209 protein-coding genes, 1 tRNA gene and 1 pseudogene (2 of these 211 running past the window's edge) are annotated in these 230,686 nt (G+C 74.3%); 68 read left to right on the plus strand and 143 right to left on the minus strand.

Annotation, left to right across the window (positions count from 1 at the left end):
• Positions 1-362: the start of an MFS transporter gene (locus M3673_RS01335; RefSeq protein WP_251531006.1), read on the minus strand. 919 nt of this gene lie to the left of the window's left edge; the window shows 362 of its 1,281 coding nt (coding positions 1-362); the start codon lies at positions 360-362; its stop codon lies beyond the left edge, outside the window.
• A gap of 64 nt (positions 363-426) precedes the next feature.
• Here M3673_RS01335 and M3673_RS01340 point away from each other — a divergent pair, with 64 nt between their 5' ends.
• Positions 427-1,488, plus strand: coding sequence for a LysR substrate-binding domain-containing protein (locus M3673_RS01340; RefSeq protein ID WP_251531007.1), 1,062 nt, complete (start codon positions 427-429; stop codon positions 1,486-1,488).
• Here the strand turns inward: M3673_RS01340 and M3673_RS01345 are convergent.
• Both M3673_RS01345 and M3673_RS01350 read right to left on the minus strand, forming a co-directional pair.
• Positions 1,476-3,653 carry a glutamine synthetase III gene (locus tag M3673_RS01345; RefSeq protein ID WP_251531008.1) on the minus strand — a complete coding sequence of 726 codons (2,178 nt, stop codon included), beginning with the start codon at positions 3,651-3,653 and terminating at the stop codon, positions 1,476-1,478. The two genes, M3673_RS01340 and M3673_RS01345, sit on opposite strands and share 13 nt — an antisense overlap.
• Before the next feature lie 405 nt (positions 3,654-4,058).
• A complete protein-coding gene (locus M3673_RS01350; RefSeq protein WP_228943154.1) occupies positions 4,059-4,526 on the minus strand; it encodes a hypothetical protein in 468 nt (155 codons plus the stop codon).
• A gap of 199 nt (positions 4,527-4,725) precedes the next feature.
• Between M3673_RS01350 and M3673_RS01355 the strand changes: the two genes are divergently transcribed.
• Positions 4,726-5,517, plus strand: a complete 792-nt coding sequence (locus M3673_RS01355) for a response regulator transcription factor (RefSeq protein ID WP_251531009.1) — start codon at positions 4,726-4,728, stop codon at positions 5,515-5,517.
• 76 nt (positions 5,518-5,593) lie between these two features.
• Here the strand turns inward: M3673_RS01355 and M3673_RS01360 are convergent, their stop codons facing one another.
• The 15 genes from M3673_RS01360 to M3673_RS01430 all read right to left on the minus strand — a co-directional run bounded on the left by M3673_RS01360 (position 5,594) and on the right by M3673_RS01430 (position 18,762).
• Entirely contained in the window at positions 5,594-5,986 is a 393-nt protein-coding gene (locus tag M3673_RS01360) for a hypothetical protein (protein WP_251531010.1), read from the minus strand.
• A complete protein-coding gene (locus M3673_RS01365) occupies positions 5,983-6,666 on the minus strand; it encodes a signal peptidase I (protein WP_227489146.1) in 684 nt (227 codons plus the stop codon). The genes M3673_RS01360 and M3673_RS01365 overlap by 4 nt, the downstream gene beginning before the upstream one ends.
• 197 nt (positions 6,667-6,863) lie before the next feature.
• A complete protein-coding gene (locus tag M3673_RS01370; RefSeq protein WP_193664485.1) occupies positions 6,864-7,502 on the minus strand; it encodes a TasA family protein in 639 nt (212 codons plus the stop codon).
• A gap of 282 nt (positions 7,503-7,784) precedes the next feature.
• Complete coding sequence (locus M3673_RS01375; RefSeq protein ID WP_251531012.1) at positions 7,785-9,302, minus strand: PepSY domain-containing protein; 1,518 nt, start codon at positions 9,300-9,302, stop codon at positions 7,785-7,787.
• Positions 9,303-9,493: 191 nt separating this feature from the next.
• Complete coding sequence (locus tag M3673_RS01380; RefSeq protein WP_251531015.1) at positions 9,494-10,243, minus strand: hypothetical protein; 750 nt, start codon at positions 10,241-10,243, stop codon at positions 9,494-9,496.
• A gap of 587 nt (positions 10,244-10,830) precedes the next feature.
• Positions 10,831-11,202 (minus strand): hypothetical protein, encoded by a 372-nt coding sequence (locus M3673_RS01385; protein WP_056904448.1) that lies wholly within the window; start codon positions 11,200-11,202, stop codon positions 10,831-10,833.
• Between the two features lie 146 nt (positions 11,203-11,348).
• A complete protein-coding gene (locus tag M3673_RS01390; RefSeq protein WP_251531017.1) occupies positions 11,349-11,960 on the minus strand; it encodes a GNAT family N-acetyltransferase in 612 nt (203 codons plus the stop codon).
• The gene (locus tag M3673_RS01395) at positions 11,957-12,364 is read right to left on the minus strand and encodes a secondary thiamine-phosphate synthase enzyme YjbQ (protein WP_251531022.1); all 408 of its coding nucleotides are present in this window, start codon (positions 12,362-12,364) and stop codon (positions 11,957-11,959) included. Before M3673_RS01395 ends, M3673_RS01390 begins: the two co-directional genes overlap by 4 nt.
• Positions 12,365-12,433: 69 nt before the next feature.
• A complete protein-coding gene (locus M3673_RS01400) occupies positions 12,434-14,359 on the minus strand; it encodes a M3 family metallopeptidase (protein WP_251531023.1) in 1,926 nt (641 codons plus the stop codon).
• A 103-nt stretch (positions 14,360-14,462) separates the two neighbouring features.
• Positions 14,463-15,179, minus strand: coding sequence for a DUF3105 domain-containing protein (locus M3673_RS01405; RefSeq protein ID WP_251531024.1), 717 nt, complete (start codon positions 15,177-15,179; stop codon positions 14,463-14,465).
• On the minus strand, positions 15,179-15,478 hold the full coding sequence (locus M3673_RS01410; RefSeq protein WP_056904452.1) for a thiamine-binding protein: 300 nt from the start codon (positions 15,476-15,478) through the stop codon (positions 15,179-15,181). The genes M3673_RS01405 and M3673_RS01410 overlap by 1 nt, the downstream gene beginning before the upstream one ends.
• 81 nt (positions 15,479-15,559) lie before the next feature.
• Positions 15,560-15,994 carry a hypothetical protein gene (locus tag M3673_RS01415; protein ID WP_251531025.1) on the minus strand — a complete coding sequence of 145 codons (435 nt, stop codon included), beginning with the start codon at positions 15,992-15,994 and terminating at the stop codon, positions 15,560-15,562.
• A 169-nt stretch (positions 15,995-16,163) separates the two neighbouring features.
• A complete protein-coding gene (locus M3673_RS01420; protein WP_251531027.1) occupies positions 16,164-16,679 on the minus strand; it encodes a SigE family RNA polymerase sigma factor in 516 nt (171 codons plus the stop codon).
• Positions 16,666-18,000 carry a hypothetical protein gene (locus tag M3673_RS01425; protein ID WP_251531028.1) on the minus strand — a complete coding sequence of 445 codons (1,335 nt, stop codon included), beginning with the start codon at positions 17,998-18,000 and terminating at the stop codon, positions 16,666-16,668. The genes M3673_RS01420 and M3673_RS01425 overlap by 14 nt, the downstream gene beginning before the upstream one ends.
• A 24-nt stretch (positions 18,001-18,024) precedes the next feature.
• Positions 18,025-18,762, minus strand: a complete 738-nt coding sequence (locus M3673_RS01430) for a phosphatase PAP2 family protein (RefSeq protein WP_251531039.1) — start codon at positions 18,760-18,762, stop codon at positions 18,025-18,027.
• A gap of 102 nt (positions 18,763-18,864) precedes the next feature.
• On the opposite strand from M3673_RS01430, the gene M3673_RS01435 reads away from it, so the two are divergent.
• Complete coding sequence (locus M3673_RS01435; RefSeq protein ID WP_251531041.1) at positions 18,865-20,115, plus strand: alpha/beta fold hydrolase; 1,251 nt, start codon at positions 18,865-18,867, stop codon at positions 20,113-20,115.
• 114 nt (positions 20,116-20,229) lie between these two features.
• Here M3673_RS01435 and M3673_RS01440 read toward each other — a convergent pair whose 3' ends face one another.
• Positions 20,230-23,091 (minus strand): aconitate hydratase, encoded by a 2,862-nt coding sequence (locus tag M3673_RS01440; RefSeq protein WP_251531043.1) that lies wholly within the window; start codon positions 23,089-23,091, stop codon positions 20,230-20,232.
• Positions 23,092-23,329: 238 nt separating this feature from the next.
• Between M3673_RS01440 and M3673_RS01445 the strand changes: the two genes are divergently transcribed.
• The 3 genes from M3673_RS01445 (at position 23,330) to M3673_RS01455 (ending at position 26,026) form a co-directional block, all read left to right on the plus strand.
• Positions 23,330-24,136: an ABC-2 family transporter protein gene (locus M3673_RS01445; RefSeq protein ID WP_251531045.1), complete on the plus strand. Its 807-nt coding sequence runs from the start codon at positions 23,330-23,332 to the stop codon at positions 24,134-24,136.
• 130 nt (positions 24,137-24,266) lie between these two features.
• Positions 24,267-25,040: an ABC-2 family transporter protein gene (locus tag M3673_RS01450; protein WP_251531047.1), complete on the plus strand. Its 774-nt coding sequence runs from the start codon at positions 24,267-24,269 to the stop codon at positions 25,038-25,040.
• The gene (locus M3673_RS01455; RefSeq protein WP_251531049.1) at positions 25,037-26,026 is read left to right on the plus strand and encodes an ATP-binding cassette domain-containing protein; all 990 of its coding nucleotides are present in this window, start codon (positions 25,037-25,039) and stop codon (positions 26,024-26,026) included. The genes M3673_RS01450 and M3673_RS01455 overlap by 4 nt, the downstream gene beginning before the upstream one ends.
• A 107-nt stretch (positions 26,027-26,133) precedes the next feature.
• Here M3673_RS01455 and heR read toward each other — a convergent pair whose 3' ends face one another.
• The 3 genes from heR to M3673_RS01470 form a co-directional block, all read right to left on the minus strand.
• Positions 26,134-26,931 (minus strand): heliorhodopsin HeR, encoded by a 798-nt coding sequence (heR, locus tag M3673_RS01460; RefSeq protein WP_251531051.1) that lies wholly within the window; start codon positions 26,929-26,931, stop codon positions 26,134-26,136.
• Positions 26,932-27,304: 373 nt separating this feature from the next.
• The gene (locus tag M3673_RS01465) at positions 27,305-27,712 is read right to left on the minus strand and encodes an Lsr2 family protein (protein ID WP_251531052.1); all 408 of its coding nucleotides are present in this window, start codon (positions 27,710-27,712) and stop codon (positions 27,305-27,307) included.
• A gap of 163 nt (positions 27,713-27,875) precedes the next feature.
• Positions 27,876-29,018: a TDT family transporter gene (locus tag M3673_RS01470; protein WP_251531053.1), complete on the minus strand. Its 1,143-nt coding sequence runs from the start codon at positions 29,016-29,018 to the stop codon at positions 27,876-27,878.
• Positions 29,019-29,111: 93 nt separating this feature from the next.
• On the opposite strand from M3673_RS01470, the gene M3673_RS01475 reads away from it, so the two are divergent.
• The 7 genes from M3673_RS01475 (at position 29,112) to M3673_RS01505 (ending at position 34,860) form a co-directional block, all read left to right on the plus strand.
• Positions 29,112-30,038: a LysR family transcriptional regulator gene (locus M3673_RS01475; RefSeq protein ID WP_056862601.1), complete on the plus strand. Its 927-nt coding sequence runs from the start codon at positions 29,112-29,114 to the stop codon at positions 30,036-30,038.
• 412 nt (positions 30,039-30,450) lie between these two features.
• Positions 30,451-30,948: a uracil-DNA glycosylase gene (locus M3673_RS01480; protein ID WP_228943499.1), complete on the plus strand. Its 498-nt coding sequence runs from the start codon at positions 30,451-30,453 to the stop codon at positions 30,946-30,948.
• Between the two features lie 82 nt (positions 30,949-31,030).
• Entirely contained in the window at positions 31,031-31,684 is a 654-nt protein-coding gene (locus tag M3673_RS01485) for an alpha/beta fold hydrolase (protein ID WP_228943497.1), read from the plus strand.
• A 130-nt stretch (positions 31,685-31,814) separates the two neighbouring features.
• Positions 31,815-32,306, plus strand: a complete 492-nt coding sequence (locus tag M3673_RS01490) for a sigma-70 family RNA polymerase sigma factor (protein ID WP_035906936.1) — start codon at positions 31,815-31,817, stop codon at positions 32,304-32,306.
• Entirely contained in the window at positions 32,303-32,956 is a 654-nt protein-coding gene (locus M3673_RS01495; protein ID WP_251531054.1) for an anti-sigma factor, read from the plus strand. The genes M3673_RS01490 and M3673_RS01495 overlap by 4 nt, the downstream gene beginning before the upstream one ends.
• Before the next feature lie 56 nt (positions 32,957-33,012).
• Positions 33,013-33,714: a hypothetical protein gene (locus tag M3673_RS01500; protein WP_251531055.1), complete on the plus strand. Its 702-nt coding sequence runs from the start codon at positions 33,013-33,015 to the stop codon at positions 33,712-33,714.
• A gap of 165 nt (positions 33,715-33,879) precedes the next feature.
• A complete protein-coding gene (locus M3673_RS01505) occupies positions 33,880-34,860 on the plus strand; it encodes a YeeE/YedE thiosulfate transporter family protein (RefSeq protein WP_056862597.1) in 981 nt (326 codons plus the stop codon).
• Positions 34,861-35,218: 358 nt separating this feature from the next.
• On the opposite strand, the gene M3673_RS01510 is transcribed toward M3673_RS01505, so the two are convergent.
• Both M3673_RS01510 and M3673_RS01515 read right to left on the minus strand, forming a co-directional pair.
• Positions 35,219-36,445: a class I SAM-dependent RNA methyltransferase gene (locus tag M3673_RS01510; protein ID WP_251531056.1), complete on the minus strand. Its 1,227-nt coding sequence runs from the start codon at positions 36,443-36,445 to the stop codon at positions 35,219-35,221.
• The gene (locus tag M3673_RS01515) at positions 36,442-38,484 is read right to left on the minus strand and encodes an APC family permease (protein ID WP_056862595.1); all 2,043 of its coding nucleotides are present in this window, start codon (positions 38,482-38,484) and stop codon (positions 36,442-36,444) included. The genes M3673_RS01510 and M3673_RS01515 overlap by 4 nt, the downstream gene beginning before the upstream one ends.
• Positions 38,485-38,554: 70 nt before the next feature.
• Here M3673_RS01515 and M3673_RS01520 point away from each other — a divergent pair, with 70 nt between their 5' ends.
• Both M3673_RS01520 and M3673_RS01525 read left to right on the plus strand, forming a co-directional pair.
• Positions 38,555-39,202, plus strand: coding sequence for a TrkA family potassium uptake protein (locus M3673_RS01520; protein WP_227489238.1), 648 nt, complete (start codon positions 38,555-38,557; stop codon positions 39,200-39,202).
• A gap of 1 nt (position 39,203) precedes the next feature.
• Positions 39,204-39,875 carry a TrkA family potassium uptake protein gene (locus M3673_RS01525; protein ID WP_056862593.1) on the plus strand — a complete coding sequence of 224 codons (672 nt, stop codon included), beginning with the start codon at positions 39,204-39,206 and terminating at the stop codon, positions 39,873-39,875.
• Positions 39,876-39,926: 51 nt separating this feature from the next.
• Here the strand turns inward: M3673_RS01525 and M3673_RS01530 are convergent, their stop codons facing one another.
• The 4 genes from M3673_RS01530 to dut form a co-directional block, all read right to left on the minus strand.
• Complete coding sequence (locus M3673_RS01530) at positions 39,927-40,697, minus strand: DUF3159 domain-containing protein (protein WP_200918933.1); 771 nt, start codon at positions 40,695-40,697, stop codon at positions 39,927-39,929.
• Positions 40,694-41,056 carry an OB-fold nucleic acid binding domain-containing protein gene (locus tag M3673_RS01535; RefSeq protein ID WP_056862592.1) on the minus strand — a complete coding sequence of 121 codons (363 nt, stop codon included), beginning with the start codon at positions 41,054-41,056 and terminating at the stop codon, positions 40,694-40,696. The genes M3673_RS01530 and M3673_RS01535 overlap by 4 nt, the downstream gene beginning before the upstream one ends.
• Before the next feature lie 7 nt (positions 41,057-41,063).
• The gene (locus M3673_RS01540; protein ID WP_251531058.1) at positions 41,064-41,735 is read right to left on the minus strand and encodes a DUF3710 domain-containing protein; all 672 of its coding nucleotides are present in this window, start codon (positions 41,733-41,735) and stop codon (positions 41,064-41,066) included.
• 102 nt (positions 41,736-41,837) lie between these two features.
• Positions 41,838-42,290: a dUTP diphosphatase gene (gene dut, locus M3673_RS01545; RefSeq protein ID WP_056862590.1), complete on the minus strand. Its 453-nt coding sequence runs from the start codon at positions 42,288-42,290 to the stop codon at positions 41,838-41,840.
• Between the two features lie 124 nt (positions 42,291-42,414).
• On the opposite strand from dut, the gene M3673_RS01550 reads away from it, so the two are divergent.
• Together M3673_RS01550 and M3673_RS01555 are read left to right on the plus strand one after the other, a co-directional pair.
• Positions 42,415-42,924 (plus strand): DUF3093 domain-containing protein, encoded by a 510-nt coding sequence (locus M3673_RS01550; RefSeq protein ID WP_251531059.1) that lies wholly within the window; start codon positions 42,415-42,417, stop codon positions 42,922-42,924.
• A 20-nt stretch (positions 42,925-42,944) separates the two neighbouring features.
• Positions 42,945-43,268, plus strand: coding sequence for a DUF4235 domain-containing protein (locus M3673_RS01555; protein ID WP_056862588.1), 324 nt, complete (start codon positions 42,945-42,947; stop codon positions 43,266-43,268).
• 114 nt (positions 43,269-43,382) lie between these two features.
• Here M3673_RS01555 and M3673_RS01560 read toward each other — a convergent pair whose 3' ends face one another.
• From M3673_RS01560 to M3673_RS01570, 3 genes are all read right to left on the minus strand, one after another.
• On the minus strand, positions 43,383-43,673 hold the full coding sequence (locus M3673_RS01560) for a DUF4193 domain-containing protein (RefSeq protein ID WP_056862587.1): 291 nt from the start codon (positions 43,671-43,673) through the stop codon (positions 43,383-43,385).
• Positions 43,674-43,869: 196 nt separating this feature from the next.
• Complete coding sequence (locus M3673_RS01565; protein WP_251531060.1) at positions 43,870-44,763, minus strand: inositol monophosphatase family protein; 894 nt, start codon at positions 44,761-44,763, stop codon at positions 43,870-43,872.
• Positions 44,760-45,935 carry a ferrochelatase gene (locus tag M3673_RS01570; protein ID WP_228942371.1) on the minus strand — a complete coding sequence of 392 codons (1,176 nt, stop codon included), beginning with the start codon at positions 45,933-45,935 and terminating at the stop codon, positions 44,760-44,762. The genes M3673_RS01565 and M3673_RS01570 overlap by 4 nt, the downstream gene beginning before the upstream one ends.
• A gap of 132 nt (positions 45,936-46,067) precedes the next feature.
• On the opposite strand from M3673_RS01570, the gene M3673_RS01575 reads away from it, so the two are divergent.
• Complete coding sequence (locus M3673_RS01575; RefSeq protein ID WP_251531061.1) at positions 46,068-47,411, plus strand: MFS transporter; 1,344 nt, start codon at positions 46,068-46,070, stop codon at positions 47,409-47,411.
• A 297-nt stretch (positions 47,412-47,708) separates the two neighbouring features.
• Here the strand turns inward: M3673_RS01575 and M3673_RS01580 are convergent, their stop codons facing one another.
• Positions 47,709-48,356, minus strand: coding sequence for a trimeric intracellular cation channel family protein (locus M3673_RS01580; RefSeq protein WP_251531063.1), 648 nt, complete (start codon positions 48,354-48,356; stop codon positions 47,709-47,711).
• Positions 48,357-48,587: 231 nt separating this feature from the next.
• Here M3673_RS01580 and sepH point away from each other — a divergent pair, with 231 nt between their 5' ends.
• Positions 48,588-49,694, plus strand: coding sequence for a septation protein SepH (gene sepH / locus M3673_RS01585; RefSeq protein ID WP_251531065.1), 1,107 nt, complete (start codon positions 48,588-48,590; stop codon positions 49,692-49,694).
• 119 nt (positions 49,695-49,813) lie between these two features.
• Positions 49,814-51,814: an SDR family oxidoreductase gene (locus M3673_RS01590; RefSeq protein ID WP_251531067.1), complete on the plus strand. Its 2,001-nt coding sequence runs from the start codon at positions 49,814-49,816 to the stop codon at positions 51,812-51,814.
• A 46-nt stretch (positions 51,815-51,860) separates the two neighbouring features.
• Here the strand turns inward: M3673_RS01590 and M3673_RS01595 are convergent, their stop codons facing one another.
• Entirely contained in the window at positions 51,861-52,778 is a 918-nt protein-coding gene (locus M3673_RS01595) for a sulfurtransferase (RefSeq protein ID WP_251531069.1), read from the minus strand.
• Positions 52,779-52,831: 53 nt separating this feature from the next.
• Between M3673_RS01595 and M3673_RS01600 the strand changes: the two genes are divergently transcribed.
• The gene (locus tag M3673_RS01600; protein ID WP_056904469.1) at positions 52,832-53,518 is read left to right on the plus strand and encodes a thymidine kinase; all 687 of its coding nucleotides are present in this window, start codon (positions 52,832-52,834) and stop codon (positions 53,516-53,518) included.
• 61 nt (positions 53,519-53,579) lie between these two features.
• Here the strand turns inward: M3673_RS01600 and M3673_RS01605 are convergent, their stop codons facing one another.
• The 5 genes from M3673_RS01605 to M3673_RS01625 all read right to left on the minus strand — a co-directional run bounded on the left by M3673_RS01605 (position 53,580) and on the right by M3673_RS01625 (position 59,225).
• Positions 53,580-54,752: an alkaline phosphatase family protein gene (locus M3673_RS01605; RefSeq protein ID WP_251531072.1), complete on the minus strand. Its 1,173-nt coding sequence runs from the start codon at positions 54,750-54,752 to the stop codon at positions 53,580-53,582.
• Positions 54,753-54,760: 8 nt separating this feature from the next.
• Positions 54,761-55,348 carry a DUF5998 family protein gene (locus M3673_RS01610; protein ID WP_056862957.1) on the minus strand — a complete coding sequence of 196 codons (588 nt, stop codon included), beginning with the start codon at positions 55,346-55,348 and terminating at the stop codon, positions 54,761-54,763.
• 133 nt (positions 55,349-55,481) lie between these two features.
• Positions 55,482-56,096, minus strand: a complete 615-nt coding sequence (locus tag M3673_RS01615) for a sulfotransferase family 2 domain-containing protein (RefSeq protein ID WP_056862578.1) — start codon at positions 56,094-56,096, stop codon at positions 55,482-55,484.
• 60 nt (positions 56,097-56,156) lie between these two features.
• Positions 56,157-58,859 (minus strand): GNAT family N-acetyltransferase, encoded by a 2,703-nt coding sequence (locus tag M3673_RS01620; RefSeq protein ID WP_228942377.1) that lies wholly within the window; start codon positions 58,857-58,859, stop codon positions 56,157-56,159.
• A gap of 81 nt (positions 58,860-58,940) precedes the next feature.
• Entirely contained in the window at positions 58,941-59,225 is a 285-nt protein-coding gene (locus tag M3673_RS01625) for a GIY-YIG nuclease family protein (RefSeq protein ID WP_193664545.1), read from the minus strand.
• 355 nt (positions 59,226-59,580) lie between these two features.
• On the opposite strand from M3673_RS01625, the gene M3673_RS01630 reads away from it, so the two are divergent.
• The 3 genes from M3673_RS01630 to M3673_RS01640 all read left to right on the plus strand — a co-directional run bounded on the left by M3673_RS01630 (position 59,581) and on the right by M3673_RS01640 (position 64,805).
• Positions 59,581-62,142 carry a DNA topoisomerase (ATP-hydrolyzing) subunit A gene (locus M3673_RS01630; RefSeq protein WP_251531073.1) on the plus strand — a complete coding sequence of 854 codons (2,562 nt, stop codon included), beginning with the start codon at positions 59,581-59,583 and terminating at the stop codon, positions 62,140-62,142.
• A gap of 4 nt (positions 62,143-62,146) precedes the next feature.
• Positions 62,147-62,923, plus strand: coding sequence for an LppX_LprAFG lipoprotein (locus tag M3673_RS01635; RefSeq protein WP_251531075.1), 777 nt, complete (start codon positions 62,147-62,149; stop codon positions 62,921-62,923).
• Between the two features lie 115 nt (positions 62,924-63,038).
• Complete coding sequence (locus M3673_RS01640) at positions 63,039-64,805, plus strand: MFS transporter (RefSeq protein ID WP_193664551.1); 1,767 nt, start codon at positions 63,039-63,041, stop codon at positions 64,803-64,805.
• Positions 64,806-64,890: 85 nt separating this feature from the next.
• Here the strand turns inward: M3673_RS01640 and M3673_RS01645 are convergent, their stop codons facing one another.
• Positions 64,891-65,814, minus strand: a complete 924-nt coding sequence (locus M3673_RS01645; protein WP_251531077.1) for a class I SAM-dependent methyltransferase — start codon at positions 65,812-65,814, stop codon at positions 64,891-64,893.
• Between the two features lie 126 nt (positions 65,815-65,940).
• Here M3673_RS01645 and M3673_RS01650 point away from each other — a divergent pair, with 126 nt between their 5' ends.
• Positions 65,941-66,435 (plus strand): carbonic anhydrase, encoded by a 495-nt coding sequence (locus tag M3673_RS01650; RefSeq protein ID WP_228942381.1) that lies wholly within the window; start codon positions 65,941-65,943, stop codon positions 66,433-66,435.
• Between the two features lie 182 nt (positions 66,436-66,617).
• Positions 66,618-66,830, plus strand: coding sequence for a hypothetical protein (locus tag M3673_RS01655; RefSeq protein WP_251531079.1), 213 nt, complete (start codon positions 66,618-66,620; stop codon positions 66,828-66,830).
• A 121-nt stretch (positions 66,831-66,951) separates the two neighbouring features.
• Here the strand turns inward: M3673_RS01655 and M3673_RS01660 are convergent, their stop codons facing one another.
• The 3 genes from M3673_RS01660 to M3673_RS01670 all read right to left on the minus strand — a co-directional run bounded on the left by M3673_RS01660 (position 66,952) and on the right by M3673_RS01670 (position 70,060).
• The gene (locus M3673_RS01660; RefSeq protein WP_251531081.1) at positions 66,952-67,419 is read right to left on the minus strand and encodes a hypothetical protein; all 468 of its coding nucleotides are present in this window, start codon (positions 67,417-67,419) and stop codon (positions 66,952-66,954) included.
• 104 nt (positions 67,420-67,523) lie between these two features.
• Positions 67,524-67,952, minus strand: coding sequence for a hypothetical protein (locus M3673_RS01665; RefSeq protein WP_193664559.1), 429 nt, complete (start codon positions 67,950-67,952; stop codon positions 67,524-67,526).
• On the minus strand, positions 67,949-70,060 hold the full coding sequence (locus M3673_RS01670) for a type IIA DNA topoisomerase subunit B (protein WP_193664739.1): 2,112 nt from the start codon (positions 70,058-70,060) through the stop codon (positions 67,949-67,951). The genes M3673_RS01665 and M3673_RS01670 overlap by 4 nt, the downstream gene beginning before the upstream one ends.
• A 423-nt stretch (positions 70,061-70,483) precedes the next feature.
• On the opposite strand from M3673_RS01670, the gene M3673_RS01675 reads away from it, so the two are divergent.
• Positions 70,484-70,702, plus strand: coding sequence for a hypothetical protein (locus M3673_RS01675; RefSeq protein ID WP_056862569.1), 219 nt, complete (start codon positions 70,484-70,486; stop codon positions 70,700-70,702).
• Positions 70,703-70,786: 84 nt separating this feature from the next.
• On the opposite strand, the gene egtD is transcribed toward M3673_RS01675, so the two are convergent.
• The 8 genes from egtD to M3673_RS01715 form a co-directional block, all read right to left on the minus strand.
• Positions 70,787-71,770, minus strand: coding sequence for an L-histidine N(alpha)-methyltransferase (egtD, locus tag M3673_RS01680; protein WP_251531083.1), 984 nt, complete (start codon positions 71,768-71,770; stop codon positions 70,787-70,789).
• Position 71,771: 1 nt separating this feature from the next.
• A complete protein-coding gene (gene egtC / locus M3673_RS01685) occupies positions 71,772-72,425 on the minus strand; it encodes an ergothioneine biosynthesis protein EgtC (RefSeq protein WP_251531085.1) in 654 nt (217 codons plus the stop codon).
• 31 nt (positions 72,426-72,456) lie between these two features.
• Positions 72,457-73,776, minus strand: coding sequence for an ergothioneine biosynthesis protein EgtB (gene egtB, locus M3673_RS01690; RefSeq protein ID WP_251531087.1), 1,320 nt, complete (start codon positions 73,774-73,776; stop codon positions 72,457-72,459).
• Complete coding sequence (gene egtA, locus M3673_RS01695) at positions 73,769-75,055, minus strand: ergothioneine biosynthesis glutamate--cysteine ligase EgtA (protein ID WP_251531089.1); 1,287 nt, start codon at positions 75,053-75,055, stop codon at positions 73,769-73,771. The genes egtB and egtA overlap by 8 nt, the downstream gene beginning before the upstream one ends.
• Before the next feature lie 225 nt (positions 75,056-75,280).
• Positions 75,281-76,528 carry an MFS transporter gene (locus M3673_RS01700; protein WP_251531091.1) on the minus strand — a complete coding sequence of 416 codons (1,248 nt, stop codon included), beginning with the start codon at positions 76,526-76,528 and terminating at the stop codon, positions 75,281-75,283.
• 189 nt (positions 76,529-76,717) lie between these two features.
• Complete coding sequence (locus M3673_RS01705; RefSeq protein WP_200918959.1) at positions 76,718-78,043, minus strand: RNA polymerase sigma factor; 1,326 nt, start codon at positions 78,041-78,043, stop codon at positions 76,718-76,720.
• A gap of 384 nt (positions 78,044-78,427) precedes the next feature.
• Positions 78,428-79,000: an HhH-GPD-type base excision DNA repair protein gene (locus M3673_RS01710; protein WP_193664566.1), complete on the minus strand. Its 573-nt coding sequence runs from the start codon at positions 78,998-79,000 to the stop codon at positions 78,428-78,430.
• Between the two features lie 57 nt (positions 79,001-79,057).
• Positions 79,058-79,459, minus strand: coding sequence for a universal stress protein (locus M3673_RS01715; RefSeq protein ID WP_056862564.1), 402 nt, complete (start codon positions 79,457-79,459; stop codon positions 79,058-79,060).
• Positions 79,460-79,596: 137 nt separating this feature from the next.
• On the opposite strand from M3673_RS01715, the gene M3673_RS01720 reads away from it, so the two are divergent.
• Complete coding sequence (locus M3673_RS01720; RefSeq protein WP_251531092.1) at positions 79,597-80,106, plus strand: hypothetical protein; 510 nt, start codon at positions 79,597-79,599, stop codon at positions 80,104-80,106.
• A 34-nt stretch (positions 80,107-80,140) separates the two neighbouring features.
• On the opposite strand, the gene M3673_RS01725 is transcribed toward M3673_RS01720, so the two are convergent.
• Both M3673_RS01725 and M3673_RS01730 read right to left on the minus strand, forming a co-directional pair.
• A complete protein-coding gene (locus M3673_RS01725) occupies positions 80,141-81,607 on the minus strand; it encodes a glutamate--cysteine ligase (protein ID WP_251531094.1) in 1,467 nt (488 codons plus the stop codon).
• A 191-nt stretch (positions 81,608-81,798) separates the two neighbouring features.
• Positions 81,799-82,950, minus strand: coding sequence for a DUF4192 domain-containing protein (locus M3673_RS01730; protein WP_251531095.1), 1,152 nt, complete (start codon positions 82,948-82,950; stop codon positions 81,799-81,801).
• 245 nt (positions 82,951-83,195) lie between these two features.
• Between M3673_RS01730 and M3673_RS01735 the strand changes: the two genes are divergently transcribed.
• Positions 83,196-84,752, plus strand: coding sequence for a DNA polymerase IV (locus M3673_RS01735; protein ID WP_308196073.1), 1,557 nt, complete (start codon positions 83,196-83,198; stop codon positions 84,750-84,752).
• Here M3673_RS01735 and M3673_RS01740 read toward each other — a convergent pair.
• The 3 genes from M3673_RS01740 to M3673_RS01750 all read right to left on the minus strand — a co-directional run bounded on the left by M3673_RS01740 (position 84,715) and on the right by M3673_RS01750 (position 87,516).
• A complete protein-coding gene (locus M3673_RS01740; protein ID WP_251531097.1) occupies positions 84,715-85,605 on the minus strand; it encodes a biotin-dependent carboxyltransferase family protein in 891 nt (296 codons plus the stop codon). The genes M3673_RS01735 and M3673_RS01740 overlap by 38 nt on opposite strands.
• A gap of 307 nt (positions 85,606-85,912) precedes the next feature.
• Entirely contained in the window at positions 85,913-86,542 is a 630-nt protein-coding gene (locus M3673_RS01745; RefSeq protein ID WP_251531099.1) for an allophanate hydrolase subunit 1, read from the minus strand.
• Between the two features lie 92 nt (positions 86,543-86,634).
• Entirely contained in the window at positions 86,635-87,516 is an 882-nt protein-coding gene (locus tag M3673_RS01750; protein ID WP_374108184.1) for a LamB/YcsF family protein, read from the minus strand.
• Positions 87,517-87,583: 67 nt separating this feature from the next.
• Here M3673_RS01750 and M3673_RS01755 point away from each other — a divergent pair, with 67 nt between their 5' ends.
• Positions 87,584-89,812: a S9 family peptidase gene (locus M3673_RS01755; RefSeq protein WP_251531101.1), complete on the plus strand. Its 2,229-nt coding sequence runs from the start codon at positions 87,584-87,586 to the stop codon at positions 89,810-89,812.
• A 249-nt stretch (positions 89,813-90,061) separates the two neighbouring features.
• Positions 90,062-91,054, plus strand: coding sequence for an RNA polymerase sigma factor RpoD/SigA (locus M3673_RS01760; protein WP_056862558.1), 993 nt, complete (start codon positions 90,062-90,064; stop codon positions 91,052-91,054).
• A gap of 85 nt (positions 91,055-91,139) precedes the next feature.
• Here the strand turns inward: M3673_RS01760 and M3673_RS01765 are convergent, their stop codons facing one another.
• The 5 genes from M3673_RS01765 to M3673_RS01785 form a co-directional block, all read right to left on the minus strand.
• Positions 91,140-91,460 carry a hypothetical protein gene (locus M3673_RS01765; protein WP_193664578.1) on the minus strand — a complete coding sequence of 107 codons (321 nt, stop codon included), beginning with the start codon at positions 91,458-91,460 and terminating at the stop codon, positions 91,140-91,142.
• Between the two features lie 67 nt (positions 91,461-91,527).
• Positions 91,528-92,115: a dephospho-CoA kinase gene (coaE, locus tag M3673_RS01770; RefSeq protein WP_251531103.1), complete on the minus strand. Its 588-nt coding sequence runs from the start codon at positions 92,113-92,115 to the stop codon at positions 91,528-91,530.
• Between the two features lies 1 nt (position 92,116).
• Entirely contained in the window at positions 92,117-92,746 is a 630-nt protein-coding gene (locus M3673_RS01775; protein WP_056862555.1) for a sulfotransferase family 2 domain-containing protein, read from the minus strand.
• 119 nt (positions 92,747-92,865) lie between these two features.
• Complete coding sequence (gene rpsA, locus M3673_RS01780; protein ID WP_056862554.1) at positions 92,866-94,341, minus strand: 30S ribosomal protein S1; 1,476 nt, start codon at positions 94,339-94,341, stop codon at positions 92,866-92,868.
• Positions 94,342-94,582: 241 nt separating this feature from the next.
• On the minus strand, positions 94,583-95,596 hold the full coding sequence (locus tag M3673_RS01785; protein ID WP_285838964.1) for a phosphotransferase: 1,014 nt from the start codon (positions 95,594-95,596) through the stop codon (positions 94,583-94,585).
• 55 nt (positions 95,597-95,651) lie between these two features.
• On the opposite strand from M3673_RS01785, the gene M3673_RS01790 reads away from it, so the two are divergent.
• On the plus strand, positions 95,652-96,554 hold the full coding sequence (locus M3673_RS01790) for a hypothetical protein (RefSeq protein WP_251531105.1): 903 nt from the start codon (positions 95,652-95,654) through the stop codon (positions 96,552-96,554).
• The gene (locus tag M3673_RS01795) at positions 96,551-97,408 is read left to right on the plus strand and encodes a class I SAM-dependent methyltransferase (protein ID WP_308196075.1); all 858 of its coding nucleotides are present in this window, start codon (positions 96,551-96,553) and stop codon (positions 97,406-97,408) included. Before M3673_RS01790 ends, M3673_RS01795 begins: the two co-directional genes overlap by 4 nt.
• Positions 97,409-97,528: 120 nt before the next feature.
• Here M3673_RS01795 and M3673_RS01800 read toward each other — a convergent pair whose 3' ends face one another.
• Positions 97,529-98,461: a DUF3068 domain-containing protein gene (locus tag M3673_RS01800; RefSeq protein WP_251531107.1), complete on the minus strand. Its 933-nt coding sequence runs from the start codon at positions 98,459-98,461 to the stop codon at positions 97,529-97,531.
• A 132-nt stretch (positions 98,462-98,593) separates the two neighbouring features.
• On the opposite strand from M3673_RS01800, the gene M3673_RS19500 reads away from it, so the two are divergent.
• Positions 98,594-100,471, plus strand: a complete 1,878-nt coding sequence (locus M3673_RS19500; RefSeq protein ID WP_251531109.1) for a hypothetical protein — start codon at positions 98,594-98,596, stop codon at positions 100,469-100,471.
• On the plus strand, positions 100,468-101,844 hold the full coding sequence (locus tag M3673_RS01810; RefSeq protein ID WP_251531111.1) for an acyltransferase: 1,377 nt from the start codon (positions 100,468-100,470) through the stop codon (positions 101,842-101,844). The genes M3673_RS19500 and M3673_RS01810 overlap by 4 nt, the downstream gene beginning before the upstream one ends.
• A 2,060-nt stretch (positions 101,845-103,904) precedes the next feature.
• Here the strand turns inward: M3673_RS01810 and M3673_RS19505 are convergent.
• Together M3673_RS19505 and M3673_RS01820 are read right to left on the minus strand one after the other, a co-directional pair.
• Positions 103,905-105,992: pseudogene (locus M3673_RS19505) on the minus strand (alpha-(1->3)-arabinofuranosyltransferase family protein); the annotation flags it as partial.
• On the minus strand, positions 105,989-106,813 hold the full coding sequence (locus M3673_RS01820) for a class I SAM-dependent methyltransferase (RefSeq protein ID WP_251531113.1): 825 nt from the start codon (positions 106,811-106,813) through the stop codon (positions 105,989-105,991). The gene M3673_RS01820 and the pseudogene M3673_RS19505, both read right to left, overlap by 4 nt.
• Positions 106,814-106,859: 46 nt before the next feature.
• Here M3673_RS01820 and M3673_RS01825 point away from each other — a divergent pair, with 46 nt between their 5' ends.
• Positions 106,860-108,197, plus strand: a complete 1,338-nt coding sequence (locus M3673_RS01825) for a glycosyltransferase family 4 protein (RefSeq protein WP_251531115.1) — start codon at positions 106,860-106,862, stop codon at positions 108,195-108,197.
• 42 nt (positions 108,198-108,239) lie between these two features.
• Here the strand turns inward: M3673_RS01825 and M3673_RS01830 are convergent, their stop codons facing one another.
• On the minus strand, positions 108,240-108,401 hold the full coding sequence (locus tag M3673_RS01830; protein WP_156697706.1) for a hypothetical protein: 162 nt from the start codon (positions 108,399-108,401) through the stop codon (positions 108,240-108,242).
• Positions 108,402-108,462: 61 nt separating this feature from the next.
• On the minus strand, positions 108,463-110,229 hold the full coding sequence (locus tag M3673_RS01835; RefSeq protein WP_251531117.1) for a hypothetical protein: 1,767 nt from the start codon (positions 110,227-110,229) through the stop codon (positions 108,463-108,465).
• A 131-nt stretch (positions 110,230-110,360) separates the two neighbouring features.
• On the opposite strand from M3673_RS01835, the gene M3673_RS01840 reads away from it, so the two are divergent.
• Positions 110,361-111,614, plus strand: coding sequence for an oligosaccharide flippase family protein (locus M3673_RS01840; RefSeq protein WP_235557643.1), 1,254 nt, complete (start codon positions 110,361-110,363; stop codon positions 111,612-111,614).
• A gap of 58 nt (positions 111,615-111,672) precedes the next feature.
• On the opposite strand, the gene polA is transcribed toward M3673_RS01840, so the two are convergent.
• A complete protein-coding gene (polA, locus tag M3673_RS01845) occupies positions 111,673-114,378 on the minus strand; it encodes a DNA polymerase I (protein ID WP_251531119.1) in 2,706 nt (901 codons plus the stop codon).
• Between the two features lie 88 nt (positions 114,379-114,466).
• Here polA and M3673_RS01850 point away from each other — a divergent pair, with 88 nt between their 5' ends.
• Positions 114,467-114,910: a hotdog fold thioesterase gene (locus M3673_RS01850; RefSeq protein ID WP_193664599.1), complete on the plus strand. Its 444-nt coding sequence runs from the start codon at positions 114,467-114,469 to the stop codon at positions 114,908-114,910.
• Between the two features lie 54 nt (positions 114,911-114,964).
• Here the strand turns inward: M3673_RS01850 and M3673_RS01855 are convergent, their stop codons facing one another.
• Positions 114,965-115,543, minus strand: coding sequence for a GNAT family N-acetyltransferase (locus tag M3673_RS01855; RefSeq protein WP_193664601.1), 579 nt, complete (start codon positions 115,541-115,543; stop codon positions 114,965-114,967).
• A gap of 128 nt (positions 115,544-115,671) precedes the next feature.
• Between M3673_RS01855 and M3673_RS01860 the strand changes: the two genes are divergently transcribed.
• Together M3673_RS01860 and M3673_RS01865 are read left to right on the plus strand one after the other, a co-directional pair.
• Positions 115,672-116,478, plus strand: a complete 807-nt coding sequence (locus tag M3673_RS01860; RefSeq protein WP_193664603.1) for a DUF554 domain-containing protein — start codon at positions 115,672-115,674, stop codon at positions 116,476-116,478.
• Between the two features lie 165 nt (positions 116,479-116,643).
• Complete coding sequence (locus M3673_RS01865) at positions 116,644-117,939, plus strand: ABC transporter substrate-binding protein (RefSeq protein ID WP_251531122.1); 1,296 nt, start codon at positions 116,644-116,646, stop codon at positions 117,937-117,939.
• Between the two features lie 130 nt (positions 117,940-118,069).
• On the opposite strand, the gene M3673_RS01870 is transcribed toward M3673_RS01865, so the two are convergent.
• On the minus strand, positions 118,070-118,921 hold the full coding sequence (locus M3673_RS01870) for a bacteriorhodopsin-like (RefSeq protein ID WP_251531123.1): 852 nt from the start codon (positions 118,919-118,921) through the stop codon (positions 118,070-118,072).
• A gap of 215 nt (positions 118,922-119,136) precedes the next feature.
• Here M3673_RS01870 and M3673_RS01875 point away from each other — a divergent pair, with 215 nt between their 5' ends.
• On the plus strand, positions 119,137-120,156 hold the full coding sequence (locus M3673_RS01875; RefSeq protein WP_251531125.1) for a beta-carotene 15,15'-dioxygenase, Brp/Blh family: 1,020 nt from the start codon (positions 119,137-119,139) through the stop codon (positions 120,154-120,156).
• Here M3673_RS01875 and M3673_RS01880 read toward each other — a convergent pair.
• The 7 genes from M3673_RS01880 to M3673_RS01910 form a co-directional block, all read right to left on the minus strand.
• Positions 120,137-120,841 (minus strand): DUF1963 domain-containing protein, encoded by a 705-nt coding sequence (locus tag M3673_RS01880; RefSeq protein ID WP_285839067.1) that lies wholly within the window; start codon positions 120,839-120,841, stop codon positions 120,137-120,139. The two genes, M3673_RS01875 and M3673_RS01880, sit on opposite strands and share 20 nt — an antisense overlap.
• Positions 120,838-121,623 carry an ABC transporter ATP-binding protein gene (locus M3673_RS01885; RefSeq protein WP_056862538.1) on the minus strand — a complete coding sequence of 262 codons (786 nt, stop codon included), beginning with the start codon at positions 121,621-121,623 and terminating at the stop codon, positions 120,838-120,840. The genes M3673_RS01880 and M3673_RS01885 overlap by 4 nt, the downstream gene beginning before the upstream one ends.
• Complete coding sequence (locus M3673_RS01890; RefSeq protein ID WP_056904499.1) at positions 121,620-122,522, minus strand: ABC transporter ATP-binding protein; 903 nt, start codon at positions 122,520-122,522, stop codon at positions 121,620-121,622. Before M3673_RS01890 ends, M3673_RS01885 begins: the two co-directional genes overlap by 4 nt.
• Complete coding sequence (locus tag M3673_RS01895) at positions 122,512-123,507, minus strand: branched-chain amino acid ABC transporter permease (RefSeq protein WP_056862536.1); 996 nt, start codon at positions 123,505-123,507, stop codon at positions 122,512-122,514. The genes M3673_RS01890 and M3673_RS01895 overlap by 11 nt, the downstream gene beginning before the upstream one ends.
• A 10-nt stretch (positions 123,508-123,517) precedes the next feature.
• Entirely contained in the window at positions 123,518-124,924 is a 1,407-nt protein-coding gene (locus M3673_RS01900; RefSeq protein WP_193664614.1) for a SpaA isopeptide-forming pilin-related protein, read from the minus strand.
• A gap of 204 nt (positions 124,925-125,128) precedes the next feature.
• Positions 125,129-125,752, minus strand: coding sequence for an ANTAR domain-containing response regulator (locus M3673_RS01905; RefSeq protein WP_251531129.1), 624 nt, complete (start codon positions 125,750-125,752; stop codon positions 125,129-125,131).
• A 127-nt stretch (positions 125,753-125,879) separates the two neighbouring features.
• Positions 125,880-126,071 (minus strand): hypothetical protein, encoded by a 192-nt coding sequence (locus M3673_RS01910; RefSeq protein ID WP_251531132.1) that lies wholly within the window; start codon positions 126,069-126,071, stop codon positions 125,880-125,882.
• Positions 126,072-126,150: 79 nt separating this feature from the next.
• Between M3673_RS01910 and M3673_RS01915 the strand changes: the two genes are divergently transcribed.
• Together M3673_RS01915 and M3673_RS01920 are read left to right on the plus strand one after the other, a co-directional pair.
• Positions 126,151-126,234 (plus strand) — tRNA-Leu (locus M3673_RS01915).
• Positions 126,235-126,459: 225 nt separating this feature from the next.
• Positions 126,460-127,074, plus strand: a complete 615-nt coding sequence (locus M3673_RS01920; RefSeq protein WP_251531134.1) for a transcriptional regulator — start codon at positions 126,460-126,462, stop codon at positions 127,072-127,074.
• A gap of 10 nt (positions 127,075-127,084) precedes the next feature.
• Here the strand turns inward: M3673_RS01920 and pyk are convergent, their stop codons facing one another.
• From pyk to M3673_RS01985, 13 genes are all read right to left on the minus strand, one after another.
• The gene (gene pyk, locus M3673_RS01925; RefSeq protein WP_251531136.1) at positions 127,085-128,551 is read right to left on the minus strand and encodes a pyruvate kinase; all 1,467 of its coding nucleotides are present in this window, start codon (positions 128,549-128,551) and stop codon (positions 127,085-127,087) included.
• Between the two features lie 111 nt (positions 128,552-128,662).
• On the minus strand, positions 128,663-130,126 hold the full coding sequence (locus tag M3673_RS01930; protein ID WP_056904503.1) for a glutamate synthase subunit beta: 1,464 nt from the start codon (positions 130,124-130,126) through the stop codon (positions 128,663-128,665).
• Positions 130,119-134,663 carry a glutamate synthase large subunit gene (gltB, locus tag M3673_RS01935; protein WP_251531138.1) on the minus strand — a complete coding sequence of 1,515 codons (4,545 nt, stop codon included), beginning with the start codon at positions 134,661-134,663 and terminating at the stop codon, positions 130,119-130,121. Before gltB ends, M3673_RS01930 begins: the two co-directional genes overlap by 8 nt.
• A gap of 277 nt (positions 134,664-134,940) precedes the next feature.
• Complete coding sequence (gene lgt, locus M3673_RS01940; RefSeq protein WP_251531140.1) at positions 134,941-135,921, minus strand: prolipoprotein diacylglyceryl transferase; 981 nt, start codon at positions 135,919-135,921, stop codon at positions 134,941-134,943.
• The gene (gene trpA / locus M3673_RS01945) at positions 135,911-136,846 is read right to left on the minus strand and encodes a tryptophan synthase subunit alpha (protein WP_193664628.1); all 936 of its coding nucleotides are present in this window, start codon (positions 136,844-136,846) and stop codon (positions 135,911-135,913) included. Before trpA ends, lgt begins: the two co-directional genes overlap by 11 nt.
• Positions 136,843-138,165: a tryptophan synthase subunit beta gene (gene trpB, locus M3673_RS01950; protein ID WP_251531142.1), complete on the minus strand. Its 1,323-nt coding sequence runs from the start codon at positions 138,163-138,165 to the stop codon at positions 136,843-136,845. Before trpB ends, trpA begins: the two co-directional genes overlap by 4 nt.
• Complete coding sequence (gene trpC / locus M3673_RS01955) at positions 138,162-138,944, minus strand: indole-3-glycerol phosphate synthase TrpC (RefSeq protein WP_056862528.1); 783 nt, start codon at positions 138,942-138,944, stop codon at positions 138,162-138,164. The genes trpB and trpC overlap by 4 nt, the downstream gene beginning before the upstream one ends.
• Before the next feature lie 170 nt (positions 138,945-139,114).
• Positions 139,115-139,438: a DUF2752 domain-containing protein gene (locus tag M3673_RS01960; protein ID WP_251531144.1), complete on the minus strand. Its 324-nt coding sequence runs from the start codon at positions 139,436-139,438 to the stop codon at positions 139,115-139,117.
• Positions 139,439-139,554: 116 nt separating this feature from the next.
• Positions 139,555-139,755 carry an HGxxPAAW family protein gene (locus M3673_RS01965; RefSeq protein WP_056862526.1) on the minus strand — a complete coding sequence of 67 codons (201 nt, stop codon included), beginning with the start codon at positions 139,753-139,755 and terminating at the stop codon, positions 139,555-139,557.
• Positions 139,756-139,937: 182 nt separating this feature from the next.
• A complete protein-coding gene (locus tag M3673_RS01970; RefSeq protein ID WP_251531147.1) occupies positions 139,938-140,615 on the minus strand; it encodes a Trp biosynthesis-associated membrane protein in 678 nt (225 codons plus the stop codon).
• The gene (hisI, locus tag M3673_RS01975) at positions 140,608-140,970 is read right to left on the minus strand and encodes a phosphoribosyl-AMP cyclohydrolase (protein ID WP_056862944.1); all 363 of its coding nucleotides are present in this window, start codon (positions 140,968-140,970) and stop codon (positions 140,608-140,610) included. The genes M3673_RS01970 and hisI overlap by 8 nt, the downstream gene beginning before the upstream one ends.
• Positions 140,971-141,035: 65 nt before the next feature.
• Entirely contained in the window at positions 141,036-142,928 is a 1,893-nt protein-coding gene (locus M3673_RS01980; protein ID WP_308196076.1) for an ABC transporter ATP-binding protein, read from the minus strand.
• The gene (locus M3673_RS01985) at positions 142,925-144,808 is read right to left on the minus strand and encodes an ABC transporter ATP-binding protein (protein WP_308196077.1); all 1,884 of its coding nucleotides are present in this window, start codon (positions 144,806-144,808) and stop codon (positions 142,925-142,927) included. Before M3673_RS01985 ends, M3673_RS01980 begins: the two co-directional genes overlap by 4 nt.
• 184 nt (positions 144,809-144,992) lie before the next feature.
• On the opposite strand from M3673_RS01985, the gene M3673_RS01990 reads away from it, so the two are divergent.
• Positions 144,993-145,628, plus strand: a complete 636-nt coding sequence (locus M3673_RS01990) for a TIGR03085 family metal-binding protein (protein WP_193664634.1) — start codon at positions 144,993-144,995, stop codon at positions 145,626-145,628.
• 267 nt (positions 145,629-145,895) lie between these two features.
• On the opposite strand, the gene hisF is transcribed toward M3673_RS01990, so the two are convergent.
• The 6 genes from hisF to hisD all read right to left on the minus strand — a co-directional run bounded on the left by hisF (position 145,896) and on the right by hisD (position 151,222).
• Positions 145,896-146,657 carry an imidazole glycerol phosphate synthase subunit HisF gene (gene hisF, locus M3673_RS01995; RefSeq protein ID WP_056862523.1) on the minus strand — a complete coding sequence of 254 codons (762 nt, stop codon included), beginning with the start codon at positions 146,655-146,657 and terminating at the stop codon, positions 145,896-145,898.
• Positions 146,654-147,394 carry a bifunctional 1-(5-phosphoribosyl)-5-((5-phosphoribosylamino)methylideneamino)imidazole-4-carboxamide isomerase/phosphoribosylanthranilate isomerase PriA gene (gene priA / locus M3673_RS02000; protein ID WP_056862522.1) on the minus strand — a complete coding sequence of 247 codons (741 nt, stop codon included), beginning with the start codon at positions 147,392-147,394 and terminating at the stop codon, positions 146,654-146,656. Before priA ends, hisF begins: the two co-directional genes overlap by 4 nt.
• Before the next feature lie 89 nt (positions 147,395-147,483).
• A complete protein-coding gene (gene hisH, locus M3673_RS02005) occupies positions 147,484-148,113 on the minus strand; it encodes an imidazole glycerol phosphate synthase subunit HisH (protein ID WP_193664636.1) in 630 nt (209 codons plus the stop codon).
• A gap of 56 nt (positions 148,114-148,169) precedes the next feature.
• Positions 148,170-148,778, minus strand: a complete 609-nt coding sequence (hisB, locus tag M3673_RS02010; RefSeq protein ID WP_193664638.1) for an imidazoleglycerol-phosphate dehydratase HisB — start codon at positions 148,776-148,778, stop codon at positions 148,170-148,172.
• Positions 148,775-149,890: a histidinol-phosphate transaminase gene (locus tag M3673_RS02015; protein WP_228942887.1), complete on the minus strand. Its 1,116-nt coding sequence runs from the start codon at positions 149,888-149,890 to the stop codon at positions 148,775-148,777. The genes hisB and M3673_RS02015 overlap by 4 nt, the downstream gene beginning before the upstream one ends.
• A gap of 6 nt (positions 149,891-149,896) precedes the next feature.
• The gene (gene hisD, locus M3673_RS02020) at positions 149,897-151,222 is read right to left on the minus strand and encodes a histidinol dehydrogenase (RefSeq protein WP_056904511.1); all 1,326 of its coding nucleotides are present in this window, start codon (positions 151,220-151,222) and stop codon (positions 149,897-149,899) included.
• 116 nt (positions 151,223-151,338) lie between these two features.
• Between hisD and M3673_RS02025 the strand changes: the two genes are divergently transcribed.
• Together M3673_RS02025 and ybaK are read left to right on the plus strand one after the other, a co-directional pair.
• Positions 151,339-152,004 (plus strand): LON peptidase substrate-binding domain-containing protein, encoded by a 666-nt coding sequence (locus M3673_RS02025; RefSeq protein WP_193664642.1) that lies wholly within the window; start codon positions 151,339-151,341, stop codon positions 152,002-152,004.
• A gap of 23 nt (positions 152,005-152,027) precedes the next feature.
• Positions 152,028-152,516: a Cys-tRNA(Pro) deacylase gene (gene ybaK / locus M3673_RS02030; RefSeq protein WP_251531148.1), complete on the plus strand. Its 489-nt coding sequence runs from the start codon at positions 152,028-152,030 to the stop codon at positions 152,514-152,516.
• 96 nt (positions 152,517-152,612) lie between these two features.
• On the opposite strand, the gene M3673_RS02035 is transcribed toward ybaK, so the two are convergent.
• The 25 genes from M3673_RS02035 to mraZ form a co-directional block, all read right to left on the minus strand.
• Positions 152,613-154,310 carry a hypothetical protein gene (locus tag M3673_RS02035; RefSeq protein ID WP_251531151.1) on the minus strand — a complete coding sequence of 566 codons (1,698 nt, stop codon included), beginning with the start codon at positions 154,308-154,310 and terminating at the stop codon, positions 152,613-152,615.
• Between the two features lie 216 nt (positions 154,311-154,526).
• Complete coding sequence (locus M3673_RS02040; protein WP_251531153.1) at positions 154,527-155,141, minus strand: hypothetical protein; 615 nt, start codon at positions 155,139-155,141, stop codon at positions 154,527-154,529.
• Positions 155,126-158,677 carry a DNA polymerase III subunit alpha gene (dnaE, locus tag M3673_RS02045; RefSeq protein ID WP_251531155.1) on the minus strand — a complete coding sequence of 1,184 codons (3,552 nt, stop codon included), beginning with the start codon at positions 158,675-158,677 and terminating at the stop codon, positions 155,126-155,128. The genes M3673_RS02040 and dnaE overlap by 16 nt, the downstream gene beginning before the upstream one ends.
• A gap of 191 nt (positions 158,678-158,868) precedes the next feature.
• Complete coding sequence (locus M3673_RS02050) at positions 158,869-159,597, minus strand: GNAT family N-acetyltransferase (RefSeq protein WP_193664650.1); 729 nt, start codon at positions 159,595-159,597, stop codon at positions 158,869-158,871.
• Entirely contained in the window at positions 159,584-160,522 is a 939-nt protein-coding gene (locus M3673_RS02055) for an RluA family pseudouridine synthase (protein ID WP_056862513.1), read from the minus strand. Before M3673_RS02055 ends, M3673_RS02050 begins: the two co-directional genes overlap by 14 nt.
• On the minus strand, positions 160,519-161,157 hold the full coding sequence (gene lspA / locus M3673_RS02060; protein ID WP_251531157.1) for a signal peptidase II: 639 nt from the start codon (positions 161,155-161,157) through the stop codon (positions 160,519-160,521). Before lspA ends, M3673_RS02055 begins: the two co-directional genes overlap by 4 nt.
• On the minus strand, positions 161,130-161,570 hold the full coding sequence (locus M3673_RS02065; RefSeq protein WP_056862512.1) for a TraR/DksA family transcriptional regulator: 441 nt from the start codon (positions 161,568-161,570) through the stop codon (positions 161,130-161,132). Before M3673_RS02065 ends, lspA begins: the two co-directional genes overlap by 28 nt.
• A 213-nt stretch (positions 161,571-161,783) precedes the next feature.
• On the minus strand, positions 161,784-162,587 hold the full coding sequence (locus tag M3673_RS02070) for a DivIVA domain-containing protein (RefSeq protein WP_193664656.1): 804 nt from the start codon (positions 162,585-162,587) through the stop codon (positions 161,784-161,786).
• A 160-nt stretch (positions 162,588-162,747) separates the two neighbouring features.
• Positions 162,748-163,044, minus strand: a complete 297-nt coding sequence (locus M3673_RS02075) for a YggT family protein (protein ID WP_056862511.1) — start codon at positions 163,042-163,044, stop codon at positions 162,748-162,750.
• Positions 163,045-163,096: 52 nt separating this feature from the next.
• A complete protein-coding gene (locus M3673_RS02080) occupies positions 163,097-163,606 on the minus strand; it encodes a cell division protein SepF (RefSeq protein ID WP_056904516.1) in 510 nt (169 codons plus the stop codon).
• Positions 163,607-163,680: 74 nt separating this feature from the next.
• Positions 163,681-164,442, minus strand: coding sequence for a YggS family pyridoxal phosphate-dependent enzyme (locus tag M3673_RS02085; protein ID WP_308196078.1), 762 nt, complete (start codon positions 164,440-164,442; stop codon positions 163,681-163,683).
• Positions 164,439-165,170 carry a peptidoglycan editing factor PgeF gene (pgeF, locus tag M3673_RS02090; protein WP_251531159.1) on the minus strand — a complete coding sequence of 244 codons (732 nt, stop codon included), beginning with the start codon at positions 165,168-165,170 and terminating at the stop codon, positions 164,439-164,441. Before pgeF ends, M3673_RS02085 begins: the two co-directional genes overlap by 4 nt.
• An 11-nt stretch (positions 165,171-165,181) precedes the next feature.
• Positions 165,182-166,498, minus strand: a complete 1,317-nt coding sequence (ftsZ, locus tag M3673_RS02095) for a cell division protein FtsZ (protein WP_251531164.1) — start codon at positions 166,496-166,498, stop codon at positions 165,182-165,184.
• A 290-nt stretch (positions 166,499-166,788) separates the two neighbouring features.
• Positions 166,789-167,538: a cell division protein FtsQ/DivIB gene (locus M3673_RS02100; RefSeq protein ID WP_193664664.1), complete on the minus strand. Its 750-nt coding sequence runs from the start codon at positions 167,536-167,538 to the stop codon at positions 166,789-166,791.
• Positions 167,535-168,977, minus strand: coding sequence for a UDP-N-acetylmuramate--L-alanine ligase (murC, locus tag M3673_RS02105; RefSeq protein ID WP_251531166.1), 1,443 nt, complete (start codon positions 168,975-168,977; stop codon positions 167,535-167,537). Before murC ends, M3673_RS02100 begins: the two co-directional genes overlap by 4 nt.
• Complete coding sequence (gene murG, locus M3673_RS02110; protein WP_193664668.1) at positions 168,974-170,074, minus strand: undecaprenyldiphospho-muramoylpentapeptide beta-N-acetylglucosaminyltransferase; 1,101 nt, start codon at positions 170,072-170,074, stop codon at positions 168,974-168,976. Before murG ends, murC begins: the two co-directional genes overlap by 4 nt.
• Before the next feature lie 10 nt (positions 170,075-170,084).
• The gene (gene ftsW / locus M3673_RS02115; protein ID WP_228942895.1) at positions 170,085-171,443 is read right to left on the minus strand and encodes a putative lipid II flippase FtsW; all 1,359 of its coding nucleotides are present in this window, start codon (positions 171,441-171,443) and stop codon (positions 170,085-170,087) included.
• Between the two features lie 42 nt (positions 171,444-171,485).
• Positions 171,486-172,991, minus strand: a complete 1,506-nt coding sequence (gene murD / locus M3673_RS02120; protein WP_251531167.1) for a UDP-N-acetylmuramoyl-L-alanine--D-glutamate ligase — start codon at positions 172,989-172,991, stop codon at positions 171,486-171,488.
• Positions 172,988-174,076, minus strand: coding sequence for a phospho-N-acetylmuramoyl-pentapeptide-transferase (gene mraY, locus M3673_RS02125; RefSeq protein WP_193664673.1), 1,089 nt, complete (start codon positions 174,074-174,076; stop codon positions 172,988-172,990). Before mraY ends, murD begins: the two co-directional genes overlap by 4 nt.
• Positions 174,077-174,237: 161 nt before the next feature.
• On the minus strand, positions 174,238-175,737 hold the full coding sequence (locus tag M3673_RS02130) for a UDP-N-acetylmuramoyl-L-alanyl-D-glutamate--2,6-diaminopimelate ligase (RefSeq protein WP_285839073.1): 1,500 nt from the start codon (positions 175,735-175,737) through the stop codon (positions 174,238-174,240).
• Positions 175,738-175,847: 110 nt separating this feature from the next.
• Positions 175,848-177,665: a penicillin-binding protein 2 gene (locus tag M3673_RS02135; protein WP_251531170.1), complete on the minus strand. Its 1,818-nt coding sequence runs from the start codon at positions 177,663-177,665 to the stop codon at positions 175,848-175,850.
• Between the two features lie 80 nt (positions 177,666-177,745).
• Complete coding sequence (locus M3673_RS02140) at positions 177,746-178,468, minus strand: hypothetical protein (RefSeq protein ID WP_251531172.1); 723 nt, start codon at positions 178,466-178,468, stop codon at positions 177,746-177,748.
• A complete protein-coding gene (gene rsmH / locus M3673_RS02145) occupies positions 178,465-179,526 on the minus strand; it encodes a 16S rRNA (cytosine(1402)-N(4))-methyltransferase RsmH (protein ID WP_251531174.1) in 1,062 nt (353 codons plus the stop codon). The genes M3673_RS02140 and rsmH overlap by 4 nt, the downstream gene beginning before the upstream one ends.
• A gap of 10 nt (positions 179,527-179,536) precedes the next feature.
• On the minus strand, positions 179,537-179,674 hold the full coding sequence (locus M3673_RS02150; protein WP_156697701.1) for a hypothetical protein: 138 nt from the start codon (positions 179,672-179,674) through the stop codon (positions 179,537-179,539).
• 250 nt (positions 179,675-179,924) lie between these two features.
• Positions 179,925-180,350, minus strand: coding sequence for a division/cell wall cluster transcriptional repressor MraZ (mraZ, locus tag M3673_RS02155; protein ID WP_193664679.1), 426 nt, complete (start codon positions 180,348-180,350; stop codon positions 179,925-179,927).
• Positions 180,351-180,891: 541 nt separating this feature from the next.
• Between mraZ and M3673_RS02160 the strand changes: the two genes are divergently transcribed.
• From M3673_RS02160 to M3673_RS02170, 3 genes are all read left to right on the plus strand, one after another.
• Positions 180,892-181,869, plus strand: a complete 978-nt coding sequence (locus tag M3673_RS02160) for a MoxR family ATPase (RefSeq protein WP_056862497.1) — start codon at positions 180,892-180,894, stop codon at positions 181,867-181,869.
• Between the two features lie 98 nt (positions 181,870-181,967).
• Positions 181,968-183,299: a DUF58 domain-containing protein gene (locus M3673_RS02165; protein WP_251531176.1), complete on the plus strand. Its 1,332-nt coding sequence runs from the start codon at positions 181,968-181,970 to the stop codon at positions 183,297-183,299.
• Positions 183,296-185,812, plus strand: a complete 2,517-nt coding sequence (locus M3673_RS02170) for a DUF3488 and transglutaminase-like domain-containing protein (protein WP_251531178.1) — start codon at positions 183,296-183,298, stop codon at positions 185,810-185,812. Before M3673_RS02165 ends, M3673_RS02170 begins: the two co-directional genes overlap by 4 nt.
• 536 nt (positions 185,813-186,348) lie before the next feature.
• Here the strand turns inward: M3673_RS02170 and M3673_RS02175 are convergent.
• From M3673_RS02175 to M3673_RS02200, 6 genes are all read right to left on the minus strand, one after another.
• Positions 186,349-186,861 (minus strand): DUF3040 domain-containing protein, encoded by a 513-nt coding sequence (locus tag M3673_RS02175; protein WP_251531180.1) that lies wholly within the window; start codon positions 186,859-186,861, stop codon positions 186,349-186,351.
• Between the two features lie 125 nt (positions 186,862-186,986).
• A complete protein-coding gene (gene dinB, locus M3673_RS02180) occupies positions 186,987-188,162 on the minus strand; it encodes a DNA polymerase IV (protein WP_251531188.1) in 1,176 nt (391 codons plus the stop codon).
• 162 nt (positions 188,163-188,324) lie between these two features.
• Positions 188,325-189,110 (minus strand): methyltransferase, encoded by a 786-nt coding sequence (locus M3673_RS02185; RefSeq protein ID WP_251531189.1) that lies wholly within the window; start codon positions 189,108-189,110, stop codon positions 188,325-188,327.
• 312 nt (positions 189,111-189,422) lie between these two features.
• The gene (locus M3673_RS02190; protein ID WP_251531191.1) at positions 189,423-190,667 is read right to left on the minus strand and encodes an endonuclease; all 1,245 of its coding nucleotides are present in this window, start codon (positions 190,665-190,667) and stop codon (positions 189,423-189,425) included.
• Positions 190,668-190,895: 228 nt separating this feature from the next.
• On the minus strand, positions 190,896-191,351 hold the full coding sequence (locus M3673_RS02195) for an SAV_6107 family HEPN domain-containing protein (RefSeq protein WP_056862494.1): 456 nt from the start codon (positions 191,349-191,351) through the stop codon (positions 190,896-190,898).
• A 544-nt stretch (positions 191,352-191,895) separates the two neighbouring features.
• On the minus strand, positions 191,896-192,390 hold the full coding sequence (locus tag M3673_RS02200) for a hypothetical protein (RefSeq protein ID WP_251531194.1): 495 nt from the start codon (positions 192,388-192,390) through the stop codon (positions 191,896-191,898).
• Between the two features lie 202 nt (positions 192,391-192,592).
• Between M3673_RS02200 and M3673_RS02205 the strand changes: the two genes are divergently transcribed.
• Genes M3673_RS02205 through M3673_RS02215 form a run of 3 tightly spaced genes read left to right on the plus strand, consistent with a single transcriptional unit; the run spans position 192,593 to position 195,003 of the window.
• Positions 192,593-193,075, plus strand: coding sequence for a YbaK/EbsC family protein (locus M3673_RS02205; protein WP_251531196.1), 483 nt, complete (start codon positions 192,593-192,595; stop codon positions 193,073-193,075).
• The gene (locus M3673_RS02210; protein WP_251531198.1) at positions 193,072-193,668 is read left to right on the plus strand and encodes an MOSC domain-containing protein; all 597 of its coding nucleotides are present in this window, start codon (positions 193,072-193,074) and stop codon (positions 193,666-193,668) included. The genes M3673_RS02205 and M3673_RS02210 overlap by 4 nt, the downstream gene beginning before the upstream one ends.
• 9 nt (positions 193,669-193,677) lie before the next feature.
• On the plus strand, positions 193,678-195,003 hold the full coding sequence (locus M3673_RS02215; protein WP_251531200.1) for an NAD(P)/FAD-dependent oxidoreductase: 1,326 nt from the start codon (positions 193,678-193,680) through the stop codon (positions 195,001-195,003).
• Here M3673_RS02215 and metF read toward each other — a convergent pair.
• The gene (gene metF / locus M3673_RS02220; RefSeq protein WP_056862490.1) at positions 194,993-195,883 is read right to left on the minus strand and encodes a methylenetetrahydrofolate reductase [NAD(P)H]; all 891 of its coding nucleotides are present in this window, start codon (positions 195,881-195,883) and stop codon (positions 194,993-194,995) included. The genes M3673_RS02215 and metF overlap by 11 nt on opposite strands.
• Positions 195,884-196,077: 194 nt before the next feature.
• Between metF and M3673_RS02225 the strand changes: the two genes are divergently transcribed.
• Positions 196,078-197,247, plus strand: a complete 1,170-nt coding sequence (locus tag M3673_RS02225) for a polyprenyl synthetase family protein (protein ID WP_251531202.1) — start codon at positions 196,078-196,080, stop codon at positions 197,245-197,247.
• 140 nt (positions 197,248-197,387) lie between these two features.
• Here M3673_RS02225 and M3673_RS02230 read toward each other — a convergent pair whose 3' ends face one another.
• Together M3673_RS02230 and M3673_RS02235 are read right to left on the minus strand one after the other, a co-directional pair.
• Positions 197,388-197,867: a ribonuclease domain-containing protein gene (locus M3673_RS02230; protein WP_251531204.1), complete on the minus strand. Its 480-nt coding sequence runs from the start codon at positions 197,865-197,867 to the stop codon at positions 197,388-197,390.
• 18 nt (positions 197,868-197,885) lie between these two features.
• Complete coding sequence (locus tag M3673_RS02235) at positions 197,886-198,281, minus strand: Rv2175c family DNA-binding protein (protein WP_162242256.1); 396 nt, start codon at positions 198,279-198,281, stop codon at positions 197,886-197,888.
• 265 nt (positions 198,282-198,546) lie between these two features.
• On the opposite strand from M3673_RS02235, the gene M3673_RS02240 reads away from it, so the two are divergent.
• From M3673_RS02240 to M3673_RS02250, 3 genes are read left to right on the plus strand one after another with little or no spacing between them, the layout of a single operon-like run.
• The gene (locus M3673_RS02240; RefSeq protein WP_251531206.1) at positions 198,547-200,703 is read left to right on the plus strand and encodes a PASTA domain-containing protein; all 2,157 of its coding nucleotides are present in this window, start codon (positions 198,547-198,549) and stop codon (positions 200,701-200,703) included.
• Positions 200,704-200,740: 37 nt separating this feature from the next.
• Positions 200,741-201,664, plus strand: coding sequence for a deoxyribonuclease IV (locus M3673_RS02245; RefSeq protein ID WP_251531208.1), 924 nt, complete (start codon positions 200,741-200,743; stop codon positions 201,662-201,664).
• Positions 201,661-202,593, plus strand: coding sequence for a DMT family transporter (locus M3673_RS02250; protein ID WP_251531210.1), 933 nt, complete (start codon positions 201,661-201,663; stop codon positions 202,591-202,593). The genes M3673_RS02245 and M3673_RS02250 overlap by 4 nt, the downstream gene beginning before the upstream one ends.
• 52 nt (positions 202,594-202,645) lie before the next feature.
• Here M3673_RS02250 and M3673_RS02255 read toward each other — a convergent pair whose 3' ends face one another.
• The gene (locus M3673_RS02255) at positions 202,646-202,789 is read right to left on the minus strand and encodes a hypothetical protein (RefSeq protein WP_251531212.1); all 144 of its coding nucleotides are present in this window, start codon (positions 202,787-202,789) and stop codon (positions 202,646-202,648) included.
• Between M3673_RS02255 and aroF the strand changes: the two genes are divergently transcribed.
• Together aroF and M3673_RS02265 are read left to right on the plus strand one after the other, a co-directional pair.
• Complete coding sequence (gene aroF, locus M3673_RS02260; RefSeq protein ID WP_251531215.1) at positions 202,788-203,825, plus strand: 3-deoxy-7-phosphoheptulonate synthase; 1,038 nt, start codon at positions 202,788-202,790, stop codon at positions 203,823-203,825. The genes M3673_RS02255 and aroF overlap by 2 nt on opposite strands.
• The gene (locus tag M3673_RS02265; RefSeq protein ID WP_251531217.1) at positions 203,822-204,661 is read left to right on the plus strand and encodes a hypothetical protein; all 840 of its coding nucleotides are present in this window, start codon (positions 203,822-203,824) and stop codon (positions 204,659-204,661) included. The genes aroF and M3673_RS02265 overlap by 4 nt, the downstream gene beginning before the upstream one ends.
• Positions 204,662-204,740: 79 nt before the next feature.
• Here M3673_RS02265 and M3673_RS02270 read toward each other — a convergent pair whose 3' ends face one another.
• The 4 genes from M3673_RS02270 to M3673_RS02285 form a co-directional block, all read right to left on the minus strand.
• The gene (locus M3673_RS02270) at positions 204,741-205,733 is read right to left on the minus strand and encodes a threonine aldolase family protein (RefSeq protein WP_251531219.1); all 993 of its coding nucleotides are present in this window, start codon (positions 205,731-205,733) and stop codon (positions 204,741-204,743) included.
• A 93-nt stretch (positions 205,734-205,826) separates the two neighbouring features.
• Positions 205,827-207,164 (minus strand): class II 3-deoxy-7-phosphoheptulonate synthase, encoded by a 1,338-nt coding sequence (locus M3673_RS02275; RefSeq protein WP_251531221.1) that lies wholly within the window; start codon positions 207,162-207,164, stop codon positions 205,827-205,829.
• Positions 207,165-207,267: 103 nt separating this feature from the next.
• The gene (locus tag M3673_RS02280; RefSeq protein ID WP_193664812.1) at positions 207,268-208,722 is read right to left on the minus strand and encodes an APC family permease; all 1,455 of its coding nucleotides are present in this window, start codon (positions 208,720-208,722) and stop codon (positions 207,268-207,270) included.
• Positions 208,723-208,828: 106 nt separating this feature from the next.
• Positions 208,829-209,857 (minus strand): 6-phosphofructokinase, encoded by a 1,029-nt coding sequence (locus M3673_RS02285; protein ID WP_056904535.1) that lies wholly within the window; start codon positions 209,855-209,857, stop codon positions 208,829-208,831.
• A 223-nt stretch (positions 209,858-210,080) separates the two neighbouring features.
• On the opposite strand from M3673_RS02285, the gene M3673_RS02290 reads away from it, so the two are divergent.
• Positions 210,081-210,902 (plus strand): DUF1028 domain-containing protein, encoded by an 822-nt coding sequence (locus tag M3673_RS02290; protein WP_251531223.1) that lies wholly within the window; start codon positions 210,081-210,083, stop codon positions 210,900-210,902.
• Between the two features lie 48 nt (positions 210,903-210,950).
• Positions 210,951-211,778, plus strand: a complete 828-nt coding sequence (locus M3673_RS02295) for an FGGY family carbohydrate kinase (RefSeq protein ID WP_251531225.1) — start codon at positions 210,951-210,953, stop codon at positions 211,776-211,778.
• On the opposite strand, the gene M3673_RS02300 is transcribed toward M3673_RS02295, so the two are convergent.
• From M3673_RS02300 to M3673_RS02320, 5 genes are all read right to left on the minus strand, one after another.
• The gene (locus M3673_RS02300) at positions 211,756-212,655 is read right to left on the minus strand and encodes a hypothetical protein (RefSeq protein WP_251531226.1); all 900 of its coding nucleotides are present in this window, start codon (positions 212,653-212,655) and stop codon (positions 211,756-211,758) included. The two genes, M3673_RS02295 and M3673_RS02300, sit on opposite strands and share 23 nt — an antisense overlap.
• A 102-nt stretch (positions 212,656-212,757) precedes the next feature.
• Positions 212,758-213,417, minus strand: coding sequence for a response regulator transcription factor (locus M3673_RS02305; protein WP_251531228.1), 660 nt, complete (start codon positions 213,415-213,417; stop codon positions 212,758-212,760).
• 69 nt (positions 213,418-213,486) lie between these two features.
• Positions 213,487-213,993 (minus strand): flavin reductase family protein, encoded by a 507-nt coding sequence (locus M3673_RS02310; protein ID WP_251531230.1) that lies wholly within the window; start codon positions 213,991-213,993, stop codon positions 213,487-213,489.
• Positions 213,990-215,174 (minus strand): MacS family sensor histidine kinase, encoded by a 1,185-nt coding sequence (gene macS / locus M3673_RS02315; RefSeq protein ID WP_251531232.1) that lies wholly within the window; start codon positions 215,172-215,174, stop codon positions 213,990-213,992. Before macS ends, M3673_RS02310 begins: the two co-directional genes overlap by 4 nt.
• Before the next feature lie 19 nt (positions 215,175-215,193).
• Complete coding sequence (locus M3673_RS02320; RefSeq protein WP_251531234.1) at positions 215,194-215,967, minus strand: lysophospholipid acyltransferase family protein; 774 nt, start codon at positions 215,965-215,967, stop codon at positions 215,194-215,196.
• A 101-nt stretch (positions 215,968-216,068) separates the two neighbouring features.
• Here M3673_RS02320 and M3673_RS02325 point away from each other — a divergent pair, with 101 nt between their 5' ends.
• Positions 216,069-216,875: a carboxylesterase gene (locus M3673_RS02325; RefSeq protein WP_227489286.1), complete on the plus strand. Its 807-nt coding sequence runs from the start codon at positions 216,069-216,071 to the stop codon at positions 216,873-216,875.
• Between the two features lie 18 nt (positions 216,876-216,893).
• On the plus strand, positions 216,894-217,403 hold the full coding sequence (locus M3673_RS02330; protein WP_251531237.1) for a hypothetical protein: 510 nt from the start codon (positions 216,894-216,896) through the stop codon (positions 217,401-217,403).
• A gap of 33 nt (positions 217,404-217,436) precedes the next feature.
• On the opposite strand, the gene M3673_RS02335 is transcribed toward M3673_RS02330, so the two are convergent.
• From M3673_RS02335 to M3673_RS19515, 5 genes are read right to left on the minus strand one after another with little or no spacing between them, the layout of a single operon-like run.
• Entirely contained in the window at positions 217,437-218,423 is a 987-nt protein-coding gene (locus M3673_RS02335) for an ROK family protein (protein ID WP_251531238.1), read from the minus strand.
• A 1-nt stretch (position 218,424) separates the two neighbouring features.
• Complete coding sequence (locus M3673_RS02340; protein WP_056862474.1) at positions 218,425-219,366, minus strand: ROK family glucokinase; 942 nt, start codon at positions 219,364-219,366, stop codon at positions 218,425-218,427.
• The gene (locus M3673_RS19510; RefSeq protein WP_251531240.1) at positions 219,363-220,052 is read right to left on the minus strand and encodes a hypothetical protein; all 690 of its coding nucleotides are present in this window, start codon (positions 220,050-220,052) and stop codon (positions 219,363-219,365) included. The genes M3673_RS02340 and M3673_RS19510 overlap by 4 nt, the downstream gene beginning before the upstream one ends.
• Positions 220,049-221,257 carry an ArsA family ATPase gene (locus tag M3673_RS02350; protein WP_251531242.1) on the minus strand — a complete coding sequence of 403 codons (1,209 nt, stop codon included), beginning with the start codon at positions 221,255-221,257 and terminating at the stop codon, positions 220,049-220,051. The genes M3673_RS19510 and M3673_RS02350 overlap by 4 nt, the downstream gene beginning before the upstream one ends.
• 13 nt (positions 221,258-221,270) lie before the next feature.
• Positions 221,271-221,711 carry an SRPBCC family protein gene (locus tag M3673_RS19515; protein ID WP_056862471.1) on the minus strand — a complete coding sequence of 147 codons (441 nt, stop codon included), beginning with the start codon at positions 221,709-221,711 and terminating at the stop codon, positions 221,271-221,273.
• Positions 221,712-222,009: 298 nt separating this feature from the next.
• Between M3673_RS19515 and M3673_RS02360 the strand changes: the two genes are divergently transcribed.
• From M3673_RS02360 to M3673_RS02385, 6 genes are all read left to right on the plus strand, one after another.
• Complete coding sequence (locus tag M3673_RS02360) at positions 222,010-223,803, plus strand: AMP-dependent synthetase/ligase (protein WP_251531244.1); 1,794 nt, start codon at positions 222,010-222,012, stop codon at positions 223,801-223,803.
• A gap of 718 nt (positions 223,804-224,521) precedes the next feature.
• Positions 224,522-225,259 (plus strand): Flp pilus assembly protein CpaB, encoded by a 738-nt coding sequence (gene cpaB / locus M3673_RS02365; RefSeq protein WP_056862469.1) that lies wholly within the window; start codon positions 224,522-224,524, stop codon positions 225,257-225,259.
• A gap of 4 nt (positions 225,260-225,263) precedes the next feature.
• The gene (locus M3673_RS02370; RefSeq protein WP_251531246.1) at positions 225,264-226,457 is read left to right on the plus strand and encodes an AAA family ATPase; all 1,194 of its coding nucleotides are present in this window, start codon (positions 225,264-225,266) and stop codon (positions 226,455-226,457) included.
• Between the two features lie 4 nt (positions 226,458-226,461).
• The gene (locus tag M3673_RS02375) at positions 226,462-228,048 is read left to right on the plus strand and encodes a CpaF family protein (protein ID WP_251531248.1); all 1,587 of its coding nucleotides are present in this window, start codon (positions 226,462-226,464) and stop codon (positions 228,046-228,048) included.
• Positions 228,048-230,051 carry a type II secretion system F family protein gene (locus M3673_RS02380; protein WP_251531250.1) on the plus strand — a complete coding sequence of 668 codons (2,004 nt, stop codon included), beginning with the start codon at positions 228,048-228,050 and terminating at the stop codon, positions 230,049-230,051. Before M3673_RS02375 ends, M3673_RS02380 begins: the two co-directional genes overlap by 1 nt.
• A 1-nt stretch (position 230,052) precedes the next feature.
• Positions 230,053-230,686, plus strand: partial view of a type II secretion system F family protein gene (locus tag M3673_RS02385; protein ID WP_251531252.1) — the 5' portion only. It continues 287 nt past the right edge of the window; 634 of the gene's 921 nt are visible here — the first part of the coding sequence; its start codon is at positions 230,053-230,055; the stop codon falls past the right edge of the window.

Raw genomic sequence — 230,686 nt, forward strand, 5'->3', positions numbered from 1 at the left:
ACCGCGCTCAGCAGCGTCAGCACCGCGGCGACGAGCAGGCCGAGCCGCATCGTGGCGACGCGTCCGCGCTGGGCGCCGATGCGGGTGGCGGGGATGACCAGCAGCGCCAGCAGGCCGGTGGTCACCGAGATGGTGAGGCTGGCCCGGGTGGCGTCGACGCCGAAGTCGGCGCCGATCTCCGGCAGCAGCGGTTGGGTGGCGTAGAGCATGCCGAAGGCGGCCAGCCCCGCCGCGCCCATCGCGAGGTTGAGGCGGCGAAAGTCGCGCGAGCCCGGGAGGTGCCCCGCGGGACCCGCCGGCGCAGGCGCGACGGGCACGCCGGCGCGGGTGGCCGTGGGGTCCAGGTCGCTCGGGCGTCTCACGTGCTCCAGTCTCTCCCGCCGCCGCTGATGACTCCAATGCACCGGTCGACCTAGACTCATGCACGTGCAGCATGACTCCGCCGGCTTCCTGCGACCACCCGAGGAGTTGCTCGCCGTGGCGCGCACGGGTCACGTCACCGATGCCGCCGCCGAGCTGGGCGTGCCGCAGCCGACCCTGAGCCGCTCCCTGGCGCGACTGTCGGCCGAGGTCGGCGCCCCCCTCCTGCTGCGCCGGGGACGCGGGATCGCACTCAGCCGTCACGGGCGACTGCTGGCCGACGCCGCCGAGCGGGCCGTGGCGGAGGTCGAGGAGGCCCTGCGCGCCATCCGGGCCGAGGTCGACCCCGAGGCCGGCCGGGTGCGGCTCGGCTTCCAGCACGCCCTCGGCGCCGACCTGGTGCCGCGGGCGCTGCGGGTCTTCCACGACCGTCACCCGCGGGTGACCCTGCAGCTGGCCGAGGGCGGCGCCGAGCACCTCGTCGCCGACGTGGCCGGCGGCCGTCTCGACCTCGCGCTCGTGGCCGTGCTCGAGCCCTCGACCGGGGCGGGACTGGCCTCGCTGGTGCTCGGCACGCAGCCGCTGCGCGTGCTGCTCCCCCGCGGTCACCACCTGGCGGGTCCGGGCGACCACGGGGCCTCGGGGCGTGGCGCGCGGGGGGCCGAGGACGGCCGCGCGGGGCCGGTGACGCTCGCCGACCTCGCCGAGGAGCCCTTCGTGGCGATGGCGTCCGGCTACGGGCTGCGCACCATCACCGACGCGATGATGCGCGAGGCGGGCGCACCGCGGCGCCCGGCGTACGAGTGCGAGGACCTCGCGACCGCCGGCGGGCTGGTCGCGGCGGGCCTGGGCTTCACCGTCGTGCCGGCCGGTGTCGACTACCCCGGCACGGTCGAGGTCGCCCTCGACGCCGGGGCGCGGCGCGCGGAGCGCGTCGTGCAGCTGGTGTGGTCGAGCGCCGGGCCACCGGCCCCCGTGACCGCGCTGCGCGACGTCCTCGAGGAGACCCTCCCGGGCCTCCTCGGGGCGTCACCGCCCCGCGACGACCGCGCGGGTCGCGCCGCAGGCCACGACGCGGGGCCCCGCGCGGGTCACAGCGCAGAACACGGTGCGGGTCACAGGACGTAGAGCATCTCCTGGTAGGTCGGCAGCGACCACAGGTCGTCGGCCACGAGGCCCTCGAGGGTGTCGGCGGCGGCCCGCACGGCCGCCATCGCGGGCAGCACCCCGTCGCGCACCGCGGTCGCCGCCGCCAGGGCGTCGGCGGGGTGCTCGTGGGCGAGCGCGGCGCCGAGGTCGGCCAGACCGGTGCGCAGCGCGGCCAGCGGCTCGGAGACCGACAGCAGCGTGGAGGTGTCGGCCTCGACGCCGGCCGCCTTGAGCGCCGCGACGTTGCCGGCCAGCTCGGTCTGGTAGCGCAGCGCCGCGGGCAGGACGATCGTCGTGCCCATCTCCAGGGTGAGGTTGGCCTCGACGCCGACGCTGAGCACGTACTGCTCCAGGCCGATCTCGTAGCGGCTGTGCATCTCGCGCTCGTTGAAGACGCCGTAGGCCGAGAACAGCGCGAGCGCCTCGGGGGCGATCAGCTCGGGCAGGGCGTCGACGGTGGTGCGCAGGTTCTTCAGCCCCCGCTGCTCGGCCTCGACCGGCCACTCCTCGGAGTAGCCGTTGCCGTTGAAGATCACCGCACCGTGGTCGCTGATGACCTGGGTCAGCAGCGCCTGCACGGCCTCGTTGAAGTCGGTGCCGGCCGCGACGGCGTCCTCGAGGAAGCTCGCGCAGTGGTCGAGGGCCTCGGCCATGATCGTGTTGAGCACCACCATCGGGCCCGCCACCGTCTGGTTGGACCCCGGTGCGCGGAACTCGAAGCGGTTGCCGGTGAAGGCGAAGGGGCTGGTGCGGTTGCGGTCGCCCGGGTCCTTGGTGAGGTTGGGCAGCGTGTCGACGCCGATCGTCAGCGTGCCGCGCTCCTTGGAGCGGGTGGCACCGCCCTTGGCGATCTGGTCGAAGACGTCGGCGAGCTGGTCGCCGAGGAAGACCGAGATGATCGCCGGCGGGGCCTCGTTGGCGCCGAGGCGGTGGTCGTTGGAGGCCGAGGCGACCGAGGCCCGCAGCAGCCCGCCGTACTGGTGGACGCCGCGGATGACCGCGGCGCAGAAGACGAGGAACTGCGCGTTGTCGTGCGGGGTCTCCCCCGGCACGAGGAGGCTGCCGAGCTCGGCGTTGCCCAGCGAGAAGTTGACGTGCTTGCCCGAGCCGTTGACGCCGTCGAAGGGCTTCTCGTGGAAGAGGCACTCCATGCCGTGCTTGCGCGCGACCGACTTGAAGGTGGTCATGAGCAGCTGCTGGTGGTCGGAGGCCTCGTTGGCCCGCTCGAACATCGGCGCCACCTCGAACTGGCCCGGCGCGACCTCGTTGTGGCGGGTCTTGGCCGGGATGCCGAGCTTGAAGAGCTCGCGCTCGGTGTCCATCATGAAGCCGAGCACGCGCTCGGGGATCGCGCCGAAGTAGTGGTCGTCGAACTCCTGGCCCTTGGGCGGCCTGGCGCCGAAGAGGGTGCGCCCGGCGTTGAGCAGGTCGGGGCGGGCCATGAAGAAGTGGCTGTCGACCAGGAAGTACTCCTGCTCGGGGCCGCAGTAGGCCACGACGTTGTCGGGGTCGTCGTGGCCGAAGAGCGTGAGCACCCGCTTGGCGTGGACCGACATCGCCTGCTGCGAGCGCAGCACGGGGGTCTTGTGGTCGAGCGCCTCGCCGGTCATCGAGATGAAGACGGTGGGGATGCACAGCGTGTTGCCGTTCGGGTTCTCCAGCACGTAGGCCGGGCTCATGACGTCCCACCCGGTGTAGCCGCGCGCCTCGAAGGTGTTGCGCAGCCCGCCGTTGGGGAAGCTCGAGGCGTCGGGCTCACCCTGCACCAGGGTCTTGCCGGAGAAGGACGCGAAGGCCGTGCCGTCGCCGACCGGGTCGAGGAAGCTGTCGTGCTTCTCCGCGGTCAGGCCGGTGAGGGGGTAGAAGACGTGGGCGTAGTGCGTGGCGCCCTTCTCCATCGCCCAGTCCTTCATGGCCGAGGCCACCGCGTCGGCGACGTCGGGGTCGAGCGGGGTCGACCGCTCGATGGTGGAGACGACCGACTTGTAGACGCTCTTGGGCAGCCGCTTCTGCATCACGGTGAGACTGAAGACGTTCTGCCCGAAGATGGCGCCGGGCTCCTCGCCGGGGTCGAAGCTGATCGGCGGAGCGACGGTGGCCTCGACGGCCCTCATGGCCTGCAGGCGGACGGGATTGGCGCTCATCGGTGTCTCCTCGGACGGCGGGGCGGTAGCCGGACCGTAGGGGTCGCGCGTGTCGGGGGTGTTTCGCCCGGGTCACGTGGGCCGCCGGGGCCACGCGATGCGCGTCACGTGCTCGGTGGCTGGGCCGGGAGGAGGGGCCGGGTGGAGGGGCCGGGAGGACGGCGGACCGAGCGGGGCGAGGACGCGTCTCGGAGCGGGGCTCGACGAGGACGTGTGTGCCAGGCCGCGGCTTCTGGGGGGCATCAGTCGCGACCTGGCTCCCCCAGTGTGACGCGCCGGCATCGGTAAAACACGCGATCACGCGAACGTGTCGACTTTTCCGTGCCGGCGGACTAGACCGGGGCCGACCCGCTCACCCGAGGGGTCCTCGACCGCGTCCTGAGCCAGGTCCCGTGTCCGGCGGGCTCAGAGCGTGCCGCTGGCCCTGCTGCTGCCCGGGCAGGTGAGGTCGCGGACGTAGGGCTCACCGGTCCAGCCCTTGAGGGTCGAGGTGATGGTGAGGCGGTAGGTCTGCGCACCGGCGATGAGCCCGGTCTCGTAGCGCAGGGCGGCCGAGCGGGACGTGGAGTCGACCGCGTCGCGGGTGACCCCGGCGCGGGAGAGCCGGTAGGCGTAGGTGGCCCCGCTCGGCCCGGCGTCGGTGAAGGAGTCGACGTCGACGTCGATCGCCTCGTAGCCGATCGTCAGGATGCTGAAGCGGGTGCACGTCCAGGTGCCGGTGACGCCCGTCGGCATGGCCATGCCCGCTGTGCCGACGCTCAGCGAGGCCTGCTGCTGGCCGGAGAAGCGGGCCGAGGCCAGCTGCGGCAGGCACACCAGGAACGCCGTGAGCGCGACCAGCACCAGCACACGGCGACGCAGGCTGTGGCTCATGGCGTCCTCTCGGCGGGGCGGCGCGGTCGGGTGGCGCGGTCGGTTGGCGCGGTCAGTTGGCGCGGTCGGTTGGCTCGGGGTCGGGTCGTCGGTCGGGTCCTCGCCCACGGGTGGGCGACAGGACGAGTCTGTCCGGAGGGTCTCAACCGATCCGCCGACTTGCCTCAAGGAATCCTCAAGGTCTGAGAGGATCGTCCCGATGTCAGTCACGGGGAGCATGACCAACGGCAGCGGCACCACCACCGAGGAGCGGCGCGCCCTCGTGGTGGAGGACGACGAGGACATCCGCGCGCTCATCGAGCTCTCCCTGCAGTCGCAGGGCTTCGCGGTCACCACCGTCGACAACGGCCTGGCCGGGGTGGAGACCATCCGCACCCTCGACCCCGACCTGGTGACCCTCGACCTCGGGCTGCCCGGCATCGACGGGATCGAGACCTGTCGTCGCATGCGCGAGCTCACCGACGCCTACGTCATCATGATCACCGCCCGCGACGAGGAGATCGACAAGCTCCTCGGCCTCGAGACCGGCGCCGACGACTTCCTGGCCAAGCCCTTCTCGGTGCGCGAGCTCAAAGCCCGGGTCAACGTGCTCTTCCGACGCCCCCGCCGCCTCCCGGTGGGCGAGGGCCGGGCACCGGCGACCGGTGACCCCGCCGCGACGTCGCCGGCACCCGCGGCCCCCGCGGCGCCCCCGTCGCACGAGGTGCTCGACCACGGCCCGCTCCGCGTCGACGTCGACGGGAGGCGCGCCTTCCGCGACGACAGGGAGCTGACGCTGACGCGCACGGAGTTCGACCTGCTCACCGAGCTGATGCGCAGCCCGGCGCGGGTGTGGAGCCGCGAGTCGCTGCTGCGCTCGGTGTGGGGCACCGAGTGGGCCACCGACACGCACCTGGTGGAGGTGCACATGGGCAACCTGCGCCGCAAGCTCGGCGCCGGCCGGCTCATCCACACCGTGCGAGGCGTGGGCTACCGCATGGAGGCCCTCTGAGGCGCCTCCCCCCAGGCGCCTCAGAGGGCTGTCTCCCCCGGCCCGCGGGCGGCCGGTGGTCGGTGGGTCGTGCGGGTCAGCTGCGTGCGAGGTAGCCGTCGAGCGCGCGCTCGGTGCACCCGGTGACGGCGCGCAACCGGGCCAGGCGGCAGCGGGCGGCCTCGCGGTCGCCCCGGCGTACGTCGCGCGCGAGGCCCTGCGCGACCTCCGCCAGGCAGCAGGCGCCGACGGCTGCGGCCGAGGTGCCGAGGCTGAGCACCGCGTCGAGCACGTCGACGTCGGCGGGCTCGGTGGCCGCCGCCGCGGGCGGGGCGAGCACGCTGGTCACCCGGGTCACGCGCCCGGGGAGCATGCGGCGGTAGGTCCGGGCGAAGGTCAGGGCCGAGGCGGGGCAGAGGTCGAGCGCGAGCTCCCCCAGGACCGACTCGTCGAGCACGGCCACGCCGCCGCAGAGGTCCTCGGCGCTCACCGCTCAGACCCGGCGGGCTCCCGGAGGACCTCGTCGGTGCCGTCGGCGGTCTCGGGCGTCCCGGCGCCGGGCTCGCCGTCCTCGTCGCGGGCCCAGATGCGCACCAGGCCGAGCACGACCAGCAGGCCCAGCGCGCCCCACAGCACGCCGTGCTGCACGACGGGCGCGCGCAGCCACTGGATGGCCTTGCCGACGTGAGGCACGACCGCGGTCATCTGCCACACGGTGTCGCCCTCGAGCGTGGCGGTCCAGGGGTCGACGCCCTCGTTGGCGTCGCCCTGGGTCTGCACCGCGACGCTGCCGTCGTCGCCCCGGACCACCTTGGTGATCCGGTGGGTCTCGACGCGGTGGTCCTCGATCGGGATGTGGTAGCTGATCACGTCGCCGACCTCGACGTCGGCGGCCGGGCGCGGCACCGTCACCACGACGTCACCCGGGCTGATCCCCGGCTCCATGCTCCCGGTGAGCATCGTGGCCGTGCGGTAGCCGAAGACGTGCGGGCCCACGGCCAGCAGCAGGAAGGCGGCCAGGCAGGCCACCAGCACCAGGCTGGTCACGACGTTGCCCAGCACGTGAAGCGCCCCGCCGGCCGTGGGCCGGACGACGACCCTGCTCGACCCGTCGCCGCGGTGCTTGGCGGAGGACTCGGTCGCCGCGGTGGTGGCGGTCGAGCTGCTCATCGTGTCCTCCTGGTCGCTGATCCGGTCTGGTCTGGTCTGGTCTGGGTCGGGCTGGCGGGGCGGGCTGGGCGGTGGAGACCCGTGCGGCCACGAGGGCACCCCTGGCCGCACGGGAGAGGAGGGTCAGGTCGCCCTGCGACCCGGGGCCGAGCCTCCCGCGCGGCCGGCAGCGGCGTCCGCGGCCGCGCGGGAGGGGGTCACTGGAAGTCGCCGGCGCGCTGCGTGGCGAGGAAGGAGTAGTTGATGGTGCTGGTGAGGTTCTGGAAGGTGTTGTCGGCGGCCTCGGGCAGCGTGAGGGTGACACGGAGGAAGGAGGTCTTCGCCGCGGCGTTGAGGGCCGTGGTGACCACCGGCAGCATCGTGTTGGCCTGGAGGACGCGACCGCTGGCCAGGACGGGGGTCTCCGTGCCGCCGCAGGTCAGGGCGTTGGTGGAGCCGACCTGGGTCCAGGCCTGCGAGCACTGGTCGATCCGCATCTGCAGACCCTTGGTGGCGTCGCCGGTGAGGACGTTGGCGGTGGAGCTGGTCGTGGTCAGCGCGACCGAGCCGAAGGTCTCGTCGGCCGAGCCGCGGGTCAGCGTCAGCGCCCGCTGCACGGTGTCGGTCGGCACCAGTTTGGGGATGGCGACGTCGAAGCCGCGCGCCGGGTTGCTGGCGGTCAGCACGACGGTGCCGGTGGTGGTGGCCTCGGTGGCGCTGGTGGTGGAGGTGAAGGAACCGAACGTGCCGAGACCGGCGACCGACGCCGCACCGGCGACGAGGGCGACCGAGGCGGCCAGGCGGGTGGCGCCCTTGGAGACCTTGCGGGTGGTGGCCTTGCGGTGTGCAGTGCGCATCGGGAGTCCTTCGAGTCGGGTGGACCAGCCCTGCGCCGGTCGCTGTTGCTTGATGACCAGAACTCTGGCGCTCCAGCCTCAAGCCACGACGCGGCAGATCCACGACGTTGCCTCAAGGAACGCGCAAGCCGGGGCGACCCTCTTGAGGTTCGCCCCGGCTCGGGGTGCGCTGCCGCCGTACGGCGCTCGGTGTGGCCGCCGATCGCACGCGGCGGCCGGGCGGTGACGTCGTGCGAGAGGTGGAGGCGACCCCACGACCCGCACGAGGCCCCGCCGGGCGGGTCACACGGTGTCGAACCACCCCGCCAGCGCCGGCACCCGTCGCAGCACGAGTTGGTCGAGGGCCAGCACCACCAGCAGCGACAGACCGAAGAGCGGCAGGACGATCCCGAGGGCGACCAGGCCGACGAGCAGCACGGGGCTGCCGCGCAGCGGCATGCGTCCACGCGGGGCGCCGATGCGTGCCGCACCCCGCGGGCGACGGCGCCACCACATGAGCGGACCGGTGACGCAGGCCGCGATGATGCCCACGCACATCAGCGCCGCACCCCAGAACGACCACAGCCCGAGGCTGCGTCCCTCGTGCAGCCCGATGCCCTGCGAGACCACCTTCGCCAGGGTGGGGTAGTCGTCGAAGCCGTAGGTGGAGACCACCGCGCCGCCGAAGCGGTCGACGTGCACGGTGCGCTCGTCGGAGGGTGCGTCGAAGGCGTAGCCGATGACGGAGTAGACCCCCGCCTCGTCGGTGCTGGTGTCGGGCACCGCGACGGTGAAGGGGTGGCGCAGGCCCTCGGCCTCGGCCACCTCGACGGCGGTGTCGATGTTGGCCACGCTGCCCTCGGGGTCGCCGGTCGAGCGGGGCACCTCGGAGGCGCCCATGCCCCACGGCACGTCCTGCACGTGGCTGTGCGGCAGCGACTCGTCGAGGCTGGAGGTGGGGTCGGACAGGGCGCCCGGGTCGGTGCTCCACAGCGAGCTGCCACGGTCGGTGGCGAGCTTCTGCACCGTCTCGCCCCACACCCCGGTCCAGGGCAGGCCCGAGACGAGCAGGAAGAGCAGCCCGACCCCGACGCCGGCGCCGAGCCACCCGTGCCGCGAGCGCAGCCGGGCGCCGGGGCGGTCCTTGGCCCGGGCGCGGCGACGGGCCTTGGCGCCGCGGACGAAGAGGTAGTAGCCGGTCAGCGCCATCACGATCGCCCAGCAGGCGCCGAGCTCCATGAGGTGGTCGCCGAAGCGCCCGGCCATCAGGTCGGCGTGGATCCTCACCGCCGTGCCCGACAGCGTCGTGTCGGGGTCGAGGGAGCCGAGCACGTCGGGGCCGTAGGGGTCGACGTAGACGTCGCGCGGACTGCCGTCGGCCTCGACCACGGAGAAGGCCGTGGCGTCGTCGGCCTCGAGCGGCTCGCGCATCGAGACCACGGTGACGTCGGGGTAGACCCGCTCGAGCGCGGTCTGCTGGGCGGCGTAGGACTGGCGGACCTCGGTGGCCGCGGGGGTGTCGATGTGCATGAGGTCGCCGTGCATGAGCGGCTCGATCTGGAAGCGGAAGAGGTAGATCAGCCCCGTCACCGACAGCACGAGCAGCACGGGCACCACGAGGAAGCTGGCGAAGAAGTGCCAGCGCCACATCGCGCGGAAGAGGCCCGACCCGCCCTTCTTGCGGGCGCGTTCGTCGCGCGGAGGTCGCGGTCGGCGAGCCGGGGTGGCGGTGGGGGCCGCCTGGTCGGTGGGCGGGTCGGTGGGCGGGCGGGTCGGGGTGGCGCGCGTGGGTGCGCCGGGACGGGCGATGGAGTCGGTCACGGTCTCTCCTCGAGACGGCGCCGCAGGGCGACCGCGCGGGCCGAGCCCCGGCGGGCCCGTGGTGGCGGGCCCGGGCCGGGGCGTGGCGCGGCAGCGGTGGGTGCGGACGCAGGGACGCGCGACGGCGGGGCCGTCGCGTCGGACGATGCTGACGAGGGCCGACCGCCTCGTGCGGTCGGACCGGGGTGCGGTCAGGCGAGGAGGGCCGGCGGTCCCCGGCGTACGACGCTGCGCGCCAGGTGCGCCACGAACGGCGCGGGGTGGTGGGAGGTCGGCACGAGGCGGCCGCGCGCGGGGGCCGGCAGCGACCGCCCGCGGGCCCAGGCCGCGAGCAGGCGCCACGGCGCGGCGAGCACCGCACCGGCGAGGGCCACGAGGGCCCACAGCGCGTGCTCCCCGACGGCGAGCCACAGGCCCACGAGGGCGGCCGCCAGCAGGTGGGCGGCCATCATCGGGGCGTGGGCGGCCAGGTCCTCGACCAGGTGGCCGAGGGTCAGCGAGGGTCCGGAGGCGAGGTCGCCGGCGGGGCCGGTGTAGGCGTCGAGCAGCGAGCCGACCCGTCGCCCGTCGACCTGCGGCAGCGACGCGGAGGCGGCGTGCGCCGCTCCCCCGGCCGGCGTGGCCGTGGTCGGGGCGTCGCCGACGTGACCCGCGGTGGCGCTGAGCACCACGTGGACGGCGGCCTGACCGCCGACCAGCAGGATGACCAGGCGCAGCGTCGAGGCCGGCCGGGCGAGGAGCGCCGCACTCAGCACGAGGGTCACGGCCGTGAGCAGGGTCATCACCACCGGGCCGGGCAGCAGGCCGTCGGCGGTGACGTGGCCGGCGGCTCCCAGGAAGAGGGTCACCGTGGCCAGCAGGGCCGCGCGGAGCCAGAGCACGACCGGGTCGACCCGCGGCTCGGCGGCCGGGGTCGACGGGAGGGCGGTGCTGTGGGACATGACCAGGCGATTGTCGCACGGCCCGGTCGACTTTCGGCCGCGCGGACCCGGCCCAGCCCCGGCGCGCTCGTGGTGGGTCGGCCGAGTCGCCGCTGCGGACGTCGTGCGCCGCACCCGGACGTCATGCGCTGCGTGGATGCGCGTCCACCCTCCGCATGAGCCGCGCGACCCGCGTCGACCCCAGCACGCTTGACCGCCTCGGCCCGCACCCGGCACTGCAGGCCCGGGACGTGCGGGCCTGGGGTCGTCCGCGCCACGGTGTGGCCGACGCTGGAGGAGTGCCGCGGGTTGGTCGAGCGTTCGCGTCCGACCCCGAGACGTGCGGCCCCGGGGTGTTCGCACCGCGGAGTGGCCCACGTTGGGGCAGTGCCGGGGGTTGATCGAACGTTCGTTCAACCCCTGGACGTGCGGACGTTGGGTCGTCTGCACCGCGGTGTGGGCGATGCGGGAGCGAGGCCCGCCCCGGACGTCATGCGCCGCGTGGACGCGCATCCACCCTCCGCATGACGCCCCGCGACCGGCACCGCAGGCGAGGCCCGTTGCCGGGCCTCCAGTCCGCGGCCGGCCGACCGCGGAGCGTGGGAACGTCAGAGCCGCGGACGGAAGCGGCGTCCCCGCACGGCCTCCTCCACCAGGCCCACGGCGCGCCGCGCCCCGGCCAGGCGGGCGTCCTCCCGCAGCCAGGTGTCGACGACGGCGTCGACGACCTCCGGCTCGACCAGCCCGCGCAACTCGGCACGGGCCTCGCTCAAACCCCGGCGGCACGCCAGCTGACCCGCCTCGACGTGGAGCACCGCGAAGCGTGCCAGCACCACGAGGTGGCGACGCAGCACGGGGTAGGAGCGGTGGTCGGGCGGGCACAGGTCGAGCAGCCAGGCCTCGGCACTGGCCTCCCACTCGGGCGCCCCCGGGGCGCGCACCTCGGCGGGCCAGCCGGGCGGGGCGACGGGGAGGCTCACGACGCCACACTACATGATGATCGAACACACGTTCGATCCGTCGTGTCACCAGACACCGTGTGGGGCTGAGACGACGCCAGGCGCCTGCACCCCTGCCGTGGCCTGACTCAGCCCCGGCCCGCACCGCGCCAGGTGCCCCTTCCCGCCTACTGGTCCCCCGACCGGCCGCCCGGCTCGGACTCCAGCTCGGCCAGGAGCGGGTCGCGCAGCCCCACGCAGTCGAGCTCCCAGAAGGCGTCGCGGTAGACCAGCGGCCCGGTCAGCGTGCCGTCGTGGGTCGAGAGCAGGGCGACCTGGAAGGCGGCGGGCGGGATGCGGGGCGAGGGTCGCTCGAAGCCGTGGTCGCCGGCCGGGGCGAAGCCCCGCGCGGAGTAGTAGGCCGGCGATCCCTCCAGGAACACCGCCGGCCACCCGTCGGCCTCGGCGGCGTCGAGCGCGGCCGCGAGCAGCGCGCCGCCCACGCCGGCACTCTGGTGGTCGGGCGCGACCGACAGCGGGCTGAGCACCAGCACCTGGCGCAGCCGCTCACGCGTGTCGACCCAGCACTGGGTGAGCATCACGTGGCCGACGACGGCGCCGCCGACCTCGGCGACCAGGCCCAGCGCCACCGCCCGCGAGGCCTCCAGCCGCTCCACCAGGCGGGCGACGACCTCGCCCTCCTCGCCGAAGGCGGCGGTCACGACCCGGGTGATCGACTCCCGGTCCTGGGGGTGCACCGGGCGCACGACCAGGTCGCGCCCGCCCGGGCCAGCGCTCACGCCGCCCCCAGGAAGCTTAGCCGCACCTGGCGCTCGGGGTTGTCGACGTTGAGGTCGACCAGGCAGATGCTCTGCCACGTGCCGAGGGCCAGCCGACCCTCCAGCACGGGCACCGTGGCGTACGGCGGCACCATCGCAGGCATCACGTGGGACCGGCCGTGGCCCGGCGAGCCGTGACGGTGGCGCCACCGGTCATCGGCCGGCAGCAGGTCGGAGAGCGCGGCGAGCAGGTCGTCGTCGCTGCCGGCGCCGGTCTCGAGGATCGCGATGCCCGCGGTGGCGTGGGGCACGAAGACGTGCACGAGCCCACTGCCGCGGCCGGCGCAGAAGTCGGCCACCTCGGCGGTGAGGTCGAGCACGCGCTCGCGGTCACCGGTGTGGAAGGTCCGGGTCTCTGAGTCCATGGCGCCGATCGTGCCAGCCGGGTGCTGCCCCGACCCACACCCCGCCGGTCGACTCCCCGCGGCGGGTCCTCAGCCCTCGAGCCAGGCGCGGAAGGCACGGGCGTCGTAGGGGCGGCCGAGGAAGTCGGCGACCAGGTCGGCGGCGTCCTTGCTGCCGCCCGCGGCCAGGACGGTGTCGCGGTAGCGGGTGGCGACGTCGGGGGCGAAGAGGTCGTCGACGTCGAAGGCCGAGAAGAGGTCCTTGGCGATCACCAGGCTCCACATGTAGGTGTAGTAGGCCGAGGTGTAGCCGCCGAGGTGGCCGAAGCCGGTGTGGAAGTGGGTGCCGGGCAGCGCGGCGAAGGCGGCGTACTGCTGCGACAGCTCGTGCAGGCGCGCGCCGAGGTCGGCGGGCCGATCGCGGTGGAACTGGTAGGAGACGGCGGCGTAGAACATCTGGGTGCGCGCGTAGTAGCCCTTCCCGAACTCCTCCGCGGCGCGCATCCGCTCCACCAGCGCAGCGGGGATCGGGGTGCCGGCGTCGTCGGTGGCGAAGGTGGCGAGCACGTCGGCGTCCCAGGCCCACTCCTCGAGCATCTGGCTCGGCGCCTCGACGAAGTCCCACTCGGTGGCCACGCCCGAGAAGCGCACCCACGGGTGGCGACCGGCGAGCACGTGGTGCATGAGGTGGCCGAACTCGTGGAAGAGCGTCACGACCTCGGAGTGCTCCATGCGTCCCCGCCCGACGTTGCACACCAGCACGCCCTCGGGCAGCTGGCGACCGGCGACGCCGCTGACCAGGTCGAACTGCGCGGCGTGGTTGTACTTGCCCGGGCGCGGGTGAAGGTCGAGGTAGATGCGCCCGAGCAGCTGTCCGTCGAGGGACACGTCGTGCACGCTGACCTCCTCGTGCCAGGTCGGGGCGTCGGGCACCGCGGTGTAGGTGAGGCCGAAGAGCCGCCCGGTGACCTCGAGCAGGCCCCGTCGTACGCGGGTGAAGTCGAAGTACTCCCGCACGGCCTGGGCGTCGACGTCGTACTGCTCGCGGCGCACGAGCTCGCCGTAGTGGCGGCTGTCGGCCACGTCGACCTGCTCGAGCTCGGGGTGGTCGCGGCGCGCGCGCTCCAGGAGGACGGCGACGTCGCGGTCGGAGGCGGCGAGGGCGTCGGCGGCGATCCGGTCGACGAACTCCCCGATCGCCTCGCCCGTGCCGATCATCTTGACCTCGGCGTCGAGGTCGGGCCAGCCGGGGAACCCGAGCGTGGTGGCCTGCTCGTGGCGCACGTCGAAGAGCTCGCGCAGCACCGCGTCGTTGTCGGGGGCGAGGGTGAAGAAGGTGCGCGCGACGGCGTGGCGGGCCTCCCGGTCGGTGGAGAAGGCCAGGAAGGGGTGGGTGTCGGGGTAGTCGGTGGTGATCGCGACCCGGCCCTCGGCGTCGGCCGGGTGGGCCGCGACGTAGTCGGCGGGCAGACCGGTCAGCGCCGCCGCGGGCACCCGGGTCACAGCAGCACCGTCGCGGATGTTGCGGGAGAAGGTCTGGGCCAGGTCGCTGGCCCGCTCGGAGAGCTCGGTGAGGCGGGCTCGGGTGGTCTCGTCGCGGTCGACGCCGGAGCGGCGGAAGTCGCGCAGCGCGTCGGCCAGCACGCGCCGTGCGCCGTCGTCGAGGCCCTCGGTGGGCACGGCGGCGAGACGCTCGAAGACGGAGGCGTCGAGCAGCAGGGCGGTGCGGAAGCGGTGCAGCTCCTGCTCGCTGGCCTCGGCCGCCTCGCGCAGCGGGGCGTGGGGGTGCACCTGCGCGAGCAGCGAGCAGACGGCGAAGGCGTTGGAGAGCTCGACGAAGAGGTCGTTCCACCGCTGGAGCGCGGCCGGGTCGCCGGGCTCGAGGGCCCGCAGCCCGTCGGCCAGCGCGCGGGCCGCCTCCAGCCCGCCGGTGCTGCGCGTCTCGAGCAGCGCGCGCCACCCGTCGCGGTCGTCGACGGCGGGCAGGGCGAGCGGGGCGAGGGCGTCCTGGGTCACGCCGGCGAGGGTAGCGCCGCGGGCCGACACCCGGCGCGCGCCGACACCCGGGGCGCGGGCGCGGTGCCGGCCGGTCGACGGGACGTCGACGGACAGGCCGGCCTCAGACCGGGGTGCCGGCCCCGGCGGCGTCGGCCGGGTCGATGCCGCCCTCGCAGGAAGCGCCGAACTCCGGGGCGGTCTCGCCATGGCCGAACTCCTGCAGGAACATCGCCAGGCGCGGGTCGTCGGCGCCCTCGAGCTCCAGCTGCACGCCCCACACGGTGACGACCACCGGGGCGGCCTGGCCCTCCCAGGGCGAGAGGATCCCGTTGGCGGGCAGCACGTCGGCGAGGGCGGCGACGTCGTCGGCGGGCAGGCCGGGCTCGTAGGTGAGCACCACCGTGCCGTGCTCGAGATCGTGCACGAGGTTCTCCGCCGGGACCTGGGTGTCGTAGGCGCCGCAGTCGAGCCACTCCTGGGCGTGCGGGCCGCCGACGGGCGGCGACTGCGGGTAGTCCACCGACCCCTCGACGTGGTCGCGGCGCAGGTCGGCGTACTGCTCGATGGCCGCGAGCGTCGCCTGCTGCTCGACCGGCTCCTCCGAGCGGGTCACGAGGATCGGCACGACCACGGCTGCGGCGACCACCGCGACGGCGCCGACCAGGGCCAGCGCGAGCCGGGTCGTGCGTCGCGGCGCGGGCGGAGGGGGGCCCTCCGGGCCGACCGGGTACGGCGACCAGCCCGGCGGCACCTGCGGGGGCGGGCCGGCCGGCGGCGGGCCCGGCGGTCCGGGGGGCGGACCGGCCGGGGGCGGGCCCGGCGGAGGGATGCTGCTCATCAGCCCTCGAGGATCCGCTCGACGCGCTCGACCTTCGCGCTGAGCTGACCCTCCCACCCGGGGCGGATGTCGGCCTTGAGCACGAGCCCGACGCGCGGGGAGACAGCGGCCACGACGTCGACGGCGCGCTTGACCACGGCCATCACCTCGTCCCACTCCCCCTCGATGTTGGTGAACATCGCGTTGGTCTCGCACGGCAGGCCCGACTCGCGCACGACCCGCACGGCGGCCGCGACGGCCTCCGAGACGCCGCCGGTGTCGTCACCGCTGGTGGGAGTGATGCTGAAGGCCACGATCATGGGCCCACCGTAGCCGCGCCGCCGTCCTCGACTGTGAGCACCGCCCGGGAGCGGCCCTGCCGACGGGCTCGGCGGGTGGGGTCAGCAGGCGACCATGACGACCTGCCTGCCCACTCCCTGCTCGTCGACGGCGACCCACCACACGCGCACGGGGCCCTCGAGGCCGATCCCGGTGGGCGGGAGGCAGGTCGGCCGACCACCCTGGTGGAAGTCACCGCGCCGGTCGGTCCAGGCGACGTCGCGCGGCACGGAGACGGTCCACCCGTCCTCGAGCTCGCAGCTGATAGTGCCCTGCGCCGACAGGCAGCTGACGTCCTCCTCCACGACCCGGGCGTCGCGGCCCACGGCGAAGCCGAGCCCCGCCGCGACCACCACCAGCGCGCCCGTCGCGAGCAGCCAGCGTCGCGCCGAGCCCTGCGCGCGCGTCCCAGCGACGGACCCAGCGGTCGCGGACGGCGCCGCGGGCTGCGGGACGGACTGCGGCGACTGCGGGACGCCGGGGCCGGGTCTGCTCACGACGGCAGTGTGCCAGGCCGGAGCCCCGACGGACCGGCTGTTCCTCCGGTCGCACGTCGCGGGCCGGGCGGGAGGAGGGACCGGTCGGCGGGTCTCCTCCCGCCTCCTGGTCCCCGGCCGCCGTCACGCCCAGCGGCCGCAGTCGCGCACGCCGGCTCCGGGAGCGACGTCAGCGGCGGACGTCCTCCAGCAAGTCGTCGGTGTCCGGGAGCAGCACCCGCAGCCGCGCCAGGGCGTCTCGAGCCTGCGACTTGACCGTGCCGACGGCGATGCCCAGGGCCTCGGCGGTCTCGCGCTCGGTCAGGTCGTCGTAGTACCGCAGCACCACGACGGCCCGCTGCCGCGGCGCGAGCCCGGCCAGGGCCCGCCGCAGCAGCGCCCGGTCGTCGAGCCGGTCGTCGAGCCCCGCGTCGGGCGCGACCACGTCGGGCACGTCGTCGGTGGACGTCTCACGCCACCGCCGCGCCCGCCAGCGCGACACGCTCTCGCGGGCCAGCACCTGGCGCACGTAGGGCTCGGGTCGGGCTGCCACCTTCGCCCAGTGGGGCACCGTCTTGGCCAGCGCCACCTGCACCAGGTCCTCGGCGTCCTGGTGCTGGCCGGTCAGCAAGTAGGCCGTGCGCAGCAGCGCCGGCCGCCGGGCCGCCACGAAGGCCTCGAACCCGTCGCGGTCAGCGGACGGCACGACGCCTCCAGGCCCGGACGGCGAGCAGGGCCGCGACGAGCACCGCTGCCACGCCGCCCCACACGACGCGGGGGTCGACGGGCGTCGGGGGCTCCGCGCCCCGCCGGGTGGGGCTGCCGAGCAGGTCGGTGGCGACCTGGACCCCACCGCCGACCACGTCCTCGTCCACGGCGAGGACCCGGCTGGGCGCGCCCCCGTCGAGGGGCGCCAGGTCCACCACCGCCGCGTCGCGGCGTGGCGACGGCAGCCGCAGCACGGCCACGGCCTCGTCGACCCACCCGAGCACCTGCAGGGTGCCTGCCGTCGACGGGAGGAGCTCGACCGGGGAGCCCGTCGTCGCAATCGCGACGGTGCCTGGGCAGCTGCTCCCGCCCGCGGCCCGCCCGGCGGAGACGAAGGCGAATCTGGACGCACCGGGGTCCACGACGGGCGGCTCGCACGTGTCCTCCCCCGCTCGTGCGACGGCCGTCGTACGTCGCACCCCGCCCTCTCCGTCGAGCGCCCACAGCCGTGCCCGGGACCGGTCGCCGAGCAGCAACCCCCGGGGTGCCGCGCCGACGACGCGCGCGGGGTCCAGGCCGGGCACGGTCCGCGGTCGCTCGTCGGACAGGCGCCACACCTGCAGCGTCCCGGGCTCGACGACGTCCTGATCGGCGTCAGGGTCGTCGTCGCCGCCTCGGTACTGCCCCGAGCCCAGGGCGAGGGTCGTCGCGTCGACCCAGGTCAGCAGCTCCGGGTCGAGCCCGTGGGCGGTGGGGATGTCGTGACGTCGCACGTCACCGCTGACGGTGTCGTAGACCGCCACCCCCGTCACCGGTCCGCTCGCGGTGCGCGGTGACTCCGTGGTGCTGCCGGTCGTCCAGTAGGCGACGTGGGCGCCGTCGGGTGAGAGCGCCGGCGAGCCGACCTCGGCCGTCAGTCCCGGCAGGTCTAGGAACCGGTAGGAGCCGTCGAGGGCCGACACCCCCACCACGCCGGGAGCGCCACCCAGCCACCCGCCTCGCTCGGCCCCGACGAGCACGGCGACCGGGCCGGCGGGCTCCGCCCCCGTGCCCGGCAGCCAGGCCCCGGGCGCCCACACGTGGTCGGGGAGCGCGGGCTCGCCGAGCCCCGAGGCCGGTTCCACCGACGGGTGCGACCGGAGCCAGGAGGTCCCGAGCAGCACGACGAGCACCAGCGCGGCGGCCAGGGACACCGCGATGGTGCCGCGCCGGCGGTCGCGCTGCCACCGCCGGCCGCGGTCCCAGGCGTCGCCCGGGTCCGGAACCGGCTGCGCCTCCTCGGCCAGGTCGGCCAACCGGTCGTGCAGGGTCCTGCTCATGGGGTCCTCCTCGGGCTCATCCCCTCATACGTGTCGACCCGCCCCGAGGGAGGGGTCCGTCGCTCCTGCGACCGCCGTGCGCCCCACCGGAGCCGGCAGCACAGCGCGGCCGACGACGAGCAGCCACGCGCCGGCGTAGCCGACGCTGGTGACGACGTCGGTGACGTGGTGGGCGCCCTGGTAGAGCCGTGCGGCCAGCACGAGCACCGGCACGAGGAGGATCGCCAGCGCCCACGGGCGCGCGGCGGCGGAGTAGGCGAGGGCGAGCAGGGCCAGGGCGCCGTACGCCGTGACCGCGGTGCCGACGTGGCCCGACGGGAAGCTGTGGTCGGGCACGAGCCCCGGGTCGAGGATCCGCACCGGGGGCCGGTCGCGCGAGATCAGGTGGGTGCCGACGGCGTAGATCCCGCCGGTGCCGGCCACGACGAGCGCCACGAAGACCAGCGGGCGCCAGGTGCGACGCCAGGCGGCGAAGGCCAGCGCCGAGAGCGCCGCGACGGCCATGCCGACCGGGGTGTCGGCCAGCAGGGTGCCGACGTCGGCCACCTCCCCCAGCCCCGGGGTGCGCTCGTCGGCGATGCCGCGCGAGACGTCGTCGTCCCACCCGCCCACCGAGGAGGCGAGCGTGTGGGTGAGCAGCCAGCCGACGCCGAGCACCACGGCGACCAGCACCACCCAGGTCAGGACGAGGCGGCCGGCGGTGGCCAGCAGGGCCCGGGCGCGCGACGCGGGCTCGGCCGGGGTGGTCGTGGTGGAGGGCATCGGGCCAGTCTGGTGCACCCGGCGCCCGGTCGCCCCGCTCCGCCGCGCCGACGGAGGCGCTCGCCCGGCACGCCGAGGTGGCGGCGGGAGCAGACTGGGCCCGTGACCCCCCATCGCACGACCTTCCCCGACGGCACGACCACCCTCGAGCACGAGCTGGAGGTGCCGCTCGACCACGCCGACCCCTCGCGGGGCACCCTCACGGTCTTCGCCCGCGAGGTCGTCGCGCCGGGCGGCGAGCAGCGGCCCCACCTGGTCTTCCTCCAGGGCGGTCCGGGCTCGGAGGCGACCCGGCCCACCTTCGGCCCCACCGCGCCCGGCTGGGTGGCGCACGCCCTGCGCCACTTCCGCGTCGTGCTGCTCGACCAGCGCGGCACGGGCCGCTCCACGCCGATCGGCGAGCCCGCCGACCTCGGCGCCACCCCGCAGGAGCAGGCCGACCGGCTCGCGCTCTTCCGCGCCGACGCGATCGTCGCCGACGCCGAGCTGCTGCGTGCCCACCTCGGCGTGGAGCGCTGGTCGGTCCTCGGGCAGTCCTTCGGCGGCTTCTGCCTGCTGCACTACCTCAGCGTGGCGCCGGGGTCGCTGGCCGCGGGCTACTTCACCGGCGGGCTGCCGCCGGTCGCCCGCCCGGTCGACGACGTCTACGCCGCGACCTACCCGACCGTCCTGGAGCGCAACCGGCTCTTCCACGAGCGCTACCCCGCCGACCGCGACCGTGTGCGACGCGTGCACGACCTGGCTGCCGAGGGCCGCATCGTCCTGCCCGGCGGCGACCGGCTGACCCCCGCCCGCCTCCGCAACGCCGGCAGCGTGCTCGGCATGTCCTACGGCGCGGAGACGATGCACCACCTGCTGGAGCTCGACCCGCTCTCCCGCGCCTTCCGCCACGACCTGGCCCACCTCGTGCCGTGGGGCGGTCGCAACCCGCTCTACACGCTGCTCCAGGAGTCCTGCTACGCCGACGGCACCACGACGGGCTGGGCCGCGGCGCGCACCCTGCCCGAGGAGTTTCGGGCGGACCCGACGCTCTTCGTCGGCGAGCACGTCTTCCCCGAGACGATCGCCGACGACTCCGAGCTGGCGCCGCTGGCCGGGGCCGCCGACCTGCTGGCCCACCGCGCCTGGCCGCGGCTCTACGACGCCGACGCGCTGGGCGAGGTCGACGTGCCCTGCGCGGCCGCGGTCTACGCCCGTGACCCCTACGTCGACGCGACGCTGTCGCTGGAGACCGCCGCCCTGGTGCCGACGCTGAGCACCTGGGTCACCGACGAGCACGAGCACGACGGCCTGCGCACCTCCCCCGAGGTCGTCCTCGACCACCTCTTCGCCCTAGTGCCGCCTCCGCGGTGAGACGCCCGGCCCCACCCGCACGCGCCCGGACGCACCGGTGCCCCGGGCCGCTGCTGCGGTCCGGGGCACCGGTGGTGGAGCGGGTCGGCCCGTCCTGGGACGGGCCCGGCTCGGTCAGGCCTTGAGCAGGTTGCGCAGGACGAACTGCATGATGCCGCCGTTGCGGTAGTAGTTCGCCTCACCGGGGGTGTCGATGCGCACAACGGCGTCGAACTCGACGTCGTCGTGGCCGCCACCGGTGGCGACGACCTTGACGGTCCTCGGGGTGGAGCCGTCGTTGAGGGCGGTGACGCCGGTGACCGAGAAGGTCTCCTCACCGGTCAGGCCGAGCGACTCCGCGCTCTGGCCCTCGGGGTACTGCAGCGGCAGCACGCCCATGCCGATGAGGTTGGAGCGGTGGATGCGCTCGTAGGACTCGGCGATGACGACCTTGACGCCCAGCAGCGCGGTGCCCTTGGCCGCCCAGTCGCGCGAGGAGCCGGAGCCGTACTCCTTGCCCGACAGCACGACCAGCGGGGTGCCCTCGGCGATGTACTTCTCCGAGGCCTCGAAGACGGTGGTGACGTCGCCGGAGCCGTCGGCGGAGAAGTCGCGCGTGAAGCCGCCCTCGGTGCCGGGGGCGATCTGGTTGCGCAGGCGGATGTTGGCGAAGGTGCCGCGGATCATGACCTCGTGGTTGCCGCGTCGCGAGCCGTAGGAGTTGAACTCGCGCTGCTCGACGCCGTGCTCGGCGAGGTACCTGCCGGCCGGCGAGTCCTTCTTGATCGCACCCGCCGGGCTGATGTGGTCGGTGGTGACCGAGTCGCCGAGCTTGAGGAGCACGCGGGCGCCCTCGATGTCGGTGACCGGGGCCGGCTCGTCGGGCATGCCGTCGAAGTACGGAGGCTTGCGGACGTAGGTGGACTCGGGGTCCCAGGCGAAGGTCTTGCCCTCGGGCGTGGGCAGCGACTGCCACTGCTCGTCGCCGGCGAAGACGTCGGCGTAGTCCTTGGTGAACATCTCCGAGGTGATGGCGTCGGCGATGACGTCCTCGACCTCGGCGGCGCTGGGCCAGATGTCCTTGAGGAACACGTCGTGGCCGTCGGTGTCCTGACCCAGCGGGTCGGTGAACAGGTCGACGTCCATCGAGCCGGCCAGGGCGTAGGCCACGACCAGCGGCGGGGAGGCCAGGTAGTTCATCTTGATGTCGGGGTTGATGCGACCCTCGAAGTTGCGGTTGCCCGAGAGCACGGAGACGACGGCGAGGTCGTTGTCGTTGACGGCCTGGCTGACCTCGGGGATGAGCGGGCCCGAGTTGCCGATGCAGGTCGTGCAGCCGTAGCCGACGAGGTTGAAGCCGAGCTTGTCGAGGTACGGCGTGAGGCCGGACTTCTCGTAGTAGTCCGAGACGACCTTCGAGCCGGGCGCGAGGGTGGTCTTGACCCAGGGCTTGCGCTGCAGGCCCTTCTCGACGGCCTTCTTGGCCAGCAGGGCCGCGCCGATCATCACCGAGGGGTTGGAGGTGTTGGTGCACGAGGTGATCGCGGCGATGGTGACGGCGCCGTGGTCGAGCTCGAACTGCGTGCCGTCAGCCAGCGTGACCAGGGCGGGGTTGCTCGGGCGACCGCCGTCGGCCGGGGCGGCCGAGACGTAGTCGCGCGGCGGGGCCGAGCCGTTGCCCTCGTGGGAGGGGGCGTCGGAGGCCGGGAAGGTCTCCTCGACGGTCTCGTCGTAGCCGGTGGCGCCCGCGGCGTCGTCGGGGTCGTTGTCGCCCTCGTCGACGTACTCGCTCAGCGCACCGCGGAAGGCGGCCTTGGCCGAGGTGACCTCGACGCGGTCCTGGGGGCGCTTGGGCCCGGCCAGCGACGGCACGACGGTGGAGACGTCGAGCTCGAGGCGCTCGGAGTAGCGCGGCTCGGCCGACGGGTCGTGCCACAGGCCCTGGGCCTTGGCGTAGGCCTCGACCAGCGCGAGCTGCTCCTCGGAGCGGCCGGTGAGCTTGAGGTACTTCGTGGTCTCCTCGTCGATCGGGAAGACCGCGATGGTCGAGCCGAACTCGGGGCTCATGTTGCCGATCGTGGCGCGGTTGGCCAGGGGCAGCGCGGAGACGCCGGGGCCGTAGAACTCGACGAACTTGCCGACCACGCCGTGCTTGCGCAGCATCTCGGTGATGGTGAGCACGAGGTCGGTGGCGGTGGTGCCCTCGGGCAGGTCGCCGTTGAGCTTGAAGCCGACCACGCGCGGGATGAGCATGGAGACGGGCTGGCCGAGCATGGCCGCCTCGGCCTCGATGCCGCCCACGCCCCAGCCGACGACGCCGATGCCGTTGACCATGGTGGTGTGGGAGTCGGTGCCGACGCAGGTGTCGGGGTAGGCCTGCAGGCTGGTCGTCCCGTCGCCGGCGTCGACCTCACGGGTGAAGATCGTGCGGGCGAGGTGCTCGATGTTGACCTGGTGCACGATGCCGGTGCCCGGGGGGACGACCTTGAAGTCGTCGAAGGCGCCCTGGCCCCAGCGCAGGAACTGGTAGCGCTCGCGGTTGCGCTCGTACTCGATCTCGACGTTGCGCTCGAAGGCCTCGGGGGTGCCGAAGACGTCGGCGATCACGGAGTGGTCGATGACCATCTCGGCCGGGGCCAGGGGGTTGATCTTGCTGGCGTCGCCGCCGAGCTCGGCCATCGCCTCGCGCATCGTGGCCAGGTCGACGACGCAGGGCACGCCGGTGAAGTCCTGCATGATCACGCGCGCCGGCGTGAACTGGATCTCCTTGCTGGGGTCGGCGTCGGCGTCCCAGCCCGCGATCGCGCGGATGTCGTCGGCGGTGATGTCGGCGCCGTCCTCGGTGCGCAGGAGGTTCTCCAGCAGCACCTTGAGGCTGAAGGGCAGGCTCGCGACGTCGAGGCCCTCTCCCTCGACCGCGTCGAGGCGGAAGATCTCGTAGGACTTCCCGTCCACGTCCAGGGTGCTCTTGGCACCGAAGCTGTCCTGACTGGGCATGCGCCTTCATCTCCTCTGGTGCGACGCGTGCGCGTCGCCGTCTCTGGTTCGCCGCTGCCATCTTGCCGTCGGGACGCACCCCCTCAAAAGGAAGGCTGCCCTAACACCGAGCGACCGGTTACCGTCAGTTTGTCTTGATGTCAAGATACATCATGTCAAGCGATTGCGGTACGCCGCGCCGCGTCGGGCGCGCGGCTCCGTTGCGGCGCGTCGCCGCGGCGGGTAGGTTCTCGCGCTTGTGCGTGGCTCGGGGCGGACCTACTGGCGACTGCTCGTCGCCGGCTTCCGGCGCGGCTCGACCTACCGCCTGGCCGCGCTCGGCGGGCTGGTCGCCAACGCCACCTTCGGGCTGCTCAAGGTGGCCGTGCTGCTCGCCACCGTCGAGGCCGCCGGCGGCGAGCTGGCCGGCTACGACGCGGCGCAGATGAGCGCCTACATCTGGCTCTCCCAGGGTCTGCTCGGCTCGGTCAACCTCTTCGGGCGCACCGACGTGGCCGAGCGGATCAAGACCGGCGACATCGCCGTCGACTTCCTGCGCCCCCTCGACGTGCAGGCCGCCACGATCACCACCGCCGTGGGCCAGGCGCTCTTCGCGCTGCTCCCCCGCGGCGTGCCCTCGGTGGTGCTCGGCGCCCTCGTGGTGGGCATGGCCACCCCCGACCACCCGGCGTCCTACGCCCTCGGCGCGCTCAGCGTGCTGCTCGGCATCGTGCTCTCGTGGGCCACGGTCTACGTCGTGGCCACCGCCGGCTTCTGGCTGGTCGACGCCCGCGGGCTCCAGGTGCTCTACATGGTGGTCTCGGGCTTCCTGGCCGGCCTCTTCGTGCCGATCTGGCTCTTCCCCTCCTGGCTGGTCGCGCTCGCCCAGGCCACCCCCTTCCCGTCGATGCTGATGTACCCCGTCGACGTGCTGTCGGGGCGCGTGGAGGGCCACGGCGCGCTCGCGATGGTCGCCGCCCAGGTCGGGTGGCTGGCTCTCGTGCTGCTCGCGGGCCACCTGCTCACCCGCGCCGGGCGGGTCCGCCTGGAGGTGCAGGGTGGCTGAGCCGACCCGGGCCCGGCCCGCGACCGGGACCGCACCCGGGACCGGGACCGCACCCGAGTCCGCGCCCGCCGCCGGGACCCGCCGCGGACCGCTCGCGCGCGGGCGGCGCGCTGCTGCGCCGTACCTCGCGGTGCTGGGGTCGCGGGCGCGCTCGCAGCGCTCCTACCGCGTCGGCTTCGGCGTCGACCTCGCCAGCTCGCTGCTGGTCGGCATGGTGGAGCTGGCCGAGGTGTGGGTGCTCTTCCACAACGTCGAGCGGCTCGGGGGCATCGACTTCGCGCAGGTGCTGCTGGTCTTCGGCCTCGCCGACCTCTGCTTCTCGCTCGCCGACCTCGCCTTCGGCCACTGCGACACGCTGCCGACCTACGTGCGCGCCGGCACCCTCGACGTCTTCTACCTGCGCCCCCAGCCGCTGCTGCTCCAGCTCGTCACCAGCGACCTGAGCCTGCGGCGCCTGGCCCGCGCGGCCGTCGGGCTGGCCGCCCTCGTGGCGGGGCTCGTGGTCAACGACGTGGCGTGGTCGCCGGCCACCGTCGCGCTGCTGCTCGTGGCCGTCGCCAGCGGGATCGCGACCTTCGCCGCGCTCTTCGTCACCGCCGCCGGGCTGCAGTTCTTCCTCCTCGACGGCGCCGAGCTGACCAACGCCTTCGTCTACGGCGGGCGCTACGCCGCCTCGCAGCCGGCCAGCGTGTGGTCGCGGCCGCTGGTGGTCGTCTTCGGCTTCTTCTTCCCCATGGCCTTCACCGCCTACCTGCCCGCCCTCGCCCTGCTCGACCTGCCCGGGTCGGACTGGCTGCCGGGCTGGCTGGGCTGGTGCGCACCGCTGGCCGCGGTGTGGGCCTGGGCCCTGGCCACACTGAGCTGGCGCACCGGCGTGCGCCACTACCGAGGAGGCGGCGGATGAGCGGTCCCACGACACCGGGCGGCCCGGACGAGACCGGGCCCGTGATCGAGACCCACGGGCTGACCCGGGAGTTCACGGTGCGCGACGGGCTGCGCCGCCGCCGCGTGAGGGCCGTCGACGACCTCACCGTCACCGTCGGGGCCGGGGAGGCGGTGGGCTACATCGGCGCCAACGGCGCGGGCAAGTCGACCACCATCAAGATGCTCACCGGCATCCTCGTGCCGACCTCCGGCACGGTGCGCACCTGCGGGCTGCGTCCGGTCGAGGACCGGCGCCGCCTGGCGCGTCGCGTCGGCGTGGTCTTCGGGCAGCGCTCGCAGCTGTGGTGGGACCTCCCGGTGCGCGAGTCGTTCCGGATCCTGGCCGCGATCCACTCCCTCGACGCCGCCGCCGAGCGCGCCCGCACCGAGGAGCTCGTGGAGCGCCTGGAGATGGGCGACGTCCTCGGCACCCCGGTGCGCCAGCTCTCGCTGGGCCAGCGGATGCGCGCCGAGGTGGCCGCGGCGCTGCTGCACTCCCCCGCGCTGGTCGTGCTCGACGAGCCCACCATCGGCCTCGACGTGCTCTCCAAGCAGCGGCTGCGCGAGTTCCTGGTCGCCGAGCGCCGCGCCCATGGCACGACCCTGCTGCTGACCACCCACGACATGGGCGACGTCGAGCGGCTCTGCGACCGCGTGCTGCTGGTCGACCGCGGCGCGCTGGTCTTCGACGGCGACCTCGCCGGGCTCTCGCGCACCGTCGGCGCCGAGCGGGTCATGGTCGTCGACCTCGCGGGGGCGACCCCCGACCTCACCGGCCTGCCCGACGTACGCCACCTGGGCAGCGAGGGCGGTGGCCTGCGTCAGCGGCTCTCCTTCGACCCCGACACCACCACCGCCGCGCGCGTGCTCGCCGACGTCTCCGAGCACGCCGAGGTGCTCGACCTGTCGATCGAGGAGCCCGACGTCGAGGACGTCGTGCGCCGGGTCTACGCCGCCCGCCGCTGAGGCGGCTCGGCCGGTCAGGGAGAGGCCGAGGACGAGTCGGTCGGCCTCGACCCGACCGTGCAGGTCCCCACAGCCGGGCCCGCGGGCCGCCGGTGCTCCCGGTGGCCTCAGCCGGCCAGGGACCCCGCGAAGATCTGCCAGGCCAGCGCGGACTTCGCGCCGAGACTCAGCGCCAGGTAGACCTTCTCCCCGAACGCATAGCTGCGCCACGGCCCGACCTCGCGGTACTGCAGGTACTGGTTGAGCGCGAACGACGTGAAGAACACGAAGAGCGAGACGAAGATGCCGTACACGAACCCGGGGACGGTCTCGGACCCGACGATGTTGACGGTGATCGCGACCCACGGCGCGGCGCCCGCGATGCAGCCGAACCAGAACGGCAGCATGGTCGTGGACGACCGTCCGGGCGGGTTCATCGTCTCCTGGAGCCAGCCGAACAGGATCATCGCCACGTTGGCGCCGATGATGGCGATCGCGGCGTTGACCTGCGTGATGCCGGCGTAGAAGGCGATGAGCAGGATCATGATCGTGGCACTCACCGAGTACTCGACCCAGCGGAAGACGTTGATCCCCCGCCTCAGGTCGCGCTCGTAACGGGTGCGGAGCACCGTCGCGGTCAGACCGTGGTCCAGCGCGGCCAGGGCGAGGAACGCGGCGACGGCGAGGCTGATCGGCACGTCGAAGGCGACGCTCGGAGCAGGGACACGGCTACCTGGGGGGCCTTCCGGGTAGGCCGTCGACACGTCGATCGCGAAGTCCGAGGCGAGCACCAGCACCGCGATCGCCTGGGCGGCGTGGAGCACCGTCAGGCCGACGTTCCACCGCCTCAGGTTGGTCAGCCTGGCCTCGTCGAGCTCCGCGGCCGGGGCCTGCGAGGTGCGGGAGGAACGCTTGCGGCTCGTCACGCGTCCAGTATGGCGGCCGTGGGAGCGGCGTGCGGCTCCCACGGCCATCTCTGGGCCCTGAGGCCGGTCCGTGGCGTCGACCACGGGAGCCCGAGCAGCCTCAGCGCGTGTCAGCGCGTGTCAGCGCGGGTCAGCGCCCGCTTGCTCCAGCAGGGCGACGCACTCCACGTGGTGCGTCATAGGGAACAGGTCGATGGGCCCGAGCGTGAGTGCGATCGTGTGCGACTGGGTGCACCCCACCGGCGAAACTGACCTCTGACCTGCAGCGATGCCGCCCGAGAGGTCTGAGGTCGTCAGCACGCCACAAAGGGAGCTTGCGAATCAAGGCGAGCCCATTCCGAGCCCTCGTGTCTGCGGGCACCGACGGTCGCAATCAACTGCATCTTGAGGTGTCGCCGCGAGCGCGTGCTTCGAGGTACTGATCCATCTCCGCCACGGGGATCCGGCCACGGTCGGAGACGACGATGTCGTGCGTGGACGCCCAGCGACGTACGTCCGCCGGGGTCGGCGGTGCGGGCGCGAGCGGCGGTGCCGATTCGAGGGCTCGTGCGGCATTGGCGCCGACCATCTCCTCGGCCAGTCCTGCGCTCGCAGCTGCGAGGAAGCGGTAGGTCCGCCCCTGGGCGAGCTTGCGGGTCTCGCAGAACATGATCGGAACGTTGGGGAACCGGATCTGGCACTCGGCGATGCCGTCGGCCACGACACTCGGCCGGACGTCCTCCGGCATCCTGATCCTCACCCTGCCCGCCAGCTCTGTCACCGCAGGCGTCGTCGTGCTCACCTCGGCATCGGGTACCGCACCCTCCGCCACCGACTCGACCGCCAGGCGCAGGCCTGACTCACATCGCTGCCTGACATGTCGATGCCGTGTCGAATCCAGTCGCTCGTGACCGAGCCCGACCATGCTTACGTGCCGGATCAGCACAGTCCGGGGCCAAAGGGTGTTAGGCCGGGGCACGCAGCAGGTGGCCGGAGAACACTCCGCGCCCGGTACGAACCGCCACGGTCCCCCAGGCGAGCAGGAGGCCGGCGTAGAAGAGCACTGCAGCGACGACCAGGAAGTGCGCACCCGTGATGGCGGCCAGTCCTGACGTCCCGGTGACGACGGTGCCGACTGGGAAGGTGAAGGACCACCAGGTCAGCGAGAAGGGCATGCCTGCTCGCACGGTGCGGATTGTGATGGTGATCGCGAGCGCGAGCCACAGCATGGCGAATCCCCACATGGGTGCCCCGTAGACGAGCCCCATGGCCTCGAAGGCGCGCCCGTACGGTGCGGGGTAGACGTCGGTCGCGGTTGCTCCAAGCGTGTGCGCGGCGGTGATCGACTGGCCGAGCGGGCCGAGCACGATCCACAGCGTGGGCACCGCGGCCGCGGCCCCGACCTTGTGGTGAACCATCCGACTCCAGATCATCGTGATCACGACCAGGCTGGCGACGAGGGTGAGACCGAACATCATCGTGCAGGCCAGCTGCATGCTGAGCTGCCACTGACCGGCGGGCAGGTGGGGCAGCAGCAGTGGGCCGGTGGCCGCGCTGACCATGGGCGGCACGATCGGCATCAGCCAGCCTCCGAAGGCGGCGTCCGGCTTCACCTCGTGGGTGGTGAAGGCCTTGTACGGCACGGCCACCGCGGTCCAGAGACCGAGCAGGGTGCCGGCGGTCCAGAGCACGAAGTCGATCCCCACGGCTGTGCCCTGGCCGACCAGCGGCTGACCGACCAGCAGCGCACCTGCACCGACGGTCATCAGCGCCATGGCCGGGGCGCCGTAGAAGTGCGACATCACCGGGTTGTCGAGGTGTCCCCGCGCGGCGCGGGGGTGCTGCGTCCAGTGGATGAGCGTGGCCGTGCTGATGACGACGAGCAGGATCACGTCGAGAACCCACACAGTCCGTGCGAAAGGCAGAAGGCCGGGGACCTTGACGGGCAGGGTCGCGGCGGCGTTCGCGACGATCCCGGTGCCCATCACTGAGGCGAACCAGTTCGGGCCGATGAATCCGAACGCGGGCTGTCCCTCGAGATCGGTCAGGAAGGAACGACGATCCGCGGGGCGCACGCTGGTGCTGGCGCGGGCTTGGAGAATGCTCATGACGTCAGTCTGCGAGCGCGCAGCGTGGGTCAGTAGTCCCCGCCGAGTTGTGCATCCACAACCAGCGCTTGTGACTGACGGTAGGTTTGACCTGTGTCCTCTCCCCATCTTCCCGACCTCGATGGACTGCGGCTTCTCGTGGGAATCGCCCGCTATGGCAGCATCGGTGGTACGGCCCGCGCCAACGGCATGAGCCAGCAGGCCGCGTCTGAACGCGTGCGGGCGATGGAGGCCCAGACCGGGCTGACGCTTGTGCGACGCGGCGCACGTGGATCACAGCTCACCGAGGCCGGCGTGGTCGTAGCCGAGTGGGCGGCGAGGTTGCTCGATCTGGCCGAAGAGGTCGACATCGCGATCGAGGGGTTGCGCGGCGACCGTAGTCGCGAGCTCGTGGTGTGGGCGAGCATGACGATCGCAGAGAGTCTGATCCCCCGCTGGCTGGTGCAGCTGCGACAGCGACAGCAGAGCGAGGGCTACCGGGCGACGTCAGTGAGTCTCCATGCCTCCAACAGCCGCGACGTGGTCGAAGCGGTTCGCGCAGGAACGGCCCACGTGGGCTTCGTCGAGGGAGTCGAGGCGCCGGCGGCGGTGCGGTCTGTCATCGTCGCCCAAGACGAGCTCGTCCTGGTCGCGGCGGCCGGCACGCCGTTGAGTCGACGACCCACCCCTCTGTTGCCCGAGGAGGTGGCAGCACTTGCGCTGACCAGTCGTGAGGAGGGCTCGGGCACCCGCGAGGTCCTCGAGATCGCCCTGGCCAAGCATGGCTTGGTGGTGGACGACCCGGAGGTGGAGCTCACTACCGCGACCGCTGTACGTGAGGCGGTCCTTGCCGGTAGCGCGCCGGCGTTCCTCAGCCGTCGCGTCGTCGCGCACGACGTGGCCTCCGGGAGCCTGAGTGTCGTGGCGGTCTCGGACCTCGATCTGAGACGGTACTTCCGCGCCGTCTGGGTCGGAACCAAGAATCCGCCTGCGGGCGCGGTGCGTGATCTCGTGGCGATCGCGCGGACGACCGAACGCTGACCAGAGCCCCTGCACGACGAATTGGTAGACCACCAGCAAGGGTTCCGAGCACCACGAGCAAGCCGAGCGAGGCCTGCTGCTCGCCGGCTTCGTGGTGTACCCCCACAACACGGCCTTGTGTCCCAGCATCGCGGACGTGTAGGCGCGAGCAGGCGGCTCGGCCGCGCTCGGCATAGGATTTCGCTCATGACGTGGTCGCCTCATGCCCGCGACGAGCAAGCGCTCCCACTCCCGGTGGTCGCCGGCCTCGTGCGCCCATGCATCGCTACAGGTGTCGCGCCCGTGGGCTGGAACTGACTGCGTGCGACCAGACCCCGCAAGCAAGCGAGCCCGCGTCCATGACACCCCGGTCCGCCGTCTGAACGAGCTGGTCGAGCGGTGGCGGCTGGGAGGTTCGACCGGTTCCAGGTTCGTGCCTTGGTTCGACCCCGACGGCGCGGGCACCAGCGCTCGGGTCCTGCTGCTGATGGAGGCGCCCGGCCCCAGGACGGTCGCGGCGGGCGACCTGGGCTTCAGTTCGCTCGACAACGACGATGCCACCACCCGACAGGTCCGTCGGGCGCTGAGCCCTTCCGGGCTCGACCCGGCGCACTGCCTGCGCTGGAACGTCGTCCCCTGGGCGTTGACCAGCTCTGGAGGTCGACGCCGCAGCCCCCGGGTCGATGACCTGGAAGATGCCCGGCCCGCCTTGAGTGCGCTGCTCGCCGAACTGACCGACCTCCGGGTGGTGGTCCCCTTCGGCAGCGCGGCGCTTGAGGGCTGGATGCGGTACCTCACGCTCACCGACCATCCGGTCGTCATCCCCACCCTGGCCGTTCCCCATCCCTCACCTGTCAACGGACACCGGCGCCAGGAGGCCCTCCAGCGAACCACCACCGCACTGGAACGAGCAGCAGATCTCTGCCGGTGAACGGCCCACTCCCTGGTGCGAGGACAACTGCCGTCAGCCTCTGGTAAGTATTTCGACCGGCAAGCGACCTAGTGTGGCGGACATGCTCAGAAGCCTCACGCGAAGCGCAGTGGCACCGGTCGTCGTGCTGGCCCTCACCAGCTGCGGAGGGGCGCCCCAAACGGCCGGCAGTGCCTCAGCCGGCGGCTCCTCAGGGCAGACGATCGTCGTTGCCGACGCCCCGGCGCTGAGGTGGGGCGAGGGAGACTACGGAGTCGTCCTCGCACATGGCGCTGCTTTCGACGCGGCCAGTTGGGAGGAGCAGGCCGTCGCGATCGCCGATCAGGGGGCGAGCGTGATCGCTGTCGAGGACATCGACCCCGATGCGATTCGCGACGCCGTGGAACAGCTACAGGGCGAGGGAGTCGCCGACGTTGCGCTCGTCGGGGCCAGCGCTGGGGCCGACGCCATCCTCGATCTCGCGAGCCAGGACCCAGAGCTGGCCGATCAACTGATCCTGCTGTCGCCGAACGCAACGGTCGAGGGGCTCGGGGAGGAACCGAAGCTCTTCGTGGCCAGCAAGGACGAGCCGGTGGCCCACGTCTCGACGGAGTCGGCCGAGTCTTCGCCCGGTGAGGAAAACGCGGTGATGATCCTTCCGGGCTCGGCCCACGCGCAGAACATCTTCGCCACCGACCAGGCCGGACCGGTCCTCGACGCGATGCTCCAACGCCTCAAGCGCTTCGCTGCCCCGTGAGCCCCCACGGAGCCGTCGTGCACGGCGCGACACGGTGAACCGATCCCGAGAGCGCGTCGTACCCAGGCTCGTGAGATCGCTACGCCCGGGCTCGCGGGCACCCGGTAGGACGGCCGAAGCCGACGAACGGGTGCTGACCGAGCTCTACCTACGACACGGAACGGCGCTGATGACCTTCGTGCTGCGCCTGGTCGATGACCGCGGCCGGGCCGAGGACGTCGTGCAGGAGACGATGCTGCGCGGCTGGCGCAACCTGGACAGGATCGATCCGAGTCGCGGTGAGCCGCGGGCCTACCTGTTCGCGGTGGCCCGCAACCTGGTCATCGACCTGTGGCGCGCCGACGAGCGCCGCCCACGACTGATCGGCGACGACGACACCGTGGCAGCCCAGTCGGTCGGTGACCGCGCCGACGCGCTCGTCGACGCCTACGTCGTCGAGCAGGCACTGGACCGGCTCTCACCCGAGCACCGGGCCGTGGTCGACGAGCTCTACTACCGCGGCGCCACCGTCACCGAGGCCGCCAGCACCCTCGGGCTCCGCCCCGGCACCGTGAAGTCACGCTCGTACTACGCGATCCGCATCCTGCGGACCGCATTCGAAGAGATGGGAGTCGAGCGATGAACCAGCACGAGGAGGACCGCGCCCACAACCGGCTGCGCGACCTGCTGGGCCCCTACGTCCTGGGCGGTCTCGACGCCGACGACCGGGCCCGGCTCGAGGCCCATCTCCCGGCCTGCGCCTCGTGCCGCGACGAGCTCGCGACGTACGCCGGGCTGCCGGCGCTGCTGCGGGCCGGGGCGCCGTCATCAGCACACCGCGAAACCTCCGATGCTGCCTTGGGTGACGCGATCGGAGCCCTGCGGACCCGTCGTCGACGTCGCCGGCTGCTCCTCACCGCTGCCGCCGCGGTCGTGCTGGTCGCGGGAGCGGGTGTCGGCACGGCGGTGGTCCTCGAACCCGACGCACCCGTCGCTACGACTCTCGCCCTGAGCGCACCGGCGGGAGTGAGCGCCACCGGTGCGGCCTCCTTGAGCGCCAAGCCGTGGGGCACGTCGGTCGAGCTCGACCTGCGGGGGCTCCCACAAGACGAGCAGTTCGTCGCCTGGCTGGTCTCACCCGAGGGAGAGCGCCAGCAGGTCGCCACCTGGGGATCGACCGGCAATGGCGAAGCGCACGTGACCGGGGCCTCGGCTTTCGCCACGCGCGATGTCGCCCAGGTTCGAATCACCGACTCCGACGGTGGTCTCGTGATCTCCGCCACCACTCGGTGAACCGATCCGCCGAAGACGGCGTACCCCTGCCCGACACCCGACGAAAGGGACCCACCATGAACAAGACCACCACCGCCCTGACCGCCCTCACCACCCTCACCGTGACCGCAGCACTCGCAGGCAGCTACGCCGCCACCACCGGCAGCGCCTCCGCCACCTCCGGGCCAGGGCACCGCGACCGCCATGACGCGGCCAAGTCCGTGGACGTCGAGATCCTCGCCCCCGCACGCGGCGACAACGCCGGCATCGCCGGAGCCGGGTGGTTCGTCGACCTCGACATCGAGTTCGACGACACCTCGCTCGCAGGCACCGGCTTCACCGCCAGCCAGTTGACCGGGCCGGCCGCGCACAACAACACCGCTCCCTTCCCCGGGAGCTTCTCGACCGGTGCCGACGACCGGATGCCCGGCCTGGTCGTGCTCACCAGCACCACCAACAGCACCCTCCCCGGCTTCTCCGGGCCCGGAACCAACCTGGCCAACCTGTTCAACCTCACCGGCGTCACCGACCGCTCCGAGAACGACGTCGAGATCTGGGACACCTGGATCGTCGGCGCCCCGATCGCCGGCAAGGACGTCACCACCACGTTGACCGTTGCCGTCATCGACGACCTGAACCACGACGGCATCTACAACGACGCACCCGCCGTCGTCACCGACCAGAACGCCGACGGACGCATCGACCGCCGCGACCTCGAAGCCATCGGCGTCGCCTCCAAGGTTGAGACCGTGGACTTCCGCATCAACGGCGCATCCTGAAGGAGATCCGAGCGCTCTCCCGTCATCGCGCACCGATCATCACCTCGGACATGACTCGTCGGTCGAGCGGACCACCCTGGGGCAGGCAGAATCGACGAATGCCGACACCCCACCTGGAGCCACGATGACCGCCCCGCCAGTCACTGGCGCCATCCCCACCTGGGCATGATCACCTCCGTCATCACCGGAGCGGTGGCCGGCGTGGTCATGGGCTACGCGCTGCAGCGGGGGCAGCTGTGCTTCCACTCCGCGATCCGCGGCTCTTTGGACGGCCGGTTGCTCCTGGTCCGAGGCTGGGCCCTCGGCGTGGCGCTGGCCTCGGTGGGCCTCGCGCTGCTACTCCTCCTTCCGGGCGCCAGCGGCCTCAACCAAGGCTTGGCTTTCCGCCCGGTGGCGAACGTGACCGGCGGATTGATCATCGGCATCGGAATGGTCGTGGCCAAGTCATGCGTCTCGGGGCTGTTCTACAAGCTGGGCTCAGGCATGCTCGGTGCCCTGGCCGGGCTGACCGGCTGGGCAGCGGGTGAGCTGATCGCCCGCCAGCTCACGCTGCCCGGGCCGACCGTGCTTGCGGGTGGCGAGGCCGCCACCATCCCCGGCCTGCTCGGGGTGCCGCGCCTCGGCGTGGCCGTCCTGCTCCTCCTCGGCGTCGCGATCGCTCTCCGGCTTCGGCCGGGTCGTGAGTCCCCGGCCCACGACTGGCAGTGGGGGTGGCGACGGATCGGAGTGGGCCTCGGGGTCGCGATCACCGGCGGATGGGCCTTGGCGGGCCTGGGCGGCGCCAGCTTCGGCCCCAGCTCTGTCGGTGCCGTCGCGAGCATCGCCGGCGGCTCCCCCACCAACTACTGGTTGATCACGTTCCTCCTGGGCATCGTCGCGGGTGGCACCCTTGCGGCTCGTATCGCGGGCGGGTTCTGGGTCCGTGGCGAGGAGCCGGTCCGCTACGTCCAGCTCGCGGGCGGTGGGCTCCTGCTCGGGTCCGGAGGCTGGATCGCTGGGGGCTGCAACCTCGGCCACGGACTCTCCGGAGTCGCCCAGCTGAACGTCTCCTCGCTCGTGGTGGTGGCAGCCATGGTCGCCGGGGTCTGGGTCGCGGGGCTCGGCGCGAGCCGAGTCGCAAAGCGGTCGTCGACCGCTGGTCGATAGCACCTGGGTCTGCTGCACCATCCGGTGACAGGATGACGGCCCCATGGGTTGGTGACACGATTCAGTGCAGCAGACCCGTTCGAGTCGCTGCCCAATCACGGCCAGACCGAGGCCATCGAGTCGAGCGAAGGTGGCCAGGTCAGGGCGGCCGAAGCCGGCCGGCGGGGTAGCGTCGGGCACGTCGAGGTCTTCCAGATGGTGAGCGTCAGAACTTCCATCTTCGGAAGACCTCGACGCCTACCTGGGGACCGACGCGCCAGCCCGGCCTACACCCTCATCTGGAAAGAGCCTTCACAGTGAGCCCAAAGCGAGCCTCAGGGCCGGTTCCGAGGGATCGACCTCGAGGACCCAAATCGCATCACCGCAGGTCAGAGCCGGTTTTCGTCAACAGCGCGACGCACTCGACGTGGTGCGTCATGGGGAAGAGGTCGAAGGCGCGCAGCGAGGTGAGGCCGTAGCCGTGCTCGGCGAAGATGGCGACGTCGCGGGCGAGGGCGGCGGGGTCGCAGGCGACGTAGGCCACCGCGCGCGGCGAGCGGGAGACGACCTGCTCCACCACGACCCGCTTGGCGCCGGTGCGCGGCGGGTCGAGCACGACGAGGTCGACGCTGTCAGGGCCCTCCTGAGCGCGCAGGGCCAGCACCTTCTCCACCGGCCCGCACACGATCTCCAGGCCGGTGCCGCGCTCGAGCAGCGGGGCCAGGTTGCTGCGGGCGTGGCCCGAGGCGGTGCGGTCGGCCTCGACCGAGGCGACGCGGCCGTCGGCGCCGACGGCCTCGCCGAGGAAGCGGGCGAAGAGGCCCACGCCGGAGTAGAGGTCGAGCACCGACTCCCCCGACCGCGGGGCGAGCGCGTCGAGCACGGCGCCGACGAGGGCGGCCGGCGCCCCGGGGTGCACCTGCCAGAAGCCGTCGGCGGCGACGGTGAAGTCGTGCGGCCCGACCGGTCCCGCGGCAGTCGTGGCGCTGACGGTCTCGCTCAGGGTGCCGGGGCCCGGCTCGCGGGCCTCGGGGTGCGCGATGAGGCAGTCGTCGATCGCGACGACCTCGCTGGAGCGGTGCTTGCGCATGCCCACGCGGCGCCCGCCGTCGTCGCCCTGGCCCAGGTCGACGTACTGCATGCGCGTGCGCCAACGCAGGCCGTGGTCGTCGCCGGGCACGGCCTCGACCTCGACGGTCAGGTCGAGGCCGGCGAGGCGGCGCAGCTGCTCGGCGACCACGGCCGCCTTGAGCCCGCGCTGGGCGCCCAGCTCGACGTGCTGGAAGTCGCAGCCGCCGCAGCCGCCGGGGCCGGAGTAGACGCAGGGCGCGGTGACGCGGTCGGGGGAGGCGGTGAGCACCTCGACGGCGTCGCCGCGCCAGAAGCGGTCGCCGTCGGTGCCCTCGGTGATCGCGAGCACGACCTGCTCGCCGGGCAGCGCGTGGCGCACGAAGACGACCCGCAGGTCCTCGCCGTCGGGCACACGGGCCACGCAGTGACCGCCGTGGGCGACGGGGCCGACCTCGACCTCGAAGCGCTCGCCGACGCGGGAGCGTCCCCGCGCGGCTCGGGGGCGGGCGGCGCGGGCGCGGGGGTGTCGGGTCATCGTCTCAGCTCGTCGGGGTGGCGCTCGTCGACCTGGCCTCGGCGCAGGTCTCCGGGTCGCACGCGGAAGTCGTCGGACAGCTGGCGCTCGCGCGCGATCTGCGAGGAGCGCAGCTGGTAGGGCACGGAGGTCACCATGACCCCCGGGGTGAAGAGCAGGCGGCCCTTGAGCACGAGCGCGGTCTGGTTGTGCAGCAGCTGCTCCCACCAGCGTCCCACGACGTACTCGGGGATGTAGACGGCGACCACCCCGCGCGGGTTGGAGCGGCGGATCTCGGTGGCGTACTCCACGATCGGGCGCACCAGCTCGCGGTAGGGCGAGTGGAGCACCTTGAGCGGCACGTCCATCTTGCGCTCGTCCCACTCGGCGAGCAGCTTGTCGGTGGCCACGGGGTCGACGGAGACGTAGATGCCCTCCAGCACGTTGGGCCGGGTCGCCTTGGCGAAGGCCAGCGCGCGCAGCGTGGGCTTGTGCAGCTTGGAGACCAGCACGATCGCGTGGACGCGGGTCGGCATGACCCGGTCCTCCTCGTCGGCGGCCAGCTCCGCGGAGACCTTGTCGTAGTGGCCGCGGATGCCGCGCATGAGGGCGTAGAAGAAGATCATCGCCAGGATCGTGATCCAGGCACCGGCGAGGAACTTGGTGACCAGCACGATCACGAGCACCACGGCGGTGAAGCTGAGCCCGATGGCGTTGATCAGGCGCGAGCGCACCATGCGGCGCCGCTCGGCGGGGTCGCGCTCGGTCTGCAGCAGCCGCGTCCAGTGGCGGATCATGCCGAGCTGGCTGAGGTTGAAGGACACGAAGACGCCCACGATGTAGAGCTGGATCAGCCGGGTCGTCTCGGCGTCGAAGGCCAGGATCAGCACGATGGCCATCACCGCCAGGAAGACAATGCCGTTGCTGTAGGCCAGCCGGTCGCCGCGCGAGCCGAGCGCGCGGGGGGCGAAGCCGTCGTTGGCCAGGATCGAGCCCAGCACCGGGAAGCCGTTGAAGGCGGTGTTGGCGGCCAGCACCAGGATGATGCCGGTGACCGTGACCACGAGGTAGAAGCCCGGCGGGAAGTCGCGGAAGACCGCCTCGGCGATCTGGGCGATGACGGTGTGCTGGTCGTAGTCGGCCGGCAGCGCCTGCCCGTCGCGGGTGAGCCGGTCGAGGTCGTGGGGGTCGACGTACTTCAGCCCCATCTGGCGGGCCAGCACGATGACGCTGACCATCATCGAGATCGCGATCATGCCGAGCAGCAGCAGCGTCGTGGCGGCGTTCTTGCTCTTGGGCCGCTTGAAGGCCGGCACGCCGTTGGAGATCGCCTCGACGCCGGTCAGCGCGGCACAGCCCGAGGAGAAGGCCCGGGCGAGCAGGAAGAGCAGCGCGAAGGTGGTGAGCGGGCCCTCGAGGCCCGGCTCGGGGGTGATGGTGAGGTCGGCGCTCTCGACGCGGGGCAGGTTGCCCGTGAAGAGCTGGAAGAGCCCGATGCCGCACATGCCGAGGATCGCGACCATGAACAGGTACGTCGGCGCCGCGAAGAAGCTGCCCGACTCCCGGATGCCGCGCAGGTTCATCGCCATCAGCAGCAGCACCAGCAGGGAGCCGAAGGTCGCCTCGTGCCCGCTGAGCGCCGGGATGGCCGACGCGGCGTACTGGGCGCCGGAGGAGATCGAGACGGCCACGGTGAGGATGTAGTCGACCAGCAGGGCGCTGGCCACCGTCGTCCCGGCCTTCGGGCCCAGGTTGACGGTGGCGACCTCGTAGTCGCCGCCACCGCTGGGGTAGGCGTGGACGGTCTGGCGGTAGGAGGCGATGACCGCCGCCATCACGATCGCGACGGCGATCGCGATCTTCCACGACCACATGTAGGCCGAGGCGCCGGCCAGCGACAGCATGATGAAGACCTCGTCGGGGGCGTAGGCCACCGAGGAGAGCGCGTCGCTGGCGAAGACCGGCAGCGCGATGCGCTTGGGGAGCAGCGTCTCCCCCAGCTGGGAGCTGCGCAGCTTGCGTCCCAGCAGGATCCGTTTCGAGACGTCGCCAACTCCCACGCGACGGAACGCTACGGCACGCACGGCCCGGAGCCCTAGGCGATACGGTGACGGCGTGCACGTTGTGATCATGGGCTGCGGCCGCGTCGGCTCGACGCTCGCGCGCAGTCTCGAGGACCGGAACCACACCGTGTCCATCATCGACAGCGAGCCGGACGCCTTCCGGCGCCTCGGCCCGGGGTTCAACGGCGACAAGGTCACCGGCTACGGCTTCGACCAGGAGGTCCTGGAGAAGGCCGGCATCCGCCGCGCCGACGCCTTCGCCGCGGTCTCCAGCGGCGACAACTCCAACATCATCGCCGCGCGGGTCGCCCGCGAGACCTTCGGCCTCCAGCAGGTCGTCGCCCGCATCTACGACCCCGGCCGCGCCGAGGTCTACCAGCGCCTGGGCATCACCACCGTCGCGACCGTGAAGTGGACCGCCGACCAGGTGCTGCGCCGGATCCTGCCCGCCGGCGCGGAGCCCGACTTCCGCGACCCCAGCGGCACCATCCGCGTCGACCACGTCACGGTGCCCGAGTCGTGGATCGGCCACCGCACCGTGGCCATGCAGGAGCAGAGCCGCAGCCGCATCGCGTGGATCGACCGGCTCGGCGAGGGCATGCTGCCCTCGCGCGAGACGATCCTGCAGGAGGGCGACATGCTCCACCTGGTGATCCGCGAGGACAACGCGGCCCACGCCTACGCCGTGCTCGACCGAGGACCTGAGGAGCACTGACGTGCGAGTCGCCATCGCAGGAGCCGGCGCCGTGGGCCGCTCCATCGCCCGCGAGCTGATCGGCAACGGCCACCAGGTCCTGCTGATCGACAAGAACGCCGGCTCCATCAAGCCCGAGCGGGTGCCCGACGCCGAGTGGCTGCTGGCCGACTGCTGCGAGATGTCCTCGCTGGAGGAGGCCGGGCTGGAGCGCTGCGACGTGCTCATCTGCGCCACCGGCGACGACAAGGCCAACCTGGTCGCCTCGCTGCTGGCCAAGACCGAGTTCGGGGTGCCGCGCACCGTCGGGCGGGTCAACCACCCCAACAACGAGTGGCTCTTCAGCGAGGCGTGGGGCGTCGACGTCAGCGTCTCGACCCCGCGCATCATGTCGGCCCTGGTCGAGGAGGCGGTGAGCGTCGGCGACCTCGTGCGGCTCTTCACCTTCCGCCAGGGCAACGCCAACCTGGTCGAGATGACGCTGCCCAGCGACTCGCCCTACGTCGGCAAGCCCTCGGGCCTCATCCCGCTGCCCGACAACTGCGCGCTCGTCACCATCCTGCGCGACGGCCAGGTCTACGTGCCGACCCCGGAGCAGCCGGTGGAGTCGGGCGACGAGCTGCTGCTGGTCGTGCCGGCCGAGAAGGAGGACGAGCTCGAGCGGCTGCTCGCGCCCTCCTCTCACGGCGGCTGAGCCGACCGGCGTACGCCGGGGCCGCGCGGCGCCCGGGGTGCCGGGCGGGGCTCAGGCCACGGCGGGCGAGACGGGCGTGCGGTTGCGGCCCAGCACCCACATCATCGCGCCGAGGGCGAGCAGCTGCAGCGGCCAGCCCAGCGCGATCTTGAGCACGCCGAGCGCGGCGACGACCGTGTCGACGTCCATGGCACCGGACTGGCCGGCCAGCCACAGCGGCAGCTGGAGGGCGACCCGCACGACGCACGGCACGGCCAGCAGCCACGTCAGCGTGGTGCACAGCCGCACGACCTGCTTGTCGGCGTGCCAGGCCGTGGGGTCGCCGGTGACGCTGCCGACCATGAAGCCCACCAGGGGCCAGCGGATCAGGCAGGTCAGCCCCATCGCGACGGCGTAGACGCCGTTGTAGATCAGGCCCGGCAGGAAGTAGGCCAGCGCCTGCTCGTCGGCGCTGCCGCCGTTGCGCGCCGAGAGCGCGACGAAGAACCAGCCGATGCCGATGCCGACCAGCGCGTTGACGGCGAACTGCACCGTGGAGCGCTGCACGAGCCGCACCACCAGGGCCAGGGCGGCGGCCGCGCCGCCGACCGCGATGGCGAGGTTCAGCTCGCGCGTGGTCAGCCACAGGACGGTGAAGAGGAGGGTCGGCACGGCGGCCTCGACCATGCCGCGACGCCCACCGAGGGCCTTGGCCAGCTGCGCGCGCACCACGGCCTCGACGCTCTCGACCCCGGGGTCGTGCTCGGGCTGGTCGACGGGCGGGCCGGGCTGGTCGGCGGACCGGGACAGGGGGTCGCCGGCGGGACGGAGCGGGTCGCTCACGGGATCAGCTCGTAGCGCGGGTTGTACATGACGCGCACACCGTCGTGGCAGCCGATGCGACCCTGCACCTGCATCGACACCCCCGGGGAGATCCCGACGATGCGGCGGCGGCCGAGCCACACGATGGTGATGACCCCGGAGCCGTCGAACAGCTCGGCCTCCAGGGCCGGCACCCCGCCGCGCGGGCGCAGCGTCACCGTGCGCAGCGTGCCGCGCAGCACGACGCGCTCACGGTCGGGTGCGGCGGCGATCGTGTCGTGGCCGGGCTCGCAGTAGGTCTTGCGCAGGTCGCGGGCGTGCTGGTCGGAGCTGTTGGCCCACTTGCTGATGCTGCGGCGCAGCCGGCTCTTCTCGCCCACGGGTGGTCTACTCCCCCGTGGGCTGGGTGAGCTGCTGGCCGGTCTCCTGGGCCGTGCGCTGGGCGGGCTGCACCTTGCGCGCGTTGTCGGGCAGCGAGACCGGCAGCGCCTCCCCGACGGGCATGGCGCCCTCGCCGCGGCGCACCGCGACCCGGGTGATGACGTGCTCCCAGTCGGCCGCCGTCTCCGGCTCGCGCGCGGGACCGCCGATGAGGGTGGCGCGCAGCAGCCACCGCGAGCCGTTGACGCCGATGATGCGCGAGTGCTGCGTGCCCGTGCGGCCGTCGGGCAGCTGGGTGGCCAACTGGCACTGCAGCTCCACGCCGAAGGGACCCTCGACCTCGGTGGCGGTGCCGCCGCGGCGGGTCATGTCGGCGGCGATCTGGGGCCTGACCTCGCTCCACAGGTCGCCGTTGCGGGGGGCGGCGAAGGCGCGCAGCTCCAGCGCCCCGTCGGGGCCGGCCAGCATGACCGCCTGCACCTTGCCGGTGGACTCCTCGACCTGCAGGCGCAGCTCGCGGTCGGCGCTCGGCTCGATGAGCAGCGAGCCGAGGTCGGCGCGGGTGACGCCGTCGTCGGGGAGGTCCTCGACGTCGAAGGGGCCGCGGGCCGGCTCCTGGGGCTGCGACGCGTCGTCGAGCTCCTCGGCGGTGACCTGGGACTTGCGGCGGAACTTCACGAGAGCCTGCTCCTCGGTGGATCGTCTGGGTCGGCCCACCCGGCACCGCCCCGGACGGGTGCGGCTGCGCGGTGGGCGCGCTGCGGAGGTGCGGCCCTGGGGTCAGCCCTGGCCGAAGCCTCCGGTAGAACCGTAACCCCCCTGGCCGCGCTCGCTGTCGGGGAGCCGGTCGACCTCGACGAAACGCACCCGCTCGACGCGTTGCACGACCAGCTGCGCCACCCGGTCGCCGCGTCGCAGCAGGATCGGCTCGCCCGGGTCGAGGTTGACGAGGAGCACCTTGACCTCGCCCCGGTAGCCCGCGTCGACGGTGCCCGGGCTGTTGACGATGGACAGGCCGTGGCGCGCCGCGAGCCCCGAGCGGGGGTGCACGAGCCCGACGTAGCCCTCCGGCAGCGCCAGCGCGATGCCCGTGGGCACGAGCGCGCGCTCGCCGGGGGCCAGCGTCACGTCGACGGTGGTCAGCAGGTCGGCGCCCGCGTCACCGGGACGGGCGTACGCCGGCAGCGCCAGGTCGGCGTCGAGGCGCACCACGGGCAGCTCGAGGTCACTCATGGCCCGGACCCTAGCCCCGCGCGAGGCCGGGCCGCGCCGCGCACGGCCCTCCCGGTCGGCCCCTGCGCGGCTCGCACCCGCCCCAGGTCGCCGCGGGGCGGGCGGGAGTGGGAAACTGGGCCCCGTGACCCCGACCTACCGCGAGCGACTCGCCGTGCCCCTGCGCTGGTGGGTGCAGGGCACGATGCTCGTCGCCTCGCTCTGGCTGGCCGTGGTCGTCGCCGTGCCGGGCGTGGTGGCCTGGGTCGTCGCGGGCCTCTCGGTGGCCCTCATGGCCGCCCTCCTGCTCGCCTACGGCAACGCCGTCATCAGCGTCGCCGACGGCGAGCTGCGTGCGGGCCGCGCCCGCATCGGTCTGGAGCACGTCGGTGACGTGGAGCCGCTCACCCCCGAGGCGGCCCGCCTCGCCGCCGGTCGGGACGCCGACGCCCGCGCCTTCCTGCTGCTGAGGCCCTACCGCAAGCGCGCGGTGCGGGTGCACCTCACCGACCCGGCCGACCCCACGCCGTACTGGCTGCTCAGCACCCGGCGTCCCGACGCCCTGGCCGCCGCGCTCACCGCGGCCGCGGCGTCGCCCCGCGGGGCGCACGGACCTGGCCCGACCACCGCGCAGGGTGAGCAGCACGCCGGCTGAGCGGCGGTAGGGTCGGCGTCATGGCATCTGGTGGCTCCTCCAAGATCTGGTCCGTCTTCTCCCTCGCCGCGGCGATCGGCGCGGCGACGGTGGCCAAGAAGACCCTCAACACCTCGTGGAAGGCCGCGACGGGCAAGAACCCGCCCGCCAACCCCGCCGACCCCGACGTGGAGATCTGGGAGGCCGTCGCCTGGGCGGCCGCGAGCGGCACCTTCATCCAGATCGCGCGCATGCTGGCCGCCCGCAAGGCCGCGCACTACTACGCCAAGTCGACCGGCCACCTGCCCGCCGAGCTGCAGAAGGACGGCCAGGACGCCTCCAAGGCCTCCACGCCCACCAGCTGACCCCGGCCTGGGACCAGCTCCGCACGGCCGGCACGACACGAGGGCCGCACCCTGGGGGTGCGGCCCTCGTCGTGTCGTGCGGCGCAGCGCAGGCCGTGCGCGGCGCGGGCGTGCTCACTCGCAGTCGAAGCAGATCATCTTCTTGCTGTCGGCCAGCTGCGAGCGGTGGTGCACCAGGAAGCAGCTCATGCAGGTGAACTCGTCGTCCTGCTTGGGCTTCACCTCGACCGCGAGCTCCTCGTGCGACAGGTCGGCGCCGGGGAGCTCGAAGGCCTCAGCGGCCTCGGCCTCGTCCTCGTCGACCTTGCCGGAGTTCTTGTCGTGGCGACGCGCCTTGAGCTCTTCGATGCTCTCCTCGGACTGGTCTTCCTCGTTCTTGCGCGGTGCGTCGTAGTCAGTCGCCATCGTCAGTCACTCCCCTCGTCCTGCCGGTCGGTCCTCGTCGGCGCCAGATTGTGCACCATCGGGTCCGGCTCGCGCACACCGGTCTGGTGTGGCGACGCGTGAACATCCGGTGACGTCACGCTATTCCTGGTGTCCGCCCACCGGTTCCCCGTCGTGGCGCCGGCCGACCGGCTCGTCCCGGCCGCGTCGTCGCAGGTCACAGCCCTGCTCCGGTGGCGGTGGGGGGCGTGGCGGGGGCGGTGGGCCCGCCCACGGCGAACCCGGCGCCGTGCACGGCGTCGCGGAAGGTGTCGAAGGTCTCAGCGCCCGCGGCGACCATGAGCGGCAGGCCACCGACCCCGGTGAGCAGCTCGGTGCGCGCGCCCGCCAGCCGGGCGACGAGCCCGCCGGCGGCGTGGTCCCAGGGCTGCACGCCCTCCTCGACGTAGGCGTCGAGGCTGCCCTCGGCCACGGCGCACAGGTCGAGCGCGGCCGAGCCCAGGCGGCGTACGTCGCGCACGCGCGGCAGCAGCTCGACGAGGGCCTGCGCCTGGAGCACCCGCACGCCGCGGTCGTAGGAGAAGCCCGTGCCCACGAGCATCTCCGCGAGGGGCTGGGCGGCGCGCACCTCGATCGGCTCGCCGTCGCGGGTCGCCACCGCGCCCGTGCGGTCGTCGGCACCGGCCGGCCCGGTGTGGGCGAGGTAGGTGTGCCCGTCGGCCACGTTGAGCACCACCCCGGCGACCACCTCCCCGTCGCGCTCGGCCGCGATGGAGACGGCGTACTGCCGGATGCCGTAGAGGAAGTTGACCGTGCCGTCGATGGGGTCCACGACCCAGCGCACCCCGGAGCTGCCGGCGTGGTCGTCGCCCTCCTCGCCCAGGATCGCGTCGTCGGGGCGGTGCTCCAGCAGGCGCCGACGGATGAGCACCTCGCTGGCGCGGTCGACCTCGGTGACGATGTCGATGTCGCTGGTCTTGGTCGCGGCGACCTCGACCCCGCGCGCCCGACGCTCGCGCACCAGCTCGGCGGCCTCCCGGGCCACCGCGAGGGCGATCGCGGCGAGGTCGGCGGGGGCGGCCGGTGCGGAGCGTTCCGCGGGACCGCTCACGCGACGACCACGGCCTGGCCCGGCACGGTGGCCGCGGCGTCGGCCGGCACCGGGTCGGAGCCGCACAGGGCGGGACGCTCGGCGCGGGGGTTGGAGCAGCAGGTGCGGGGGCAGCGGTCCCACATCGGCCCGGTCGAGCCGACCGCCGCGCGGGCGACCTCGCCGCCGCGCTCGACGGTGGCGCGCTCGACCAGCAGGTCGCGCACGGCGGCCACGAAGCGCGGGTCGGTGCCGGCGGTGGCGGCGCGCCGCGCTGGCAGGCCCAGCTCGGCCGCGGTCTCCATGGCCTCGGTGTCGAGGTCGTAGATGACCTCCATGTGGTCGGAGACGAAGCCGACCGGCACCATCACGACCGCGGGGACCCCGTCGCCGTGCAGCTTCTCGAGGTGGTCGTTGACGTCGGGCTCGAGCCACGGGATGTGGGGGGCGCCCGAGCGGGAGCAGAAGACCAGCTCGTGGGGGTGGGTGCGGCCGGTCTCCTCGGCGACGCGGCGGGTGATCACGTCGGCGACGTCGAGGTGCTGGCGCACGTAGGCGCCGCCGCCCTGCTCGGGCGGACCGCTGGCGTCGTTCATCGACAGCGGGATCGAGTGGGTCACGAAGGCCAGGTGGGCGCCGTCGCGGACGTCGTCGGGCAGGTCGGCCAGCGCGGCCAGCACGGCGTCGACGTTGGGCTCCACGAAGCCGGGGTGGTTGAAGTAGTGGCGCAGCTTGTCCAGGCGCGGCGCCCCCTCGAGACCCTCGACGGCGTCCCAGAGGTTCTCGCGGTACTGCCGGCAGCTACTCCACGAGGAGTAGGCGCTGGTCACGAAGCAGGCCGCGCGGGTCACGCCGTCGGCGGCCATCCGGGCCAGGGTGTCCTTGAGGTAGGGGTCCCAGTTGCGGTTGCCCCAGTAGACCGGCAGGTCGATGCCGGCCTCGGCCAGGTCGGCGCGCAGCGCGGTCAGGAAGTCACGGTTCTGGTCGTTGATCGGCGAGCGACCGCCGAAGAGGTGGTAGTGCTTCCCGACCTCCTCGAGCCGCTCCCGGGGGATGCCGCGACCCCGGGTGACGTTCTCCAGGAAGGGCACGACGTCGTCGGGACCCTCCGGGCCGCCGAAGGAGACCAGCAGGAGGGCGTCGTACGGGGTCACGTCGACGTCGGTCAGGACATCCGCGGGGTCGTTGCTCACGCCCCTCATCGTAGGTGCGCGGCCCCGGCGTCCCTCACCCCTCGGGCTCGCCTCGACGCCGGGGCGTGCGACCCGTGTCACGGCCCGGCTGGGATTGGTCCCACGTCCCCGGCGCGACCTAGGCTCGCGGTGATGCTGTCGTCCTACCAGCGGGTGCTGCGCGAGCCGGGCGCCCTGCTCTTCTCCCTGACCGGTCTGGTCGCTCGCCTGCCCATCTCGATGGCCGGCCTGGGCATCGTGCTGCTGGTCGAGGCCTCCACCGGCTCCTACGGCGTGGCCGGTGCGGTCTCGGCGGCCTACATGGTCGCCAACGCGCTGCTGGCGATCGCCCAGGGCCGCCTGGTCGACCGGCTCGGCCAGGGCCTGGTGCTCAGCACCGCCAGCGTGCTCTTCGGCGTCGCCATGGTGCTGCTGGTCTGGTCGGTGCAGGACGGCTGGCCGATGGCCACCACCTACGCCGCCGCGGCGGTCGCGGGCGGCACGCTGCCCCAGATCGGCTCCTGCGTGCGTGCCCGCTGGTCCCACGTGCTCTCCCGGCCCGCCGACGTGCAGACCGCCTTCGCCCTCGAGGCGGTCGTCGACGAGGCCTGCTTCATCCTCGGTCCGATCACCGTGACCCTGCTGGCCACCGCGGTGCACCCGGTGGCCGGCCTGGCCGTCGCGGTCGTCGCCGGCGTCGCCGGCGGTCTCTTCTTCGCCTCGCAGCGCGCGACCGAGCCGCCCCGGCAGCGCCACGACGCCGCCACCGGGCCCCGCCCCGCCATGCCGTGGCGCACGGTGGCCCCGCTGGCGGTCGTCAGCGCGGCGCTCGGGGTGCTGTTCGGTGCCGCCGAGGTCACCACCGTCGCCTTCTCCGAGGAGCAGGACGCCAAGGCCTGGGCGGGCGCGCTGCTCGCGCTGTGGGCCCTGGGCAGCCTGCTCTCGGGCGTCGTCACCGGGGCGATCACCTGGCGCCGCGGGCCCGCCGTGCGGGTGCGGTGGGGGTCCTTCGCGATGGCGGCGGCCATGGTGCCGCTGCTGTTCGTCGACTCGATGCTCGCGATGGGCCTGCTGCTGCTCGTGGGCGGCGTGGCCATCGCCCCCACGCTGGTGGCCACCCTCTCGCTCACCGAGCGCACGGTGCCGCCCGGTCGCCTCACCGAGGGCATGGCCATCATGCAGACCGGCCTCGTGGCCGGCGTCGCGCCCGGTGCGACGCTCAGCGGCGTGGTCGTCGACGCCCGCGGGGCCTCCGCCGCCTACCTCGTGCCGGTGGTGGCCGGGCTGCTCGCCGCCGTGGCCGCCCAGCTGCTGCCCCGCGGCGACGACGCGGAGCCCACCGCCGCGTCGGCGGGCGGCGCCCCCCACGACGACCTCACCCGCGGCGACACCACCGCCGGTGCCGGCGCCGCGACGGCCGCCGCGACCGACCCCGGTGGTCGCGCCGTGCCGAGCTCCGCCCCCGCCGAGCCCGACCCGCTGCGGCCGCCCGGCTGAGGCGTCCGGCTGAGGGGTCCGGCTGAGGGGTCCGGCTGAGGGGTCCGGCTGAGGGGTCCGGCTGTGCCGCGGTCGGGGGCCCTCGACGTCCGGACCGGCCGGCCAGCCAGGACCGAGAAGTGGCGGCGAACGACAGCCTCGAGACCCTCCGACCCGTCGTCTGCCGCCACTTCTCTCCGCACCGGGAGGTCAGGGGTGCGACGTACCCGGCCGAGCGAGCCGCTGGGGCGTGGCTCGACGCTGCGGTCCTCCTCGTCGTGGAGCCCGACGGCTGGGTGGCCGGGCCTGGACGCTGGCCTAGACGCTGGCCGAGCCGCGCGGCAGCGGCGCCTGCCACCCGCGCCACACCGCGAGCAGCCGCCAGGCCAGGCAGACCGCGGCGCCGGCGACCGAGACGGCCACGGTCGGCAGGTCGGCGCGCACACCGACCACGGACACGGCGCCGCCCGCCAGCGCCGGGATGGCGTAGAGCTCGCCGCGGAACACCACCGGCACGCGCCCGGCCAGCACGTCGCGCACCATGCCGCCGCCCACCCCGGTGGCCATGCCCAGCAGCGCGGCGGGCAGCGGACCGAGGCCGTAGTCGAGGGCCTTCAGCGCACCCGCCACGCAGAAGAGCGAGAGCCCGAAGGCGTCGAAGACCGTCACCAGGCGCTCCATGCGGCCCAGCGCGGGGTGGTGGACGAAGGTGACCAGCCCGGCGGCCAGCGGCACCAGGAGGTAACGCCAGTCGGCCAGGGCCGCGGGCGGCACCGCCCCGATCAGCACGTCGCGCAGGAAGCCGCCGCCGAGCCCGGTGACCCCGGCCAGCACGATCACGCCGAAGACGTCGAGGTCCTTGCGCACCGCCACGAGGGCCCCGGAGATGGCGAAGACGAAGATGCCCAGCAGGTCGAGGACCACCAGGGTGGCGGCCAGCGTGCTGCTGGGGTCCGACGTGCTCACGCCCGGAGGCTACCGACGCGCGACCGGTTGCGCGGAAAGCGCGCGGACGCCGTCACCGCAGGTCAGGTACGTCGACCGGGCACCGGGGCGGGCCGGGCCGCCCCGCGGTGGCGGGTGCGCGCGGCACGACCACCGGGCCGCCCCCGGTGCGGCGGCGTCCGTCGTACCGGTCCCGGCGGGCGCGCCGAGCCAGTCCGCGCCCGCGGGGCGGTGCTGGCGTAGGCTCGGTCCATGGTGCACCTGACCCTCGCCGGCGTGAGCGAGGACGGGAGGCACCTGCTCCTGGTCAGTGACGCCGGGGTCGAGTTCACCCTCGACAACGACGCACCCCTGCGAGCCGCACTGCGCGCAGAGACCTCACGCACCGGTCAGTTGGAGAACACCATGGACAGCGCCCTCCGCCCTCGCGACATCCAGGCCCGGATCCGGGCCGGGGAGACCCCCGAGGCCGTCGCCGAGGCCGCCCGCACCAGCCTCGACCGGATCATGGCCTACGCCGGCCCCGTCCTCGCCGAGCGCGAGCACGTCGCCCAGCGCGCCCAGCGCTCCTCCGTACGCCGCCGCGGCGGCGACGGCTCCACCGCGCGGACCCTCGGCGACGCCGTGGCCACCCACCTGCGCGCCCACAACGTCGATCCCGACCAGGTCGAGTGGGACTCCTGGCGCCGCGAGGACGGCCGGTGGTCGCTCGTGGCGCAGTACACCGCGGCCGAGCGCCAGGGCACCGCCGAGTTCACCTTCGACCTCCCGGGCAACTACGTGCTGCTCGACAACGACGACGCCCGCTGGGTCGTCGGCGAGGCCGTCGCCACGACGCCCGCCCCCGAGGCCCACGACGACCTCGAGCGCGCCCGCCAGCGCCGCCTGACCGCCGCGCCCGACTCCCCCGGGGCCCCGGGCGCGGGCGACACCGACCCGGCTCCCGGCGCCCGCGCCCCGCGCACCCGCGTCGACCACGCCGACCAGGAGCTCCCGCTCGGCGACGACGCGATCGAGATGGTCTCCCCCACCGACGCACCCACCGACGCACCCGCCGGGACCCCGGCCGCCGGGCGGCCCGCCGCGCGCGCCGCCGACCTCGGGTCGGAGGCGCCGCTGGAGGCCTTCCTCGACGCCGCAGCCCCCCGCGCGCGCCCGGACGCCCCCGACCTCGACGCCTCCGAGCGCGAGGAGGCCGCCGACGCCGCGGCCCTCGACGACGCACCCGTCGAGGCGGCTCCGGAGCCCGCCCCCGAGCCCGCGCCCGAGCCGGTGCGGCGACCGGTGAAGAAGAGCCGCGGCCGCGCCTCGGTGCCCAGCTGGGACGAGATCATGTTCGGCGGCGGCAAGCAGGACTGAGCGGCTCGCCGCCCCCTCGTCCGAGCCGGTCGCGACGTCACCGGGCCCGCACCCGGCGGAGCGCCGGACCGCGCCGTCGACCCGCGGCACACCGGCCTGCCAGCGAGTACCCTCCCGCCATGTCGTACTTCGTGACCGGCGCCACAGGGTTCATCGGCCGCCACCTCGTGCAGGAGCTCCTCGACCACCGCGAGGGCACCGTGTTCGTGCTGGTGCGGGCCGGCTCGATGGGGCGCCTGGAGGCGCTGGTGCGCCGCTGGGGCTCCGAGCGCGTGGTGCCCGTCGTCGGCGACCTCGGCGAGCCCGGCCTGGGCGTGGCACCGTCGTGGGTGGCCGAGCACGCCGGCGAGGTCGACCACCTCTTCCACCTCGCCGCGATCTACGACATGACCGCCGACGACGCCACCAACGAGGCGCTCAACGTCGGCGGCACCCGCCACGCCCTCGAGCTGGCCTCGGCCCTGCGCGTCGGCTGCTTCCACCAGGTCTCCTCGGTGGCCGCGGCCGGGGAGCACCGCGGGCGCTTCGACGAGACGATGTTCGACGAGGGCCAGCACCTGCCCTCGGCCTACCACCGCACCAAGCACGAGTCGGAGCGGATCGTGCGCGAGGAGGCGACCGTGCCGTGGCGGGTCTACCGCCCCGCGATCGTGGTCGGCCACTCCCAGACCGGCGAGATGGACAAGGTCGACGGCCCCTACTACTTCTTCCCGCTGATGAAGCGGCTGCGCGACGCGCTGCCGTCGTGGCTCCCCCTGGTCGGCGTCGACCTGGGCGACACCAACGTGGTGCCGGTCGACTACGTCGCGGCCGCCATGGACCACCTCGCCCACCTGCCCGGCCACGACGGGGAGGCCTTCCACCTGGTCAACCCCGAGCCGCAGCCCGTCGTCGACATGGTCAACGCCTTCTGCGCCGCTGCCGGGGCCCCGACCTTCGCGACCCCGCTCGACAGGCGGGTCACCACGGCGGGCCCCCTGGGCCGGCTGCCCGGCGCCCTGCGCCCCACCGCGCTGCTGGGCAAGGTGGTCGGCAACGGTCTGGTGCAGGCCGTGCTCGACCCGGTCACCTCGCGTGCCGGTGTGCCGGCCGAGGTGCTGGCCCACACCAGCTTCAGCGCGGTCTTCGACTCCCGCCGCACCGAGCGCGCGCTGGCCGGCTCCGGCATCGCCGTGCCCGACCTGGAGTCCTACGCCCGCACGCTGTGGGGCTACTGGGAGGAGCACCTCGACGAGACCACCGGCCGCGACCGCGGAGCGCGCCAGACGCTGCAGGGCAAGCACGTGGTCATCACCGGCGCCTCCTCGGGCATCGGCCAGGTCACCGCGCTCAAGGTCGCCCAGGCCGGCGGGGTGCCCGTGCTGGTGGCCCGCGGCAAGGACAAGCTGGAGGAGACGCGCGCGGTCATCGAGCGGCGCGGCGGCACCGCCCACGTCTACCCCTGCGACCTCTCCGACCTCGAGGCCATCGACGCGCTGTGCGCCCAGCTGGTGGCCGATCTGCCCTCGGTCGACGTCGTCGTCAACAACGCCGGGCGCTCCATCCGTCGCTCGCTGGCGCTGTCGCAGGACCGCTTCCACGACTTCGAGCGCACGATGCAGCTCAACTACTTCGGCGCGATCAGGCTGGTGATGGGCCTGCTGCCGACCATGCGCGAGCAGGGCCGCGGCCACGTCGTCAACGTCTCCTCGATCGGCGTGCAGACCAACCCGCCGCGCTTCTCGGCCTACGTCGCCTCCAAGGCGGCGCTCGACTCCTGGAGCAACGTCGTCAGCTCCGAGCTGGTGGGCGACGGCGTCACGTTCACCGGCATCCACATGCCGCTCGTGCGCACGCCGATGATCGCGCCGACCAAGATCTACGACAAGTTCCCCACCATCTCACCGGCGCAGGCCGCCGACCTGGTGATCACCGCGATGGTGGAGCGCCCCCACGAGATCAACACCGCCCTCGGCAACGCCGGGGCCGTGGTCCACACGCTGGCCCCCAAGCTCGCCTTCCGGGTGCTCAACATGGCCTACCACGTCTTCCCCGACTCCGCCGCGGCCCGCGGCGACGGCACCGCCCGGGAGTCGGAGCAGATCATGCTGGCGCGGCTCTTCAGGGGCGTGCACTGGTGACCTCGGGCACTGGTGACCTCGGGTTCGGGGGCGCCCCGGGCGCGGCTCAGCCGCGCTCGACCGGACGGGTCGGGTCGGTGACCCAGCCGCTCCAGCTGCCGGGGTAGAGCGCGGCGCGCACCCCGGCCAGCTCCAGGGCGAGCACGTCGTGGGCGGCGGTGACCCCGGAGCCGCAGTACGCCGCCACCTCGGCGCCCGGCACCGCGCCCGCGGCGGCGTAGACCTCGGCCAGCTCCGCCGGCGGGCGGAAGCGGCCGTCGGGGCGGAGGTTCTCGCTCGTCGGCACGTTGACCGCGCCGGGCACGTGGCCGGCCACCGGGTCGACCGGCTCGACCTCGCCGCGGTAGCGCTCGGGGGCGCGGGCGTCGAGGAGCACGGCCACGTCCGGCACGTCCTGCGGACCCACGACCGGCAGGTGCCCCGGGTCGGCCGCCAGGTCACCGGGGGCCGGTGTCACGGGCCCGGTCTCGACCGGGCCGCCCGCCGCGACCCAGGCCGACCAGCCGCCGTCGAGCACCCGGACGTCGGGGTGGCCGTGGAAGCGCAGCAGCCACCAGGCGCGGGCCGCGGCCCGGCCCGACCAGTCGTCGGCCACGACCACCGGCCGGTCCCGCGACACCCCGGCCCGGCGCATCGCGGCCGCGAAGGCCTCGGGTCCGGGCAGCGGGTGGCGCCCACCGCCACCGGGCCCGGTCTCCGGGGGGCCGGCCAGGTCGGCGTCGAGGTCGACGTACGCCGCCCCGGGCACGTGACCGGCGGCGTGCTCCTGGCGGCCCGGCGGACCGCCGAGGCGCCACCGCACGTCGAGCACCGTGACCTCCCCGAGCCGCGCGCGCAGCTCCTCGACGCCGATCAGCGGGGCCCGGACCCGGTCGCTCCCCGGGTCGCTCCCCTGGCCGCTCCCCTGGCCGCCGGGCCCGTCGCCGGGCCGGTCGCTCACCCGGCCGGTCTGCTGGTCGCTCATGGCGCCCATCCTGCCGCGTGCGGCCCGGACGCGCCGTGACAGGATCACCCCTCGTGGCCGAACTGCACTTCTTCACCGGCACGATGGACTCCGGCAAGAGCACCCTCGCGCTCCAGACCAACCACAACCACGCCGCACGCGGCCGCCAGGGCCGCATCTTCGTCACCCGCGACCGCGCCGGCAACGGCCAGGTCTCCAGCCGACTGGGCCTGGTGCACGCCGCCCTCGAGGTCGACCCCGACTTCGACTTCTGGCGCTACGTCGTCACCTCGCTGACCCAGGGCGGTCGTATCGACTACCTCATCTGCGACGAGGCGCAGTTCTACACCGGCGACCAGATCGACCAGCTGGCCAAGGTCGTCGACGAGCTCCAGATCGACGTCTTCGCCTTCGGCATCCTCACCGACTTCCGCACCCAGCTCTTCCCGGGCTCGGCCCGCCTGGTGGAGCTGGCCGACCGGATGAACGTGCTGCAGGTCGAGGCGCTGTGCTGGTGCGGCAAGCGCGCCACCCACAACGCCCGCACGGAGAACGGCGTGATGGTCACCGAGGGCGAGGTCATCGTGGTGGGCGACGTCGAGCAGACCGCGGCCGAGGACGGCACACCGGTCACCGCGGCCCCCGAGTCCGACGCCGACGTGGCCTACGAGGTGCTGTGCCGCCAGCACCACCGCCGCCGCCTCACCGCGGCGCGGGCCAAGGCGGTCTCGCTGGCCCCCGAGCCGCTGCCCTTCGGCTGACCCGACGCGCCCCGGGCCGGCCCGGGGCGGCGCGGCCGGAGCCCCGACCGCACGCGCGGGGTCAGTCGATCAGCACCGGGATGAGCATCTCGTCGGGCGTGAGCGACCCGTGGAAGCCCACGAGGCCGGTCTCGTAGGGGAAGTCGGTCGAGGAGAGCACCACGGTGTCGCCGTGACAGGCCACGACGACGTCGCCGTAGCGCGGCAGCACTGCCGACGAGACCTCGCCGAACCAGCCCCGCGCCACGGCGTCCTCGCGGGCCAGCACCTCGGCGCGGTCGCCGAGCACGCCGCGCCAGGCGGCCACGACGTCGTCGACGGCGCCGCGCTGGCAGTAGAGCTGGCGGAAGCGGGCCTCCCCGCCCAGCAGGGCCACCCCGTCGCGCAGCGCGTCGACGACGTCGACGTCGACGCGGGTGTCGTCGGGGGCGTCGACCATGCCGTGGTCGGCCACGACCAGCAGCCGCACGTGGGTGGGCAGCGCCTCGCGCAGCTGCTCGGCCTCGGCGTCGATCATGGCCAGCTGCTGGAGCCACTGGCTGGACGCGACGCCGTGGCGGTGCCCGGTCCAGTCGAGGTCGCCGTCGTAGAGGTAGGTCAGCGACGGGCGCTGCGCCGAGGCCGTGACCGCGGCGGCGATCCGCTCACCGACCTTGTCGGCGCCCACGTAGTCGGCCCCGCGGTGGGCGGCGACGGTCAGGCCGCTGCCGGCGAACTCGCGCTTGTTGACCACCGTCACCGAGGCCCCCGCGGCGCCGAGGCGCGCGAAGGCGGTGCGCTGCGGCTGCCACTCGGTGGGGTCGACCCGCTTCGACCACTGCAGGGCGTTGAGCAGGCGGTCGGTGCCGGGCACGCGGGAGGTGAAGCCGACGACGCCGTGCGCGCCGGGCACGAGCGCGGTGCCGAGCGAGGTCAGGCTGGTGGCGGTGGTCGACGGCACCCCGCAGGTCGCGGCGGCGTGGCCCTGGGCCAGCGCGGAGAGGTACGGCGCGGCGTGCGCGTGCCGCTCCAGCAGACGAGCGCCGAGGCCGTCGACCAGGAAGACGACGTAGGCCGGCGCGTCGGGCAGCAGCAGCCCCGCGGGCCGCCCACCCGCGAAGAGGTCGCCCGGCAGCCCCAGGGCGCCCGCGACGGCCGGCACGACGTCGCCCAGCGAGCCCACGCCGTACGCCGGCTCCAGGAAGCGCGCGTCGAGGGGTCCGGGCGGGGTGGTCCCGTCGGGGGCGGGGGGCACGTCGGGCCTCAGGCCAGGTGGGTGCGCGCCGAGAGCTCCTCGGCGAAGGCGAGCAGGCCGGCGACGGCCTCGCCGCCGTCGGCCGCGGCCGAGACGCGCAGCGAGAAGTCGTCGGAGGCGAGGACGCCGGTGTAGCCGTGGTCGGCGTCGCACTGGGGGTCGGAGCAGCCGGCCGGCTCGAGGTCGAGGCGGCTCACGCCGCCCCAGCCGATGGTCATGACGGCCTCCGCCGGGTGGCTGGGCCCCGACGTGGGGTTGGCGACCATGCGGGTGACGACCACCGAGGTCACCGACGAGAGCCGCACGGCCTCGGTGGAGGTCGAGGTGTAGGGCTCGGGCAGCAGGTCGTCGCCGGCGTGCTCGTCGGTGTGGGCCAGCACCAGGCGCGAGGGCGTGAGCACGATGACGCTGAGGTGGCGGCGCACCTCGTCGTGCTCGAAGGTCGGCTCGTGGTGGACGAAGAAGGCGAGCACCTGCTCGCCGGCCACGGCGGTGGCGACCCCGTCGGAGACGACCTCGGGGTAGTAGCCCGTGCGGTCGATGGCCGCCCTCAGCTCCCGGGTGCGGTCGCGGTCGTCGGTCCGGGCAGCGCGCATGGTCGTCAGTGTGTCACGGGCGGCTGCGGACCCCGCCGCGGGCGCCGCGGGCGTCGCGGCCGCGCGCGACCAGCGCCGCGGACCCCGTCGGCGTGCGGGCTCGCGGTGGTCGGGCTGCCGGTCGGGCACGGCGTCAGAAGGAGTAGCCGAAGACGGCGATGTCCTTCGCGAACACCGACTCCACGCGCCGGCGCATCGCGTCGGTGTACTCGTCGTGGTAGTCGGGGCGGGACTTGTCGACGTTGACGCTCTTGAGCGGGGTCCAGGGCAGGTCGAAGCGGGCGAAGACGGCCCGCAGGTCGGCCTCGAGGGTCTCCTGGCGCCCGATCATGTCGGCGCGGCGGGTGCGGGTGGTGAGGTAGCGCACCTGTGGCGTCTGGAGCCGGGTCCACTCGTCGAGGCCCTTCATGATGAAGGTCTCGAAGTCGGGGCAGCTCTCGGCGACGCCCTGCATGAACTGGTTCTTGCGCTCGATGACCTGGGTGCCGTCGCGCTCGGTGTCACGGAAGCGCTCGACCATGCGGAACCACGACAGCATCCGCGCCCACGGGTTGCGCACGAAGCCGACGGTCCAGTACGGCGTGAGGTCGGGCTCGGCGCGCAGGATGCCGCCGAGCATCGCGTGGCGGTCGATCCCCTTGACCTGGCGGGCGTCGGGGAGCGCCGGCTCGAGCGCACGCTGGATGGTCGAGCCGCCCGTCTTCTGCACGTGCACGAAGAGCAGGCGCGCACTGTCGGAGATCACCATGGCCGGGATCCTACGGCGTGACGGGGCCCGGTCCGCCACGCGCCCCGCGGCGGCGCGCGGTCAGCTCGGGATGGTGTCGCCGGGGGCGCTGGGCAGGCGCCGCACGAACCAGTCGGAGCGGGCGTCGGCCACCGGGTCGATGCGGGCGTGGCCGGTCAGCACCGAGGCGCCGTGGGGCCCGGCGAGCACCAGCGGCAGCTCCAGCGAGCTGATCTGCGGGTGGTCGTTCTGCAACTGGGCCACCCGCCGGATGAGCCACTCGACCTCCCCGATGTCGACCACCTCGCTGCCGCGGTAGCCGAAGAGCATCGGGGAGGACTTCACCTCGCGCACCATGGCCGCGGCGTCGCGCTCCCCCAGCGGCGGGATCCGGTAGGCCTTGTCGCCGAGCAGCTCGATGATCGGCCCGGAGATGCCGAAGGAGACCACCGGTCCGAAGAGCGGGTCCTCGATGCTGCGCACGGCCACCGGCACGCCGACCGGTGAGGTCTTCTGCACCACGAAACCCGACTCGACCGGGTCGCCGATGAGGGTGGTGAGCGACTGCCAGGCGTCGGCCATCTCGCGGCGGTCGTCGATGTTGCGCCACACGTGGGAGAGGTCGGGGCGCTCGCGCAGGTGCTCGGCGGTGGCCTTGAGCACGACGTCCCAGCCCAGCTCGTCGGCCGCCGCGGTCGCCTCGTCCAGGGTGTGCACCGGGTGGGCGGTCCACAGGTCGATGCCGTAGGTCGCCAGCAGCTCGCGCAGGGCCGGGGTCGGCACCTCGAGGCCGTCGGGGTGCTCGGCGAGCAGCTCGTTGAGCAGGTTGCGCGCACCGATCTGGTCGACGGCGTCGGGGTCCGGCGGCACCCCGTCGGGGGTGCGCAGCCACACGGCGTACTCGACGACGTGGGCCAGGGCCCGCACGGCCGCCTCGACGGCGGGGTAGGACGGCACCGAGCCGCGCCCGGCGGTGGAGCCGGCGACGTCGGGCACGCGCAGCAGCTCGGGCACGCCCTCGACGCCGAGGAAGGTCGAGACGAGCGGCTTGTCGGACTGCTCGCCGATGGCGGCGAGCACGTTGGCGACCTCCTCGCCCGAGACGTTGAGCGGGGGGATGTAGACCGCGACGACCGAGTCGACGTCGGGGTCGTCGATGGCGGCGTCGAGGGCGTCCTCGAAGTCGTCGGCGCCGGCCTCGGCGCCCAGCGCGACCGACTTGTTGACGACCAGGCCGACCGCGGCGGCGGCGTCGGCGGCGAGCAGCCCCAAGGCGTCGGAGTTGCCGACGATGGCCACCCGGCGCCCGCGCGGCAGCGGCTGGTGGGCCAGCAGCTGCGCGACGTCGAACATCTCCTCCAGCGCGTCGACCTGGATCACCCCGGCCTGGCGGAACATGGCGTCGACGGCCTGCGGGGGCGCGGCGATCTTGCGCACGGCGTGGCCCATGGGCACGCCCTGGGTGGTGCGGCCCGAGCGCACGGCCACGATCGGCTTGCGCAGCGAGACCCGCCGGGCGATGCGGGAGAACTTGCGCGGGTTGCCGATGGACTCCAGGTACATCATCACGACCTCGGTGGAGTCGTCCTCCTCCCAGTACTGCAGGAGGTCGTTGCCCGAGACGTCGGCGCGGTTGCCCGCGCTGACGAAGGTCGACAGGCCCAGGCCGCGGTTCTGCACCTTCTCCAGGATGGCCGAGCCGAGCGCGCCGGACTGGCAGAAGAAGCCCGCACGACCGCGCGGCGGCATCACCGAGGACAGCGAGGCGTTGACCGAGACCGCCGGGTCGGTGTTGATGACGCCCAGGCAGTTGGGGCCGATGAGGCGCAGGCCGTAGGAGCGCGAGAGCCCCACCAGGCGGCGCTGGCGCTGGCGGCCCTCCTCGCCGGTCTCGGCGAAGCCCGAGGAGATGACCACGAGGCCGTGCACGCCCTTGGCCGCGCAGTCGAGCACGACGTCCTGCACGGCGTCGGCCGGCACGGCCACGATGGCCACGTCGACGTCGTCGGGGATGTCGGAGACCGACTTGTAGGCCGGCAGCCCCGACACGGCGCCGGCGGTGGGGTTGACGGCGTAGACGCGCCCGGTGAAGTCGCCGTTGACGAGGTTGCGCACCAGGGTCTGGCCGATCGTGTCCTGGCGGCGGCTGGCCCCGACGATGGCCACGGAGCGGGGGTTGAAGAAGCGCTCGATCGAGGCGGCCTCGGCGCGGTGCTCGCGCCCGTGCATCACGCCGACCGCGGTGTCGGTGGGCGCGATGGGGAACTCCAGCTGCAGCACACCGTCCTCGTACTCGCTGGCCACGCGGTAGCCGGCGTCGCGGAAGGTCTGGATCATGCGGCTGTTGTCGGGGAGGATCTCGGCGACGAACTTCTCCAGCCCGCGCTCGCGCCCGGCCTGGGCCAGGTGCTCGAGCAGCAGCTGCGCGATGCCGCGGCCCTGGTGGGCGTCCTCGACGAGAAAGGCGACCTCGGCCTCCCCCGGGCGCACCAGGTCGTAGCGGCCCACGGCGATCATCCGCTGCTGGAGCAGCAGCACGAAGGCGACGCGGTCCTGGTGGTCGACCCGGGTGAAGCGCTCGACGTCGCGCGGGGAGAGCTGCGGCATCGGGGAGAAGAACCGGTAGTACTTCGACTGGTCGGAGACCCGGGAGTAGAACTCCACCAGCAGCTCGGCGTCGTCGGGCGTGATCGGCCGGATGTGGGCCGATCGGCCGTCGCGCAGCAGGACGTCGGCCTCCCAGTGCCGCGGGGGTGCGGGGATCGGTGCCGAGGAGGTGTCCACGCCCCGAAATCTACCGGGTCCCGCCTCCCCCGGTGGTTGAGGAGGGAGCGCCAGCGACCGTCTCGAAACCGCCCTCGTCACTCACCCGCGACGCGCACGGCTCGCCAGCTGCGGCAGCAGCTCGAACTCGCCCCTGATGAGCGCCTCGCGCTTCGCGCGGCGCCACCCTTGGATCTGCTTCTCGTAGCGGAACGCCTCCTCGATCGAGGCGTACTGCGCCGACCAGACGAGCCGCACCGGCCGCCGACGCCGTGTGTAGGCCGCACCGACCCCTGCGTCGTGCTCACCGACGCGGCGCTCGAGGTCGACGGTGCTGCCGACGTAGAGGGAACCGTCGGCGCACTCCAGGATGTAGGTCCAGCCCATGGCTCGACCTTCGTTCAGACTCGGGACGCCGACAACCGCCTCGAGCCGCGCCTGTGGAGAACCGTGGCCGTGGTTTCGAGACGCTCGCCGGGGCTCCCTCCTCAACCACCGGCGCGGCAATCGTGGTTTCGAGACGCTCGCCAGGGCTCCCTCCTCAACCACCAGCGCGGCAATCGTGGTTTCGAGACGCTCGCCAGGGCTCGCTCCTCAACCACCGGGGCGGCGATCGTGGTTTCGAGACGCTCGCCAGGGCTCGCTCCTCAACCACCGGGTACGGGCCCGCTCCTCGACCACCGGGGCGGCGCGCGGCGTGGGGGTGCGCGGATCGTCGGCGGCGACCGGGACAATGGACCGCATGGCCAGGCGTACCGCTCCTCCCCCGCCCTCCGACGACTTCGAGGAGCACATCCTCGACATCGACGTCGGCGACGAGATGCGCAGCAGCTTCCTGGAGTACGCCTACTCCGTCATCTACTCCCGCGCGCTGCCCGACGCCCGCGACGGCCTCAAGCCGGTGCAGCGCCGGATCCTCTACACGATGAACGACATGGGCCTGCGCCCCGACCGCGGCCACGTCAAGAGCGCCCGCGTCGTGGGCGAGGTCATGGGCCGGCTGCACCCGCACGGCGACAGCGCCATCTACGACGCGCTGGTGCGCATGACCCAGCCGTGGTCGATGCGCGTGCCGACCGTCGACGGGCACGGCAACTTCGGCTCGCCCGACGACTCCCCCGCCGCCATGCGCTACACCGAGTGCCGGATGGCCTCGGCCGCGGTGGCGATGACGGCGAGCATCGACGAGGACACCGTCGACTTCCGGCCCAACTACGACAGCCGCGAGATGGAGCCCTCGGTGCTGCCGGCGGCGATCCCGCACCTGGTGGTCAACGGCACCACCGGCATCGCGGTCGGCATGGCCACCAACTGCGCCCCGCACAACCTGGTCGAGGTCGTGCAGGCGCTGCGCCACCTCATCACCCACCCCCAGGCCGGCGTCGACGACCTCATGCGCTTCGTGCCCGGCCCCGACCTGCCCACCGGCGGCAAGATCGTGGGTCTCGACGGGGTCCGCGACGCCTACGAGACCGGGCGCGGCACCTTCAAGATGCGCGCGACGGCCCGCATCGAGACCATCGGGCGCCGTAAGGGCATCGTGGTCACCGAGCTGCCCTACGGCGTGGGCACCGAGAAGGTCGTCGAGCGGATCAAGGTGCTCGTGCAGGGCAAGAAGCTGCAGGGCATCTCCGACATCAAGGACCTCACCGACCGCGACAACGGCCTGCGCCTGGTGATCGAGGTCAAGAACGGCTTCCACCCCGAGGCGCTGCTCGAGCAGCTCTACAAGATGACGCCGATGGAGGACAGCTTCGGCATCAACAACGTGGCGCTCGTCGACGGGCAGCCCCGCACGCTCGGCCTCAAGCAGATGCTCGAGGTCTTCCTCGCCCACCGCTACGAGGTCGTGCGGCGCCGCTCGCAGTTCCGTCGCAACAAGAAGGCCGAGCGGCTGCACCTGGTCGAGGGCCTCCTCGTGGCCCTGCTCGACATCGACGAGGTCATCCAGGTCATCCGCACCAGCGACGACACCGCCGCCGCGCGGGCCCGCCTCATGGAGGTCTTCGACCTCAGCCTGGCCCAGACCGACTACATCCTCGAGATGCAGCTGCGCCGGCTCACCCGCTTCAGCCGCATCGAGCTGGAGAAGGAGAGCGAGGAGCTGCGCCGCGAGATCGAGGAGCTCGACGCGATCCTCGGCGACGAGGCCATGCTGCGCCGGGTGGTCTCCGAGGAGCTGGCGGAGGTGGCCACGACCTACGGCACCCCGCGCCGCACCGTGCTGCTGGAGTCGGCCGGCACGACCGTCACCGCCGCGAGCGTGCCGCTGGAGGTCGCCGACGACCCCTGCTTCGCCTTCCTGTCCTCCAGCGGCCTGCTGGCCCGCTCGAGCAACGCCGAGCCCCCCGGCGTCGGCGGCGGGCGCACCAACCACGACGTCGTGGTCTCGGCCGTGGCCACCAGCGCCCGCGGCGAGGTCGGCGTGCTGACCTCGCGGGGCCGGCTGCTGCGCCTGGGCGTGCTCGACCTGCCGGTGATCCCGGCCTCGGCCAACGACCCCAACCTCCAGGGCGGCCTGCCGGTGAGCGAGATGCTCCAGCTCGCCTCCGGCGAGCGGCCCCTCGCGCTGTGCACCCTGGCCACCGACGGCCCGGGGCTCGCCCTCGGCACCCGACAGGGCGTGGTCAAGCGGGTCAACCCCGAGGTGCTCAACCGCGACGAGTGGGACGTCGTGCGGCTCGCCGACGGCGACGAGGTCGTCGGGGCCGCCGAGCTCGCCACCGGCGAGGAGACGCTCTGCTTCGTCAGCACCGACGCCCAGCTGCTCCACTTCCCCGCCGAGGCGGTGCGGCCCCAGGGCCGCACCGGCGGGGGTATCGCGGGCATCCGGCTGACCCCGGGGCAGACGGTCGCGTGGTTCGGGGTGGTCGACCCCGCGGCGCCCGAGGGCTCCGTGGTGGTCACCGCGTCGGGCTCCTCCACGGCGCTGCCGGGCACCGAGCCCGGCTCGGTCAAGGTCGCGCCGTTCACCGAGTTCCCGACCAAGGGCCGCGCCACCGGCGGCGTGCGCTGCCACCGCTTCCTCAAGGGCGAGGACACCCTCGTGCTCGCCTGGGCCGGCACGGCCCCCGCCCGCGCCGCCGCGGCCAGCGGCGCCCCGGTCGACCTGCCCGAGGCCACCGGTCGCCGCGACGGCTCCGGGGTGCCGGTGGCCCAGCCGGTGGCGGCCGTGGCGGGCCCGGTCGGTGCGCGGGTCGCCCCGGCGGACGGCTCGACCGGTCTCGGGACGGACGGGCCGAGGGACGGCGCCGACGACGACGCGGGAGTCGGGCCGTCGGCTCCCGACGGTGTGGAAGGCTGATCCCATGCGTCTGCCCCGTCGTGCCCGCGTCGGCACCCCCGCCCCCCACCCGGCCCGCGCGGCCTCGGCCCGCCGTACTGCGGGGCTCGCCGCCGGCGCCGTCCTGCTGACCGCGCTGAGCGCCTGCACCGGCGGCGGGGGCTCGGGGGCCGCTGGCGACGACGACGCGACCCCCGAGGAGGTGCTGGCCCAGGCCAAGGAGCAGCTCGACTCCACCCCGGGCGTGCACGTGGTGCTGACCTCCGACGGCCTGCCGGAGGGTGAGACCGGGCTGGTGGGCGCCGACGTGGTCGGCACCCACGAGCCGTCGCTGGCCCTGGAGGGCACCATCACCGTGAGGCTGAGCGGCATCGAGCCCGTCGTGCCGATCGTGGCGGTCGACGGCGAGACCTACGCCCAGCTGCCGCTGACCTCCGACTACCAGGTCGTCGACCCGTCGGAGTACGGCGCGCCCGCCGACCCCGCGCAGCTGCTGTCGACCGACGCCGGGTTCTCGTCTCTGCTGACGCAGACCACCGACGTCGAGGCCGGCGACCAGGTGCGCGGCGGCGAGGACAACACCGAGGTGCTCACCGAGTACACCGGCACCGTGCCGGGCACGGCCGCCGCCAACATCCTGCCCACCGCCGAGGGCGACTTCGACGTCGCCTACACCGTCACCGACGACGGCGAGCTGCGCCAGATGGTCGTCACCGGCGCCTTCTACGGTGGCGGCGACCAGGTGACCTACACCGTCGACTTCGACCAGTACGGCATCAAGCAGGAGATCACCGCCCCGTGAGGCCGGCGTGAGCGCCGGGTCGACGGGGCCGGTCGGACCAGCGGGGTCGGCCGGACCGTCGAGGCCCGCGGGACCGGCCGGGCCGGCCGAGGGAGCGGGCCGCGCGACGCGCGTCATGCTGACCGTCGCCGCGGTCGCGGTGGCCTTCGCGGCCGCCGACACCTACGTCGTGGTGCTCGCCCTGGTCGACATGATGCGCGGGGTCGGCCTCTCCCCCGACCAGCTGCAGCGGGCGGCGCCGATCATCTCCGGCTTCCTGCTCGGCTACGTCGCGATGCTGCCGCTCATCGGCCGCATCGCCGACCTGCGCGGGCGCGTGCCGGTGCTGGTGGCCTGCCTGGTGCTCTTCGCCCTGGGCTCGCTGGTCACCGCGCTGGCCTACGACCTGCCCAGCATGGTCGCCGGCCGCTTCCTGCAGGGCGTCGGCGGCGGCGGTCTCGTGCCGGCCACGCTGGCCCTGGTGGCCGACCTCTACCCCAAGGACCGTCGCGCCGTGCCGCTCGGACTGGTCTCGGCGGTGCAGGAGATCGGCAGCGTGCTCGGTCCGCTGCTCGGCGCCGCCGTGCTCGCGGTGGCCGACTGGCGCGCCATCTTCCTGCTCAACCTCGCGGTCGGGCTCGTCCTGGCCGCGGCGGTGCGGGTGGTCGCGACCCGGACCGGCGGTCTCGCCGACCCGGGGCCCGGCCCCGGCTCGAGCGGAGGGCGCGACGTACGACGACGACTGCCGGACCCGCTCGGCGTGGTGCTGGCGCTGGCCGTGCTCGCGCTGGGGGCGCTGGTGTTCCTGCGGCCGACCCAGGTGCTGCGCGACGTCACCTGGGGTCAGGTGTTCATCCCCTACGCCGGTGACGGCCGCTGGCTGACCCCGGCCGGCGTGGCGGCCATGGTGGCCCTGCTGCTGCTCGTCGTGCGCTGCGCGACGGCCCGCCACCCGCTGGTCGACCTGCGCGCGTGGACGCGCAGCCTGCGGGAGGCCGACGTCGTCGGTGCGCTGTTCCTCGCGGCGGCGCTGGGAGGGGTCATCCTCGCCTTCGCCACGGCCGACCCCAAGATCCAGGTCTTCTCCGACCAGGGGCTGTGGTACCTCCTCGGGGCCGGCGTCGCCACGCTCGCGCTGGTCGTGCACCTGCGCCGCAGCCCGGCCCCGCTCGTGCCGCGCGGGGCGCTGCGCCGCACCCCCGCGTGGGGCGCGGTGCTCGTCTCCTTCTTCGTCGGCGCGGCGCTCATCGCCGCCCTCATCGACGTGCCGCTCTTCGCGCGCACCACGGCCTACCCCGACTCCCAGCTGATGGCGGCGCTGGTGCTGCTGCGCTTCCTCGTCGCGCTCCCGGTCGGGGCGGTGCTCGGCGGCTACCTCACCCGCAGCGTGCCGGCGGGCGTCGTCACCGCCGGCGGCATGGCGCTGGCGGCGATCGGCTTCGTGCTGATGTCGCGCTGGGACCTCGACACCCTCGAGGGCTGGTCCTACACGATCGCCCTCGTCGTCGCGGGCCTCGGCTTCGGCCTCGCGCTGGCCCCCGTCAACGCCGCCGTGCTCGCCGCCACCGACGACGCGGTGCACGGCCTGGCCAGCGCCATGGTCGTCGTGGCCCGCATGGTCGGCATGCTGGTCGGCATCTCCGCCCTCACCACCATCGGCCTGCGGCGCTACTACGCCGAGGAGGAGTCCATCCCCTCCATCGTGGAGGTCTGCGGCGAGGGCGTGGGGCGGTGCCGGGAGTTCAGCGACCTGCTGCGCCTGGCGGGCATCGCCCAGGAGCAGACGGTGTTCCTCGGCGCCGCGGTGTGCGCCGCGATCGCCGGGGTGCTCGCCCTGGTGGTCTTCCGCACCGCCGACACCCGCTCGGTCGACGCCGCCACCATGCCGCCCCGCGGGGCCTGACCCACCCGCCCCAGCCGCGGACGTCATGCGCACCGTGGAGTCGCATCCACGCTTCGCATGACGTCGCCGACGGCGGCGATCGGCCTCAGCGCCGACGCCCGACCGCCAGCAGGGCCTCGGTCTCGAAGGCGAGCTCCCCGTCGCGCACGAGGGCCGCCACGTGGTGGTCGTAGGCGGCGCGCAGCCGGAGGCGGGTCGCGTCGTCCTGGGCGCACACGGCGGCGCCGATGCCGCCGATGCCCGCGCTGGCGCCCTCCCACAGCGACGCCGGGTCGCCGCGGTGGGTCCACCGCACCGCCTCGACCGCCACCTCGAGCCCGGTCGCGGCCACCAGGTCGGTCAGACCGTCGAGCGTGCGAGGGAAGTCGCGGTCGGGCGGCAGCCCCACCGAGGGCGGGGTCACCACCCCGGCGTCGGCGAGCACGGCGGCCCAGAGCCGCGACTGCGCGTTCTGCCCCGAGGGCCAGATCGTCACCGCGAGGCGCCCACCGGGCGCCACCAGCCCCGCGAGCTCGGCCACGCCGGCGCGCGGGTCGGCGAGGTGGTTGACCACGAAGCCCGCCACGACGACGTCGAAGGCGCCCTCGTCGTACGGCAGGCCGGGCAGGCCCGCCCGCGCCACCTCAGCCCCGGGCACCGCCCGCCCGGTCCAGGCCACCATCGCCGCGTCGGGGTCGACCGCGGTGACCTGCGCGCCACGGACGACGGCGGCGGCCGCCACCGACCCGGTGCCGGTGCCGACGTCGAGCAGCCGCGTGCGACCGCGACCACCGGTGCCGGTGGCCGGTGCCGGCGTCCCGCTTGCAGCGCCGCGCAGCGACAGGTCGTCGCGACCGACGCCGGCGGCGTCGAGCAGCGGCTCCACGGCGCCGGCGCAGAGCAGGGCGAAGGTCCGGGCGTAGGTCGCGGCCACGTCGGACCAGCCGACCCCCGTGGCCGGGTCCCGCAGCGGTCCGCCGTCGGAGGGTGCGGGGCGGTGGGGGGCGGGCTGGCCGGGCTGGTGGGGCACCCGGGCGAGGCTAGCGGCGCCCGGCGCGGCGCCCGGGACGGCGAGCGGCGTCGGTGTGACCTGTGTCGCGGTCCACGGTGCGACAGCGCCCTCCCCCACCGTGGCGTCCTCCGCTAGTTTCGAGGTGTGGCTGACTTCGACGACCTGATGAGCGCCAACCGCACCTTCGCCGAGGACTTCCGCTACGGCGGGTTCGACGGCGTCGCCGCAGCCGGTGTGGCCCTCGTGACGTGCATGGACTCGCGCATCGACCCCCTCGGCATGATCGGCCTCGTCCCCGGCGACGCCAAGATCTTCCGCAACCCCGGCGGGCGGGTGACCCCGCAGGCCCTGGAGGCCCTCGTGCTGGGCGTGCACCTGCTCAACGTGCAGCGCGTGCTCGTGGTGCCCCACACCCGCTGTGCCGTGGCCAGCAACTCCGAGGCCGAGCTCCGCGAGCGCGTGGCGGCCTCCGCGGGCCAGGACGCCTCGTGGCAGCAGTTCCACGTGGTCGAGGACCAGGTCGCCGCGCTGGCCGAGGACGTCGCCAAGGTGCGCAGCCACCCGCTCGTGCCCGACTCCGTGCTGGTCGGCGGCTTCCTCTACGACGTCGACTCCGGGCTGCTCGAGCAGAAGGTCTGACCCTCCCTGCCCGCCCCGGACGCACCGGTGGGGCCCGCAGGCATCCGTGGGTCGGTCGAACGTTCGACCGACCCACAGACTGCCTCGTCAGACCGAGCCCCCGTCAGTTCCGCCGTACGACGCTCAGCGAGCGTTTCGGCGCGGCACAGCCCCGGCACAGCCGACGGGCGTTGCCTGGGGGCATGGACATCGTCAGCACCACCGCCCCCGACCAGCCCGTCGCCGACCCGGCGTCCTCGCTCGCCGAGACCCGGAGCGCCCCGGCCGGCAGCGGCCCCGGGGACGCCGACACCGCCGTCACCCTGCCCGGGGTCGTCACGCTCGGCACCGAGCGCCCCGGCCGCTCCTGGTACGTCGTGCCCGCGGCCCGGCCGCACCCCACGGCCGCGGCGTAGGCGCCTCGACCTGCGAGCGGACCGGCCGTCACCGGGGTCACCAGCACCTCGGTCGTGACGAGCTCCGGGACGGGACCCGGACCCCGCCCGGCTCACCCCGCCCGGCTCACCCCGCCCGGTGTCAACCGGCGGGCTGCTCCCACACCCGACGGGTGCCGAGGGCCACGCGCTGCTCGCCCAGGCTCAGCTCGCCCTCCACCCAGCTCGGGCGGTAGGGCACGACCACGACGAGGGCCGGGCCGCCGTCACGGTGCTCCAGCTCCACGCGGATCGCGTCGCCGCCGTCGATGCTCGTGTCGGCCACGACGCCTGCGCCCAGGAGGGACCCGCGCTGCTCCCTGGCCGCCGACACCAGCAGCGGCAGCAGGTCGGCGGCCTTCGGGCGGGGGCCGCTGACGCGGGGGTCGACCCACGACAGCTGCGGGCGGCGGTCGTCACCGAGGAGCACCGCGAAGGGCTGGAACCCCTCCCGCTTGGCGAGGGCGTCACTCGCGGTGCGGACGGCGAGCACGACCATCGCGTCGAGGTCGCCCTGCACGGGCGCTGGGGTGGTCTCTCGCCACGCCACGGTGGGTGCGTCGTTCTCCATGGCCCCGACCCTACGACGGCGGCCCGTCGGCCACGCACCCCGCGCCTCGGTCGCGACTCAGGCAGCCACCACCGGGTCGGTCCGGCGCCACACCCAGACCGGAGTCACACCCAGATCTGTCGCGGGCCCTCCGCGACCGAGGAGGCGCCGAGGGTCACCTTCGTGCGCCGCCGGTTGACGGTGTAGGGCACCAGCACCTCGAGCGCCGGACCGTCGCGGTGCTCGAGCTCGACGCGCACGGCCGCGGAGCCCTCGACGCTCACCGGGTAGACCAGCGCCGTGGCCCGCAGCGTGTCGCGCGAGGCGTGGAGCCCGGCCACCAGCACGTCGAGCACCTCGCCGGCCTGCGGGTGCGAGCCGAGGTCGTCGGCACCGACGAGCGCGAGCCCCTCGGCGTCGGCGCTGAGGCCGAAGGGGTAGAACTCCCCCGACTCCTCCAGCAGGGCCTGGGCCCGGGTGACGGCCTCGCCGGCCAGGGAGTCGAGGTCGTCACGGACCGGCTCGGAGGCCGCGTCGCGCCACGGCGCGCTCATGCGTCCAGCGCTTCCACGTCGACGTCGTAGGCACCTTGCACGATGAACTCCTTGCGTGGGGCGACCTCGGAGCCCATGAGGAGCTCGAAGACCTGGGAGGCGACGTCGGCGTCGTCGACGGTGATGCGGCGCAGCGTGCGGTGGCGCGGGTCCATGGTGGTCTCGGCCAGCTGGTCGGCGTCCATCTCGCCCAGCCCCTTGTAGCGCTGGACGGGGTCCTTCCACCGCACGTTCTTCTTGGACAGCTCCGCGAGCTTGCGCTGCAGCTCGTCGTCGGAATAGGTGTAGACGTACTTGTCCATGCCCTTCTTGGGGTTCGACAGCTCGATGCGGTGCAGGGGCGGCACGGCGGAGTAGACCCTCCCCTCGGCGATCAGGTCGGGCATGTACTTGAAGAAGAGGGTGGCGAGGAGGCAGCGGATGTGGGCGCCGTCGGAGTCGGCGTCGGCCATGAAGATGATCCGCCCGTAGCGCCGCGCCTCCATCTCGAAGGTGCGGCCCGAGCCGGCGCCGACCACCTGGATGATCGAGGCGCACTCGGTGTTCTTGAGCATGTCGCCGACCGAGGCCTTCTGCACGTTGAGGATCTTGCCGCGGATCGGCAGCAGCGCCTGGAACTCGGAGTTGCGGGCCAGCTTGGCCGTGCCGAGGGCGGAGTCGCCCTCGACGATGAACAGCTCGGTGCGGTCGTTGTCATTGGCCCGGCAGTCGGCGAGCTTGGAGGGCAGGGCCGAGGACTCCAGGGCGTTCTTGCGGCGCTGGGTCTCCTTGTGCTGGCGCGCCGCGATGCGGGTCCTGGACGCCCCGACCACCTTCTCCATCACCAGCTTGGCCTGGGCCTTCTCCTCGCGCTTGGTCGAGGTGAGGAAGGTCTTGAGCTCGGCCGCCACGACCTTGCGCACCACCGAGCGCGCTGCCGGCGTGCCGAGGATCTCCTTGGTCTGGCCCTCGAACTGCGGCTCGGCCAGGCGCACGGTGACCACGCCGGTGAGGCCCTCGAGCACGTCGTCCTTGATGACGTCGGCGTCGTTGACCTTGAGCGCCTTGGTGGCGCGCATGACGTCGTTGAAGGTCTTGGTCACGGCCTGCTCGAAGCCGCTGAGGTGCGTGCCGCCCTTGGGCGTGGCGATGACGTTGACGAAGGAGCGCAACTCGGTGTCGTAGCCCGTGCCCCACCGCACCGCGACGTCGACGTGCAGCTCGCGCTCGATCTCCTGCGGGGTCATGTGGCCGTGCTCGTCGAGCAGCGGCACGGTCTCGGTGAAGGTGTCCATGCCCTGCAGCCGCAGCACCGAGGTCACCGCCTCGTCGGCGGCGAGGAACTCGGTGAACTCCGAGATGCCGCCGTCGTGGCGGAAGGACTCCTCCACCGGCTCGGCACCGCGCAGGTCGCGCAGCACCAGCTCGAGGCCGGGGACGATGAAGGAGGTCTGGCGCGCGCGGGTGACCAGCTCGTCGTAGACGAACTGCGCTTCCTTGGTGAAGATCTGCCGGTCGGGCCAGAAGCGGATGCGGGTGCCGGAGCGGCCCTTGGCCACCCGGGCGCCCTTGCGGGTCAGCCCCGAGCGGGGCTCGAAGCCCGCGCCGCGACCGCTGGGACCCAGCCCGTCGGCGTCGAAGACGCCGGGCACGCCGCGCTGGAAGGAGATGCCCTGGACCGCCGGGGAGCGCTCGACGTCGACGTCCATGCGCGAGGACAGCGCGTTGACCACCGAGAGGCCCACCCCGTGCAGGCCGCCGGTCGCGACGTAGGACCCGCCGCCGAACTTGCCGCCCGCGTGGAGCTTGGTGGCCACCACCTCGACCCCGGGCAGCCCCGTCTTGGGCTCCTTGTCGGTCGGGATGCCGCGCCCGTCGTCGTGGACCTCGGCGGAGCCGTCGGGGTGCAGGGTGACCTCGACCCGGTGCGCCGCACCCGCCAGGGCCTCGTCGACGCCGTTGTCGATGATCTCCCACAGGCAGTGCATCAGCCCCCGCGTGTCGGTGGAGCCGATGTACATGCCCGGTCGCTTGCGCACCGCCTCCAGCCCCTCGAGGACCAGCAGGTGGGCGGCGTTGTAGGTGTTGTCGGCGATCGTGGGGCTCCTGCGCGGTCCGGGGTCGGCAATCCGGGGTGGTGTCGGTGCCGAATCTACCGGTGAGGCACCGACAGTCTCCGCAGGCTCGCCCCTCCCCGGGGTCCATCACGATGTGGACACGAACTCGACCGGATATCGGCCGGTCCGCCCGGGAGGCGCCCGCAGGGGTGAGACTGTCGGGACGGTATCTGGGACAAGATCCGATCCAGAGGCCGACAACACCTCAGCACCGACGCTCCACCGCCGAACCCCTTCTCGAGGGCCGCAGCAGACCGGGCCCGCGACACCGACGTCGCGGCGCACCAGCAGCCCCGGCCGGGGAGACGCACCGCACGACTCAGGCACCACCGAGGCAGCACGAGGACCACGTGTCCGGGGCCACACGGCTCCGGGAATCTTGGCCCCCGCCGCTACGTTGAGATCAACACCGGATGATCTAGAAATGAGGCCGATGTGACTACTGCACTTGCCCCCAGCTCTGCGCTGACTGCCGCAGACCGCTGCGACCGTTGCGGCGCCCAGGCCTACCTCCGTGTGGAGCTCCAGTCGGGCGGTGAGCTGCTCTTCTGCGCCCACCACGCCCGGGAGCACGGTGACAAGCTCAAGGAGGTCGCGGCGAACGTCGTCGACGAGACCCACAAGCTCAGCGGCTCCCCCGCCGCCGGCTCCTGAGCTGACACCGACCCACGCGGTCCCACCCCACCTACGCCCCGACGGCCCCGGACTCCACGTCCGGGGCCGTCGGCGTTCCCGGGGTCAGGCCGGGCGCGACAGCGAGAGCGCGAAGTCGCCGGCCGGGTCGGTCCACCACTCCTCGACGCGCAGGCCCGCGGCGGCCAGCTCGGCCTCGACGCCCTCGCGGCGGAACTTCGTGGAGATCTCGGTGCGCATCTGCTCTCCGGCGGCGAAGCGCACCTCCAGGTCGAGGGCCGCGAGGCGCACCGTCTGCTCGCGCAGCGACTCCAGGCGCATCTCGACCCATTCGTGCTCGGGCACCCAGACCGCGCGGTGGGCGAAGGCGTCGACGTCGAAGTCGGCACCCAGGCTGCGGTTGATGACGTGCAGCACGTTCTGGTTGAAGGCGGCGGTGACGCCCGCGGCGTCGTCGTAGGCCCGCTCGAGCCGCTCGACCGGCTTGACCAGGTCGGTGCCCAGCAGGAAGCAGCCGTCCTCGCCGAGGACGCCCCGCACACCGGCGAGGAAGGAGCGGCGCTGGTCGGGGTCGAGGTTGCCGATGGTGGACCCGAGGAACGCGACCGCGGTGCGCGGGTGGCGCGGCAGCTCGCCGAGGTGCTTCTCGAAGTCGCCCACCTCGGGCTCGACGGCCAGGCCCGGGAAGTCGGTGTGCACGGCGAGGCTGGCCTCCTCGAGCACCACCGGGTCGACGTCGAAGGGCACGAAGCGGCGCAGCGTGCCGGCCTCGGTCATCGCCTCGAGCAGCAGACGGGTCTTCTCCGAGGTGCCGCTGCCCAGCTCCAGCAGGGTCTCGGCTCCGGCGGCCGCGGCGACCGCACGGGCCTGCGTCTCCAGGATGGCGCGCTCGGTGCGGGTCGGGTAGTACTCCGGCAGCCGCGTGATCTGGTCGAAGAGCTCGCTGCCGCGACCGTCGTAGAAGTACTTCGGCGGCAGCACCTTGGGGCTGCGGGCCAGCCCGTCGCGCACGTCGTCGGCCATCTGCCGGGCCAGGGCGCCGGGGTCGAGGTGGACGCCCATGGCGCCGGGGGTCTCGGGGGCGGGCATGTCAGCTCTCCAGGGGGGTCACGGCGACCCCGGACGAGGTCACCTCGATCAGGTGTCGGTCGGGCACGTCGACCCAGCGCGGGTCGTCGTCCCAGGGCTCGCTGGCCACGGCCACCCCGTCGGGCTCGACCAGGTAGGACAGCGGGTCGCCCCAGGTCGTGGCGAGCACGCGCTCGCCGTCGCCCAGCAGCAGGTTGAGGTACGCCGCAGGCGCCCGCTCGGCCACGGCGAGCACGGTGGCGGCCAGCCGGTCGGGCCCCTCGGCGAGCACGTGGGCGGCGAGCACGGCCGAGTCGCAGACCGACTCGGCCGCGTGGGTCGCCGGCAGCGCGGCCCGGTCGACCGACCCGTTGTGCGAGAGCAGCCAGCGGCCGTCGGTGAAGGGCGCGGCGGCGGTCTCGTCGGCCGGCATCCCCACGGTCGCGGAGCGCACCGCGGCGACCACGGCCCCGGAGGTCAGCACCGGCGCGACCGAGGCGAAGGACGGGTCGGCCCACAGCGGGCGCGAGGAGCGCCAGCGCACCGGCTCCTCCCGGTCGGGGGCGAAGAAGCCGACCCCCCAGCCGTCGGCGTTCATCAGGCCGCGGGCCTGGCGGCGCGGCGCGTAGGACTGGGTGAGCAGGCCGTGCGGCGGGCGCAGCACGAGGTCGGCCACGCTCCGGGGCTCCCCCAGCCACGCCAGGTGCCTACACACCGTCCCACGCCAGTCGCAGGCCGCTGAAGATCTGTCGCCGCTGCGGGTGGTCCCAGTTGCGGAAGGACGGGCGGATGCTCGCTCCGCCGACGGCCCACGACCCGCCGCGCAGCACGCGGTAGTCGCCGCCGAAGAAGGGGGCGCTGTAGTCGGCGTACAGCATCGGGGCGAAGCCCGGCCAGGGCTCGAAGCCCGAGGTGGTCCACTCCCAGACTTCGCCGATCATCTGCTCCACGCCGTAGGCCGAGGCGCCGGCGGGGTAGGCGCCGACCTGGGCGGGACGCAGCGCGTCGCCGCCGAGGTTGGCCAGGGCGGGGGTCCACTCGCTGTCGCCCCACGGCCAGCGGCGCCGCCGGCCCAGGGCGGGGTCCCAGACGCAGGCCTTCTCCCACTCCTGCTCGGTGGGCAGGCGGGCGCCGGCCCAGGCGGCGTAGGCCTCGGCCTCGAAGAAGCACACGTGCTGCACGGGCTCGTCGGGCGGCACGTCCTCGACGACGCCGAAGCGGCGGCGCGAGCCGTCGGGCGACCAGAACTGCGGCCGCTCCAGGCCCGCCTCGAGCCGGTGGGCCCAGCCGCGCTCGGACCACCAGGCGGGGTCGTCGTAGCCCCCCGCGGCCATGAACGCGGCCCACTCGGCGTTGGTGACCGGGCGCCGCGCGATCGAGAAGGCCGGCAGGTCGACCACGTGGGCCGGACGCTCGTTGTCGAGGGAGTCGGGCTCCGCGGTGCCGTCGACGCCGAGCACGAAGGGCCCGGCGGGCACGTGCACGGCGTCGGCGGGCAGCGGACGGCCCGGCGGCAGCGGCGCACCCGAGCCCAGCAGCGGGGTGCCGTCGCGCAGCTGGTGGGTGGCGAGCATGGTCTCGACGTGCTGCTGCTCGTGCTGCTCGACCATCGCGAAGGCGAAGAGCGCCTCGGCGTCGTCGACGGCGGCGGCCTCGAGCCCGTCGAGCACGCGCCCGCGCACGTCGGCGAGGTAGGACCGCGCCTCGCGGGGCGTGAGCAGCGGCAGGCCCACGCGCGTCGCACGAGGGTGCTCGAAGGCGTCGTAGAGCTTCTCGATGCGCGCGGGCAGGAGGCCCTGGGCCTCGGTGCGCCCGCCGCGCAGCAGCCAGAGGTCCTCCTGCTGCCCGATGTGGGCGAGGTCCCAGACCAGCGGGCTCATCAGCGGGCTGTGCTGCGCCGTCAGCTCCGGCTCGTCGAGGTCGGTGAGGCCCAGGGTGCGCGCGCGGGAGGCCTCCAGGCCCCGCGCGGCGCGCTCGCGGAGGTCGAGCGAGGTGGCAGGAGTGGTGTCGGGGGTGGGGTCAGGCACGGGCTTCCTCCTCGAGCAGGGCCAGCGGGCCCCGGGTGTCGGCGACCGCGCGCAGCTCCTGGCCCGGCGAGGACCCGTCGGCGACCAGCGTCGCGAGGGCCTCGAGCTCGGTGCGCAGGCCCGCGGGGGCGCGGCGGGCGGCCAGGTCGGTGCAGCCGGCGACGGCGCGGCGCAGGTCGGGGTCGGTCACGCCGTCGCGGGCGGCGCGCTCCCAGGCACCGGCCACGGGCTCGCACAGCTCGGCGGCGAGGTCGGCGGCCACGGGGTCGTCGACGAGGCCGACGACCAGGGCGGCCACCGCGGGCCACCAGCGGTCGGACAGGGCGTCGACGCAGCGGATCTCGACGTACCCACGCGGGCGCACCGGGGGGAAGAGCGTGGTCAGGTGGTAGTCGAGGTCGGTGAGCGTGGCCGGCCGACCGATGAGCGCGGGGTCGCGCAGCCAGGCCGCGAAGGTGACCCGCTCGGTGATCGCGCGCATCGCCGCGCCCTCACGCACCAGCATCACGGGGGCGTCGAGGGCGTAGAGCGCCCAGGCCACGCCTGGCTCGCCGGAAGTGACCGGGTCGCTGCGCCCGGAGTCGATGCCCTGCCAGGTCTCCTGGCGCATCGAGCTCCAGCCCGAGCTGCGCCCACCGAGGTACGGCGAGCCCGCCGAGGCCGCCACCAGCACCGGCACGAGCGAGCGCAGCAGCGCGAGCCGGTCCGACCAGCCCGCGGCAGGACCCGCGTCGAGGTTGACCTGCAGGGCGGCGGTGGCCGTCATCATGGCCAGCCCGGCGCCGGCGCAGGAGCGCGCGGCGAAGTGGCGCTCCATGGCGTCGTAGCGGGCGTGGGGGTTGACCCGGCGCGGCGGGCGCACGGGGTCGGCGCCCAGCGGCACGGCGGCGTAGCCGCGGGCGGCCAAGGCTGCGCGCAGCACCTCGCGGTCGGCGCGCAGCGCGGCCACGGAGCTGACGACATCGGCGTGGGGCGGGGTGGAGAGCTCCAGCTGTCCCCCGGGCTCGAGGGTGACCGAGCTGCCCGACGGCATGGCGGGCATCGCGGCCACCAGGGCCATCACGTCGGCCCAGGCGACCCGCTCCGCGGGGCGCGCCAGGTCGACCAGGTGCAGCTCCAGCTCGAGCCCGACGCGGCCCACCGGGCCGTCGGCGAGCGCCTGGGCCGCGACGTAGGCCGCCGCGGCGGCCACCGCGTCGCGTCCGCTGAGGACGTCGGCGTCAGCGAGGGTCTGCAGGCTCGGCTCGGGTGGCGCGAGGTGCGAGGTGTGGGTGGTCATGGCGGAAACGGGCCCCCTCCTGGTCCGGACCGGTCGGATCGACCGCGGGTCGGTGTTGGGGCGGCCTGGCTGCGACCGTCCTCTGGCCCCACTCAACCTCACCGGCCCAACTTCTGCACCCCCTCGGGTGGGTGAGTCGCCCCGGGCCGCCCCGGCCGCGCGCACCCGCGCCTCCGATGAGGACGTCATGCGCTCCGTGGAGGCGCATCCACCCCCCGCACGACGTCAGCCTCGGGGGCCGGAGGTGCTGCGGCGCTCGACGACGAGCTGGGCGACGAAGGAGGCCAGCGCGATCAGGGCGACCCCGGCGGCGAAGCCGAGGGTGGCGTCGCGCAGCCCCCAGCGCAGCGAGGCCGCCCCCAGCAGCACGACCGGAAGGGAGATGGCGAGGTAGGCGACGAGGAAGAAGCTCGTGACCGTGCGCGCGCGCTCGGCGGCGGGCGCCGCGGCGGTGATGGCCGCGGTGCCGGCACGGAAGGCCAGGGCCTGCCCGACGCCGATCACCGCGAGCGCCGCGACCAGCACGGCCACCGACTCGGCCAGCAGCGCCGCGGCCAGCACCGCGGCGCCGAGCACGAGCACGAGGCAGCCGGAGGTGAGGGCGGTCCGGGTCGCGACGCCGCGCAGGCCCACCTGGGCCACGGCGGAGGCGGCGAAGAGGGTCAGCACGACGAACCCGACCGCGGCCCGGTCGCTCACCCCGAGCACCTGCCCCAGGATGCCGGCCGTGGCGCCGGTCACCAGCCCGAGCGCGGCGAAGGCCGCGAAGGCCGCCAGCGACGCCGGCACGAACACCGCGCGGGCCTCGGCGGCCACGCTCGGTCGCTCCGGTCGCAGGGAGGCCCCCGGGGCCACGACCACCTCGCGCGCCATCAGCAGCGCCGGCACCGCCAGAGCGAGCAGGCCGAGGTGCACGACGTACGCCGTGACCAGCGGGGCCGGGGCCAGCTCGGAGACCAGCCCGGCCAGCGGCGGGCCGAGGCCGAGGCCGGTCATGTTGACCACCGTGGCCAGCAGCGACGCGCGGGCCTGGCCGCCCTCGGGGGCGAGCTCGACGAGGTAGACGGTGCCCGTGGTCGTGGCGATGCCGGCACTGAGGCCGGAGAGCACGCGCCCGAGGTAGAGGCCCGAGAGGTCGGGGGTGGTGGCGAACAGCAGCGTGCTGAGCGCCGAGACCGCCACGGCGACCAGCAGCAGCCGTCGGCGTCCCAGCGCGTCGGAGGCCCGTCCGAGCAGCAGCAGCGCGGCGAGCACCCCCACGGCGTAGGCCGCGAACACCAGCGTCACCGTGGCCTGACCGAACCCGAGGTCGGCCTCGTAGAGCGGGTAGAGCGGCGTCGGGAGGGTCGCGCCGAGCATCACCACGAGGAAGGCGAAGGCGACGCCTGCCGCCTGGGCGCGGGGGCCACCACGCCCCGCCGCCGTCGGCGCGGTGGAGGTCGTCGGGGTGGTCGGGGTGCTCCGGGAGGTCACAGGGGTCCAAGGCCGGTCCCGCCCCCGGCATTCCTGGGCGCTCCCCCGAGCGGCGCCGGTAGCGCCGCCGGGCGCCGCCGGGCGGCCCCGGCGGAGGGGGCGGGCGGTGGGGCGGGACGACGGACGCCCCGCCTGCGCCGGGTGGCGCGGACGGGGCGTCCGGGAGGCGTCGGTGCGCCGGGCTGGACCTCAGTCGAGGTAGTCGCGCAGGACCTGCGAGCGCGAGGGGTGACGCAGCTTCGACATCGTCTTCGACTCGATCTGGCGGATCCGCTCGCGGGTCACGCCGTAGACCTTGCCGATCTCGTCGAGGGTCTTGGGCTGGCCGTCGGTGAGGCCGAAGCGCATCGAGACCACGCCGGCCTCGCGCTCGGAGAGCGTGTCGAGCACGGCGTGCAGCTGCTCCTGGAGCAGCGTGAAGGACACCGCGTCGGCGGGCACGATGGCCTCGGAGTCCTCGATGAGGTCACCGAACTCCGAGTCGCCGTCCTCACCCAGGGGCGTGTGCAGCGAGATCGGCTCGCGGCCGTACTTCTGGACCTCGATGACCTTCTCGGGGGTCATGTCGAGCTCCTTGGCCAGCTCCTCCGGCGTGGGCTCGCGGCCCAGGTCCTGGAGCATCTGGCGCTGCACGCGGGCGAGCTTGTTGATGACCTCGACCATGTGCACCGGGATGCGGATGGTGCGGGCCTGGTCGGCCATCGCGCGGGTGATGGCCTGACGGATCCACCAGGTGGCGTAGGTCGAGAACTTGTAGCCCTTGGTGTAGTCGAACTTCTCGACCGCGCGGATCAGACCGAGGTTGCCCTCCTGGATCAGGTCGAGGAAGAGCATGCCGCGGCCGGTGTAGCGCTTGGCCAGGCTGACCACGAGGCGCAGGTTGGCCTCGAGGAGGTGGTTCTTGGCGCGTCGGCCGTCCTCGGCGATCCACTCCAGCTCCTCGAGGAGCTTGGCGCTGATCTTGCCGCCCTTGGCGAGCTTCTCCTCCGAGAACAGGCCGGCCTCGATGCGCTTGGCCAGCTCGACCTCCATCTCGGCGTTGAGCAGCGGGACCTTGCCGATCTGCTTGAGGTAGTCCTTGACCGGGTCGGCGGTCGCTCCGGCGACCATGACCTGCTGCTCGGGCTCGTCGGTGTCGTCGGCGGCGGAGACGACGAAGGAGGCCTGCTTCTCGTCCTCGACGATCGTCGGGTCGGCCTTGACGTCCTTCTCGAACTGCTCGTCGGGCACGTCGGGCAGGATCTTCTTGCCGTCGGGGCCGAGCACCGGCTCCTCGGTCACGACCGGCACCTCGGCGGCGGCGGCCTTCTTCGCGGCGGCGGTCTTGGCCGCGGTCGTCTTGGCGGCGGTGGTCTTGGCCGCCGTCTTGGTCGCGGCGGCCTTGGCCGGAGCGGCCTTGGTGGCGGCGGCCTTGGCCGGCGCCTTCTTGGCCGTCTTGGCGGTGGTGGTCTTGCGGGTCGACGTGGCGGCGACGGCGCGCAGCGAGGCGGCCGGCACGTTCACCGAGATGCCCATCTCGCTGAGGTGGGCCAGCAGCGCCTTGAGGTGGCGCGGCTCGACCGCTGCGTCCTCGCTGGCCTGGCGCACCTCCTCAGGACTGACGCTCCCGGAGGGGGTGCCCTGCTCGATGAGGGACGCGACAGCCGGGTGGGCGAGCACCTCGGCAGGGATCTTGCGTGCGTTCGAGGACACGAACACCTCTCGTCAACTGGCGTGGGGGCGCGGCGAGGCCCGGTGTCGTCAAGAGCCGCGCTGTCATTCTGCCACGGGGGCCCTGAGCGCACCGCATCCGGCCGGGCCCGGAGCGTCCCGGGCGGGTCGGCCCGGGACGGCGTACGGCACGGCGACCGGCGGGTGGCCGGGAGGTGAACGGGGCTCTCAGACGGCGGGTCAGGGCCGTCAGCCGCCGGCCTTCGCCTTGGCCGCGGCCTTCATCTCCTTCTTGTGCTCGCGGACCTTCTGCAGCGAGGCGGGGTCGACGACGTCGGCGACGGAGCGGTAGCCCTCGTGGGCGTAGTCGCCCACGACCTTCTCCCAGCCCTCGGGGCGCACGTCGAGCTGCTTGGCCACGAGCGCGACGAAGATCTGCGCCTTCTGCTTGCCGAAGCCCGGTAGGGCGGTCATCCGCTTGAGGAAGTCGCGTCCGTCGGCGGCCTCGGTCCACAGCCGCTCGGCGTGGCCGTCGTAGGTGTCCTCGACGATGCGGGCCAGCTCCTGCAGCCGCGAGGCCATGGACCCGGGGAAGCGGTGGATGGCCGGCGGCTGGGCGCACAGCGCCGCGAACTCCTCGGGGTCGGCCGCGGCGATCCGCGCCGGGTCGAGGCTGCCGAAGCGCTCCAGCACCTTCGCCGGGCCGCGGAAGGCGTGCTCCATGGGGTACTGCTGGTCGAGCATCATGCCCACGAGCAGCGCGAAGGGGTCGTCGGAGAGCACCTGGTCGGCGGCGTCGTCGCCGGTGATGTGGATGGCCATGGCGCCATCCTGTCCCAGGGTCCCGCGACGGGCCAGCCGCGCCGTCGGGGAGCGGGCTCAGTCGGCCTTGACCGCCAGCACCGGGCAGTGGGCGTCGAGCAGGATCCGCTGGGCGTTGCTGCCCAGGATCAGCTTGCCCACGGGCGAGCGGCGGCGCAGGCCGATGACCAGCAGCTCAGCGTCGTTGGCCTCGGCGATGCTGATGAGGTCCTCGGCCGGCTCGAAGCCGCGCACCAGCTGACGCAGGTCGAACTCGACGCCGGAGGCCTCCAGGCGCGCGCGCACGGCGTCCATGTCGGCCTCGGCCTTGGTGGAGGCGTGCTCGTCGAACTCGGCGCCGCCGCGGTGGGAGTTGACCACCACGAGCTTCTTGCCGCGCAGCGTGGCCTCCTCGATCGCCTTGTCGAGGGCGGCCTCGCCCTCGGCCTTCGCCACGTATCCGACCACCACGGTCCCCATCGGCACTCCTTCGTCGTCGGCTCGACCGACTCGTCATCGGGTCGATCGCCTCCGGGCAACTTAACCGATCCGCGCGCGCTCCGGGAGCCTGTGGACGACGAGGCGCGCCGGGGGATCCCGGCGGGCACCCTGGGGCGGTGCCCCACCCACCCGTACGTCGCGCCCTCGGCCCCGGCGACGCGTGCGGTCTCACCGAGCCGCTCGCGCCCGGGATGGAGGCGCTGCTGCGACGCGCCGTGCTCGACGTGGCGCTCTCGGGCCCGACCCGGGTGCGCCCACCCGTCCTGCACGTGGGTGTGCCGGGCGGGCCGACCGCGGTCTTCGTGCCGCGGACCGACGACCCCGATCTCGACCCGGCGCTGCGCACCGACGTGGTGGCGGCCATGGTGCGCCGGGCGGACCTGCTGGCCGCGGCGGACCGGACGCGGCAGGGGCACGCCGAAGCGGCGCCCACGGCGCCGGTGGTGTGGCTGGTGCGGCTGGGCGACCTGGCCCTCCAGGACGTCGACCTCGCGTGGCTGGCCGCGGCCCGGGCGGCCTACGCGGAGGCGGAGCTGCCGCTGGTGATGGTGGTGGTCAGCCGCACGGCCTGGCGCGACCCCCGCAGCGGGGTGGGGCGGAGCTGGCGGCGCCTGCGGGTGCGGTGAGGCGCGGGCGGCGCGGCACCCGACCGGGCCGCGCTCAGGTCCAGGTGTGCACCGGCTCGTTGGTGTGCATCCGCTCGGTGTAGTCGAGGAGCACCGCGCGCAGCGCGTCGTAGCGGTCCTCCCCTGCACGCTCGGCCATGCGCGCGGCGAACCACTGCGCGCCGTTGACGCCGGTCAGGCAGCGCTGCTCGATGATCCCGAGGAAGCGGTCGCGGTCGGCGGCCGCCACCCCCCACGCCTCGAGGCCCTGGTGGGCCAGCGGGAGAAGGCGGCGCAGCACGAGCTCGGTGGCCTGCACCTGTCCGACGCCGGGCCAGTAGATCTGGGCGTCGATGCCCTGCTGGGCGGCGGCGTGGAAGTTCTCCTCCGCGGCGCTGAACGACATCTGCGACCACAGCGGCCGCTCGCTCTCGGCGAGGGCGCGCACGAGACCGAAGTAGAAGGCGGCGTTGGCGACGGTGTCGGCGACGGTGGGCCCGGCCGCGAGCAGCCGGTTCTCGACGCGCAGGTGCGGCACCCCGTCGGCGACGTCGTAGACCGGACGGTTCCACCGGTAGATGGTGCCGTTGTGCAGCCGCAGCTCGGCGAGGGCGGGGGTGCCGCCGGCCTCGAGCACCTCGAGCGGGTCCTCCTCCTCGGTGACGGGGAGCAGGGCCGGGAAGTAGCGGACGTTCTCCTCGAAGAGGTCGAAGACCGTGGTGATCCACCGCTCGCCGAACCACACGCGCGGGCGCACCCCCTGGGCCTTGAGCTCCTCGCTGCGGGTGTCGGTGGCCTGCTCGAACAGGGGGATGCGGGTCTCGCGCCACAGCTCCTTGCCCAGCAGGTAGGGCGCGTTGGCCGCGGTCGCCACCTGCACGCCTGCGATGGCCTGCGAGGCGTTCCAGTAGGCCGCGAACTGGTCGGGCGAGGTCTGCACGTGGAACTGCGTGGAGGTGCAGGCCGCCTCCGGGAGGATGGAGTCGGAGGTGGTGTCGAGCCGCTCGGTGGCCCCGGCGATCTCGATGGTCAGGTCCTCGCCGCGGGCGTGGAGGATCTGGTCGCTGAGCAGGCGGTAGCGGGGGTTGGAGCTGATGCTGTGCATGCCCATGTGGCCCTCGGCCAGGGTGGGCAGGATGCCGATCATCACCAGGTGGGCCCCCACCTGCGAGGAGCGGCGCTCGGCCTCGTTGAGGCTGGTGCGCAGGGTGTCCTCGAAGGTGCGCAGCCCGCCCTCGCGCAGCCGGGCCGGGGGCACGTTGATCTCGATGTTGAACTGGCCCAGCTCGGTCTGGAAGTCGGGGTCGGCGATCGCCTCGAGGGCCTCGGCGTTCTTCAGCGCCGGGTCGCCGCGGTCGTCGACGAGGTTGAGCTCGACCTCGAGCCCGGTCATCGGGTCGTCGGTGTCGAAGCGCGCCTCGCGCAGCATGCGTGCGAACACGTCGAGGCAGCGGCGCACCTTCTCGCGGTGCCTGGTCCGGTCTGCGCGCGAGAACTCCTGCGCCTCCACCTCTTCGCCCATGCCGCGACCCTAGGGCCCCCGGCGGCCGGCCGCCTCACCCCGCCGACGTCGTCCCGCCGAGCGCACCCGCCCATGTCGTCCGCCCGCAGCCGCGCGCGTCGCCGGGAGACAGACCGCCGGGAGCCAGGCCGCCGGGAGACAGCGGGCGGCGCAGAGGACCACGGCGCCGGCCGCCTGCCGCCGGCCCCGACCTACCAGCCGTGGTCGCGGCCCGCGTCGGGGTCGTCGTCGAGCTCCCCTCGTCGGTCGAGCTCCTCGAGCTCCTCGATCTCCTCGAGGAGGGCGACCAGGTCGGAGCGGCCCGGGCCGCCCGGCGCGTCCCACGCCGCCGGCGGCACCGCGGCCGTCAGCAGCCCGCCGACCAGGCCGGCGAAGGAGTGGTCGGGGTCGACGGCCAGGGCACGGTCGAGGGCGCACCAGGCCAGCGCCCCCTCCCCCGCGAGCCAGGCGCAGAACGCGGTGACGGTGGCCGGGCCGACGACGAGCTCGGGCGGCGTCAGCCGCAGCACCCCGCGCCACAGCTCGGCCCACGCGGCGGCCTCGCGGCGCTCCACCAGCGCGCAGGCCAGGTCGCGCAGCCGTGGGCTGCGCAGCGCGAGCAGCAGCCGGGCGACCTCCTCGGGGTCGGGCAGCGTGCCGTCGACGTGGTGGTCGAGCAGCAGGTCGCGCAGCGCCATCGCCTCGACCAGCTCCCCCGCGGTGTCGCCCGGCGGGGCGAGCGGCCCCTGGGCCACCAGGCCCGCGACCCGGGCGTGGGCCGCGACCTCGGCCGGGCCGGGATCGAGGGAGCGGTCGAGGTCCTCGCGGGTGGGGTGGGTGACCTTGCCCGCGAGCACGGTCTGCGCCACGAACGGGTGCTCGCTGACGTCGTAGGGCACTCCCCAGGGCGGGGCTCCCGGGTGACGGCGCAGCATCGGCCACCAGCGGCGGCCGTCGGCGCGCAGCACGTCGACCACCTCCATGCCGCTCCCCCGGAAGGCCGGCACGAGGGCGCGACGCGCGGCGAGCGCGGTGTGCTCGTCGTCGCTGAAGACGACCAGCAGCACGGCACGCACCCGGTGGCGCACGCACGGCTGCCGGAGCAGGTCGACCATCTCGGTCAGGCCGTCAGGCTCCTGGGCCAGCTGGGCCGCGGTGGGCAGGTCGACCCGCGCGTGGAAGGCCCGCGCGGCCCCGAGCGTGAGCATGGCGACCGACTGCGTCGGGGTGAAGCCGAGCACCGCCGGCACCATGGCGAGGACGTCCTCGGGGGTGCGGGCGACCAGCGGGGCCGTGGCGGCCGGGGCGCGCGGTGTGGACGGGACGGGGCGGGGGGAGCCGGGGGCACCGGGAGTCGTGGTCATGGCACGACGCTCCCCCGCCGCGGCCGCACGCGCCGGGCGCACCGCGAGCCTGTGGAGAGGGTCGGGCGCACGGGTCGCGGTGGAGGACTCGTGGTCCTCGGTGCGGGATGCCCGACCGGGGGCCGCCTCCGGGGAGGGAGTGCGCGGGGCCCGGGCGCGCCGAGGCGCACGCGCGGCGGCCGGCGCGGTGCCCCTGCTCCCGTGTCGTCGCGGGCGAGGACGGGGCCGGCGGGTACGTTGCCGACGTGCGTGCCCAGGCCTCGGTCCTCCACCTGGACCTCGACGCCTTCTTCGCCTCGGTCGAGCAGCGCGACAAGCCGTCGCTGCGCGGCAAGCCCGTCGTGGTCGGCGGCGTCGGCGGCCGGGGCGTGGTGTCGACCGCGTCCTACGAGGCCCGGGTCTTCGGGGTGCACTCGGCGATGTCGACCCGCGAGGCGCGCACGCGGTGCCCGCACGCCGCCTTCCTCACCGGGCGCTTCCACGCCTACCGCGAGGCCAGCGGCGTGGTCATGGGCCTGCTGCGCGCGGTGTCCCCGCTGGTGGAGCCGCTCTCGCTCGACGAGGCCTTCGTCGACCTCGAGCGCGCCGACCTGCCCGACCTCGAGACGCCCACCGTCACCGCCTTCGCCCAGCGGCTGCGCCAGGAGGTCTCGGCGGCGACCGGCGGCCTGACGGCCTCGGTGGGTCTGGGCACCAGCAAGTTCATCGCCAAGGTCGCCAGCGACCTCGACAAGCCCGACGGGCTGACGGTGGTGGCGCCCGGCACCGAGCAGGAGCTGCTGCGCCCGATGAAGGCCACGGTGATCCCGGGCGTCGGGCCGGCCACGGCGGAGCGGCTGCGCCGCGCCGGCATCGTCACCGTCGCCGACCTCGAGGCGGTCAGCGCCGAGGAGCTCGTGCGGATCGTGGGCCGCTCCCACGGCACCGGCCTGTGGCACCTGGCCAGGGCCCTCGACGACCGCCCCGTGGTCGCGGAGCGCGAGGCCAAGTCGGTCAGCGTCGAGGGCACCTACGACACCGACCTCACCGACCGCCGGCTGATGGAGGGGCTGCTCACCCGCCAGGCCGGCGAGGTGGCCGCCCGGCTGGTCAAGCACGGGCTGTCGGGTCGCACGATCACGATCAAGGTGAGGCTGCACGACTTCACCACGGTCAACCGGTCGAGCACCCTGCCCTCCCCCACCGACACCGCCGGCACCATCGCCCGGGTCGCCCGCTCCCTCCTCGGCGACCTGCTCGCCAGCGCCGACCTCAGCGGCGGCGTGCGCCTGCTCGGCGTCGGTGTCTCCGGACTGGCCGACTGGGTGCAGGAGGACCTCTTCGGCGGCACCGACGCCGAGCCCGAGCCCGAGGTGCCCGTCGACCTGCCGACCATGCGGCGCCGCGAGACCTGGCCCCCGGGGCTCGACGTCGAGCACGACGAGATGGGCCGCGGCTGGGTGTGGGGCTCGGGGCGCGGCGTCGTCACCGTGCGCTTCGAGACCGCCGAGACCCCCGCCGGCCCGGTGCGCTCCTACGCCGCCGACGACCCGCAGCTGCACGCCTGGCTGCCGCCCGAGCCCGCCGATCCCGCCGATCCCGTCGAGCCCGCCGAGCCCGTGGGACCCGCCGCGCGCGACACGGTGACCGACGCGGACGGGAGCACCGACGTCGCGGGCGAGAGTGCCGCCGACAGCACGGGCGACGACGGGGAGGTCGGAGAGGTCGGAGAGGTCGGAGAGGTCGGGGAGGTCGGGGAGGACACGGGCGATGACGCCAGCGGCCTCAGCGCGCCACCAGACGCACCGGGTCCCCGGGCCTGAGCTGGGCGCAGCGGGCCACGTGCTCGGCCACCACCACGGCGACCACCGGGTAGCCGCCGGTCGTCGGGTGGTCGGCCAGGAACACCACCGGCCGGCCGTCGGGCGGCAGCTGCACCGCGCCGAGCACCACCCCCTCGCTGGCCAGCTCGCCCTCGCACGCCCGCGCGAGCGGCTCGCCCTCCAGCCGCAGCCCCACCCGGTCGGAGCCACCGCCGACCCGCCACGGCGTGGCCAGCAGCCGCTCCCACCCCGCGCGGCCGAGCCAGTCGGCCCGCGGCCCCGCGGAGACCCCCAGCGCCCCGTCGTACGCCGGCCCGGGCCGCACCACCACCGGGGCCGGAGGGGCCTGCCGCGGACCGAGCGGCAGCACGTCGCCGGGCGCCAGCGGGGCCGGACCGACCCCGGCCAGGGTGTCGCACGAGCGTGAGCCGAGCACGGGGTCGACCGCGATCCCGCCGGCGACGGCCACCCACGAGCGCAGCCCGACCGGCGGCGGGCCCAGGCGCAGCGTCGCGCCCGCCGGCACCCACTCCGCGCGGCCGGTCGACCGGGCGCGGCCGCCGACCCAGACCGTGACGGGGGCGCCGGTGACGGCCACCCACGCCCCGACCGGGCCCCACCGCAGCACCAGACCGCCGAGCAGCACCTCGAGCACGGCGTCGTCGGGCCCGTTGCCCACCAGTCGCCCGGCGAGCGCGGCGGCCGCGGGGTCGAGGGCCCCGGCGCGCGGCACCCCGAGATGGGCGTGCCCGGGACGGCCGCGGTCCTGCACCAGGGTCAGCGGCCCGGGGTCGAGCACCTCCACGTGACCCGCGGGACCCCCGGCCGCCGGCGCCGTGACGGCCCCGGTCACGCGCACCCGCTGTGAGCGTCAGACCCGAGCAGGTCGCGCCCGGGGACGTCATGCCCGGGGGCGTCATGCGAAGGGTGGATGCGCATGCACGATCCGCATGACGTCCACCCCGGACCCACGCCGACCGCGCCACCCCTCACCGCGCCACCCCTCACTGCGCCATGGACCTCACCCGCGCGCCCGGGGACGTCGCGCCCCGGAGCGTCATGCGACAGGTGGATGCGCATGCACGATCCGCATGACGTCCACCCCGGACCCACGCCGACCGCGCCACCCCTCACCGCGCCAGCCCTCACCGCGCCAGTCCTCACCGCGCCACGAACCTCACCCGCGTCCCCGGGGCCAGCAGCGCCGGGCCCGGGTCGAGCCGGTCGGGGTCCCACAGCACGGCGTCGGTGCGACCGATCAGCCGCCAGCCGCCCGGCGAGGCGGTGGGGTAGACCCCGCACCAGCGGTCGGCCAGCGCCACCGACCCGGCCGGCACCCGGGTGCGGGGGGTGGCCAGGCGCGGCACCGCGAGCGCGGCGGGCAGCCCGACGAGGTAGGAGAAGCCCGGGGCGAAGCCGCAGAAGGCGGCCGTGAGCTCGAGGGCGGTGTGGCGCACGACCGCCTCCTGCACCGAGCAGCCCCACAGGGCGGCGACGTCGGCGAGGTCCTCGCCGTCGTAGTCGACCTCCAGGACCACGAGCGGCCCGTCGGTCACCCCGGCCCCGGGGTGCCAGCGCCCGACCGCCTCGCGCACCGCGGCGTGGGCGGCGGCGTCGGCCAGCCCGTCGACGAGCACGGTGGCGGCGGCCGGCACCACGTCCTCCGCGGGCGGGCCCTGCGCTCGCAGCCACGAGGCCAGCGCCGCGGCCCCGTCGGCGTCGTCCACCTCCACGAGCAGGGCGTCCGGGCCGTACGCCAGCACCCGCCGCGCACCGACGCGACCGCTCACGGCGTCGCCACCCGCTCCAGCCACGACCGCCCCGTCGGCGGCGGACCCCGCGCCGCCCGGTCGCCCGCCTGCCCGGCCGCCCGTCCGCTCGTTCACCCCGTCCGCCCCGTGCGCCCGTCGACCGCGCTCGGCGGGGCGAAGGGCCGCAGGTCGAGGCCGGCGGCCTCGAGGGCCGCTCGGACCCGCCAGGCCCGCGCGACCGCCCCGGGGTGGTCACCGTGCACGCAGACCGACTCCACCGCACGCTCGACGGGTCGCCCCGGCGCGTCCCCACCGCGAGCGTCCCCACCGCGAACGTCCCCGCCCCGACCGTCCCCACCCCGGCCGGTCGCGTCCTGACCGTTCCCGTGCTCGCCGTCCCGCTCGCCACCTGCCACGAGGGCGCCGCTCCCCCGGGTCGCGAGCGTGACCGCCCGCGCCGCCACGAGGGCGTCGTCGTCGAGCACCGCCCCCGGCTCGGAGCGCGGCACCAGCCGCCCGGCGGGGGTGTAGCCGCGGTCGGGGAAGCCCTCGAGCACGGTACGCCGCCCGCCGTCGCGCGCGAGGTCGAGCAGCACCCCGGGCATGCCGAGCACGGGCAGGGCCCCGTCGTCGGTGACCGACCCCGCCAGCACCGCCGCGGCCTGCGCGGCGTCGTCGAGGGTGCGGTGGTAGAGCGCGCCGTGGGGCTTGACGTAGGTGACCCGGGTGCCGGCGGCCAGAGCGATCCCCGCCAGCAGCCCCACCTGGTCGGCGACCTGCTCGCGCAGCACGTCGGGCTCGACGTCGAGGGCCACGCGCCCGAAGCGGGCCCGGTCGTCGTACGACACCTGGGCCCCCACCGCCACCCCGGCGGCCACGGCCTGCTCGCACACGGCGCGCATGATCGCGGCGGAGCCGGCGTGGTAGCCGCAGGCGACGTTGGCGCTGGTCACGACGCCCAGCAGCGCGGCGTCGTCGGTGATCTCCTCGCCGAGGTCGGCGTTCAGGTCCACGGGCACGACGCGACGTTACCGACCCGTGGCCGGTCGCGCCGCCGGAGCGCTGGCTAGGGTCGGCTGCATGTCTGAGTCCTCCGCCGCACCGTCCGGCACCGCCAGCCCCGACGCCGAGGCCCCGGCGGCCCCCTCGGCCCCGCCGGTGGCCGACCGACGCCCCACGAGCCGCGAGATCCACGGGCTCACGCGCACCGACGACTACGAGTGGCTGCGGGAGAAGGAGTCCGACGACGTCACCGGCTACCTCGAGGCGGAGAACGCCTGGACCCGGGCGCGCACGGCCCACCTGGGCGACCTGCGGCAGCAGGTCTTCGACGAGATCAAGGCGCGCACCCGCGAGACCGACCTGTCGGTGCCCACCCGCAATTGCGGTCACTGGTACTACGCCCGCTCCTTCGAGGGCCGTGAGTACGGCGCGAGCTGCCGCGTGCCGGTCACCGACCCCGACGACTGGACGCCGCCGCAGCCGGCCGAGGACTGCGCCCCCGACGAGCCGGCCCTGCCCGGCGAGGAGGTGCTGCTCGACCTCAACGCGCTCGCGGAGGGCCACGAGTTCTTCTCCCTCGGCGGCTCGGCCGTCAGCCTCGACGGGCGCCTGCTCGGCTACGCCGTCGACACCGTCGGCGACGAGCGCTACACGGTGCGCTTCAAGGACCTCACGACCGGCGACCTGCTCGACGACGAGCTGACCGGTGTCATGGGCGGGGTGACCTGGCACCCCAACGGCGTCGACTGCCTCTACTCCACCGTCGACGAGTCCTGGCGCCCCGACAAGGTGTGGCGCCACCGCCTCGGCACGGCCCAGGCCGACGACGAGCTGGTCCACCACGAGACCGACGGGCGCTTCTTCACCGGGGTCGGGCGCACCCGCTCCGAGCGGTTCCTCGTGGTCGCGGTGGGCTCGAAGACCACCAGCGAGTACCGCTACCTCGACACCCACGCCGAGCCCGGCACCCCCGAGGCCGCCTGGCAGGTCTTCGCCGAGCGCGTCGAGGACGTGGAGTACTCCCTCGACCACGCCGTCATCGCCGGTGAGGACCTCTTCCTGGTCACCCACAACGCCACCGGCCCCGACTTCGAGCTGGCCACCGCACCCCTGGCTCCCACGCCCGCCAGCGGGTGGACCCCGCTCATCCCCCACGACCCGAGCGTGCGCCTGGAGGACGTCGACGCCTTCGCCGGCCACCTCGTGGTCCACCAGCGCAGCAACGGCCTGACCCAGCTGCGCATCCTCGAGCTCGGCCCCGGGGGCGTGGGCGAGGACTACCTCGTGGAGTTCGACGAGCCGGTCTACACCGTCGGCTCGGGCGGCAACCCCGGCTTCGCCCAGCCGGTCGTGCGCATCGGCTACACCACGCTGGCCGTGCCGTCGTCGGTCTACGACTACGACGTGCGCACCCGCGAGCTCACCCTGCTGCGCCGCACCCCGGTGCTCGGCGGCTACGACCCCGCCGACTACGAGGAGCACCGGCTGTGGGCCACCGCCGACGACGGCGAGCAGGTGCCGATCTCGGTCGTGTGCCGCATCGGTGCGCGTGAGGACGACGGCGGCGGCACCCGCCCGGTGCCGACCCTGCTCTACGGCTACGGCTCCTACGAGGCCTCCATCGACCCCTACTTCTCGGTGGCGCGCCTCTCGCTGCTGGACCGGGGCGCGGCCTTCGCCATCGCCCACGTGCGCGGCGGCGGCGAGATGGGCCGGCGGTGGTACGACCAGGGCAAGACGACCACGAAGAAGAACACCTTCTCCGACTTCGTGGCCTGCGCCCGGCACCTGGTCGACACCGGCTGGGCCACCCCCGACACCCTGGTCGCGGAGGGCGCCAGCGCCGGCGGCATGCTCATGGGCGCCGTGGCCAACCAGGCCCCCGAGCTCTTCGGCGGCATCGTCGCGGGCGTGCCCTTCGTCGACGCCCTCACCACGATGCTCGACGCGACCCTGCCGCTGACGGTCACCGAGTACGACGAGTGGGGCAACCCCGAGGCCGACCCGGAGGTCTACGCCTACATGGCCTCCTACGCGCCCTACGACAACGTGGGCGACCAGGCCTACCCCCCGATCCTGGCCGAGACCTCGCTGCACGACACCCGGGTGCTCTACGTCGAGCCCGCCAAGTGGGTGGCCAAGCTGCGGGCCACCGGGCCCGACTCCCGCCCCGACGTGCTGCTGCGCACCGAGATGGCCGGGGGCCACGGCGGGGTCTCCGGGCGCTACAAGTCGTGGCACGACCGGGCCTTCACCCTGGCGTGGATCCTGGACCGGATGGGGCTGGCCGGCACCACACCCCGGTGAGCGGGTGAGGGGCGCCGTCCGGGCGCGGTGGGCCGCCGGACGGCGTCCGGACCGGCGGCCGACCGGTCCTTGGGGGTGAGGTTCTGAGAAGTGGCTGAGAGTTGACTGGTCACGCAACTCTCGGTGGTCGCCGAGCGTCGTGCTGGGTGAAGGCCCACCGAGAAGGACCGGAATCCTCCGGCCACGGTGGGCGTTGAACACGACGTGAGACGCACCGACTGCGCCCACGAGCAGAAGGAGAGGGTCCCGATGGCTAGCAGCACCGGCAGCACCGCCACCCGCACCCGGGCCACATCGACCACCCGAGAGATCGAGGGCCGCGACAGCGTGGGCCTCTACCTCGACGAGATCGCCCGGAACGCGCTCCTCGACGCCGCCACGGAGGTGGAGCTGTCGAAGACGATCGAGGCGGGGTTGATGGCCGAGCACCTCCTCGCTCAGGGCCGCATCGGCCGTCGCAAGGGCGGCGCCCCCCTCTCGGCCAACGCCGAGGAGCTGGAGTGGCTGGCCGAGGAGGGCCGCAAGGCGGTGGACACCTTCATCACCGCCAACCTGCGTCTCGTCGTGTCGATCGCCCGCAAGTACGGCCGGGCCCAGATGCCGATGCTCGACCTGATCCAGGAGGGCAACACCGGCCTCATCCGGGCGGTCGAGAAGTTCGACTACACCAAGGGCTACAAGTTCTCGACCTACGCCACGTGGTGGGTGCGCCAGGCCATCACCCGCGGCATCGCGCAGCAGGCCCGCGTCGTGCGCCTGCCCGTGCACGTCGTGGAGGAGCTCAACCAGGTCGGTGGCGCGCGCCGCACCCTGGAGCGCCAGCTGGGCCGCGACCCCGAGCCGGCGGAGATCGCCGCCGAGCTCGGCATGGACGTCGACCGCGTGCTCGACCTCATGTCGTGGGGCCGCGAGCACGTCAGCCTCGACACCCCCGTCGACGAGGACGGTGACACCAGCCTCGGTGACCTGATGGCCCAGGAGACCTCCCCCGGTCCCGACCTGACCGTCCTCGACACCGAGTCGCGCGACCGTCTCAACGCCCTCGTCGGGCACTTGGACGACCGGGCCGCCGACATCATCCGCTCGCGCTACGGCCTCACCGACGGACGCCAGCACAAGCTGGCCGACATCGGCGCCAAGCACGGCATCTCCGCCGAGCGGGTCCGCCAGCTGGAGCGGGAGGCGCTGCAGAAGCTGCGCCGCTTCGCCGACCCCGACCTGGCCGCCGGCTCGGCCGCCTGACCGCACGCACGACCCACGAGAGCCCCCGCCCCTCGGGCGGGGGCTCTCGTGCGTCCCGAGGTGCCGCGGGCGGCCAGGAGCCGGCCTAGGAGCCGGCGCGGGCGTCGCGACGCTCCTGGAGCCGCTGCTGCGCGGCCTCCAGGTAGGCCAGGCAGGGCGCCTCGGCCTCGGGGTGACGCTCGGTGAGGTGGAAGGTCCAGCGGTCCATGGCCGCGAGGTAGCCGTTGTCCTCACCGGGGCGGAAGGTCCACCAGGCGCGGGTGCCCTTGGCCGTCGTGGTCGAGCAGCGCACGCAGCTGATCTTGTAGACGAAGGCCTCGTCGGCCCCCACCTCGATCCGCACCAGCGCCAGGGCACCGCCCTCGGCCTTGGCCTTGCGCTCGCGCGCCGATCGGCTCGCCACCATGTCGACCTCCTCGTCGTCGACCTGCGAGGCTACCGCCGTGCCGGCCGCGGCCCCGCAGCGCGGCGTCTCACCCGTCGACCAGACGCGCGTGCACCTCGGCCACCCGGGCGCGCAGGTCCTCCAGCGAGCCGGTGTTGTCCACGACGTACGTCGCCACCGCGCGGCGCTGCTCGCGGGTGGCCTGGGCGGCGATGCGCGACTCGGCGTCCTCCCGGGTCCAGCCCCGGTGGGCGACCATGCGCTCGAGCTGGAGCTCACGCGGGGCGTCGACGACGACCACGGCGTCGAAGTCGCCGGCGCGCCCCGACTCCACCAGCAGCGGGATGTCGTGGACGACCAGGTCGTCGGGCCCGGCGGCCGCCTCGGCCTCGGCGTAGCGCTCGAAGACCAGCGGGTGCACGATCGCCTCGAGGCGACGCCGCGCCTGCTCGTCGCCGAACACCAGCCGCCCCATCGCGGGCCGGTCGAGGTCGCCCTCGGGGGTCAGCAGCCCCTCACCGAACTCCTCGACCACCCGGGCCAGCCCCGGGGTGCCCCGCTCGACCACCTCGCGGGCGAGCTGGTCGGCGTCGATGACGACGGCGCCCAGCTCGCGCAGCAGGGTCGAGACCGTGCTCTTGCCCGAGGCCACGCCCCCGGTCAGTCCGACGCGCACCTCAGAACTCGTAGCCGAAGCGCTTGAGGTCGCGGGCGAAGACCTCGGCGACCTTGTCGCGCATCGCGTCGGTGTAGCGCTCGCGGTAGTCGGTGGGGGTGCCGGAGTTCAGCCGCGGGATCTCCGTGGGCCACTCGGCGCCGAGACGGTCGAGCACGGTGCGCAGGTCGGCCTCGAAGCTCTCCTGGCGACCGATGAAGTCGGCCGTGCGCTGCTTGGTGCGCAGGTAGGCGATCTGGGGGCTGTTGAGCTGCCCCTGCCGGTCGAGCCCCTCCATCACGAACGACTCGAAGTCGGGGTAGCGCTCCTGCACCAGGCGCCACAGCCGGTTGCCCGCGAGCCGCTCGGCGGCCTTGGCGTTGCCCTCGGCGACGTACCGCTCGTTGCGCTTGATCATGGAGTGCCACGACAGCAGCCGGGCCCACGGGTTGCGCACGAAGCCGAAGATCCAGTAGTCGGCGAGCTCGGGGTGCTGCCTGAGCGCCGGACCCAGCTGGGCGTGGCGGCCCTGCGGCAGGTCGCGCACGTAGGCGACGTCGGGCAGCACCGCCTGGAGCATCGAGTCGATGGTCGACCCGCCGGTCTTCTGCACGTGGACGAAGAGCACGCGCGCCTCGTGGGAGACCATCATGGGCGGCAAAGTACCAGCCCCGCCCGCCGACGCCACGAGGGCCCGGCCACCTCTCGGTGACCGGGCCCTCGGGCGTCGTGCGGGTGCTGCGTGGTGCGGGTGCTACGGGATGCTGCAGGTCAGCTCGCGCCGCCGGTGAGCTTCTCGCGCAGGGCCTGGAGCGCCTCGTCGGAGGCCAGCGAACCGCCCTCGGACTCCGTCTCGTCCTCGGTCGAGCCCGAGGAGTACGACGTGGCCTCGCCGGCCTCGACCTCGGCCACCTTGGCCTCGGCCTGCTGCTTGACGTGGGCCTCCCAGCGAGCGTGCGCCTTGGCGTACTGCTCCTCCCAGACCGCCCGCTGCTCGTCGAAGCCCTCGAGCCACTCGCCCGTCTCGGGGTCGAAGCCCTCGGGGTAGACGTAGTTGCCCTGCTCGTCGTAGGTCGCGGTCATGCCGTAGAGGGTCGGGTCGAACTCCTCCACGTCGGCGGCCGCGGCGGTCTCGTTGGCCTGCTTGAGCGACAGCGAGATGCGACGACGCTCGAGGTCGATGTCGATGATCTTGACCATGACGTCGTCGTTGACCTGGACGACCTGCTCGGGGATCTCGACGTGACGCTCGGCGAGCTCGGAGATGTGCACCAGGCCCTCGATGCCCTCCTCGACGCGGACGAACGAGCCGAAGGGCACCAGCTTGGTGACCTTGCCGGGCACGATCTGACCGATCTGGTGGGTCCGGGCGAAGTGCTGCCACGGGTCCTCCTGCGTCGCCTTGAGCGACAGGGAGACACGCTCGCGGTCCATGTCGACGTCGAGCACCTCGACGGTGACCTCGTCGCCCACGGCGACGACTTCGGAGGGGTGGTCGATGTGCTTCCAGGACAGCTCCGAGACGTGCACCAGACCGTCGACGCCGCCGAGGTCCACGAACGCACCGAAGTTGACGATCGAGGAGACGACGCCCTTGCGGATCTGACCCTTCTGCAGCTGGGTCAGGAAGCCGTGGCGGACCTCCGACTGGGTCTGCTCGAGCCAGGCACGGCGCGACAGGACCACGTTGTTGCGGTTCTTGTCGAGCTCGATGATCTTGGCCTCGAGGGTCTGGCCGACGTAGGGCTGCAGGTCGCGGACGCGACGCATCTCCACGAGGGAGGCCGGCAGGAAGCCGCGCAGGCCGATGTCGAGGATGAGGCCGCCCTTGACGACCTCGATGACGGTGCCCTCGACGACGCCGTCCTCCTCCTTGACCTGCTCGATGGTGCCCCAGGCGCGCTCGTACTGAGCGCGCTTCTTGGACAGGATCAGGCGGCCTTCCTTGTCCTCCTTCTGGAGGACCAGGGCCTCGACCTCGTCGCCGACCGAGACGACCTCGGCGGGGTCGACGTCGTGCTTGATCGACAGCTCACGCGAGGGGATGACGCCCTCGGTCTTGTAGCCGATGTCCAGCAGGACCTCGTCGCGGTCGACCTTCACGATGGTGCCGGCGACGATGTCGCCGTCGTTGAAGTACTTGATCGTCGCGTCGATGGCGGCGAGGAAGTCCTCTTCCGACCCGATGTCGTTGATCGCGACCTGAGGCGCGTCGTAGTCGGGAAGAATGGAGATGGTGCTCGTCATAAGGGAAGTATTTCCTTGGATGGGCAGAAGTCGTGCGGGCACGCCCGAGGTCGGGTTTCACTACCGGTGGATCGGTGCCCGGGGCGATCGCGACGCGGTGGGCGAGGCGGCTGGGCGTGGTAGCGAGCGAGGGTCCACTCCGTCTGGGACGCAGGCAGACTTCAGGCGTCTGGCCAGACTACGCCGCGGCGCGCGCGGCAGTCCAACCCGCACCCCTGTGCCGACGCGCCTTCGGCGGGGCTCAGCCCGGGGGCTCGTCGGCCGCCGCGTCGCCGGCGCGGGCGATCGCGCGGAGCAGGACGTCGGCGCGTGCGGCGGCGGGGTTGGCGTCGCGGCGCGAGGCGAGGTCGACCAGCGCCGCGAGGTCGGCGGCCCGGGCGAGCACCAGGGCCTCCTCCGCGCTGACGTCCAGGGCGTCGGCGTACGTCGCGACGGCGGCGTCCTGGAAGACCGGGGCCCGGTGGTGGCGCACGAGGTTGCCCAGGTCGGTGAAGGGCAGCCCCGCGTGGGCGTACTCCCAGTCGACGAGGCCGGTGAGCCGCTCGCCGGCCGGGCGGGCGGGGTCGAGGAGCACGTTCTTGGGGTTGGCGTCGCTGTGCACGAGGCACACCCCGTCGACGGCGTCCAGCGCCTCCTGGGCGTCGACGGCGGCCGCGAGCAGGCCCGTCCACTCCGCCGGCGTGAGGTGGTCGAGACGGTCGGCGTAGACCTCCACCAGCGCCGGCAGGCCGTCGACGTCGTAGGGCGGCTCGTGCACCCCGACGCTCAGGTCGGCGTCGACGAAGGGGCCCCAGCGCAGCATCCGGATCCCCGCCAGCCGCGCCAGCGCCGCGCCGAGCTCCTCGCCCAGGGCGGCCAGCTCCTCGTCGGAGGCGAGCTCGGCGCTCGCCCCCGCCGACCCCGCGGGCGGGTCGGCCAACGGGTCGGCGCGGCGCAGGACCAGGTCGCCGCGCGTGCCCGGCAGGAAGGAGGTGACCAGCAGGCCCGGCAGTCCGCGGTCGGGGTCGCCGTGCCTGACCTCGAGCACCTGCGGCACCGGCACCGTGCCGCGCGCCAGCCGCAGCACCGCCGCGTCGACCGACGGCGCGGCCGGCCCCCGGCCGCCGGCGTAGATCCGCACGACCGAGCGCTCACCCCCGGTCTCGGCCAGGAACGTCTCCCCGGAGTAGCCGCCCTCGAGCGGTCGGAGGCCCGCCGCGAGACCGCCGGGGGCGCCGGTGTGCTCGGGGGCGTGCTCGGAGGGGGGCACCGTCATGGCCAGGATGCTGCCACGGCCTCCGCGCGACGGCGCTGCGCCGTACGGTGAACCCGTGAGTCCCGACGTGCCCAGCCGCCCCGTCCCCCGCTCCCCGCGTCGACCGGCGCCGGGCTGGCCCACGGGCCTGCCGCGGGAGGTGCCGCGCGACCTCGGCGGCGTGCTGGGTGTGCTCGGCGAGGCGGCCAGGCTCCCCGTGCGGGTCGGGGTCGCCGCCACCCAGACGACGCTCCAGCTGGGCCGTCTCGCGGCTCCCGACGGGCCCGTGCGCCGCCCCGGCGGCTACGCCGACCTGGTGCTGCGGGTCATCGGCGAGCACGGCTACGCCCAGCAGCTGGTGGAGCTGCTCACCGACGAGGACGGCCCGATGCGGCTGGCCCGCACCGTCAACGAGCTGATGGAGCCCGGTCGTCCGGTCGCCCGCCTGCTCGAGCGCGACGGTCTGCTCGACCGGCTGCTGGCCGACGAGGGCCCGCTGGCCCGGCTCACCGCCGCCGACGGCGGGCTGGAGCGGCTGCTGGGGCCCGACGGCCCGGTCGAGCGGCTGCTGGCCCCCGACGGGGCGCTCGAGCGCCTGCTCGCCGAGGGTGGCGCACTCGACCAGCTCATCGCCCACGAGGGCGTGCTCGACCGGCTGCTGCAGACCGGCGGCGCGCTCGACCGGCTCACCGCCGCCGACGGGGTGCTCGACCAGGTGCTGCGCCCGGACGGGCTGGCCGACCGGATGCTCACCGAGGACGGCTTCGTGGAGAAGCTCATCGCCGACGGCGGCACCCTCGACCAGCTCGTGGCGCTCGGCGCCACGCTCGAGGGCATCCAGCCGCGCCTGGTGGAGCTGGCCCGGATCGTGCCGGCGCTCGCCGAGTCGGCCGACGCGCTCGGTCGGGCCGTCGGCCCGCTGGGCGACCTGGCCGGCCGCCTGCCCGGGCGCCGCAAGCCGACGCCGCTCGCGCCGTGAGCGCCCTGCCGCCGCAGCCCGACCAGGCGCCCGACTCCCGCTCCCACCCGCCCCTCCCGCCGGTGCGGGTGGAGCGCCGCGACGTCGGCGAGGAGGAGTCGCGGCGCGCCAACGGCCCCGACTGGGACCGCTACGCCGACGACTACCAGGCCACCCACGGGGAGTTCCTCGGCGACGCCGGCTTCGTGTGGGGCCCGGAGGGCCTGACCGAGGCCGAGGCCGGCGTGCTCGGCCCGGTGGCGGGCCGCGACGTGCTCGAGGTCGGCTCGGGCGCCGGGCAGTGCAGCCGCTGGGTGCGCGACCAGGGCGGACGCTCCTTCGGCGTCGACCTGTCCTACCGCCAGCTCCAGCACTCGCGGCGCATCGACGAGGGCACCGGCGTGGTCGTGCCCTCGGTGCAGGCGACCGCCACCCACCTCCCCTTCGCCGACGCCTCCTTCGACGCCGTGTTCTCCTCCTTCGGGGCGCTGCAGTTCGTGCGCGACCTCGACCGGGCCGTGGCCGAGACCGCGCGGGTGCTGCGACCGGGCGGCCGCTTCGCCTTCTCCATCACCCACCCGACGCGCTGGATGTTCCCCGACGACCCCGGCGAGGCCGGCCTGGTCGCGTCGCAGTCCTACTGGGACCGCACGCCCTACGTCGAGGTCGACGACGCCACCGGCGAGGTGTCGTACGTCGAGCACCACCGCACCCTCGGCGACTGGGTGGGGGTGCTGGCCGGTCACGGCTTCGCGATCGTGCGGCTGGTGGAGCCGGAGTGGCCCGAGCACCACGACCGGGTGTGGGGCGGCTGGTCGGCCACCCGCGGCCGCTGGACCCCGGGCACCGCGATCTTCGCCTGCGACCTGCGCTGAGCCCGCGCCGTCGAGGCCCGTGACGGCCCGTGACGCCGGCAGGCCCCGGACCGTGTGGTCCGGGGCCTGCGGGTGGTGCTGGTGGTGCGGGTGCGGCCCGCGACGGGTCCGCGAGACCGGTCAGCGACCGGCGGGCGTCCTGTCGCGGTGCGTCGTGCTGGCCGTGCCCGCGGTGCGCGGGCGCGCGCGCAGGAGGAGCACGGCGCCGGCGACGAGCAGCAGGCCGCCGCCGACGAAGCCGACGATCGGCACGGTGCGGGTGATGAGGTCGAGGCTGGCGATGTTGTCCTCGGCGTCGGCGACGTTGGTCGCCTGCTGGTCCTCGGTGAAGGCCAGCTGCAGGTCGAGGGCCTGCGTGCCGTCGTCGAGGTAGCGCTGCTGGTCGTCGGTCTGGTGGATGATCGCGCCGGTGCGCGGGTCGACGTAGATCTCCTTGACGTCGTCGTAGGTGCCGTTGAGCTCGAGCAGCGCGCTGACCACGATCGGCGCGTCCTGGATCTCCACGCGGTAGACGTAGGTCTCGAGGCCCATGACGTCCTCGGTGCGGTCGTAGACCGCGTCGACGCCCTCGCCGGTCACGCTGTCGAAGTAGGTGTAGGTGGTCTTCTCCGCGTCGAAGGGCCACTTGTTGACGACGCCCTCGTGGGCCGCGGCCTGCGCCGGCAGCTCGTCGGACTCGACCGACTCGGCGGTCGTGCGGTCGGTGGCGAAGAAGTCGTCGGCACCCGACAGCACCGACTCGTCGTCGAAGGCCGGGCACTCCTCGGTGGCCTCGGTGCCGTAGACGGCGCAGGAGCGGTTGAAGAACACCGCGGTGTCGTCGCTCGAGGCCTCGCTGTCGCTCTTGGTGATGCTGAGGGCGTAGATCGGCTCCGCCGCACCCAGCTCGTTGGTGGCGGTGTCGAGGCGCGCGGCCTCACCGCTGAGCACCGTCACCGAGTCCACGTCGATGGGGGTGCGCTTGACGGCCCCCGGTGCCCACGTGAGGGCGACCACGGCCGCCACCACCAGGAATGCCCCCAGGCCCACGAGGACCCGTCCCAGAATCTTCATCCACTTCCCTCCCAGAAAGATCGATCGGCGAACCGTAACCCATCTGGAGGACGAAGTGTGCCTCCCGTCACAGGCTGTTACCGAACAGTAGGAATCGGTGGCCCGCGGCGCGCCTGTGCCAGACTCGCCGGCGTGCCAGACCAGCCGTCGACGTCGACCCGCACGACCTCGGACGACGCGGCGGTCTCGGCACCTCCCGCGCGCCACGACCGGCCGCCGACCGCCGGCGCGCGCCCCCTCGTCCTCGGCGCGTGCTCGATCCTGGTGGCGGCCCACCTGGCCCTGCGGGCGTGGGCGCTCTACCCGAGCTGGTTCTACCTCGACGACCTCCAGATGCTCGACGACGCCGAGCGCTCCGGCCTCGGTGCGGGCCTGCTGCTGGAGCCCTACGACAGCCAGTTCATGCCGCTCGGCCGGTTCCTCGCCTGGGTGGTCACCACCGGTGGCGACGTCGACTGGGCCCTCGCCGCCACGACCACCCTGCTGCTGCACCTGCTGGCCGCGGCGGCCTGCGTCTGGATGCTGGTCGTGCTCTTCGGGGCCCGCTGGGCGGTCGTGCCCCTGCTCGCCCTCTACCTCTCCAGCGCCATGACCCTGCCGGCCGCCATGTGGTGGGCGGCCAGCCTCAACGCGCTGCCGCTGCAGGTCGCGTTCTTCTCCTCGGTCGCCGCCTGGACCTGCTACCTGCGCACCGGGCGGCTGCGCTGGCTCCTCGTGACGCTGGTAGCGCTGTCCTTCGGCCTGCTGGGCTACGTCAAGGCGCTGGTCCTGCTGCCGATGCTCGCGGCGTACGCGCTCGGGTGGTTCGCCGAGGGCGGTCCGGCGCGACGTGCGCGCGTGCTGGCCCGTCGCTTCTGGCCCGCCCTGGTCGGCTGCACCGCCCTGGCGGTGGCCTACCTCGTGCACTACCTGCTGCGGGTGCCCTCGCTGGCCGAGGAGACCTCGGGCTCGGTGGCCGGCGGACTGGCGGAGACGATGCTCGGCCGGTCGCTGTCCACCGGGCTGCTGGGCGGTCCGTGGCGCTGGAGCGACGTCAACCCGCCCGCCGGGCTGGCCGATCCGCCCGACCTGCTCGTGCACCTCGCCTGGGTCGCCCTGACGCTCGGCGGGCTCTTCGTCGTGCTCCGGCGCACCGGGGCGGCCCGGGCCTGGGCGCTGCTGGCCGCCTACGCGGCCGCCTCCTACGTGCTGCTGCTGGTCACCCGGGCGCCCGTCGTCGGGGAGGTGGCGGGGCTGGAGTACCGCTACCTCAGCGACGTGGCCTGCGCCGCCGTGCTGTGCCTGGGGCTCGCCGTCCTGCCCCTGGCCGGGGCGCCCGGCTCGAGCCGGCCCCGGGACACCCCGCTGCTGCTGGTGGTCGTGGGGCCGCGGGTCCTCACCGTCGCCACCGTCGTGGTGGTGGTGGCCGGGGTGGTGAGCTCGGTGCTCTACGCCCGCATCTGGCACACCGACAACCCCGGCGAGACGTACCTGCGCACGACCCAGGCCGAGTTCGCCGGTCTCGGGGCCGTCGACGTGGCCGACACCGTGGTGCCCGACGAGGTGGTGCCCGGCTACCTCTACCCGTTCAACACGACGGTCAGGCTGCTGCCGGTGGTGGTCGACAACGCGCGCTTCCCCTCGGTCACCGACCGCCTCGTCGCCCTCGACGCCCAGGGACGCCCGCGGCGCGCCGTCATCGACCCCGTGGCCGTGGCCGAGGAGGGGCCGCGGCCCGGCTGCGGGTGGGCCGTGCGCGAGGGCCGCTCCCGCACCGTGCCCCTCGACGACACGGCCTTCGACTACACCTGGTGGGTGCGGGTCGGCTACCTGTCGTCGGCCGCCGACACCGTCACCGTCGAGGTGGGCGACCGCACGGTCGAGGCGCCGGTGGACGCGGGCCTCGGCAGCCTCTACGTGGAGGTGACCTCCGCGGTGTCGTCTGTCACCCTGGACGGGCTGTCGCCGGGGACCACGATGTGCGTCGACGTCGTGGAGGTGGGCACAGCCGTCGCAGGAGGTCCGTTGTGAGCACACCGTCGCACGCCCGGCTCGAGGCCGGGGCCGACTCAGGGACCGATTCAGGGACCGCCTCCGGGACCGCCACGGGGGCCCGCAGCGCGACCGCCGCGGCCCCCGCTCTCCCCCAGGGCTCGCTCGTGCCCCCGCCGGCGCGCAACGGCCCCGACTTCGCCGCACTCGACGCGCTGCGCGCCGTGGGCGCGCTGTGCGTGCTCACCACCCACGTCGCCTTCTGGTCCGGCGACTACACCGGCAACGGGTTCTGGGGCACGCTGCTGGCCCGGCTCGACGTCGGTGTCGCGCTCTTCTTCGTGCTCTCGGGCTTCCTGCTCGCCCGCCCCTGGCTCGCCGCCACGGCCGACCGCAGGCCGACGCCGGCGACACCGGACTACCTGTGGAAGCGCTTCCTGCGGATCGCCCCGCTCTACGTCGTGACCGCGGCCCTCGCCCTGGCGTTCGTGCGCAGCAACGCCGACCTGTCGTGGGGCGACCGGATCGCCACGCTCCTCATGCTCGACACCTTCCGCTCCCCGCTGCTGCCCGGTGGGCTGACCCACATGTGGAGCCTGGCGGTCGAGGTCACCTTCTACCTCGCGCTGCCGGCCCTCATGGTCGCGCTGCTGGGCCGTCGCCGGGTGCGGGCGGCCCGCGGCCTGCGCCCGGCCCGGGTCCTGGTCGGCATCGCGGCGCTCGTCGTGGTCACCGCCTGGTGGCACCTCGACGGCGCGGCCCGGGTGAGCCCCCACACCGATGGCGCCCCGCTGCAGTGGCTGCCGGCGTACCTGTCGTGGTTCGCCCTCGGCCTGCTGCTCGCGCTGGCCCACGTGCTGCACGAGCGGGGGGCGTGGGAGCGCCTCACCGCGCCGCTGGTGGCGCTGGGCCGTCAGCCCGGGAGCTGCTGGGCCCTGGCGGCCGGCCTGCTGCTCGTGGCCGCGACCCCGGTGGCCGGACCCTCGATGCTCGACGCCCCGACGCCGGGGCAGTCGCTGACCAAGAGCCTGCTCTACGCGGTGGTCGGGCTGCTGGTCGTGGTGACCGGGGTCTTCGCCGACCCCACCAGCCGCTACGCCCGGGTGCTCTCCCACCCCTCCGCCCGGCGGCTGGGCTGGATCTCGTTCGGGATCTTCTGCCTGCACCTGCCGCTGCTGCACCTGGTGATGTGGGCGACGCCGTGGGAGCTCTTCGAGGGCCACGGCGTGCCGCTGTGGCTGCTGACGCTCGCGCTGTCGCTGGTGGCGGCGGAGGTGTCCTACCGCCTCGTCGAGCGCCCGGCGATGCGCCTGCGCGGACTCGTGGGGAGCCGCTCGGCCAGCCGGCCGGGGAGCCGCACCCCCTCCGGTCCGGCGACGAGCAGCCCCACCAGCGGCACCAGCATCAGGTAGACCGGCCACGCCGCCTCGCCGGCCCACCCGTCGCTGCTGCCCCAGGGCGTCACGGCGTAGGCGCCGGCGACGACGAGGACGGGCACGGCGACCGCCCAGGCGAGCGCGTCGCCCGCCCCCCGGCGCTCCAGCGGCCCGGCCGCACCCCGCACGAGCACCGTGACGACGACCGCCACGACCACGCCGGGCCAGCCGGCCACGGCGCCCGCGCCGAGCAGCCCGGCGCCGGCCAGCAGGGCGCCCGGCACCCGGCGGTCGGTCAGCGGTGCGGCGTCGTCGGGCCACCCGCGGCGTCGGCCGAGCAGAACGAGGACGAGCAGGGCCACCAGCCCGATGAGCCCGGCCAGCAGACCGGCGCGGTAGGCGCGGTCGGGTGCGAACACCGCCTCGACCGGGGCGGCCTCGGGCTCCGCTCCGTTGGCCGTTCCCGTGGCCGTTCCCGTGGCCGCTCCCGTGGCTGCGGAGGGGGCGGTGGCGTCAGGGAGCAGCCAGCCCTGCTGCCAGCCGTCGACGACCACCGGGGTCAGGTCGATCCCCTCCTGCGAGGCCCGCCAGCCGGTGTTGGCGTTCTGCCGCAGTACCACGAGCGCGTCGCCGGCGGCGGGCTCCACCGTGCGGGTGTCGGGGGTCCGGCGCCACGGCAGTGCCTGCTCCCCCGCGCCCAGCGGGAGGGCGGCCTGCGCGGGGTCGGTGAGCACGAGCGCGTCGACGGCGAGCGCGGCGCTGCTGGGGGCGTCGACCAGCACCTCGCCGGCGGGCAGGTCGAGGGTGGCGCCGCCGCACAGCCGGCCGTCGACGACCTCGCCGCGGGCCAGGTCGGCGGGCGCGGCCTCCAGCGCGGTGGGGAGCGTCTCGCCGTCGACGACGACGTCGGGGCCGGTACCGCAGGGGTAGGCCACCGGCTCGGTGGGCAGCGCCAGCGGGAGGTACTCCACCCCACCCAGGTCGAGCTCGGAGATCCCCACCCCGAGGTCGATCCCGGCGGCGGCGAAGTCGAGGCTCGTGGTGCCGTCGGCCTCGAGCACCTCGAGGCGGAGCCGGTCGGTGCGGATCGGGGCCAGGCGCGCCCGTCCGTCCTCGAGGTCGATCGTGCGCTGCCCGTCGGGCCAGATGAGCCGCAGCCGGGTCGGGGCCCGCACGGCGGCGTCCTCGTCGACGTCGACCGCGATCCGTCGCAGCGTGCGCTGCCCGAGCCAGGAGAGCTCCAGCGCCGGGCGCAGGTCCTCGGGGTCGGCGGTCCACGTGGTGCCGGGGTCGCCGTCGACGGCGGCCAGGGCACCACCGCGCGGGTCGGGCACGGCGGTGCTGCTGACGTCGACCGACACCGGCTGGTCGCGCAGCGCGAGCCGGTCCAGCTCCGGTCTGCCGCGCGGCACCAGGCTCAGCCGGGTGTCCCACGCCGAGGCGGCGTCGAGGGTGAACGCGCGGCTCAGGCCGGCGGCCTCCTCGTCGTCGCGGTCGCGGCCGGCCACGCAGCGCACGTCGCCGTCCACGACGACGCAGCCGCGGCGGGCGTCGCGGTCGCGTCGCAGCACGACCGCGGCCGGGTCGCCCCACGACCCGGGCAGGGTCGGCAGCACGAGGCGGCGGCGTACGTCGACCCCGGGCAGCGCGACCTCCGCCAGCGACAGCGCACGACCGGCCACCCCGGAGGCGTCCTCGACCTGGACCCAGGTGGTCTCCCCGGCCGGCAGGGCGGTCTCGCGGACGTCCCCGGGGCCGAGCCGGACTTCCTCGCCCAGCCCGGCCTCGGTGCGCACCCGCACGAGCTGGTCGTCGGTGGCGCCGGGCCCGCCCTTGAGCCGCACGGTGCCGCCGGCCAGGGGCTGCTCGAGGTCGAGGCGCCACCACGCCGACGAGGAGGACAGCGGGGCCGTCTCCCAGGCGGTCGCGGGGTCGCCGTCGACCGCGGCGTAGGGCAGCGCGCCGCGGCGCGTGCCACCGACCGCGGTGGCGTCGGAGGCCGAGGAGGACGCCGAGACGGCGCGTGCGCCCTCGAGCCGCACCGTCGTCGACCAGCGCCCGGCGTCGGCGGGCAGGTAGTCGCGCGCCGGGTTGCCGGTGCGCCGCACGTCGCCGGGCGTCAGCGCGGCCGAGGCGCCGTCGTGGAGGCGGGCGAAGCCGCGCTCGCGGGCGCGGAGCCCGTCGGTCAGCACCACCGGGGCCTCGAGGCCGCCGTCGTCGCCGACCAGGGCACCCGCGCCCTCCGCACCGTCGGCGGCGAGCACGGTCGGGGTGTCGTCGAGGAGCCCGAGCCGCGACAGGTCGAGCAGGTCCTCGGGGCCGCCGGCCACGACCACGGGCTGCTCGGTGCCCACCGCGAGCCGACCGCCGTCGGGCACCGCCCACACCTCGACCGCGGCCTGCAGCGACTGCCAGCCGCCGTTGACGAGCACCCGCTCGCCGTCGACCTCGTCGAGCAGCGAGCCACCGCCGACGTCGGGCCCGAAGGTCGCCACCCGCTCCAGCCCCGGGCTGTCGGCGAGGGCGGCGTGCACCAGCACGGGGTCGGGCACGTCGCCGTCGCGGGCCAGGTCGTTGCGCACCACGAGGTGCTCGACCCCGGCGCGCTGCAGGTAGGCCACCAGCGCCGCCGACCCCTCGCCCTGGGCCAGCCGCTCCTCGATCGTGTCGAGCATGCGGATGTTGCCCGGGCGGGTCAGCGGGATCACGTTGCGCACCGCCCAGGGCGCGTCGGCCAGCCACTGCAGCGGCTCGTCGCGCGGGCCGCCCCACACGTACTCCCCGAAGGCCGAGCCCGGCACGAGCAGGTCGGTGCCGCCCGGGTCCGTGTCGTCCTCGGCCGCCAGCCACGCCGCCGTCTGCTCCCAGTACGACGGCACCCCGAGGGTCGCGCCCGCCGGGGTCACCCGGCCCAGGGCCGCCGGCAGCGCCGCACCGGCCACGACGGCCAGGGCCATGCCCACGACGGCGGTGCGGTTGACCCGCTCCAGGCGCGCCTGCGGACCGGCGCCGGGCCCCTGCGGGGTGTCGACGTCGGCACGGTCGTCGCGGCCCCGCGCCAGCACCCGGTCGAGCACGAGGGCCAGCCCCACCACCAGCGGCAGACGCAGCACGGGGTCGAACTTGTGCACGTTGCGCAGCGGCGCCAGCGCGCCGTCGAGCAGCCCGCGGACGTCGGCGGCCCACCAGCCCTCGACCGCGCCGGTGTGGCCGGCCCCGACCATGAGCACGCCGAGGAGCACCGAGAGCACGAGGAAGGAGCGGTGCGGCGTGCGCCGGTGGGCCAGACCGGCCACCCCGAGCAGCAGCACCACGCCGCTGTTGAGCACGAGGGTCGCGGTGGTGATCAGGTCGTTGCCGGCGCGCGAGGCGGGGTCGACGTAGGGCACCCAGTTCGAGGTGCCGCGCAGGACGTCGAAGAGCGTGGTCGGGAAGGTCGTGACCGACGTCGTCTCGATGTAGTCGAGGAACGGCGGGCTGTAGGCGCCCATCACGAAGAGCGGCACCAGCCACCACAGCGTGCCGAGGAGGGTGAACAGCGGCCACCACAGCATGAGGGCGCGCCGCCGCGGGCCGGGGGTGCGCGTGAGCAGCCACACCACGCCGAGCGGCAGCACCGCGAAGGTCGCGGCCGCGTTGACGCCGCCGACCATGGCGACCGCCAGGGCGGAGAGGGCCGCGGCACGGCGGGGCGAGCCCACGGTGGCACCGCGCACCAGCGGCAGCAGCACCCAGGGCGCCAGGGCGCTGGGCCACGCCTCGATGCTGATCGGGCCGAGCGTGGTCAGCAGCCGCGGCGAGAGCGCGAAGGCGAAGCCCGCCGTGAGGCAGGCCAGGTCGGAGCGCACCCCCAGCGCCCGGGTGACCCGCGCGGCCCCGCTGAGCGCCACCGCCATGACCAGGCCCACCCACAGCCGCTGCACCACCCAGCCGGGCAGGTCGAGGAGCCCGCCGAGGAGGAAGAACGGTCCCATCGGCCACAGGTAGCCGTAGGCCTGGTTCTGCAGCTGGCCGAAGGCGCCCTCGCCGTCCCACAGGTGCAGGGCCCGGCCCAGGAAGTCGGCGGGCGCGACGGCGAGGTCGAGCTTGGTGTCGGCGACGAGGTAGCCGGGGTCCTGGACGAAGGCCACCCCCACGACCACCAGGCACGCGGCGAGCAGCCGCAGCCGGAAGGTGGCGGTCATCGCTTGCGCAGCACCAGCACGAGGTTCCAGGTCACGACCTCGCGCAGCACCGGCACGCGCAGCATCCACCACGACCAGCGGGGGTTGTAGCGCGGCAGGACGGCCACGACCTCCGCGTCCTGCTGGCGCGCCGCCCAGTCGAGCCCGGCGGCGACGGTGACGGCGAACAGCGACTCGCCGTACTTGTTCTTCGGCTCGTGGCCGTGCCTGCGGGCGTAGCGGCGACGCGCGTAGCGGCCGCCCACGAGGTGCCACGGCGAGGTCTCGTGGCCGCCCCACGGACCCCACCACAGGCACCAGCTGATGAACGTCGTGCCGCCGGGCCGGGTGACGCGCAGCATCTCCTCGCACATCAGCCACGGGTCGGAGACGTGCTCGAGGACGTTGGAGGAGTAGCAGACGTCGACCGCGCCGTCGCGGAAGGGCAGCCGCATCCCGCTGCCGACGACCGTGCCGCCGGCGATGCCGCCGAGGCCGGAGAGCTCGCCGACGTCGGAGTCGAGGGAGAAGTACGTCGCCCCCGCCGCTCGGAACGCGTCGCGGAAGTAGCCGGGGCCGCCGCCCACGTCGAGCAGGGTGGCGCCGCGCAGGTCGACGTAGGACCCCAGCTGGGTCGCGGAGTCGTCGGCGAGCGCGGTGTAGAAGCGCGCGGGATCGCTCTGCTCGTGTCGGAACTCCCCCAGCAGCCGGGTCGCCCGCCCCCAGGTCGCGCGGCGACGAGCGCTGCGCGGGCCGGTCGGGAACACCCGGCCACGCCCGCGTCCGGAGACTCGGACCTCGCCGGGTCGGCGGCGGGGCAGGAGGGAGCTGGGGCGACGCACGGCGGCGAGACTACCCGCTGGTAGCCGCGTTGGTAGTGTCCGCCGGATGCACGCTCGCCCGTCCCCGGCCGACCGCCCGGCCGACCCGTCCTCCGACCCGCTGGCCGACCCGCTGGCCGACCCGCTGGCCGCCTCGCTGGCCGGCACCTCGGTGGTGTTCCTCAGCTGGCGCGACACCAGCAACCCCGAGGGCGGGGGCGCGGAGCGCTACCTGGAGAAGATGGCGGCGGGGCTGGTCGCGCGCGGCTGCGAGGTCACCGTCTTCTGCGCCGCCCACGCCGCGGCACCGCCCGAGCAGGTGGTCGACGGCGTCCGGTTCGTGCGGCGCGGCACGAAGCTCTCGGTCTACCTCGAGGGCATGCGCGCGCTGCGCCGCGGCGACCTCGGCGACCCCGACGTGGTCGTCGACGTGCAGAACGGCCTGCCCTTCTTCAGCCGTCTCGTCACCCGTGCCCCCGTCGTCGTGCTCGTGCACCACGTGCACCGCGAGCAGTGGCCCGTGGTCTACCCCGGGCCGGTGGGCCGGGTCGGCTGGTGGATCGAGCGGCGCCTCGCACCGAGGCTCTACCACCGCTCCCAGTACGTCGCCGTCTCGCGCGCCACCGCCCGCGAGCTGCGGGCGCTCGGGGTGCGCGGCCCCCGGGTCGCCGTGGTGCACAACGGCACCGACCCGTGGGTGCCGGTCGACCCCGGCCCCTCCCCCCGGCCGCTCGTCGCCGTCGTCGGCAGGGTGGTGCCCCACAAGCAGGTCGAGCACGCCGTCGACGCGGTCGTCGCGCTGCGCGAGGAGGTGCCCGGCCTGCACCTCAGCGTCGTCGGCAGCGGCTGGTGGGAGGCGCAGCTGGCCGAGCACGTCACGGCCGTCGGCGCCGACGACCTCGTGACGCTGGAGGGCCACGTCACCGAGGAGCGCAAGCACGAGGTCTACGAGCGCGCCTGGGTGCTCGCCCTGCCCTCGCTCAAGGAGGGCTGGGGCCTGGTGATCGGGGAGGCCGGCATGCACGCCACCCCCACCGTGGCCTACCGCTCCGCCGGGGGCACCCAGGAGTCGGTCGAGGACGGCGACTCGGGCCTGCTGGTCGACGACCAGACCGCCTTCACCGACGCCCTGCGGGCCGTGCTCACCGACGACGCCCTGCGCGGGCGGCTGGGCGAGGGCGCCCGGCGCGTCAGCCGCACCTACACCTGGGAGGCCGCCCAGCAGGCCTTCGCCCTCGTGCTGCTCGCTGCGGTGGAGGGGCGCCACGTCGAGAGCCAGGACCCCGAGGTGGTGGCCGACGTGCGGCCCCGCCGCTCGCGGGCGCGGCGCGGGGGCACGGGCGCCGGCCCGCTCGCACGCGCCCGGCGGGCCCTGGACGCCAGGAGGGGCCGGCGGTCGCGATGACCTCCGGCCCCTCCGGGCACGCTGGGTGACGGCGCCGCTGCGTCAGTTGGTCGAGCCGTAGCCCACGACCTGCGAGGCGTCGGTGACGCTCACCGGGCTCTGATCGGGCTTCTGCGTCTGCGACGAGACGACACCGACGATGGTGGCGGTGGCCATGGCGCCGCCGACGAGGACGGCCGCGACCGTGCTGAGAATAGTTCCCACTGTGTAAACCCCTCCCTGAGTTCCGGGGAAGCGTAACAGTGACGGCCGTCTCAGGCGGAGTTCACGCCGACTTCCGGAGCACGCGGCGCGCCGTGGCCCGCGCTCCGGTCGCCAGGGCCAGCACGCACACCACCGCGGGGCCCCCCAGGTACGCCGCCCAGGCGAGCACCAGCGCGACGACCCAGCTGCGCGGGGCCGGGTCGGCCTCGACCCCGCCGAGACGCACGACCCGCAGCCCGGGCCCGTCGACCAGCACCTGCCCGGCCACCTCGGGCACGTCGGCGGAGAGGGCGGCGGCGGCCTCGAGGTCGACCACCACCACCGCGACGCCCAGGGCGGCGAGGTCCGTGGCGGCGGCCTGGGGGGTGCCCGCGCCGAGCGCGGCCAGCGCCGCCCGGGCGCGGGGGTCCTCCCCGGCGACGGCCGTGCCGTCGACCACGAGGGAGTCGTCGGCGACGAAGTCGGGCGCCAGGTAGCGACCGAGAGGGTCGAGCACCTTGCGGTCGTCGTTCCACGCCGGCTGGCGGTAGCTCGAGGCGGGCAGGACCAGCACGTCGCCCCCGCTGGACGCGGCGGCGGCCGAGACCACCGGGCGGGCCGCGGCCCACGACGACGGGAAGTCGACGGCCCCCAGCCGGCCCGCCGCGCCCCACGTCGCGTCGGGCAGCAGCGCGACGGGCAGCAGGACCGCGGCGCCCGCCACCGCCAGCGGCAGCACCGGGGTCGCCGGGCGACGCGCCAGCGCGAGCAGCACACCGGCGCCGTGGGCCACGAGGAGCACCAGCAGCGGCGCGCACAGCAGCAGCAGCCGCGACCCGTCGCGCAGCAGGCCGAGGCCCGGCACGCTCGCCGCCAGCGAGCCGAGCGCGTCGGGAGCGGCCCAGGTGAGCACGGCGAGCAGCCACCCGGTCGCCCACGCGGCCAGCAGCACCCCCCGCTCCCGCGCCACCGTCGCCCGCCACCACGCGCGCGAGCCGAGCAGCGCCAGCGCCGCGAGCACGACGAGCGCCACCCACCCCGTGGCGCCCAGGCGGCTGGGCGGCACGACCTCGACGTTCCACACCCCGCCCAGCGTCAGCGCGGCCAGCGGACCCGGCACCGCGCCCTCCCCCTGCAGCGCGAAGAGACGCGCGCCCGCCGCGTCGGTCGTCGCCACCGACGCGTGCAGCGCCCCGGCCACCAGCCACGGCGCGTTGCCGGCCGCCGCCATCGCCAGCACCGCGCGACGCCGGCCGCGCCCCCAGGCGGCCAGCACGAGCACGAGCGCCGAGGCCAGGCCTGCACTGGCGCTCAGGCAGGCCAGCGGCACCACCAGCCACAGCCGGCGGGGCACGCGCCCCCCGGTGCGCCACTCCCGCGCGAGCAGCAGCAGCCACGGCAGCGCGGCGTAGGCGACCAGGACGGGCCAGGCGCCGAGCACGAGCCGCTCGACCACGAAGGGGTTCCACTGCCACAGCCCGACGGCGAGCAGCCGCACCGGGGTCGGCCCGGGCGCCAGCCGTGCGGCCCCCACGCCGCCGGCGACCAGGCTCCCCAGGAGCACGAGCTTCTGCAGCACCATGCCGCCGACCACCTCGTCGAGCAGCCCGACCACCGCGTCGGAGGGCACCGCCCGCGGCAGCCCCGAGCCCAGCCCCCACACGTCGGGACGCAGGGCCAGGTCGGGCACCCACACCATGTCGAAGCTCAGCACGTAGCCCGGCGCGAGGGCCGGCCCGAGCAGCAGGGCCGCCAGGAGCAGCGACCACAGCGGCACCAGCCAGGGCGGTGTGGGCCGGGGGTCGACCGCGCGGCGCTCGGAGGGGTCGTGCTGTCCGGTGTCGGTCACGGTCCCCCTCGGCCTCCCCTCGTCGTCGACGCCCTCGTCGCCGGTGGCGCGCGGGGTCGCGGTGATCCAACCACCCCGGCCGGAGCGTCCGGGCACCACCGGCGGCGCGCCCCGTCGTAGTGTTCGTGCCCGTGACCTCCACGACCGCGCCGACCACCCGGCGCCTGCGCGGCGGCGCCTCGATCGCCGTGGCGATGGGCGTCATGAACGTCGCCACCTACGGCTACACCGTGGCCGCGGCGCACCTGCTCGGCCGCGAGCCCTTCGGCGCCTTCTCCGCCCTCATGGGCGTCCTGCTCGTGGTCAACGTGCTGTCGCTGGGCCTCCAGGCCACGGGTGCCCGGCGGATCTCGGCGGCGCCGGCGCAGACCGAGGAGATCGAGCGGGTCGTGCTCGGCGTCGGGGTGCGCAGCGCGCTGGGACTCGGCGCGCTGTGCCTGCTCGCCTCCCCCGTGCTCAACACCGTGCTCCAGCTCCACAGCCTGCCCACCGCGATGCTGGTCGCCCTCGCGGCGGCGCCGCTGACCCTCATGGGTGCGCAGGCCGGGGTGCTCCAGGGCGAGCGCCGCTGGGAGCCGCTGGCCCTGGTCTACCTCACCCAGGGGCTCGGCCGCGTCGCCTGCGGACTGGGACTGATGGCGGTGTGGCCGACCGAGTTCGCCGCGATGCTCGGGGTGGCGCTCGGCGCCTGGCTGCCGGTGCTGGTCGGCTGGGTCGCGCTGCGGCGCCCCCGGCCCGAGGTCGAGACCCCCGAGGGCCACCCCGGCGTGGAGCTGCTGCGCGAGGTCGGTCGCAGCAGCCAGGCCCTCTTCGCCTTCTTCGCCCTCTCCAACGCCGACATCCTGGTCGCCCGCGCCGTGTTGCCCGACGACCAGGCGGGCCTCTACGCCGCCGGTCTGATCCTGGTCAAGGCGGTGCTCTTCCTGCCGCAGTTCGTGGTGGTCATCGCCTTCCCCAGCATGGCCTCCGACGGCGCCAGCCGTCGCGCCCTGCTGCTGTCGCTGTCGACCACCGCGGTCCTCGGGGCGTGCGCTCTGGGCGGCACCCTGCTCCTGCCCGACCTGGCGCTGCTCTTCGTCGGCGGCTCCGACTTCGACGACATCAAGTCCGAGCTGTGGCTCTTCGCCATCGTCGGCACCCTGCTGGCGATGCTGCAGCTGCTCCTCTACTCCGCCCTGGCCCGTCGCCAGGGCCGCGCGATCCTGGCGCTGTGGACCGGGCTCGTCGTGCTCGTCGCGGGAGCGCTGACGGTGGAGTCGGTGGGCTCGCTCATCGTGCTGGTCGTCGTCATCGACGCCTGCCTCTTCGTGTGCCTGCTCACCCTGGCCCTGCTCGACCGCCCGGCCGTCGCCCCCGAGGCGGCACCGGCGCGCGTCGGCGACTGAGCCCGCCCGCGCCCTCCGGCACCACCGGCGACGGCCACCCCCGGCCGGCCGGGGGTGGCTAGTGGGCCGCGTCGTGCCAGCTGCGGCCGGTGCCGATGGAGACGTCGAGCGGCACGGCCAGGTCGGCGGCGCCGCCCATGTGGGCGCGCACGAGGGCCTCGAGGGCCTCCCGCTCTCCGGCGGCGACCTCGAGCACGAGCTCGTCGTGCACCTGGAGCAGCATCCGCGAGCGCAGGCCCTCGGCGGCGATCGCCTCCTCCACCCGCAGCATCGCGACCTTGATGATGTCGGCGGCCGAGCCCTGGATGGGGGCGTTGAGCGCCATCCGCTCGGCCATCTCGCGGCGCTGACGGTTGTCGCTGGTGAGGTCGGGCAGGTAGCGACGGCGACCCATGATGGTCTCGGTGAAGCCCGAGCGACGGGCCTCCTCGACGATGCCCTCGAGGTAGTCGCGGATGCCGCCGAAGGTCTCGAAGTACTCCTCCATCAGCCCGCGGGCCTCGCCCGGCTCGATGCCGAGCTGCTGGGAGAGCCCGAAGGCCGAGAGGCCGTAGGCCAGGCCGTAGTTCATCGCCTTGATCTTGGCCCGCTGCTCGACGGTGACCGCGTCGGCCGGGGTGTCGAAGACCCGGGCCGCGGTGATCGAGTGGAAGTCGCGCCCCGACCTGAAGGCCTCGATGAGCAGGGCGTCCTCGGAGAGGTGGGCCATGATGCGCATCTCGATCTGGCTGTAGTCGGCGGTCATCAGGCACTCGAAGTCGGCGCCGTCGGCCCCGCGACCGACCACGAAGGCCTCGCGGATGCGCCGACCCTCCTCGGTGCGGATGGGGATGTTCTGCAGGTTGGGGTCGGTGCTGGAGAGCCGGCCGGTGGCGGCGATCGTCTGGTTGTAGGTGGTGTGGATGCGCCCGTCGGGGGCCACGGTCTTGAGCAGGCCCTCGATGGTCTGGCGCAGCCGGATGACGTCGCGGTGGCGCAGCAGGTGCAGCAGGAACGGGTGCTCGGTCTTGACGTAGAGCGCCTGCAGCGCGTCGGCGTCGGTGGTCCACCCGGTCTTGGTGCGCTTGGTCTTGGGCATGTCGAGCTCGTCGAAGAGCACCACCTGCAGCTGCTTGGGCGAGCCGAGGTTGATCTCCTTGCCGATGACGGCGAAGGCCTCGTCGGCGGCCTGCTTGACCTCGTCGGCGAAGTGGGACTCCAGCGCCTCCAGGTGGTCGGTGTCGACGGCGATGCCGACCTGCTCCATGCGGGCGAGCTGCTCCACCAGCGGCAGCTCGACCTGCGCCATGAGCTCGCGCCCGCCGTGCTCCTCCACCGCGGTGTCGAGGGCCTCGGCGAGGTCGACGACGGCGCGGGCGCGCAGCATCGCGACGTCGGCGACGGCCTCGTCCTCGTCGAAGAGCAGGCCCTGGTCGCCGTCGGTCTCCTCGCGCAGCTCGCGGCGCAGGTAGCGCAGCGTGAGGTCGGCCAGGTCGTAGGAGCGCTGGTCGGGCCGCACGAGGTACGCCGCGATCGCGGTGTCGCTCTGCAGGCCGCGCAGGGTCCAGCCGTGGGCGGCCAGCGCCAGCACCGGGCCCTTGGCGTCGTGGAGCACCTTGGGCCGGGCGGCGTCGCCGAGCCACGCCGCCAGCGCGGCGTCGTCGGCGGGGGTCAGGGTGGCGGTGTCGACGTAGGCCGTGCGGTCACCGGGGGCGGCCAGCGCGAGGCCGTCGACGCGACCGGAGCCGGCCCCCCACGCGCCCCGCACGTGCAGACCCACGACGCCGTCGCCGGTCTCCTCCAGCCACGGGCCCAGCTCGTCGGCGCCCAGGGTGGTGCCGCCGACCTCGAAGCCGGGACCGTCGACCTCCTCCTCCGAGGTCAGGGTCTCGAAGAGCCGGTCGCGCAGCACGCGGAACTCCAGCCCGTCGAAGAGGGTGTGGACCTCCTGGCGGTCCCAGGGACGCATCGCGAGGTCGGCGGGCAGCAGCTCGAGGTCGAGGTCGCGCACGAGGGCGTTGAGGCGACGGTTGCGGATCACGTCGCCGAGGTGGGCGCGCAGGTTGTCGCCGGCCTTGCCCTTGATGGCGTCGGCGTGGGTGATGACGTTGTCGAGGCCGTCGTACTGCGCGATCCACTTGGCCGCGGTCTTCGGGCCGACCCCGGGCACGCCGGGGAGGTTGTCGGAGTCCTCGCCGACCAGCGCGGCCAGCTCGGGGTAGCGGTGCGGGGGCACGCCGTACTTGGTCTCCACGGCCTCCGGGGTCATCCGGGCCAGGTCGGAGACGCCGCGCATGGGGTAGAGCACCGTGCAGGCCTCGGTGACCAGCTGCAGCGAGTCGCGGTCGCCGGTCAGCACCAGCACGTCCATGCCGTCGGCCTGGGCCTGGGTCACCAGCGTGGCGATGATGTCGTCGGCCTCGAAGCCGTCCTTCTTCAGGAACGGCACCCGCAGCGCCCCGAGGACCTCCTCGATCAGCGGCAGCTGGCTGCCGAACTCGCTGGGGGTCTTGTTGCGCTTGGCCTTGTATTCGGAGTACTCCTCCAGCCGGAAGGTCTGCCGGGAGACGTCGAAGGCCACCGCGAGGTGCGTCGGCTGCTCGTCGCGGAGCACGTTGATGAGCATCGAGGTGAAGCCGTAGACGGCGTTGGTGTGCTGACCCGTGGTCGTCGAGAAGTTCTCCACCGGCAGCGCGAAGAAGGCGCGGTAGGCCAGCGAGTGGCCGTCGAGCAGCAGCAGTCGCGGGCGGGCGGAGGCGTCGGGAGCGGGCGTCGTCTCGGGCACCCGGCGACTCTATCCGTCGCCGGGGACACCGCCACCCGCGCCGCCGGAGGGCCCGGCCGGTGTCGCGACCCCCGCTAGGTTGAGCCCCATGAGCGAGACCCCCGCACCCCGGTCCACCGACGACCTGATGGCCTCCCTGCCCCACGGCATGGGTGGGCTGAACGAGAAGATGGGCATCGAGCTCGTCGAGTTCTCCGCCGACAGGGTCGTGGCGACCATGCCCGTCGAGGGCAACACCCAGCCCTACGGCCTGCTGCACGGCGGCGCCTCGGTCGTGCTGGCCGAGAGCCTCGGCTCGATGGGCTCGGCGCTGCACGCCGACCCGCTCGGCAAGGTCGCGGTGGGCGTCGACATCAACGCGACCCACCACCGCTCGGCGACCGCGGGCCTGGTGACGGGCACCGCGACCCCGGTGCACCTGGGGCGCTCCTCGGCGTGCTTCGAGGTCGTGGTGACCGACGAGCGCGGCAAGCGGGTCTGCACCGCGCGCATCACCTGCGCGCTGGTGCCCAAGGAGCAGCTGGGCATGTGACCCGGCGCCCCGGGTGGTCCTCGGACCGGCCGGGGCGCTGTCGACGGAGCGGGCTCAGGCCTCGGCCTGGGACTCCTTGCGCCGCAGCGAGCGGCGGGCGGCGAGCACCTGCCCGCGCTGCCGGCTGGTGAGCCCGCGCCCGGTGCCGGGGCGCTGGGCCTCGATCTTGCTGCGCACCAGCGCGGTGGCGGCGACCCTGACGGTCGCCTGCGGGGCGAGCGCGAGGCGGGCCATGAAGCGGTTGGCGTCGCGGGAGCCGGAGTCGGCCGCGGTCATGACGTGGGCGACGCCGAGCTCCTCGGCGTAGGCGACGGCCGACTCCATGAGGGTGCGGCCGATGCCGCGACGGCGGTAGGCCGGCAGCACGTGGGGCGAGAGCGCCTGCACGACCGGCTCGAGGTTGATCGGGCTGACCGTGGCCACGCGCAGGTAGACCGCCCCGGCCGGCTCACCGTCGTGCTCGGCCACGAGCAGCCGCTGCTCGGGGGAGTCGGCGGCCGACTTGATGACGACCTCGAGGTCGGCGACCTGCTCCTGCAGGTCGGTGCGACGCAGCGAGTCGGCCCACAGCTCGGCCAGGAACAGGGCGTCGGCGACCGCGGCGGGCCGCAGCGAGACCTGCGAGCGTGTCATCGACCCGACCCTCCCCTGGGCCCTCGGCAGGGCCCGTCCGTGGTGGGCGCCCCCCGGCGAGCCCCCTTCGTGCGTGTGACGCGCCGTCGAGACTACGCTCCCTCCCGATCGACTGTCAGAGGAGTCCCGTGATCCCCGGTGCCGGCACGCTCGTCAACGTCGCGACCGTCCTGCTGGGCTCCGGGCTGGGCGTCCTGCTGGGCAACCGGCTGCCGACCCGCACCCGCGAGCTGGTCACCGACGCCCTCGGCCTCGTCACACTGCTCATCGCCGCCACCTCGGCGATGGAGGTGCTCTCCCCCGACCTGAGCGACGCCGTCGGCAGCAGCGCCCCGATGCTCGTGGTCCTCGGCGCCATGCTGGTCGGCGGGATCGTCGGCTCCACGCTGCGCCTGGAGCAGCGCGTCGAGCAGCTGGGGGCCTGGCTGCAGCGCCGCCTCGGCGGGGGCCCCGGGCCGGGTGACGCAGCACCGGACGCCGCGGCGACGGACGCCGCAGGACCGGGAGCGGCGGCGGGCGAGCGGCGCCGACGCTTCGTCGAGGGCTTCGTCGTGGCCTCGCTGGTCTTCTGCACCGGGCCGCTGACCATCCTGGGCTCCCTCAACGACGGCCTCGGCAACGGCGCCGACCAGCTCTACCTGAAGTCGACCCTCGACTTCTTCGCCGCCATCGCCTTCGCGGCCTCCTTCGGGTGGGGCGTGGCCGCCTCGGTGCTCACCGTCGTCACCGTGCAGGGCGGGCTGACCCTGGTCGGGCTCGCGCTGGGCGACGTGCTCCCCGACGCCCAGCTCGCCGCGATCACGGCCACCGGCGGGCTGCTGCTCGTCGGGGTCGCGCTGCGGCTGCTGCGCATCCGCGAGGTGGCCGTGGCCGACCTGCTGCCGGCGCTGCTCGTGGCCCCGCTGCTGGTGACGGCGCTCGCGGCGTACCGCTGATCCTCGCGTGACGGGGCCCCCGGAGGCGCCGATCCGGCCCCAAGGTCACGAATCGGCCACAAACGTTTCAGCCTGCGCAAGCGGGGTACCAAAGCGGCCCTTGCGCACTAGGTTGCCTCCTGTGCCGTGACCCCGACCACGGCGCCACGAGATCCCGGAGGACAGATGAAGCGTAGATCCACCACGATCCGCCTCGCCGCCGTTGCGGCTGCCAGCGCGATGGTGCTCGCAGGCTGCGGCAGCGACTCGGGCGACGAGGAGCCCAGCTCCACCAGCTCCGACAGCGGGTCCTCGGCCCCGACCGCGGAGGGCGACGGCACCCTGGTGTTCGGCACGCTGCTCCCGCAGACCGGCAGCCTGGCCTTCCTCGGCCCGCCGGAGTTCGCCGGCGTCGACCTGGCCGTCAACGACATCAACGAGGCCGGCGGCGTCCTCGGCGCCGACGTCGAGAGCGTCCGCGGCGACTCGGGCGACACCGACTCCGGCATCGCCCCGGCCGAGACCGACAAGCTCCTCGACGGGGGCGCCGACGTCATCGTCGGTGCCGCGTCCTCGGGCGTCTCGCTCACCGTGATCGACAAGATCATGTCCTCGGGCGCGGTCATGTTCTCCCCGGCCAACACCTCCACCGCCTTCGACGAGGGCGACTACGCGGAGCCGGACAACTACTTCCGCACCGCCCCCTCCGACATCCTCCAGGGTGCGGTCATGGCCAACCTGCTGCTGCAGGACGGCCGCCAGAACGTCGCGATCCTCGCCCGCCAGGACGCCTACGGCGAGACCCTGGCCGAGCAGATCGCCACCAACCTGGAGAACGCCGGCAGCCAGGTCGCCGCCACCGTGTTCTACGGCGAGAAGGCCCAGTCCTACGACTCGCAGGTGGAGGAGATTGCGGGCTCCGGCGCCGACGCCGTCGTGCTGGTCGCCTTCGAGGAGACCACCTCGATCATCCCGCAGCTGATCCAGGCCGGCGCCGGTCCGCAGGACCTGCCGACCTACTTCGTCGACGGCAACACCGCCAACTACGACAAGTCGGCCACCGCTCCGCTGCCCGACGGCACCCTCGAGGGCACCAAGGGCACGATCCCGGGCGCCGAGACCGCGGCCGACTTCAAGGACCGCCTGGCCACGGTCGACGACAACCTGAAGGACTACGCCTACGCCGCGGAGTCCTACGACGCCACCATCGTCTCCGCCCTGGCCGCGATCGCGGCCGACAGCGACGCCGGTGACGCCATCGCCGAGCAGATCCCCGACGTGACCCGCGAGGGCACGAAGTGCACCACCTTCGAGGAGTGCGCCGGCCTGCTGGCCGACGGCGAGGACATCGACTACGACGGTGTCTCCGGCCCCATCGAGCTGAGCGACCTGGGCAGCCCGACCTCGGCGTCGATCGGCATCTACGAGTACGACGCGCAGAACAAGATCGCGCCGGTGGACTACATCAGCGGCGACATCTGAGCCAACCGCGGCACCGCACCACCAGCACCCGCTTCATCCGCAGGGCCCCGGAGCACCGCCCCGGGGCCCTGCGCCGTCCCGCCCGGACGGGAGCGGGAGGGACCGGGCGACGCGCGCACCGCCCCCCCGCTCAGGCGACTGTGGTGGTGGACGCCCCGCGGTCCCGCGTCGCGGCGGGCCGCTCGTGCGCCGAGCCCTCCTCCGCGGCCTCGAAGGCCGGGTCGTCGGCGAAGGACTTCAGGCGCGCGATGCGGTAGATGAGCAGGCCGTAGAGCGCCTTGGCCAGGATGTCGGCGATGGAGTAGCCGGCCTGCTTGCCGACCCAGGCGTCGGAGCCGTCGAGGCCGAGCAGGGGCAGCAGGTAGGCGACCGGGTAGACCCCCCACGAGGCGAAGAGCAGGATCCGCAGCCGCGAGATGGTCTGGCGCACCGCGGGCGGCTGGCGGTCCAGCGACCGGGTCAGCTCCACGAAGAGCACGTAGAGGATGTAGAGGAAGGGCAGGGTCGACAGCAGGCCGAACACGTGGCGCAGGGCGTCGCTGTCGCTGATCTCCCCCGGGTAGCCCAGGACGATCATCAGCGCCGAGGCCGGCACGAGCCGCCACAGCAGCGACGCCTGGAGCTTGCGGGCCAGGGCGAGCACGACGACGAGCTCCACGAGCAGGAGCGGCACCGTGAGCAGCCAGTCGACGTAGCGGTAGCCCTCGTTGAACGACGCACCGACGGCCTGGGTGTAGGTGCCCTCGCCCCCGACCGCGTCGGTGACGAAGGCCTCCCTGAAGGAGCTGAAGATGCGGAAGTAGTGGTAGGCGGCGATGCCGCACACCACCGCGGAGACCAGGAGCGCCTGCCGGTAGCGCGGCAGCACGCGGGGCTGGGCGGCGACGAGGAACAGCGCGGTGAACAGCTGGGCCGCGATGACCAGCGACAGCAGGTTGTAGACCGTGTCGTACTGGCCCTGGGTGAGTTGATCGGGAATCACTGGAACGACCTCCGTTGACGTGTGGCCGAGGAGGGCGACGGCGCCCTCAGGTCAGCGCAAGTGGCGCTGACCTGCGCCGATGCGGGCCGTGGTGGGCCGCTGACGCAGCCTCAGTGTGGACCTCCACACGAACTTCAACAAGATATTTCAATCTTTTGTTGAGATTTTGCCGTCGTGGGGTCCCCGAGGCCGTCGCCGAGGTCGATACTCACGGTGTGACTGTCCTCGAGCCCCGACTCGCCCCCGCCGGCGGGCCGGCGCGCGTCGACGTGCTCCGCACCGCGTCCCGCTGGTCGCGCCGACTCGCGGCCGTGGCCGTCGGCGGGGCCGTCGCGTTGGCGGCGGCACCGGTCCCTGCCGGCGTCTCGGGTCCCCTCGTGCTCGCTGTCGCGGGCGCCGGGCTGCTCCTCGGCCTGCCCCACGGTGCCGTCGACCACCTCGTGGCCGCGCGGCTCGCCCGCCGGCCGTGGCCCGTGGTCGCCCTCGCGTACGCCGCGGTCGCCGCGGTGAGCTGGGTCCTGCTCGCCACCGCGGGGCCGGTGGCCCTGGTCGCGGTGCTGCTGCTCAGCGTGGTGCACTTCGGCCTCGGCGAGCTCGAGGTCGTCAGGGAGGTCTCCGGGTGGCGGCCCGGCCCCGTCGTGTCGGTCGCGGTCGCTCTCGCGGGAGCCGGCGCCCTGCTGCTGCCGCTGGCCCGCGCCGGGCCGCTCCTGGTCGACGTCGGCACCGCGGTCTCCCCCGGGCTCGGGCCGCTCCTGGGCGAGCCCGTCGTGCGGGCCGCGCTCGCCGCGACCTGGGTCGCGGCCGCAGCGGTGGCGACGACGGCCGCGCTGCGGGCGGGCCAGCGTCAGGTCGCCGCCGACGTGCTGGTGCTCGGCCTCCTCGGGGCGGTCGTGCCGCCGCTCGCCGCCTTCGCCCTGTGGTTCGGCGGCTGGCACGGTCTGCGCCACTGCGCCCGCCTGCTGCTCGACGACCAGCGCTGCGCCTCCTGGGTCGCCGCGGGTGACCCCGCCCGAGCGGTGCGCGTCCTGGCCGGCCGCGCCGCGTGGCCCACCCTCGCGGCCACGGCCGTGCTCGCCGCCCTCCTCGCGGGGTCCGTGCGCGCCGCCGACCCGAGCCGCGCGCTCGCCGCGACGCTGCTGCTCCTGCTCGCACTGACGGTGCCGCACATGCTGGTCGTGCTGTGGAGCGACCACCGCGCCCGGCACCCCGGCCGACTCAGCCGGTCTGCCAGGTGAAGCCCAGCTCGGATGGCTCCGGCGGTCGTGTGCCGTCGGTGCGGGCGAGCCAGTAGAGGCAGCCCGCGTCGCCCCAGGCGGAGTCCGCGCCGCCGTCGACCTGCAGCAGCGGGCGCCACCGCAGCGCCTCGCGGCGGTGCTCCTCGTCCCACGTCGCCGCGCCCAGCCGGGCCTCGGCCGCCTCCCACTCCACCGCTCCCTGCACCGGACGGGCCCAGCCTCCGAGCTGGTGACCGACCGCGTCCTCACCGACCGCGTCGTCGAGCGGCTCCCCCAGACGCTCCTCCATGGCGTCGGGGAGCTCGACCCCGGCGATCTCGAGCACCGGGTGCTCGCTGTCGGGCCAGGTGAGGACCTGGACGCCGGCGAGCGCGGTGTGTGCCCCCAGGGCCGGCCCGACCCCCTCCAGGTGGAGCAGTCGCCACCCCGCCGCGGTGCCGGGATCGGCGGCGTCGACGATCGCACCGGTGCCGTCGGGGTCGTCGTAGCAGAACGCGAGCAGCCGTCCGGTGCTCGCCAGCCGCAGGCCGGCGTCGAGGCCGGCGACGGCCACCGCGGCGAGGTCCACCTCGGCGACGAGGCGCAGCGGACCCTCACCCGGCCACCGGCAGCGCCCGGGTGCGGTCCCGCTCCTGCTCCCGCAGGAGCGGGACCGCTTCCCGCAGCCGAGGTGGGGCCGGCTCAGGAGGCCTGCTTGCCCAGCGTGCCGAGGTAGAGCTCGATGACCTTCGGGTCGTCGGCCAGCGAGCGGCCCGTGCCGGTGTAGGCGCTGCGTCCCTGGTCGAGGACGTAGCCGCGGTCGCAGATCTGCAGGCAGCGACGGGCGTTCTGCTCGACCATGACGACCGAGACCCCGGCCTGGTTGATCTTGCGGGTCTGCACGAAGACCTCGTCCTGCATCACCGGCGACAGACCCGCCGACGGCTCGTCGAGCAGCAGGACCGACGGGTCCATCATGAGAGCGCGGCCCATCGCCACCATCTGACGCTCGCCGCCCGACAGCGAGCCCGCGCGCTGCTTGCGCCGGGTGCCGAGGGTCGGGAAGAGGTCGGTGACGAAGTCGAAGCGGTCCTGGAACGTCTTGGGAGCCTGGTAGCAGCCCATCTCGAGGTTCTCCTCGATGGTGAGGCTCGGGAAGACGTTGTTGGTCTGCGGCACGAAGCCGATGCCCTGCGCCACGAGCTGGTCGGCCCGCTTGTTGGTGATCGCCTCGCCCTTGAGCGTGACCTGGCCGGTGTGGATCTTGACCAGGCCGAAGAGCGCCTTGAGCAGCGTCGACTTCCCGGCGCCGTTGGGTCCGATGATGCCGACCAGCTCACCGGGCTGGCAGTAGAAGTCGGCGCCGTTGAGGATGTTGACACCCGGGAGGTAGCCCGCGATCAGGTTGTCGGCCCGCAGGACGGCGCCCTCGGCGCCGGCCTCGTGGGCGCGGCGCTCGGGGCTGTCGGGCTCGGTGGTGCCGCTCATTCCTTGGTCCCCTCGATCTCGGCCATGGCCTCTTCCATGATGGCCTCTTCGTCCATCTCGCTGAGGTCGGTGTCGTGGTGGGCGCCGAGGTAGGCGTCGATGACGCGCTGGTCGGCCATCACCGAGGCCGGGGTGCCCTCGGCGACGATCTGGCCCTGCGCCATGACGATGACCCAGTCGGAGATGTGACGCACCATGTCCATGTCGTGCTCGACGAAGAGCACGGTGCGGCCCTCGTCGCGCAGGGACTGCACGTGGCCGAGCAGCGACTGCTTGAGCGCCGGGTTCACACCCGCCATCGGCTCGTCGAGCATGATCAGCTCCGGGTCGACCATCAGCGCGCGCGCCATCTCGAGGAGCTTGCGCTGGCCGCCCGAGAGCGAGCCGGCGAAGTCCTCGCGCTTGGCGTCGAGCTTGAAGCGCACCAGCAGCTCGTCGGCACGACGCGTGATCTCGTCCTCCTGCGAGGACCACAGCGACTTGAAGGGTGCCGACCAGAAGCGCTCGCCGCGCTGGCCGGTCGCCCCCAGGCGCATGTTCTCGATGACGGTCAGCTTGGAGAGCACCTTGGTCAGCTGGAAGGTGCGCACCATGCCGCGGCGGGCGACCTTGTAGGCCGCGACCCCGCTGAGGGGCTTGCCGTTGAAGCTCCAGTCGCCCGTGTCGGGGGTGTCGAAGCCGGTGAGCAGGTTGAACAGCGTGGTCTTGCCGGCGCCGTTGGGCCCGATCAGCGCGGTGATGACGCCGCGCTGGATCTCCAGGTGCTCCACGTCGACGGCCTTGAGGCCGCCGAAGGCGCGGGAGATGTTGTCGCCGACGATCAGCGGGTCGGGCTTGCGGGCCCCGGGGTCGGTGGGGACGCCGGCGAGGCCGGCGCGCCCTGTCGAGTCAGCGTCCATCGATCGCGATCTCCCTCCGGTCACCGAAGATCCCCTGTGGTCGGTAGATCATCAGCAGCATCAGTGCCAGTCCGGTGATGATGAAGCGGACGAGGCTGGACTGGGTGTCGTCCATGATCCAGCTGGGGATCAGCGGGTCGACACCCGAGGTGGCCTGGCCGAAGAACGAGCCGAGGCCGGACAGCAGGAACCAGAAGATGATCGCGCCCACCACGGGACCGAGCACCCGGGCCGCACCACCGAGCAGCAGCGCGGTGTAGGCGTAGAAGGTGATGTTGGTGGAGTAGTCGCTCGGCACGACCGAGGACTGCTTCAGGGCCAGGAACAGACCGGCCAGGCCACCGAACATGCCGCCCAGGATGAGCGCCTGCATCTTGTAGGCGAAGACGTTCTTGCCCAGCGAGCGCACGGCGTCCTCGTCCTCGCGGATCGAGCGGAGCACGCGACCCCACGGGCTGCGCATCAGCGCGAACACGATGAGGCAGCCGAGGGCCACGAGGACCCAGCCCACCGTGACCGACCAGAGGTCGTCGCGGCTGTAGCGCACGATGCCCCAGTCGATGCCCTCGGAGTAGGGGTTGAGGTCCTTGTAGACGCTGGAGTAGCCGGTGAGCCCGTTGGAGCCGCCGAAGTAGTCCTTCATCTCCACCGAGCCGAAGACCAGGCGCAGGATCTCCGCCGTCGCGATGGTGGCGATGGCGAGGTAGTCGGCCCGCAGCCGCAGGGTCGGGAACCCGAGCAGCACGGCGAGCAGCAGCGGGGCGGCGAAGGCCATGACCAGGCCCACGCCGAAGGGCAGCCCGGCCACGACCACGGTGACGGCGAGGCCGTAGGCACCCACGGCCATGAACCCGGCCTGGCCGAAGTTGAGCAGGCCGGTGTAGCCGAAGTGGATGTTGAGGCCGATCGCGGCCAGCGCGTAGACGATGGCGTTGGGACCCAGGGCCTGGGTCAGGGCCGTCGAGAAGATGTCTGTGAAGTCCATGTCGGGGTCCTTAACCGATCCGCTCGCGACGACCCAGGATGCCTTGGGGTCTGATCAGCAGGATGAGGATGAGCACGACGAGGGCGCCGACCTCCTTGATCGACGAGGGCACCCCGAAGAGGGGGCCGACCTCGACCATCAGGCCGATCACCATCGAGCCGAACAGCGCGCCCCAGATGGTGCCGAGGCCGCCCAGCGTGACCGCCGCGAAGACCAGCAGCAGCAGCTTGAAGCCCATCAGGAAGTTGACCTGGCTGTTGATGGCCAGCAGCACGCCCGAGAGCCCGGACAGCGCGGTGCCGAGGATCCACGCGTAGCTGATGACGCCGTCGACGCGCATGCCGGAGGAGGCGGCCAGGGCGGGGTTGTCGGAGACCGCCCGCATGGCCTTGCCGAGGCGGGTGCGCATGAGCGCCACGCAGACCGCGGCGATCGCCACGAGCGCGATCAGGATGATCGCGAGCTCCTTGTCGGCCAGCGCGATCGGCCCGTAGCTCTCACGCGCCTGGCTGGTGTACTGCGAGAGCGACTTGGTCGAGCTGGAGAAGAAGTACTGGTAGAGGCTGCGCAGGAAGAGCCCGAAGCCGATCGAGACGATCATCATCGCGATCAGGCCGGTGCCCCGGGCGCGCAGGGGTCTCCACAGCGCGCGGTCCTGGGCCCAGCCGAAGGCCGCGCAGACGACCACCGCCACGATGCCGGCCACGATGACGGGCAGGCCGAACGTGCGGTTGGCGACGTAGGCCGAGATGCCGCCCAGGGTGATCAGCTCGCCGTGGGAGAAGTTCGTCAGGCCGGTGGCGCCGAAGATCAGCGACAGGCCGAGGGCCGCCAGGGCCACGATCAGGCCGAACTTCACCCCGGACACCAGGGCCGCGGCCAGCTTGTCGGCGAAGGTCGCGGTGTCGGCCGCGACGACGCCGATCGGGAAGGCGCCGAAGTTGTTGGGGCCGTCGAGACGCGCGACGACGGTCACCGAGGAGGGCGTGTCGGAGTCGAGCTCCACCCCCTCCGGCAGCGTCGCCTCGTCGAGGGTCACGGTGTAGGTGCCCTTCGCCGGGACGGCGATGATGGCGCGTCCCTCGGCGTCGGTGACGCCCTCGCCGACCTCCTGGTCGGACTCGTCGGTGACGGTCAGGCCGACGTCGGGGATCGGCGTGCCGTTGCCCTCGGAGTCGAGGTTCGAGCTGTCGGTGAGGAGGACGTTGATGCCGGTCTCGTCAGGACCGATCGTCGGCTGCGGGGCGCCGGCGTCACCCGAGGGCGAGGCCCCGGGAGAGGCCGAGGACTCCGCCGACGGACTGCTGGACGGGCTGGGGCTGGGGCTCGTCGTCCCGGCGTGGGCGGCCAGTGGCAGCAGGACCGCCACCAGCGAGGCCGCCACGAGCGCGAGGAGCGCCATCAATCGCGAAGCCACACACAACTCCTGTCGTTCCACGCACTTCCGGCGAGGGCTGCGAGGAGTGTAGGGGTCGGCGGGGCTCGCGCAAGGGCTCTGTGACGGACCGACACCAAACGGTGACAACCCTGATGCAGGCACCCGGGCACGCGGGTGCCCCCGACCCGGGCGCAGACGGGCGCGGGTCGTCCGGGGACCGACGGGCGCCGCCCGACGCCGCGGTCAGGAACCGGGGCCGGAGGCGATGCCAGGGCCGTGGGTGACGACCCCCTCGGCCACCTGGCGCATCGAGAGCCGCAGGTCCATCGCGGTCTTCTGGATCCAGCGGAAGGCCTCGGGCTCGGAGACCTTCAGCTGCTCCTGGAGGATGCCCTTGGCCCGGTCGACGGCCTTGCGCGTCTCGAGCCGATCGGTGAGGTCGGCGACCTCCGTCTCCAGCTGCTGCACCTCGGCGAAACGGCTGACCGCCATCTCGATCGCCGGCACCAGGTCGCTCTGGGTGAAGGGCTTGACCAGGTAGGCCATGGCGCCGGCGTCGCGGGCCCGCTCGACCAGCTCGCGCTGGGAGAAGGCGGTGAGGATGACGACGGGCGCGAGCCGCTGACCGGCGATGGACTCGGCGGCGGCGATGCCGTCGAGCACCGGCATCTTCACGTCGAGGATGACCAGGTCGGGGCGCAGCTGCTCGGCCAGCTCGATGGCCTTGGCGCCGTCGCCGGCCTGCCCCACCACCGACCAGCCCTCCTCGGTGAGCATCTCGGCGAGGTCCATGCGGATGAGCACCTCGTCCTCGGCGATCACGACCGTCCGGGTGCTGGGCGCGGCGGGGGCGGGGGCGTCGGTCACGGCGACAGGCTATCGTCCGCCGCGCCGCGGCCGTGCGCGAGACCGTGGGGCGCCGACCGGCGGGGCCTGCACCCGGCCCACCTCGGTCGGAGGCGCAGGAGGGCCTCGGGAGGCGGCGCCCCGCTCGTCAGGCCGGGTGCTGCGCGCGCCGCGCCGTGCGGGGCGTGGCGAGGAAGAGCTCGACCTCGGCCCGCTCGAGGCGCCGACGGGCGGCGTCGGTGGCACCCTCGCGGGCGTTGCGTACCGCGCGCTCGTGGCTGGCGCGCGCCCACCGCCACGGCGCCCAGCGGGCGCTCCTGTCGACCACTGCCCTCGCCATGACTCAAACTGTAGTGATCTGGTCGACTTTTGTCGACTGTCGGGTCCCGGCGTCTTCGGGCTAGGCTCGCGCCCGCTCGGCCGGGTTGGCGGAATCGGCAGACGCGGTGGCCTCAAAAGCCACTGTCCGCGAGGGCGTGTGGGTTCGAGTCCCACACCCGGCACCCGAGACCTGTGGCCGGGGCGACCCCACCGTCGGTGGGCTGCGCCAAGATCGCCCCATGGTCCACGTCCGATCCCCCGAGACGGTGTCCAGCGCACTCGCAGCCTCGGACGCCGGAGTCAGCGACGCCGAGAACGCCGTGCGTCACGGCGTAGCGGTCAAGACGATCCGCCGTTGGCGACGGGACTACCAACGGCGGGGGCTCCCTCGCGGCCGGACCCAGTGCGTGGCGCGGTGCCCGCGCTGCGACGGCGCCTTCCTCGAGCTCGAGGCCTACGGCGAGCTGCTCGGGTGGTACCTCGGCGACGGTCACCTCACGACTGGCCGGCGAGGCGTGCACAACCTGCACATCCACAACGACCTGCGCTACCCCGCGACCAACGCCAGGCTGGCGGCGCTCATGGGCGCCGTCAAACCGGGCGGCCGCCCTCACACCCGCCGACGTCCCGGCATGCTCATCACCACCGTCTCCTGGCGCCACTGGCCCTGCCTGTTCCCCCAGCACGGACCCGGCCGCAAGCACGAGCGCCCGATCGTGCTCGAGGCCTGGCAGCGCGAGGCGGTCGAGGCGCACCCCGCCGCCTTCCTGCGCGGGCTGTTCCACTCCGACGGCTCGCGCAGCGCCAACTGGACGTCGCGGCGGCTGCGTGACGGCACGGTGCGCCGCTACGACTACCCCCGCTGGCAGTTCGTGAACGCCTCGGCCGACATCCGCGGCCTGTGCTGCTGGGCCCTCGACCTGGTCGAGGTGCCCTGGCGGCAGTCGGCCCACCGCACGATCAGCGTCTCCACGCGCGCCGGCGTCGCCCGCCTCGACGCGCTCATCGGCCTCAAGTCCTGAGCGGAGCGGCTCAGGCCTCCGGGCGACGGTAGGCGGGGGCGACCTCGTTGATCGCGTCGCCCATCCGGTGGATGCGCAGCGCGTTGGTCGACCCCGGGATGCCGGGGGGCGCGCCGGCGATGATCACCACCAGGTCGCCCTCCTGCACGCGGCCGATGCGCAGCAGCTGCTCGTCGACCTGGCGCACCATCTCGTCGGTGTGCTCGACGGGCGCGGTCTTGAAGGTCTCCACACCCCAGCTCAGCGAGAGCTGCGAGCGCACGACCGCCTCGGGGGTGAAGGCCAGGATCGGGATCGGGCCGCGCAGCCGCGACATCCGCCGGGCGGAGTCACCGGACTGGGTGAAGGCCACGACGTACTTGGCGCCCACGCGCTCGGCGACCTCGGCGGCCGCCTTGGCGATCACGCCGCCGTTGGTGTGGGGGTCCCAGTCGATCTCACGGACCCCGGCGACGGCGCCGGCCGAGAGGGCCTGGCGCTCGGTGGAGGAGATGATGCGGCCCATCGTCTCGACGGTGACGACGGGGTACTCCCCCACCCCGGTCTCCCCCGACAGCATGACGGCGTCGGAGCCGTCGAGCACCGCGTTGGCGACGTCGGAGGCCTCGGCCCGCGTGGGCGAGGGGCTGGAGATCATCGACTCGAGCATCTGGGTCGCCACGATGACCGGCTTCGCGTTGAGCCGGGCCTTCTGGATGATCTGCTTCTGCAGGAACGGCACGTCCTCGAGCGGGCACTCCACGGCCAGGTCGCCGCGGGCGACCATGATGCCGTCGAAGGCGGCGACGACCTCGTCGAGGTTCTCGATGGCCTGCGGCTTCTCGATCTTGGCGATGACGGGCACCATGACGCCCTCCTCGCGCATGATGGCCCGCACGTCGTCGGCGTCCTTCGCGTCGCGCACGAAGGACAGCGCGATGAAGTCGACCGAGAGCGACAGCGCGAAGCGCAGGTCCTCGACGTCCTTCTCCGACAGCGCCGGCACCGAGACCGCGACACCGGGCAGGTTGATGCCCTTGTTGTCGGACACCTTGCCGCCGACCAGCACCTCCGTGGTCACGTCGGTGTCGTCGACGCCGGTGACCCGCAGCCGGATCTTGCCGTCGTCGATGAGGATCGGGTCGCCCACCCCGACGTCGCCCGGCAGGCCCTTGTAGGTCGTGCCGCAGCTCTCGATGTCGCCGGGCACGTCGCGGGTCGTGATCGTCCAGACCTGGCCGCGGCGCAGCACGACCGGGCCGTCGGCGAAGCGCTCCAGGCGGATCTTGGGGCCCTGCAGGTCGGCGAAGATGCCGACCCCGTGACCGCTGGCGTCGGAGGCCTCGCGGACCAGGCGGTAGCTCTCCGCGTGGTCGGCGTGGCTGCCGTGGCTCATGTTCAGCCGGGCGACGTCCATGCCGGCGTACACCAGCTCACGGATGCGCCTCGGCGACGAGGTCGCGGGACCCAGGGTGCAGACGATCTTGGCTCTACGCACGTCCCTCACCCTAGCGCTGTCTTGGAACGTTCCAACACTTTCCACGGACAAAACCGGCGGGAGCCCTCGCTCGAGGGGCTCCCGCCGGCGTGTCGCGCGCAGCAGCGGTGGTCAGACCGTCAGCGGCCGGTCGGTGGGCTTCACCGGCGCCGGCAGCGTGGTCGAGCCGGTCAGGAACTCGTCGACCTTCGAGGCGGCCGCGCGGCCCTCCGCGATGGCCCACACGATGAGCGACTGGCCGCGACCGGCGTCGCCGGCCACGAAGACCCCCGGCACCGAGGACATGTACGACGCGTCGCGCGCGACGTTGCCGCGCTGGTCGAGGTCGACGCCCAGCTGCTCGACGAGGCCGGCGGTCTCCGGGCCGGTGAAGCCCATCGCGAAGAGCACCAGGTCGGCCGGGATCTCGCGCTCGGTGCCCTCGATCTCGGTGAGCTTGCCGCCCTCGAAGACGACGTCGACCAGCACCAGGCCGGTGACGCGCCCCTCGGTGCCGACGAAGCGCTTCGTGGAGACCGAGTAGACCCGCTCGCCGGCCTCCTCGTGGGCCGAGGACACCTTGAACGTCATCGGGTAGGTCGGCCACGGCTGGCCGCTCGGCCGTGCCCCCGGGGGCTCCGGCATGATCTCCAGCTGCGTGATCGAGGCCGCGCCGTGACGCGTCGAGGTGCCGAGGCAGTCGGCGCCGGTGTCGCCGCCGCCGATGATGACGACGTGCTTGTCGGTCGCGGTGACCTGGCCCTCGACCTGCTCCCCCAGCGCGGCCCGGTTGGCCTGGGGCAGGAAGTCCATGGCCTGGTGGATGCCGTCGAGGTCGCGACCCGGCACGTCGAGCTCACGCGCGGTGGTCGAGCCCATCGCGAGCACGACCGCGTCGTAGCGGTCCTTGAGCTTCTCGCCGGTGAGCTCGCCGCCCACGTCGACCCCGGGGCGGAAGACGGTGCCCTCGCGCCGCATCTGGTCGAGGCGGCGGTCGAGGTGCTTCTTCTCCATCTTGAACTCGGGGATGCCGTAGCGCAGCAGCCCGCCGATCTTGTCGGCCCGCTCGTAGACCGCGACCGTGTGGCCGGCCCGGGTGAGCTGCTGGGCGGCGGCCAGGCCCGCGGGGCCCGAGCCGACGACCGCGACCGTGCGGCCCGAGAGCCACTCCGGGGGCTGGGGCCGCACGAAGCCCGACTCCCAGGCCTTGTCGATGATGGAGACCTCGACGTTCTTGATCGTCACGGGGTCCTGGTTGATGCCCAGCACGCAGGCGGTCTCGCAGGGAGCCGGGCAGAGGCGACCGGTGAACTCCGGGAAGTTGTTGGTCGCGTGGAGACGCTCGATGGCGCCCTCCCAGTCGTCGCGCCAGACCAGGTCGTTCCACTCCGGGATGATGTTGCCCAGCGGGCAGCCCTGGTGGCAGAACGGGATGCCGCAGTCCATGCAGCGTCCGGCCTGGGGCGTGATGATCGGCAGCAGCGCACGGCCGATCCCGTCGGGGTAGACCTCGTTCCAGTCGTGCACACGCTCCTCGACGGGGCGTCGCTCCGCGACCTTGCGCCCCTCCTTGAGGAATCCCTTCGGGTCAGCCATGGAGGGCCTCCATCATCGCGTTGGCGGTGTCGTTCTCGTCGAGCCCGTCGGCCTCGGCCTTCGCCTTGGCCTCCAGCACGATCCGGTAGTCGCGCGGCATGACCTCGGTGAAGCGGGTCAGGGAGGTCTCCCAGTCGGCGAGCAGCTCCTCGGCCACCTCCGACCCGGTCTCCTCGTGGTGGGCGCGGACCATCTCGTGCAGCTCCGCGGCCGCCTCGTCGGTCACCGGGCCGAGCTCCACGAGCTCCTTGTTGACCCGGAAGTCCTTGAGGTCCAGCACCCAGGCCACGCCGCCGGACATGCCGGCCGCGAAGTTGCGCCCGGTCTTGCCCAGCACGGCCACGCGCCCTCCGGTCATGTACTCGCAGGCGTGGTCGCCCACGCCCTCGGTGACCAGCCAGGCCCCCGAGTTGCGCACCGCGAAGCGCTCGCCGACGCCGCCGCGGATGTAGACCTGGCCCGAGGTGGCGCCGTAGGCGATCGTGTTGCCGGCGATGATCTGCTCCTGCGAGCGGAAGGTCGCCGCGCGGTCGGGCCGCACCACGATCCGCCCGCCGGAGAGGCCCTTGCCGACGTAGTCGTTGGCGTCGCCCTCCAGCCGCAGCGTGACCCCGCGGGGCAGGAAGGCGCCGAAGGACTGGCCGGCCGACCCCAGGAAGGTCAGGTCGATCGTGCCGTCGGGCAGCCCCTCGCCACCGTGGCGCTTGGTGACCTCGTGGCCCAGGATCGTGCCGACGGTGCGGTTGACGTTGCGGATCGTGACCTGGGCGCGCACGGGCTCGCCGCGCTCCAGCGCCGGCTCGGCCAGCGGCAGCAGCTCGATGACGTCGAGCGCCTTGTCGAGGCCGTGGTCCTGACCGGTGGTGTTGCGCAGCGCGGCGCCCTCGGGCAGCTCGGGCACGTGGAGGATCGGCGCCAGGTCGAGACCCGAGGCCTTCCAGTGCTCCACCGCCTGCTCGACGTCGAGCGTGGCGACCTGGCCGATGGCCTCGTCGAGCGAGCGGAAGCCCAGCTCGGCGAGGATCTCGCGCACCTCCTCGGCGATGTACTGGAAGAAGGTCACCACGAACTCCGGCTTGCCCGAGAAGCGCTCGCGCAGCACGGGGTTCTGAGTCGCGACGCCGACCGGGCAGGTGTCGAGGTGGCAGACCCGCATCATGATGCAGCCCGAGACCACCAGCGGCGCGGTGGCGAAGCCGTACTCCTCGGCGCCCAGCAGGGCGGCGATGACCACGTCGCGACCGGTCTTGAGCTGCCCGTCGGTCTGCACGACGATCCGGTCGCGCAGACCGTTGAGCAGCAGGGTCTGCTGGGTCTCGGCCAGGCCGAGCTCCCAGGGACCGCCGGCGTGCTTGAGCGAGGTCAGCGGCGAGGCGCCGGTGCCGCCGTCGTGCCCGGAGATGAGCACCACGTCGGCGTGCGCCTTCGACACACCCGTCGCCACCGTGCCGACGCCGACCTCCGAGACCAGCTTCACGTGCACCCGCGCCTGCGGGTTGGCGTTCTTCAGGTCGTGGATCAGCTGGGCGAGGTCCTCGATGGAGTAGATGTCGTGGTGCGGCGGCGGGCTGATGAGGCCCACGCCCGGCGTGGAGTACCGGGTCTTGGCCACCCACGGGTAGACCTTGTGGCCGGGCAGCTGCCCGCCCTCGCCGGGCTTCGCGCCCTGCGCCATCTTGATCTGGATGTCGTCGGCGTTGGTGAGGTACTCCGAGGTCACCCCGAAGCGGCCGCTGGCGACCTGCTTGATCGAGCTGCGGCGCTCGGGGTCGTAGAGGCGCTCGGGGTCCTCGCCACCCTCGCCGGTGTTGGACTTGCCGCCGAGGCGGTTCATCGCGATGGCGAGGGTCTCGTGGGCCTCCCCGCTGATCGAGCCGTAGGACATCGCGCCGGTGGAGAAGCGCTTGACGATCTCCGAGACCGGCTCGACCTCCTCGATCGGCACCGGGGTGCGTCCGGTGGCCCCGCCGTCCTTGAAGCGGAACAGCCCGCGCAGCGTCATCAGGCGCTCGGCCTGCTCGTCGACGCGCTGGGTGTACTGCTTGAAGACGTCGTAGCGACCGGCCCGCGTGGAGTGCTGGAGGCGGAAGACCGTCTCGGGGTCGAACAGGTGCGGCTCGCCGTCGCGGCGCCACTGGTACTCCCCGCCGGTCTCCAGCTCGCGGTGGGCCTGGAGGATGCCGCCGCGCGGGTACGCCGTGGCGTGCCGGCGCGCGACCTCCTCGGCGATGGTGTCCAGCTCGATGCCGCCGAGCTTGGAGGTCGTGCCGGTGAAGTACTTGTCGACCACGGCCTGCGAGAGCCCGACGGCCTCGAAGATCTGCGCGCCGGTGTAGGAGGCGACGGTGGAGACGCCCATCTTCGACATCACCTTGAGCACGCCCTTGCCGAGGGCCTTGACCAGGTTGGCCATGGCCTTCTCGGGGTCGGCGGTGACGTAGTAGCCCTCGCGGGCGAGGTCCTCGACCGACTCCATGGCCAGGTAGGGGTTGACCGCGGCCGCGCCGTAGCCGACCAGGAGCGCCACGTGGTGGACCTCGCGGACGTCGCCGGCCTCGACGAGCAGGCCGACCTGGGTGCGGGTCTTCTCGCGCACCAGGTGGTGGTGGACCGCACCGGTGAGCAGCAGCGACGGGATCGGCGCGAGCTCGGCGGTGGAGTGGCGGTCGGAGAGCACGATGATGCGGGCGCCGTCGGCGATCGCGGTGCTGACCTCCTGGCAGATCTCCTCGATCCGCGCGGCCATCGCCGCGCCGCCGCCCTCGACCTCGTAGAGGCCGCGGGAGACGTGGGTGATGAAGCCCGGCATGTCGCCGTCACGGTTGATGTGGCGGATCTTCGCCAGGTCGTCGTTGGAGATGACCGGGAAGGGCAGCACGACCTGCCGGCAGGAGGCCGGCGTGGGGTCGAGGAGGTTCGACTCCGGGCCGATGGTGCCGTTGAGGGAGGTGACGAGCTCCTCGCGGATCGCGTCGAGCGGCGGGTTGGTGACCTGCGCGAAGAGCTGCGCGAAGTAGTCGAAGAGCAGCCGCGGCTTCTCGCTCAGCGCCGCGATGGGGGTGTCGGTGCCCATGGAGCCGATCGGCTCGGCGCCGGTGTTGGCCATCGGGGTCAGCAGCACGCGCAGCTGCTCCTCGGTGTAGCCGAAGACCTGCTGGCGACGCGTCACCGAGGCGTGGGTGTGCACGACGTGCTCGCGCTCGGGGATGTCGTCGAGGTGGATGAGGCCGGCGTGGAGCCACTCGTCGTAGGGGTGCTCGGCGGCGAGCTCGGCCTTGATCTCCTCGTCCTCGATGATGCGGTGCTCGTCGGTGTCGACGAGGAACATCCGGCCCGGCTGGAGCCGGCCCTTGCGCACGATCGAGGCGGGGTCGAGGTCGAGCACGCCGACCTCGGAGGCCAGGACGACCAGGCCGTCGTCGGTGACCCAGTAGCGCGAGGGGCGCAGCCCGTTGCGGTCGAGCACCGCGCCGATCTGCGAGCCGTCGGTGAAGACGACGCAGGCGGGCCCGTCCCACGGCTCCATCATGTTGGAGTGGAAGGAGTAGAAGGCGCGCCGCGCCTCGTCCATCTCGGTGTGGTTCTCCCACGCCTCCGGGATCATCATCAGCACCGAGTGGGGCAGCGAGCGGCCGCCCATGTGCAGCAGCTCGAGCACCTCGTCGAACGACGCGGAGTCGGAGGCGCCCGGCGTGCAGATCGGGTAGAGCCGCTCGAGGTCGCCCGGGATGAGGTCGGAGGACAGCAGGGCCTCACGGGCGCGCATCCAGTTGCGGTTGCCCATCACGGTGTTGATCTCGCCGTTGTGGGCGATGAACCGGAACGGGTGCGACAGCGGCCAGCTCGGGAAGGTGTTGGTGGAGAAGCGCGAGTGCACCACGGCCATCGCCGAGGCGACGCGCTCGTCCTTGAGGTCGGGGTAGACCTCGTCGAGCTGCGCCGGGGTGAGCATGCCCTTGTAGGCCAGCGTGCGCGAGGACAGCGACGGGAAGTAGACGTCGGTCTCGTGCTCGGCGCGCTTGCGCAGCACGAAGGCGAGGCGCTCCAGGCCCATGCCGGTCACGCGGGCGCCGGCACCGGCCACGAAGAGCTGCGCGAAGGTCGGCATGACCCCGCGGGCGGTGGAGCCCAGCGAGCTGGGGTCGACCGGCACGTCGCGCCAGCCGAGGACGTCGAGGCCCTCCTCGGCGGCGATGGCCTCGATCGCGGCGCGGGTGGCCGCGACCTGGTCGCCGTCACCCTGCAGGAAGGCCGTGCCGACGGCGTAGGCGTGCTGCGGCGGCAGCTCGAAGTCGACCACCTCGCGCAGGAACGCGTCGGGCACCTGGATCAGGATGCCCGCACCGTCGCCGGAGTTCGGCTCGGCACCGGCGGCACCACGGTGGTCGAGGTTCAGCAGGGCGATGATGCCCTTGCGGACGATGTCATGGCTGGCGACGCCGGTCAGGGTTGCCACGAAAGCCACACCGCACGCGTCGTGCTCGTGCGCGGGGTCGTAGAGCCCTTGGGGCGGCGGGAATGCGTGCTGGTAGGGCACCGGTCGTTCTCCCGTCGTCGTCTGAGCCGGGCTCCTCGACGCACACCGGGCCGGGAAGGTCCGAGGTGGTGGGGCTGAGGAGGCGGCCGGGGGTGGGGCAGGGGGTGGAGCGGGTGTCGAGCGAGGGTCGCGCCGGGCGAGGCCGGCACGGTGATCCTACGAGGCTCCAGGCACCGCGGTGGAGGGGACGACGCTGGCCCTCGCGGCAGGCTCAGGTTACCACTGCGTTTCGCGGCACCCGGCCGGCAGCGCTGCGGCGTACGTCAGGTGAGACGGGTCAGCGGGTGCCCGGCGGGTCGTCGACCCGGGTGCCGGGGGTCTCGCCCGCCGGGTCGGCGGGGTCGGAGGAGTCGGGCCTGCTGCCGGCGCCGGCGGCGTCCGGACCGCGGCCGGCGAGGTAGACCTCCTCCTCGCGGCCCGGGTGGCGCCGGGCGCTGAGCACGAAGTAGGCGAGCGCGAGCACGAAGAGCACGATCGAGACCCACACGTTGAAGCGCAGGCCGCCCACGTCGGAGAGCTCGACGTCGTCGATGCGCAGCATCTCGATCCAGCCGCGCCCGGCGGTGTAGGCCATGACGTAGAGGGCGACCACCCGGCCGTGGCCGAGCCGGAAGCGGCGGTCGGCCCAGATGACGAGCGCGAAGGCCAGCAGGTTCCAGACGAACTCGTAGAGGAACGTGGGGTGGAAGGTGGTGCCTGGCGCGTAGCCTGCGGCGGCGGCGACGTCGTCGCTGACCCGCAGCGCCCAGGGCAGGTCGGTCGGTCCGCCGAACAGCTCCTGGTTGAACCAGTTGCCCCAGCGGCCGAGGGCCTGGGCCACCAGCACCCCGGGGGCCATGGCGTCGAGCACGGGCAGCAGCCGGATGCCGGCGACGCGGGCGCCGATCACGGCGCCGACCGCGCCCAGGGCCACCGCGCCCCACACGCCCAGGCCGCCGTTCCAGATGTAGAGCGCGGCCCACGGGTCGCGGCCCTCGCCGAAGTAGAGCCCGCTGTCGGTGGCGACGTGGTAGAGCCGGCCGCCGACGAGCCCGAAGGGCACGGCCCAGATCGCGAGGTCCTGGACCTCGCCCGGGCGCCCGCCGCGGGCCACCCAGCGGCGCTCGCCGATCCAGATCGCGGCGACGATGCCGAGGATGATCGACAGGGCGTAGCCCCGGATCGGCACCGGGCCGAGGTCCCAGGTGCCGTCGGCCGGGCTCGGGATCGACCACGGCACGCCGGTGGCCGCGAGCTGCGGCAGGAGGTCAGCGACCACGACGCACTCCCCCGGCCAGGTCCTCGGTGAGGGCGGCCAGCGCCCGCAGGCCGGCCGCGCGGTCGTCGGGATGGTCGAGCAGCGTGCGCACGAACGCCGAGCCCACGATGACGCCGTCGGCGTAGGAGGCGACCTCGGCGGCCTGGTCGCCGCTGCCGACGCCGAGGCCGACGCCGACCGGGAGGCCCTCGGGGGCCAGGGAGCGCGCGCGCGACACGAGGGGGCCGGCCAGGTCGCTCGTGGTGGTGCGGGCCCCGGTCACGCCCATGACGGCGGTGGCGTAGACGAAGCCGCGGCACGCCGCGGTGGTCATCGCGATGCGCTCGTCGGTCGACGACGGCGCCACGAGGAAGACCTTGTCGAGACCGTGCTGGTCGGCGGCGGCGATCCACTCCGGTGCGAAGTCGGGGGTGAGGTCGGGGGTGATCAGCCCGGCCCCACCGGCCGAGGCGAGGTCGGCGGCGAAGCGCGGCACGCCGTAGCGCTCGACGGGGTTCCAGTAGGTCATCACCACGGTCGGCACGCCGGTGGCGGCGACGGCCTCGACCGTGCGCAGGACGTCGCTGGTGCGGTAGCCGCGCTCGAGCGCCTGCTGGGCCGCGGCCTGGATGGTGGGGCCGTCCATGACCGGGTCGGTGTAGGGCGCGCCGACCTCGATGACGTCGCAGCCGGAGTCGACCATGACCCGCAGCGCCTCGATGCCGCCGGCCACGTCGGGGAACCCGGCGGGCAGGTAGCCCACGAGGGCGGCGCGCCCCTCGGCGCGGGCCGCGGCGAAGGCGGAGCCGGCCGTGGTGCCGGCCGGGGCGCCCGACCCGGTGACCGCGGCGGCGGCGTCGGCCGCACGGGCCGTGGTGGGGGGTGCGTCGACCCGGGGACCGGAGCCGGCTCCCGGGGTCGCGGCGGAGGGGCCGGGCGAGCTCACTGCTGCTCCCCCTCGCCGCTGCCGTGGCCCTCGGCGTCGGCCGCCGAGCCGCCGACGGGCTGCTCCGCGACCCGGGCGGGGTCGCCCAGGCCGAAGTACTCGATCGCGGTGCCCATGTCCTTGTCGCCGCGCCCCGAGAGGTTGACCAGCACGGTGGCCTCGGGTCCCTTCTCGGCCGCCAGCCGCTCGGCGACGCGGATCGCGCCCGCCACGGCGTGGGCGGTCTCGATGGCGGGGATGATGCCCTCGGTGCGGCTGAGCAGGGCCATGGCCTGCATCGCCTCGTCGTCGGTGACCGGGAGGTAGGTCGCGCGCCCCGTCGCCGAGAGGTGGGCGTGCTGGGGGCCCACGCCGGGGTAGTCCAGGCCGGCGGAGATGGAGTGCGACTCGACGGTCTGGCCGTCGTCGTCCTGGAGCACGTAGGTGCGCGCGCCGTGGAGGACGCCGCGGGCGCCGGCGTGGATGGTCGCGGCGTGGCGGGGGGTGTCGACGCCCTCGCCGCCGGGCTCGAAGCCGAAGATGGCGACGTCGTCGTCGTCGAGGAAGGCGGTGAAGAGCCCGATCGCGTTGGAGCCGCCGCCGACGCAGGCCGCGATGGCGTCGGGCAGGGCGCCGTACTGCTCCAGGCACTGGGCGCGGGCCTCGTCGCCGATGCCGCGGGTGAAGTCGCGCACCATGCTCGGGAACGGGTGCGGCCCCGCGGCGGTGCCGAAGAGGTAGGCGGTGTGGTCGACGCTGGCGACCCAGTCGCGCAGGGCCTCGTTGATGGCGTCCTTCAGCGTCGCGCTGCCCGACTCCACGGGCACGACCTTGGCGCCGAGCAGGTGCATCCGCGCGACGTTGAGCGCCTGGCGGCGGGTGTCGACGGCGCCCATGTAGACGGTGCAGTCCAGGCCGAAGTACGCCGCGGCGGTCGCGCTGGCCACGCCGTGCTGGCCGGCGCCGGTCTCGGCGATCACGCGGGTCTTGCCCATCCGCTTGGTGAGCAGGGCCTGGCCCAGCACGTTGCGGATCTTGTGGGCGCCGGTGTGGTTGAGGTCCTCGCGCTTGAGCAGGATCCGGGCGCCGACCTTGTCGCTGAGGCGCTCGGCGAAGTAGAGCGGGCTGGGCAGGCCGGCGTAGTCGCGCAGGATCGCGTCGAACTCCGCCACGAAGGTGGGGTCGGCCATCGCCTCGTGCCAGGCGACGGTGAGCTCGTCGAGGGCCGCGACGAGCGCCTCGGGCATGAAGCGACCGCCGAAGCCGCCGTCGGCGGGGTCGCCGAACCAGCCGCGCTCGTCGGCGTCGTGGGACGTGGGCCGGTGCACCTGCGTGGTCATGCCATCACTCCTGTCAGGCGGTGGACGGCGGCCTCGGGGTCGCCGTCCTTGACGAGGGCCTCGCCGACGAGGACCGCGCGGGCCCCCTCGCCGACGAAGCGGCGGACGTCCTCGACGCCGAAGATGCCCGACTCGGCCACGAGGACCCGGTCGTCGGGCACCAGCGGCGCGAGGCGCCCGAAGGTGTCGCTGTCGATCTGGAGGGTCTTGAGGTTGCGGGCGTTCACGCCCACGAGCTCGGCGCCCAGCTCCACGGCCCGCTCGGTCTCGGCCTCGTCGTGGACCTCCACCAGCACGGTGAGGCCCAGCTCGCGCGCCTCGTCGTGCAGACGGTGCAGCGTGTCGTGGTCGAGCGCGGCGACGATGAGCAGCGCCAGGTCGGCGCCGGCCGCACGGGCCTCGACGAGCTGGTAGGTCGTGACGATGAAGTCCTTGCGCAGCAGCGGGGTCCCGACCGCAGCGCGCACCGCCCGCAGGTCGGCGAGGCTGCCGCCGAAGCGCCGCTCCTCGGTGAGCACGCTGATCGCAGCCGCTCCCCCGGCGGCGTAGTGGCGCGCCAGCACGGTGGGGTCGGGGATGTCGGCGAGCGCCCCCTTGCTGGGGCTGCGGCGCTTGACCTCGGCGATCACGCTCGAGCCGGCGGCGCGGAAGTGAGGCATCGGGTCGCGCGGTGCGTCGACGTCGGCCAGGGCGGCGCGCAGGTCGGCCAGGGGCGTGGCGGCCTCGCGGACGGCGAGGTCGGCGCGCACGCCGTCGACGATGTCGTCGAGCACGGACATGAGCGGTCCTTCGTCGGTCTGGGTCGGCACCCTGAGTCTGTCACGGGGCGCCGCGTCGGGTGTCGTCGGGCGGCGTCGGACGGCGCCGCCGGTGGTGGCCGGTGGTGGTGGCCGGTCGTGGTGCACGTGCGGCGGTGGGTGCCCCGCCGGGCGGGGCGGGGCAGGCGGGCTCAGGGCGCCAGCCACGCTCCGGGCAGGTTGCGCAGCACGGTGAAGACGGCGACCAGCGTGAGGAGTGCGCCGACCGACCAGCCCGGCACCGTCGCCGCGCCCCGCAGCGGGCGCGCCTGCCATCGGCGTACGGTCCACACGGCCAGGAGCGCGAGCGCCGCCGGGGCGAGCAGCACGAGGAGCAGGTTGCTCGACGCGGCGGCCGCGAGGTCGCCGTGGGTCAGGTCGTTGACGGCGCGCAGCCCCCCGCACCCGGGGCACCAGACCCCCAGCAGCGACGAGGGGCACAGCCCCCAGCTGCCGGCGCGGTGCGGGTCGCGCACGTGCAGCGCGGCGACCGCCAGGGCGAGTCCGACGGAGGTCCCGAGTGGGGCCGCGAGCCGGGCGGCACGCTCGCGACCGGGCCGCGGGCGCGGTCCGGTCGGGGCGGCGGCCTCGGTCAGTGCGATGACTCGTGCAGACCCATCTTGGCCATGACGAGGAAGACGACGCCCGCGGCCAGGATGATGGCCAGGCCGACGTAGAAGATCGTCATGCTGACCGGGTCGAGCATGAGCCCGATCCCGCCGACGACGAAGCCGAGGAGACCCACCACGACCGCGCTCCAGGCTGCGGGGGTGTTGCCGTGGTTGTTGGACATGCGGGTGCTCCTCGGGGTGCGGCGGGTGCGGTCGGATCTCGTCGCAGGACGTCGGGCCCAGTGTAGGGGCGGGCCCCCGGGCGGCGTCGGGGGCCTCGCCGCGCCAGCGCCCGGCGAGGCCGGCGTCACGCCGGGCCGGCGGGTCGGGCCGTCGGGTCGGGCCGTCGGGTCAGGCCGTCGGGTCAGGCCGTCGGGTCGCGTCCCTCGTCGATGGCCTTCCAGAGGTCGAGGTTGCTGGCGTCCTCGGTGGAGACCCGGGTCGGGGCGGCGCCGCCCTGGGGGGTGTCGTAGCGCGTGCCCATCTCCGGCCACTCCCGCACCAGGCGTACGGCGGGCAGCGCCACGCCGGCCGCGGCGAGGCAGGCCAGGACGCCGACGTAGGACCACCACGTGTGCTCGGTGCCCCCGCCGGCCGGACCGAGCGCGTCGGCCACCGCGTCGTCGAGGGTCAGCCACGCGGAGACCGCCGCCACGACCGCCCCGAGCGAGGCGAGCGCCCCCAGCACCGCGACGGCGCGCCGGGCGCGCCCGCGGGCGACGAGCACGACGCCCCAGCAGGCCAGCAGCACCAGCGCCAGCGAGGTCACCACCGGCGACTCCCCCGGGTCGGTGCCGGTGACGGCGTAGCCGATGGCCGCGTCGGACCCGCTCCCGCCCTCGGGCTGCACCCACGGCCGGGCTCCCGCCACGGCCGCGAGTCCGGCCGAGGCGAGGCCGGCCAGGACCACGGGGGCGAAGAGACGTCGACCCCGGGTGCGCTGCGGCGTGGTCGCGGCGCTCCGGCCGGCGTCCCCGGAGGTGCCGGCGCCGGTGGGCCCGCCGGTGGGCCCGCCGGTGGGCCCACCGGTGGGCTCAGCCACGGGGCTCACCCACGACGGCGGGCAGCAGGTCGGCGTCGAAGCAGGTGCGGTCGCCGGTGTGGCAGGCGGCGCCGACCTGGTCCACCTTGAGCAGGAGGGTGTCGCCGTCGCAGTCGAGGCGCACCTCGCGCACCCACTGCAGGTGCCCGGAGGTGTCGCCCTTGACCCAGTACTCCTGCCGGGAGCGCGACCAGTAGGTCGCCCGGCCGGTGCTCAGGGTGCGCGCCAGGGCCTCGTCGTCCATCCAGCCCAGCATCAGCACCTCGCCGGTGTCGTGCTGCTGCACCACCGCCGGGACCAGTCCGTCGGGGGTGCGCTTGAGGCGGGCGGCGACGGCGGGATCGAGGGTGCTCACCACCCCAGTATCGCCCGGCGGCGGGCGCCGGACCGCATCGAGGTGCGGCCCCCGACCACCCGGGCTCAGGCGCCCTGCTGGGCGACCCAGGAGGCGTGCAGCCCGGCGTAGACCGAGCCGGCCTCGGTGACCAGCCGGTCGTGCGGGCCGCGCTGGACCACCCGACCGCGGTCGACGACCACGACCTCGTCGGCGTTCTCGGCGGTGGAGAGACGGTGGGCGATGGTCACCGAGGTGCGACCGCTCATCAGCCGCTCGAGCGCGCGCCCGATGCGCATCTCCAGGGCGGGGTCGACCGCGCTGGTCGCCTCGTCGAGCACCAGCAGGTCGGGGTCGGCCAGGTGGGCCCGCAGCAGCGCCACCAGCTGGCGCTCCCCCGCCGACAGCGACTCGCCGCGCTGCCCGACCCGGGTGGCCAGGCCCTGCGGCAGGCCCGCGAGCCAGTCGCCGAGGCCGAGCTCGTCGGCGCTCGCGAGCACGTCGGCCTCGGTGGCGTCGAGACGGCCGTAGCGGACGTTGGCCAGCAGCGTGTCGTCGAAGAGGAAGCCCTCCTGCGGCACGAGCACCACGCTGCTGCGCAGCGAGGCCTCGGCGATCCGGCGTACGTCGACGCCGTCGAGGAGCACCCGGCCCTCGGAGGGGTCCATCAGGCGGGTCAGCAGCTTGGCGAAGGTGGACTTGCCCGAGCCGGTCTCGCCGACGATCGCCACGCGGGTGCCGGCGTCGAGGGCCAGGTCGACGTCGCGCAGCACCGGCTGCCCGCCGGGGTAGGCGAAGGTGACGTCGTCGAAGCGCACGTCGATCGGGCCGCGCGGGAGCGCGACGCCGTCGGCGCCGGGGTCGACCAGGTCGGCCGGCGTGTCGAGGATGCCGATGACCCGGCGCCAGCCGGCGATGGCGTTCTGGGCGTCGGTGAGGATCTGCGTGCCGAGCTGGACCGGGCCGACGAAGAGGGTGACGAGGAAGGCGAAGGCGAGCACCTCGCCGGCGGTGATGTCGTCGGCGAAGCCCAGCCAGATCCCGACGATGAGCACGCCGGCGTTGGCCAGGCCCGCGGAGATGCCACCGAGGGAGAAGGAGACGGCGGTGAAGCCCTGGGCGCGGGTGCTGGCCGCCTTGTGGGCGTCGATGGCCTCGTCGATGCGGCGCTGGGTGCGCGACTGCACCGAGTAGGAGCGCACCACCGCCGCGCCGACCACCGGCTCGGCGATGGCCGAGAGCAGCAGGCCGACCTGGCGGCGCACGGTGCCGTAGGCGTCGGAGAGCTTGCGCTGGAAGAAGCGCAGCGAGAGGAAGAGGGGCGCGAAGGCGACCCACACGACCAGCGCCAGCTGCCAGCTGTAGAACAGCATCACGATGGTGGCGATGAGCACCTGGCCGACGCTCACCACGAAGAGCAGCCCGCCGAAGACCAGGAACTGGCTGACCTGGTCGACGTCGCTGGTGACGCGGGAGACAAGCGCCCCGCGGCGCTCGGTGTTCTGGGTCAGCAGGGGCAGGTCGTGCACGTGGCGGAAGGCCTTGACCCGCAGCGTGGCCAGGCCCCGCTCGGAGGTCGTGAACAGCCGCGACGTCATGGCGTAGGAGGCCCAGCTGGTGAGGACCAGGGCGAGGGCGGCGGCCACGCCCATCCACACGGTGAAGGACACGTCGGGCCCGCCGGCGCGGCCCAGCCCCCGGTCGAGGGTCTGCTGCACCGCGATGGGCACGATCACCTGCCCGACCGAGGCAAGGACGGCGAGCAGCAGCGTGCCGCGGATGCCGTCGGTGAGCTCGGGTGAGAAGTGGATGCCGCGCCGGATGGTCTCCAGCGCCTTCATCTCCTCGCCGGTGTCCATGGTCGTCGCGGCGCGCGCGTCCTCACGGGCGGCCCCGTCGGCGGGGCCGGCCGCGTCGGGACGCCCGCCGCGCGCGGGACCGCCGGGGCCGGTGGCGGCGTCGGTCTCGGTGCGGCTCACAGGGTGCCTCCGGTGGTGGCGTCGGTCGGCTGGTCGGTCGGCTGGTCGGTCCTGGCCGAGGGCGCGTGGTCCTCGGTCTCGTAGGCGTTGACCAGGCGGGCGTAGGAGGCGCTGCGGGCCAGGAGCTCGCGGTGGGTGCCACGGTCCACGATCCGGCCGCCCTCGAGGTGCACGACCTCGTCGGCCAGGCCGATGGTGGCCTTGCGGTAGGCGACGACCAGGAGGCTCGCACCCCCGGAGCCGTCGCGCAGGGCGGCGAGGATGCGGGCCTCGACCTCGGGGTCGACCGCGGAGGTCGCGTCGTCGAGCACCATGAGGCGGGGCCGGCGCACGAGGGCCCGGGCCAGCGAGAGCCGCTGGCGCTGCCCGCCGGACAGCGACGTGCCGCGCTCGCCGAGGCGGGTGTCGAGGCCGTGCGGCAGCGCCGCGACGAAGCCGTCGGCCTGCGCCGCGCGCAGCGCCTCCCAGACGGTCTCGTCGTCGAGCTCGTCGCCGAGGGCGACGTTGCCGCGCACCGTGTCGTCGAAGAGGAAGGCGGTCTGGGGCACCACGGCGACGGCGCGCGACAGCTCGCCGGCGGCGAGGTCGCGCACGTCGGTGCCGTCGAGGAGGACCCGGCCGGCGTCGGGGTCGACCAGACGGGTCACCAGGGAGGTGAGGGTGCTCTTGCCCGACGCGGTGGCGCCGACCAGGGCCACGGTGCGGCCGGGCTCCACGGTGAACGACACGTCCTGCAGCAGCGGCTGCGCCGGGTCGTAGGCGTAGGCCAGCGCGTCGACCTCGAGGCGGGCGCCGCCGCCGGCGCCGGACGCGGGCGTGACGGCGTGCTCGCCGTAGACCATCTCGCCCGTGGCGTCGAGCACCGAGGAGACCCGGCGGAAGCCGACCACGCTGCGGGGGAACTCACCGAGCAGCCAGCCGATGGAGCGGATCGGGAAGGAGACGATGGTCAGCAGGTAGGCCACCGTGACCACGTCGCCGGCGTCGGTGGCCCCGGTGAGCACGCGCTGCACGCCGACGGCCAGCACGACGAGCACGCCGAGGTTGGGCAGCGCGGCCAGGGTCGGGTCGAAGGCCGCGCGGATGCGCCCGGCGCGGATGTTGACGTCGCGCAGCTCCAGGGCCTTGGCCGCGAAGCGCTCGGTCTCCTGGGGCTCGCGGCCCAGGGTCTTGACCACCATCGCGCCATCGAAGGACTCGTGGGCGATCTCGCTGACCTCCGCACGCAGCTGCTGGGCGCGCGTCATCAGGGGTGAGGCGAGGCGCTGGTAGGCCAGGTTGGCCGCGATCACGGCGGGGAAGACCAGGAGGCCGACGAGCGCGAGCACGAGGTCGGCCACCAGCATCTGGGCGACCGCGATCACCATCATCGCCACGGTGCCGACCGCCATCGGCAGCGGCGCGATCGGGCCCCACGCGGCCTCGACGTCGGAGTTGGCGTTGGAGAGCAGCTGGCCGGTGGGGTGGCGCTGGTGCCACTCCATCGGGAGCTGGAGGTACTGCCGCGTCACCGCACGGCGGGTGTGGGCCTGCATGCGGTACTGCATGATCCCTGCGCCGAGGCGGCGCGCGACGATCCCGACCGCCCGCAGGATCGCGACCGCGACGAAGAGCCCGAGGATCGCCCACAGCAGGCCGCCGTCGATCTCGCCGTCGCGGAAGGCCGGCAGCACCACGTGGTCGGTCGACCAGCCGAGCACCCAGGCGTCGGCGACCGTGAGCGCCCCGAAGAGCACGCTGCCCAGGGTGGAGAGCGTGAAGATCCACGGCTCGCGCTTGATGGCCACGAGCAGCACGCCGAACCCGTCGCGGGTGGTGGAGGCCCGCGACGAGGCCATCTCGGCGGCGTCGCGGTCGATCCGCTCCTGAGTCTGCGTCACGTGCCGTCCGTCCTGCGCTCGGGTGCCGGGGGCCCCGCGCTCCGCAGGTCCTGCGGGAGCGCTCGGGGGCCGCAGGAGAACCTCCCGCCTCACGCACGCTATTCCCGGGCGCCGACAGGCCCCGAATCCCGGTCGCCGCCCGGCCCCGGGGCGGGCGGTGGGTGCCGCTGCCTAGGCTCGGGTCATGAGCGACCTGCTGCTGGCCCGGCGCGAGCGCCACGCCCTGTGCGACCTCGCCCTCGAGCTCGGTCCCGAGGCGCCCACGCTGTGCGAGGGGTGGGCGGTGGCCGACCTCGTCGCCCACTGCCTGGTGCGCGAGACCTCCCCCGTCGCGGCGCTCGGCGCGGTGGTGCCGCCGCTGGCGGGCCTGGCCGACCGGGCCGTCGCGCGCGCCCGCCGGCGGCCGCTGCCGCAGCTGGTCGAGCGGCTGCGCGACCCCGGGCTGACGCCGTACCGCCTGCGGCCGGTGGAGCGGGTGGCGAACACCCTGGAGTTCCTCATCCACCACGAGGACGTCCGGCGCGCGCAGCCCGGCTGGCAGCCGCGCGCCCTGGCGCCCGCCGACGCCGCCGTGGTGTGGGGCTCCCTCGGCGGCCTCGGGCGGCTGCTCGTGCGCCCCGCCGGTGTGCCGGTGCAGGTCCGCGACGCCGACTCCGGGCGTCGTACGACGCTGCGCGCCGGCGCCGACCCGGTCGTGGTCACGGGCGCCCCGGTCGAACTGGCCCTGCTGCTCTCGGGTCGCGACCAGGTCCGCGGCGTCACCGTCGACGGCCCGCCCGACCGGGTCGCGGCGTTCCGCGCCGCCGGGTTCGCCTGCTGAGGGCTGGCGGCGGGCGGCGGGTTTCACCAGCCGGCTGGTGAAACCCGCACCTGTCGGCCCACGCGTCGGCCGACAGGTGCGGGTCCGGGCCGACCGGTGTGACGGGTGGGGCTGGCGGGGCGGCGTGCACGCCCGGCCCGGTCCCCCGAGCCCGGTCGCAGCGCCGTGTCCATCACCAGGGCCCAGCACCAGGGCCCAGCACCAGGACCCAGCACCAGGACCCAGCACCAGGGCTCAGCAGCGGATGCCAGGGCCCGGCGCCGGGTCTCAGCGCACCGGGTGACCGGTGGCGGCGAGCGCGTTCTTGACCTCGCCCACGCGCAGGGTGCCGAAGTGGAACACGGTGGCGGCGAGCACGGCGTCGGCGCCGGCGTCGACGGCGGGGGCGAAGTGCTCCAGGCGCCCGGCGCCGCCGGAGGCGATCACCGGGATCGCCACCTCGCGCCGCACGGCGGCGATGAGGTCGAGGTCGAAGCCGTCCTGGGTGCCGTCGGCGTCCATGGCGTTGAGCAGGATCTCGCCCGCGCCCAGCTCGGCGGCGCGCACGGCCCAGGCAAGCGCGTCGAGGCCCGAGGACTGCCGACCGCCGTGGGTGGTGACCTCGAAGCCCGAGTCGGTGCCGGCGGCGCGACGGGCGTCGACCGACAGCACGAGCACCTGGTTGCCGAAGCGGTCGGCGATCTCGGCGACGAGCTCGGGGCGGCGGATGGCGGCGGTGTTGACCGCGACCTTGTCGGCCCCGGCGCGCAGCAGCCGGTCGACGTCAGCGGTCGAGGAGACTCCCCCGCCGACAGTGAGGGGGATGAAGACCTCCTCGGCGCAGCGCGAGACCACCTCCATCGTGGTCGCGCGGCCCTCGTGGGAGGCGGAGATGTCGAGGAAGGTCAGCTCGTCGGCGCCCTCGGCGTCGTAGGTGCGGGCCAGCTCGACGGGGTCCCCGGCGTCGCGCAGCTCGGTGAAGTTGATGCCCTTGACCACCCGGCCGCCGTCGACGTCGAGGCACGGGATGACCCGCACCGCGAGGGTCACGACACGCCTCCCGGCCGGGTCAGGGCCAGGGCGTCGACGAGCGTGAAGCGGCCCTCGTAGAGCGCGGTGCCGATGATCGCGCCCTCGACGCCGCTGCCGACCAGGCCCATGAGGGCCTCGAGGTCGGCCAGCTCGGTGATGCCGCCGGAGGCGACGACCGGGCGGTCGGTGGCCGCGCAGACGTCCTGGAGCAGCTGCAGGTTGGGGCCCTGGAGCATGCCGTCCTTGTTGACGTCGGTGACGACGTAGCGCGCGCAGCCCTCGGCGTCGAGGCGGGTCAGCACGTCGTAGAGGTCGCCGCCGTCCTGGGTCCAGCCGCGCGCCGCCAGGGTGCGGCCGCGCACGTCGAGGCCGACCGCGACCCGGTCGCCGTGCTCGGCGATGGCCCGGGCGCACCACTCGGGCTGCTCGAGGGCGGCGGTGCCGATGTTGACGCGGCGGCAGCCGGCCGCCATCGCCGCGGCCAGCGACTCGTCGTCGCGGATGCCGCCGCTCATCTCCACGTCGATGTCGAGCGTGCCGACGATGCGGGCCTGCAGCTCGCGGTTGTGCCCGCGCCCGAAGGCGGCGTCGAGGTCGACGAGGTGGATCCACTCCGCGCCGGCCTCCTGCCAGCGCAGCGCCGCTTCGACGGGGTCGCCGAAGCGCTTCTCGGAGCCGGCGACGCCCTGCACCAGCTGGACGGCCTGGCCGCCGGCGATGTCGACGGCGGGGAGGAGCTCGAGGTGGTCGGACATCAGGGTTCCTTCGGGTCGGCGCGCTCCCGGCGTACGTCGGGACCGTGGCGGCGGGCTGGGGTCGGCTGGTGCGGCTGGGGTGGGGCGGGTCAGCCGCGCTGGAGGGTGGCGACCCAGTTGCGCAGCAGGGCCGCGCCGGCGTCGCCGGACTTCTCGGGGTGGAACTGCGTGGCGGTGAGCGGGCCGTTCTCGACGGCGGCGACGAAGCGGTCGCCGCCGTGCTCGGCCCAGGTGACGCGGGGCGCGGTGGTGCGGTCGTTGGTGACCAGGGTCCACTCGCGCACGCCGTAGGAGTGCACGAAGTAGAAGCGCTCGTCGGCGAGGCCGGCGAAGAGCGTGCTGCCCTCGGCGACCTCGACGGTGTTCCAGCCCATGTGGGGCACCACCGGGGCCTGGAGCCGCTCGACCACGCCGGGCCACTCGTCGCAGCCCTCGGTCTCGACCCCGTGCTCGACGCCGCGGGCGAAGAGCACCTGCATGCCCACGCAGATGCCCAGCACGGGGCGTCCGCCGGCGAGGCGGCGCCCGATCAGCCGGTCGCCCTTGATCTCGCGCAGGCCGGCCATGCAGGCGGCGTAGGCGCCGACGCCGGGCACGACGAGGCCGTCGGCGTGCAGCGCGGTCTCGAAGTCGGAGGTCAGGGTGACGCGGGCCCCGGCGCGCTCGACGGCGCGCACGGCCGAGCGCAGGTTGCCCGAGCCGTAGTCGAGGACGACCACGTCGGGTCCGTCCGCCCCCTCCGTGACCGGAGAGTCGCTCTCCCCCGCCGCGGCGCTCAGAGCGCGCCCTTGGTGGAGGGGATGCCGGTCTCGCGCGGGTCGAGAGCGACGGCGTCGCGGAAGGCACGGGCGAAGGCCTTGAACTGGGTCTCCACCAGGTGGTGGGGCTCGCGCCCGGCCAGCACCCGCACGTGCAGCGCGAGGTGGCCGTGGAAGGCGAGGGTCTCGAAGACGTGCTGGGTCAGCGACCCGAGGTATGAGACCCCGGAGCCGCCGAGTGCGACGTACTGCTGGCCCTCGGGCTCGCCGGTGTGCACGCAGTAGGGACGGCCCGACACGTCGACGACGGCCTGCACGAGCGCCTCGTCGAGCGGCACGGTGGCGTCGCCGAAGCGGCGGATGCCGCGCTTGTCGCCGAGCGCCTGGCGCAGGGCCTGGCCCAGGGCGATCGCGGTGTCCTCGACGGTGTGGTGGGCGTCGATGTGCACGTCGCCGGTCGTGCGCACGGTCAGGTCGACCAGGGCGTGACGGGCGAAGGCGGTGAGCATGTGGTCGTAGAAGCCGACGCCGGTGGAGATCTCGTGGCGTCCGGTGCCGTCGAGGTCGACCTCGACGAGCACCGAGGACTCACTGGTCTGGCGCTCGACGCGTGCGGTCCTGCTCATGTCGTCTCCTTGGGGGCCTGCGGGGTCGTCTGGCCGGTCACCTGGGTGAGGGCGGTGCGGAAGGCGGCCATCTCGTCGGGGGTGCCGATCGACACGCGCAGCCAGCCCTCGGGGCCGACCTCGCGCACGAGCACCCCGTGGTCGAGCAGTCCCTGCCAGACCGCGTGACGGTCGGGGAAGGTGCCGAAGAGGCAGAAGTTGGCGTCGCTGTCGGCGACCTGGTGACCCTGCGCACGCAGCCACGCGACGGTGCGGTCGCGCTCCTCGCGCAGCCGGTCGACCTGGCCGAGCAGCTCCTCGGTGTGGCGCAGCGCGGCCAGCGCCGTCGCCTGGGTCACCGAGGAGAGGTGGTAGGGCAGGCGCACCACCCGGATCGCGTCGCAGATGGCCGGGTCGGCGGCGAGGTAGCCCAGCCGCAGACCCGCCCCGGCGAAGGCCTTGCTCATGGTGCGGCTGACCACCAGGTTGCGGTGGTGCGGCAGCAGCTCGAGCGCGCTCGGCGTGCCGGTGCGGCGGAACTCGCCGTATGCCTCGTCGACGACGAGCACGCCGTCCTCGCCCACGGCCTCGCACAGCAGCGCGACCGCCTCGGGCGGCAGCGCGGTGCCGGTGGGGTTGTTGGGGCTGGGCAGCAGCACGACGCTGGGGCGCTCGGCCTCGACGAGGGCGCGGGCGGCGTCGAGGTCGAGGGTGAAGTCCTCGGCGCGGCGACCCGCGACCCAGCGGGTCATCGTGTCGCGGGCGTACTCGGGGTACATCGAGTACGTCGGGGCGAAGCTCAGCGCCGTGCGCCCCGGGCCGCCGAAGGCCTGGAGCAGCTGCAGCATGACCTCGTTGGAACCGTTGGCGGCCCACACCTGCTCCGGCACGATCCCGTGGGGGGTGTCGCGGGCGAGGTAGTCGGCCAGGGCGGTGCGCAGCGCCACGAACTCGCGGTCGGGGTAGCGGTTGAGCGTCGTGGCCGCCGTGGCCACGGCGTCGGCGATGTCGGCCACGCACGCGGGCGAGGGGCCGTAGGGGTTCTCGTTGACGTTGAGCTGCACGGGCACGTCGAGCTGCGGGGCGCCGTAGGGCTCGAGGCCGCGCAGCTCCTCGCGCAGGGGCGGGAACACCGGCGCCTACCCGTCGGCGAGGGGGCGGTCGAAGCGCACCCGCACCGCCGCGCCGTGACCGGGCAGGTCCTCGGCCTCGGCGAGGTTGACGACGTGGTCGGCCACGGCGGCCAGTCCCTCACGGGTGTAGTCGACGACGTGCACCGCCTTGAGGAAGCTGCGCACCGAGAGCCCCGAGGAGTGGCACGAGCAGCCGCCCGTGGGCAGCACGTGATTGGAGCCGGCGCAGTAGTCGCCCAGCGAGACCGGTGCGTGGGGGCCGACGAAGATGGCGCCCGCGTTGCGGACCCGGGCCGCCAGGGCGGCGGCGTCGCGGGTCTGGATCTCCAGGTGCTCCGCGCCGTAGGCGTCGACGACGGCGAGGCCCTGCTCGAGGTCGTCGACCAGCACGATGCCGGACTGCTCCCCGCCCAGCGAGGTGCGGATGCGCTCGGCGTGGCGGGTCACCGAGACCTGCTTGTCGAGCTCGGCCTCGACCTCGTCGGCCAGCTGCACCGACGTCGTGACCAGCACGCTGGAGGCCATCGGGTCGTGCTCGGACTGGCTCAGCAGGTCGGCGGCGACGTACGCCGGCTCCGCGGTGTCGTCGGCCAGCACCGCGATCTCGGTCGGCCCGGCCTCGGAGTCGATGCCGACGATGCCCTTGAGCAGGCGCTTGGCGGCCACGGTGTAGATCGCACCCGGTCCGGTGACCAGGTCGACGCGGCGGCACGGGCCCGCGCCGTGGGCGAACATCGCCACGGCCTGGGCGCCTCCGACGGAGTAGACCTCCTCCACGCCCAGCAGCGCGCAGGCGGCCAGGATCGTGGGGTGCGGCAGCCCGCCGAACTCCTTCTGCGGGCTCGAGGTCAGCGCGATGGACTCGACGCCGGCGACCTGCGCGGGCACGACGTTCATCACGACGCTGGAGACCAGCGGGGCGATGCCGCCGGGCACGTAGAGGCCGACCCGGGTGATCGGCACCATCCGCTTGCTGACCCGGGCGCCGGGACCGAGCTCGACCGAGGTGTCCTCCTCGAGCTCGGCGACGCAGGTCTCGCGCAGGCGGCGGATCGACTCCTCCAGGGCGACCCGGACGGCCGGGTCGAGCTCCTCGAGGGCCTGCGACAGCGCCGCCGGGGGCACGACGATGTCGTCGTTGCGGACGCCGTCGAAGGTCTCGGAGAACTCCAGGATCGCCTCGACGCCCCGGTCGCGCACCGCGTCGCAGATCGGGCGCACGACATGCATGGCGGCCTCGACGTCGAACTCGGCGCGCGGCACGGCGGCGCGGTAGTCGACGGGGGCAGCGCCGTCGGCAGCAGTCCCTCGCAGGTCGATCCGGCGAATCATGGGTTGATCCTACGAGCCCCGGTGCCGGCAACCCGAACCGGCGACCCCGCGTGGACCCTGCACGGACCCACCCGTCCGGGCAACGGCGTGCGGGCCGGGGGTCTAGGGTCGTCAGCGTGACCGACACGCTGCCGATGTTCCCGCTGAACTCGGTGCTCTTCCCCGGCGTCAGCGTGCCGCTGACCGTCTTCGAGGACCGCTACCGCGCCCTGGTCCACCACCTGCTGCGGGTCCCCGACCCGGCGGATCGGGTCTTCGCCTCGGTGGCCATCCGCGAGGGCTACGAGGTCGGTGACCACGGGGCCCAGTCGCTCTACCGGGTCGGCGTGCGCCTGCAGCTGACCGAGGTGGAGTCCCACCCCGACGGCACCTTCGACGTCGTCGCCGTCGGACTCGACCGCATCGGACTCGACCGCCTCGAGAGCGGCGAGACCTTCCCCGTGGGTCACGTCCACGCGCTGCCCGAGGGCACCGACCCCGTCGACGAGGGCGTGCTGGAGCGGGCGCGGGCCACCTTCTCGGCCTACCGCGCCGCGCTCTCGGACATCCGCACCGACCCCTACTCCGGCAGCCTGCCGCGCGACCCGTCCTACCTGTCGTGGACGCTCGCGGCCTGCGCTCCCCTGCCGATGCCGGAGCGGCAGGCGCTGCTCGAGGCCGAGGACGCCGCCAGCCGGCTGGTCATGGTCACCGACCTGCTGCGCTCGGAGCTGCGCGCGATGAACGTCATCCCGTCGCTGCCGGCCACCGAGGTCGCCCGCACCCGCTGGTCGCCCAACTAGCCGGCGTACGACGGAGCGCGGCGGTGGCGAGGAAGGGCGCGGGCGCGACCCCGGCGACGCAGGCGCTGACGCGCGCCGGCGTGGCCTTCACGCTGCACCCCTACGAGCACGACCCGCGCGCGGAGTCCTTCGGGCTCGAGGCGGCCGGCGCCCTCGGGGTCGACCCGGCCTGCGTGCTCAAGACCCTGCTCGCCGACGTCGACGGCCGACTGGTCGTCGGGGTGGTGCCGGTCTCGGGCCGCCTCGACCTCAAGGCCCTCGCGCGCGCCGTCGGCGGCAGTCGCGCCGCCATGGCCGACCCCGCGACGGCCGAGCGGTCCACCGGCTACGTCGTCGGGGGCATCTCCCCCCTGGGCCAGCGACGGCGCCTGCCCACCGTGGTCGACGTCTCCGCCCTCGCCCACCCTGTGGTCTACGTCTCGGGCGGGCGGCGCGGGCTCGACCTCGGTCTGGCCCCGGTCGACCTCGTCGCCCTGACCGACGCCGTCACCGCTGCCGTCGCCCGCGACTGAGCCGACCCCGTCGGCCCGCCGGGTGGACCGCCCGCCGGGGCCGGACCGCCCCGCTGCAGCACGACCCGGCCCGGGGGCGGGTCGCGCCCACAGCGCTCAGTCGTCGGTCGAGACGCGGAGCACCAGGTGGGCGACGTCGTCGTCGACCCAGCTGCTGAGGCCGAGGGCGCGCAGCGGGTCGAGGTTGTCCTCGACCGCGGGGGCGTCGTCGCCGAGCAGCGGGAGCAAGGAGTCCCCGGCGATGCTGCTGACCTGGTCGAGGTCGACGAAGACGACCGATCCGGCCTCGTCGCTGTCGGGCACGACCCTCTGGTAGGTCTCGGAGTCGCCGAGGCCCTCACCCCCCGCGACCACGTCGGCGAGGTAGTCCTCGTCGAGGCCGATCGCGGTGAGGCCGTCGCCGCCGGCGACGCCCACCGTGCCGACCTCGGAGCCCAGCGGCCCCTCGGCGAGCCGGTCGAGCACGCCCTGCACGTCGTCCTCCTCGCCGCGCACGGTGAGCGCCACGGGCAGGTCGGCGGGGTCGGCGGAGCCCGTCAGCTCCTCGACGTCGAAGCCGCTGCCGAGCGAGACGGCCGCGGCGTCGCCGACGACCGTCTCGACGTCGTCGGGCAGCGTCAGGCCGGTCTCGCCGGCGAGCTCCTCGAGGCCCTCGGCGTCGATGAGGCCCTCCGAGGCCGTCTCGAGCTGCTCGAGCACGGCGCCGAACCACCCCTCCTCGAAGCCCGCCCCGACCGCGGCCACGGTGTCGGCGGGCAGCTCCTCGACGACGTCGGCGCCGCGGTCGGTCACGAGCAGGTCGGACCCTCCGAACACCGCGGCCTCGCCCGCGGCTTCGATCTCCAGCGCCCCGTCGTCGAAGCGCAGCGTCAGGGCGGCGCCGGCGAAGTCCTCGAGCGCCTCGGCCGGGGTCGCGGCGCTCGGGAGGCCGGCGCTGGCGCCGACGACGCCGTCCTCCGCCGTGCGGCCCGCACCGGAGAGCGCGCTGGGCAGCGCCGGCGCCGACGCGCTCATCTCCGGCACCGCGGGGGCGAGCAGGTCCGAGGAGTCCTCGAGGCCGGGTCCGAAGGCCTCGGCGAGGTACTCGCCCGCCTCCGGCGCGGCGTAGAGGGTGACGACCCCGTCGCCGCCGGTCTCGCCGGTCCAGCGCTGGAAGTCGGCGTCGTCGGCGAGGCTCCCGTCGGACTCGGTCTGGTCGACCACGGCCTGGGCGGTCTCCTCGGTCTCGGCGAGCACCATCCAGTCACCGCTCACGACGTAGGCCGGGCCGCCCCCGCCCTCGGCGGGGTCGCTGCCGGTGCAGGTGGCCAGGTCGTCGAGCGCCCGGCCGGCGGCGTCGGCGTCGACGACCTCGATGGTGAAGACCGGCGCCGGCTCCTCGCCGCCGGTGTCGACCGCGGCGAAGGCGGCGCGGTCGCCGAAGGCGTCGGCCGCCTCGGTGACCTGGGCGCAGTCGGTCTGCTCGGCGAGGTAGTCGACCAGGGTCTGCTTGACGTCGATGTCGGCGACCGGGCCGTCGAGCCCGAACTCCTCGCGGATGGCCGGGAACTTCTCGAGGGTCTCCAGCGCCGCCACCTTCTGACCGCCACTGGGGTCGAGGTTGACGCCGACGTAGCCGATCGTGCCGGCCGGCAGCGCCTCCGCGGCCTGGGCGCCGTCGGAGAACCACCAGGCCGCCCCGAAGGCTCCTGCGCCGACGACCGCGACGAGGGCGACGCCCCCTCCCACCAGCAGCCCCGTGCGGCGGGGCCGTCGCTCCCGCGGCAGCCGCCCTCCGCCACTGCTGTCGAGCATCTCGGGGGGCGGACCCGACGGCGGCGGGCCCTGCGGCGGCGGGCCCTGCGGCGGCGGGCCCTGGGGCGGCGGTCCGGGCGGAAGGTTGCTCGTCACGACGGCTCCCGTGGGTGTCCTGGCGCCGGCCCCGTCGGCCGCGCTCGGGCGGGAACCTACCCCGGCGGGGCCGGTCCTAACCGGTCGCTCCCCCGCCCGTCAGGCGGTCCAGGGCGCCGCTCAGGCGCGGGGGTCGGCGGGGGCGCGTCGGGCGCCCCGCTTGGCCACCCCGACGAAGGCCACCAGCAGGCCTACGAGGGCGCCGGTGGTCCACACGAGGTAGGGCACCGGTCGCGGCGCCTCGAGCGCGCTGAGCAGGGTGGTGCGGTCGTCGGCCGAGCGCGCCAGCACGTCGGGGTCGGGCGGGCCGAGCTGCTGGCCCAGCCAAGCCATCAGCGCGGCGGCCACGACAGCGCCCACGACGACCGCCGCCAGCGTCACGAGCTCGTGGCGGTCGAGGACCAGCGCCGTGAGGAGCCCGACCGCGACCGCGGTCGGGAAGGCGACGACGGCGAGCAGGCCGGTGGCCGAGAACAGCCCGCGCAGCTGCGGGAGGTCGTAGAAGCCGTCACGGTCGACGACGACGAAGCGCCCCTGGAAGGCCAGCCCCCGCGAGGGCTCCCACACCAGGTGCCACAGCCAGGCCGCGCCGAGGCCGGCGAGGGCGAAGACCACGACCACCAGCAGCGCCTGGACCCCGGCCCGGCCCCACTCGCGGCGCCCGCGCAGCCGGGGCGCGTCGGCGGCGCTGCCGCCGTCGCGGACGCCGACGTCGGGGTTCAGACGCTCAGGCACCCGGGCCCCAGCAGCTGCTTGAGGTCGGCGAAGAGCGCCGGGGTCGCGGTGACCCGGAGCCGGTCGTCGAGCCGCATCACCTTGGTCGCCTCGCGCGTCATCAGCCGCAGCCGCACCTCGGTCATGCCGGGGTGGGTGGAGAGCACGTCGCGCAGCTGCTCGATGACGGGCGGGGTGCAGCGGGTCGAGGGCATGCTGATGACGACCGGACCCGAGGGGCCGTCGGAGATGTCGGGCACCGAGACCTCCTGGCCGTGGATCTCGGGCTGGTCCTTGCTCTTCGACAGCCGGCCCTTGACCGTGAGGATGGCGTCCTCGATGAGCAGGGTGCTGGCCAGCTGGTAGGCGCTGGGGAAGAGCAGCACGTCGATCGCGCCGTCGAGGTCCTCGAGGGTGACCATCGCCCACGCGTCGCCGCGCTTGGTGATCTTGCGCTGCACCGTGGTCACCAGGCCGCTGATGGTGATGGGCGAGCCGTCGGAGCGCTCCTCGTCGAGCATGAGCTGTCCGATGCTGCAGTCGCTGGAGTTGGTGAGCACGTGCTCCAGGCCCAGCAGCGGGTGGTCGGAGACGTAGAGCCCGAGCATGTCGCGCTCGTGGCCCAGCAGCGTCATCTTGTCCCACTCGTCGATCTCGGGCACCGTCACCGTGATCCCGAAGGACCCGCCCGCGTCGTCGTCGAGCCCGCCGAAGAGGGAGTCCTGACCGATCGCCTCGTTGCGCTTGATGTCGACGTACTGGTCGACCGCGGTCTCGTGGATCGTGACCAGCGCGCGCCGCCGGTGCTTCATCTCGTCGAAGGCGCCGGCCTTGACCAGCGACTCGATGACGCGCTTGTTGCACACCAGCGCCGGCACCTTGTCCATGAAGTCGTTGAAGTCGGCGTAGCGGCCCTTCTCCTCGCGCGCCGCCACGATGCCGTCGACGACGTTGGCGCCGACGTTGCGCACCGCCGTCAGGCCGAAGCGGATGTCGGTGCCGACGGGGGTGAAGTTGGAGGAGGACTCGTTGACGTCGGGCGGGAGCACCTGGATCTTCATCCGGCGGCACTCGTTGAGGTAGATGGCCGACTTGTCCTTGTCGTCCTTGGTCGAGGTCAGCAGCGCGGCCATGTACTCGGCCGGGTAGTTGGCCTTGAGGTAGGCCGTCCAGTACGACACCAGGCCGTAGGCCGCGGAGTGGGCCTTGTTGAAGGCGTAGTCGGAGAAGGGCAGCAGGATGTCCCACAGCGTCTTGACCGCGGCGGCGCTGTAGCCGCGCTCCTTCATGCCCTGGGAGAAGCCCTCGAACTGCTTGTCCAGCTCCGACTTCTTCTTCTTGCCCATCGCGCGACGCAGGATGTCGGCCTGGCCCAGGCTGTAGCCCGCGAGCTTCTGCGCGATGGCCATGACCTGCTCCTGGTAGACGATCAGGCCGTAGGTCTCGCCCAGGATGTCCTCGAGCGGCTCGGCCAGCTCGGGGTGGATCGCCTCCACCGGCTCGCGCCCGGTCTTGCGGCGGGCGTACTTGTTGTGGGAGTCGGCGCCCATCGGGCCGGGCCGGTAGAGCGCGCCGACGGCGGAGATGTCCTCGAAGGTGTCGGGCCGCATGGAGCGCAGCAGCGCCCGCATCGGACCGCCGTCGAGCTGGAAGACGCCGAGGGTGTCGCCGCGCTGGAGCAGGGCGTAGGTGGCCTCGTCGGTGAGCGGGAGGTCCTCGAGCACCACGGTCTCGCCGCGGTTGGCCTGGATGTTCTTGACCGCGTCGTCGAGCACGGTGAGGTTGCGCAGGCCCAGGAAGTCCATCTTGATCAGGCCGAGGCCCTCACAGGTGGGGTAGTCGAACTGGGTGATCATCGCGCCGTCGGCGGGGCGCTTGAGCAGCGGGATCACGTCGACCAGCGGCTCGCTGGACATGATCACCCCGGCGGCGTGCACGCCCCACTGCCGCTTGAGGCCCTCGATGCCGATGGCGGTGTCGACGACGCGCTGGACGTCCTTGTCGGCGTCGTAGAGCTGGCGGAACTCCCCGCCCTCGCCGTAGCGCTTGTGCTCGGGGTCGAAGATCTCCTGCAGCGGCACGTCCTTGCCCATGACCGCCGCCGGCATGGCCTTGGTGATCCGGTCGCCCATCGCGAAGGGGTAGCCCAGGATGCGCGAGGAGTCCTTGACGGCCTGCTTGGCCTTGATGGTGCCGTAGGTGACGATGTAGGAGACGCGGTCGTCGCCGTACTTGTCGGTGACGTAGCGGATGACCTCGCCGCGCCGACGCTCGTCGAAGTCGATGTCGAAGTCGGGCATCGAGACGCGGTCGGGGTTGAGGAACCGCTCGAAGATCAGGCCGTGCTGGAGCGGGTCGAGGTCGGTGATGCGCATCGCGTAGGCGACCATCGAGCCCGCGCCCGAGCCGCGGCCGGGTCCGACGCGGATGCCGTTGTCCTTGGCCCAGTTGATGAAGTCGGCGACCACCAGGAAGTAGCCCGGGAAGCCCATCTGGGTGATGACGCCGATCTCGAAGTCGGCCTGCTTGCGCACCGCGTCGGGGATGCCCGAGGGGTAGCGCACGTGCAGCCCGCGCTCGACCTCCTTGACCAGCCAGGAGTCCTCGTTCTCCCCCGGCGGGCAGGGGAAGCGCGGCATGTAGGTGCCGTTGCCCTCGGTGAACTCCACGTCGCAGCGCTCGGCGATGAGCAGCGTGTTGTCGCAGGCCTCGGGGAAGTCGCGCCACAGCTCGCGCATCTCGGCGGCCGACTTGAGGTAGTAGCCGTCGCCGTTGAAGGCGAAGCGCTGCCCCGGGCCGTCGCCCGCGGGGATGTCCATGGTGGACCCGGAGTTGATGCAGAGCAGGTGCTCCTGGGCCTTGGCGTCCTCGCGCATCACGTAGTGCGAGTCGTTGGTGGCCAGGAGTGGGATGCCCATGTCCTTGCCCAGCCGCAGCAGGCCGTCCTTGACCCGGGTCTCGATGTCGAGGCCGTGGTCCATCAGCTCGAGGAAGTAGTTGTCCTTGCCGAGGATGTCCTGGAAGTCGCCCGCGACCTGCTTGGCGGCCTCGTAGTTGCCGTGGCGCAGGTGGACCTGCACCTCGCCGGAGGGGCAGCCGGTCGTGCCGATGATGCCCTTGCCGTGCTGGGAGAGCAGCTCGCGGTCCATGCGGGGGTGCTTGAAGAACCCGTCGCGCCACGCGCCCGTGGAGAGCCGGAAGAGGTTGTGCATGCCCTCGGTGGACTCCGAGAGCAACGTCATGTGGGTGTAGGCACCGCGGTTGGAGACGTCGTCGGGGCCGCCGCCGTAGAAGTTCACGCCGCGCTTCTCGAAGCGGGAGATGTTGGGCGTGAAGTAGGCCTCGATGCCGATGATCGGCTTGACCCCCGCGGCCTTGGCCTTGGAGTAGAACTCGTAGGCCCCGAAGACGTTGCCGTGGTCGGTCATCGCCACCGCCGGCATGCCGAGCTCCGCGGCCCGGTCGGCCAGCGCACCGAGGCGGGCGGCGCCGTCGAGCATGGAGTACTCGGTGTGCACGTGCAGGTGGACGAAGGAGTCCTGGGAGCCTGTCGACATCGTGTGTGGAAGTCCTCGCCGGGTCGAGATCGGGCAGCGGTCAAGCAGGGTGCAGCGGTCTCGGACGGGCGCCGATCGACCTTCTGGGGGAAGGGGATCAGCCTACGTCAACCGCTCCGGGGATCGTGCCAGCCGCCGCCGACACCACTGCCGACACCACCGGCGGCACCACCGGCGGCACCACCGGCGGCTCAGCCCTCGCGGGCGGCGTCGAGGCTCTCGGTGATCACCACGTCGACGATGCGGTGCAGGCGCTCGGCCCCGAGGGCCGGTGCCCGCTGCGCCATCGCGACGGCGATGGCGCGCTCGCGGTCGGGGTCGCGACGGGTGTGGCCCTTGTGCGGCTGCACGGCGGCGGTGAGGGCCGCACGGCGCGCCAGCAGGTCGCCGAGCTGGTCGTCGACCTCGTCGATGAGCCCGCGCAGGAAGACGAGGGGCTCGCGACCGGGCCAGGCCACCCTCAGGTCGGGGGCGCGCTCCTCGTTGGCCGAGCCGTCGGTGCGCTCGAGCTCCACCAGCCCGTGGCGGGCGTAGAACGCCCGCGCCGCGGTGTTGGTCTCGAAGACCCACAGGCAGAAGCCGTCGGGCCGCTGCGCCTTCACGGTCTCCAGCAGCAGCGAGCCGAGCCCGCGACCCGCGGCACCGGGCAGCACGTAGAGGTCGTCGAGCCAGTCACCGGCCAGGGCGGCGTAGGCCACGACGCGCCCGCCCTCCTGCGCCACCCACAGCTCGCGCGCGGAGAGGTCCCAGGTGGCGAACCAGCTGCGCACCTCGGTGTCGGGGTGCGCGCCCGGGGGCATCGCGGGGTGCGCCGCGCGGCGGCTGCGCAGGTGCACGTCGGCCACCTCGGCCAGGTCGGCGACCGTGCCCGGACGCACCAGGACGTCGGGCTGCGCGGGGGGTCCGTCAGGACCCGTCACGGACGACCTCGAGGGCGTGGGCGAGGTCGGCGGGGTACTCCGTCTCGTACTCGACGTGCTCACCGGTGTCGGGGTGCTCGAAGCCGAGCCTGACGGCGTGGAGCCACTGCCGCTCCAGGCCCACGCGCTTGGCCAGCACGGGGTCGGCGCCGTAGGTCAGGTCGCCGACGCAGGGGTGCTTGAGCGCGGACATGTGCACCCGGATCTGGTGGGTGCGGCCGGTCTCGAGGTGCACCTCGAGCAGGCTGGCGAAGCGGTGCGCCTCGAGCGTCTCGTAATGGGTGACGCTGGCCCGCCCGTCGGCCATCACGGCGAACTTCCAGTCCGAGCGGGGGTGACGACCGATCGGGGCGTCGACCGTGCCCTCCAGCGGGTCGGGGTGGCCCTGGACGAGCGCGTGGTAGGTCTTGTCGACGGTGCGGTGGCGGAAGGCGTTCTTGAGCACCGAGTAGGCGTGCTCGGACTTGCAGATGACCATGACGCCGGACGTGCCGACGTCGAGGCGCTGCACGATGCCCTGGCGCTCGGAGGCGCCGCTGGTGGCGATGCGGAAGCCCGCGCCCGCGAGGTGGCCGACGACCGTGGGGCCGGTCCAGCCTGGCGAGGGGTGGACGGCGACGCCGACCGGCTTGTCGATCACCACGATGGACTCGTCGTCGTGGACGATCTTGATCCCCTCGACGATCTCGGGGGTCACCGTCAGCGGGTCGGTCAGGGTCGGGATCTCCACGTCGAGCAGCGAGCCCGGCAGCACCCGGTCGCTCTTGCCGACGCCGGCGCCGTCGACCTGCACCAGGCCCTGCGCGATCAGGTCGGCCGCACGGGTGCGCGAGAGCCCGAACATGCGGGCCAGGGCGGCGTCGACCCGCTCCCCCGCGAGGCTCTCGGGCACGCTGAGGCTGCGGTGCTCGGAGGTCTGGCTCATCGCTGGTCCCCCGCGGTCGGGCCGCTCGCCGTGGCTGCGTCGTCAGGCCGGTCACCAGGCCGGTCGCCGGACCGGTCGTCGGGCTCGTGGTCGCGGTCGCGGGTGCCGTCGAGGCGGACACCGCGGAAGGCCTGCACGAGGATGAGGCCGGCGGCGACGTTGATGCAGACGTCGGCCACGTTGAAGACCGGCCAGTTGGGCAGCATCAGGAAGTCGATGACGTGGCCCCGCATCGGCCCGGGATCGCGGAAGAGCCGGTCGGTGAGGTTGCCGGTCACACCCGCGAGCAGCAGGCCCAGCGCCACGGCCCACAGCCGGGAGCGCACCCGCAGGCTCAGCACGAGCACGACCACGGTGGCGGCGATCGCGATGCAGCTCAGCGCCACGGTGAACTGGGTGCCGGTGCTGAAGGCGGCGCCCGGGTTCTTGACCAGCGTCAGCGTGAGCAGGTCCCCGACGACGGGCACGTCGGGCTGGCCCTCGAGACGGTCGAGGGCCATCACCTTGGTGACCAGGTCCACGGCGTACGCGGTGGCGGCGATCGTCGCGAACAGCGCCCACACCCGCGCCCGGGAGCGCCCGGCGGGGGCTGCGGTGGTCTCGGGGTCTATCGCCGTTCCTCGCGCTGCTTGCATGTCATGCACAGTGTGGCACGCGGAAATGCCATCAGCCGATTCTTGCCGATCGGCTCTCCGCAGGACTCGCAGACGCCGTAGGTGCCGTCGTCGATGCGCGCCAGGGCCCGCTCGATCTGGGCCAGCTTGTCGCGCTCGTTGTTGAGCACGGTGAGCTCGTGGTCGCGCTCGAAGCTGCTCGCCCCGACGTCGGCCTGGTCCTGCCCGGCCCCGTCGCCGGAGTCGCGCATGAGCCCCGAGAGCTCCTGCTCCTGGTCGGCGATCACCTGGGCGATGTGGTCGTGCTGCTCGTGCAGCTCGGCGACGACCTCGTCGAGCTCGGCGGCGGTCCAGTCGGACTCGCCCTCCTTGACGACGAGGTCCTGGGCCTGGGCCGCGGTGGCGGCCTTCTTGGTGGGTGCTGCCTTGGTCACGGGCACAGCCTTCGAGCGGGGGCGCCGCAGCGCCGGGGGTGGACGGAGCAGGGAGGTCCGGGGGGCGGGAGAGGGGTGAGGACGGTGAGCAGGAGGGTAGCCAGTCGGTGGTGAACCGACCAGGGCCCCTCCGTCACGGGCCCGCGGAGACGACGGCGCGGCCGGCCCCCGAGGGGACCGGCCGCGCCGGATCGAGCCGGGTGGAGCAGTCGCTCAGGACTCCTCGTCGCCCAGGATGGAGCGCAGACGCTTGGGGGCCGGGGCCTCCTCGGTCGGAGCGGCGCTCTCGGCGCCGTTCTGCAGCGCCTCCAGCTGCTGGGTGAAGTAGCTCTTCAGGCGCGAGCGGTACTCGCGCTCGAACGAGCGGAGGTTCTCGACCTCGCTGCTGAGCTTGTCGCGCTCGCGCTCCAGGTCGCCGAACATCTGCTGGCGACGCTCGGCGGTCTCGGAGTCGAGCATCGAGGCGCGGGTGCGCGCGTCGGACTCCATGCGGTCGGCCTTCGACTTCGACTCGGCCTCGAGACGCTCGGCCTTGGTGCGGGCCTCGCCCACGATCTTGTCGGCGTCGTTCTTGGCCTCGTCGACGAGCTCGTCGGCGTTGCGGGTGGCGATCTCCAGCAGGCGCGCCGCGGCGTTGGAGGCCTGCGGCACCGTCTCGACGCGGATCGTCTCCGTGGGGGTCGCGGCGGCGGGGGCGGCCGGTGCGGCCACGGGGGCCGGCGTCGGCTCGGGCTTCGCGACCGGCACGGGCTGCGTGACCGGCTCGGGCGTGGACGGCGCGGTGGTCGCCGGGGCGGACTGACCCGACGACGAGCCGGCCTGACCCGATCCCGACGGGCCCGATCCCGACTGGGCGGAGGCGAGCTTGGCGCGGAGGTCCTCGTTCTCCTTGGTGAGCCTCGCGAGCTCGGCCTCCACCTCGTCGAGGAACTGGTCGACCTCCCCCATGTCGTAGCCCTCGCGCAGCCGGACGGGAGTAAAGCGCTTGTTGCTCACGTCCTCAGGCGTCAGTGGCATGACCTCACCCATTCTCAGTCGTGGTGTTCAAGTGGATCCCAGACGTGCCGCGCGCGGGTGCGCGAGGTCGTGCTGCGAACTTCTCGGGGAACAATAGCGCCTGTCGTGGGACAGGTGGGACAGGCGGGTCCCGGTGGGCGGCCGGGGCCCCGGAGGGCGCTCAGGCGATGTTGAAGACGGCGTCGTTGACGTTGAGCAGCACCCACGCGATGACCAGGACGAGCAGGAAGCTCAGGTCGAGCGCGATGCTCCCCAGACGCAGCGGCGGGATGAAGCGGCGCAGGAACTGGATGGGCGGGTCGGTGACCGAGTAGACCGCCTCGAGGACCAGCAGCAGCGGTCCGCGCGGACTCCAGGAGCGCGCGAAGACCTGCACCCAGTCCACGATGAAGCGCACCCACATGAGCGCGATGAAGAAGAACAGGATCCAGTGGATGATCCAACCGGCGATCTGCACGTCGGTGATAGCTCCTGTCGGGGCCGGACCGGGCTCGTCGTGACGACGGGCCTCAGCTCTGGTTGAAGAAACCGCCCTCGGCGATCCGCTCCTTGTCCTCGGCGGCGACCGTGACGTTGGGCGGGGAGAGCAGGAACACCTTGTTGGTGACGCGCTCGATCGTGCCACGGGTGGCAAACACCAGGCCGGCGGCGAAGTCGACGAGACGCTTGGCGTCGGCGTCGTCCATCTCCGAGAGGTTCATGATCACCGGCACGCCCTCGCGGAAGTTCTCCCCGACGGTGCGGGCCTCGTTGTAGGTGCTCGGGTGCAGGGTCGTGATGCGGGACAATTCGGCTACCACTCCGGTGGGGCCGGCGGCCGGACGGCGGCGCTCGGCGAGGTCGGACACGGACGCGGCTCGCGCCGCGGGCTGACGGGGCGCCGCCGGGGCGGGCTGACGCTGGGCCGGGACCGCCTGGGTCTCACGGGTGGTGTCGTCGCCGTCGTACTCGTCGTCGTACCGGCCGGTGTCCTCGAGCAGGCCGAGGTACTCGCCGATCCTGCGCATCGCGCCGCTCATGACAGTCGTCCTCCGGAACTCCTGCGCCGTCGTCCCCGGGTGGGGCGATCGGCGCTCAACGTTGTAGTCGGACCCTACTGGACCGTGGGCCTCGAACCGAGCACCGCGGAGCCGAGCCGCACGTGTGTCGCGCCGGCCGCCACCGCCTGCTCGAGGTCGCCGCTCATGCCGGCGGACAGCACGGTCGCCGCGGGGTGCTGGGCGAGCAGCCGCTCGCGCAGGCGGGCCAGCCGCTCGAAGGCGACGGCGGGGTCCTCGGCCGGCGGCGCCACGGCCATCAGGCCCCGCAGGCGCAGGTGCTCGGCCTGCGCCACGCGGTCGGCGAGGGCCAGGAGCGCCTCGGGTCCGACGCCGGCGCGCCCCTCGGCCCCGGGCGGGTCCAGGCTGACCTGCACCAGCACGTCGAGGGGTCGCCCACGCCGCTCGGCGCCCCGGTCGAGGGGACCGACGAGCTTGGGACGGTCGACCGACTCCACGACGGCGGAGTACGCCGCGACCGCCGAGGCCTTGTTGCTCTGCAGACCGCCGATGAAGTGCCACGACAGGTCGAGGTCGGCCAGCTCTGCGGCCTTGGCCTCGGCCTCCTGGTGCCGGTTCTCCCCCACGTCGGTGACGCCGAGCCCGGCCAGGACGCGCACGTCGGAGGCGGGGAAGAACTTGGTGACGACCACCAGGTCGACGTCGTCGCGTGCGCGCCCCGCCGCCACGCACGCGTCGGCGAGCCGCTCGCGGGCACGCCCGAGGGCGGCCGTCAGCTCCGCGGCGCGCTCCGCCGGGGCGACGGAGCCGCCCGTGGGCCGGTGCGGGTCGCCGGGAGCGGTGCCGTGGGCGCTCACGCGCGCCGCCGTACGACGCCGGCCAGCCGCCCGGCTCTCCTACCGTCGCGACGGTAGGAGAAGAGGTCGGGCGACTCGCGGGTGCAGCGGGAGACGTCGTGCGCGACGACGTCCTCGCCGCGCAGCTGGGCGACCACCCCGGCGCCGACGTCGAGCGCCGGCGTGCCCCAGGTGGTCGTGGCGCGGCTCTCCGGCACGACGGCCGCGACCTCCTCGCGCATCTGCTCGGGCACCTCGTAGCACCCACCGCAGACGTGCGGTCCGACCCAGGCCTCGATCCGCCGCGCCCCGAGCTCCCGCATGCGCGACACCGCGGCGGGCACCACCCCGGCGACCAGGCCCGGTCGGCCGGCGTGGGCCGCGCCGACGACACCGGCCACCGGGTCGGCGAGGAGCACCGGCACGCAGTCGGCGGCCCGGACCACGAGCACCACGCCGGGGCGGTCGGTGACCAGGGCGTCGGCGTGCGGACGCTCGGCGGCGGGGTGGTCACCGACGGTGACGACCTCGCGGCCGTGCACCTGGAGCAGGTCGGCGACCCGGTCGCCCGGCGCGAAGTCGGCGAGGAGCAGCTCGAGGTTCCGCTGTCGCGACGCGGGGTCGTCGTCGCCCTCGACGGCGAGGTTGAGCTCGGCGAAGGGAGCAGCACTGACCCCGCCGACACGGTCGGTGAACGCGAGGTCCACGAGCGAGTCGGCGGGGCCGGTGGTGGTGCGGAAGGCGTACACCGGGGCAGGACCTACTTCAGGAAGTCGGGCACGTCGAGCTCGTCGTCGTCGAACTGCACCTGCCGCGGCGCCGGCCGCGGGGCGGGCGGCTGGGTCGGCGCCGGGCCCGTGGGACCGGACTGGCCACCCTGCTGACCGCCTTGCTGGCCACCCTGGTGCGGGGCCTGCTGCGGCGCCTGGCGCGGCGGCTGCTGCGGAGCCTGGCCGGGCTGGCCGCCCTGGGGCGCCGGCTGGCCGAAGCTCTGCCGCGCGCCCGCGGGGACGGGCTCTCGCTCCTCGCCGCGACGCAGCGACGGCGCCGGGGACGCCTGGCGGGCCTCCTGGGCCGGCTCGGCCTTGGGCTCGCGGCGCAGGACCGTGCCCTCGTCGCGCCGCTTGGGCGTGCCGCCGTCGAAGCCGGCGGCGATGACCGTCACGCGCACCTCGTCACCGAGGGCGTCGTCGATGGTGGCACCGAAGATGATGTTGGCCTCGGGGTGCACCGCCTCGGCGACGAGCGCGGCGGCCTCGTTGATCTCGAACAGGCCGAGGTCGGAGCCGCCGGCGATCGAGAGCAGCACGCCGTGGGCGCCGTCGATGGAGGCCTCGAGCAGGGGGCTGGAGACGGCCATCTCGGCGGCGGCGACGGAGCGGTCCTCGCCCCGGGCCGAGCCGATGCCCATGAGGGCGGAGCCGGCGTTGGCCATGACCGACTTCACGTCGGCGAAGTCGAGGTTGATCAGGCCGGGGGTGGTGATGAGGTCGGTGATGCCCGAGACACCCTGGAGCAGCACCTGGTCGGCCTGCTTGAAGGCGTCGAGCACCGACACGTTGCGGTCGCTGATCGAGAGCAGCCGGTCGTTGGGGATGACGATGAGGGTGTCGACCTCCTCGCGCAGCTGCGCGATGCCCTCCTCGGCGGAGTTGGCGCGGCGGCGGCCCTCGAAGGCGAACGGCCGGGTGACCACGCCGATGGTCAGCGCGCCCAGCGAGCGGGCGATGCGGGCCACGACGGGAGCGCCGCCCGTGCCGGTGCCGCCACCCTCGCCGGCGGTCACGAAGACCATGTCGGCGCCCTTGATGACCTCCTCGATCTCGTCGGCGTGGTCCTCGGCGGCCTGGCCGCCGACCTCGGGGTTGGCGCCGGCGCCGAGGCCGCGGGTGAGCTCGCGGCCGATGTCGAGCTTGACGTCGGCGTCGCTCATGAGGAGGGCCTGGGCGTCGGTGTTGATCGCGATGAACTCGACTCCCTTGAGCCCCACCTCGATCATCCGGTTGACGGCGTTGACACCGCCTCCGCCGATGCCCACGACCTTGATGATGGCCAGGTAGTTCTGTGCTGCTGCCACGGCGGCTCGCCTCTCGCTGATCGGTGGTGGTGCTGGGTCCGTGCGTCGCGCACGGGTGGTCTGGGGCGCCGCACCGGGACGGGCGGCGTTGGTGCTGCTGTGCTGATGGGGGGTGCTGCTGGGGGGTCGTGCCGGATGGTGCTGCGGGGAAGCGACGGGCCTCAACTCTGACCCTCAACCTGAGGGTTATAGTTATGTCAACCTCGCCGTGACGACGACAGTAGACACACGGAGACGCCGGATCGCGCAGACACGCCCGGCGCGTCCTCGACGATCCGGAGGAGGCCCGGTCAGCCGACCGCGGGACCGCTCACGGTCGGACGGCCCGGCACGCTCACGTCGTACGCCGTGCCGGGCTGCGACAGCAGCACGGTCAGCACCTCGGCCTTGCGCGCGGACTCGTCGGCGCTCCCCCACGCCACGGTGCGGCCGTCGCGCAGCGCCAGGACGATCCGGTCGACGGTCTCGACCTCCACGTGGTCGAGCCGACCCGCGAGGTCCTCCGGCAGCGCGGCGACGACCTGGGCCGCCTCGCGCAGCGCCTCCGCGGTGGTGTCGACCTGGCTCTCGACGCGCGGGAGACCCTGCGGTGCGGCGGTGTAGGTGCGGAAGGCCACGCCCTCGGCGTCGAGGCCGCGCAGCGTGCCGCCGAGCTCGACCACGGCCACGGCCACCCGCTCCTCGACCGAGATCGTCACCGCGTCGGGCCACGACCGGGTGACGTCGGCGGAGGCCACCTGGGAGAGCGACTCGACGCGGGCGCGCACGGCGGCGAGGTCGACCCGCGCCAGCGGCTCGCCGTCGGGCACCTGCGCGGCCGCCCGCACCTGGTCTGCGGCCAGCGGCCCGACGCCGGTGACCTCGACGTCCTCGACGTCGAGCAGCGCGGAGAACCACACGGTCCACACCGCAGCGGCTCCGAGCGCGAGCAGCACGAGGCCCACGACGACGTAGCGCAGCGTCGACCAGCGCCGGGCCCAGCGACGCCGCACGAAGCGGCGACGGGTGCGCCGGGTCCGCGGGTCGACCGGGTCGCTCACGGCCGGGGCCCCGCCTCGACCCCGTCGGCGCGCTGCTCGAGCAGGTCGAGCACGCGCGGGCCCACGGTGGTCACGGTGCCGGCGCCGAGGGTCAGCACGAGATCGCCCGCGCGGGCCCGGTCGACGAGGGCGGCCGGGGCGTCGGCGAGGTCGGGCACGAAGGCCACCCGGTCGTCGGGCAGCGGCACCGCGTCGGCGACCAGCGCGCCGGTCACCTCGGGGTCGGCGTCCTCGCGGGCCAGGTAGACGTCGAGCACGACGACCTCGTCGGCGGCGCCGAGCGCCTGGCCCATGGCGACGCCGAAGATGCGCGTGCGCGAGACCAGGTGGGGCTGGAAGGCCACGACGACGCGCCCCTCCCCCGCCACCGAGCGGGCCGCCTGGAGGTCGCCGGCGATCTCGACGGGGTGGTGGGCGTAGGAGTCGTAGACCCGCACCCCGGCGGCCTCGCCCTTGCGCTCCATGCGGCGCCGGGTGCCGCCGAAGGACTCCAGGCCCCGCTTGAGGGCCTCGAAGTCGTGGCCCAGGCGCAGCGCCGCGCCGAGCGCCGCCAGGGCGTCGAGCACGTAGTGGCGACCGGGGATCTGCAGGGTGACCCGACCCAGCTCGACCCCGCCGTCGACGACGGTGAAGGAGGAGGTGGTGCCGGCGAAGACGACGTCGACGGCGCGCAGGTCGGCGCCCTCGCCCTCGCCGACGCCCACGAAGGCGAGGTCGCGCGAGGCCGCGACCGCGCGCAGGGCGGCCGCGCCGTCGTCGTCGACGCAGGCCACCAGGAGGCCGCCGGGGCGGATGCGACCGACGAACTCCTCGAAGGCGGCGGCGTAGGCCTCCTCGGTGCCCCAGTTGTCGAGGTGGTCGGCCTCGACGTTGGTGACGACCGCGACGGTGGGCTCGTAGACCAGGAAGGCGCCGTCGCTCTCGTCGGCCTCGGCGACGAAGAGGTCGCCCGCGCCCTCGGCGGCGTTGGTGCCGGTCTGGGCGAGGTCGCCCCCGACGGCGTACGTCGGGTCGGCGCCGGCCGCCTGGAGGGCGACCGTGAGCAGCGAGGTGGTGGTGGTCTTGCCGTGGGTGCCGGCGACGGCCACGACGCGACGCCCGGCCATGACCGCGGCCAGCGCGGCCGAGCGCGGCAGCAGCCGCAGCCCGCGCTCCTGCGCGGCCACGACCTCGGGGTTGTCCTCGCGCACGGCGGTCGAGACGACCACGGTGTCGGCGTCGCCGAGCTGGCCGGCGGCGTGGCCGACATGGACCGTGGCTCCCAGCTCGCGCAGCCGCTGCAGCGTCGGGGAGTCGGTGCCGTCGCTGCCCGACACGGTGATGCCGCGGGCGAGGAGGATGCGCGCGATCCCGGAGAGCCCGGCACCGCCGATCCCGACGAGGTGGACCCGGCCGAGCCGGTCGGCGGGCAGGAGGGTGGACGGCACGGGCACCCTCATCGAGCACCCCCCGTGCGGTCGCGGCGCGTCGCACCCAGCTCGAGCACCAGGCGCGCCAGGCGCTCGTCGGCGTCGCGGGGCACGAGGGCCACGGCCGCCGCGCTCATCCGCTGCAGCCGGGGTGCGTCGGTGGCCAGGCCCGGCACGGTCGCCGCGACCCAGTCGGGGGTGACGTCGGCGTCGTCGACCAGGAGCGCGCCCCCGGCGTCGACCACGGGCCGCGCGTTCTGCGCCTGCTCGCCGTTGCCGATCGGCAGCGGCACGAGGATGGCGGGCAGGCCGGTGGCGGCCGCCTCCACGACGCTGTTGGCCCCCGCACGGCAGAGCACGAGGTCGGCGGCGGCATAGGCGAGGTCCATGCGGTCGACGTAGTCGACGATGACGTAGGAGGAGCCCGCCGCGGCCGGGTCGGCCCCGCCGTGCTTGCCCTGCACGTGCAGCACCTGCACGCCGGCGGCCGCGAGGGCGGGCGCCGCGGCGGAGACGGCCTGGTTGAGGCGGGTCGCACCCTGCGACCCCCCGGTCACCAGCAGGGTCGGCCGAGCGGGGTCGAGACCGAAGGCTGCGCAGGCCTCGGCGCGACTGGCGGCCCGGTCGAGCTGGGAGATCATGCGGCGGATCGGCAGGCCGACGTACTCGGCGCCGCGCAGCGGGGTGTCGGGGAAGCTCACGGCCACGCGCGCGGCGAGGCGGGCGCCGAGACGGTTGGCGACGCCGGGCAGCGCGTTCTGCTCGTGCAGCGCGATCGGGAGGCGACGACGCCGGGCGGCGAGGTAGGCCGGCACCGAGACGTAGCCGCCGTAGCCCACGACGACGTCGGGGCGGACGCGGTCGAGCACGGCGAGGGTCTCGGTGACCGCGCCGCGCAGGCGGCCCGGCACCCGCAGCAGGTCGGCGCCGGGGCGCCGAGGCAGCGGCACCGGCGGCACCAGCTCGAGGGGGTAGCCGGCCTCGGGCACGACCCGGGTCTCGAGCCCGCGGGGGGTGCCGAGACAGGTCACCTCGGTGGCGGGGTCGAGCCGGCGCAGGGCGTCGGCGGTGGCGAGCAGGGGCGAGGTGTGACCGGCGGTGCCACCGCCGGCGAGGAGTACGCGCATCCGGACCAACCTAGCGATCGGACCGGCCGCGCCCGGAGGTGAGGCCCGCCAGCGGTCCGGCCGCCACGCCGCTGGAGCGTCCGCGCCGGCGCAGGGCGAGGGCCCGGGCCGCCTCGGGCTCGCGGCGGGCGAAGCCGATGAGCAGGCCCAGCGCGATCAGCGACGGCAGCAGCGCCGACCCGCCGTAGGAGACCAGGGGCAGCGGGATGCCGATGACGGGCAGCAGGGCGAGCACCATGCCGACGTTGATCACCATCTGCCCGACCAGCCAGACCACGATGCCGAACGACGCGTAGCGCACGAAGGGGTCGGCGGTGTGGCGCGCGACCCGCAGGGCGGCGAAGGCGATGGTGAGGAAGAGCGCGACGACCAGCACCGTGCCGACCAGGCCCAGCTCCTCGCCGAGCACGGCGAAGATGAAGTCGGTGTGGGCCTCGGGCAGGTCGCCCCACTTCTGCTGGGAGGCGCCGATCCCCTGGCCGAACCAGCCGCCGCTGGACAGGGCGTAGAGCCCGTGGGCGGGCTGCCAGCCGGAGTCGTGGAAGTCCTTGAAGGGGTCGGCGAAGGTGGTCAGCCGCGAGACCCGCTCGGGGTCGCTGGCGGCCAGACCGATGGCGGCGACGCCCACCAGTGAGAGGCAGACGGCGAAGAAGCGCAGCGGCGCGCCGACCACCCACAGCATGCCGAGCATGATCGCGAACAGCACGAGCGCCGTGCCGAGGTCGCGGCCGAAGACGACCAGCCCGGTCGCCAGCAGCAGGCCGGGGACCACCGGCACCATCACCTGGTGCAGGCTCGCGAGGCGGCGCTCCTTGTTGGCGTAGATGTGCGCGGCCCACAGGATGAGCGCGAGCTTGGCGATCTCGGAGGGCTGGATCTGTAGCGGCCCGATCGCCAGCCAGTTCTGGTTGCCGTTGACCGCGACGCCGATGAAGGCGGTGAGCAACAGCAGCGCCAGCGAGACGAGGTAGCCCGGGTAGGCCAGGGCGCGCAGCAGCCGGTGGGGCAGCCGGCTGGCCACGAAGGCGAGCGGCAGCCCGAGCACCACCCACATCAGCTGCCGGCGCACGATGGCGTAGGAGTCGCCGTCGTTCTGGGTGAAGGAGTACACGCTCGAGGCGCTGAGGACCATGATCAGGCCGATGGTCAGCAGCAGGGTCGAGGCTCCCAGCAGCAGGTAGTACGAGGTGAGCGGGCGGTCGAGCGCGTCGTGCACCGTCGCCGTGGTCGTGCGCACGCGCTCGCGCAGGGTCCACCACGCCGAGGCGGCGCCGCCGGGGGCGGGCATCGACCGGGTGTCGTCGAGGCCCTGCGGGGCGGGGCGGGCGGTGCGGGTGGGGCTGGGGCCCCGCTCGGCGGTGGTGGTCACGGCGTCCCTTCCTGCGTGGGCCCTGAGGGCCCGGTCGGACCGCTAGCCGGTCCTCTCCCGGACCGCTGCGGTGAAGGCGTCACCACGAGCGGCGTAGCTGGCGAACATGTCCATGGAGGCGCATCCCGGCGCGAGGAGGACGGTGTCCCCCGACCGGGCGAGCCCGGCCGCCGCGTCGACGACCTGTCGCATGACCTGTTCTGGTGTGTCTGGTGTGCGTGTGACTGCTGGTGCGTGTGTGGCGCCAGTCTGGTCGCCGCCGACGACTTTGACGGGCACATCGGGCGCGTGTCGGGCAAGAGCGCGGGCGATCACGTCGCGGTCACGGCCCAGCAGCACGACACCGCGGAGCCGGGGTGCGGCGGAGCGCACGAGGTCGTCGAAGTCGGCACCCTTGGCCAGTCCGCCGGCGACCCAGACCACGGGGTCGTAGGCCTGCAGCGACGCCCCGGCCGCGTGGGGGTTGGTGGCCTTGGAGTCGTCGACCCAGGTCACGCCCTCGTGGGTGGCCACCACGGCGATGCGGTGGCCGTCGGGCCGGAAGCCGCGCAGCCCGTCGCGCACCGCCTGCTGGGAGACCCCGTGCGAGCGGGCCAGGGCCGCGGCGGCCAGGGCGTTGGCGACCTGGTGGGGTGCGGCCGGGTGGCCGTCGACCTCGAGGTCGGCGAGGTGGCACAGCTCGGCGGCGCTCGTGCCGCGCTCCTCGATGAAGGCGCGGTCGACGAGGATGTCCTCGACCAGGCCGAGCATGCCCACGCCCGGGACGCCGAGGGTGAAGCCGACCGCGCGGGCCCCCTCGACGACGTCGGCCTCGCGCACCAGGCGCTCGGTCTCGGGGTCGGCGACGTTGTAGACGCACGCGCGCTGGACGCGCTCGTAGATGCGCCCCTTGTCGGCGGCGTAGTCGGCCATCGAGGCGTACCAGTCGAGGTGGTCCTCGGCGAGGTTGAGCACCGCCGCCGACTGCGCGCTCATCGAGTCGGTGTAGTGCAGCTGGAAGCTGGAGAGCTCCACGGCCAGCACGTCGTAGGGCTCGGGGTCCATGACGGCCTCGACGATGGGCAGGCCCACGTTGCCGACGGCGACGCTGCGCAGACCCGCCGCACGCAGGATCGCGTCGAGCATCTGCACGGTGGTGGTCTTGCCGTTGGTGCCGGTCACCGCCAGCCACGGCGTGGCGTGGGCCGGGTCGCGCAGGCGCCAGGCCAGCTCCACCTCGCCCCAGACCGGGATCCCGCGGGCCCGCGCCTGCGCGAGCAGCGGCGCGTCGGGGCGCCAGCCTGGCGAGGTGACGAGGACGTCGGCGTCCTCGGGCAGGGTCGCCGTGGCGCCCTCCCCCAGGCGGATCGACGCACCGAGCACCTCCAGCAGCTCGGCCTTCTCCTCCTTGCCCGCCGCCGACTCGTCGAGGGCGGTGACGTCGGCGCCGAGGTGGTTGAGGTTGTCGGCGGCGGCGAAGCCGGAGACGCCGAAGCCGGCGACGACGGCCTTCACGCCGTGCCAGGGCGTGTGCCGGCCCAGGGAGTCGAGGTCGCGGGGCGCGCTCATGTGCCGGCGACCCACTCGGCGTAGAAGATGCCCAGGCCGCCGGCGACGCACAGCCCGGTGATGATCCAGAACCGGATGACCACCGTGATCTCGTCCCAGACCATCTCGAAGTGGTGGTGGATGGGCGCGATGCGGAAGAGCCGCTTGCCCGTGCCGGTGAGGCGTCGCGTGGCCTTGAACCAGGTCACCTGGAGCATCACCGAGACGGTCTCCATGACGAAGACGCCGCCGAGCACGATGAGGAGCAGCTCGGTGCGGCTGAGCACCGCGAAGCCGGCCAGCGCCGCGCCCAGCGCCAGGGAGCCCGTGTCGCCCATGAAGATCTGGGCCGGCGAGGCGTTCCACCACAGGAAGCCGAAGCAGGCGCCGGTGATGGCCGCGGCGATGATCGCCAGGTCGAGGGGGTCGCGCACCTCGTAGCACTTGCCGTAGGCGATGTCGTCCTGGCCGCACCACTGGTTGTTCTGCCAGATGTTGACCAGGGTGTAGGCGCCGAACACCATCACGCTCGCGCCGGTGGCCAGGCCGTCGGCGCCGTCGGTGAGGTTGACCGCGTTGCTGGTGGCGATGACGATCAGCAGGATCAGCACCACCGCCACCACGGCGGGCAGCACGAAGCTGTCGAAGTCGCGGATGAAGGACAGCGAGAACGACGCCGGCCGCTGGCCGCGGTCGTCGGCGAACCACGGGCTCAGCGCCAGCACCGCGAAGGTGAGGCCGACGATGGTCTGCCCGACGATCTTGGCCTTGCTGCGCAGGCCGAGGCTGCGCTGCTTGTAGATCTTGATGAAGTCGTCGAGGAAACCGACCAGGCCGGTGCCGACGAAGAGGAAGAGCAGCAGCAGCGCCGAGGCGCTGGGCAGGTCGCGTGTCACGAGCTTGGCGACGAAGTAGCCCACCACGGTGGCGCCGATGATGACGACGCCGCCCATCGTCGGGGTGCCGCGCTTGGTGTGGTGACTGGTGGGTCCGTCGTCGCGGATCTCCTGGCCGTAGCCCCACTCGGTGAAGCGCCGGATCGCGACGCGGGTCCCGAGCAGCGAGATCAGCAGCGCCAGGCCGCCTCCCATGAGGATCGCTCTCATCCGCCTACGTCCGCTCCCTCGGTGCCGTCACTGCGCGTCGCCGCGCCGTCCCTCGCCCCGCGTCGCCGCCGGGGTGATCCCCGACGTCGCCGGGGCAACCAGGACATCTTGGCCCACGAGGGCCGCCGGCGCCTCCGCGCCCCGCCGCCCGGTGGCGATCCTCACGTCGTGGTGCGGCCCTCGGCCAGGGACGCGAGCAGCAGCTCGCGGGCGACGAGCCGGTCGTCGAAGGGGTGCACGACCCCGTCGACCTCCTGGCCGGTCTCGTGGCCCTTGCCGGCCACGAGCACGATGTCGCCCGGCCGGGCCACGGCGAGGGCCGCGGCGATCGCCGTACGCCGGTCGCCGACCTCGCGCACCTCGGCGCGCTCGGCCTCGGGCACCGCGGCGGCGCCGGCCAGGACGGCGGCGCGGATGGCGGCCGGGTCCTCGCTGCGGGGGTTGTCGTCGGTGACGACGAGCACGTCGGCGAGCCGCGCGGCGATCTCCCCCATCACCGGGCGCTTGCCGGTGTCGCGGTCACCCCCGGCGCCCAGCACGACCACCACCCGGCCCGCGGTGAGCGGGCGCAGGGCGGCCACGGCCGCCTCGACGGCGTCGGGCTTGTGGGCGTAGTCGACGACGACCTCGAAGTCCTGCCCCGCGTCGACGCTCTCGAGCCGGCCCGGCACGCCGGCCAGAGCGGCGACCCCGTCGGCCACGCCGGGGGCGTCGAGCCCGGCCTCGCCCGCGGCGGCCACGGCCGCGAGGGCGTTGGAGACGTTGAAGGCACCGGCCAGGGGCACCTCGGCCGGGAACGGCGGGCCCGCCGGGCCGCGCACCTCGAAGGAGGTGCGGCTCGGGGCCGGGCACAGGTCGAGCGCCTCCCAGTCGGCGCCCCCGCCGGTGGTGGAGAAGGTCGCGACCGGCAGCGGCGTCTCCCGGGCCAGGCGCCGGCCGTGCTCGTCGTCGCGGTTGACCAGCGCGCGACGCGCTCGGTCGGGGCCGAAGAGGGCGGCCTTGGCCTGGAAGTACTCCTCCACGGTGTCGTGGAAGTCGAGGTGGTCGCGCCCCAGGTTGAGGAAGACGGCCACGTCGAAGACCACGCCGTCCACGCGGCCCAGCACGAGGGCGTGGCTGGAGACCTCCATGGCGCACACCTCGACGCCGCGTTCCACCATGACCGCGAAGAGACCGTGGAGGTCGGGGGCCTCGGGCGTCGTCAGCGCCGTGCGTACGTCGACCCCGGCGATGCGGGTGCCGACCGTGCCGATCACCGCGGAGCGCACCCCCGCGCCGGCCAGGCCGCCCTCGAGGAGCCGCGTGGTGGTGGTCTTGCCCTGGGTGCCGGTGACGCCGATCATCGTCAGCCGCTCGGCGGGGTGGCCGTAGAGGTGGGCGCTGACCCGCCCGAGCACACGGCGGGGGTCGTCGACCACGAGGGCGGGCACACCGGGGGGCACGCGGTCGGCGCCCGCGGGGTCGGTGAGCACCGCCACGGCTCCGGCCCCTATCGCCGCCGCGGCGTAGTCGACGCCGTGGGCGCGCGCGCCGGGGAGCGCGGCGTAGAGGTCGCCCGGCCGGACGCGCTGGGAGCTGAGCGTGATGCCGGTCAGCGTCGGGTCGGTCGAGGGCGCGGTGCGGTGGGCCGGCGCCAGCTCGCGGCGCACCCACGCCGTCAGCTCCGAGAGGGGCGTGCGGGGCGGGTCTGCGGGGCGGGTGTCGCCGGGCGTGCCGGGAGTGCCAGGTGTCGAGGTCACGATCGGGTCAGCCTAGGAGCGCGCGGCCGGGCTCACCACTCGACGGGCAGGCGCGAGGGCTCGGTGCCGGTGGGGGGCACGGCGTAGCGGCGCAGCGCGTAGCCCATGATCTTGGAGAAGGCCGGACCGCCGACCGAGCCGCCCCCGCCGCCGTTGGTGGGGTTCTGCACCACGACGTAGATGGTGAAGCGGGGGTCGTCGGCGGGCGCGAACCCGGCGAAGGAGACGGTGTAGCTGCCGTCGTAGCACTGGCACTCGCTGCTGGCCCGCTGCGCCGTGCCGGTCTTGCCGGCGACGCGGTAGCCGGGGACGGCCGCGCCCGGGGCGACGCCGACCTCGGGGTCGACCACGCGCTCCATCATGTGGGTCGTCTGGCGCGCCGCGTCCTCGCTGATGACGCGGCGCTCCGTGGCGTGGTCGGTGCCGACCTGCTCGCCGGAGTCGGTGGTGGCCGAGCCGAGCACCACGCTGGGGTCGATGCGCACCCCGCCGTTGGCGATGGTGTTGACCGCGGCCGCCATCTGCAGCGCGTTGACCGAGACCGACTGGCCGAAGGCGATGCGGTCCTGCAGCGCGTCGGACCAGATGCTCTCGTCGGGCAGGATGCCGGCGGACTCGCCGCGGATGCCCGTGCCGGTGGTGCGCCCGAGGCCGAAGGCGTCGAGGTAGGAGCGCAGCTCGCCGTCGTCGTACTTCTCCGTGGCCATCACGGTGCCGATGTTGGAGGACTGGGCGATGACGCCGGCCAGCGTGAGCCGGATGGTGCCGTGGTCGAACCAGTCGCTGATCGGGTTGTCCCCCTCGCGCTGCAGCACGCCGGGCACCGTGAGCCGCGTGCGGGCGGTGACCTTGCCGGCGTCGACCAGGCCCGCGACGGTGAGGACCTTCTCGACCGAGCCGGGCTCGTAGACGTCGCTGACGGCGCGCGAGCCGAGGTCGGCCTCGTCGGACTCCAGCGGGTGGTTGGCGTCGAAGGTGGGGTAGTCGGCCAGCGTCAGCACGTCGCCGGTGCGGCTGTCGAGCACGACGACCGAGCCCGATTCGCCTCCGGAGTCGCGCACGGCCTGGCGCAACACGCGCTGGGAGTAGAACTGCAGGTCGCGGTCGAGGGTGGTGCGCAGGTCCTCGCCGTCGACGGCCGGCACGGTGGTGTTCTCCCCCAGCGGGACGCGGTTGCCGGCGGCCACGGAGTAGCGCGCCTCGCCGTCGACGCCGTCGAGGAGGTCGTCGAAGGTGCGCTCGAAGCCGGCCAGCGGCTTGGTCGTGCCGTTCTTGCGGGGGGTGCCGACGAAGCCGACGAGGTTGGCGGCGACGTCGCCCGCGGGGTACTCCCGCACCGGGTCGCGCTCGGTGACCAGACCGTCGTAGCCCAGCGCGCGCGCCTTGGAGACCACCGAGGTGGCGAGGGCGGCGGGCACGCTGCGGGCGATGTACTGGAAGCGGCTGTCTTCGGCCCGCAGGCGGGGCAGGATCGTGAAGTAGTCGACGTCGAGGCGGTTGGCGAGGAAGCGCGCGAGCTCCGGGGCGTCGTCGGCGGTCAGCGCCGGGTCGGCCACGACCATCAGCCCGTCGACCGACTCCGCCAGCGGCTCGCCGTTGCGGTCGAGGATGTCGCCGCGCTCGGCGGGGAGCACGATCTCCTCCAGGCCCTCGGCCGCGGCCATCGAGGCGTAGGACGCGGGGTCGAGGCCCTGCAGCTGCACGAGGCGGCCCACGAAGACCGACAGCACCATCGCGATGACCAGGAAGCCGATCCGCAGCCGCAGCTGCGGGGAGCCCCTCAGCTCGCCGGCGGGGCGGGCCGGGCCACGGGCTGCGGTCCTGCGCATCGGCTGGCGGGTCTGTCGCACGCTCGTCCTCCGGGTGCTGCTGGTGCTGGGCGGTTCGGTCCGTGGTGCGGGCGGTGCACGTGGTGCGGGTGGTGCGGGTGTTACTGGACGTTCCTACCCCCACCGGCGTCGCCGTCGCGGTTGCCGCGCGGGGCGTCCTCGTCGGTGTCGTCGCCGGTCTGGTCCTGCTGGCGCTCAGGCCCACTGCCGTCGCGGTCGCCGGACCGGTCGCCGGCGTCCGAGCCCTCGCGGCCGCCCGAGCGGTCACGGTCGCCCGAGCGGTCACCGTCACCCGAGCCGTCACGGTCGCCCGAGCGGTCGCGGTCGCCGGGGAGGGTGCCCTCCGGCGGCGCCTGGGTCGGGGCCGGCGGGCGGAGCTCGGCCGGCAGCGGCGCCGGGGGCGGGTCGAGCGCGAGGGTCCCGGGAGCGAGGGCGGCGTCCGTGGTGCCGGTGACGGTGCCGTCGGAGAGGTCGAGGAACTGCGGCGCGGCCGGGAGCACCAGGCCCTGGGCCTGGGCCCGGCGCGCGACGTTCTGCGGGTCGCGCAGGCGCTCGAGCTGCATCGACAGCGAGGCCTGGCGCGCGGTGAGCACGGTGGCGCGGTCCTGGAGCTCGGTGGCGGCGAAGGCCGACTGCTGCATCGAGGTGTTGAACAGCAGCAGGCCCACGACGCCGCCGAGCATCAGCAGGCTGAGCAGGGTCACGAACGGCACCTTGGCCGCCCTCGTGCGGCCCCGGGGCACGACGGTCAGCCGGGCACGCTCGACGGCGGCCTCGGCGAGGCGGGGCAGTCTGGTCTGGATCGCTCGTGCCGTGCTGCTCATCGGGCTGCTCCCCCTCGGGTGTCGGGACGGTGGGTGGTGCGGGGCGTGCGGGCGGCCGACCGGCCCTGGGGCCGGTCCTGGGGCCCGTCGGAGGGTCTGACCCGCTCGACGGCGCGCAGGCGCACGGAGGCGGCGCGCGGGTTGGCCTCGATCTCGCCCGCGTCGGCCTTCTCCGAGCCGCGGGTGACCAGGCGCAGGGCCGGCTCGCTGCCCTCGGGCACGAAGGGGAGGTCGTCGGGCACGACCGAGCGGGTCGCGGCGGTGAAGGCCTGCTTGACCAGCCGGTCCTCCAGGGAGTGGTAGGACTCGACCACGACCCTCCCGCCGACGCCGAGGACGTCGATGGCGGCCGGCAGCGCGCGGCGCAGCACGGCCAGCTCGTCGTTGACCTCCATACGCAGCGCCTGGAAGGTGCGCTTGGCGGGGTGGCCGCCGGTGCGCCGGGCCGGTGCGGGGATCTCGGCGTACAGCAGCTCGACGAGCGGCCCGGACGTCGTGAAGGGCTCGCTCTCGCGGCGGCGCACGACGGCGGCGGCGATCTTGCGGGCGAACTTCTCCTCGCCGTAGTCGCGCAGGACGCGGGTCAGGTCGGCGGCGGAGTAGGTGTTGAGGACGTCGGCGGCGGTCGGGCCGGTCGAGGAGTCCATGCGCATGTCGAGCGGGGCGTCCTCGGCGTAGGCGAAGCCGCGCTCGCGCACGTCGAGCTGCATGGAGGAGACCCCGAGGTCGAAGAGCACGCCGGCGATCTCGCCCAGGCCGAGGTCGGCGACGACCTCGCCGATCTCGTCGTAGGTGGCGTGCACGCCGGTGAAGCGCTCGCCGTGGGCCGCCAGGCGCTCGCCGGCCAGCGCGAGCGCGGCGGGGTCGCGGTCGATGCCCACGACGCGGGCGCCGGGGAGCCGCTCGAGGACGGCCTCGCTGTGACCACCGAGGCCCAGGGTGCAGTCGACGAGCACGGGAGCCGCGCCCAGCCGGGCGGCGGCGGCCTCGTCGAGCGCGGGCGCCAGCAGGTCGACGACCCGGTCGAGCAGGACCGGGACGTGGCGGGGGGAAGCCATGGAGCCGACCTCAGCGTCCCAGGCTCGAGAGCAGCAGGAGGGTCGCGGCGCCACCGAGGGAGACCGCGGCGGAGAACGCCATCAGCACCACCGCGTCGCGCGCCTGGTGGCGCACCCGCGGCGGCGCGGGCTCGTGGGTGATGCTCATCGTCGACCCCAGATCGGGTGGTGTGCGGGCGGTGCGGGGGAAAGGGCGGATCCGCCGAGCCGGGTCCCGGCCCGCTCCGTGAGAAGACTCGAGGTGGCGTTCGGTCCTGGTGCCGGGGAAGGTGCCCCAGGGCCGAGGGAGCGGGCCGGTACCGAGACCGGCGGATCCGTGGTGGACGTGCGGGTGGTGCTGATGGTGGTGCTGGTGGAGCCGTCTGCGGTGGTGCGGGGTGGAGCCGGGGGGTGCCGGGTCAGACGGGCGGCTGCTCGTCGAGCTCGGCGAACTTCTCCTGGGCCCCGGAGGAGTACTCCTGCCAGCGGACGGGATCCCAGATCTCGATGCGGTCCATCACGCCGATGACGACGACGTCGCGCTCGAGAGAGGCGTACTGGCGCAGCACCGACGGGATGCCGATGCGCCCCTGCTTGTCCGGCGTGCCCTGCTCGGCGCCCGCGAAGAGCACGCGGGCGTAGTCACGGGCGTCGCGGTTGGTCATCGGCGTGCTCTGTGCGCGCTGGGCCTCCTGCATGAAGACGTCCTCGGGCCACACGACCAGGCACTTCTCCTGTCCCTGTGTCACGACGAGCCCTTCTGCGAGTCGGTCCCTGAACTTGGCCGGCAGGAAGAGACGTCCCTTCTCGTCCAGCTTCGGCGTGTACGTGCCCATGAAGAACACGTCGCACCTCCACTGATCCGGGAGCCTCCTCCACTTCGCACCACCTTACTCCACCTTCCTCCACCGTCAACCACATCCGACCACTCCAGGGCGGTGTTCTGCGCCCGCGAGCGCTCCACCGGGCCGCGGCCGCTCGTCGCCCGGCCCTACCGACCTGAGGGAGCAGACCCTGCGCCGGCGCGGCGCGCCGCGGCGGCCGAGGACCCCGCCGAACCGCTGTCGTCGCAGGTCAGCGGCCTGCGGCGCCGAGATCGACCGGGCGCTCCCGGCGTACGACGACGCGACGCGGACCTGCTGCGGGGCGCACGGTGGGGGCCGGTGGAGCGGGCCCGGGCGGAGGTGGAGCGCGGGTGGAGGAGCGTGGGGCACCCGGCGCGCCCCGGGGGTGCCTGGTGGGGCGCAGCGGACCACCGTGACCGCCGGGGCCGGACCTGACGCGAGCGCGCCGGCAGGCGACGCGAGTTGCACCGACGCCCTACCGTGATGTCATCCCCGGGCGCCGTGCCCGCCGGCGCCGAGTGCACGACCGAAAGGACCCGACGTGGTTGCTCCGATCCCTGGAGGCGCCGACCTCGAGACCGTGGCCCGGGTCGTCTCCCGGGTCCGGGGCAACGTCGAGCGGGTCATCGAGGGCAAGCCCGACGTCGTCTCCGCGGCCCTCGTGGTGCTGCTCGCCGAGGGCCACCTGCTCATCGAGGACGTGCCCGGGGTCGGCAAGACCATGCTCAGCAAGGCCCTGGCACGCAGCATCGACTGCTCGGTGAGCCGCATCCAGTTCACCCCCGACCTGCTGCCCTCCGACGTCACCGGGGTCTCGGTCTTCAACCAGAACACCCGCGAGTTCGAGTTCCGCCCCGGCGGGATCTTCGCCAACGTCGTCGTCGGCGACGAGATCAACCGGGCCTCCCCCAAGACCCAGTCGGCGCTGCTGGAGGCGATGGAGGAGCGCCAGGTGACGGTCGACAACGCGACCTACCACCTCGAGGCGCCGTTCATGGTCATCGCGACCCAGAACCCCGTCGAGATGGAGGGCACCTACGCGCTGCCCGAGGCCCAGCGCGACCGCTTCATGGCCCGGGTCTCGATGGGCTACCCCGTCGCCTCCGCGGAGATCGCCATGCTCGACTCCCACACCCGCTCCAACCCCCTCGACGACCTCGAGGCCGTCACCGACGCCTCGGAGCTGCGCAAAATCACCGGGATCGTGGCGCAGGTGCACGTCGCCCACGCGGTGCAGCGCTACGCCGTCGCGCTGACCAGCGCCACCCGCACCACCGAGGACCTCACCCTCGGCGCCTCCCCCCGGGCCACGCTCCACCTCGTGCGCGCCGCGAAGGCCTACGCCGCCATCGAGGGCCGCGACTACGTCGTGCCCGACGACCTGCAGCTGCTGGCGCGCACCGTGCTGGCCCACCGCCTGCTGCCGAGCGTGGAGGCCGCGATGAACGGGCGCACCACCGAGGCCGTGCTCGACCGCATCCTCGCCGGGGTGCCGGTGCCGGAGCCCGACCGGGCCTGAGCCCCTCTCCCCCACCGCAGCACCCCGCGCCACGCCACACCGCCCCACGCCGACACCACCGACACCGCCGACACCGCCGGACGACCCAGGGAGGACCGATGCGCGAGGCCCTCGCCGGGCTCACCCTGCGCGGTCGTGCCTTCGTCGCCGCGGGCGTCACCGCCGTCGTCTGCGCCGTGCTGCTGGGCCAGCCCGCGCTCACCCGCGTTGGCGTGCTCGTGCTGGCCCTGCCGCTGCTCACCGCCGCCTACGTCGGCCGCAACCGCTACCGACTCGCCCTGGTGCGCACGGTGAGCCCCCAGCTGGTCACCGCCGGCCAGCCCGCCCGGGTCGGGCTCACCATGACCAACCAGGGCCGCACCCCCCACGCCGTACTCCTGGTGGAGGACCAGCTGCCCTACGTGCTCGGCACCCGCCCGCGCTTCGTGCTCGACGGCATCGGCCAGGGCTGGCGCCGCGAGGTGAGCTACCAGGTGCGCAGCGACGTCCGGGGGCGCTACGACGTCGGCCCGATGACGGTGCGGGTCAGCGACCCCTTCGGACTCGTCGAGCTCGGCCGGTCCTTCCAGACCAGCGTGCCGCTGACCGTCACCCCCCGGGTCGTGCCGCTGCCGCCGATCAAACTCGGCGGCGGCTCCTCCGGGTCGGGCGACAACCGGCCCCGCGCCTTCGCCCACGGCAGCGCCGAGGACGTCACCGTGCGCGAGTACCGCCGCGGCGACGACCTGCGGCGCGTGCACTGGCTGAGCTCGGCCCGCACCGGGGAGCTGATGGTGCGACGCGAGGAGCAGCCGTGGCAGGCCCGCGCGACGCTCTTCATCGACAACCGCGCCGGCAGCCACCGCGGCCAGGGCGTCGCCTCCTCGCTGGAGACCGCCGTCGTGGCCGCCGCCTCCATCGCCACGCACCTGGGTCGGCGCGGGTTCGCCGTACGTCTGGTCACCGCCGCGGGCGAGGACGCCGCCGCGGCCTGGCACGTGCGTGACGCCACCCTCGACACCGGGCCGATCCTGGAGTCCCTCGCCGTCCTGCAGCCGCTGCGGGCCACCCACCTCGACACCGGCTGGCTGCGCGAGCAGGGCCAGGGCGGGCTCGTCATCGCCGTGCTCGGCGACCTCACCCAGGCCGACCTGCCGGTGCTGCGCCGCATGCACCACGGCGCCGACGCCGGTCTCGCGGTCGCCCTCGACGTGGCCGCCTGGGGCACCGGCGTGCCGACCGCCCCGGGCGCCTCCGGCGCCGCGGTGCTCTCCCGGCAGGGCTGGCGCAGCGTCGGGCTCGGCCCGCGCGACCGCCTCGACGCCGCCTGGCAGGACCTCGGCCGCAGCCGCGCCACCGCCCCCCGACCGCACGGGGCGACCAGCGGGCCCGGCACCGGGATCAGGACCGGCGGCGGCACCGGCGCGACCACCCGTGGAGGACCCTCGTGAGCGCACCCACCCTCGTGCCACCGGCCGGGTCCCCGGCCCGCCCGAGCACCGGCCGCGCGCGAGCGTCGGCGCCGAAGGACCTGCGTGCCCGGGGCGCCGGGCGCCTGCTGCTCTCGGCCCTGGCCGCCACCCTCACCACCTGGGCCGCGGTGGTGTCCTGGCGGGGGCTGACCGAGACCCCGGGCGGGTTCCTGCGGCCCCTGCTGCTGCTGGCCCTGGTCGTCGCCGGCACGGGTGCCCTGGCCCGCCTCGCCCGCCTCCCTGCCCTCGTGGTGCTGCTGGCGCAGACGGTGGTCGGGGTCGCCCTGGCCTCCGAGCTGCTCATCGACACCCCGGTGCCGCTCGGTGCCGGCTGGGGCGAGCTGGTGCGCGCCGTCGAGGCCGCCGTGGCGACCTCGCGCCAGTACGCCGCCCCCGTGCCACCCGAGGCCGCGCCGCTGGACCCGCTGCTCGTCGGCGGCGGGCTGGCCTGCATGCTCCTGGTCGACCTGCTCGCCAACGGCGTGCGCCGCGTGCCGCTGGCGGGCCTGCCCCTGCTCACCGTCTACGCGGTGCCGGTGAGCATCGTCGACTCCGGGCTCTCCTGGTGGGTCTTCGCACTCACCGCGGCGGGCTTCCTGGTCATGCTCTTCCTCCAGGAGGACGAGCAGGTCGCCCGGTGGGGCCGTCCCCTCGACGAGCGCGGCCGCCCGACCGAGGCCAGCGACACCGACCTGCGCGCCTCGGCCGCCCTGGGCCCCCGCAGCTCGACCTCGCGGGTGGGGGCCGCAAGCGTCGGCGCCGCGGCGACGGCGCTGGCCGTGCTCGTGCCCCTCGGGGTGCCGACCCTCGACGTCGACGTGTTCTCCCTCGGCGAGGGGGGCGCGGGCAGCGGCGACGACGCCGTGCAGATCGTCAACCCCATGACCGACCTCCAGCGCGACCTGCGCCGTGGCAGCGACATCCCCCTGCTCGAGGTGCAGACCGACGACCCCGACCCGTCGTACCTGCGCATCGCCGTGCTCAACCGCTTCTCCAGCGAGGCGTGGAGCTCCGGGGACCGCGAGATCCCCACCGACAACCTGCCCGACGGCGCGGTGCCGGCTCTGCAGGGCGTCGCGGGCGACGTCGCGCGACGCTCCTACGACTACGACGTGAGCATCGGTGAGGACTTCCAGTCGCGGTGGCTGCCCACCTGGGCGCCGATCCGCGCCATCCGCGCCGAGGGCGACTGGCGCTACGACGAGTCGACCATGGACTTCCTGGCCAGCGCCGACGACCTCGACACCGCCGGGCTCGACTACTCGATGACCGGGGTCGAGTTGGACCTCTCCGCCGCCCAGCTCGCCTCGGCGCCCTCGGCCGCCGGCGCCGTCAGCGCGGAGATGGTCGACCTGCCCCCGCTGCCCGACCTGGTGCGCGACCTGGCCCTCGAGGTCACGGCCGAGGCACCGACCCGCTACGCCAAGGCCGTGGCCCTGCAGAACTGGTTCCGCTCGGAGTTCACCTACGACCTCGCGCGAGCCGACGAGGGCAACGGCGTGAGCGAGCTCGAGGCCTTCCTGCGCGACGACGAGGGCGGTCGGGTCGGCTACTGCGAGCAGTTCGCCTCGGCCATGGCGGTGATGGCCCGCGAGCTCGACATCCCGGCCCGGGTCGCCGTCGGCTTCCTGCGCCCCGACGAGATCGGCCCCGACCGGTACCAGTTCAGCGCCTACGACCTCCACGCCTGGCCCGAGCTCTTCATCGCCGGTGCCGGATGGGTGCGCTTCGAGCCCACGCCCGCCGACCGGGCGGCCGCCGTGCCCGACTACACGCGTGGCCAGCTCGACTCCGAGCCCGACCAGCCGTCGGCCCAGCCGAGCGAGCAGTCGCAGGCCCCGGTGCAGCCCGACCGGCCGGCGCCGAGCGCGGAGCCCGAGGTGCCGCAGGCGCAGGGCCCCGACGACACCGACACGACGGCGGCGACCTTCCCGTGGGCCCCCGTCGCCGGGGGCGTCGGCGGCCTGCTGGCGCTCGGGGCGCTGCTGCTCCTGCCGCGCCTGCTGCGGAGCCGCCGGCGTGAGCGATGGCTCGCCGCAGGTCCCGAGGGTGTCTGGCAGGAGCTGCGCGCCACCGCCCTCGACCTCGGCCACCCCTGGCCCGAGCAGCGCTCGGTGCGCACCGCCGGCGCCGCGCTCCTCGACTGGTACGCCGACCCCGCGGCCGAGCCGGTCGAGCGACCCGCGCGCGGCGCCGCGGCCGCCCCGGAGGCGGCCGCCGCGACCGATCGGCTCGTCACCGCCCTCGAGCGGCTGCGCTACGCCCCGGTCGGGTCGACCGACTCCCCCGCCGCCAGCGAGCAGGTGAGCGACGACGGGCGCGTCTGCGTCGCGGCCCTGCTGGCCGGCGTCACACCACGCCAGCGCCGCGCGGCGCGGTGGTGGCCGCGGTCGGTGCTCACCGCCGGCCGGCGACCGTCGGGCGCGCAGGCGCGACGGGCCGAGGTGCGTGCCACGCGCACCGGCGCCGCGACGGTCGACGAGGTCGGCTGACCTCTGCAGCGCCGGCCGGGTGACCTCGCCGGTCCGACCGGGTGTCGACCGACCGGCTGACCACGCGCCGCCGCGCTGGCCCGACCGCTGAGCGGGGCCGCCGGGCGGGCCGGGTGCCAGCGCTCACCACGGGCCCCGACAGGGGCGGTCGGGTGCTCCGACCCGTGGCACCACCGGCTCCCGCACCGTCGACCGGGGCCGGGCACGTCGGCCGGGGCAGGCCGGGGTGGCGGCTGGACGTCGCCGTCGACGATCCGCTCGCACCGGCCTGTCGACCGGGGCCAGCCATGTCGATCGGTGCGGGCCGGGGTGGCCTTCGACCGCCGCCGTCGACGAGTGCCGTCGACCGGAGGCGTCGGACGGAGCCCTCGACCGGGATCGTGGTCGACCGGGACCGTCGTCCGGTGATGTCGAGCACGGCCGCCGGAGGGCCGAGCGGTCAGGACCGAGCAGCGGTCACCTCAGGCGCGCACGCAGCGCACGGGTCCGCGTCGAGCCGCCATCGGTCACGCGTGAGGACAAGGCCGAGCGAGGGCTCAGAAGCCGCCGTTCTGCTCGCGGCGACGGCGCCACCGCTCCTCGGCGCGCTCCATGAACGTGCCGGTCTTGCGGGGGCGACGCGACGGCCGCCCGCCGCGGCTCTTGCCGGCGCGCGCGGAGCGACCTGCGCGGCCGCCGTCGATGACGGTGAAGCCCGACGACGGGTGCGCCGCGGCGCCCTGGGTCTCGGCGGCAGCGGCGGCCTGCTGGCCCTTGAGGGCGTTGAGACCGATGGTCGCCGAGGCGAGCATGATCACGAAACCGACGATGCCGACGGCGTAGACCTTGCTGATCACGCCGCCCATGAGGACGCAGATGCCGACGACGAACACGACGCCGGCCAGGATCGCGCGGCGCCGTGCAGCCCGGCGCAGCGAGGTGCCGCGCAGGGTGGAGGCGAACTTGGGATCCTCTTCAGAGAGGGCGCGCTCCATCTGCTCGAGCAGTCGCAGCTCCTCTTCGGAGAGTGGCACAGGGTCCTCCAGGGTCACGCGGATCGGCGGGCTCACCGTCGCGCCAATTCTAGGCAGGCGATCGACGTCACGGTAGGCGCGTCGGGAAATTACTCGCGCGGCGGGGGTCGAGGGACGTGCTCGGCGTCGGCACGACGACCTCTGTCGCGCGCCACCGGTCCTCAGAGCAGGCTGGCCGGACGCACCGCGGCACCCCCGAAGCGACGGGTGGCACGGTCGACCGCGCGGTCGGCCTCCGACCAGCCACGCTCCCTCTCCCCGAGCACGTGCTGGTGGTGCACCGCACCGCGGGGGCCGAGGCCCTCCACCCGCACCCCCACCAGGCGTACGGCGCGCCGCTGCGGACCCAGCGCGTCGAAGAGCGCCACGGCCGTCTCGTAGACCTCGCGCGTCACGTCGGTGGGCTCCGCGAGCGTCCGGGAACGGCTCACGGTGGTGAAGTCGGTCGAGCGCACCGTGATCGCCACCGTGCGTCCGACCAGGTCGCGCCCCCTCATTCGGCCCGTCACCGAGGTGGTGAGCCGCAGCAGCTCGCGCAGCACGCCGTCGCGGTCGGCGACGTCGCGCCCGAAGGTGTGCTGGGCGCCCATCGAGGAGTCGGGCTCACCACCGCCGAAGCCGGGAGCACGCCCCACGACGAGCTCGCCGCGGTCGGTGCCCCACGCCAGCGCGAGCAGGTGATCGGCCTGGCGGGCGCCCACCAGCTCGTGGAGAGCGGCGCGGGGGGTGCGGGCGACGTCGCCGACGGTGCGCAGGCCCAGTCGCTGGAGGCGGGCGCGGGTCTTGTCCCCCACGCCGTAGAGCAGGCCGACGTCGAGGGGGTGGAGCATGCGGGGGACGTCCTCGGGTGCGACCACGACCACGCCGTCCGGCTTGGCCAGCCGGCTGGCCAGCTTGGCCACCGACACCGTCGCGGCCACCCCCACCGAGCAGGTGATGCCCTGCTCGTCGTGGACGGTGGCGCGGACCAGCTCGGCGACGACCTCGGGCGGCCCGAGGCGCCGCCCGGCGCCGCCGACGTCGAGGAAGGCCTCGTCGGCCGACAGCACCTCCACCAGCGGAGTGATCCGGCGGAAGCACTCGTGGACCGCGCGGGAGACGCTGCCGATGAGCTCGAAGTCGGGGGCCAGCACGACCAGCTGGGGACAGAGCCGTCGCGCCCGCGACATCGGCATCGCCGAGCGGACGCCGTGCGCCCGGGCGGGATAGCTGGCGGCGAGCACCACGCCGCGGTGGGCGCCGCCGACGGCGACGGGCACGTCACGCAGGTCGGGCCGCTCCCGCAGCGCCACCGAGGCGTAGAACGCGTCCATGTCGACGTGCAGGATCGGCGTCACCGGTCGGGGTGTGCCCTCCGGTCGCCGATCGGCGCGTGGCGCGACGCTCCGGCCCGCGTCCGGGAACGCGGCGTCGGGGCCCGCCACCCCCCGGTCGGTCACGACCGGGACCCCCGGGGCCCACGGGTGCGAGCGCACCCGCCGGCGGGGGCCGGCCGGTCGCTAGCGGGCGAGCACGTGCAACTGCGTCGCGAGGGGGAGGTACTCCGAGCGGCGAGCGACGGCCCGCTCGAGCTCGACCAGCGCGGCACTGGCGCCGGGCTCGAGGTCGAGCAGCGACCCGGGCACGAGGTCGGCGAAGACGCGGACACCGTCCACCGAGAGCACCTCGAGGCCGGCGCCGCGCAGCAGTCCCTCGAGCTCGTCACGGGTGAAGCGTCGCCCCGAGCGGGCGCGTCCGCCGGCGACCGGTGCGCCGCTCGGTGCGTCGAGCATCGCCAGCGCCTGCCCGAAGTGTCCGGCCATGGCCCGGGCGACGACGGCGGCGTGGTGCTGGGCGACGAGCAGGCTGAGGGTGGCCTCAGGGCGCATCGCCGCGCGCAGGCTGGCCAGTGCGGCCGCCGGCTCGTCGACCACCTCGAGCACCCCGTGGCACAGCACGACGTCGGCGCTCGCGGGGCCCACCACCTCGGCCAGGGTCGACAGGTCGCCCTGCTGGCCCGACACCTCGACGCCCCTCTCCCGCGCGCGACGCGCCAGCGAGGCGAGGGCATCGGGGCTGGGGTCGACGACGGACACCCGGTGGCCGAGCTCGGCGACCCGCACGGCCAGGCCGCCCGTGCCGCCGCCGATGTCCAGCACGTCGAGCGGTCGGCCCGCCCCTCCCGCGCCGAGCGCTTCCTGCAGGGCCGCCCAGACGACGGCCGTGCGTGCCGCCGCCCGCCGCTCGCTGGGCCGCTCCTGGGACCGCTCGTCGGGCCGGGCGGGAGGGCGCTCGCTTGCTGCCATGGCGCCCACCCTAGGGGACCGACGAGCGCACGGGCCCGTGCCCGCGTCGCCGGGCCGCCCCCGGCGAGGGACGCGGCGACGGGGGCGGCGGTGGGGGCGGGCCGGGGTCGATCACCTGGCACGGGGGCGGACTCCCTGGGGCTCGATCCGGTGGCGGGTGCATCGGCCGCCGGGGAGGTGGTGGATCGAACGTCTGTTCGACCCACCAGTCACTCTACGACGCGTCGCGCGTCGCCGCCACCCGTCGCGCACCGCCACCGTTGCGCCCCGTGGCCGCCCGTCACCGCCACCGACCGCGGCCGCCGGCGTGGGTCACCAGATGGCGTCGGCCCACTCCGGGTGGTCGATGAAGGGGTTGCGGTTGAACTGGAAGCGCTCGTAGATGACGTCGTTGCGGCGCATCTCGAACGCCGACGGCGGGTCCTCGGCGTTCCATCGCAGCAGCGTCGAGAGCTTGCCGTGGAGCGGGGCGGTGCCGTTGGCGACCCTGTCGTTGACCTCGAGGTCGGGGAAGCCGTCGCCGCCCTCGTAGCGCACGGACATGAAGAAGATCATCCGCGCCACGTCGCCCTTGTCGGCGTCGCGCGGCTCCCAGGAGTCGCCGTCGGCGTAGTTGCCCGGCGCCTCGGCGTTCTGCGAGCCACCCTCGTCGAAGTCGAGGTTGCCGCGAGCGGAGTTGACGGTCACGTCGGCCGGACGCAGGTGGTGCAGGTCGGTGCCGGGGCCCGTGGCCGTGCCGAAGTCACCGTGGCTCTTGGCCCAGACGTGCTCGCGGTTCCACTGCTCGACGCCGCCGCCGTTGTCGGTCTCGGGGCGGCTCTCGCCGGTGTAGAGCTCGATCACCCGGCTCGCGTCGGCGGGATCCTGGTCGGTCTCGCGCAGGGCGGCCCAGACCTCGTCGTAGGTGAGCCGCGCGACACCGCGCGAGACGATCGTGTGCAGCGACGTCTCCAGCGCCGAGCCCGTCTTGCCGACGGCACCGGCGTAGTAGGTGCTGTCGTAGTCGTCGGTGCCCCCGCTCGGTGGCGGGGTGGTGCCCCCGCCGCCGTCGGCGAGGGCGAAGGCGGTGGCGTTGCGCACGCCGGGGGCCGAGAAGTAGGCGCCGAGCGTGCCGGTCACGTCGATGCGGCGCCCCATCAGCGCGGGGTTGGACCGCAACCCCCAGGACGCACGGAAGGCGCTCGGCACCTGCACGTAGACCATCCGCGACGTGGCGGTCTCCCCCGGCGCGTCGGCCAGGGCGAGGGCGTAGTCGTCGGGGAACCCCGAGGTCACCACGGTGCTCGTGGCGGTGGGCTGACCCACGACGTAGCCGCGCACCGTGGCCGTGGAGCCGTCCTGCACGGTGCGCGCGGCGGCGACGCTCACCGGCGTGGCCGCGCTGGCCGCTCCCGGCAGGACCGACCCGACCATCGAGCCGGCCGTCGAGCCGGCCGTCGATCCCTCGGGCGCGCCGAGGAGAGCGGCGGGCGCGAGGGCGGGGGCCACCGTGAGGGTGGCCGGGACGAGGAGCAGGGACACCAGCTGCGCCGTGCGGCGCGGCCCGAGAAGCCGCATGCGCGGGACTCCGATCACTGGGACACCCGTGCGGGCGTCTGGGCGGGCGGGGCCACAGCGGCCCCCGGTCGAGCCTGGGCGATCCTTACCGCCCGGCGCGACCGGGGAACCCCTCGTCATGGACTCAGGCCAGACCATCCAGCCACCCGGACCGACGAGGTCCCGCCCCGAGCCGTGTCGCCGCTCTCGCCGCGCGGCCGGTCGGCCGGCCGAGGGGGGGCGGAGGGCTCAGCCGGCGCGGCTGATGCGCTCGGCCGAGGGCGCGTGCGGGACCAGGCCCAGGGCCTGCTCCACCACGCCCAAGAACCGGTCGGCGTCGCGGACGAGGTCGTCGGCCTCGCGCTCGCTGACCGCGCGCCGCGACCCCGCCTCCGCGGCGGCGCGCTTCGAGGCCCCCGCTGCGAAGAAGGTCGCCCACTCCGCCAGCTCCGGCGCCACCTCGGCCAGCAGCACCCAGGCGTTCTTCTGCGGTCGACGCCGCGCCGGCGCCGGCTGGGCCCGCGCCGAGAGCAACGCGGCCGCCGAGCGGAGCGCGGCGACGTGGGCCAGCGCGTAGCGCGCCGGCACCTCGGTAGCCACGACGGCCTCCTGGAGCGACTCCGCGGCCCGCAGGAGGTAGGAGTGGGTGGTCGCCGGGAGGGCGTAGGGGTTGGGCGGGGCCACCGACGCCCGCGGCGCGCTCACGCCTCCACCTCGGCCCCGTGCGGTCCGTGCTGCTGGATGTCGTCTGTCATGGTCCACCTCACCTGGTCGTCGACCCCACGTGCGACCCCCTGACCTGCTCCCGACGAGGCCCTGCTCCGGCGGAGCCACCCGGGATCGAACGCCGACGGGGACGGGGGTCGAGGTCGCCCCCGTCGGCAGCGTTCGAACATGCATTCGAACACGGCTGAACCATACCGCCCGCCACGGACAGTGCGTCAAGGGTCGTCCGAGCGGCCCCGGGGCCGCCTGGTCGCGGAGGGGCTGCGGCCCGCCCTGGCGGGAGTCACCGGCCGGCTGGTGACACCCGCACCTGTCGGCCCACGCGCAGGCCGACAGGTGCGGGTCCGGGCCGACAACTGGGGCCCATGGGGCCCACGAGGCCTGCGGGGCCGAGCCGGTCTGTGCCGAGGCCGGGCCGAGGCGGGGCGGGGCGGGGCCGAGCGGGGCTGGGCGGGCCGGGCTGGGCTGGGCGGAGTGGGCCTGGCCGCGGCGGGTCTGGCGAGGCGGGGTGGGGCCGGGCGGCTCAGAGGGCCGCCGGGGCCTCCTCGACGCCGCGCATGTAGGTGTTGGTGTCGCGGTGCCACAGGGCCACGAGCAGACCGATGTCGAGGGCCAGGGCGAGGTAGGAGATGGCCACGAAGACGGCGGGCGGGTCGATCCGGATGCCACCGATGGTGGCCACCGCGATCATCACGACCAGCACGGTCAGGCTGACCCGCGCCCAGTTGTGGGAGTCGCGCAGGAAGACCACGAGCACGGCGATGAGCATGGCGAGCACGACGAAGAGCACGGCGGCCACGGGGAAGAACTGCGGGATCACGATCGGCTCGTCGGACTTGAGGTAGTCCAGGCCCCGGGTCTCCAGGATCTCCCGCGCCGAGCGGTGCCCCTCGGCCCAGTTCAGGATCAGCGTGTCGCGCAGGAGGGCGGTGAGCGCGACGGTGACGGCACCCACGGCCACCAGCAGCCCGAGCAGCGCCATCGCCACCGTCAACGACCTGGGCTGCTGCCGCATCATGCTGTGTTCCCCCGTCTCGAGCCGTCCTGTCCGGGCCATGGTCCCAGACGAGGTGGAGGACGGCCCGCACCACCACGCGGGGCGGGCGCCGCGGGGGCGACGCGCACCACACCGCTCCCTGCGCGCGGCGCGCCGCCGGCACGACCCGCCCCGGCCGGGCGACCGCACCACGGCTGTCGGCGTCACCGCCTAGGGTCGCACCATGAGCGAGGAGCACCCCGGCATCGCCCGCTTCCGGGCGGCCCACCGCGAGCGGGGCGGCACGGGCGAGATCGTCGTGCTGCCCGACGCCGTCCACACCGCGGCCCTGGCCGCCGAGGCGCTGGGCTGCGAGGTGGGCGCCATCGCCAACAGCCTGCTCTTCGACGCCGACGGCTCCCCCGTGCTCGTGCTCACCTCGGGGGCGCACCGCGTCGACACCGCCCACGTCGCCACCATCGTGGGCGTCGCCGCCCTGCGCCGGGCCACCCCGGAGTTCGTGCGGGCCCACACCGGCCAGGTGATCGGCGGGGTCTCCCCGGTCGGGCACCCCGCGCCGGTGCCGACGTACGTCGACTCCTGGCTGCGCCGCCATCCGGTGGTGTGGGCGGCCGCCGGCCATCCCGCGGCGGTCTTCAGCACCACCCACGACGAGCTGCTGCGCCTCACCGGCGGCACCCCGGTCGAGGTCGAGCCGGCGCCGTGACCTCTCCCGACCCGTCCCCGGGGTCGTCGAGCACCGCCCCGACCGCCCCGGGATCCACGACCTCCGACGCCACCGACACCGACGCCGACGCGACCACCGTGCCCCGTGTGACCGAGCTCTGGGTCGCGCCGGAGCGGCACGCGCCGATGGAGCCCCGCCGGCGCGTCGAGGTCGAGGCGGGCGCAGGCGTGGTCGGCGACCGCTGGCACGGCACCCGTCACCGCCACGTCACCCTCCAGTCCGCCGACGCCCTGCTCGAGGCCGCCGAGGCCCTGGGCGCCCCGGTGCCGGCCTCGGCGACGCGGCGCACCGTCACCGTGAGCCACGGCGTGGTGCCGACCGACCCGGGTGCGCGCCTCCGGGTGGGCGGGGTCGAGCTGGAGGTGGTGCGGGTGGCGGCCCCGTGCGCCCTGATGGAGCGCAGCATGGGCCCGGGCGGTGCCGCGGCGCTGCGTCGCCGGGGCGGGTCGGTGCTGCGGGCGCTGTCCTCGGGTCCCATCGCGGTCGGCGACCCGGTGGAGGGTCTCCTCACGGCACCGACGCCCTCCCGCGGCGCGGGTCCTGCGCGCCGGCCCGACCCCTCGACGCCCTAGGCTCCGGGCATGTCGCGGGTGGTGGTGGTCGGTGGGGGCTTCGGCGGAATGGCCGCCGCCGTCCGGCTGGCCAAGCTGGGCCACGAGGTGCGGCTCCTCGAGCGCTCGACCGCCCTCGGCGGCGCCCTCGCAGCCCGCGAGCAGGACGGCTTCACCTGGGACGCCGGGCCCTCCTCCACCCTCGTGCCGGCGGTGCTGCGGGACCTCTTCCGCAAGTCGGGCCGTCCGCTGGAGCGCGAGCTCGACCTGGAGCCGCTCGACCTCGTGCGCGAGCACCGCTTCGAGGACCGCACCGTGCTGCGGCTCCCCGCCACCCGCGCGCCCCAGGTCGCGGCCTTCGACGCGCTCTCCCCCGGGCTGGGTCGGCAGTGGGCCGACTGGACGGCGTCGTTCACCGACGACTGGGAGGTGCTGCGCCGCGGCTACCTCGAGGTGCCCTGGCAGCGCGAGGCCCTGCCCCGCGAGGTCGCCGCACGGCTCGACTCCCGCGAGACCCTGCACAAGCGCCTGCGCCGCACCTTCCGCGACGAGCGGCTGCGCCTGGTCGCGGGCCACCCCTTCACGGCCGACGGGCACGACCTGCGCAACGTGCCGGCCTGGGCCGGGCTGGTGTCCTACCTCGAGCAGCGCTTCGGCGCCTGGACCGTGCCCGGCGGCCTGCACCAGGTCACGACGGCGCTGACCGCGCGGCTGGCCACCCGTCGGGTCGAGGTCGACCTGGGCTGCGAGGTGCGCGACGTGGTGGTGCGCGGGGGCCGCGCCGTCGCGGTCCGCACCGACCAGGGCGAGGTCGACGCCGACGTCGTCGTGCTCGCCGTCGACCCACGGCGCATGCCCGCCCTCGCCCGGCTGGTGGAGCGCACCATGCCGGCCATCCCCCCGACCGTGTGCCACGTCGGCCTGCGGGCCGCGGCGGACCTGCCCGACCTCCCGCACGAGGTCGTGCTCCACGGCGACCCCGTGATCGTGGTCAGGCCAGGAGGCACGGCCCCGGACGCTGGCGCCGCCTGGACGATCCACGGTCGCGGCCGGCTCGCCGAGGACGTGCTCGTCGCACTGGCGCGGGCAGGCGTCGACGTCCGGCCCCACGTCGTCACGCGGATCGACCTCACACCCCGCGAGCTGGTGCAGGAGTGGGGCGGCTCGCCGCTCGGCGTGCTCTGGCAGGGCCGCTCGACCGTACGCCGCCGTCTGGGCCCCGACACCCCCGTCGCCGGGCTCGTCACCGCCGGCGCCCACGCCACCCCGGGCGCGGGGCTGCCCTTCGTGGGACTCTCGGCGGCGCTGGTGGCCCAGGTGGTCGGGCCCGCCGACGGGGTCAGGGTCAGACGCTGACGTCGAGCTTCTCGAAGATCTCCAGCGTGGCCCGCGAGCGGTTCAGCGTGTAGAAGTGCAGCCCCGGCGCGCCGCCCTCGAGCAGCTCCTCGCACAGCTCGGCCGCGGCGGCGATGCCCTCGGCGCGCATCGAGACCGCGTCACCGTCGTGGGCGGCGATGCGGGCCACGACCTCCTCGGGCACCTCGGTGCCGATGAGCTCGCCCTGGCGACGGATGGCCTTGAGGTTCAGGATCGGCATGATGCCGGGCAGGATCGGCAGGTCGACGCCGCGGTCGCGCACCCGTTGCACCAGTGCGAAGTAGTCGGCGGCACGGAAGAACATCTGCGTGACCGCGAACTCCGCGCCCGCCCGGGCCTTCGCGACGAGCACGTCGGCGTCGTGGTCGAGCGACTCCGCCGAGGGGTGGCCCTCGGGAAAGGCCGCCACGCCGACACGGAAGTCGCCGCGCGCGCGGGCCAGCTCCACCAGCTCCGTGGCGTAGGTCAGGCCGCCCTCGGTCGGGGTCCACGGCGCCCGCGGCCCGTCGCTGGGGTCGCCGCGCAGGGCCATGACGTGGTGCACGCCGGCCGCGGCGTACTCGTCGAGGATCGACTCGAGCTCGCCGCGGGTGTGCCCGACGCAGGTGAGGTGGGCCATGGGCAGCAGGGAGGTCTCGCGCGCGATGCGGCCGGTGATGCGCACCGTGGAGTCGCGGGTGCCGCCGCCGGCGCCGTAGGTCACCGAGACGAAGGTGGGCCGGTAGGCCTCGAGGGTGGCCACCGCCTGCCACAGCTGCTCCTCGCCGGCGGCGTCCTTGGGCGGGAAGAACTCGAAGGAGAACGACCGCTCGCCCCGCTGGATGAGGTCTGCGAGGGAGCGTCCACGGCCGTCGGTCATGCCCCCCAGTCTAGGTTCGCCCCGTCTGCGGACCCGGCGCTGTCCACCCCCACGGGGGCCTGACGGGACCAGGACGGCCGCAGGGCGGGCGCCGGGCAGGAGCCGGACGGGAGCCGGAGGGCCCCGTCGGACACGCTGCGGCCCCCGCGCCGGGCCGTCGCGCGCGACCTGGACCCACCGCCTAGGGTCAGGGCGTGAGCGCGCGCGAGGCCAGCCCGACCGACGACCGACCCCACCAGCGACCCGACCAGGCCCCCGACGGGTCCACGGACGGCGCCGAGGCGGCGCTGGAGAGCGCGCCGTGGGACGGCAGCGGCTTCCGCGCCCGTGTGCAGGCCGCGCTCGACGCCCACGTCGAGGAGCAGGTGACCCGCCTCGCACCCGTCGGACCCGACGCCACCCGACTGCTCGACGAGGCCCGCGCCCTCGTCGCCGGCGGCAAGCGGCTGCGCGCGGCCTTCTGCTGGTGGGGCTTCCGGGCCCTGGACCCCGACCCCTCGCCCGAGACCGAGCAGGCCGTGCTGCGCGCCTGCGCCGCGCTGGAGCTGCTGCACGCCAGCGCCCTGGTCCACGACGACCTCATGGACGCCTCCGACACGCGCCGCGGTCGCCCGGCCACGCACCGCGGCTTCGAGGCCGAGCACCGCCGCGACGGCTGGACCGGCGACCCCGAGCAGTACGGCGCCGCCGCGGCGATCCTGCTCGGCGACCTGCTGCTCACCTGGGCCGACGAGCTGCTGCGCCGCTGCGGCCTGCCGCTGGAGCGCGTCGTGCCGGCCCTCGAGGTCTTCGACCTGTGCCGCTCCGAGGTCATCGCGGGGCAGTTCCTCGACATCTCGGTGCAGGCCCGCGGGCGCGCCGACGTCGACGCGGCCATGACCGTGCTGCGCTACAAGTCGGCCAAGTACTCCATCGAGCGGCCGCTGCACGTCGGGGCCGCGCTGGCCGGCGCCGGCCCCGCGGAGCTGGCGGCGCTCACGGCGTACGGGCTGCCGCTGGGCGAGGCCTTCCAGCTGCGCGACGACCTGCTCGGGGTCTTCGGCGACCCCGCCACCACCGGCAAGCCCGCCGGCGACGACCTCGTGGAGGGCAAGCGCACGGTGCTCGTGGCCCTGGCCCTCGACGCCGCCGCGCCCGAGGAGGCCGCGCTGCTCGACCGCTCGCTGGGCCGCCCGCTCGACGCGGCGGCCGTCGAGCGGCTGCGCGAGGTCATCACCGCCTCGGGCGCGCACGACCAGGTCGAGGAGGTCATCGGCCACCTGACCGAGCGTGCGACCGGCGCGTTGGCGGCCTCCGGGCTCGACCCGCGCGCCCAGGAGGTGCTGCGCGACCTCGCAGTGGCCGCGACCCAGCGGCGCACCTGAGGCCGACCGCACCTGCTGCGCGGCCCGGCGTCGCGTCCTACTGACCGTTGCGCCCACTGCCTGACCGTCGTGACGGTCGGGTAGTGGGTCCAACGGTCAGTAGGACGCCGCCGCGGCCGCCGCCGGGTCCCGGCGAGGGCTCAGGTGCGGATGCGCGCCAGCGACTCGAAGGCGTCGGGGGTCCAGTACTCCTCGCCGCCCTCGCCGACGACGATGCGGCGCGGGCTGGCCCCGTCGGCCGTCCCGTCGGCGGCGGCCGTCCCGTCTGGGGAGTCGGCGGGCAGCGGCACGGCGTACTCGGAGTAGTAGCCCTCCACCTCGAGCGGCAGCAGGCCCTCGAGGTTGCGGTAGGTGCGACCGTCGCCGGGCGTGGGGTAGGGCCCACCGGCGTCGATGAGGCGCAGGGTGTCGATGGCCTCGTCGGGGAGCCGGTCGAGGTCGACGTAGGGCAGGCCGCTGGCGGGGTCGGTGGTCTCGGGACCCGCGCCGGTGGAGGTGCCGGGGTCGCGGCCGGCCAGCAGCCAGATGCCGACGGCGAGCGCCACGACGGCCACCATCGCCGCCAGGCCCGTGGGGTGGGGCCGGCGGTGCTCCTCGACCTTCGGGATGCGGTAGACCACGGCGGCGGTCGACCGGCCCTAGAAGGCCATCGCCTGCGCGCGCCGCTTGACCTCGGAGCCGCGGTTCTCGCGCAGCGCGTCGATCGGGCGGCCGGGCAGGTCGGCGTCGAGGAAGAGCCAGGCGATGATCTCGCGGTCGTCGTAGCCCCCGTCGTGGAGCACGGTGAGCAGGCCGGGCACGCCCTTGACGGGGAAGCCGTCCTGCACGAGGTCGGCCGGCACCTGCTGGCCCGCGCCGGGGTAGGGCACCGCGGCGGCCAGCTCGTGGTCGCGGATCATGGTGCGCACCTTGGCCACCGTGACGCCCAGCTCGCGGGCGGCGGTCGCCCAGTCCCACCACGTCGGCACCAGCACCGACAGGTCGTGGTCGGCCAGCCTCAGCTCGCCCGGGGTCGGGCCCGCACTCTCGCTCATGGCCACCATGGTTCCACCTGGGTCCTGGGGAGGCGAAACGCCGTACGCCGCCGCGCCGCGTCCGGGCCGGCGCCGGGGCCCGCGCCACGCCGCACCGGGCGCGCACCCGGGCCCCCGGCGGGGCAGACCGTACGATGAGGAGCCCGGATCCTTCCCCGTCCGGACCGCAGGAGGGTCGCCTGTGCCGACACGACGGCAGCCGCAGCACGACGCCGCGCCCGTGCCCACGGGCTCGACGGCGTCCTCAGCGTCGACGGGCGACCCCATGGGCGGCCGAGTCCTCGACGGTCGCTACCGCATCGGCGCCCGGATCGCGCGGGGCGGCATGGCCAGCGTCTACGAGGCGCTCGACCTACGCCTGGACCGCACGGTGGCCATCAAGATCATGCACGCCGGGCTGGGCGACGACGAGGAGTTCGCCGCCCGCTTCGTGCGCGAGGCGCGGGCCGCGGCCCGGCTCTCGCACCCCCACGTGGTGGCCGTGCACGACCAGGGCGACGACGACGGCGTGGTCTTCCTGGCCATGGAGCTGGTGGCCGGCCACACCCTGCGCGACACCGTCGCCAAGGAGAGCCCGATGCCGCCGGGGCGCGCGCTGGCGCTGCTGGAGCCGGTGGTCTCGGCCCTCGCCGCGGCCCACCGCGCCGGGATCATCCACCGCGACGTCAAGCCGGAGAACGTCCTCATCGCCGAGGACCCCCACACCGGCGCCGAGGTCGTCAAGGTCGCCGACTTCGGCCTGGCCCGCGCGGTCAGCGCCGACACCCAGCACACCGCCACCGGCGGGGTGCTCATCGGCACGGTGTCCTACCTCGCCCCCGAGCTGGTCGTCGACGGCCGCTCCGACACCCGCGCCGACGTCTACGCCGTGGGCGTCGTGCTCCACGAGCTGCTCACCGGTCGCAAGCCCCACGAGGGCGAGACCCCGATCCAGGTGGCCTACAAGCACGTCCACGCCGACGTGCCCGCCCCCTCGCGCCAGGTGCCGGGCATCCCGCCGTACGTCGACGCGCTCGTCGCCCGCGCCACGGCGCGCGACCGCAGCCAGCGACCGGCCGACGCGGGCGTCCTGCTGCACCAGCTGCACCGCGTGCAGCACGCGCTGGCCGCCGGTGTCGCCGACGACGCCGACCTGACCGAGGACCTCTCCCCCGTGCGGCCCGCCCCCGGCGTCGCGTCGGCCGCCGTGGCCGCACCCGGCGACACGGCTCCCGAGGTGTGGGACCCCGAGGAGATCGAGGCCCTGCTCGGGCCCGACCGCTCGCGCCCCGTGCCCGAGCCCACCTCCTGGCTGCCCCGGCAGGGCGAGAGCGACGACGCGGAGGCCCCGCGACCGGCCGGTCCGGTGCGTCTCACCGGCCCTACCGCCCTGGCCCTGGCCGCCCACGACGCGGGCGCCGCTCCCACCACCTCCCCCGACACGGTGGCCGTGCCGGTGCTCGACCGCGACGCACCGGCGGGCAGCACGGGTGGCTCCGGCGCCGCCCCCGCGCACCCCGGCGGACGCAGCGCGCCCCCGGGCGCCCGCCCGCGCCGCTCGCGCCGTGGCCTGCTGCTCCTGGTGGTGGCGCTCGTGCTCGCCGTGGGCGTCGGCGGCGGCGCCTACTGGTTCGGCTGGGCCCGCTACTCCACCGTGCCGGCCGTGCTCGACCAGACCGGCGCCAGCGCGGTCACCGAGCTCGAGGCGGCCGGCTTCGAGGTCGTCGTGGGCGACCCGGTCTACAGCGACGACGTGGCCGAGGGCCGCGTGGTCTCCACCGACCCCGATCCCGGCTCGCGGCTGGTCACCGGCCGCGAGGTCACCCTCGTCACCTCCCTCGGCGTCGAGGAGTACGAGGTGCCGCGCCTGGCCGGTCGCACCCGCGCCGAGGCCGAGGACGCGCTGCGCGACCTCACGCTCGTGCCCGGACGCGTGCGGGAGCGCTTCTCCGAGCGCGTGCCCGAGGGCGTCGTGATCCGCAGCACCCCCGGCACCGGCGCCGTGCGCCGCCCCGGCGCCACCGTCGACCTCGTGGTCAGCAAGGGCCGACGCCCCCTCCAGGTGGGCGACTGGGTCGGGCGGTCGGCCGACCAGGCCGAGCAGACCCTCACCGAGCGCGGCCTGGTCGTCGTGCGCGACCAGGAGGTCTTCGACGACGAGATCGCCGCGGGCGACGTGGTCAGCCAGAGCCCCGACGGCGGCACGCTCTTCGCCGGCGAGACCGTCACCTTCGTGGTCTCGAAGGGCCCCGAGCTGGTCGAGATGCCGCGTCTGACCGCCAGCGGCGTCGACGCGGCCCGCGAGCGGCTCGAGGACCTCGGCTTCGAGGTGAGGGTCGAGAACTCCTCCACCTACATCGGGCTGGGCTACGTGCTGTCCACCGATCCCGACCCCGGCGACATGGTGCCCAAGGGCAGCACGGTGACCCTCTTCCTCGTCTGATTTCACGGGCGGACGGGCGTCGACCTAGCCTCCCGCCATGCGCAACCCCGTCGGCACCCACGTCCTCGTCGGCAAGGGCCTCGCGGCCGGTGCGCTGGCCGACGCCGAGCGGCTCGGCTGCGAGGCCCTCCAGGTGTTCGTGGGCAACCCCCGCGGCTGGCGGCTCTCGCCGGGCAGGCCCGCCGACGACGCCGCCTTCCGCACCGCCACCGCCGAGCGCGGCATCCGCACCTTCATCCACACCCCCTACCTGGTCAACCTCGGCTCCCCGACGGCCAGCACCTACGACAACAGCGTCGCCGTGGTCGCCCACAACCTGCGCCGCGCGGTCGAGATCGGCGCCGAGGGCGTCGTCGTGCACACCGGCTCCTACGTCGAGACCGGCGCGCCCGCCGGGGTCGACGGCCCCGAGGCCGAGGCCGCCCGGGCCGCGCGGCACGCCGCCGCCCTGCGGCAGGTCCGCGAGGGTCTGCTGCCGTTGCTGGAGACCCTCGAGGACGACGCCGCGCCGTGGCTGCTGCTCGAGCCCACCGCCGGCCAGGGCCGCTCGCTGTGCGCCGGCGTGGAGGACCTCACCGGCTACCTCGACGCCCTCGACCACCACCCCAAGGCCGGCCTCTGCCTCGACACCTGCCACGTCTTCGCCGCCGGCGCCCCGCTCGACGAGCCCGGCGGCGCCGCGGCCACCCTCGACCGGGTCGTCGAGATCGGCGGGCCCGGCCGGCTGCGGCTGGTGCACGCCAACGACTCCATGGACGTGCGGGGCGCCTTGAAGGACCGCCACCAGAAGATCGGCCAGGGCCACATCGGCGAGGCCGCCTTCGCCGAGCTGCTGGCCCACCCCGCCACCGCCGGGGTCCCCTTCGTGCTCGAGACCCCGGGCTCGCGCGAAGAGGGCGACCCCGACCTGGCGCTGCTCAAGCGGCTGCGGGCCCGCGTCGGGTCCGAGCAGGCCCGGTGAGCGCCCCGGCCCCGTCGACGCCCGGCCACGACGCGAGCGGCGCCGACCGGCGTACGACCCTGCTCGCGACGGCCGCGCTGCTGGCCATGACGGCCTGCTGGGGCAGCACGTTCTTCCTCATCAAGGACCTGCTCGAGCGGGTGCCGACCCTGGACTTCCTCGCCGTGCGGTTCACGATCGCCGGGCTGGTGATGCTGCTGGTCGCACCGCGCGCCGTGGCACGCCTCAGCGCGGAGTCGCGTCGCCACGCCGCCGTGCTCGGCCTGGTCTACGGCGCGGCCCAGATCCTCCAGACCGCCGGCCTGGCCCACACCCCGGCGAGCGTCTCGGGCTTCATCACCGGCATGTACGTCGTGCTCACCCCCGTGCTGGCCGCCCTGCTGCTGCGCACCCGCACCTCCCCGGTCACCTGGGCCGCGGTCGCCCTCGCCACCGCCGGCCTCGGCGTGCTGACCCTCGACGGGCTGTCCATCGGCTACGGCGAGTCGATCACCCTGGTCAGCGCGGTGCTCTACGCCCTGCACATCGTGGGCCTGGGCGCCTGGTCCGACGCCCGCCAGGCGCTCGGCATGTCGATCGTGCAGCTGCTCGTCATCGCGGCGGTCTGCCTGGTCGCCACCGCGCCCGACGGCGTCGTGCTGCCCGCGACCACGGGCGACTGGGTCTCGGTGGTCTACATGGCGCTCTTCGCCGGGGCCCTCGCCCTGCTCGGCCAGACCTGGGCCCAGGCCCACCTCGCGCCCACGCGCAGCGCGATCATCATGAGCATGGAGCCGGTCTTCGCCGCCTTCTTCGCAGTGCTCCTCGGCGGCGAGGGCCTGACGCTGCGCATGCTCGGCGGCGGCGCGATGGTGCTGGCCGCGATGCTCGTCGTGGAGCTGGTGCCACGGCGCACGGTCGAGGGCGAGGTCCAGCACCTCGTGGTGTGACCCGCCGGTGTCTCGGGGGCCGGGAACGCCCCCGACGCGCGCCGTCACCGCCCTAGGGTCGGGCCCGGGCCCGGGTCAGCACGAGGCGGGCCGGCACGAGGCGGGTCAGCGCGAGACGGGTCAGCACGGTGCCGCGACACACCACCGGCACCGTCCCGCGCCCGGCGAGGAGGGAGCACGTCATGGTCGTCGTCATGTCACCCGAGGCGACCGACGAGGACGTCGCCGCCGTCGTGGCCCGCGTCGAGGGCGTGGGCGGTCGCGCCAACGTGAGCAAGGGCCTCGAGCGCACCGTCATCGGCCTGGTCGGCGACATCACGTCCTTCCACCACCTCAACCTGCGCACGCTGCGCGGCGTCGCCGACGTGCACCGCATCTCCGACCCCTTCAAGCTGGTCAACCGCCAGCACCACCCCGAGCGCTCCACGGTCTGGGTCGGTCGTCCCGGCCGGCAGGTGCCGGTGGGGCCGGGCACCTTCACCCTGGTCGCCGGGCCGTGCGCGGTCGAGACCGCCGCCCAGACCCTGGAGGCGGCGCGGATGGCCCGCTCGGCGGGCGCCACGCTGCTGCGCGGCGGGGCCTTCAAGCCGCGCACCTCGCCCTACGCCTTCGCGGGCCTCGGCGTGCCCGCCCTGCGGATCCTCGCCGACGTCGGCGAGGCCACCGGCCTGCCGGTGGTCACCGAGGTGGTCGACGTCCGAGACGTCGACGCGGTCGCCGAGCACGCCGACATGCTCCAGGTCGGCACCCGCCACATGAGCGACGTCGGCCTGCTGCAGGCCGTGGGCGACGCCGGGCTCCCGGTGCTCCTGGAGCGCGGCGCCACCGCCACGGTCGAGGAGTGGCTGATGGCCGCCGAGCACGTCGCCCAGCGCGGCAACCTCGACATCGTGCTGTGCGAGGGCGGCATCCGCACCTTCGAGAGCGCCACCCGCCGCACCCTCGACCTCTCCGCCGTGCCGGTCGTGCAGGCGTGCAGCCACCTCCCCGTGGTCGTCGACCCCTCCCACGCCGTGGGCCGCAAGGAGCTGGTGGTGCCGCTGTCGCGCGCGGCGGTCGCGGTCGGCGCCGACGGGCTCGTCGTCGATGTCCACCCCGACCCCGAGACCGCACTGTGCGACGGCCCGCAGGCCCTGGTCGACACCGAGCTGCGCGAGCTGGCCCAGGCCGTACGCCGCTTCCCGCCCCTGGTCGGCCGCGTGCCCGCGACCCCGACCCGGAGGGACCCGTGAGCAGCTGCCACCGCTGCGGAGCCGCGACCCCCACGGGGCGCTTCTGCGCCGAGTGCGGTGCCCCGGTCGCCGCCTCACCCGGCGGTCTCGGATCCGCGAGGCCGCCCGGCACCGGCCGCACCGCCCAGGTGCTGCCCTGGGTCGTGGGTGTGCTCTTCGTGGTGCTGCTGGCCGGTGGCGGCGCGCTGCTGGTGCTGCGCGAGGGCCCCGAGGAGCCCGCGGCGGTCGACGTGACGCGCGGCGGCGCAGGTCGCGCCTCCGACCGGGCCCCGACCTCCGCGCCGCCGCCCTCCGGGTCCCCCGGCGAGGAGACCGCCCCCACCCCGACCGGCGACCCGGTCGAGGTCGCCGCCGCCGCGTCGATCACCGTGCCCGACACCGCCCCCAGCAGCGTCGACGTCGCCGACGGCAGCACGACCTCCTACGACGACACCCGGCTCGTCGACGGCGACCCCACCACCTGCTGGCGCACGATCGGCGACGCCGGCGGCTCCGAGATCGTCCTCGACCTCGCCGAGCCCGTGGCGCTGTCCCGGGTCGGCCTGGTCAACGGCTACGCCAAGACCGCGACCGACCCGGGCGGCACGACCTACGACTGGTACTCCCTCAACCGCCGCGTCCTCGCCGTGGAGTGGGTGCTCGACGACGGCACGACCCTGCGCCAGGACCTGGGCGAGAGCCGCGAGCTGCAGACCCTCGACGCCGGCGGCGCCGTCACGAGCAGCGTGCGGCTGCGCATCGTGGCGGTCTCGGCGCCCGGCGACGGCCCCGACGCCAAGGACTACACCGCGCTGAGCGAGGTCTCCCTCCTCGGCGCGCCCCTGGCCGCCGGCTGACCCGCGGGCCCGCCACCTCCCCGCGCGCGGGGGTCGCGGCGTGGCGTGGTCTCCGAGCCGTGGTCTCGGAGCCGTGGTGTCAGAGGGCCGCGAGCACCCCGGCGGCCCGCTCGACGTCGGCGCGACCGACGCCGAGGTGGGTGACCAGCCGCACGACGGCGGGGCCGACCGCCGAGACGAGCACACCGGCCTCCCGGGCGCGCGCGACGACCTCGGCGGCGTCGCCGCGCGGCACGGCGACGATGTTGGTGTCGACGCCGGCGGGGTCGACGCCGCACGCCTCGGCCAGCAGCCGGGCGTGCTCGTGGTCCTCGGCCAGCCGCTCCACGTGGTGCTCGAGGGCGTGCAGGCCGGCCGCGGCGAGGATGCCGACCTGCCGCATGCCGCCGCCCATGCGCTTGCGCCACACGCGGGCCTCGGCGATGACGTCGGCCGAGCCGACCACCAGGGAGCCGACGGGCGCGCCCAGCCCCTTGGACAGGCAGACCGCCATGACGTCGGCGATCGCGCCGTACTCGCTCAGCGGGGTGCCGGTGGCCACGTGGGCGTTCCACAGCCGCGCGCCGTCCATGTGCACCGCCACGCCGGCGCCGGTGGCCAGCTCGCGCAGGTCGCGCAGGTCGGCCAGGGGCAGCACGGTGCCGCCGGCGAAGTTGTGGGTGTTCTCCACCGAGATCGCCGCGGTGCGCACGAAGAACGGACCCATGTCGGGGGCCAGGATCGAGCGCACGGTCGGCAAGTCCACCTGGCCGCGCGGGTGGATCCAGGTGCGGGAGGTGATGCCGGAGTAGGCGCCGTGGGCCCCCAGCTCGGCGCGCACGATGTGGGCGGAGGCCTCGCAGAGCACCTCCTCGCCCGGCTTCACGACCGCGCGCACGGCCAGCACGTTGGCCATCGACCCCGTGGGGCAGAAGAGCGCGGCCTCGTGGCCCAGCAGGTCGGCCACCCGCTCCTCGAGCGCCAGGACGGTGGGGTCCTCGCCGTAGACGTCGTCGCCGACCTCGGCCCGGGCCATGGCCTGGCGCATCGCGTCGGTCGGGCGGGTCACGGTGTCACTGCGCAGGTCGATCACACCGTCATCCTCCCGCACCGGCTCCCGTCGCCCGGTCGCGGGGCGAGCAACGACGGCGGCCCGGCGACGTGCCCGGCCGCCCTCGCGGCTCGCTCAGGCCTTGCGCAGCATCTCGGCGACCAGGAAGGCCAGCTCGAGGGACTGCACGCGGTTGAGGCGCGGGTCGCAGACCGACTCGTAGCGCGAGGAGAGGTCCATGTCGGTGAGCTCCTCGCCGCCGCCGACGCACTCGGTGACGTCGTCGCCGGTGAGCTCGACGTGGACGCCGCCGGGCCAGGTGCCGAGCGAGCGGTGCACGTCGAAGAAGCCCTGGACCTCGTCGATGACGTCGTCGAAGCGGCGGGTCTTGTAGCCCGAGGAGGCCTCGAAGGTGTTGCCGTGCATCGGGTCGCAGACCCAGGCGACCTCCAGGCCCGCGGCCTTGACCTTCTCCACCAGCGGCGGCAGGCCGTCGCGGATCTTGCCCGCGCCGAAGCGGGTGATGAACGTGAGCCGGCCGGCCTCGTTGTGGGGGTTGAGCTTGGCGGCCAGGGCGATCGCGTCGTCGGGGGTGGTGGTGGGGCCGAGCTTGACGCCGATGGGGTTGCGGATGCGGCTGAGCAGCTCCACGTGGGCGTTGTCGAGCTGGCGGGTGCGCTCGCCGATCCAGACGAAGTGGCCCGAGACGTCGTACGGCGCGTCGGTGCGCGAGTCGATGCGCGTCATCGCGTGCTCGTACTCCAGCACCAGAGCCTCGTGGCTGGAGTGGAAGTCGACGCGGTGGAACTCGTCGGGGTCGGCCCCGATGGCCTGCATGAACGTGAGCGCGCGCTCGATCTCGCCGGCCATCTCCTCGTAGCGCTGGCCGACCGGCGACTCTCGCACGAAGTCGGTGTTCCAGGTGTGGACCTGGCGCAGGTCGGCGTAGCCGCCGGTGGTGAAGGCGCGCACGAGGTTGAGGGTCGCGGCGGAGGCGTTGTAGACGTCGACCAGGCGCTGCGGGTCGGGCACTCGGGCCTCGGGGGTGAACTCGAAGCCGTTGACCGCGTCGCCGCGGTAGGCCGGCAGGGTCACGCCCTCGCGGGTCTCGAGGTCGGAGGAGCGCGGCTTGGCGTACTGCCCGGCCAGGCGGCCGACCTTCACGACCGGCACCGAGGCGGCGTAGGTGAGCACGACCGCCATCTGAAGCAGCACCCGCAGCTTGTTGCGCACGTTGTCGGCGGTGACCCCGGCGAGGGTCTCGGCGCAGTCGCCGCCCTGGAGCAGGAAGGCCTCGCCGCGCGCGACCGCGGCCAGCTTGCCCTTCAGCTCGTCGCACTCGCCGGCGAAGACCAGCGGCGGCATCGTGCGCAGCTGCGCGACGGCGGAGTCGACGGCCGCCTGGTCGGGGTAGGTCGGCTGCTGGGCCGGGCCGAGGGCGTGCAGGGTGGCGAGGTCGGGGATGGTGCTCACCGGCCAAGGGTACGGCCGGGTCCGCTCGCGCCCCGAAACAGCGCGACCCCGCCCGCGATGCGGACGGGGTCGGGCCGGACGGTGCGCGCGACACGGCGTGGCCTCAGTCCTCGAGGTGCTCGATGTCGCGGAAGCCGGTGCGCTTGGCGCGCACGCCACGGTTGACGAACCAGGTGAGCAGCCACAGCGCCACGCCGATGAGCAGCAGCACGAGCGCGATCTGGTACTGCAGGACGTCGCGGTCGACCCACGGGCCGATGAGGAAGGCGCAGAGCACCGCGGCCACGGCCGGGGTGACGCCCGGCGAGCGGAAGAAGCCCGTGCCCTGCTTGTCGTCACGGCGCAGGATCAGGCAGGCCACGTTGACGATCGTGAAGACGCCGAGCAGCAGCAGCGAGGTCGTGCCGGACAGCGCGCCGACGATGCTCGAGTCCGACTGCGTCGCGACGTACCAGATCAGAGCCACGGCGATGAGCGTGGTGAAGATGATGCCGACGTAGGGCGAGCGGCGGTTCGGGGAGACCTTGCCGAGGCTGCGGGGCAGGACGTCCTGACGGGCCATGCCGTAGACCAGGCGGCTGGCCATGAGCATGTTGATCAGCGCGGTGTTGGCGACGGCGAAGACGGCCAGGAAGGGGAAGACCTTGTCGATCGGGAAGTCGGGGGCACCCTTGCCGACCACCTCGAGCAGCGCGCGGCCCTCGGACTCGTTGATGACCGCGAGCTCGTCGGGGGTGAGCACCGTGACCACCGCGATGGCCACCAGCATGTAGAAGATGACCGCGATGCCGAGGCCGGTGAGCATCATCTTCGGGAAGATCCGCTCGGGCTCCTTGGTCTCCTCGACCATGTTGACGGAGTCCTCGAAGCCGACCATCGCGAAGAAGGCCACCGAGGTGGCCGCGGTGACGGCGAGGAAGAGGCCCTTGTCCTCGGGCGACTCGAAGGTCGTGATCTGGCTGATGTCGCCCTCGCCCTGGGCCATGGCGTAGAAGCCGACGCCGATGACGATGGCCAGCGCGGTCATCTCCACCAGGGTGAGCACGACGTTGAACTTCACGCTCTCGCCGACCCCGCGCAGGTTGATCGCGGCCAGCAGGCCCATGAAGAGCATGGCGATGATCGTGGTGCCGGTGGTCGACAGACCGGTCTCCAGCCCGATGCCGTCGAGCCCGGCCAGCAGGTTCTGGGCCAGGACGTTGGCGGAGGTGGAGGCGCTGGTGATGCCCGAGCAGATCACCGCGAAGGCCACGAGGAAGGTGACGAAGTGGATGCCGAAGGCCTTGTGCGTGTAGAGCGCGGCACCGGCGGCCTGGGGGTACTTCGTGACCAGCTCGAGGTAGGACAGCGCCGTCAGCGTCGCGACGACGAACGCGACCAGGAACGGCAGCCAGACGACGCCGCCGACGATGCCGGCCATCTGGCCGGTCACGGCGTAGACGCCGGCGCCGAGGATGTCGCCGACGATGAACAGCAGCAGCAGCTTGGGGCCCATCACCCGCTTCAGGGTGGGCTCGGACCCGGGTGTCTCCACCGCGGCGGTCTCGTGGGTGCTCATCAGGGTGCCTCCTGGTGGATGCGTGCGAGTGGGCCTACCCAACCCCAGGCGGGGGGTCGTTGGCTACTCGCCCCGCGGCAGGAGGCCTTCCCGGCGGGCCCGGGGCTCAGCCGAAGAACACCTCGGCCTCGGCGTACTCCTCCGCAGAGACCAGCTTCAGCTCGGCGGTGCCCTCGGCCAGCGGCACCCGGTCGATGCGGGTGCCGCGCAGGGCCATCATCGTGCCGAAGTCGCCGTCGGCGACCGCGTCGACGGCCTGGAGGCCGAAGCGGGTGGCCAGCCAGCGGTCGAACGCCGTGGGCGTGCCGCCGCGCTGCACGTGGCCGAGCACCACCGCGCGGGCCTCCTTGCCGGTGCGGTGCTCGATCTCGGAGGCCAGCCGGTCGCCGATGCCGCCGAGGCGCACGTGGCCGAAGGCGTCCTTCTCCCCCGAGGCCAGGGTCATGCCCGAGCCGTCGGCGGGCACCGCTCCCTCGGAGACGACCACGATGGGGGCGTACTCGCTCTCGAAGCGGGTCTCGACGTGGGCGCAGACCGCGGCGATGTCGAAGGGCTGCTCGGGGATGAGCACGGCGCTGGCACCGCCGGCGATGCCGGCGTGCAGCGCGATCCAGCCGGCGTGGCGGCCCATGACCTCCACGACGAGCACGCGGTGGTGGGACTCCGCGGTGGTGTGGAGGCGGTCGATGGCCTCGGTGGCGATGTTGACCGCGGTGTCGAACCCGAAGGTGAAGTCGGTGCCCGAGAGGTCGTTGTCGATCGTCTTGGGCACCCCCACGACCTTGACGCCCAGGTCGGCCAGCTTGGTGGCGACCCCGAGGGTGTCCTCGCCGCCGATCGCGACGAGGGCGTCGACGCCGTCGGCGGCGAGGTTGTCCTTGATCCGCTCCACGCCGCCCTCGATCGAGAACGGGTTGGTGCGGCTGGAGCCCAGGATGGTGCCGCCGCGGGGCAGGATGCCGCGGCACTGCTCGACGCCCAGGGGCATGGTCAGCCCCTCGAGCGGGCCCTTCCACCCGTCGCGGTAGCCGACGAACTCGAAGCCGTGGTCGCGCGTGCCGCGCCGCACGACCGCGCGGATGACGGCGTTGAGACCGGGGCAGTCCCCGCCTCCGGTGAGTACTCCGACGCGCATCTGCGCTCCTGTCCTGGTGACCCGGTCGGGCCGTGGTCGGTGGTCGGCCCGGCCGACGACTTGGATCGTTCGAAGCGGGCGGGCCCGACTGTAGTGGCGGTCACACCTCCGGGCCAGGTGCTGTCCACCGCCGGCGGGTCGGCGGGAGCGCGGTCGGCGGTGGCCGGCAGCGCGGGCCGCCGGGGTGGGCCGGGGCGGGGCGGGCGTGTCCTAGGGTCGCGCCATGACCTTCTCGATCGTGGCCCGCTCCGCCGACGGTGAGTCCTGGGGCGTGGCGGTGGCCTCCAAGTTCCTCGCGGTCGGTGCGGCCGTGCCGGCCGCCGTGGCCCAGGTCGGCGCCCTCGCGACCCAGGCCGACGCCAACGTCGCCTACAAGGGCATGGCCCTCTCCCACCTCGACGACGGCGCCACCGCGGAGGTCGCCCTGCAGCGGCTGCTCGAGGAGGACCCGGGCCGCGACCACCGCCAGGTCGGCATCGTCGACGTCGACGGCGGCGCGGCCAGCCACACCGGCCCCGCCTGCCTCGCCTGGGCCGGCGGTGCGACGGGTGAGGGCTTCGCGATCCAGGGCAACGTGCTCGCCGGGGAGCACGTGGTCGAGGCCATGCGCACGGCCTGGGAGGGCTCCCCCGCCGACGCTCCCCTGGCGCGGCGCCTGCTCGCCGCCCTCGCGGCCGGCGACGACGCGGGCGGCGACAAGCGCGGCCGGCAGTCGGCCGCGCTGCTCGTGGTGAGCGACGGCGCCGGCTACGGCGGGCTCGACGACATCGCCGTGGACCTGCGCGTCGACGACCACGTCGACCCGCTGGCCGAGCTGGCCCGGCTGCTCGACCTCAACGACCTCTACCTCACCGCCTCGACCGAGGAGGAGAAGGTGCCGGTCACGCCCGAGCTCGAGGCCGAGCTCGCCGCCTTCGCCGCGGCCCAGGGCCAGCGCGACTTCCACGCCTGGGTCGGCACCGAGAACTACGAGATGCGGGTCGACCCCGAGCTGGCCTGGATCGACCGGCGGGTGCTCGACATCGTGCGCTCGACCGGCGCGTGAGCGCCGCCGGCGGGCCGGGCGCGTGGGCGCCGCGGCCGTGACCCGGGCATGAGCGGCCCGACCAGCGCGGAGGGCGCGGGCGTGCGGCTGGCCGTGCGGGTGACCTCCACCGCCGTCCACGTGGCCGGCCTCGCGCCCAACGGCGCCACGATCGCCACCTCTGCGCTCACCCTGCGCCACCACCGGCCGGCGCCCGACCAGGTCGAGACCTCCCCCGACGAGGTCTGGCAGGGCACGCTGAGCGCCGTCGCCGAGGTGGGCGCGGCGCTGCCCGAGGGCTGGGCGGTGGTCGAGGTCGCCGTCGGCGGCGACCCCCACACGCTGCTGGTCTGGGACCGCGAGACCCTCGGCGCGCCCCGACCCGCGATCACCGCAGGCGACCGTCGTACGACGGGGCTGTGCGAGCAGCTGCGCGCGGAGGGGGCCGCGGCGCACGTCGAGCTCCTCGCCGACCAGCCGCTGGACCACCGGGTCGCCGGCCCGCGGCTGCGCTGGCTGGCCGAGCACGAGCCGCACACGTGGGCGCTGGTGGAGGACGGCCGCTACGCCGTCGGCGGGGTGGAGTCCTACCTCGTCGCCCGGATGACCCGCGGGCTCGAGCACGTCACCGACGCCGCCCACGCCCGGCCGACGCTGCTGCTGGGTGCCGAGGGCTGGTCGGAGGAGCTGTGCGCCCTCTTCGGCGTGCCGCTCGACGCGCTGCCCGAGCTGGTCGAGGCCACGTCGCCGGCGCACGCGCCGACTCCCCGGCCCGACGCCCGGCCCGATCTGCGACCCGACGCCCGGCCCGACCTGCGCGTCGGAGCCTGGGGTCGCACCGACCCCCGCACGTTCGCCGGGCTGGCCGTGCCGGTCAGCGCGCTCGCGCCGGCCTGAGCCGGTCGCGGGCGGCCGCGGCCGCGTCGCGCTCGGCACGCGCGGCCTCGAGGGCGCCGGCCGCCTCGCCACGGGCGTCCTCGGCGTCGTCGAGCTCGTCGTCGACCTGCTCGGCGCGCGCCTCGGTCTCGGCCACGCGGCGACGCAGCTCGTCGAGGTCGGCCTGCAGCTGCATCGAGCGCGCCTCGAGCTCCTGCACGTGGGCCTGCGCCTGCTCGTGCTCGCCGGTAGCCGCCGCCAGCGCCTCCTCCGCCGACTCAAACCTCTCCTGGGCCGAGGCCAGGGCCTTCGCGTCGGCCTCCGGGTCGGGCACGACGCGCAGCTCGGGTCGCGGCGTCGGCGCGGCCTCGCGCGGCGCGGCCGCGTGGCCGAGCGCCGCCGGCAGCGCGAGGGCCGCGGCCACGTCGACCTCGTCGACGCCGGTGCTGGCGAGCGGACCCACGAGCAGGCCGCTGCGCACGGCGGCCCCGCAGCGCTCGTCGAGCACGGCGGCCGTGAGCGTGGCCTCCACCTGGTCGGCCACGGCCTGCGTCACCCGCACCCCCGCCTCGGCGGCCAGGGACCGCGCCTGCTGGGTCACCGCCGCCGTGAGCTGGCGGCGCTGACGCGTGAGGGCCCGCAGCTGGTCGGCCGACATGCCGGCCTGGGCCTCGCGCAGGGCCGAGCCCACGCTGAGCACCTGGTCGACCTGGGCGGCCTCGCGACGCACCAGGAGGTTGACCACCCAGGCCGCCGTCGACGGCTTGCGCAGCGCCTTGAGCGCGACGGCCAGGTCGGTGCCCTGGTGGGCCCTGGCCCGGGCGTCCCGCGCGGCGGTGAAGTCACCGGGCGGCAGCGCGTAGAGCTCGTCGGCGAGCTCGAGCACCGGGTCTGCCATCCGGCGAGCATAGGGCGGGGCCCGCGGGGGCTCCCACGGGCACCGGGGCCGCGACGTCGCCGACGTGCGGCCCGGGGCGCGGACCCGCGGCGGACGGGTCGCTCAGTCGTCGTCGAGGCCCTGCTCGATGGCGTAGCGGGTCAGCTCGACCCGGTTGTGCATCTGCAGCTTGCGCAGGGTGTTCTGCACGTGGTTCTGCACCGTGCGGTGGCTGAGCACGAGGCGCTCGGCGATCTGCTTGTAGGACAGCCCCTTGGCGACCATGCGCAGCACCTCGGTCTCGCGGTCGGTCAGCGCGTCGCGGGAGGGGTCGGGCGCGGTGGGCCCCTCGGCCATCCGCCGGAACTCCCCCAGCACCAGCCCGGCCAGGCCGGGGGTGAAGACCGAGTCGCCGCGCGCCACCCGACGCACGGCCTCGAGCAGCTCCTCGCGCGACGCCGACTTCACGAGGTAGCCGGTGGCCCCCGCCTTCACCGCCTCGAGCACGTCGGCCTGCTCGCCGGAGGCCGAGAGGATCAGCACGCGCGCCGACGGGTCGTGGCGCAGCACCCGGGCGGTGACCTCCACCCCGTCGGGCTCCGGGATGCGCAGGTCGAGCACCACGACCTGCGGGCGCGCGGCCGGGAAGCGGGCGATCGCCTCCGCCCCGGTGCCGGCCACCGCGACCACGTCGAAGCCCGCCGCCTGCAGGTCGCGCTCGACCGCGTCGCGCCACATCGGGTGGTCGTCGACCACCATCACCCGCACCGCTCGCTCCGCCATGGCCCGGACCCTACCCAGGTCGGCGGGCCCTGACGCGCGGTCGGCCGCGGGTCCCCCGGACCGTGAGGGTCAGCCCAGCCGCGAGTAGCGCCCCCGGCGGTGGCCGAGCGGCTCGACGTCGTCGCCCACCTCGACGTGCTCGACCAGGCAGGTCAGCAGCCGCGACCAGCCGGCCGGCTCGGCCGCGACCAGCCGCACCCCGGCCCACGTGGTGGCGTCGGCCAGCCGCGGCCCCCAGGCGGTCTCGGTGAACGCCGCCTGCCGGAAGGGCCCTCCGGGCGCGGGCGCCGTGCCGGCGAACTGGTCGGCCAGGTCGCGGTGCCCCCAGGCCAGCAGCTGCACCACGAGGGCGTCGCCCACGTCGACGGAGTCGGCGAGGTCGGAGTCGGGGTCGACCAGCCCGAGCACGCGGGCGGGCTCGCCCCCGGCCACCAGGAACGAGCTGACGGTGAGCCCGGCGCGCCCGGGCCCGGCGCCCGTGGTCCACAGCGAGACCGCGCCGCCGGTGCGGCCGCGGAGGCGGCGTACGGGGTCGGGATCGGGGTCGGCGAAGGGATGGGTGTCGTGGATGGTCATGCGTCCTCCTGTGCCGCGTCGCGGCGTACGACGAGCTCCCACTCGGTGCCGTGCGCGCCGGTGCTGAGCGTGGCGGTGCCGCCCAGGTCGACCATCCGGCCGACGACGGAGCCGCTCACCCCCATCCTGCCCTCGGCCTCGGCGCTCGCCAGCCGGCCGGGGGCGATGCCCGGGCCCTCGTCGCGCACCGAGACCTCCACCCGGGCGCCGAGGTCGTCGAGCAGCACCCAGGCCGGGGCCCCCTCGCCGACGTGACGCGCCACGTTGTCGAGGCAGGCTCCCACCGCCGCGGCGACCTCGCCCGCGACGTGACCGGGCAGCAGCACCGGCTCGGCCGGCACCACCACGGTCACGCCGGCCCGCTGCTCGAAGCGGGCCAGGGCGACCGCGAGGTCGACGGTCGCAGGGCCACCGGAGCCCGGCACCGCCCCGTCGGCCCCGTCGCTCCCGTCACCGCCGCGCCCCAGGGAGGCCTCCTCCTGCACGAGCCGGCGCAGCGCCGCCTCCTGCTCCCCGGCGAGCCGGGCCAGCTGCGCGCCGTCGCCGCCCAGCTCGCGACCGCGGCGCTGCACGAGCGCGAGCACCTGGAGCACGCCGTCGTGCACGGCGCGCGCCAGGCGCACGCGCTCGGCTGCGGCCGCGGCCGCGCGCTGCGCGAGGTCGCGCTCGGTGGCCATCTCCTGCAGCGAGCCGCACATGTAGCCCACGATCGGGCCGCCGATGACGAGCAGGAAGACGTTGCCGTAGTTGTTCTGCGTGAGGTCCTCGCGCACCAGCAGGTCGGTGCCGCCCAGCACCAGCCCCGCGACCAGGCCGCCGGCCCAGCGCCAGTGGACCGCCCAGGCCAGCAGGGCACCCATCACCCAGAAGCCGGGCAGCGACGCACTGAACCCGTCGCCCTTGAGCAGCGGCGTCACCGCCAGCGAGCCCACCGCGAGCCCGAGGTCGGCCACGAGCAGCAGCGCCGTGCGCCGCCGGACCACGGCGTACGCCGCGAGCGCCACGCCGGTCCACACGACCATGGCGACGACCGCCGCCGCGGCCCACCGCGGGTGCTGGAAGTTTTCCGCGCGGTAGAGGTTGAGCCCGACCGCGTTGGCCAGCACCACCACCCGCAGCACGGCGAGCGCCCGGAACAGCCGGTCCTCGACCGCCCGCGCGGCCGCGCTCGCGGGACCCACCGGTCTCAGCCCGCCGGTCTCAGGAGGCCTGGCGCCGGGAGTCCTCGGCGGCCTTCTCCTCCGCGCGCGCCCTCGCCTGCTCCTTGCCTTGCTCCTTGGCCTGCTCCTTGGCCTGCTCCTTGGCCAGGTCCTTGGCGCGGGTGGCGTACATGTCGACGTACTCCTGCTCGGAGAGCCGCATGATCTCGTACATGATCTCGTCGGTGACCGAGCGCAGGATGTAGCGGTCGTTCTCGAGGCCCTCGTAGCGCGAGAAGTCCAGGGGGCGGCCGAAGCGCACGATCGGCCGGGTGAACGAGCCGAACTTCTTGCCCGGGGGCGCCACGACATCGGTGCCGACGACGGCCACCGGGATCACCGGCACCCCGGTCTCCAGCGCGAGGCGGGCCACGCCGGTCTTGCCGCGGTAGAGCCGGCCGTCGTGGGAGCGGGTGCCCTCGGGGTAGATGCCGAAGAGCCCGCCCTCGCCGAGCACGCGCTTGGCCGACGCCAGCGCGCCCGCGGCCGCGTCGCCGCTGGTGCGGTCGATGGGGACCTGGCCGGAGCCGGAGAAGAACGTCCTCTGCAGCCAGCCCTTGAGGCCGGTGCCGGTGAAGTACTCCGCCTTGGCCACGAAGGTCACCCGCCGCGGCAGGGTCAGCGGCATGAAGAGCCAGTCGGCGTAGGAGAGGTGGTTGCTCGCCAGGATGGCCGGGCCCTCGGGGGGCACGTTGTCGCCGCCGAAGGTCTGGGGACGGAACACCACACGGAGCAGGGGGCCGATCGCTACCCACTTGAGGAACCAGTAGAACACCGAGACACCCTCCCCGACCTCGCACGCCTGTCACACCACGACCGCCAGCGCCGATCAGCTGGAGGGGCCGTCGGCCCGGGTCGCCAGGCGAAGACTAGGGCATGATCGCCGCCATGGAGACCCAGCCGCAGGTCCACCCGCAGGCGCAGCCGCTCTCGATCCCCGCGCGACCGGAGCTCACCGGCGGGCGGCGGGTGGGGGTGCTGCTCAGCCACGGGTTCACCGGCTCCCCCGCCTCGATGCGACCGTGGGGCGAGCGGCTCGCAGCCCGCGGCTACGCCGTCGAGGTGCCGCGCCTGCCCGGGCACGGCACGTCGTGGCAGGACCTCAACACCGTCGGCTGGTCGCAGTGGCGCGACGCGCTCGACGAGACCCTGGAGGAGCTGGCCGCGCGCTGCGACGCCGTCGTGCTCGCCGGGCTCTCCATGGGCGGGGCGCTGGTGCTGCGCCTGGCCGCCGACCACGCCGACGACCCCCGGGTGGCCGGCGTCGTCGTGGTCAACCCCGCGCTGGCGACGAAGCGTCTCGACGTCAGGCTGCTGCCCGTGCTCAAGCACGTCGTGCCGTCCTTCCCCGGCATCGTCAACGACATCAAGCGACCCGGCACCGACGAGCACGGCTACCACCGCACGCCGCTCAAGGCGGCCCACTCGATGATGCGCGCCTGGCCGGGGGTCGTGGCCGACCTGCCCCGCATCTCGGTCCCGCTGCTCTACCTGCGCTCCACCGTCGACCACGTCGTCGACGACTCCACCGAGCCGCTCGTGATGGACCGGATCTCCTCGCCCGACCGCACGCTGGTCCGGCTCGAGGACAGCTACCACGTCGCCACGCTCGACAACGACGCCCAGCGGATCGTGGAGGAGACGCTGCGCTTCCTCGAGCGGGTGACCGCGCCCGCCCGCTGACCGCGTACCGTGGGCCGGGTGCAGCGTGAACCCCACGACGCCGAGGACGGGTCGACCGACCCCCACGACGCCGCCTGGCGCGCGATCGTCGACAACTACGGCGACCGCCCCGAGCTCGACCCCGACGACCTCCCGGGGGCGGGGCCGCGCCACGACGACGCCGCGGCCGGCCCCGGGGACGCACCGGAGCCGCCCGCCGAGCGCGTGGGCCGGTGGCGCCTGGAGCCCGGGACCCCCGTCGAGGGGCCCCGCGACCCGTTCGCGCTGACCCCGGAGGACCGCTTCGTGCCGCCGGAGCCCCCGCCGGTGGACCGCCCGCCGCTCGACCGCCTCGCGGCGTGGGTCGGCGTGCTCGGCGCCCCGGTGGTCGTGGTGGCCCTGCTGCTGCTCTCCACCGTGCTCGGCGTCGGCTTCCCCGGCTGGCTGCTGCTCCTGCTGGTGGCCGCCTTCATCGGCGGGTTCCTCTACCTCGTGGCCCGCATGCCGCGCGAGCCCCGCGACCCCTGGGACGACGGCGCCCAGGTCTGAGCCCCACCCGCGGGCGTCGGCACCCGGGCGGCCTCAGCCTCCGGCGGCCTCGCGCGCCAGGTACGCCGCACCGACGACACCGGCCTCGGGGCCGAAGCGGGCCCGCAGCACGGGGGGCACGCGGCGGTGGGCGGCGCCGACCAGCGACCTGGCCAGGGCCGAGCGGGCCGGCTCGAGCAGTCGGTCGCCCGCGGCCGAGACCCCGCCGCCGACCACGACGACCTCGGGGTCGAAGGCGGCCACGAGGTTGGCCAGGCCGACACCGAGCCAGTCGCCGACCGACGCGAAGGCCTGCCGGGCCAGCAGGTCGCCGTGCTCGGCGGCCTCGGTGACCATCGGGCCGAGCAGCCGCTCCGGCACGCCACCGCACATCTCCTCGAGCACCGTCGGCTCGTGGCCGAGGCGGTCGCGGGCGAAGCGGACCAGGGCGTTGCCGCTGGAGTACTGCTCCCAGCAACCCCGGCCCCCGCACTCGCACGGCGCGCCGTCGGGCACGACCTGCGCGTGACCGAACTCGCCGGCCATGCCGTTGGTGCCGCGGTGCACCCGCCCGCCCAGCACGACCGCACCCCCGATCCCGGTGCCCATCGTGACCACCAGGGCCTCCGAGGTGCCCCGGGCGGAGCCGGCCACGCACTCGGCCAGCGCGGCGCAGTTGGCGTCGTTGTCGAGGGCGACCACGGTCTCCCAGCGCGCGGCCAGCCGGGCGCGCACGTCCTCGCCGCGCCAGGGCAGGTGCGGGGCGAACATCACCCGCTCCCCCGCCGCGTCGACGAAGCCGGCCGCGGCCAGGCCCACCCCCGCGACCGGTCGTCCGTCGGCCACCTCGCGCACGGCCTCGTCGAGGGCGGTCTCCACCAGACCCACCTCGACGCGGCGGCCCGGGGTGGAGCGGCGGGCGATGCGCGGCAGGGAGTCGTCGGGGGCGACCTCGGCGGCGAGCACCTTGGTGCCGCCGACGTCGACGCCGATGAACAGCCCGGTGCCGTCGCGCGACGCCGACTCGTGGGGCGGGGCCACGTCAGTAGCGCGCGAGGTCGGCGGCGCCGATGAGGCCCGCGCGGTTGCCCAGACGGGCCTTGCGGATCTCCAGGCTGGGGCGGTGCCCCCGCCCGGTGAGGTTGGCCGCGAAGGCCTGGCGGATCGGGCCCAGCAACAGCTCGCCGGCCTCGCTGACCCCGCCGCCGATCACCACGACGGCCGGGTCGAGCACGGCGGTGAGCGAGGCGATGCCCTCCCCGAGCCAGCGACCGAGGTCGGCCAGCTGCTCCACGGCGAAGGGGTCGCCCTCGCGCGCGGCCTCGGTGATGAGGGGGCCGGTGATCGCCTCGGCCGCCCCGCCGGCGCGGTCGAGCAGGGTGCGCGCCAGCAGCGAGCCGCCCGCGGCGGCGCCGCGGGTCTCGCGCACCAGCGCCGAGCCGCTGGCGTACTGCTCGAAGCAGCCGTAGTTGCCGCAGCCGCACAGGTGCCCGCCCGGCACGACCCGCATGTGGCCGATCTCGGCGCCGACACCGAAGGCGCCGCGCCGCAGGTGGCCGTCGAGCACCAGCCCGCCGCCGACGCCGGTGCCGACGGTGACGAGCAGCAGGTCGTCGACGTCGTGGCCCGCACCGAAGCGGAACTCGCCCCAGGCGGCGGCGTTGGCGTCGTTCTCGATCACCACCGGCAGGTCGACGCGCGCCTCCAGCTCCGCCTTGAGGTCGACGTGGCGCCAGGCGATGTTGGGCGCGAACATCACCACGGCGCGCGACTTGTCGACGTAGCCCGCGGCGCCGACGCCCACGCGGGTGATGTCGTGGCGGCTGCGCAGCTCGGTCACCAGCCCGGCGATGGCCAGCTCGATGGCCTCCTCGTCGGAGGCCGGGGAGACCACGCGCAGCTCCTCGAGGATGCTGCCGTCCTCGTCGACCACGCCTCCCGCGATCTTGGTGCCGCCGACGTCGATGCCGCACGTGAGCGTCACTGGTCCTCCTGGAGGTGCTGGGTCTGGTGCTGGGTCTGGTGCTGGGTCTGGTGCTGGGTCTGGTGCTGGGTCTGGTGGTGCGGGGTCTGGTCGGGCTGCTCGGCCCGCGGTGGCCGGGCCGGGTCGGGCGGGCCGGGCGGGCCAGGCGGGTCGTCGTCGAGGTCGATGTGCTGCACCCGGGACGGGCGTCGCTCGGCCGCGGCCCCGGTGGGGTCGGCCTCCGAGCGGTCGGCCCCCGTGGTGCGGGGGCCGGCGTCGTCGGGCACCTGGGTGGCCAGGACCCCGGCGGCGGCCTGCACGAGGGAGGAGGCCGCGGAGGTGAGGTGGGCCCGCACCTCCGGGCTGAGCTGGCGCACCGCGGTGACCGCACGGCAGACCGGGCACCAGGCGCACTCGGGGGCACCTGTGGCGAGGTTGTCCTGGAGACCGCGGTGCACGTGCTCGCCGACGCGGGCGGCCTGCTCGGCCACCTGCTCGGCCAGCCCCGAGAGGCCGGCGCCGAGGCCCGACCCCAGTCCCGCACCCAGGCCTGCGCCGAGGCCGGGGCCCTGGTCGCGGGCCCAGTCGGCGAGGGCGCCCATGAGCTTCGCGGCCTCCTCGGCCACGTCGCCCACGTCCTCACCGGACCCGCTGGGCGCGTCCGGCTCGCCCGCAGCGCCCGGCGGCTGCTCCTCCGGCCCGGTCACGACGTGCGCTCCCGTCGCGGGGGCACGTCCACGGCCGCGGCGGGAGCCCCGGCGAAGCGCACCTGCAGCTCCCCGTCGACCACGCCCGCGCCGACGAGGTCGAGGCGCGCGAGGGCGGTGGGCAGGGTGAGCAGGCGGCGGTAGGACCCCACGGTCACGACGAGGTCGTCGGCGGTGCGGGCCAGGTCGACCTCCGAGCGGGTGGTGCCGGGCAGGGCCAGGCGCAGGACGGCGCCGTCGCTGCTGCGGGTGATGCGGAAGGGGCCGGGCCCCGTGGGCGCGGCGAGCGGGTCGTCCCCGGCGTAGAGCTCCTCGGCCAGGCCGCGCAGCGCCTCGAGGCCGACCGGCTCCTGCGCGCGGTAGGCCGCGCGCCACACCGGGAGGCCCGCGAAGGACTCCTCGACGCCGGCCAGCACGTCGTCCTGGGCCAGCACCCAGCCGGCGCGCCAGTCGTCGGAGCCGCCGGCCGGGAAGACGCGGTTGGCCACGACACCGTCGACGCGGTAGCCGAAGAGCGACAGCGTCGTGTGGAGGCGACGGGCCTCGGCCACGACGACCTGCTCGGGGGTGAGCACGAGGCGCACGCTGGCCTCGGGCCCCGAGAGCAGCGCCTGCACCTCGACCAGGTCGGCGTGCAGCCGCTCCAGCGCGCCCAGGACGGAGTCGGCGGGCAGCGGCACGCCCGCCGCGCGGGTCAGCACGGGGCGCAGCGCGCGCACCAGGCGCCGGTCGGCGGGCAGCGCGCGCTCGACGTACCACCCCAGCGCCTCCGGCAGGGCCAGCAGCCGCAGGGTCTCGGCGGTGGGCGCGCAGTCGACGACCACGACGTCCCACTCGCCGGTGAGGGCCTGGGTGCGCAGCTCGAGCAGCGCCAGCACCTCCTCGGCGCCGGGCACCACGGTGAGCTCCTCGGCGGTGACCGCGTCGACGCCGGCGCGGTCGAGCACGGAGAGCAGGTAGCCCTGCACCTCCACCCAGGACTGCTGGAAGCGCAGCTGCGCGTCGACCTGCTGCACGCTCAGGTGCGGCGCGACCTGGGTCGGCTCGCTGCCCACCGCCACACCGAAGGCGTCGGCCAGCGAGTGGGCGCCGTCGGTGGAGAGCAGCAGGGTGCGATGACCCTCGGCGGCGGCACGGGCGGCCGTGCCGGCGGCGACGGTCGACTTGCCCACGCCGCCCTTGCCGGTGAACAGCAGGATGCGCACTGGTGCGTCCCGGTCAGGCGATCGACTCGACGCGCTTCTTCAAGCCCTTCAGCGCCGTGTCGATGAGGATCTTCTCGCCGCGGCGCTTGAGCATGCCGATGAGCGGGATGGTGACGTCGAGCGCGAGGCGGTAGGTGACCTCGGTGGAGCCGCCGGGCAGGGCACGCAGGGTGTAGGCACCGTCGAGGGAGCGCAGCATCTTGCCCTCGACCAGGGTCCAGGTGACCTCGCGGTCGCCCGACCAGGTGTAGGCCAGGGTGTACTCGTCCTTGATCGGGGCGACGTCGAGGACGAAGAAGACCTGCGCGGCCCGGTCGCCGCTGCCGGGCTCGACGACCTCGACCGTCTTCACGCCCTTGGCCCAGGCGGGGTACGACGGGAAGTCGGCGATCACCGCCATGACGTCGGCCGGCGCGGCGTCGATCACGATCGACGACGTGGTCTGCTCGGCCACGCGAGCCTCCTTGTTCCTACGGCGTTCTTGCGGCTTGGTCTGGGGCTCGGCCGGTGGCGGGCGCCTCGGCCGGGTGGGATCCGGGCGACCCGGCGGCCGCACGTCGACCTGGCAGGTCCGCCACGGGGCACGCCGGTGACGGGGGCAGGTCGATTCGCGAGCGTACCGGATGCCGCGCCCACGACCCCCAGCGGTAACCTGCGCCGGGACCGACCTCCTCGCGGTCGCGCCCGGACGGCCGACGACCGCCCGCTCCGGATCCGCTCCGGACCCCCGCCAGCACCCCACAGGAGGCACCGTGCGTGAGTTCTCCACGCCCCTGACCATCGAGGTCCCCGCGACCGGCAACCTCACCGACGACGTCGTGCGCAACGCCGCCGAGGCCCCCGACGCGGTCGTCTTCAGCCGGCCCGCCCCCGACGGGTCGGGGTGGGCCGACGTCACCGCGGCCACGTTCCTCGCCGAGGTGCGCGGCGTCGCCAAGGGCCTGGTCGCCGCCGGGATCGAGGCCGGCGACCGCGTCGCGCTGATCTCCAAGACCCGCTACGAGTGGACACTGCTCGACTACGCGATCTGGTTCGCCGGCGCCGTCACCGTGCCGGTCTACGAGACCTCCTCCGAGGAGCAGGTCGCCTGGATCCTGCACGACTCCGGGGCCCGCGCGGTCGTGGCGGAGACCAGCGCCCACGTCGCCCGCGTGAGCGCCGTGCGGCGCGACCTGGAGGACCTCGTCCACGTCTGGTCGATCACCGACAACGCCGTCGACGTGCTCACCCGCCTCGGCGGCGACGTCACCGACGCCGAGCTGGAGGCACGACGTACGACGGCGACGCCGCTGGACCTGGCCACCCTGATCTACACCTCCGGCACCACCGGGCGGCCCAAGGGCTGCATGCTCACCCACGGCAACTTCATGTTCGAGCTGGGCGTGGCCGTCGACGAGCTGGAGCGGCTCTTCGAGGCCGAGGGCGCCTCGACCCTGCTCTTCCTGCCGCTGGCCCACGTCTTCGCCCGGATCATCCAGGTCGGCGCGGTCAAGTCGCGCACCCGGCTGGGCCACAGCGCCGACATCACGCACCTGCTCGACGACCTCCAGGTCTTCCGCCCCACCTTCATCCTCGCGGTGCCCCGCGTCTTCGAGAAGGTCTTCAACACCGCCTCGCAGAAGGCGGCCGCCGACGGCCGCGGCGCGATCTTCGACAAGGCCGCCGAGACCGCCATCGCCTACTCCCGCGGCCTCGACAGGGGCCGCCCGTCGCTGGCGGTCAAGGCCCGCCACGCCGTCTTCTCCCGGCTCGTCTACGCCAAGCTGCGCGCCGCCCTCGGCGGGGAGTGCACCCACGCCGTGTCGGGCGGGGCGCCGCTGGGCGAGCGGCTGGGCCACTTCTACCGCGGGATCGGCCTCACCGTGCTCGAGGGCTACGGCCTCACCGAGACCACCGCGGCGCTCACCGTCAACCTGCCCGACGCCGCCAAGATCGGCACGGTGGGTCGCCCGCTGCCCGGCACGGCCGTGCGCGTGGCCGACGACGGCGAGCTGCTCTTCCGGGGCGGCCAGGTGTTCGCCGGCTACTGGCGCAACGAGGCAGCCACCGCCGAGTCGCTCGAGCGCGACGGCTGGTTCCACACCGGCGACGTCGGCGAGGTCGACGACGAGGGCTTCGTGCGGATCACCGGGCGCAAGAAGGAGATCCTGGTGACCGCCGGCGGCAAGAACGTCGCTCCCGCGGTGCTGGAGGACCGGCTGCGCGCCCACCCCCTGGTCGACCAGTGCATCGTGGTCGGCGACGGCCAGCCCTTCATCGGCGCCCTGGTCACCCTCGACCCCGAGTCGCTGGCCGCGTGGGCCCAGACCCACGGCAAGACCGGCGGCGTCGAGGCGCTCGTCGACGACCCCGACCTCCAGGCGGAGATCGAGGCCGGCGTCGAGGAGGCCAACAAGGCGGTCTCGAAGGCGGAGTCGATCCGCAAGTTCCGCGTGCTCACCGAGGAGTGGACCGAGGAGGGCGGCCAGCTCACCCCGAGCCTCAAGCTCAAGCGCAACGTCGTCATGCGCCAGCTGCGCGCCGAGGTGGACGCGCTCTACTCCTGACGCATCCGACCGACGCATCCGACCGGCACGGCTCAGGGCCGGGGTTCGCTTCTTCCCCGGGTCCCGCCCCCTCGGCAGCGGGCCACCGGTCGAAGGACGGGTGACCCAGCCCGTGCCGCCTCGCCCGCTGCGCAATTGCGCGATCCACGCACCCGGATCACGCAATTGCGCCGCGACGACGGCACGACTGACGCTCGACGAGCTCTGCGCCACTTCGACCACCAAGCCGGCCCCCACCCCGCACCAACCACGCAAAGCCCGGCCCCCACCACCCCACCGCTCCCCCACCCTGCGCAATTGCGCGATCCACGCACCCGCATCACGCAATTGCGCCGTACCGACGGCACGGCTGACGCACGGCGAGCTCTGCGCCACTTCGACCACCAGCCCGGCCCCCACCCCGCACCAACCACGCAAAGCCCGGCCCCCACCACCCCACCGCGCCCCCCACCCCGCGCAATTGCGCGATCCACGCACCCGTCAGCCGAGCCCACGGGTGTCCGAGGCGTCCCAGGCGCCCCACGAGCACCCGGAGTCCCACCCGACGAGACGGCGGGGCCTTTTGCTCAGCAGCGGTGGCGATTGACCGAAAAGCCAGATGCACCGCCAGCGCGTCCCTAGCATGAGTCGCGGAGGGGCGCCAGGGCCGGATCGGCCCGGGCGCCGGTGCACGGGGCCCGAGGGCGGTCCCGTCTGAGCCGAGGAGAGGTCACCGACGATGGACCGACGCAGGGTGCTCCTGGTGGTCGCGGCCGTGGTGGCCGCCCTGGGCACGGTGCTGGTGTTCCTCTACGTGCAGGGAGCCGACAACCGGGCCGAGGCGCAGTTCGCGACCCAGGAGGTGCTGGTCGCCAACACCCAGATCGAGCGCGGGGAGACCGTGCGCCAGGCCCTCGACAGCGGCAAGCTGTCACGCGAGGCCGTCGCCGAGGGGCAGATCCTGCCCGGGGCGCTGAGCGAGGCCACCGACGTCGCCGACCTGGTCGCCCTCACCACGATCTACCCCGGTGAGCAGATCGTGCCGCAGAAGCTCGGGGCCACCGCGGCCGGCGAGTCGCCGCTCACCATCCCGCCGGGCAAGATCGCGGTCTCGGTCAACCTCACCGACCCCGCCCGGGTCGCCGGCTTCATCACCCCCGGCTCGGAGGTGGCCATCATCTACAACGGCACCGACCCGGCCGGCCAGCAGTTCACCCGCACGCTGATGACGCGTGCCACCGTCCTGGGCGTCGGCTCCACCACCCCGGTCAGCGTGGCCGCCGCCGCCGACGGGCAGGAGGCCCCCGCGCCGGCGGAGCAGGTGCCCAACACGCTGCTCACCCTCGCCGTCGACCAGGCGCAGGCCCAGCGCATCCTGTTCGCCCAGGGCTCCGGGGAGCTGACCTTCGCGCTGCTGACCCCCGAGGCCAACCTCAAGGCCGACCCGGGCGTCACCGCCGAGAACCTCTTCGGGTGACGACGTGCCCGTAGTCGTCGACCCCGACCCCGCCGTCCTGGCCGCCCTGCTCCCGGCACTGCCCGCGGGCAGCCAGGCCCTCGACACCACCGACCGCATGGCGGCCTGGCTGGCCCAGCACCACGACGAGTACGTCGTCGTGCTCGGCCCCGACCTCAAGCTGGTCGACGCCCTCGACGTGTGCGAGCAGCTGCGCACCTCCCGCCCCACCGTCAGCGTGGTGCTCGTGCTCGGCGAGCTCGACACCACGATGCTCACCCAGGCCATGAAGGCCGGCGCGCGCGACGTGGTGCCCGAGGGCGACCTGGAGTCGCTCACCTCGGCCGTCGCCCGCGCCCACCAGCTCTTCGTCGCCCTGCGCGGCCCCGCCGGGGCCACGCAGGTGGGCAAGGTCGTCACCGTCTTCTCCCCCAAGGGCGGCGTCGGCAAGACGACCATGGCGGTCAACCTCGCCCTGGCGCTCAACGACGGCGGCGCTCGCCGCGTCTGCCTCGTCGACCTCGACCTCGCCTTCGGCGACGTGGCGATCACCATGCAGCTCTTCCCCAGCCACTCCCTCGAGCACGCCATCGGCTCCGAGGACAGCCTCGACCTCGCGCTGCTCGACGGGCTCCTCACCCGCCACCGCGACTCGCTCATGGTGCTCGCCGCACCGGCCCACCCAGACGTGCGCGAGCGGGTCACGCCGCTGCTGGTGGCCCGCATCCTGCGCACCCTGCGCGAGGGCTTCGACTACGTCGTCGTCGACACCGCGCCGTCCTTCGACGAGCAGGTCCTCACCGCCCTCGACGAGACCGACGAGTGCGTCGTCGTGGCCACCCTCGACGTGCCGACGCTGAAGAACGTCAAGGTCGCCCTGGAGACCCTCGAGATGCTCGACATCGCTCCGGGCCACCGCCACCTGCTGCTCAACCGCGCCGACGACGCCGTCGGCATCAGCGCCGAGAAGGTGGAGACCATCCTCGGCATGCCGGTCGCGGCGCGGATCGCGACCTCGATGGACATCGCCGCGGCCACCAACGCCGGCACACCGATCGTGGTCGGCTCCCCCGACCACCAGTCCAGCGCCGCGATCCTCGCCCTCGCCGCCGAGCTCGTCGGCGACGCCGACGACCGAGCCGCCGTCCCGGCCACCGCGTCGACGGGCGCCTCCGCCGAGCCCACCGCCGCGAAGGCCCGCTTCCGGATCAGGAGATGACGCGATGAGCACCCTCGCCGACCGTCTCGCCGCGGCCCGCCGCGCGTCCGGGTCACCCGCCGGATCCAGCACCACGACGTCCACCACGACCACCGAGGCCGCACCGGGGCGGACCGCCGAGGAGTCCGGCGCGCCGCAGCCGGCCCGCCACCGCGGCCCGGTCGGCGCGGTGACGCCCGAGGCCAGCGTGCAGGCGGCCGCCGCGGCCGCGGCGTCGTCCGCCACGGTCGGCTCGGCCCTCACCACCCGGCGACCCGCGCCCGCCGAGCAGCCCTCGGTGGGCGCCGCTGCCCGGCGTACGCTCGCCTCGCAGCAGGGCGACCGGATCGAGGAGCTCAAGAGCAACGTCCACGTCGAGCTGCTCAAGCAGCTGGGGCCCCACCTCTACGCCTCCGACATGGACCAGGACGAGCTCGACCAGCGCGTGCGCGCGGTGCTCGCCGAGGTGCTGGGGGCCCAGGACCGCCCGCTCAGCAGCAGCGACCGCGCCCGCGTCACCCAGGAGATCAGCGACGACATCCTGGGCTACGGACCCATCGAGCCCTACCTGCGCGACCCCGACGTCTCCGAGGTCATGGTCAACGGCCACGACTCGATCTGGCTGGAGAAGGGCGGCCGGCTGGTGCCGGCCACCGCCCAGTTCGCCGACGAGGACCACCTGCGCCGCACGATCGACAAGATCGTCTCCCGCATCGGCCGGCGCGTCGACGAGTCGAGCCCGATGGTCGACGCCCGTCTGCCCGACGGCAGCCGTGTCAACGCCGTCGTGCCGCCCCTGGCCGTCGACGGCTCGGCGCTGACCATCCGCAAGTTCGCCGCCGACCCGCTCACGGTCGACGACCTCATCCGCTTCGGCTCGCTGAGCCCGCACACCGCCGACTTCCTCGACGCTTGCGTGCGCGGTCGGCTCAACGTCATCGTCTCCGGCAGCACCGGCGCCGGCAAGACGACCACGCTCAACGTGCTGTCGTCCTTCATCCCCGACGACGAGCGCATCGTCACCATCGAGGACGCCGCCGAGCTCCAGCTCAAGCAGGACCACGTCGTGCGGCTGGAGTCGCGCCCGGCCAACATCGAGGGCAAGGGCGCGGTCACGATCCGCGACCTGGTCAAGAACAGCCTGCGCATGCGCCCCGACCGCATCATCGTCGGCGAGGTCCGCGACGCCTCCGCCCTCGACATGCTCCAGGCCATGAACACCGGCCACGACGGCTCGATCTGCACCCTGCACTCCAACGGACCGCGCGACACGCTGGCCCGCATGGAGACCATGGTGCTGATGGCCGGCATGGACCTGCCCGTGCGCGCCATCCGCGAGCAGGTCGCCTCGGCGGTGGACCTGATCGTGCACCAGACCCGCTTCAAGGACGGCACCCGCCGCATCACCCACATCACCGAGGTGGAGCGCATGGAGGGCGACGTCATCACGCTGCAGGACATCTTCGTCTTCGACAACGCCATGGGCTTCGACCACGACGGCCGCACCCTGGGTCGGATGCGTCCCACCGGGCTGCGCCCCAAGTTCCTCGACAAGATGGCCTACGCCAACGTCACCGTCGACCCGGTGCTCTTCGCGACGGACCGGATCTGATGCGCCCGCACTCCCCGATCGCGCCGTGCCCCACCGCGCCGCGGTCACGGAGACGGCGCCTGCTGCGGGGCGCGGCCCTGCTCGCCGTCGCGGCGACCCTGGGCCTGGGGGCCGCCGGCCCGTCGCTGGCCGCCGGCTCCGCCCCCGGTTCCCCTGGCGCGTCCGAGGCCACGATCTCGCACGTCGAGCCTCGCGACGACGGCGCCGAGGTGCTCGTCTCGGTGCCGCCCGACAGCGACGTGGACCTCGGTGGCGTCTCGGTGACCGTCGACGGCACCGCGGTCGAGGCCACCGCCCAGCCCGCGGGCAGCTCCGGCGCGGTGCGGCGCACGGCGGTGCTCGTGGTCGACACCAGCAACTCGATGGCCGGCGAGCGGTTCGCCGCGGCCCGGCAGGCCGCCCTCACCTTCCTCGACAGCGCACCCGACGACGTCCTGGTGGGGGTCGTCGCCTTCTCCGGAGAGGTCACCGCGGCGCTCGAGCCGACCCTCGACCGCGACGCCGCCCGCGAGGTCGTCGAGGGCCTGTCCCTCTCGCGCGACACCCTGCTCTACGACGGCGTCCTCGGCGGGGTCGCCATGGCCGGCGACGAGGGTCAGCGCAAGCTGCTCGTGCTCTCCGACGGCGCCGACACCTCCGACACCGACATCGACGACGTCGCCGCCGCCGTCGAGGACTCCGGCGTGCTGGTCGACGTCATCGCCCTCGAGCAGGACTCGGCCCAGCAGAAGGTGCTGCAGACCCTCTCGCGAGCCGGCCAGGGCCAGGTCGTCGCCGCCGACAGCGACGCGCTGCGCGCCGCCTTCGCCGAGGAGGCCGACGCCCTCGACCGCCAGGTGCTGGTCAGCCTCACCGCCCCGGCCGACCTCACCGCCACCGAGGCCGAGCTGCGGATCGCCCTGCCGACACCGCAGGGCGAGGTCGTCGCCGAGGCCTTCACCACCGTCAGCGCCGCCAGCGCGGCCGCGCCCGGGAGCGCCGGCCTCGACGCGTCCGTCGTCGAGGACAGCGGCTGGGTCGCCCCGGCCTGGACGATGTACGCCGGGGTCGGCGCCCTCGGCGTCGGCCTGGTCGGGCTCGTCGTCCTGCTGGTGCCGCGACCGGCCGCGCCGATGAGCGCCGCCGAGCGGGTCGAGTCCTACACCGCGAGCACCTCCGGCGGGTCCCGGCTGCCGGCGGTGACCAAGGTCGACCCCGACCAGGCGCTCCAGCAGGCCAAGGACGCCGCCGGCGAGGTGCTGCGCCGCAACAAGGGGCTGGAGGCCCGCATCGCCGTGCGCCTCGACGGGGCCGGCAGCGACCTCAAGGCCGCCGAGTGGTTGCTCGTGCACACCGGCGTCGTGCTCGCGGCCGGCCTGATGGGGCTGCTGCTCGGCCAGGGCAGCCTGGTCGTCGGCCTGCTCTTCCTCGCCCTGGGACTGCTCGGGCCCTGGATCTACCTCGGCGTCCGACGCTCACGGCGCCGCAAGGCCTTCAACAGCGCGCTCCCCGACACGCTGCAGCTCATGTCGGGCTCGCTGTCGGCGGGGCTCTCGCTGGCGCAGTCGGTCGACACCATCGTGCGCGAGGGCGTCGACCCGGTCGCCTCGGAGTTCCGCCGGGTGCTGGTCGAGGTGCGCCTCGGGGTGAGCCTGGAGGAGGCGCTCGAGAGCGTCGCCGAGCGCTTCGAGAGCAAGGACTTCGAGTGGGTCGTCATGGCCATCCGCATCCAGCGCCAGGTCGGCGGCAACCTCGCCGAGCTGCTCGACACCGTCGCCGGCACGATGCGCGAGCGGGAGTACATGCGGCGCCAGGTCGCCGCGCTCGCCGCCGAGGGCAAGCTCTCCGCGTGGGTGCTCGGGCTGCTCCCGCCGCTGTTCATGGTCTACCTCGTGCTCACCAACCGCGAGTACGTCGCTCCGATGTTCACCGAGCCCCTGGGCTGGTTGATGCTGGGTGGTGCCGGGCTCATCCTGGGTCTGGGCGTGTTCTGGATGAGCCGGCTGATCAAGGTGGAGGTGTGAGATGACCATGGTCTTCCTGCTGGGGATCGTGCTGGTGGCGGTCTCCCTCGTCCTCGTCGGTGCCGCCCTGCGCACCGACGCCGAGTCGGCCGGGGTCACCCGCTCCCTCGCCGTGCTCGAGGCCATGACCGACGCTCCGAAGGTCCTCACCGAGGAGATCGACCGGCCCTTCGCCGAGCGGGTCCTCGACCCGCTGCGGGTCCGCGCCCTCGTGGTCGGCCGCAGGATCACCGGCGCCGACGCCGCCGAGCGGATCCGGCGCAAGCTCGACCTCGCCGGCAACCCCGCCGGTCTCACCGTCGACAAGGTCGTGTCGGCCAAGGTGCTCGGTGCCGTCGCCGGGCTCGTGGTGGGCGTGCTGGTCGCGCTGCTGCTCGGCGCCTCGCTCGGCGTACTCCTCGGCGTGGGTCTGGGCGCCCTGGTGCTCGGCTTCCTCGGCCCGAACCTGTACCTCTACCAGAAGACCTACGACCGCTCCGCGCAGATCCTGCGCGAGCTGCCCGACGCCATCGACCTGATGACGATCAGCGTCGAGTCGGGCCTCGGCTTCGACGCCGCGCTCCAGCAGGTCGCCCGCAACACCGAGGGTCCGCTGGCCGACGAGTTCGCCCGCGTGCTCAAGGAGATGCAGATCG

The organism is Nocardioides sp. P86, assembly GCF_023712465.1.
Lineage (GTDB): Bacteria > Actinomycetota > Actinomycetes > Propionibacteriales > Nocardioidaceae > Nocardioides > Nocardioides kribbensis.

Coding starts and splice junctions, on each gene's coding strand:
- M3673_RS01345 (WP_251531008.1), bottom strand. CDS start 3,653: ATGAGCGCCAATCCCGTCCGCCTGCAGGCCATGAGGGCCGTCGAGGCC.
- M3673_RS01350 (WP_228943154.1), bottom strand. CDS start 4,526: ATGAGCCACAGCCTGCGTCGCCGTGTGCTGGTGCTGGTCGCGCTCACG.
- M3673_RS01355 (WP_251531009.1), top strand. CDS start 4,726: ATGTCAGTCACGGGGAGCATGACCAACGGCAGCGGCACCACCACCGAG.
- M3673_RS01365 (WP_227489146.1), bottom strand. CDS start 6,666: ATGAGCAGCTCGACCGCCACCACCGCGGCGACCGAGTCCTCCGCCAAG.
- M3673_RS01370 (WP_193664485.1), bottom strand. CDS start 7,502: ATGCGCACTGCACACCGCAAGGCCACCACCCGCAAGGTCTCCAAGGGC.
- M3673_RS01380 (WP_251531015.1), bottom strand. CDS start 10,243: ATGTCCCACAGCACCGCCCTCCCGTCGACCCCGGCCGCCGAGCCGCGG.
- M3673_RS01395 (WP_251531022.1), bottom strand. CDS start 12,364: ATGGACTCAGAGACCCGGACCTTCCACACCGGTGACCGCGAGCGCGTG.
- M3673_RS01405 (WP_251531024.1), bottom strand. CDS start 15,179: ATGAGCAGCATCCCTCCGCCGGGCCCGCCCCCGGCCGGTCCGCCCCCC.
- M3673_RS01410 (WP_056904452.1), bottom strand. CDS start 15,478: ATGATCGTGGCCTTCAGCATCACTCCCACCAGCGGTGACGACACCGGC.
- M3673_RS01425 (WP_251531028.1), bottom strand. CDS start 18,000: ATGAGCAGGACCCTGCACGACCGGTTGGCCGACCTGGCCGAGGAGGCG.
- M3673_RS01430 (WP_251531039.1), bottom strand. CDS start 18,762: ATGCCCTCCACCACGACCACCCCGGCCGAGCCCGCGTCGCGCGCCCGG.
- M3673_RS01440 (WP_251531043.1), bottom strand. CDS start 23,091: ATGCCCAGTCAGGACAGCTTCGGTGCCAAGAGCACCCTGGACGTGGAC.
- M3673_RS01455 (WP_251531049.1), top strand. CDS start 25,037: ATGAGCGGTCCCACGACACCGGGCGGCCCGGACGAGACCGGGCCCGTG.
- M3673_RS01470 (WP_251531053.1), bottom strand. CDS start 29,018: ATGAGCATTCTCCAAGCCCGCGCCAGCACCAGCGTGCGCCCCGCGGAT.
- M3673_RS01485 (WP_228943497.1), top strand. CDS start 31,031: ATGCTCAGAAGCCTCACGCGAAGCGCAGTGGCACCGGTCGTCGTGCTG.
- M3673_RS01495 (WP_251531054.1), top strand. CDS start 32,303: ATGAACCAGCACGAGGAGGACCGCGCCCACAACCGGCTGCGCGACCTG.
- M3673_RS01500 (WP_251531055.1), top strand. CDS start 33,013: ATGAACAAGACCACCACCGCCCTGACCGCCCTCACCACCCTCACCGTG.
- M3673_RS01505 (WP_056862597.1), top strand. CDS start 33,880: ATGATCACCTCCGTCATCACCGGAGCGGTGGCCGGCGTGGTCATGGGC.
- M3673_RS01510 (WP_251531056.1), bottom strand. CDS start 36,445: ATGACCCGACACCCCCGCGCCCGCGCCGCCCGCCCCCGAGCCGCGCGG.
- M3673_RS01520 (WP_227489238.1), top strand. CDS start 38,555: ATGGGCTGCGGCCGCGTCGGCTCGACGCTCGCGCGCAGTCTCGAGGAC.
- dut (WP_056862590.1), bottom strand. CDS start 42,290: ATGAGTGACCTCGAGCTGCCCGTGGTGCGCCTCGACGCCGACCTGGCG.
- M3673_RS01555 (WP_056862588.1), top strand. CDS start 42,945: ATGGCATCTGGTGGCTCCTCCAAGATCTGGTCCGTCTTCTCCCTCGCC.
- M3673_RS01560 (WP_056862587.1), bottom strand. CDS start 43,673: ATGGCGACTGACTACGACGCACCGCGCAAGAACGAGGAAGACCAGTCC.
- M3673_RS01575 (WP_251531061.1), top strand. CDS start 46,068: ATGCTGTCGTCCTACCAGCGGGTGCTGCGCGAGCCGGGCGCCCTGCTC.
- sepH (WP_251531065.1), top strand. CDS start 48,588: ATGGTGCACCTGACCCTCGCCGGCGTGAGCGAGGACGGGAGGCACCTG.
- M3673_RS01590 (WP_251531067.1), top strand. CDS start 49,814: ATGTCGTACTTCGTGACCGGCGCCACAGGGTTCATCGGCCGCCACCTC.
- M3673_RS01595 (WP_251531069.1), bottom strand. CDS start 52,778: ATGAGCGACCAGCAGACCGGCCGGGTGAGCGACCGGCCCGGCGACGGG.
- M3673_RS01610 (WP_056862957.1), bottom strand. CDS start 55,348: ATGCGCGCTGCCCGGACCGACGACCGCGACCGCACCCGGGAGCTGAGG.
- M3673_RS01615 (WP_056862578.1), bottom strand. CDS start 56,096: ATGGTGATCTCCGACAGTGCGCGCCTGCTCTTCGTGCACGTGCAGAAG.
- M3673_RS01625 (WP_193664545.1), bottom strand. CDS start 59,225: ATGGGCTGGACCTACATCCTGGAGTGCGCCGACGGTTCCCTCTACGTC.
- M3673_RS01630 (WP_251531073.1), top strand. CDS start 59,581: ATGGCCAGGCGTACCGCTCCTCCCCCGCCCTCCGACGACTTCGAGGAG.
- M3673_RS01635 (WP_251531075.1), top strand. CDS start 62,147: ATGCGTCTGCCCCGTCGTGCCCGCGTCGGCACCCCCGCCCCCCACCCG.
- M3673_RS01640 (WP_193664551.1), top strand. CDS start 63,039: ATGCTGACCGTCGCCGCGGTCGCGGTGGCCTTCGCGGCCGCCGACACC.
- M3673_RS01655 (WP_251531079.1), top strand. CDS start 66,618: ATGGACATCGTCAGCACCACCGCCCCCGACCAGCCCGTCGCCGACCCG.
- M3673_RS01660 (WP_251531081.1), bottom strand. CDS start 67,419: ATGGAGAACGACGCACCCACCGTGGCGTGGCGAGAGACCACCCCAGCG.
- M3673_RS01665 (WP_193664559.1), bottom strand. CDS start 67,952: ATGAGCGCGCCGTGGCGCGACGCGGCCTCCGAGCCGGTCCGTGACGAC.
- egtD (WP_251531083.1), bottom strand. CDS start 71,770: ATGCCCGCCCCCGAGACCCCCGGCGCCATGGGCGTCCACCTCGACCCC.
- egtA (WP_251531089.1), bottom strand. CDS start 75,055: ATGACCACCCACACCTCGCACCTCGCGCCACCCGAGCCGAGCCTGCAG.
- M3673_RS01705 (WP_200918959.1), bottom strand. CDS start 78,043: ATGGGCATCTCGGTGAACGTGCCGGCCGCCTCGCTGCGCGCCGTCGCC.
- M3673_RS01710 (WP_193664566.1), bottom strand. CDS start 79,000: ATGGCCATCCACATCACCGGCGACGACGCCGCCGACCAGGTGCTCTCC.
- M3673_RS01715 (WP_056862564.1), bottom strand. CDS start 79,459: ATGGGGACCGTGGTGGTCGGATACGTGGCGAAGGCCGAGGGCGAGGCC.
- M3673_RS01725 (WP_251531094.1), bottom strand. CDS start 81,607: ATGGGCGAAGAGGTGGAGGCGCAGGAGTTCTCGCGCGCAGACCGGACC.
- M3673_RS01730 (WP_251531095.1), bottom strand. CDS start 82,950: ATGACCACGACTCCCGGTGCCCCCGGCTCCCCCCGCCCCGTCCCGTCC.
- M3673_RS01755 (WP_251531101.1), top strand. CDS start 87,584: ATGTCTGAGTCCTCCGCCGCACCGTCCGGCACCGCCAGCCCCGACGCC.
- M3673_RS01760 (WP_056862558.1), top strand. CDS start 90,062: ATGGCTAGCAGCACCGGCAGCACCGCCACCCGCACCCGGGCCACATCG.
- M3673_RS01765 (WP_193664578.1), bottom strand. CDS start 91,460: ATGGTGGCGAGCCGATCGGCGCGCGAGCGCAAGGCCAAGGCCGAGGGC.
- M3673_RS01775 (WP_056862555.1), bottom strand. CDS start 92,746: ATGATGGTCTCCCACGAGGCGCGCGTGCTCTTCGTCCACGTGCAGAAG.
- rpsA (WP_056862554.1), bottom strand. CDS start 94,341: ATGACGAGCACCATCTCCATTCTTCCCGACTACGACGCGCCTCAGGTC.
- M3673_RS01785 (WP_285838964.1), bottom strand. CDS start 95,596: ATGACGGTGCCCCCCTCCGAGCACGCCCCCGAGCACACCGGCGCCCCC.
- M3673_RS01800 (WP_251531107.1), bottom strand. CDS start 98,461: ATGAAGATTCTGGGACGGGTCCTCGTGGGCCTGGGGGCATTCCTGGTG.
- M3673_RS01825 (WP_251531115.1), top strand. CDS start 106,860: ATGCACGCTCGCCCGTCCCCGGCCGACCGCCCGGCCGACCCGTCCTCC.
- M3673_RS01850 (WP_193664599.1), top strand. CDS start 114,467: ATGAGCGAGACCCCCGCACCCCGGTCCACCGACGACCTGATGGCCTCC.
- M3673_RS01855 (WP_193664601.1), bottom strand. CDS start 115,543: ATGACACGCTCGCAGGTCTCGCTGCGGCCCGCCGCGGTCGCCGACGCC.
- M3673_RS01865 (WP_251531122.1), top strand. CDS start 116,644: ATGAAGCGTAGATCCACCACGATCCGCCTCGCCGCCGTTGCGGCTGCC.
- M3673_RS01885 (WP_056862538.1), bottom strand. CDS start 121,623: ATGAGCGGCACCACCGAGCCCGACAGCCCCGAGCGCCGCGCCCACGAG.
- M3673_RS01890 (WP_056904499.1), bottom strand. CDS start 122,522: ATGGACGCTGACTCGACAGGGCGCGCCGGCCTCGCCGGCGTCCCCACC.
- M3673_RS01895 (WP_056862536.1), bottom strand. CDS start 123,507: ATGGACTTCACAGACATCTTCTCGACGGCCCTGACCCAGGCCCTGGGT.
- M3673_RS01910 (WP_251531132.1), bottom strand. CDS start 126,071: ATGGCGAGGGCAGTGGTCGACAGGAGCGCCCGCTGGGCGCCGTGGCGG.
- M3673_RS01930 (WP_056904503.1), bottom strand. CDS start 130,126: ATGGCTGACCCGAAGGGATTCCTCAAGGAGGGGCGCAAGGTCGCGGAG.
- trpB (WP_251531142.1), bottom strand. CDS start 138,165: ATGACCACGCAGGTGCACCGGCCCACGTCCCACGACGCCGACGAGCGC.
- trpC (WP_056862528.1), bottom strand. CDS start 138,944: ATGTCCGTGCTCGACGACATCGTCGACGGCGTGCGCGCCGACCTCGCC.
- M3673_RS01965 (WP_056862526.1), bottom strand. CDS start 139,755: ATGTCCAACAACCACGGCAACACCCCCGCAGCCTGGAGCGCGGTCGTG.
- M3673_RS01990 (WP_193664634.1), top strand. CDS start 144,993: ATGAGCGACCTGCTGCTGGCCCGGCGCGAGCGCCACGCCCTGTGCGAC.
- priA (WP_056862522.1), bottom strand. CDS start 147,394: ATGTCCGACCACCTCGAGCTCCTCCCCGCCGTCGACATCGCCGGCGGC.
- hisB (WP_193664638.1), bottom strand. CDS start 148,778: ATGAGCAGGACCGCACGCGTCGAGCGCCAGACCAGTGAGTCCTCGGTG.
- hisD (WP_056904511.1), bottom strand. CDS start 151,222: ATGATTCGCCGGATCGACCTGCGAGGGACTGCTGCCGACGGCGCTGCC.
- M3673_RS02035 (WP_251531151.1), bottom strand. CDS start 154,310: ATGCTCGACAGCAGTGGCGGAGGGCGGCTGCCGCGGGAGCGACGGCCC.
- dnaE (WP_251531155.1), bottom strand. CDS start 158,677: ATGTCGACAGGCTCCCAGGACTCCTTCGTCCACCTGCACGTGCACACC.
- M3673_RS02055 (WP_056862513.1), bottom strand. CDS start 160,522: ATGAGCCAGACCTCCGAGCACCGCAGCCTCAGCGTGCCCGAGAGCCTC.
- lspA (WP_251531157.1), bottom strand. CDS start 161,157: ATGCAAGCAGCGCGAGGAACGGCGATAGACCCCGAGACCACCGCAGCC.
- M3673_RS02070 (WP_193664656.1), bottom strand. CDS start 162,587: ATGCCACTGACGCCTGAGGACGTGAGCAACAAGCGCTTTACTCCCGTC.
- M3673_RS02080 (WP_056904516.1), bottom strand. CDS start 163,606: ATGAGCGGCGCGATGCGCAGGATCGGCGAGTACCTCGGCCTGCTCGAG.
- murC (WP_251531166.1), bottom strand. CDS start 168,977: ATGAGGGTGCCCGTGCCGTCCACCCTCCTGCCCGCCGACCGGCTCGGC.
- murG (WP_193664668.1), bottom strand. CDS start 170,074: ATGCGCGTACTCCTCGCCGGCGGTGGCACCGCCGGTCACACCTCGCCC.
- murD (WP_251531167.1), bottom strand. CDS start 172,991: ATGAGCGCGCCCCGCGACCTCGACTCCCTGGGCCGGCACACGCCCTGG.
- mraY (WP_193664673.1), bottom strand. CDS start 174,076: ATGAGAGCGATCCTCATGGGAGGCGGCCTGGCGCTGCTGATCTCGCTG.
- M3673_RS02140 (WP_251531172.1), bottom strand. CDS start 178,468: ATGAGCAGCACGGCACGAGCGATCCAGACCAGACTGCCCCGCCTCGCC.
- rsmH (WP_251531174.1), bottom strand. CDS start 179,526: ATGGCTTCCCCCCGCCACGTCCCGGTCCTGCTCGACCGGGTCGTCGAC.
- M3673_RS02150 (WP_156697701.1), bottom strand. CDS start 179,674: ATGAGCATCACCCACGAGCCCGCGCCGCCGCGGGTGCGCCACCAGGCG.
- M3673_RS02165 (WP_251531176.1), top strand. CDS start 181,968: ATGCGCGAGGCCCTCGCCGGGCTCACCCTGCGCGGTCGTGCCTTCGTC.
- M3673_RS02185 (WP_251531189.1), bottom strand. CDS start 189,110: ATGGCAGCAAGCGAGCGCCCTCCCGCCCGGCCCGACGAGCGGTCCCAG.
- M3673_RS02190 (WP_251531191.1), bottom strand. CDS start 190,667: ATGCGGCTTCTCGGGCCGCGCCGCACGGCGCAGCTGGTGTCCCTGCTC.
- M3673_RS02200 (WP_251531194.1), bottom strand. CDS start 192,390: ATGATGCGGCAGCAGCCCAGGTCGTTGACGGTGGCGATGGCGCTGCTC.
- M3673_RS02205 (WP_251531196.1), top strand. CDS start 192,593: ATGAGCGAGGAGCACCCCGGCATCGCCCGCTTCCGGGCGGCCCACCGC.
- M3673_RS02215 (WP_251531200.1), top strand. CDS start 193,678: ATGTCGCGGGTGGTGGTGGTCGGTGGGGGCTTCGGCGGAATGGCCGCC.
- metF (WP_056862490.1), bottom strand. CDS start 195,883: ATGACCGACGGCCGTGGACGCTCCCTCGCAGACCTCATCCAGCGGGGC.
- M3673_RS02235 (WP_162242256.1), bottom strand. CDS start 198,281: ATGAGCGAGAGTGCGGGCCCGACCCCGGGCGAGCTGAGGCTGGCCGAC.
- M3673_RS02240 (WP_251531206.1), top strand. CDS start 198,547: ATGGGCGGCCGAGTCCTCGACGGTCGCTACCGCATCGGCGCCCGGATC.
- M3673_RS02245 (WP_251531208.1), top strand. CDS start 200,741: ATGCGCAACCCCGTCGGCACCCACGTCCTCGTCGGCAAGGGCCTCGCG.
- aroF (WP_251531215.1), top strand. CDS start 202,788: ATGTCACCCGAGGCGACCGACGAGGACGTCGCCGCCGTCGTGGCCCGC.
- M3673_RS02255 (WP_251531212.1), bottom strand. CDS start 202,789: ATGACGACGACCATGACGTGCTCCCTCCTCGCCGGGCGCGGGACGGTG.
- M3673_RS02280 (WP_193664812.1), bottom strand. CDS start 208,722: ATGAGCACCCACGAGACCGCCGCGGTGGAGACACCCGGGTCCGAGCCC.
- M3673_RS02285 (WP_056904535.1), bottom strand. CDS start 209,857: ATGCGCGTCGGAGTACTCACCGGAGGCGGGGACTGCCCCGGTCTCAAC.
- M3673_RS02290 (WP_251531223.1), top strand. CDS start 210,081: ATGACCTTCTCGATCGTGGCCCGCTCCGCCGACGGTGAGTCCTGGGGC.
- M3673_RS02295 (WP_251531225.1), top strand. CDS start 210,951: ATGAGCGGCCCGACCAGCGCGGAGGGCGCGGGCGTGCGGCTGGCCGTG.
- M3673_RS02300 (WP_251531226.1), bottom strand. CDS start 212,655: ATGGCAGACCCGGTGCTCGAGCTCGCCGACGAGCTCTACGCGCTGCCG.
- M3673_RS02305 (WP_251531228.1), bottom strand. CDS start 213,417: ATGGCGGAGCGAGCGGTGCGGGTGATGGTGGTCGACGACCACCCGATG.
- M3673_RS02310 (WP_251531230.1), bottom strand. CDS start 213,993: ATGACCATCCACGACACCCATCCCTTCGCCGACCCCGATCCCGACCCC.
- M3673_RS02325 (WP_227489286.1), top strand. CDS start 216,069: ATGATCGCCGCCATGGAGACCCAGCCGCAGGTCCACCCGCAGGCGCAG.
- cpaB (WP_056862469.1), top strand. CDS start 224,522: ATGGACCGACGCAGGGTGCTCCTGGTGGTCGCGGCCGTGGTGGCCGCC.
- M3673_RS02375 (WP_251531248.1), top strand. CDS start 226,462: ATGAGCACCCTCGCCGACCGTCTCGCCGCGGCCCGCCGCGCGTCCGGG.
- M3673_RS02380 (WP_251531250.1), top strand. CDS start 228,048: ATGCGCCCGCACTCCCCGATCGCGCCGTGCCCCACCGCGCCGCGGTCA.